Here is a 223,873-nt window from a genome sequence, read left to right on the forward strand (position 1 = left end):
AAATAATGCGCAGCAAAGGCCGCGCGGACATCCAGAAACCAAGGAAAACAAAGATGAACCTCGGATACCTTCGCATTATCGCGTCCTCGCGATTAGCCGTGATCCATGGAAACCTGGACGCGGCGATGGAGGCGGCCAACATCACCGGCAGTGAAGGCACGTTAAACCGGCAGGCCAAATCCGCAGCGCGGTCGGCCTTCGAGAGCACCAAGCAGCGCTTCTTCGGGCATCTGCTGACCTCGATGAAGACGCCGACGCTGATCCGCTCGATCCAGGCCGATCTGGAAGCGGGCCATGCCGCCGTGATCCAGATCGTCTCGACCGGCGAGGCGCTGATGGAACGGCGACTGGCGGAGATCCCGACCGACGAATGGAACGACATTTCCGTCGATGTCACGCCGCGGGAATATGTCGGCTCGTACCTGCAGCATTCCTTCCCGGTGCAACTCTACGAACCCTTCACCGACAGCGAAGGCAACCTCTCCTCGCGACCCGTGTTCCGGGACGGCCAACCGGGCGAGAGCCGCGAAGCCGTGGCGCGACGCGACGAGATGCTCGAACAGCTCGGCTCGCTTCCGCCTGTCCCGGGCGCGCTCGACCAGATCGTTCAGCGCTTCGGCACCGATCTGGTGGCGGAGGTCACGGGGCGGTCCCGGCGCATCGTGCGAAAGGGCGAAGGCGCATCGGCCCGCCTGGTCGTCGAGAACCGCGCGCCCTCCGCCAACCTTGCCGAGACTTCGGCCTTCATGGATGACCAGAAGCGCATTCTGGTCTTCTCGGATGCGGGGGGCACTGGGCGCAGCTATCATGCTGACCTTTTGGCGCGGAACCAGCGCCTGCGGGTGCACTACCTGCTAGAGCCGGGCTGGAAGGCCGATGCCGCCATTCAGGGGCTCGGGCGCACCAACCGCACCAATCAGGCGCAACCACCGCTCTTCCGGCCCATCGCCACGGATGTGAAGGCCGAGAAGCGGTTCCTCAGCACGATCGCCCGTCGTCTCGACACGCTGGGTGCGATCACGCGCGGGCAGCGCCAGACCGGCGGCCAAGGCCTGTTCCGGCCCGAGGACAATCTGGAATCCGCCTATGCTCGCGATGCGTTGCGCCAGCTCTATCTGCTGATCGTGCGCGGCAAGGTCGAGGGCTGCTCGCTTGAACGGTTTGAGTCCGCCACCGGCCTGAATCTGATGGCCGCGAACGGCATCAAGGACGACCTGCCGCCGATCACGACCTTCCTCAATCGCCTGCTGGCTCTGACCATCGAGTTGCAGGGCATCCTGTTCTCGGCCTTCGAGCAGCTTCTGCAGGCCCGGATCGACGGAGCGATTGCATCCGGCACCTATGACATGGGGCTGGAGACGCTGCGCGCAGAGAGCTTCATCGTCACCGACCGGCAGGTGATCCACACCCATCCGGGTACTGGCGCGGAAACGCGGCTGCTGACCCTGACCGAGCGCAAACGCAATCAGCCGGTCACGCTGGATGCGGCGCTGGCGGAGCTGGATGATCCGCGGGCGAAGCTGCTCACCAACGAGCGGTCGGGCCGCGCCGCCGTGCAGATCCCGACCACCAGCGTGATGCTTGATGACGGCGAGATCGAGCGCCGCGTGCGGCTGATCCGGCCGATGGAAGCAATGAACCTGCCCGCGCGGGCGATGGGCGAAACCCACTGGATCGAGGCCGACCATGCCGACTTCGCCACGGCCTGGAACTCGGAGCTGGAGGAAGTGCCGGAGTTCACCGACAGCATCCTGTATATGGTGACCGGGCTTCTGCTGCCGATCTGGAAGCGCCTGCCACAGGAGACCTCCCGGGTCTATCGGCTCCAGACCGACGAGGGCGAGCGCATCATTGGTCGCCGTGTCTCGCCCGCATGGGCAGCAAATGCCGCTACCAGCGGGGTTGCCACCAGCATCACGCCAGATGAGGCCTATGCCACGCTGATCGAGGGTCATACGATCCTTGATCTTGCCGAGGGTCTGCAACTGCGCCGGTCCCGTGTGATGGGGGCGAACCGGATTGAACTCGCCGGCTTCACCGACACGATGCGCGAACGCCTGCGGGCCTATGGGCTCTTCAGCGAGATCATCTCCTGGAAGCTGCGCTTCTTCGTGCCGGTGGGCGCACCGGGGCCGGAGATCATCGGCAAACTGCTTGACCGCTTCCCGGTCGAGCGCATTTCCGAGCGGGAGGCCGCGTAATGGCACGTCTCAACGCTTCCGAACTGGCGCAGCGTCTCGGCCGAGAGGCCGAGGCGGTGTGCCGCCACTACCTCTCGAACGGGCGCAAGCAGGGCAATTACTGGCAGGTCGGCGATGTGCAGAACAGTCCCGGCCGCTCCATGTTCGTCCGTCTGACCGGGCCGGAATCGGTCAAGGGCGCGGTCGGCAAATGGACCGATGCGCAGAGCGGGGAACATGGCGATCTGCTCGACGTGATCGGCGAAAGCCTCGGCCTCATCGATTTCGCGGACATCGCCGAAGAAGCTCGCCGCTTCCTCAGCCTGCCGCATCCCGAACCGGAGCCGCAATCCCGCAAGTCCCGAACACCGCCAGCACCACCGGGATCGTCCGAAGCCGCCCGTCGCCTCTGGCGCATGACGCGGCCTCTGATCGGTACCGTCGCAGAGACGTATTTACGCGGACGCGGCATTGCGGATTTACGCGGAACCGCAAATCTGCGGTTCCATCCGAGCTGCTACTGGCGACCCGAGGGCGACGGCCCAACCGAAACCTGGCCCGCCATGATTGCCGCCGTCACCGACCTCGATGGCAGGATCACCGGCGCGCATCGCACCTGGCTTCAACGTGACGGCTCCGGGAAAGCGCCGGTCGATCCGCCGAGGAAAGCGATGGGCGATCTGCTCGGACACGCCGTCCGGTTTGACGAGCCGCAGGATGTGCTCGCCGCAGGCGAAGGCATCGAGACCATCCTTTCGCTGCGGGCGGCATTGCCCAAGATGCCGATGGCCTCCGCACTTTCGGCCGGGCATCTCTCCGCCATCCAGTTCTCCCCGCATCTGCGCAGGCTCTACATCGTCCGCGACAACGATCCGGCAGGTGACGCCGCGCGGGACAATCTGGTGGACCGGGCCATCGGGGCCGGGATCGAGGCGATCACGCTTTCGCCCATGCTGGGAGATTTCAACGACGATCTCGTCAGTTTTGGCCTGGAAGCGCTTCGGGCGCAGATCCGGGTGCAGATTGCCCCCGAGGACGTCAGCCGCTTCATGGCGCTTGCGCCATAGCCAGAGAGGGCCGTGAGCGGGGACAACCGATCCCGCCATGGGCAAGGGGTTACGGCACCTCTGCAAGAGATCCGCGCCTTGGCCTTCTTGAGAGGGCGAACGGCCCACAAACGCTCCGGCCCGGCAATGGCGGCGCCCGACTGATTTCCGTCGGCGGGCAAGCCCGCCTTTACAGCGCGAAACAAATCAGCCGGGCTTTGCCATCAAGGCCCTCGCAAAGAGCTCGGGCTGCCAGACCGGAGCGCCCGTGGGCTTGTCGTCGCCATGAAGGCCGCGACGGTCGCGGTCCAGCCGAAGGATACATCCCATGTATGCCCATGACGAATTCGAACCCGATCACAGCACGTCTTCCACCGGCCATGTCATCGAAGAGCTCGAACTCTATGGCTACCGTCCCCCCGAGGGCGAGGCCGATCTCCGGATCACGCCCGAGGACACCGCCATCCAGGGCGCGGTTGCCGATATCTTCGACGCCCTGATCTCCACCATGGCCGATACCAGCCTCGATTTCGACCTTGACGAGATCATGTGGTCCACCGTCAACACCTTCCACCGCGCCGTCGAGCGGATCGAACGCAAACTCGACGATAACGAGCAAGCGCAGAAGCGCCTTCAGCGCGAACAGGACGGAAGCGAGGTGAAATCCGTCCAGTTGGAGACGCTGATCGGCCTCGGACAAAACCTGATCGAGCGCCGCGACAGCATGGAGACTTTCCGCGATACCGCCGCCGACCTCTACCTGCGCAGCACAGGCACGCCCTGGTCACCGCGCTCCGGATCACGGGTCAACCATCGCCAGATGACCTCGGCCATGATCGACAGTCGCGACTTCATCGCCGCAAAGCGCAGGGCCGACAACGAGGTGCTAGTGCCCTCCGGGCCGAAGATCGCCTTCTCGGGCGGCGACACCACCGATCACCGCACGATCTGGGCCAGGCTCGATCAGGTCCATGCCAAACACCCCGACATGGTGCTCCTGCACGGAGGTTCGCCGAGAGGGGCGGAACGCATCGCGGCCACTTGGGCCGACAATCGCAAGGTCGCGCAGGTCGCCTTCAAGCCGGACTGGACGAGACACGCCAAGGCTGCGCCCTTCAAGCGCAACGACCGGATGCTCGATACCATGCCTATCGGGGTCATCGTCTTCCCCGGAACGGGTATCCAGGAAAACCTCGCCGACAAGGCCCGCAAGATGGGTATCCCGGTCTACCGCCTCGCGGAGGGCAGCGCGTGAGCGCTGCCTGCAATCCATCGATACCATGCCCGGCAGAACTCTCGCCATGCCGGGCGATTTCATGCTATGTTCGCCTTGCGCCATGGTGGTGGTGGAAGGCGCGACCGTTCCAAGTCAAACGGGAGATTCCACCATGATCGTTCTCGGAATCCTTACATCTTTCGCGGCCATTGCGGGCCTGTGCTGGTTGGTGTTCAACCTCGCGGTCTTCGCCCTGCCGTTCCTCGTCGGACTTCATACCGGCATTTGGGCCTATGGAACCGGCGCAGGCTGGTTCGGTGCAATCCTCGTCGGCGGCTTCGCTGCAGGGTTGACGCTTGCCATCGGTCAGGCGCTGATCATGCTCGTGCGCCCGCTCTGGGCGCGGTTTGTCATCGCGCTGATCTTCGTGGTGCCGGCGGTGCTCGCTGGCTTCCACGCAACCCTCGGGATCGCCAGGGCCATGATGTCCTCGGAGACCTGGCAGATGATCTTCGCCGTCATCGGCGCTGGCGCTGTAGGCGTTTCCGCCTTTCTCCGCATTGCCGGTTCGGCAGCCGAGCCTTCGGACAGCTCTCCCGTGAGCGCCTGACACTGCAGGCGATCCGATGAGGCGGGGCCTGATCAGTGCTGGACTGTCATCCTAATCGTCAGATTGCCGGTATGGGGCGGTGTGCGGATCGGCATGAGGCCCGCGTCGCTGCCCGTGGCCGTGCGGAGGGAATGGCGGAGCGTTCGAGCGGCAAGTCGCACCTGTGATTGCGGGGGCACGTCGGGCGGGGCGCCTGGAGAACGACGCGCATGGCCTGTCGCGGGTGAGCAAACCCGCCGGTGGAAAGGCCGGTCAGGCTGATGAGCATCCGCGTTTGCCATCGTCTCCGTTCCTTGCCCGTCCCATGTCCGCTCCATACGGCCCTTTCAATGGCCTGATCTGGCCGAAGACCGGCTTTGCCTCGACCGGCTTGGCGCAACAGCGCCGCCATAACTTTCTTCCCCTGGGCTGTGCCCATTCCGCGCGAAACAAGAAAGTTCTGCCTTTGCTGTCCGGCCCCCGGCACGCCGGGGGTGCGCCGCCGGTCGTCTCCGGCCTGTCGATCGCCATCGGGCCGCAATGGTGCGGACCCGGAAACGGAAAACGGAGACCTAAAATGGCAACCATCGGCACCTTCAAGAAGACCGGCAACGAATTCACCGGCGAAATCGTCACCCTCAGCGTCCAGGTCCAGGGCGTGCGCATCGTTCCCGACACCCGCGCCACCGGCGAGAACGCCCCCAGCCACCGGGTCCTGGTCGGCCGCGCCGAGATCGGCGCCGCCTGGTCCAAGCGGTCCAATGAGGGCCGCGACTATCTGGGCCTCAAGCTGGACGATCCGAGCTTCACCGCCCCGATCTACGCCAACCTCTTCAACGACGAGGACGGCGAGAGCTACGCTCTGATCTGGTCCCGCCCCAACGGTCGCCGCGGCGAATAACGCCGTCGCGAGGCCCCGGTCGAAAGGCCGGGGCCGACCGCCAAACCGGGCAACCGAATCAGTTCCCGAAATTTGCGACGCCAAAGCGAAAACGCAATGTAAACACGTCAGAATTTTGGTGGTGAATTTCCACAATACGACTATAATAGTCGTAGTTCTGGCGTTTGCGCCGGACCGGATGGGAGGTGATCTGCATGATCACCGCCCGACAATCACGGGCCGCGCGGGCGCTTCTTGGCTGGACACAGGAGCAGTTGGCGGATGAGGCCCGGGTATCTTTGACCGCGCTCAAGCGCCTCGAATCCGAAAGCGGGCTCGAGGTCTATGAGACCACGCGCGATCAGATCCGACGGGCTTTCGAGGCGAATGGCATTCTGCTCCTGAACTCCGACCAGGGGATTGGAGTGATGCATGTTCAAGCGAAGGCTGCCTCGAAGGCCTGACCTTTCCGGCAGGTTTTGCAGAGAGCCGAATTGCGCTATTGCCGTGCTCACAAAACTGTCAACTGGCTGTGCTAGGGATGTGCAGCAAACGCCGTGGGGATGCGCGTGACGATCAGCAGCTTGCAGGATGTGCCGCCACAGGGGGACGTGGTGACGGAGTATGACCGTCGTCACATGACGCAGTATATGCGTTTACTTGATGCTGCAGGCGAGGGCGCGAGCTGGCAGGAGGCCGCGCAGATCATTCTGGGTCTCGATGCGCAGAAAGAGCCAGAGCGGGTGCGCCTGGTCCATGACGCCCATCTTGAACGCGCGCGTTGGCTGAGCTCGGAAGGGTATCGGCAGTTGGCGGCGGGGCGAACCGCCTGAGTAGGTGATGCACCGCGCGCATCACCTGATGCTTTGGGGCGGGCTTCCCAAGCGATTGATCTCTTGGAATCCTTTATTGTGATCAACCCAGGGGAGAGGCGATGCCATGCAACCTGATCGCTCGAATTGGCGTGACCAGGCCGCCTATGACTATCTCGATGATCTGGCTGCGCCGGAACTCGGCTGGGAATGCCTGCGCCGCAATCCCGAATATCAGCATGACTACGCGAAGCTCGCAGGAGAACCCCCGGAGAGGGTTGATCTGATGGATCAGGTCGGCCGTCGATGGGGGTTGTGCTTTCCCGATCCGACCCGGGCTGACCGCCTCCGTCGCGGAGGTGTTCTGGTGCCCGGCGGTCGACACAGGTGCCGTGGTGCTCGTTGCCGCCCCCGAGGCACTTGGCGGGGAGGCTGATCGTCTCGGCGAGGACATCGTCGCCTCGACGGGCAGACCGTCCCCCATGGGGGAGCACCTGCGCCACAGGCTGCCGGACGGGACGTACCTGCATCTTGTCGCACCTTCGGGGCCCCGCCACAGGCTTGTGGCCACCGTTCCTCTCGGCCCCGAGGGTCTCGACCGCATCGAGGCAATCCAGCGGCTGCTGGCGGACCAGCACCGCCGTCGATCCATCCCGCGCGACACCCGTCTGACCGCGCAGCAGAAAGCGCGCCTGCGGCGTGTCCTCCAGGCCTCCGACGCCGCCTTCGACGGCGCGACCCAGAAGCAGATCGCCGAGGTGCTGTTCCGTACCGGTCACCTGGACCGCGATGAATGGCAGGTCTCCTCGGCCCGTTTTGCCGTCTCCAGCCTCCTTCGCGAGGGGCGTGACCTGATCGCCGGTGGCTATCGCAAGATCCTGCGTCACCAACGCCGCCTCTAGGTCGGCGATCGCGCGCCGCGGTGTGCGGATTTACCCCTGCCAACTCCCCACTGCATCTGACCGGACGCGCTTCGCCATCGTGACCGTCATCAGCCGCTGTTTCACGGCACTGGTCACACACAGTAGGGAGACGCCCGATGTCCGCCATCTCAACCGAACTTCCCCCGCGCTATCTGCGCACCAAGGAAGCAGCGCATTTCCTCAGCCTGTCGGCTCGAACGCTGGAGAAGCACAGGACCTACGGCACCGGTCCCGCCTACCACAAGCTTGGCGGGCGTGTGGTCTATGCGATCGATGACCTGCAGGCCTGGGTCGAACGCGGCGCTGTCACCTCGACTTCCGACCCGCGTGGCCAGGTGCTGCCAGCGAAGCGCCATACGCTCCCCAACCTCCCGCAGCCCGGCCGCTTCGTGCGCTGACGCGGGGGGCGACACCATCATGACTGACGGACGCAAACCCCGCTCCGAGCGTGGACAGCTCGATCTGTTTCGCGCGCTGCCCGGTGACTTCGCCCCCAGAGATGCGCAGGACCTCATGGCCTATCCCTTCTTTTCCCTCGCCAAGTCTAAGCGTGTTGCGCCGATCGACTTTGCCGCTGGCAGCGTCAGCATTCGGGTCGAGGCCGTTCCCGATCACGGTATGGCCACAATCTGGGATGCCGACATCCTGATCTGGGCGGCGAGCCAGATCGTCGAGGCGCGTGACGCGGGGCTGCGCACCTCCCGGCTGATGGCCGCCACCCCATATGAGATCCTCACCTATGTTGGTCGCGGAACCAGTGCGCGGGACTATCAGCGCCTGAAGGCGGCGCTGGATCGTCTGCAGTCGACGACGATCTCCACCTCGATCCGGCAGCCTGCAGAAGGACGCCGCCATCGCTTCTCCTGGATCAACGAATGGCAGGAGCGAAGCGACAGGGAGGGGCGCCCGGACGGCATCGAGTTGATCGTGCCCGACTGGTTCTACCAGGCCGTGCTCGACAATGCGCTCGTCCTCACCATTGATCGGGCGTATTTCGACCTGACTGGCGGGCTCGACCGTTGGCTCTATCGCCTGGTGCGCAAGCATGGTGGCAGGCAACGGGACGGCTGGCGTTTCGATTTCCATCATCTTCACCAGAAGTCCGGGGCGCTGTCCCCCTTCAAGCGCTTCGCCTTCGAGCTTCGCGACATCATCCGGCGGCAGCCGCTGCCGGGCTATACGCTCTTTCTCGAGACAGAGGTTGGTGGCCGCAAACTGCTGGCTTTCGAGCCCGCTCCGGGCTGTGGAAAACCTGTGAATGGGCTCGTGCTATCGGGAACCCGGGCTATCGTGCTATCGGGAACCCAAGGCTCGTGCTATCAGGAACCCAAACAGGGGGTAACGCACGGAAACGAAATAAGAAATCGCCCCCTTAACTTAGAGTCTAACAAAGAGTCTAACTTTGAAGAGCGCGCGCGTGATGTGGAAAACCTCATCCGTGCCACCGCAAAAAGCCTCAGCCAGGCCGGTAAGACGAAGGCAGCCGTCGCCCCATCGGTGCCGCGAACGGCTTCCGATCAGGGTGTCGCAGCAGCCTCCGATCATTCAGATACGCCCCGCCTTCCTCTCGAATTGCCGGGAGGTGGCGAATGATCATCGCTCTGCTCAATCAGAAGGGTGGCGTCGGCAAGACGACGCTGGCGCTCCATATTGCTGGTGAATTGGCGATACAGGGCAAGCGTGTCACCCTGATCGATGCCGACCCGCAAGGCTCCGCCCTGGACTGGTCGCAGCAACGCGCCCGCGAAGGTCTGCCGCGGCTCTTCGGCACCCTCGGCCTGGCCCGTGACACCCTGCACCGCGAAGTCCCCGAACTTGCCCGCACAGTCGATCATGTCGTTATTGATGGCCCACCGCGTGTTGCGGGGCTCATGCGCTCAGCGCTGCTCACCGCCGATCTGGTGCTGATCCCGGTACAGCCCTCGCCATTCGATGGCTGGGCCTCTGCCGAGATGCTGTCCCTCCTTGCGGAGGCCCGCATTTATCGGCCGGAACTTGTCGCCCGCTTCCTGCTCAACCGCTGCGGCGCGCGCACCGTCATCGCCCGGGACACCGCCGAGGCGCTGGCGGATCACAATCCTCCTGTGCTTGCCAGCACGATTGGTCAGCGCGTCGTCTTTGCAGATGCGGCGCAAACCGGTCGCCTCGCCAGTGACATCGACCGTCAATCGCATGCTGCCCGAGAGATCGCGGCGCTGACGTCTGAGATCGGGCGCCTCGGTCTTGGGAAGGTGGCGGTATGACCGGGCGCAATGACAAGCGTGGTTTCGCCGCGCGGCCAATCGATGCCGAGACCTGGATCAAGGCTGGCGAGGCGCCATCCGCACACGGTCGCGCGGCGGCGATCTATACGGCCCGGCTCACCATCGACATCACCCCGGACCTGCGCGGTCGCATCAAGGTCGCAGCTTTCAGCCGCGGCGTCACTGTCGCTGACATGCTGCGCGAGTTGCTCGGGCGCGAATATCCGGAACCCGAAGGAGAACCTCAATGACCGGCTTTGTGATCCCCGGCGTGACCGGAGACGGATCGTTCGACGCCCGTTTCCGCGGCGAGCTGACGCGCGTGGAACTGACCTGGGTGGAGAAGCGGATCGAGTTCTGGATCAGGTTCGGTCAGGAGGCCGGAACGCAGATCCTCGACCGCAGTCGCCGCATCGTCTTCTTCTGTCCCGGTGCCGTGTTTGGCTTCGTCCGTTGGGCGGCGAATGACTACGGCACCGTTGTCTCGCGCATCGACATCGTGCGCGCGGTCGCGCCCGGCTGTGCCTGTCAGACGCTGCCTTTCGTACGTCCCGGTGGCGAGATTTTGTTGAAGGTCGAAGGCTGGCCCAAGGTCGAAGAGGTTCTGCGCCATGTCGATGCGATCGAGGGTTTCGGCATCGACCCCACCGAGGTTGATCCCGACCACTGGCGCCATGTCACGCACTGGATGAAGGCGGGCGAAGCGCCGCGTCCCTATACGGCAGTGCGTCATGACGCATGGCTCCGGCGCCGGGAGATCGGAAAATGACCCGTGCCCGCTACATCATGGTGACGGTTGCGGCGCTCGCCGCCGTCATCGCCGGCAGCATTCCGACTGCGCCACGGTTGGTCTGGAACGCCTCAGCCAGCGTGCCGATTGGTTTCTACACCATTGCGCCGGTGGACCGGCTCGCGGTGCCAGATCTGGTCGTGGTCATGCCGCCCGAACCCTTTGCAGGTTTCATGGTCGCGCGCGGCTATGTCGGTCGCGATGTGCCGATCCTGAAGCACGTCATCGGGCTGCCGGGGCAACGGGTCTGCCGCGCCGGCGCCGCGATCACCGTCGATGGCAGACACCTGGGGGTGGCGCGAGAGCGCGACAGCCAGGGCCGTGATCTTCCCGTCTGGCAGGGCTGCCGCACCATCGCCGAGGGCGAGGTTTTCCTGATGAACCCGGCGGTCTCTGACAGCTTCGATGGCCGATATTTCGGTCCGTTCCCCACCTCGGCCGTGATCGGCCGGGCCAGTCCGCTGTTCACCGATGAGGGTGGCGATGGCCGCCTCATTTGGCACGCGCCGGAGCGGTGACGCGCGTCCATCGCGGGACGTGCGAGCGGCCCGCATCCTAACAACCGTATGAAGAAGGAACCTACAATGCCACAGATCGGTCAATTCACCCGCACCTCGTCCGGCTATGCCGGACATCTTCGCACGCTCTCTCTCGACCTGGAACTGACCTTCGTTCCCACAGACAATGTCGATTCCGAGAAAGCTCCCGACTATCGCATCCATCTCGGTGACGAGGAGGGCCTGGAGGTTGGCGCGGGCTGGAAGCACACCGGCGAAACCGCAGGAGCGTTCGTCTCGGTCCTGCTCGATGATCCGGTTTTCCGGCATCCGATCCGCGCCCGCCTGTTCCAGTCGGATGAGGAGGGCAGGGCGTGGGGGCTGTACTGGACCCGCCCGAAGAAGCGCGATGAGCAGGACTGACCATGATCATGTCCCGCACCCGTCCCGCTTTGGGGAGAGGCGGTGTCCGCCGCCGCATGCTCCTTCTTCTTCTTTCCGGCCTCTTCCTTCCTGTCACCGCCACCCAGCCGCTTCTGGCGCAAACCGATGCGCCCGATCACGCAATCGCCGCGCATCCCTACGCTGCCCAGGTCACCGAGGCATCGCAGCGCTTCGGCATTCCGACGACATGGATCATGGCCGTGATGCGGGCGGAAAGCGCGGGTGATGTGCGCGCGCTGTCGTCGGCCGGTGCGATGGGGCTGATGCAGGTCATGCCCGACACCTGGGCCGGGCTGCGCATCCGTCATGGTATCGGCCATGATCCCTTCGAGCCGCGTGACAACATCCTCGCGGGCACGGCCTATCTGCGCGAGATGTGGGACCGCTATGGCAATGTCGCGGCGATGCTGGCGGCCTATAATGCCGGTCCCGCCCGCTACGACGAATACCGACTGACGGATCGTCCGCTGCCCGCCGAGACGCGTGCCTATGTCGCTGCGCTTGCGCCCTTGCTGATTGGCGAGCAGCCGCCGGACGGCACTGTTGCTGCAGCCCGGCCGCTCGATTGGCGTGAGGCGGCAATCTTCATCAGCCGCGACGACGGGACGTCTGCGGCCGCTTCTGTGTCGCCTCTCCGGACGGTCGGCGGCGCTTCTCCCCCCGTCCCGGCGGTGCCGCAGGCGGGCATCTCCCCGCAGGCTGAGGGCCTCTTCGTCCAGCCGGAGACTGGTGAGGCCCGGCCATGATCCGCGCCACGACACTTCGCATTCTATCGTGCTCTGGCGTGCGTTTGAGGGGACGGCCGGTTGTGGCGGGCACCACGACCGAAGGATGGCAGGATAAAAGGACGCACGGTGCGCGGCGGCTGGGCGGTTGTTTCTGTTCATGTTTTTGCCGCGTTCCGCACTGTGTGGCACGTGTTCGCACCGTGCGAGATGTGCCTAAGTTTCAGGAAATGATCGCTGTTTCGCACTGTGCGGGGATTTCCCATGCCCGATGATCGCGAGTTCCGCATCCGCCCGGGGCGTATCCGCTCCACCCGGGCGCAGCAGGCCCGGCCCTTTGTCGCACAGGCCCTGGCTGCGGCGAAAAAGGCCGGTGGTGGTGTCTCGCGGGCCGGGCGCGTCACCCCGGGCAATCGGTCCCGCTTCGGGCGCGGTCAGCGTGCCAGCATTCAGGCCAACCGCCTCATCACCGCCCGCACCCGCGGCGCGGTGGTCAAGGCGCGTGTGGTGCGGCACAGCGGGACGTCCGCGCCTCTCGGAGCCCACCTCGATTACCTGCGCCGGGATGGCGTGACCCGGGACGGGGAGAAGGCCAGACTCTTCGGATCGGGAACGGAGGATGCCGATGGCCGGGCCTTTGCCGGGCGGTGTCGCGATGACCGTCATCATTTCCGCTTTATCGTCTCGCCCGACGACGCGCCGGACATGTCTGACCTGCAATCCTTTACCCGCGATCTCGTCGGGCGGATGGAGCAGGATCTCGGCACGGCGCTTGATTGGGTCGGTGTCGATCACTGGAACACCGCCCACCCCCATGTCCATCTGATCGTTCGGGGTGTGCGCGACGACGGCCAGGATCTCGTGATCTCGCGGGACTACATCAAGGAGGGCATACGGGACAGGGCACGGGATCTCATCACCCAGGAACTGGGCCCGCGCAGTGATCTCGATATCCGCCGGACACTTGAACGCCAGATCGGGGCCGAGCGTTGGACGCAGCTTGATCGCCAGTTGCTGCGGGACGCGGGGCGTTCGCGCATCCTCGACATGGCGCCGGATGCGGATCGGCAGCCGGATGCGTTTCACACACTGAAGGTCGGGCGTCTGCGCCGGCTGGAAGTGCTCGGCGTCGCCGACCAGATCGGACAGTCGCAATGGCACATCAGGGATGATGCAGAGGCGGTCCTGCGGGAGATGGGGGAGCGTGGCGACATCATCAAGCGGATGCATCGGGCGCTGACGGAACGCGGGATCGAGCGCGGGTCCTCGAGTTTTGTCCTTGCCGCGGAGAGCCTCGATGTTCCTGTCATCGGTCGTCTGGTCCAGCGGGGCCTCGATGACGAGCTGAAGGGGACAGCCTATGCCGTCGTCGATGGTGTCGATGGCCGGAGCCACCATATCCGTCTGCCCCATCTCGACGCCGCCGGCGACAGCGCGCCGGCCTCGATCGTGGAACTCCGCACCTATGACGATGCGCGCGGCCAGCGTCGCGTCGCGCTGGCGGCTCGGTCCGACCTGGACCTCGCTGCGCAGGTGACCGCGTCCGGGGCCACCTGGCTCGACCGGCAGGCCATCGCGCGCGAACCCTTCGCCTTGTCGGACCAGGGCTTCGGCGCCGAGGTCCGGCAGGCTCTGGAAGCCCGGGCCGATCATTTGATCTCGGAGGGGCTGGCCGAGCAGCGGGGCGGCAGGGTGGTCTTTGCCCGGCGTCTGCTCGGAACCTTGCGCGACCGGGAGTTGCAGGCGGTTGGCACGCAGCTCTCAGGGGAAACCGGGTTGCCGTTCAGCAAGGCGGAAGCGGGTGACTATGTGAGCGGTATCTATCGCCATCGTCTCGCACTGGCCTCGGGCCGTTTTGCGATGATCGAGGGCTATGGCGCTGACGGCGCGCTCGGCTTCCAGCTCGTGCCCTGGTCCCCCTCCCTCGAAAAGCACCTCGGCCGGGATGTCACCGGCGTCGCGCGCCGGGACGGCGGGGTTGATTGGGACTTCGGCCGCAAGCGCGGCCTCGGCCTCTGACCAAACACCGGAAAGGAGCGACAGTCATGTCCGCAACCAAGATCCTCTGGGGGCAGATCAGCATCGTCTTCCTCATCATTCTGGCCACCACCTGGGGCGCGACGCAATACGTGGCCGCGAACCTCGGCTACCAGGCACAGCTGGGCCCGCCTTGGTTCGTGCTGTTCGGGACGCCCGTCTACTATCCTCCCGCCATCTTCTGGTGGTGGTATTTCTACGAGGCCTACGCGCCGACGGTCTTCGCGAGAGGTGGGATCATCGCCGCCTCTGGGGGCTTCATCGCCATCGGTGTGGCCATCGCCATGTCGCTCTGGCGTGCCCGAGAGGCCCGCAACGTTGCGACCTATGGATCAGCCCGATGGGCCGAGAAGGGCGAGGTGAAGGCGGCTGGACTTCTTGACCCGGATGGAGTGGTCCTCGGTCGCTATGACCGGGACTACCTGCGCCATAATGGGCCAGAGCATGTGCTCTGCTTCGCACCGACGCGCTCCGGCAAGGGGGTAGGGCTGGTCGTACCCTCGCTTCTCACCTGGCCCGGCTCGGCCATCGTTCATGACATCAAGGGAGAGAACTGGCAACTGACCGCCGGGTTCCGCGCCCGGCACGGTCGGGTCCTGCTGTTCGATCCTACCAATCCGAACTCTTCGGCCTACAACCCTCTGCTGGAAGTGCGCCGCGGTGAGTGGGAGGTTCGCGATGTCCAGAATATCGCCGACATCCTCGTCGATCCAGAGGGGAGCCTGGAGCGGCGGAACCACTGGGAGAAGACCAGCCACAGCCTGCTCGTCGGGGCGATCCTGCACGTCCTCTATGCCGAGAAGGACAAGACGCTGGCCGGTGTCGCCAACTTCCTGTCCGACCCGCGGCGTCCCGTGGAGTCCACACTCCGCGCGATGATGCGGACGCCGCACCTTGGCGAGGCGGGGCCGCATCCCGTGGTCGCCAGTGCCGCCCGTGAATTGCTCAACAAGTCCGAGAATGAACGCTCCGGTGTGCTGTCGACGGCGATGTCATTCCTTGGCCTCTATCGCGACCCTGTCGTTGCCCAGGTCACGCGCCACTGCGACTGGCGGATAGGTGACATTGTCGGGGGAGCGCGACCTGTCACGTTGTATCTCGTGGTGCCGCCCTCTGACATCAATCGCACCAAGCCGCTCATCCGACTGATCCTCAACCAGGTCGGCCGACGCCTGACCGAAGACCTACAGGGCAAGGATGACCGTCATCGGCTGCTTCTGATGCTCGACGAGTTCCCGGCGCTTGGCCGATTGGATTTCTTCGAGAGCGCGCTGGCCTTCATGGCAGGCTACGGGCTGAAGAGCTTCCTCATCGCCCAGTCGCTGAACCAGATCGAGAAGGCCTACGGTCCGAACAACTCGATCCTCGACAATTGCCACGTCAGGGTGAGCTTCGCGACCAATGATGAGCGCACGGCCAAGCGGGTTTCTGACGCTCTCGGCACCGCCACCGAGATGAAGGCGATGAAGAACTATGCCGGTCACCGTCTGGCGCCGTGGCTCAGCCATCTCATGGTGTCCCGATCGGAAACTGCGCGGGCCTTGCTCACCCCCGGAGAAATCATGCAGCTGCCGCCGACCGATGAGATCGTCATGGTTGCCGGCACACCGCCGATCCGGGCGACGAAAGCACGGTATTACGAAGATGAGCGGTTCACCGAGCGGGTCTTGCCGCCACCCGACTTGGTGGATGTAGGCGCGTCCGGGAAGGATGACTGGAGCAGTCTTGCAGTCCCAAAACAGGACAACGAGCTGGAGCCAGTCTCCGAGACGGGATTGGAGGATGAGGACCCGACAGTGTCGGAACGCCGTCTTCAGCCGGAGTTGGCGCAGCCTCAGCCGGTCGAGAGGCAGGCCCCCATTGAGAACGAGTTTGAATTCGACCCGCCCGAGGATGAGGAAGATGGCGCCATCCGCAATCGGCGCATCCTGCAGCAGATGCGCGGTGTCGCGCGTCAGGTCTCCCTCAATCCCGATGACGGCATGGAGCTTTGATCATGACCTCGAGCCGCAAAAAGACGAAGATCTCAGTCTATCTCGATCCTGAGGTCATGCAGATGCTGGCAGACTTCGCCGCCCGGCGTGATCGATCCCAGTCGATGGTGGCCGAGGCTGCGATCGCATCCTTCCTTTCTCCGGATGACGCAGAGCGCCGCGAAGCCGTTCTGGCCCGACGCCTGGATCAGATCGACAGACGGATTACCCGGTTGGAACGCGATGTCGGGATCTCCGTCGAAAGCCTGGCGGTGTTCATCCGTTTCTGGCTTGCGACGACACCGGCCCTGCCGGAACCCGCAGCCAAGGCCGCGCGGGCAAAGGCTGGGGAGCGATACGAGGCATTCATCTCAGCTCTCGGCCGGCGTCTGGCGCAGGGGCCGAAGCTGCGGCAGGAGGTGGCGGAGGATGTGGAAGGGGGCACAGGTGGTTGAAAAGATGTCACCTGCCTCAGCCGCAGACGTGGGAACTGTAGCCGTGATCATCATGTCCGGGTTGATCGGCCCATTGCGGTCACTGGCTGGTTAGCCTTTCGCTGCGGTGCAGCTTTCCCAGACCGGACTTCCATGGCGGGGCGCAGCACCAACACGAAGTCTCTCGGTATAAATGGGGGACCGAAGGGGGCAGATCTCTTGTCGACGGGGAGGAAATTTGCTCTACTTCGCGTCCTCCGCTCTTCTCGCCCAATTCACCTAAGGGTCTTGGGGCGATGCCAGATTCGTTTATTCAAGGTGAGAAAGGAGCTGAATTTAGTCGTCCCTCTCCAAGAGCAATTATGGTGCAATGGTTCTTCGCACGGGTCATCGCGTTGTATAGCAAGCGCCGCTTGTGCTCTCCACTTCCAGTCGCAGATTGCGGCCACAGGACGATTACTCTGTCAAACTCTCGGTTCTTTGCTCCATGGATGGACATCGCCTTGATATTCGCACTTTTATTGAATCCCAGGCGGGTGTTGATTCTGACGGCGTCGGCGATAAAGGAAACCAGTTGGGCCTTCTCGAAATCTGCTTGACCAGTCACCCGATAGAGTCTTCGGACGCGCCGGTCCACTGTTTTCAGAATTGGTTGCGACGAGTGCTCTTCCAACAATGCACAAACCTCGCCGTATGACGATGTATCTGAAAATCCAAGCGCATCAGTCAGCTCGCGCTCAATTTCTCTGTCCCCACCTTCCCACGTAATCGAGAATGGGCCAAAGGTTCCACCTTTGGGCCATTTCCATTCTCTTGTTCCAGTGATCTCAATGGCGTTCCGAATAATGGAACTTTTCGAGTCCGGCGTGAGAATTGCAACATCCTTGCAGCCTCGCGTCAGTTGAAATGCCAAGCTCCATGCAAGCAAGAATGGATTCTTGGCCGTGGCCGGGACTTCCGCAAGTTCGACACCTTCGCCTACCCAATGAACTCTGCCTTTATTTCCAATACTTTCTTCTTTCAACGCATCCAGCATATTTCCCCCCTCTCTGACGGCCAAAGCAGCGCCCAGCAAACCTGTTTTGTTTGTTCGGTGACTATGTTTGAGGGAGTGAGTGGTTCCTGCACCTAGCAAATGGTCGATGAAATCCGCTGTTTCTTGGCCGTCGCTCAAACACTGGAAGCTGTCTGCAGCGACAACCGCCGTACAGCTATCGACTAAACCAAGAACTATCCCTTGCCGATAAGCATCAAGGTCCTGAGCCTCATCGACCAGTACCAAAGGATAAGTTCGGGCCACCCAACCGCGAACCTCAGAATCTTTCAAGAGTTCACTGGCCAAGAAACAAGGCCCATGAAATTGGCCTAATTCCTCGGCTTGCTGCAGCATTTCGTCGGTCAGTTTGGCACTTCTGCGTTTGGCCAACGACTGAGCAAAAGAGTCAAAGGTAAGACAGTCAAACTTTCGTCTAAATGATGTTTCGGCATTCAGGCTCGAAGTGAGCCGTCGTCGCGCACCATTCATAAAGGTAAGGGCAAGCATACGTTGACCTTCACCCAAGGCACCGTTCTCGATCAACTGCCGGGCATGAGCCACCATACTGAAGGTCTTGCCCGACCCAGCCGGCCCTTCGAAGAAGTCAATCGTCATCGGGAGGCACGAACCGGAAGGTCGGCATTGCGGCTCCACCTTCGGTCTCCTGGACGAAAAGAGGAGAACTCTGTTCTGAAGGATCAAGCAGAGTGTTACAAAGTGCATTAAGTAGCTGGGCTGCCCGCTTTCGGCATGCGGTTTCGCCCATCAAAATTGCCGACGTGATCTCTTGTGTGGGGGCGTAGGACTTCCTGCCTTCCAAGAAAGTAGAAAGCTCTGCCGCGTTACCGATTTCCGTGCCGGTTGCCTCAGATATCTTGGGTAAAGTTTGTGCAAGGTTTGCTTCCGCAATCCAGGTGATCACGTGTTCAATTTTCCAATCTGTTGGCCATATGATTGCCGCGCTAGGCGATGGATCAGCCTGTCTCAATTCCGCTAGGTAGCCCCTTCCGGCTTGATCTCCGTCAACTAGGATTGCGCAATGATGATGGACACGCCTAACCACTGCATGCGTCTCAGTGATTTTTGCGTCGTCTGTGGGTACGACCCCAACGAAAGTCGAAAACTTCGATTGCTCATCTTCAGGAGAGTCCCAACTTTGCCTTAACTCTAAAGCGGTTTGGAGCGTCTCGAGCCAAGCAACATCGCTGATACCCTCTGGGATCAGCACACGCTGATGCATCAGCGCTGCAATGAGCTTTTGGCGCCAAGCAAAAAACAGGTGTTGTTTATGGTTGGACGGACCCGCAGGTTCTGTCTTCGAGAGTGGCTTAACGGTTACTTGGCCGATTTCGTTGTCGACAAAATATGTTGCGTCGACGGGGAACATTGCCGCAACGAGGGGGGAATGCGTAGTTACAATAGTCTGATCACAGAGCGCGTTTAGCCGGTTTACGAGCCTCTTTTGTTGAGATGGTTGAATGTGTAGTTCTGGCTCCTCCACAGCGAGGACGAATGACTTATTCGCATCTGCTCTGGCCTTTCCGAATTGCATCAGTAGAAGTAGGCTTTGCAAGGAAGTCAAACCAGTGCCTTGTCTGGCGGATGGGAGGGTTGGCCCGTCCCCGTGCGCAAAATGTGGAACGACACTTTCAAGCACTGAGTTACTGTCCGTCCCTGTGATGCGGAGCTGGAGTTTTGGTGATGTTGGCATGAGCTTTCCAAGTTCATCATTCGCCTGCTCAACGATTCCTGTAAGCCCATTTTGGTTTTCCAGTCGAAGACCTTCTTCTGGTTCCCAAAGACGTTCTCTTGCATCACGTATCGCTGTCGCAGGGAGGCCACCCAATGTTGCTACAAGACGCCGAAACAGTTCTGAAGTGAACGAAATCCATTTGTCCCATGTACGGGACGCGGGGACCATGAAAAAGCCTAGTTCTTGAAGAGTCTTTGGGGAAATTGGCGTGACAACAGTGTTCTCATGGAACGGATCACCAAGGGTTGCCTCATCATCGACAAAGAACCTGATGGTTTCGGCTTCTAGTTCTTGCAGATCAAATCGGGCCGAAAATGCGATCTGAACGCTTAGCTCAGTGTGCTCCTCGTCTGCTGAGGCGGCAAGGCTGCCTGTAGTTGGGTTAAGCCACTTCTCAACGCCTCCGCGATCAATCGCAAACCAAGATGGGCTATGCTGTGGGTCATTCTCCGGAAAGCCTGTGATGGTGGCTATGATTAAGATCCGAGATGTTGCGATCGGACGGCTTTTGTAGAAGTCATGTTCAGTCAAGCGCCGAATCAGTCGATCTCTTCCCAGCAGCAAGGCAAGAGCCTCAATAATCGTTGTCTTGCCGTTATTGTTCGGCCCCACAAGAACGGAATGTTTGCCAAAATAAATGTCTGCGTTTTGCACCCCACGCAGACCTGAAATCTTGAGACGCTGAATATACAATTAGAGTTCCTATTTCGGCCAAGAAGGAGAAGGTCACACGTTCAGGGCGAGGCTACAGGTGTCGCCGCCGGTTGAAAATGCCATTCTTGTTGTTCAGTTTGCCGCGCAAAGATCTACCTTGTCGAAGCATAGCCTATGAGGATGTCTGCTTTCCCGAGCTAGGGAAATACACCGCGCGCCTGCGGCTAAAGTCCGCTTCCCGCCCGAATTCACCATGTTCTCATGACGGTTGCCACGATGCCTTCCTCCCGGAGTGAAACTGGGGATCATTCCGCCGTTTTCCTGTCATTGCACGCTAGGCTACTACGCCCCTCGGAAACCTGTTGAGCCGTAGGCTTTTACGGCTTTCTTAATCGACCCCGATCCAGGGCGGCCTGTTGGAGGCGCCTGCAAAGGAGCGGGGCCGGCATGGCGAAGACCGATCAGAGACCAGAGGTGATCCGTAGAGGCGCGCGGATGCTGCGCACCGCGCTCGGGCCAGCGATCGCCGGGTTTCTGGATGACCCCATGACCGTCGAGGTGATGCTCAACCCCGATGGGCGGCTCTGGGTCGACCGACTTTCCGAGGGGCTGGCCGACAGTGGGAAGACGCTCAGCGCAGCGGACGGAGAGCGCATCGTTCGACTGGTCGCCCACCATGTTGGCGTTGAAGTTCATGGCCTGTCCCCACGCGTCTCTGCGGAGCTCCCGGAAACCGGCGAACGCTTCGAGGGGCTCTTGCCGCCCGTCGTCGCAGCCCCGGCCTTCGCCATCCGCAAGCCAGCCTTAGCGGTGTTCACGCTCGACGACTACGTCGCCGCCGGGATCACGACCCCGGCGCAGGCCGAGGCCCTGCGGCAGGCGGTTGCGGCCCGTGCCAATATCCTGGTGGCGGGGGGCACATCGACCGGCAAGACCACGCTGACCAATGCGCTGCTCGCCGAGGTGGCCAAGACCTCCGATCGCGTCGTGATCATCGAGGACACCCGAGAACTGCAATGCGCCGCGCCGAACCTCGTGGCGATGCGCACCAAAGACGGAGTGGCAAGCCTGTCCGATCTGGTGCGCTCTTCGCTGCGTCTGCGCCCCGATCGTATTCCCATCGGCGAGGTGCGCGGCGCCGAGGCGCTGGACCTGCTCAAAGCCTGGGGCACCGGCCATCCCGGCGGCATCGGCACCATCCATGCCGGTTCCGGGGTCGGTGCATTGCGCCGCCTCGAACAGCTCATACAGGAAGCCGTCGTCACCGTGCCCCGTGCCATGATCGCGGAGACCATCAACCTCGTAGCCGTCCTGGCCGGGCGAGGTTCCGCACGGCGTCTGGCCGAACTCGCCTGTGTCGAGGGCCTCGGGCCGGACGGCGACTACCGGATTTCACCTGTCATTTCAGAACCCACCACTCACGAACCAGGAGACCTCGAATGATCCGTCACGCCCTGCGCATTCGCCGCCACATCGCCACTGCGGTCGCCGCCACTTATGTCAGCCTGTTCATCGCTCCGGCTGCCCACGCCTCCGGGTCTTCCATGCCCTGGGAAGCGCCGCTGCAATCCATCCTCGACTCCGTCGAGGGGCCGGTGGCCAAGATCGTGGCGGTGATCATCATCATCGTCACCGGTCTGACGCTGGCCTTCGGCGATACCGGCGGTGGCTTCCGGCGGCTGATCCAGATTGTCTTCGGGATTTCCATCGCCTTTGCGGCCTCGTCCTTCTTCCTGAGCTTCTTCAGCTTTGGTGGCGGAGCGCTGATCTGATGGCGGTGAGTTTCGAAGCCCTCGACGCCGTACCGGGGTTCAGCGTGCCGGTTCACCGCGCGCTGACCGAGCCGATCCTGCTCGGCGGAGCCCCACGCTCGGTCGCCATTCTGAATGGCACGCTCGCCGGTGCGGTCGGCCTCGGGCTTCAGCTCTGGCTGGTCGGGATCCTGATCTGGGCCGTCGGCCACATCGCTGCCGTCTGGGCGGCCAGGCGCGATCCGCTCTTCGTCGAGGTCGCCCGCCGCCATCTGCGCATTCCCGGTCATCTCTCGGTGTGAACCCCCATGATGAATCTCGCAGAATACCGTCGCACCGCCTCGCGCCTCGCCGACTACCTGCCCTGGGTGGCGCTGGTCGGGGAGGGCGTGGTCCTCAACAAAGACGGCTCGTTTCAGAGGACGGCGAAGTTTCGGGGTCCCGATCTGGACAGCGCCGTCGCGGCCGAACTGGTCGCGGTCGCCGGACGGTTGAACAACGCATTCCGCCGCCTCGGTTCGGGTTGGGCGATCTTCGTGGAAGCGCAGCGCTCTGAGGCCGCGACCTATCCGGTGAGCACCTTCCCCGATGCAGCATCGGCGCTGGTCGATGCCGAGCGCAAGGCCGATTTCGAAGAGGAGGGGAGCCATTTCGTATCCGGCTATTTCCTGACGCTCCTCTGGCTTCCGCCTGCCGAGGACGCGGCGCGCTCGGAAGCCTGGCTCTACGAGGGCCGCGAAACCTCAGGTGTGAACCCCTGGGAACAGGTGCGCGGCTTCATCGACGGAACGGATCGCGTGCTGGCGCTGCTCGACGGCTTCATGCCGGACTGCCACTGGCTCGATGACGCCGATACGCTCACCTACCTGCATTCGACGATTTCGACCAACCGCCATCGCGTGCGCGTGCCCGAGGTGCCGGTCTATCTCGACGCGCTCTTGCCCGACCAGCCGCTGGCCGGCGGCCTGGAGCCGCGCCTGGGCAATCAGCATCTCCGCGTCCTGACGATCACTGGCTTTCCCGGCGCCACGGCCCCAGGCCTGCTCGACGAGTTGAACCGACTGGCCTTTCCCTATCGCTGGTCGACCCGGGCCATCCTCATGGACAAGCTGGATGCAACCAGGCTGCTGACCCGGATACGTCGTCAGTGGTTTGCCAAGCGTAAGTCCATCGCCGCGATCCTCAAGGAGGTGATGACCAACGAGCAATCCGCGCTGGTCGATACCGATGCCGCGAACAAGGCCGCTGATGCGGACATGGCTCTGCAGGAACTCGGCGCTGATGTGGCCGGCATGGCCTATGTCACCGCGACGATCACGGTCTGGGATGAGGACGTCCGCCGCGCTGACGAGAAGCTGCGGCTGGTCGAGAAGATCGTCCAGTCCCGCGATTTCAGCGTCATGGTCGAGACGGTCAATGCGGTCGATGCCTGGCTCGGAAGTCTGCCCGGACATGCCTATGCCAATGTCCGCCAGCCACCGATCAGCACATTGAATCTCGCCCATATGATCCCTCTCTCGGCGGTCTGGGCGGGCGAGGCACGGGACGAACATTTCGGCGACGCTCCGTTGCTCTACGCCAGGACCGAAGGCTCCACCCCGTTCCGGTTTTCTCTCCATGTGGGGGATGTCGGGCACACCCTCGTCGTCGGCCCGACCGGCGCCGGAAAATCCGTGTTGCTGGCGCTGATGGCGCTTCAGTTCCGGCGGTACTCGCGCAGCCAGGTCTTCGCCTTCGACTTCGGCGGCTCGATCCGCGCCGCCTCGCTCGCCATGGGCGGCGACTGGCATGACCTCGGCGGAGAACTGACCGACCCGGACGAGAACTCCGTATCGCTACAACCGCTGGCCCGCATTCACGAGACGTCAGAGCGTGCCTGGGCGGCTGACTGGATCGTCGCCATCCTGACGCGCGAGAACATCCGGATCACTCCGGATGTGAAGGAACATATCTGGACGGCACTGACCTCGCTGGCCTCGGCCCCTGTGGGCGAGCGGACCATGACCGGCCTCGCGGTCCTGCTGCAGTCCAACGACCTGAAGCAGGCGCTCCGCGCATACTGCTTGGGTGGACCCTATGGCCGGCTGCTCGATGCCGAGACCGAACAGCTGGGATCGGCGGATGTGCAGGCTTTCGAGATCGAGGGGCTGGTGGGAACCGGCGCGGCGCCCGCCGTCCTCTCTTACCTGTTCCACCGGATCGGCGATCGGCTCGACGGGCGGCCCACGCTGCTCATCATCGACGAGGGCTGGCTGGCCCTTGATGACGATGCCTTCGCGGAGCAGCTCCGCGAGTGGCTGAAGACGTTGAGGAAGAAGAACGCCTCGGTGATCTTCGCGACGCAGAGCCTTAGCGACATCGACGGCAGCGCCATCGCGCCTGCTATCATCGAAAGCTGCCCGACGCGGCTCCTGCTGCCGAACGAGCGGGCCATCGAGCCTCAAATCACGGCCATCTATCGTCGCTTCGGTCTCAATGACCGGCAGATCGAGATCCTCGCGCGGGCCATGCCCAAGCGCGACTACTACTGCCACTCGCGGCGTGGCAATCGGCTGTTCGAACTGGGACTCAGCGATATCGGTCTGGCCCTCTGCGCGGCGTCGTCAAAAGCGGATCAGGCGCTGATTGCCGAGATCTGCGCCGGGCACGGGAGAGACGGGTTCCTCGTCGCCTGGCTGAAAGCACATGGCCTGGATTGGGCCGCCGAGCTGATCCCCGACCTCACCAATCTCGCCAGCGACGCAGGAGGGGTCTCTCCGGCCACCGCTGTTGTTGAGGACGCCGACATCAACCTTGAAGAAGAGGAAGTCACACCATGACACGCAAGATTACGTTTCGGTCCGCAGGCACGTCGCTGCTCGCCCTCGCGCTGGCAATGCCCATGGCCATGTCGCCCATCACAGCGCCGCCCGCACACGCGCTCTTCGGCATCGGCGGGGGGCCTTTCATCGTTTACGACCCGACCAACCATGCCGAAAATCTCCTGACCGCGGCGCGCGCTCTGGAGCAGATCAACAACCAGATCGCACAGCTCCAGAACGAAGCGCAGATGCTGATCAACCAGGCGCGCAATCTCGCCAACCTGCGGTATTCCGCGCTCCAGCAGATCCAGCAGAACGTCAGCCGCACGCAACAACTCCTGGCGCAGGCGCAGAACATCGCCTTCGACGTGCAGAGCATCGACCAGATGTTCCAGCAGGACTATGGCAACCTTTCCCTGACGGCGACCGACCAGCAACTGATCGCCGAGGCCCGGTCCCGTTGGGAGAACACCGTCGGTGGCCTGCAGGATGCCATGCGCGTGCAGGCCGGTGTCGTCGGCAATATCGATGTCAATCGTGCAGAGATGTCCGCGCTCGTGGGGCAGAGCCAGAACGCGGTCGGTGCTCTGCAGGCCACGCAGGCGGGCAACCAGCTCCTCGCACTGCAATCGCAGCAGCTCTCGGACCTGATCGCGGTGATCTCGGCAAACGGTCGCGCCAATGCGCTGACCGAGGCCGAGCGCGCCACCGCTGCAGAACAGGGCCGCATCCAGCGCGAGCGCTTCCTGACGCCGGGCGCGGGTTACCAACCCGGCAACGCGCAGATGTTCAACTAAGGCCGGGAGGGGGAGACGATGGAGGGGAAGGTGCTGGCCCGGATCGCGGCCATCGTGTTCGTGGCGATCGCGATCACAGCCACGGTGATCGAGATGACACGCGAGGAAGCTCCCGTGCCGGCCAGCTCCGCGCCCGCGCTCCAGCCGTCTGCCGATCCTCTCCGCGCGACGCTGCGCCGGTGCCAGCAGCTTGGCGAGGCCGCTTCCAGCGATGCCGATTGCCTCGCCGCCTGGGCCGAGAGCCGTGACCGGTTCCTCGGCCGGATGCCTGCACCCGAAGCGCCGCAGCGTCCGGGAGACCAGTGAGCCATGGGTGGAACCGGCGTCATCGACAGCTTTCTGGGCATCTTCACCAGTTATATCGACAGCGGGTTTGGGCTGCTCGGGGGTGAGGTGGCCTTCATCGCCACCACGCTGATCGTGATCGACGTGACGCTGGCGGCCTTGTTCTGGGCCTGGGGCGCCGATGACGACATCATTGCCCGACTGGTGAAGAAGACGCTCTTCGTCGGTGTCTTCGCTTATATCATCTCCAACTGGAACAACCTCGCCCGGATCGTCTTCGAGAGCTTCGCGGGCCTTGGTCTGATGGCCTCGGGCACTGGGTTTTCCGCTGCAGATCTTCTGCGCCCGGGCCGCGTCGCCCAGACCGGGCTTGAGGCCGGACGGCCGCTTCTCGAAAGCATCTCCGATCTGATGGGTTGGGTCGCGGTCTTCGAGAACCTCGTCCAGATCCTCTGCCTGTTCTTCGCCTGGGCGCTGGTGATCCTCGCCTTCTTCATCCTCGCGGTTCAGCTCTTTGTCACCCTGATCGAGTTCAAGCTCACGACCCTCGCGGGCTTCGTGCTGATCCCCTTCGGCCTCTTCGGCAAGACCGCCTTCATGGCCGAGCGCGTGCTGGGCAACGTCATCTCTTCCGGCATCAAGGTTCTCGTCCTCGCCGTGATCATCGGCATTGGCTCGACGCTCTTCGGTCAGTTCACCGCCGGCTTCGGCGGCGTGACGCCGACCATCGATGACGCAATGGCGATTGTTCTGGCCGCCCTGTCTCTGCTGGGCCTCGGTATCTTCGGCCCCGGCATCGCCTCGGGTCTGGTGTCCGGCGGGCCCCAACTCAGCGCGGGGGCGGCCATAGGTACAGGCCTTGCCGTTGGTGGCGCTGCGATAGGGGCCGGAGGGGCGACCATGCTCGCAGCGCGCGGGGCGGGATCTGCGCTCTCCGGTGGTGCCGCCCTGGCACGCGGCGGCGCCACCGCGGCGGGCGCTGCCTCGAGCGCCTACACGCTTGGCTCGATGGGTGGAGGAGGTCTCTCCGGGGGGATGGCTGGTGTGGCCCGCGCCGGGGCCGCTGCCGCGGCATCACCGCTCAAGAAGGCGTCCTCTCGCGCGGCTGGCGGGATTCAGTCCAGCTACGCCGAGGGCGTCAAGGGCGGTGTTGCGGTGACGGGCGGAACCACCTCGATGGGCACGGTCGGCGGCGCGGCACCCGAGCCCGCGACTGCTGGCCCATCCGCCTCCGATGGCCCGCCTGCCTGGGCGAAGCGCATGCGCCATAACCAGGCCGTGAGCCATGGCGTCCGCGCTGCCGCTCATGCCGTCCGATCGGGCGACAGCCACGGCTCGGGCTCCTCCGTCAATCTCTCCGAAAGGGATCGCTCATGAACCTCTTCAAGCGCTCCGCCACGCATTATGGCAAGACACCTCAACCAGAGACGCCTTACCAGAGGGCTGCGCAGGTCTGGGATGAGCGTATCGGCTCCGCCCGCGTCCAGGCCCGCAACTGGCGCTACATGGCCTTTGGCAGCCTGATCCTGGCGGCGGGTTTTGCTGGCGCCCTGGTCTGGCAATCCGCGCGTGGCACCGTCGTGCCCTGGGTCGTTCAGGTCGACGCGCTCGGCGAGGCCCAGGCGGTCGCGCCAGCCTCCGCCGACTACGAGCCGACCGATCCGCAGATCGCCTTCCATTTGGGTCGTTTCATCGAGCAGGTTCGCTCCATCCCCGCCGACCCGATCATCGTGCGGCAGAACTGGCTACGCGCCTATGAGTTCACCACGGATCGCGGCGCGGCCGCGCTTAACGATTTCGCTCGTGCGACCGACCCGTTCACACGCGTCGGTCGTCAACAGATCGCCGTCGAGGTGTCCTCGGTCATTCGGGCCTCGCCGGGATCGTTCCGCGTCGCCTGGACCGAACGGCACTACGAGAACGGCCAGCTTTCCGCGACCGAGCGCTGGACCGCGATCCTGACCGTCGTGATCCAGACCCCGCGCAGCGCCGAGCGCCTGCGCGCCAACCCCCTTGGAATCTATGTCAATGCGATCTCCTGGTCGCGGGAGATGAGCCAATGACTGAACAGCATCTTTATGCAACCAGGTCTCCGGGCGTCAGGACGCCGATGTTGGTGGCCCTGCTGCTATCCGCGTCCGTGCTGGCGGGGTGCGCGAGTAACCCGGTGCCGGAATTCAGCTACGACGAGTCCGTGCCGCCGCTGCCCACTCCGCCCGCCTCGGCTGCCGAGGAACGTCCTCGGCCCTTGCACACGCCGCCGGTCTGGACAGTGGCGCATGGCGGAGCGGTGGCAGGCACACCGACTGGCCGTATCGAAAACGCCAATGCCGCCGCCCGGGTCGAACCGCGCCGCGAGGGCTATTACAATGCGATCCAGATCTATCCCTGGTCGGAAGGTGCTCTCTATCAGGTCTATGCCGCTCCTGGTCAGATCACCAATATCGCACTCGAGCCGGGCGAACGTCTGACCGGCGCGGGTCCGATCGCCGCGGGGGATACCACGCGCTGGATCATCGGCGACACGGAGAGCGGGTCCGGATCCACCGCCCGCGTCCACATCCTCGTCAAACCGACGCGGGACGACATCTCGACCAATCTGGTGATCAGCACTGACAGGCGGGTGTACACGATCGAACTGCGCGCGCGCGAGGCGCTCTACATGCCCTCTGTCGCCTGGGCCTATCCGGCACCGCCCCGTGGTGGGCGACAGGCTGTGGCAACCGCGCCGACCATCCCGGCACCATCGGCCCGCAATCATCGTTACGGCTTGCAGATCCAGGGGGAGAGCCCGCCTTGGCGCCCGGTTTCCGTCTTCGACGATGGCCGTCGCGTCTATGTCGTCTTCCCAGCTGGCATCGCCCAGGGCGAGATGCCGCCGCTCTTCGTGCTCGGCGCCGACGGAGAACCGCAGATCGTCAACAGCCGTATTCGCCGGAACGTGCTGATCGTGGATCGCCTCTTCGGCGCTGCCGAGCTTCGGCTGGGGGCAGGAGACCGCCAGCAGGTAGTCCGGATCGTGCGTATGGAGGAGCGCGAGGCCGATGCGCGGACGGAGGGGGATGCGCGAAGGGGAGGGGCGTCATGAGCGACACCGATCCTGCAGCTCCGATGCGTCTGCGTCCCGATCCGCCCCGTGTGACCCGGCTGTCGCGCAAGGTTCTGGCCGGTGTCGGAGCGGTCGCGCTGTTCGGCATTGGGGGCGCGCTGATCTATGCGCTTCAGACCCGTGAGGCTGGGCCGGGAGGTGGAGAACTCTATTCCATCGACAACCGACCGGCCGCGGACGGCCTGGAAGGGTTGCCGTCCGACTATACCGGACCAGTTCTGGGACCTGCACTGCCCGGTGACCTCGGGCGGCCGATCCTCGATGCGCAGGAGCGGGGAGTGCCCGTAGCCCCTCCGCCGATTGTGGGCCCTACCGTCGATCCGGACGCGGAGCGCCGCGGGGCAGAGGAGGAAACCGCGCGTCTGAGCGGTGTCTTCTTCCAGACGGCATCTGGCAGGGCAACGACCGCCGAGGGCGGCGTGAACCTTCCGGGACTGGGTGGCTCCGAGCAACCCGAGGGGAGCCGACATACGGCTTTCCTCAACGGTCCGGTGGACCGGCAGACCGTCTCATCCGATCGCATTCAGCCGCCAGCCTCGCCGTACATCCTTCAGGCGGGAGCGGTGATCCCCGCCGCGCTTGTTACCGGCATTCGCTCTGATCTCCCCGGGCAGATCACCGCGCAGGTCACGGAGAATGTCTATGACAGCCCGACCGGATCGCTGCTGTTGATCCCACAAGGAACCCGCATCATCGGCCAATACGATGACGGCGTGACATTCGGCCAACGCCGCGTGCTGCTGGTCTGGAACCGCCTGATCCTGCCCGGCGGCCGATCCATCGTTCTCGAACGTCTGCCGGGTGCGGATGCGAGCGGCTATGCCGGCCTCGAGGATGGCGTCGACTACCACTGGTGGGATCTTATACGTGCAGCGGGTCTGTCCACCCTGCTCGCGATCGGCGCGAACCTCGCCACCGATGACGAAGACCGCCTGGTCCAGGCGATCCGCGATGGCGCTGTGGACACGATCAACCAAGCCGGCCAGCAGATCGTCCAGCGTCAGTTGCAGGTCGCGCCTACCCTGACCATCCGCCCGGGATTCCCGGTCAGGATCATCGTCACCCGCGATCTTGTATTCGAACCCGCAGGAGGTTGATCATGTCGAAACTGAAGCTTGGGCCGTTGCCCGATGACAAGCCGGTGAAGGTGACGGTAGAATTGCCCGCGTCCGTTCATCGCGATCTTGTCGCCTATGCCAAGGTGCTGGGGCGGGAGACGGGGCAGCCTGTAAGTGATCCTGTCCGGCTGATCGTGCCGATGCTCCAGAGGTTTATTGCTACAGATCGCGGGTTTGCGAAGGCGAGGCGTGCGGCTCAAATCCACAGAGATGCTCACTGATAGCCGCGCTTCTTTCCGACCCTGCTTTTGTCCTTGCCATGCTTAGAAGACGCCTGAACGCGGGGTTGTCGTTATTCGGCGACCAGATTGCAGAAAATGGAAGGCGCTCGCCCTTGATCGGTCGAAAGACCACTCCCGGATGGTTCGTCACCGTCATCGCCTCGCTGACCACGGTCAAACCTCGCCCAATGGCAACCAATGACAGCAGGTTATCTCGACTTACGGATTGCACATGTATGTCAGGGTGCCAACTGAGGTCTGCCAGCTTCCTCACCAGATAATCATAGATCTCTTGGCCCGGCGCTGTTTCGCTGACCATGAAAGCCTCGCCGCTAAGCTCGCGCCAGTCGACTGCTGTCCGGATGGCTAACTCATGGCGTTCAGGCAGGACAACGAAAACACCTTCTGACCACATCAATGCGCTGTCACATTCTCGCCAAGTCCGGGTTCCAGTTAGGAAAGCGACGTCGAGTTTGAGCCGACGGATGGCAGCGACGTGTTCTTCCGGGTTTCCATCGATCAATTCGATCTCCACATGATTGTGCTGATCCCCGAAGGAGCGCAGCAATTCGGCCAGAAAGCCCGAGGCAATCGATGAATAAATGCCGACTCTTATACGGCCGTTTTCCGATCTGCCAAGTGCCGCCATCGCGTGCAAGCTCTCATCAAGCCCGCGAATTATCTGACGTGCGCGAGGTAGAAATTGTTGCCCGGCGCGGTTTAGGGTCACACCGCTTCGATGACGGTGGAACAAGGATGTTCCGAGGCGATCCTCGAGATCGCAGATGCATCGACTGATTGATGACTGCTGGACACCCATCGTGCTTCCAGCCTTTCGGAAACTGCCATGATCGGCTGCATTAACGAAGCACCGCAGGTGCCGAAACTCAATGTCACGTGCTCTCCTTTTCATCGTGTGTCATCCGCTCGATGCCCCCATAGGTGAGTCTCGCACTCAATCGTGCAGGGTTCTGGTGCTGTGCTTGTGACGAGATCGTTCGTCCATTTTAGCTATGTGAACTACTCGGAAGTACTTTTGCGGAAGACCAGTCCCGGGCAACTGCCTGAAGTTCCAACCCGACCTGCATCGCTCTCTCCCGATTGGATTTAACCGTCCAAGACAGGAGAAGTGTAGATCGTCGTGCCGACAGCACGGTGCTGTCGGCACGACATCCGGTATCAGGCGTTCTTCACCTCGATGCGCTTGACCTTGGCCTGCGCCTCCGGGGTCTGCGGCAGCTTGATCGTCAGCACGCCGTTCCTGAAGCTGGCATCGGCCTTTTCACCGTCGACACCCGGCGGTAGCGGGATCGTGCGATAGATCGCGCCATAGCTGCGTTCGGAGAGATAATAGCCTTTCTTCTCTTCCTGCCGCTCGATCTTCTTCTCGCCCTTGATGGTCAGCATGTCGTCGGTCACGGTGACCTCGACATCCTTCATTTCCATTCCGGGCAGTTCGATCGAAACCTCCACGTGATCTTCGGTCTCGACCACGTCGGATTTCGCCTCGCCACCACCCCAGGGCCAGTCGAAATCGCTCACCCGGTTCCAGAAACCTTCGAAGACGCGGTTCATGTCACGCTGGAGCGTGGCGATGGGGTTCTGGTCGTCACTTTTCGGGTCGGGCGCATGATCCTTCCGCGCCCAGGGGATCAGGTCCTTGATCTGCATGTGAGTTCTCCTTTCTTCTTTTGGGTGCGACATGTCGGGTTTACGACGCCGTTACCGTGATCTTTTGGGGTTGGGCTTCCGCTGCGCGCGGCAACGTCAGGGTCAGCACGCCATTCGAGACCTGCGCGCCGATCTTGTCGGGGTCGAAATCGTCGGACATGGTGAAGGCCCGTTCGAAATCGCCCTCGCCGTATTCGGCATAGGCCAGTTGCAGCTTTTCGGGCTGGGTGGCGTTCACCTTGCCGCGGATCGTCAGCACGCGCTTTTCGAGCGTGATGTCCACGTCTTCGGCGGCGACGCCCGGCATTTCGAGCGTCAGCGTCACCCCGTCGGCGGTTTCGACGATGTCGGCCAGCGGTCGGTAGATGCGCCGCCCGGTGGTGGTTTCCGGCGTCTCCGCCGGGGTTTTGTCGGTGGTATGCGTCACGTCGTTGGTCATGGATCAGCCCTCCTCTTACGCAGCCTTGATCTCGATTTTCCGCGGCTTGTCCTCTTCGGGGCGGCCGATCACGATGCGCAGCACGCCGTTGGTCATCCGCGCCTCGACCTTGTCCTCCGCGGCCACGAAGGGCAGCCGAACCGAACGGGCGAACCGGCCGAAGCCGCGTTCGTTGCGGTGCCAGCGGGCGCCTTCCGGAACTTCGGGCGCCTTCCGCTCGCCGGAGATCGTCAGGACATTCTCCTTCACGGAAATGTCGATGTCGGCCGGGTCAACGCCAGGGAGTTCTGCAGTGATCGCGACCGCCTCGTCGCCCTGCCAGACGTTCACGGCGGGGAAGACAGGCTGGGTCACGTGGCCAGGAGAGGCCCTGTCAAAATCGCGCAGCATCGAGCGCATCAGCGCAAACGGATCGTTGCGACGTGTGTAGGTGGGATAGAGCATGTTTCGCCTCCGTCGTTTCAGTTGACGGCGTGGATTTGTCACCACGCCACTGAACGCCCGCGGAGAACGGACATGCTTCAAGGTTCGCCATTTCGGCGGCGGTCTGGTGCGTTCGCGTCTGCCATGCGTTCCCCTCGGGCGAACGTCAGGCGGTCCGCTGAATCAGCCGAACCTGTCGCGTATCCGTGAAACCCCAACTGGGCGTTCCGCTGCGGATAAAGTGTTGCTTATTTGCAACTTCAAGGACTCAGCGCAAAAAATGTTCTCATCGATAGACGCCCCAAGGCCCGTAACGCGGCGTGGAAACGCGCACAGCCCGCGGTGCGTTCAGGGGAACGGACGGTGGGACCGGTCGGCGGGGTCCGGAAAGTGCGCGCAGCCGCCGGATTCGATCGGCGGTGGGCGGGTGCGTGCGCAGGAGCGAGGGTTCGGGGATGCGGCGACCGGGCAGGAACATCTCTTCCCAGACCCGCCCGACGCGGCGTTCTAGCTTGAGGAGGGCCGAAGCGAGGCCATCGGGATCGCCGGTCAGCTCGGCGCCGCCTCTGTCGGCATCGTATTCCCGGGCCCGCGACAGCGCGAGCTGAAGAAGGGCCATGATCGTGGGTGAAAAGATCAGGACAAGCGGTACCTGCCAGGGCACATAAGCCGCGCCGGCCAGGATGAGCGGCAGGTTCAGCAGCAGGATGAGTTGCCCAACCCAGGACGCGAGCGACACTGCGCGCGACATCGCGTCGGCCAGACCCATGATCCAGAGATCGCGGTTGGCGATGTGAGCGACCTCATGCGCCAGGACCCCGGCCAGTTCGCGCTGGTTCATCAATCGCAGAAGACCATCACTGACGCAGACGGCGCTTTCATCCGGAGAGCCCATAGCGAAGGCGTTCGGCATCTGGCTCGGTACATAGTAGAGTTCCGGTACACGCGGCAGCCCGGCGCGGCGTGCGAGTTCGGCCAGTATCGCCATGCCCTCTGGAAATTCCCGCCCGCTGAGCCTGCGTGCGCCATAGGCGTTCAGCAACAGGCGTTTCGGGATGCCGGGTGACAGCAGCAATCCCAGCAAGGATCCGATGACGATCGCAATCGCCAAGCCCTGTCCCGCAATCGCCGAAACGATGAACCAGGCGATAACCGCCATACCCGCCAAAAGCAGGATGGATTGGAGCAGGTTCAGGAATTGGTGGCGCGGCGTCGCAGTCATGATCGCAATAAATTTCACTCGCGGCTAACGGGAAGTGGCACGCCACGGGATGTAAGAATTTTGGGCATCGTTGCCAGCTTCGATCCTCATGTCGGATCCCTCTTGAACTCGGCTCAAGCAATACCAATCTGGCCGGGCGTGATAAATCAGCAACATCTCTACGGGTTGACGCCGAGGAGAGAAGGGGATGGAAAAGAGAACCGAATTTAACATCTGGTACTGGATCGTCGCATTTTTTGCGGTGATCTTTATTCAGGATCTGATCGCCAGCTACCGCAGCATCGCGCCGATCAGCTACAGCCAATTCGAACAGTATCTCGCCGACGGCGACATCGCTTCGGTTTCGGTCGGGTCCGATACGATCACCGGCACCTTCGAGACTCCCATCGACGGCCGCTCTGGCTTCGTCACCACGATCGTCGATCCCGCAATTCTTGAACGGCTGGACGACGCGGATGTCGAGATCACCGGCGTTCCGCAAAACACCTGGATCGGGGCGCTTCTCTCCTGGGTGGTGCCTGCAGTGGTCTTCTTCGGTCTCTGGATGTTCGTCTTTCGCAAGTTCGCCGAGCGTCAGGGTTTTGGGGGTTTCCTGCAGGTCGGCAAGAGCAAGGCCAAGGTCTACATGGAGAAGGAAACCGGCGTCAGCTTTGCCGATGTGGCCGGGGTCGACGAGGCCAAGGCCGAGCTGGAGGAAGTGGTCGATTTCCTGAAGACGCCTGAGGATTACGGCAAGCTCGGCGCCCGGATCCCGAAAGGCATCCTGCTGGTCGGCCCGCCGGGTACCGGCAAGACGCTTCTGGCGCGGGCCGTGGCGGGCGAGGCGGGCGTGACCTTCTTCTCGATCTCGGGCTCGGAATTCGTAGAGATGTTCGTGGGCGTCGGCGCCGCAAGGGTGCGCGACCTGTTCGAGCAGGCCCGCAAGAACGCACCGGCGATCATCTTCATCGACGAGCTCGACGCGCTCGGCCGCGCCCGCTCCTCCGGTCAGATGGCCGGCGGGCATGACGAGCGTGAACAGACGCTGAACCAGCTTCTCACTGAGCTAGACGGGTTCGACCCGTCGTCGGGGATCGTGCTGCTGGCGGCCACCAACCGGCCGGAAATCCTCGACCCGGCGCTGCTCAGGGCCGGGCGCTTCGACCGGCAGGTGCTGGTGGACAAGCCCGACAAGAAGGGCCGCATCCAGATCCTCGGGGTACACATGAAGAAGGTGACGCTCGCACCGGACGTGGATGCCGAGAAGGTCGCCGCGCTGACCCCGGGCTTTTCCGGAGCGGACCTGGCAAATCTGGTCAATGAGGCGGCGCTATTGGCAACCCGCCGAAAGGCCGATGCGGTGACCATGGAAGACTTCAACAACGCGGTAGAGCGTATCGTCGCCGGGCTGGAAAAGCGCAATCGTGTTCTGAACGCGCGCGAGCGGGAAATCGTGGCGCATCACGAAATGGGGCACGCGCTGGTTGCGATGGCGCTGCCGGGGGTCGATCCGGTGCACAAAGTCTCGATCATCCCGCGCGGGATCGGTGCGCTCGGCTATACGATCCAGCGCCCGACCGAAGACCGCTTCCTGATGACCCGCGAGGAACTGGAGAACAAGATCGCCGTTCTTCTGGGCGGGCGTGCGGCCGAGAAGGTCATATACGATCACCTTTCAACCGGTGCCGCCGACGACCTGGTGAAGGCAACCGACATCGCCAGGGCCATGGTCGCGCGCTACGGCATGGACCCCGATCTGGGCCATGTCAGCTATGACACCGAGCGACCCGGCTTCCTTGGCACGGGGGATCAATCCGCCTGGCTCAACCGCCGCCACAGCGAGGCAACGGCCGAGCGGATGGATACCGCTGTCAAGGTGATCATCGACGACATCTTCGCGCGTACGGTCGCGCTTCTCGACGCGAACCGGGCGCTGCTGGAGGAAACGTCCCGCGATCTGCTCGACCGCGAGACGCTGGACGAGCCCGACCTTCGGGCCATCGCAGAAAAGGTCCGCGCTCAGGAGGTCGAGGCGGCCTGAACACAGAGACCCAGTCCGGACCTTCCGGCTGGGAGCATGACGGAGGTGAAAAATGGCAAACGGCATCTGTGATATCTGCAAATCCCGACCTGCCAGCTTTCGTGCGCAGGTCTCTGTCAACGGTGAACGCAAGGTGATGGAGCTTTGCGACGAGGACTACCGCAGGATCGCCCGACGGCAAGGGCGTAGCGTATCGCCACTGGAATCGCTTTTCGGAGGGCGCTCGCTCTTCGATGAATTCTTTGGCGATGCCGGTGGCCTTTTCGATCGGCTTGGCGAAGATCAGGGGCAACCCGTCCCGATCCGACAGGCGGGGCGCACCGCACGGCGCGGCGGCATCAATATCGCTGACCGCCTGAGCGAACAGGCCAACCGGCTTTTGCAGGAGGCGGGCCAGAAGGCGCATGAATTCGGCCGGACCGAGGTTGATACGGAACACCTTCTGCTGGCGCTTACCGGCTCGGATGTTGTCCGCACGGTGCTGGGGCAGGTCAAGATCGACGCCGACGATCTGCGCCGCCAGATCGAGAGCGAAGCGAAGAAGGGCGACGCAACGGGGGAGGACCGTGAGATCGGCGTCAGCCCGCGGGTGAAGGATGCGCTGAACCGCGCCTTCATCGCCTCGAACGAACTGGGCCATTCTTACGTCGGCCCCGAACACCTTCTGATCGGTCTCGCCGAAGAGGGCGAGGGCGTGGCGTCGAGCATCTTGAACCGGCTCGGCCTGACGCCGCAGGCGCTACGCCAGCAGGTGACGAAGGTCGTCGGTCAGGGGGCCGAGGAAGGCCGCGTCGAAACCCCGTCGAGCACGCCTGATCTGGATGAATACAGCCGCGATTTGACCAAGCTGGCGCGCGAGGGCAGGCTCGACCCGGTGATCGGCCGGGCGCGTGAAATCGAGACGACGATCGAGGTTCTGGCGCGGCGCAAGAAGAACAACCCGGTGCTGATCGGCGAACCGGGCGTCGGCAAGACCGCGATCATCGAGGGGCTGGCGCAGCGCATCGTCGCGGGCGAGGTGCCCGAGGCGCTGCGCGACAAACGGCTGGTCGAACTCAACATCAACTCGATGGTGGCCGGATCGAAATATCGCGGTGAGTTCGAGGAGCGGGTCCAGAAGATCCTCAAGGAGATCGAGGCCAACAAGGCCGACATGATCCTGTTCATCGACGAGATCCACACCATCGTCGGAGCCGGACAGGGCGGCGGCGAAGGCGGGCTCGACATCGCCAATACGTTCAAGCCGGCGCTGGCCCGCGGCGAGCTGAACCTGATCGGCGCGACCACCCTGAACGAGTACCAGAAATACATTGAGAAGGACGCCGCGCTGGAGCGCCGCTTCCAGCCGGTCTATGTCGATGAGCCGACGGTGGCGCAGACGATCATGATCCTGCGCGGCCTGCGCGACACGCTGGAAAGCCACCACAAGGTGACGATCACCGACGAGGCCATCGTCGCGGCGGCCGAGCTTTCCGACCGCTACGTCACCGGCCGCTTCATGCCCGATAAGGCCATCGACCTGATCGACCAGGCTGCCGCGCGCGTGAAGATCAGCGCTACCGCGCGTCCCGTCGATGTCCAGGAGCTCGAGGCTGAGGTCGCTCAGATCCGGCGCGAGCAGGACTACGCTGCGGGGAGGAAGCAGTTCGACCGTGCTGCTGAACTCAAGAAAGAGCTTGAAGCCAAACAGGTCGAGCTTGACGAGTTGATGGAAACCTGGAAGCGCGACCGGGCCTCTGCGACGGCTGAAGTGCGCGCCGACCACGTGGCGCAGATCGTCTCGAAACTGACCGGCGTGCCGGTGAGCGAGCTGACGACAGAAGAGCGCGAAAAGCTGCTGAAACTCGAGGACAAGTTGCATGAGCGGGTAATCGGCCAGGAAGAGGCCATCCATGCCGTTGCCGATGCCGTGCGACTGGCGCGCGCCGGGCTGCGCGAGGGCTCCGGCCCGACCGCGACCTTCCTGTTCCTCGGCCCGACCGGCGTCGGCAAGACCGAGCTGGCCAAGACTCTGGCGGAGACGATCTTCGGTGATCAGGATGCGATGATCCGCATCGACATGTCCGAATATGGCGAACGTCACGCGGTCGCGCGGCTGGTTGGCGCCCCGCCGGGCTATGTCGGTTACGACGAAGGCGGCCAGCTGACGGAACGGGTCCGGCGCCGGCCCTATTCTGTCGTGCTGCTCGACGAGATCGAGAAGGCGCATGCGGATGTCTATAACATCCTGCTGCAGGTCTTCGACGATGGCCGCCTGACCGACGGCAAGGGCCGCGTGGTGGATTTCACCAACACCATCATTATCGCCACGTCGAACCTCGGCTCCGATATCATCCAGCGCAACCTTCGCAAGCGCGGAACCAAGGAGTTCGACGAGGCAGGGCAGAAGGCCGAACTGATGGACGTGTTGCGTGCCCATTTCCGGCCCGAGTTCATCAACCGGATCGACGAAATCATCGTCTTCCATTCTCTGAACCAGTCGGAAATCCGGCAGATCGTCGAGCTGCAGCTGGCCCGTGTCGCCCGCACGGCGCTGACCCAGGGGGTCGAGCTCGACTATGACGGAAGCGTTGCGGAGCATTTCGGAGCAGTGGGTTTCCGGCCAGAGTTCGGCGCCCGCGAGTTGCGACGGCTAATCCGTTCGGAACTGGAGACTGAGCTCGCCCGCGAGATGCTTTCCGGTCGGATCGAGGACGGCGACAAGGTGCGCGTCGCCTGGACCGCGGATGATCAGAAGATCACGTTCCAAAAGCTGGAGAGCGCAGGAGAAACCGAGACCCCCGAAGTGCCGGGCAAAGCCGATAGCGAAGAGGCTGAGCCCGCCTCTGAATGATGGCCCGCGCACCGGCGGTGACGCCGCCGGTGCCGCAATCCGAAGAGAGGTAAATCATGCTGAAAGGACACAACCGCCCACCGTTTCGACCGAAGATCCCCGGAACTGACCTGACATCTCCAGACGTGCCGACAGCGTTGATCTACAGGCCAGCTCGCTCGTCTCACACCTCCGCTCCAATCAGGCGGCAGCATTGGATACTCGAGTTTGAGACGGCCCGGGCGCCGGTCATCGAGCCTCTTATGGGCTGGACCGCAACCGAAGATCCCTATCGTCCGATCCGCCTGACATTCCCTGATCTCGACAGCGCCATCGCCTTCGCGGAACGAAACGACTGGCAGTATATCGTGCGCCACGAGCCGGACAAACGTCGATCCGTGCCACCGCGCCGCTTCTGGTGGGAGACAGCGCCAACCAGCAAGGGAGCCGATGCTCCTGGCGCCCACCGCATCGAGACCGGCCACCGACCGAGTTCCCGGCACCGGCTTCACCGAGGCATCGACGCGGCCAGCGTTCGTGATCTATCAGCGGAACTCGCGACGGCTGCAGACCCGGTCTGTGAAGCGAGTGCTGAATCCTTCCCCGCATCCGACCCACCGGCGTGGATCGGGGCAACTGTCTATGGAAGCGGGCGACGTTGATGCACGCCGACCAGGGGCTGTTGGAGGCCGCCGCGTTGCTCGCCATGATGGCTTTTTGCCATGTCGCGATCTGCGCATGGCTTGGCATCCCCGCCCTGGTCGGTTTCCTGCTGTCCGGCATTGTGATCGGGCCGTCCGGTCTGGGGCTCATCGCCGAGGGTGCCACACTGACGCTTATCGGTGAGGTCGGGGTGATCCTGCTTCTCTTTGCGCTTGGTCTGGAATTCTCCCTCGACAAGCTCGTGTCGCTCCGGCGGCTGATCTTCGGACTCGGTCTGACACAGGTGCTCGTAACCGGAGGGTCGGTCACCGCAGGGCTGCTCGTTTTTACCGAGATCGCGCCGGCGGCGGCGGTTCTGATCGCTGGCGCGGTCGCGATGTCGTTGACCGCGCTTTGCCTTAAGGTCCTGGCGGGCGGCGATGCGCTCGGGACGCCCCAGGGACGGGTCGCGATCGCTGTTCTGCTGTTTCAGGATCTGGCGGCCGTCGGCTTTCTGGCCTTTCACGATGTCATCGCCGCGGCAGGAGTCGTGGAAAGCGGGCACGACGTCCTGAAGATGGTCGGGGGCATGGGCGTGCTCGTCGGGGCGCTCTTCATCGCCCGGTCAATGCTTCAGCGGCTTGCCGGATGGGTCGCAACCCAGGGCGAGGCTGAACTCGCACAGCTTCTGGCCCTGACCGTTGCCTTGCTCGCGGCCATTATTGCGCAGGTTGCGGGTCTTTCGCCGGCGCTCGGTGCCTTCGCTGCCGGCATGATGATCGCTGAGGGCGACGCCCGCCAATTCGTTGAACGGGAAATCAGGCCGTTCCGGGATCTGTTCGTCGGGGTGTTCTTCATCGGTATCGGAGCTCAACTCCATATAGGTGCGCTTTGGTCGACGTGGCCAATGGTGTTGGCATGGCTTTTTGTGCTCATGGTGATGAAACTCGCGCTTGTTGTTGCCCTGACCCGCATGTTCGGAGAACAGCTCGAGACTGCGCTTCGCGCGGGCGCCATCCTGGCCCATGGCGGCGAATTCAGCTTGATGCTCATCTCTGTCACGACTGCCTCCGGCCTGTTGCAAGCCAAGATCGCCGACCCTCTGTTCCTTGCGTTGGGGCTGAGCATGCTGATTGGAGCGGTTGTGGTTCGTCGCGCAGCGTGAATGCGGCCAACGCACACTCAGCACCTGCCTGCTTCGCGCCATATTTTTTGCGCGCGGGAGGGGGTTGAAACTCCAAAGTCGATTTCTAACTGAACTTTTCGCAGGGGTTCCCTGCTATCTGACATCGCTGTTTTGCGCAGGAGGTTTTGCCGGGCAAGGCCATCTCGCGTTCCGGAACCATGGTCCGGCGGATGGCAGTGATCTTGTATCACGACTGTCCGAATTCGAGATGCCACATCCGGCGGTCATGCCCAGGCGGGGTGATCGTAGACGACCTTCTCGCATCCATTGTTGAGGCTTCGCTCATAAGAGGAGGTTTTGCCGATGAAGATCGCACAGATCGCACCGCTGGAAGAAAGTTGCCCGCCGCGTCTCTATGGGGGAACAGAAAGGATCGTCTCCTATCTCACCGAAGAACTGGTCAGGCAGGGCCATGAAGTCACGTTGTTCGCCAGCGGCGACAGCCGGACCAAGGCCCACCTGGTCCCGTGCAGCAAGGAAGCGCTCCGGCTCGATCCGAACGTGAAGAACTCGCTGCCTTGGCATGTCGCCATGCTGGAGGAAGTCCGCTTGCGGGCCGATGAATTCGACGTGCTGCATTTTCACATCGACTTCCTGCACTATCCCATGGCGCGCGCATTCGCCGATCGCATGGTGACGACCACGCACGGCCGGCTTGACGGGCCTGATCTTCGTCCCTTCTATGCGACCTTCCCGAACTATCCGCTCGTTTCGATCTCGGACGACCAGCGCCGTCCGCTGCCCTTCGTGAACTGGGCAGGAACAGTTTATCACGGTCTTCCCAAGACTCTGCTGCCCTTCACCGAACGCCCGAACGGCGACTATCTTGCTTTCCTCGGACGGATTTCGCCGGAGAAACGCCCGGACCGCGCCATCGAAATTGCGGCGCGGGCGGGGATGCCACTGAAAATCGCCGCCAAGATAGGCGATGCGGATCGCAAGTATTGGGAAGAGATCATCGCGCCTATGGTCGACGCCCACGACAATGTCGAGTTCATCGGAGAGATCAACGAGAAGCAAAAGGCCGAATTTCTCGGGAACGCGCGGGCGCTGCTCTTCCCGGTCGACTGGCCCGAACCTTTCGGCTTGGTGATGATCGAGGCCATGGCCTGCGGCACGCCTGTAATCGCATGGGCGAATGGCTCAGTGCCCGAGATCGTGGAGCCAGGGCTGACCGGCTATGTCGTGCACTCGCTGGAGGACGCTGTCGCGGCCGTCAGCAAGCTGGACCGTATCAGCAGAGGAATCGTGCGCGAGACGTTCGAAGAACGCTTCACCGCAGATCGCATGGCGCGCGACTATGTCGAAATCTATCGCGGGCTGCCGGGCGTCGAGGCTGTTACGATGCCGCTCCCGCATATGCTCGGCGGCCATGGGGCCCATGTCCTGCATGCAGCGGAATGAGTGCGAAGGAGAGTAAGATGACCGAGGCGCTGCAACAGACGGCCTTGCGTGCGTCGCAACTGGTCGCGCCGCCGGCGCAATTCGTCATCCCGGCGGCAGCCTCCTTGCAGGAGCGGCGGCCACGAACCCTGAAGCACGGCGATACCTTCGCCGTGTTCGATCACAATGGCGATGTGCTCTCGGGGCCAGGCAGCCCCGAGGGCCTGTTCCATCGCGACACCAGGTATCTCTCGCATTACTATCTGACCATCGGGGGAGAGCGGCCCATGCTGCTCTCGTCCACATTGCGCGACGATAACGCCACGCTGACCTGCGATCTGACGAATCCCGATCTTTATGACGAAACCGGTCGCTGTCTGATTGCGCATGATCGCATCCACATGCGCCGGACGCGGTTTCTCTGGCAGGGCACGTGTTATGAGCGGCTGGCGGTACGCAATTTCGACGAGGCCCCACATGAGATTACCTTGGAAATCGCCTTTGAGGCCGATTTTGCGGATATTTTTGAGGTCCGTGGCCGGGTGCGGGCCCGCCGGGGAACGTCGCTCTTGCCGGAGGTGGATGGCTCGCACGTGCTCTTGTCGTACCGGGGGCTCGACCACAATCCACGTAGCACCGCTCTGCGTTTTGATCCTGCGCCTGCGCAGCTTGAGCCGGGGAAAGCCGTCTATCGTCTGAGCCTCGTCCCCGGCGAAACGCGTTCGCTCTTTATCGAGATCGGCTGCGACGTGAATGGGGCTGAGGATCCTCCGTCGCGCCTGTTTTTCCGCTCGTTGCGGGACGCGCGCCGCGCACTCAGACGTTCTTCTTCCCGCGCAGCCACGGTGCAAAGCTCCAACGAGATATTCAACGAGACCATGCGCCGTTCGGTCTCGGACCTCTACATGCTCATGACCGATACGGAGGAGGGGCCCTATCCCTATGCAGGCGTGCCCTGGTTCAGCACCGTGTTTGGGCGCGATGCACTGATCACCGCCTGGGAAATGCTCTGGCTCGACCCCGCGGTCGCGCGGGGCGTTCTGCTGCATCTTGCGGCCAACCAGGCGACGGAATTCGATCCGGCCACCGATGCCGAGCCGGGCAAGATCCTTCATGAGGTGCGTTATGGCGAAATGGCGGAAACCGGCGAAGTTCCGTTCCGGCGCTATTACGGCAGCGTGGATTCGACACCGCTGTTCGTGATGCTCGCCGGGGCGTATTTCGAACGCACCGGCAATCGGGTGGTGCTGGAAACACTCTGGCCGCATGTCTGTGCGGCGCTCGACTGGATCGAGACCTATGGCGATCGGGACGGCGACGGTTTCGTGGAATACGGGAGGCGCAGCGACAAGGGGCTCGCCAACCAGGGGTGGAAGGACAGTCATGATGCGGTGTTTCACGCCGATGGGACGCTGGCCAAGGGGCCGATCGCGCTATGCGAGGTACAGGGCTACGTCTATGCTGCCCGGCTGGCTGCGTCCGAGATCGCACGGGAACTCGGTCATGACGGGATCGCGGAGGAACAGGCGCAAAAGGCCTCGGAATTGAAGTCCCGTTTTGACACGGCGTTCTGGGACGATGAGCTTGGAACCTATGTGCTCGCCCTCGATGGTGACAAACGGCCCTGCCGAGTACGCAGTTCGAACGCGGGCCATCTGCTCTGGACGGGAATCGTCCCGGAGGAGCGCGCCGAAACGGTCGTTCGAGCCCTGATGGGGCCGTCGTCTTTCTGCGGATGGGGAGTGCGGACCATTGCCGCGGGTCAGGCACGGTACAATCCGATGAGCTATCACAACGGGTCGGTCTGGCCCCATGACAATGCGCTGATCGGGGCGGGGTTGGCGCGCTACGGGTTCCGTGAAGAGGCCGCACGGATTTTCGAGGGCATCTTCTCTGCGGCCACCTATATCGACCTGCGACGGTTGCCGGAGTTGTTCTGCGGCTTCCCGCGCCGCGAGACGCAAGGCCCCACCTTCTACCCGGTGGCCTGTACGCCGCAGGCCTGGGCGGCGGGAGCGCCGCTTTTGCTGCTTCAGGCCTGTCTCGGGCTGCGCTTCGACGCCGAGGCGCGGCAGGTGATCTTCGAGCAACCGATCCTTCCGGAGATTCTGGGAGAGGTCGTGCTGCGCAATCTCCGCCTTGATGGTGGATCCGTCGATGTGGCTCTGCGCCGGTCTGGCACCCACGTGGTTGCCGATGTTCTGCGTCGCGACGGACCGGTTCGGGTTATTGTGACCACCTGAAGGGACGGGCTGGCGCCATCGTCTGCGCCAGCCCGATTTCTGCTACTGCAGATCATCTTCTTCCTGATCGGCTTCGAGCAATTCTACCAGCCGGGCGACCCGGCCCGATGGGAAGGGGCTATGGGCATCGACCTGCGCCTCGTCCGCCTCGACCCAGGCCTTGGCACAGGCAAGTTCGGAGGCGTCGGCGCCGGTGCGCAGAATATCAGACAGAAGCGTGGGGTCCGTGCCGGGACCCAGGATGCTTTTCACGTCGTTTTCGGTCATGATCTCCTCCTTTCGAATGCTACAAGGAAGCAAGAGAAATATAGGAGAGCTGTTCGTAGAAAAAAGTTTCCGAGCATCCTCTTGAAACCGTAAGGTGCTGTTCCAAATTACTTTATGCAGATCGCCCAGACGGGGATCGGCCATAAAGCGGGACATCGCTCCTGCGGTGCTCCCGATGTCTGTACCCATGTTGCTCAAAGGAGGATATGGCTATGGCAACGACACTTGATTTTGCACCTCTGTTCCGTTCGAGCGTTGGCTTCGACCGTATGCTCGACGCGCTCGAGACAGCCCGTCGAGTGGAGACGCTCGACAACTGGCCGCCTTATGACATCGTCAAGACCGGCGAGGACGACTATCGCATCGACATGGCGGTGGCGGGCTTTGCCGAAGACGATCTGACCCTGACCCAAGACAAGAACATGCTGATCGTGTCGGGCCGCAAGGAGACGCCCGAAGGTGACGGCGGTGTCAGCTATCTCTATCGTGGCATCGCCGGACGGTCGTTTGAACGTCGGTTCGAACTGGCCGATCACGTCCGGGTCGAAGCGGCCACGCTGTCGAACGGCTTGCTGACCGTCGAGCTCAAGCGCGAGATCCCCGAGGAACTCAAACCGCGTCGGATCGAGATCGCGTCGGCTGAGGCGACCGAGGGTCTCGAGACCAGGCAGCTCGAGACAGCTCCAGAGCCGGAACCGGTCGCGGCCTGAACCAGCTTGGACCCAGAACGGGACGTTCCGGCCGCTCGGGTGGCGGCCGGACGCCCTTCCTGCAATCTGGAGGCTAAGAGATGAACGTGATCAGCGGAGATTTCACAGGACAATCACATGTATCACCCATTCTGAGTCAGGCCGGTTCGCGACCAGACTGGGACTCTTCTCTGCCGGACGATGCGGTCGCCCGGATATGGAAACCGTCGAAATCGGCGATGACCTCGGGGCGCACGCGTACGAAGGGCTGGAAGATGAGCTTTCCACGCCGGACCGGTCCTTGGCTCGAGCCTTTGATGGGCTGGACGGGTGGCGACGACACGATCCAACAGATAGACCTGAGCTTTCCGACGCTGGAAGCCGCTATTCGCCATGCAAAGCGTCTGGGGGTGGCTTACGAGGTGCATCTGCCGGCAGGCGAAGCCGCGCGCCGTGCCGCTCGGGCACGGGACAGGCAGGCCGAGCTGTGGTCCGATGCCACGCTCTCTCGGCTCGGACTGTCCGAGATGCGGCAAACCTATCGTGACGCGATGGCCGGCGCAAAACGGCGGGGCGATCCGAAAGGCGGCGATGATGGGCGTTCTCCCATTGAAGTTGCTTCGGACGCCAGCCTGTCGTTGGAGGCTCGCCGTTCTATCCTGATGAACTGGGCCTACACGGAGTATCTTCAGGATGTCGCCAGCACCGAAGGCATGCCGGAAAACCAGCGTGCATCGCAGTTTGCCGAGGTTGAACGAGCGCTGTTGGCGCTTGAAGCGGCGGTGGCCGCCGACGGATTGTATCCGTCCGTTGAGGAAGGGAGGGCGGCATGAATCCCTTCGTTGCAATTGATGCCCAGCAGGCGGTGCCCGATCGTTTCGCACTGGTCCTCGCCGCGAGCGCCCGCAGCCGGGCGCTGAGGGCCGGGGCAGAACCTCGGGTCGAACCTAAACGGCAAGCAACCGAAGAGCTTGCCTTGGAAGAGATCGCGACCGGTGCGATTTCGCAGGAGGAGCTGTTGCCCTTCCTGCCTGCGCCGGCGCCCAAGCGGCTGGCTCGGCCGCATTGAATCCCTGGTGAAGAGAAAGGAGGTAACACCATGAGCAAGACCTGGACCACGAACTATGACAAGCTTGGCGACGGCATCAGCCTTCTCGCGGGCCTAGCCCTCGCTGGGTTGCCCTTCGTCGTCACGATGACCGATATTGCCTTCTGGAGCGCCCTACTGACAGGCGGACTGATCGCAGTGCTTGCCGCAATTGCGCTTTGGCGACCGCATGAAGGGCTTGACTGGGCGCGTATGGTTGCGGGTGTCTGGGCTGCGATCAGCCCATGGGCTCTCGTAGCCGGCTTCACGCTCAGTATCGCGCTTGCCCATGTGGCCCTCGGCGTGCTCGCGCTGGCCTTTCCCGCCTGGCGGCGCTGGAAGAACGACGGTGGGAATTCTGCTCTGACAGCCTAATTTGGCTACCGGCCCCGCGAACGGGGCCGGTAGTTTCTTACGTTGTTTGAAAGACCAACGAAGTAGTGACGCGTTATCGGGATTCAAACCTCCACCTTCGGAGGGCAGCGCTCAAGAGTGCTGTCGCGTTTCCGCCAAGGCTAAGCTACCGCTCGAAATAGCAATTCCAGACCGCGGGAAATCCCCACAACCATCGCAATTTTCTTAGCTACATCCCTAACATCATCTGGCCCCATGTGCCGACCGTCCAGTGGCAAGTTATGATGGGTGCGCCCCCCCGCAACCAAACCACTCAAGAAACCATATTGGTTTCAGGGCCTTGGCGAGCCGCGAGATGTCGCCGTTCATTCGACCCAAGCAATATCAATGACTTATCCCGATAGGTGCAAATCACCCCGCAACCAACAGCGACCGCGTAGAGCAGCGTCCAATCGGCGTCGTTCTCGTGATGGATGGTGGCGATTTGGGCATGATTTCAGTGCGTTGCGGAGCGACGTGTGCAACGTATGTTCATGGTGCGATCGTGCCGTGTCGTGCGATAGCGTGTGGTCGTCGCTTGTCTTGTCTGAGTGACTGCCGATAGGAGCGGGCGATCTGAATGCCGGTCGCTTGATTGGCTCCGGCCGTTCGAATGGGAACCAAAGCCTGGTTCTGAAAGGTATCGGAACGCATTTTCCCGATACGCGTCGGTAAACGCCGCTCATGTGCAAACGGATGAGCCGCAGCCAAGTCGTTTGGCTGCGGCTCTCCAATTAGCTCGCGGTTTCCTCCGTCAGATCATCCAAAGTCCAGCTAAAGACTTCGGCGTCGGATGACGACATCGAAAACTCAAACCCGGCGGTTGTCGAGGCGAGTTCGGTGTTGCCGCTTACGTCGATGCGGAACCAGCGCGTTTCATCTGCGCCGTCGGACCCGCTGACTTGAGTGAGAGTGATTGTCGTTCCGTCCTCAAGGCTGGCCTGCAGGGCTGGTCCCGCAGCTTCGCTATCGCTCGCCATGCCCGCGCGCACATCCGCAAAGTCGAGCGTCTCGAAGAGCCGGACGATCCGGTTCAACTGGTTCTCGGCGGGAACACGTCCTGTCATCAGCAGTGGATCGATGGTCAGCGTGCCGTCTGCGCCCGACATGGCAATCACGCTGCCATCTTCTGTGGTGAGGGTTGCGCCAGTGAGCAGGGCAGCGTCGACCTCCATCAAGCGCGTGTCGAACCAGCCTGCGCGCGAGATTGGCGGGTCAAGCCGCGCGTGGACGAGCCACGTCGCGTCTTCATCGCCACGCCGGACGTATTGACCGCCGGTGACACCACCCAGGGTGAAATCTCTTTGGCCGGCGATCACATGGGCAAGGGTGTCGCCATCCCCGTCCCGGAGGATGATTTCGCTTCCGGCGCCCTCGTCATCCCCGATAGCAGCAAGTTGCAGATCGGCATGTCGCGCGGGGTCTGCGGTCTTGGCCTCTGCGATGGTGGCCATGGTCATGCCGCTGACAAGGTCGCGCAAGGGATCTGGATCAACCGGGAAGCCGGAGGCCGCGTCGACAAAAACACCGTCGCGGGACTCGATGGTGATGGCGAAGTCGCCTTCCCGGATTTCCAAACTCGCCACATCGGCGCTGGCTTCGGCAAGCCCCGGGAAAAGGGGCTCGCCAGCCTCGGCAAAGGCGGGGGCATTCCCGCTGCCGAAGAGCGTTGCGCCCGCGGCGACGAGTGACAGGGCCGTGGCGCCGCCAAGCATCAGAAAAGACTTCTGGTTCATGAGATGTCTCCTTTGACTGTCTGTTTATGCCGCAACACGGGTCGGCACGGTCCGCTTGGGGCGGCGCAATGCGAAGAAAAGCGCAATGACGGCGGCAAGGAAGGGGACAAGGCCCACATTCAGCGTCGTCACACTGGCCTGAAGCGCCTCCACATCGCTGCGAAGGTCGTATTGCACCTGACGCAGCTCCGCGCGGGCGGCGAGCAGGTCGGCACGCAGGTTCTCCGCCTCGGCCACCATCTCGGCGCTGAAAAGGCCGTTCCCGTCACTGTCTTGCGGAGCGAGGTCGCGCAGGGCGGCTTCGGTCTCGGCAATGCGGTCGAGCAGGGCTTGCTCGGTGGCGCGGTACTCGGCCTCGGCGGCGCGTTCCATCGCCTCGATGCGGGTGAGCGGACGCCAATCCACGGCCCGGCCACGCAGGTCCGCCAGGGCGGCCCCACCGGCCATTTGCTCAACGGCGTTCAGGAAGAAATCACCGTTATTGGCAAAGGCCTGCGGGATCTGCGCACCGAAGATGCTCCGCTGTTGGATCCAATTCCGGTCCATCAGCATGTCGGCATCGCCCGAGAGCAGCACATTGGCGACCTCGGTGCTGGCGATATGCTCGGCCTCCCAATCAGAGCGTTCGGGTTTGCCATCGGGGAAGGCTGATGACACCGCACCGCTGAGGCGTGCGATCACGACGGGGGCTGCATCTACGGCCTCGCCGCTGGTCAGCAGATCACGCGGATCGCCGAAGCGGTTGGAGGCGTCTGTGGCGCTCGCCAGCACAGCGGCGTCGGACACGGTGGCCAGTGGTGTCAGGGTCGGCCCATCTTCGCCGGTCGCAAAGCTGCCCGCCGTGGTCATGACCATGGCCGAGAGCCGGGCAAGGGCAGGGCTGTCCTGGTCGAGCGCGCTCGCATCGAGCCGCAGCCAGGCCGGGTTGCCCACATTCACGTCCCGCCCCTGAACGCGCCGGTTCGTGGTGAGCGCGTAGGTCGGATCGGCGACAGCCAGAGTGGCATCAAAATCCACGCCCCAGCCCTCGAAGAGTGCCGCAAAGTCCGACGCCGCATCCGGCGCGGGCATGCCTTGCGGGCCCATCTGCGTCTCGGCATGGGGATCGACGAAGGCCATCAGGGCACCGCCGCCCATCACCCACTGATCGAGCGCATAGAGCGTGGGCTCGGTCAGACCCTGCGGATGCACGACTGCGACGACTTCGGTGCCTTCGGGGAAGCTGTTCACATCGCCTGACAGGATCTCGACGTCATAAAGCTCGCGCAGCATTGCAAGGCTTTGCTGCTCCGCTCCGCCCATCATGGGATTGCCGGAGAGGCCAATACCGTCGAGCAGAGCGACCTTGGGCTTCTCAGGCTGGCCCAACTCGGCCACGAGCCGGGTCAGATCGTATTCCAGCCAAGCCTCGCGATCCGGCGAGAAGACTGGGATTGTGGAGCGCCCGTCGGTGGAGTTCGTGGCGGCAAGCCCGAAGAACATCGGCTCAGGGGCGCCCGCCAGCGCAATGCGGTTGATGCCAAAGCCCACGGCGCGGTCTTCTGCATCCGAGAAGGGCTCTGGGTCGATCACTTCGAGCGTGATCTGCCCATCGGCCTGATCGGCGTAAGACTGCAACATGCCCCGCACGCGGTCGGCATAGCTGGCCAGTTGCGGTGCGGCCTCCGTCAATCCGTCAGACAGATAGAGCCGCAGGTGCAGGGGCTCAGCGAGATCGGAGAGCAAAGTCTCCGTCCCTTCGGACAGCGTCCAGACTTGAGTTTCCGTGACATCCGCGCGCCATCCATCGAGGGCGCGGGCGGCGAAGATATTGACCGAGATGAACAGCACGGCGCAGAGCGCGATGGAGGTCCCGATCATCTGGCGGCGCGATAGGCCGCCGATCCAATGTGTGAGTTTTGCAAGACGGTCCATTGTCATTGAGCCTTCTTCAGGTCCACGAGGAACGTGTTGATCATGAGAGCAAGGACGATGAGCGAGCCGAAGAAGATCAGCGTCGGAGCCTCAATCAGTCCTTGGGTGATACGCTGGAAGTGTTCGAGCACCGACAACGCGGCGACGGCTTCCGTCAGCCAGTAAGGTGCCCAGCCGCGGATCGCGCCCAGCACAAGCTCAAGCCCGGCCGTGACCAGAAGGAAGGTCACGATGGCGGCCGAGATGAACGCAATCACCTGGTTCTTGGTCAGCGTTGAGATGCAGGCGGCAACGGCCAGAAAGGCCCCAGCCATCAGGAACGTGCCCAGGTATCCAGCTGCGATGACGCCATTATCAGGACTACCCAGCCAATTGACCGTGATCCACAGCGGGGTGGTCAGCGCCAGCGCGACGCCGGTAAAGGCCCAGCCTGCCAGGAACTTGCCCAGCACGATCGTCCAGGGCGCAACGGGCATGGTCATCAACAGCTCGATGGTGCCAGAGCGGCGCTCTTCCGCCCAAAGGCGCATGCCGATGGCCGGGAGTAGCACCAGAAAGAGCCACGGCATCCATGTGAAGAAGGCTGCCATGTCGGCGCTGCCTCGGGCAAAGAAGCCAGAGACAAAGAAGGTCATCGCCCCGGCAAGGGCCAGGAACACAACAAGGAAAATCGCGGCAAGCGGCGTCGCAAAATAGGCGCGGAACTCACGGCCAAAGACGACGCTCACCGAAGAAAGCGAAGCAGTCATGGTTTCGGTCCTTCGTTTTAGTGAATACGGGTGGTCACATCGCGGAAGACGTCTTCGAGGCGCGGGCGATAGATGCCAACTTCCTCCACAGGCAGGTCCGCCGACCTTAGACGAGTCTCAATGGCGCGCGTGTCTTCCGGCTTGTCATTGTAGCGCAGAAGGACCCGCGTGGAGCCGTTCATGCGCTCCATCACCTCAAGTTCGGCCCCATCTGCGAGCGGTTTGATCTTCTCGATGACCGACGCCTCTTCTGGTGAGCCGATGCGGATCTGGATTGCGCGTCCGTCGTCTTTGGAGCCGACAAGATCGCGCGGTGTGGCGTCGGCGACGACTTTGCCGCTTGCGATGATCACCGCGCGGGAGCACACGGCCTCGACCTCTTCAAGAATATGGGTCGAGACGATGATGGATTTATTGGGCGCGATCTCCCGGATGAGGTTACGCATTTCGTGTTTCTGGTTCGGGTCGAGACCATCGGTCGGCTCGTCGAGGATCAAAACATCCGGATCGTGGATCAGCGCCTGCGCGATGCCGACGCGGCGACGATAGCCCTTTGAAAGTGCCTCGATGGGGCGGGACCAGACTTCTGTCAGGCGCACACGCTCGGCCATTTCGGCAAGCCGGTTGTTCAGTTGAGCTTTGCGCAGCCCTCGCATCTTCCCGCAGAAGGTCAGAAAGTCCGCGACAGGCATGTCACCGTAGGCAGGTGCGCCCTCGGGCAAATAGCCGAGTTTCGCCTTTGCTGCCGCAGGGTCGCGCCAGACATCATGGCTGGCGATTTGAGCGGTCCCAGTGTCGGGTTCGAGAAACCCGGTAATCATCTTCATTGTGGTGGATTTTCCCGCTCCGTTCGGACCGAGAAACCCGACAACTTCTCCCCGTGCAACGGACAGAGAGACATCGTCGACCGCGGTCATGTCCCCGAAGCGCTTTTTCAGCCCGTGGGCTTCAACAAGCGTCGTCATTGAGAATGCCTCCAGTTCGGGCCAGCGTGCCCGACGATGGGCCGCGCCAGCGGTTAAGATCAGACCGAACGTTGGAGGTGCTCCCTGTATTCGTGGGCCGCCTCTTCTGGACGGTCGCTTGAGGGTGCCGCGGGCGAGGGGCCCGCGACACTGATGCTTTGATGCAGCGTCCCGCAGGACGCCGGATCGACTTACATGAAGTCGTCCATGCCGGACATGGCAGGCGCGGCAGCCTCTTTCTTGGCCGGTTTGTCGGCCACCATGGCTTCGGTCGTGATGAGAAGGCCGGCAACGGACGACGCATCTTCGAGTGCCGTGCGCACGACCTTTGCCGGGTCGATCACGCCGAAGGAGAACAGATCGCCGTACTCTTCGGTCTGTGCATTGAAGCCGAAGGTGACATCGTCGCTCTCCCGGATCTTGCCAGCAACCACGGACCCGTCGACACCCGCGTTCTCGGCAATCTGGCGCAACGGTGCTTCCAGCGCGCGGCGCACGATCGCGATGCCTGCGTTCTGGTCGGGGTTTGCGCCTTGCAGGCCATCGAGTGCTTTTGCGCCTTGAACCAAGGCGACGCCACCACCGACGACAATGCCTTCCTGAACAGCAGCGCGGGTTGCGTTAAGCGCGTCGTCGACACGGTCCTTGCGCTCTTTCACCTCGACTTCGGTCATACCACCAACACGGATCACGGCAACGCCGCCTGCCAGCTTGGCCACGCGTTCCTGCAGCTTCTCGCGGTCATAGTCGGAGGTGGTTTCTTCGATCTGTGTGCGGATTTGGCTGACGCGGGCATTGATTTCCGACTTCTCACCAGCGCCGTCGATGACTGTCGTCTCTTCCTTGGTGATCGCGACTTTCTTCGCGGTACCGAGCATGTCGATGGTGACATTCTCAAGCTTCATGCCGAGGTCTTCGGAAATCACCTGGCCGCCGGTCAGGATCGCGATGTCCTGCAGCATGGCTTTGCGACGGTCACCGAAGCCAGGAGCCTTCACAGCAGCGATCTTCAGACCGCCGCGCAGTTTGTTGACGACTAAAGTTGCCAACGCTTCGCCTTCCACGTCCTCGGCAATGACCAGAAGCGGCTTGCCTGCCTGAATGATGGACTCAAGCAGTGGCACAAGCGGCTGGAGGGAAGACAGTTTCTTCTCGTGGATCAGGATGAACGGATCCTCAAGCTCTGCTGTCATCTTGTCGGCGTTGGTCACGAAATACGGGCTGAGATAGCCGCGGTCGAACTGCATACCTTCGACGACTTCGGTTTCGGTCTCCAGGCCCTTGTTTTCTTCGACGGTGATCACACCGTCATTGCCGACCTTCTGCATGGCGTCGGCAATCTGGCGCCCGATCTCTGCTTCGCCATTGGCCGAGATGGTGCCGACCTGCGCAACCTCGTCGCTGTCTTTGACGTCACGGGCAGCCGCCTTGATGGCTTCGACAACCTTCGACGTTGCAAGATCGATGCCGCGCTTGAGGTCCATCGGGTTCATGCCCGCGGCCACGGCTTTCATGCCCTCGTTGACGATGGCCTGCGCCAGAACGGTCGACGTCGTGGTGCCGTCTCCGGCCTGATCGTTGGTGCGGCTGGCCACTTCCTTGACCATCTGCGCACCCATGTTCTCGAACTTGTCTTCCAGTTCGATCTCTTTGGCGACGGTCACGCCGTCTTTCGTGATGCGGGGCGCGCCAAAGCTCTTGTCGATCACGACATTGCGGCCTTTGGGACCAAGCGTCACTTTCACCGCATCGGCCAAAGTGTTCACGCCGCGCAGCATCCGGGAGCGGGCGGCGGTCTCGAATTTGACGTCCTTTGCAGACATCTTTGTCTCTCTCCTGTGTCTTGTGTGGAATTACGCGGCTTTCGCAACTTTTGTGTCTTCGATGATGCCGAGGATGTCGCTCTCTTTCATGATCAGCATCTCCTCACCATCGAGGGTAATCTCGGTGCCCGACCACTTGCCGAAGAGGATGTGGTCGCCTGCTTTCACCGCCATCTCGATGTGTTTGCCATGCTCGTCACGCGCGCCGGGGCCAACCGCGATGACTTCACCGCGCCCGGGTTTTTCCTTGGCAGTATCGGGGATGATCAACCCGCCGGCGGTCTTTTCGTCGCTGTCAACGCGGCGCACCAGAACGCGGTCATGCAGAGGGGTAAATGTCATGTACAAGGCTCCTCCGTTAGAGTGTCACTGCTTTTGGCACTCACGTCGACAGAGTGCCAACGACGCGTAGATCGTGGGGAGGATTTTCGATTTCAAGATGTTCGGGAAAAAATTTTATGGGTTTAAAATCATAGTCTTGGACAGAATTGGCGAAATCATGCCATGTCAGCGCGTCGTCAAACGGCCTCAGTGCACAGTGCCGCGTGCGTACCTGCCAAGCTGCAAGGATGAGGTCGAATAAACGGCAGTTGCCGGCTCAAATGGTCGCCTACGGGGCGGCCAACTGCGCGGTCACCTCACGCGTTTCACCGTCCCGCCAAACGGTCAGTATGACCCGGTCGCCGGGTTCGTAGTTGTCTAGGAGCGCGCCAAGGTCAGTGCCTGATGCGATGCGTTGTCCATCCACGCGTTGAATGACATCTCCCGCCACGATGCCGCCATGCGGGCTGCGTTCGGCTGGCCGCAGTCCTGCCACATCCGCGGGGCCACCAGCATCGACAGACAACACGACGGCCCCTTCGATGCCATTCCGACGCGCCAACGCGTCGATGCGGGGGTCAAACCGGATACCGAGGATCGGCGGGCGATACACTCCAGTCGCGATCAGTTGCGGTACAACACGTTTCACCAGATCCACGGGCACGGCGAACCCGATCCCCGAGAATGCGCCGGACGGGCTGAAGATCGCGGTATTCACGCCGATCAACCGGCCTGAACTGTCGAGAAGCGGCCCACCGGAATTACCGGGATTGATCGCCGCATCGGTCTGGATCAGACCTTCGATCACACCGTTCCCGATCGGGATCTCGCGATCGAGTGCAGAGACGATTCCAGTCGTCAGCGTCCAGTCGAGGCCGAAGGGGTTGCCGATCGCCAACACGCTTTGACCGACGCGCAGATCGGCACTGTTGCCGTTTTCCAAAGGCTCCACAGGTGTGCCATCGAGATCGACCCGAAGCACGGCGAGATCGAATTGCGGTGCAGTTCCGACAAGTCGTGCAGGCAAGACGCGCCCGTCCGACATGTGAATGTCCGCCCGCGCGGCCCCTCGGATGACATGCGCGTTCGTCACGATATGGCCGTCTTCCCCCCAAAAGAAGCCGGACCCCGACCCGCTCGGCACGATTTCGGCCCGGCGCATCCACGGATCAACACGCCTTTGCCCCGTCGTGATCGACACGACCGAAGACCGCGACGCCTCGAAAAGCGAGATCAACCGCTCCTCTGGCGCCGTGAGGTCCTGGGCGACTGCCGATGCTGCCAACACCAGCGTTAAGGCCATTGCGCAAAACAGCTTCAGCATCGGCGGGCGCCCTTCGGTCAGGCCCCGAAGGCGCGGGACATGATGGACCCCAAACGGCGTGCGAAGCCGGCGGGATCGGCCGGGGTTTCGCCTTCGACGATCCGGGCCTGATCGAGCAGAAGGTGTGCGGCGTCTTTGAGCAGGTCATCCGCGTCGCTCTCGGCGCGTTCCGCGAGCTTCGAGATGAGCGCGTGATTTGGGTTCAGTTCCAAGACTCTTGGCAAGCCGTCCCGCAATTGCCCGTGGCGCCTCAGCAACCTCTCGAGGTTCACGTCGATGTCGCCTTCATCCGCAATCAGGCAAACGGGGCTGTCAGTCAGACGCTTGGACGGGCGGACGTCTTTGACGGCCTCACCAAGCTCTGCCTTGATCGCCGCGATGAGTTTGGACAGGTCAGCCGCGCCGTCGTCGTCCTTGTCGGCTTCGTCGGCGTCGGCCTCGATCGCATCCAGATCCGCAGCACCTCGCGTGATGGATTTGAACGGTTTGCCCTCGAATTCGTGGATGTGCTGGAGCCAGAACTCGTCCACGTGGTCCGACAGCAGCAAGACTTCGACCCCCTTGGCCTTGAAGCCTTCGAGATGCGGGGATTGCGTCAGTTTGCCTGCGTCTTCGCCCGCGATGTAGAATATCGCGTCCTGACCCTCTTTCATGCGTTCGACATAAGCCGACAGGCTGGTGAGCGCCTCGGGGCCGGTCGAGGCAAACCGACAGACTTCCAAAATCCGGTCGCGTGAGGCGGCATCTTCGACAAGGCCTTCTTTCAGGACGGCGCCGAAATGGCCCCAGAAGGTGGCATAGTCTTCCGGTGCCTTTGTCGCCTTCTTCTTGAGTTCACTCAGGACCTTTTTGGTGACCTGGCTCTTGATTTTGGCAAGCTTCGGGTCGGTCTGCAGCATTTCACGCGAGACATTCAGGGACAGGTCCTGGCTATCGACCACGCCCCGAAGGAAGCGCAGATAGGCCGGGATCAGGTCCTTCGTCGTCTCTGAGATGAACACGCGGTTCACGTAGAGCTTCACATGGCTTTTGCGTTCCGGATCGAACAGGTCGAACGGCTGCACCGACGGCACGAACAGAAGGCTTGTGTGGTTGAGCGACCCTTCCACCTTGTTGTGGATGGTGTGCCAGGGCGTGTCGAAGGCATGCGACGTGTGCTTGTAGAACTCGGTGTATTGGTCCTGGGTGATGTCCTTCGGCGCCTTCGTCCACAGCGCTTGGGCCGCGTTGAGGGTCTCGTCGCCCAGCTTCACCGGAAAGCTGATATGTTCCGAATAGGTCTTGATGATCTGGCGGATGCGCGCAGGGTCCGCGAACTCCTTGGCGTCTTTCTTGAGGTGAAGCGTCACGGTGGTGCCAGCGGCATCGCGGGTCGCAGGTTCAATGGTGAAGGAACCCTTGCCGTCGGAGGACCAGAGCCAGGCCTCGTTTTCACCGGCCTTGCGGGTCAGCACGTCAACCTGTGAAGCCACCATGAACGCCGAATAGAAGCCCACGCCAAACTGACCGATAAGGCCGGGGGCATCCTTTTCGTCGGCCTTCAACGCTTCGATGAACGCGCCGGTCCCGGACTTGGCGATCGTGCCGAGCGTGTCGAGTAGGTCGGCATGGTTCATGCCGATGCCGTTGTCTGAAATCGAAAGGGTTTTGTTATCGGCAGCGAGAGTGATCGCGAACCCGTCGGCGGGGGCGAGGCTTGCATCCGTCAGCGCCGCGTAGCGAAGCTTGTCGCAGGCGTCCGACGCGTTCGAGACAAGCTCGCGCAGGAACACCTCGCGGTTGGAGTAAAGCGAGCCTGCGACAATCTCCAGAAGCTGCCCCACCTCGGTCTGGAAAGAAAAGGTCTCTTTCTCAAGAACTTCGGTCATGTTTTCTCCTCCAGTTTCAAACGCGGCGCTGATTTATGGATCGCGCGCGGGGCCTTCAATAGGCGTCGTTCACCCCCACGGACCCGCGCCTGCTTGTGCGCGCGGTGCACGACGCATGGATGCACCGCTGAGTTTCCGCAGTTCCGCTATGCGCTTTTCTATGGGTGGATGTGTGGCAAACAGGCTGTCCACAGCCTGCATATGCAGCGGGTTCACGATGAACATATGCGCGGTGGCCGGGTTTCTTTCGGCGGCGATGTTGTCGATCCGGCCCGAAAGGACCCCCAGTTTGTTGAGTGCCGAGGCCAGCCACTCAGGGTTCCCGCAGATCGCTGCACCTTCGGCATCAGCCTCGTACTCGCGCACCCGGCTGATCGCCATTTGCACCATCGCCGCCGCGAGGGGTGCCAGGATCATCATGGCGATTGTGCCGATCATCCCGAGCGGGCGGTCCCGCCCGCCGCCGAAGAAAATGGCGAAATTGGCGAGCAGCGACACGGCGCCCGCCAGCGTGGCCGTGATCGTCATGGTCAGCGTGTCGCGGTTCTTGATATGCGCCAGCTCATGGGCCACGACGCCCGCGACCTCCTCTCGGCTCATATTGCGGAGCAGTCCGCGTGTGACGGCAACGGCCGCGTTTTCGGGGTTTCGCCCGGTGGCAAAAGCGTTGGGTTGCTCGGTCTCGATGATGTAGAGGGCGGGAATTGGCATCCCCGCCCGTCGCGCCATGCTTGCCGTCATCTCCCACAGTTCTGGTGCCGATCTTTGATCCACAGGCCGTGCGCCATGCATCCGCAGCACGGCCTTGTCAGAGTTCCAGTAAGCAAAAAAGTTCATGCCCGCCGCGACGGCCAGTGCGATGACGAACCCCGCCTCACCGCCCAGCAAAAGCCCAGCCACCCCCACAAAGGCGGTCATGGCTGCCATAAGCATGAAGGTGCGAACCATCCGTTTCCTCCGAGTATTTACGCCCCGCATATAGGCTTGGCCGAAATCAGAGACAATAAATGTCCAAACCGGAATGGGGTCGTCAATTGCTTCCAATTTCAGTGGAGCGTCGGTGACATGAGGTCGAACCCATGAAATAAATGGCACGATTAGTCAGCGTGCATTAATGAGTGGCACGCAAAGGGCAATGAGTCCAAAAGAATTCAAAAGAAATCGGTTTGAGCATTACGGATATATCCGAGACCAAACAAAAGAGCCCGACGGTTTCATCCGCCGGGCTCTCGACATCGGCGGAATGGCGATTATTCGCTAGCCGGGGCTACCTCTTCAGCGGCTGGAGCCACGGCTTCGGTCGCACCGGTCCCGAACCAGTCGAAATAGTACCCGGCGCCACCAAGCGCGATGATCGCGGCGACGGCAACAGCGCCCCAGATCTTCCAGTTGATCTGCTTTGGAAGTTTTTCGGTCATAGCCATGTGCAGTGTCCTCTTGATCAAGATTGACGTTTGTACAAAGTTGGTTACTCAGCAGGTTCTTCGATCAGACCAGCCTTGAGTGCGGCTGTCAGTTCGTCTTCGTCGACATACTCATCGTCACCGGTGTCGACCTTTGCAAAGGTCTTTTCGGTCAGATCGGGGTAAAGCTCCGCCATTTCGGCGAAAGAGATGAGGCTGTCGCCATCGGTGTCGACATCGGATACCGAAAGAGCGAAAGCGGGTGCCGCCAACAGAGCGGCAACGGTTGCACCAACTGCTAAACGACGCATTTGCGCATCTCCTGTTTTACGTTTTGGGAGGCCCATCCTCCCGCGCGCCGCACAGATTTGTTGGGCCAAAAACGATTTCAAGAGGTCTGATCGGCAAATTTTCTGTCGTCGGCGGTCCCGTGCTTATGCAGATCTGTCGCCATGTGACTTGTGGCATTCGCGGGCATTGCAACGAAGCCCTGCTTGTCGCCTTCTGGCTGGCGGCTGTCGGTCAACAGGCGCCAAATGACATAGGCGGCGAAACCGAATTGAAGTGCAGCCGCCGCCGCAAAAAAGGTCGCGGGGCCGAATGCTTCGATGAGGATACCGCTCGAAATCGGACCAAGCGCCGACCCGATCGCGTAGAAGAGCAACAGAGCGCTGGCTGCTGCGACAACTTCATCAGCCTCGATCCGGTCGTTGATATGGGCGAGGCAAACGGAGTAAATCGAGATGCTGGCGGCGCCATAGAGTGCGGAGGTCAACAGAAAGACTTCCCAGTCTTCTGTACTGATTGTTGTGAGTGTAACAGCGCAGCAACCTGCCAAGAGGGTCACGAGCCCGATCACCACGCGGCGGTCGATCACATCCGATAGCCAGCCGACCGGCCATTGTGCGACCAGCGCGCCGATCATGACAACGGACATGAAGACCGCGACCTCGGTATCGGAAAGCCCGGACAACTGCCCGTAGGTTGGCCCCAACCCCTAAAACGCACTGGTCCAGACACCGATCAGAAAGCCGCCGACCAACGCAATGGGTGAGATCGCAAAAAGCCTCGATATTGAACTTCGGCTGGCCTGAATGTCTGGAGAGACTGCACCCCGAGATAACGTCAATGGGACGAGAGACAGAGACACCAGAATTGAGATGACCGCGAAGAGCACGAAGCCTTCAGGATCGGCGAGGCCGATCATCGGCTGGCTCGCGGCCCAGGCCCCCATCATCAACGCGCCATAGGTTGCAAGGACGCGTCCGCGCGACCGGCTCGGCGTTGACGCATTCAGCCAGCTTTCGACAACCACGATCATCGCCGCATAGCAGAAGCCATTCAGAAATCTGAGAACCAGCCATCCGGACACACTGACATTGAGCGCGTAAACCAACGCAATGGCTGAGGTTGTCGACGCAAAGGCGGCAAACGCGCGGATATGGCCGACGCCCATGATCACGCCGGGGCTCCAGACCGATCCTGCGGCGAAGCCCGCGAAGTAGGCCGACATAACGAGGCCGATGTCTCCTGCCGACATGCCTTCTCGACCACCACGGATGCCAAGCAAGGTGCCTTGCAGTCCGTGCCCCAAGGTCAGAAGCGCAACCGAGGCAAGGACTGGCGCGATGGCGACAATCACCGATGTCGTAGTTTTTTCTTTGCATCTCATAAGTTTCGCAGTTGGTCGCTTTGCCATTTTCGCGGGCGAGATGGGAAATGGTTCTTCACTGGTCAAGAGATTGAAATGCCCGCCGCGCCTCCCCAACTCGCCACCGCTCGAGCCGGGATGTTTCCGACCGGGCCAATTGCACTGAACACATGATGGAGGACATGGATGGCACAATCCGCAAAACTGCGTCCCGACCTTGACGTTCGGGCACAAAAGAACATCGCACATAACGCGCGGGCAGAGGTCATCGCGTTCCCGAAACGGGACCAACGAAGGAAAGATGCTGGCAAGAACACCGTACCGCACACGGTGCCCCTGGCGTTGATCCATCGGCCCGCGCGGTCCGCAATGACGTCCGGACCGCGTAGCAAGACTTGGCGACTTGACCTGCAAGCCACGCGGCCGCATTGGCTGGAGCCTCTGATGGGCTGGACAGCCGGGGACGATCCGGCGCGCCAGGTGTCACTGACCTTTACGACCAAAGAGGCCGCACTCGATTTTGCCGAACGCCAGGGCTGGCGTGCAATCGTGCTGCCAGAGAACCGCCGCAAACCGGTGATCAAGAGCTATGTGGACAATTTCCGCCCGGATCGGCGCATCTGAGGGAAGGACGCGATGAGACATCCGGTAGACATCGCCGATGCGGTCGCGCGAGACGCCGACCGCTTCGGCCTTATCCTTGCGGCCGCCGAGCATGCGCGGGAGATGGGAAACAACGTTGTCAAATGGCAGGCACCGCCTAGTGGTACGCGCTGCGCAGTGGCGCTCAACGAGGTCGCACGCGATGCGCAACTGCGGCGAGAGACGTGGCAGAGAGTGATCGAAAGACGACGCCGGACGGGGGAGGTGGACGCACCGTCCGAAACGGAGCTTCTGGGCGAAGCAAATCTAATGCAGCTTTTGTCCGACGCATCGGACAGTGATGATCTGGCGGCATAGGTGTGGGACTCCGCGCGTGTGTTTGTGAGGCCGAGACGGGGTTGCCGAACACGCACGTCCGTCTCGCGGCCTCACGCCGCCAGACCCCGCGGCCTTTCTACTCGTTTGGCGATAGAGGCGAGGTCGGTGTCACCCAGCGTCTCCCGTTCGAGCAGCACGCGGGAGGTTTCCGAGATCCGGTCGCGTTTTGCTTGCAAAGGCACGAGCGCTTCATCGGAGACCGCGTCGATTACTCCGTATGCGTTGGCTTGGATGCGTCCCATGTCGACAAAAAATGTACAAAGACATTCTTGAAAACGGGGCTCGCTCTCACCTTATCAGCGTTGAGACGCCCAGATGGGGTTTCAAGGATACGCATAAAGGTTCGGCTCTGATAGCGGACCACCGGCCACTCGCCAATTCGGGAGAGGATCGGCAAACGCGAATGACATCGAACGCCGCTTGATCGGCGAACCTTTAGACATGTCCGACCTCCTCGGGCGCCTCAATAGCATGCGGCCTTTGTCGCATGGATGGATTGGCAAAATGAGGAGGCAAGATATGTACTACCCCACCTATACGCGCCGCAGCGACCCCTTTGGAATGATGCGTTCCATGCTGCGCGACGTGAACCGGTTTATCCCGACGAACTCCGATCAATCCGTCTTTCCGGCGGTGAATGTCTGGCAAGGCGATGATGCTGTTGCCGTCACGGCGGAACTCCCCGGTATCGACCCGTCCGACATCGATATTTCGGTCAAGGACAACGTTCTGACGATCTCGGGCGAGCGCAAGGCACCGGACGTGCCGGACACCGCGCGCTGGCATCGAAATGAACGCCGTTTCGGAAAATTCACCCGCGCGATCCGACTGCCCTTTGCCGCGTCCGACGACAAGGTCGAAGCACGGATGACGGCGGGCGTCCTGCGCATCGTCGTGGGTCGTCCGGACGAGGACAAGCCACGGAAGATCGAGATCAAAGCCGCTTGAGAGGAGAAGACGCAAATGACGGACCAAATGACACACACGCCTGAGACGGTTGAGAAAACCCCGGCCCAGGCCCCCGAGACCATGGCGGGCGGTCGCATCTATCAACCGCTCACCGATATCGTGGAAACGGATGAGGGTGTCACGCTGATGCTCGAGATGCCTGGCGTTTCTGCCGAAGACGTCGACGTCACGCTTGAAAAGCGCGTGCTGACAGTCCGCGGCAAGATCCAGGGCACGCATCCCGAAAAGCTGCAACTGGCATACGCCGAATACGGAGAAGGCGATTACGAACGCGCCTTCACCCTGTCCGACGATTTCGACCCGGACAAGATCGGCGCGTCGGTCTCGCATGGCGTGCTGACCGTAACGCTGCCTAGGGCCGCCGAGGCCCAGCCCAAGAAGATCGCCGTGACAGGGTCCTGATCCGGGGCTCTACGCGCAGATATGAAGGAGGAATAACATGCAGATCAAGGATTTGATCCCCTGGGCACGCAAGGACCATGCGCCCGAGCCGAAGGCCGATGATCAGAACCCCATCGCCAGTTTGCAGCGCGAAATGAACCGGGTCTTTGAAAGCTTCTGGACCCGCGCCGGCGACCTCGACTGGCCCTGGGGCGGTGGAGATGCCAAGTCCGACGTCGTCGAGACCAAGGACCATGTCGAGGTCTCGATCGAGCTGCCCGGCATGGACATGTCGGACATCGAGGTGTCTGTCACCGACGACATGCTGACCGTAAAGGGCGAAAAAAAGGTCGAGCGGCAGGAAGAGAAGAAGGGGTACTACCTCTCCGAGCGCAGCTATGGCGCGATCTACCGCACGATCCCGTTGCCTCCGGGTGTCGATGGCGAAAAGGCCGAGGCCAGCTTCAGGAACGGCGTGCTGACCATCAAGCTGCCGCAAACCCCGGAAGCACAGGCCAAGGTAAAACGCATCGAAGTGCAGGCCGCGTGATCCCGTCCTGATGCGCCGCCGGTGCGCAGTCCCGGCGGCGCGCCTTTGCAAAGGAGATGAACCATGCTGAGCCGTCTGGCTTTTCTATTCATCCTTTCGATTGGTCTTGTCGCGGGGCCGGCGGTTGCCCAAATCGCAGCGGTTGAACCTGATGAACGCGGCATCCCGACCATCGCGCCGCTGATCGACGCCGTGGACGACGCTGTCGTCAACATCGCGGTCGTCTCTGAGCGACCCGCCCAGATGACGCCGCTTTTCCGCGATCCGTTCTTCCAGCCTTTCTTGCCGCCGCTTGAGCAACTGCCACCGCAGCGGCAGATGAGCGCTGGGTCCGGCGTGATCGTCGATGCCGGTGAGGGATACATCCTGACGAATAACCACGTCATAGAAAACGGAGATGAGATCCGCGTCACACTGCGCGACAACCGGACCTACGAGGCCGAGTTGATCGGGCGCGATCCGGCCACGGATATCGCCGTGCTCAGGATCGACGCGAATAACCTGACAGAGGTTCCCATCGGAGATTCCGAAACCCTGTTCGTGGGGGATTTCGTTGTTGCCATCGGCAATCCATTTGGCCTTGGCCAGACCGTGACAAGCGGCATCGTCTCGGCGCTTGGACGGTCGGGGATCAATCCCGAAGGTTATGAAGACTTCATCCAGACCGATGCGTCGATCAACCCAGGCAATTCAGGCGGCGCGCTGATCACTCTTGATGGCAATCTCGTCGGTATCAACACGGCGATCATTGCGCCCAATGGCGGCGGCAATGTCGGGATCGGCTTTGCGGTGCCCATCAACATGGCTTTGTCCGTCATGGATCAGCTGGTCGAGTTCGGCGAAGTCCAGCGGGGCCGGCTTGGCGTGATGATCCAGGACCTGACGCCGGACCTGTCTGAAGCGCTTGGTGTAGACGCCGAGACAGGCGCCATCGTAAGCTCGGTCGAGCCGGGCACCCCTGCGGACGACGCGGGTCTTGCCGCCGGAGACGTCATTGTCGCGGTTGACGGCGAGGGTGTCGACGGATCCGCCGACTTGCGTCAGAGGATCGGCCTGCGCAGGCCGGGCGATGAGGTCGAAATCGCCTATGTTCGAGATGGCGAGCGCCTGGTGACGCAGGTCGCACTCGCAGATGGCGGAGGCCCCCGCTTGGCGGAGCGCGATCGTGGCGAATCTGATGCGTTGGCGGGTGTTCGCCTTTCCCCGCTCGATCGGAACCATCCGGCTTGGGGCGCCGCAGAGGGCGTTGTCGTTTCGGAGATCGCGCCAGGCAGCCGTGCCGCGCAGGCCGGTCTGGAGGCGGGGGACGTCATCACGGCGGTCAACCGGCAGAGGGTAGGGTCGATCCGCGACATCGACCGCGCACTCGAGGACGCGCCGAACGCGGTGGCGCTGACCGTTTGGCGTGATGGTCGGACCCTGTTGATTGTGCTCAGATCATGACCCGTCGATCTCGATATCCTTGGCGCGCCCGAGTGCCTGGCCTTGGCTCTCGGGCGATGCCAGAGGCCCTTTGGCAATCACCGGCCTCGCCTGTTTTGCGGCATGGCAAGGGGATTGAAAGCGAAACAAAATGAGTATCGACCCGTACAAAGTCCTAGGCGTTCCAAAGAGCGCACCCCAGGCAGAGATCAAGAAGGCGTATCGTAAGCTGGCGAAGGAGTTGCATCCCGACCTGCACCCCGATGACGCCGCGAAGCAGGAGCGCTTCAAGGCCGTCTCGGCGGCTTACGATCTGCTGAGCGATCCCGAGAAGCGCCGTCGCTTCGATGCAGGCGAGATTGATGCCAGCGGCCAGGAACGCGCTGAACGTCAGTACTACCATCATTATGCCGGACAGGATGCTGGCCGCCGTTACGACCCCGGCCCTGGCTTCGGCGGCGGTGTCGGCGACGGTGATTTGGGCGACATCTTTTCACAGTTTTTCGGTGGCCGTGCCGGCGGTCCACGCCAGAGTGGGTTCCACAGAGAGGTCCACGCGCGCGGTCAGGACTTGCGCTACCATCTTGATGTCGATTTCCTCGATGCCGTGCGCGGTACAAAGCGTCGCGTGACCATGCCCGATGGCAACACCATCGAAATCAGCATCCCGCCGGGCCTGAAGGATGGCCAGACGCTTCGGCTGCGCGGCAAGGGTGCGCCGGGATACGGTGAGGGCGCGCCAGGCGACGCGCTGGTCACTGTTTCGGTCAGACCGCATCCTGTGTTTGGCCGTACGGGCGACGACATCGAGTTGGAGCTACCGATCACGTTCGACGAGGCGGTGCTCGGCGGATCTGTCGATGTGGCCACGGTATGGGGGCCCGTCTCGCTCACCATCCCGAAAGGGGCGTCTTCCGGTCAGCGCCTGCGCCTCGGTGGCAAGGGCATCAAACCGGTCAAGGGGAAGGCGGGCGATCAGATCGTGCGGCTGAAGATCGTGCTGCCGAAGAAGATCGACAAGGACATGGAAGACCTGGCGAAGCGCTGGCGCGAGACGGCCGGGTTCGACCCGCGAACCGAGTTAGGGAGGTCGACATGATCTATACCGAAGAGAAGGTCCTGTCGGAGATCCGCAGGCTTACCCGTCGTGACTTGCGGGTTTGGGTGCGTGAGGGCTGGGTGCGGCCCGCGATGAGTGAAAGCGGCCCACTGTTCGATGACATCGATGTCGCACGCCTGCGGCTCGTTTGTGACTTGCGGCAGGAGATGGCGCTCACGTCCGACGCGGTTCACATGGTTTTGTCCCTCATCGACCGATTGCATCAAACCCGGCGTGATATGCGCATGTTGCTCGCGGCCCTCGACGATCAGCCGCGAGAGGTGAGGCATGCCGTGGCGTCACGTTTTCGCGCGCAACTGAAAGGTGATGCACCCGAAAAGGACTGATGACATTCGTCAATGCCAGCGCGTTCCAAACAATTACTGGTATCAGGACAGGAGGACAAAAAGATGCACCAAGACATCGCTGCTCACTTCCGCCTCTTGGCGGTCGCGTACTTCCGGTACCTCGAAGCGGAACGAAACCTGAGGATCGCATTGGACGAGGCGCATGGCTACTTCCCGGTCGGTACCGCGCCGCATCCCGGCACGCTTGGTGCGCCTGGGTCGTACGTTCGACGTCAGCGCGAGGCGCGCGACCGGGCGTTGCTCCGATTGCAGTCTTGTCATGCGAAATACAAAGCCGCGAAGGCGCGCCTCGAAAGAAGACAAGCAATGCGAAGGGAAATTCGCCTTCTGACCGTCCGAATTTGAGAGCGAATGTTCGTCATAGAGAGTTCACAGTTTTCGCAGGCCATAGTTCTATGTTCAAAGGCGCATCCCAGACATTTCCGTAAACTCTCGCTACTGTCGTCAGCACTTGACCGCTGGAGGATCGGACCGAAGCCGTAGTGAGATGAGGCGTTTGGGCAGTTCGCATGTGCTGCTTGTGTGCACGGGCTGACCAAATCCCCACGTTTGCATATGATAAGGCTGGAGTGACGCAATCGGCCCATTGCACGACACGGCCTACAACTCTACGCCACAAGCCGCTGCACCACGCACTCGACCAACCGCAGAAATCGTGAGTTGCAAGCCCCCGCAACCAACGATACTTCGATAATTTGGAGGCAGATCGCTTGGAGTGTGGCCTATTTGAGCTTCCTTCAAAGTTTCAGGCTGGCGAACCTTCGGCAAGGCGGGCTGAGCTCAGGCTCTGTCGATTGCAAGTTGCAGGCCAGGCCAGTTTGCATATTTGTCGCCTGTTTCCCGGATGTGCGTATATCGTTTCAGGCTAACCCAAGACCTGTGACCACTGACAGCAGCAACATGGGGAATGTTCCAACCCATCTCGAACAACCGGGAAATGCCTTCGTGGCGCAGATCGTGGAAGTGCAGATCATCGATCCCGAGCAGTTTGCACGCGCGGGTGAAGTTGGCCGTAATCGCGTCCGGCGAGTAGGGGAAGATCTCAGCTTTACGTTTGGGCATGCTGTCGATGATTCGAATGGCCTCTTCAGGCAAGTCTACCCAGGTATCGTTGCCGAGCTTCTCGCCCGGATGCTTCATGTCACGGACCAGAACCCGTTTGTGTTCCTTCTGGAAGCAATCCCATGTGAGCCGCGTGATTTCTGCCTGTCGGCGGGTCGAGAAAAGAGCGAAAACGATCACCTTGTGCATAGGCATGGCCTGGGGGGTTCTCTCGCGCCGATCAATGAAATGGGCCAGCAGCCGGTCGAGTTCATCGAGCATGGGTCTGCGGTTCCGCTGGGCTGAGCGGGAGATAATCCCCATACGGCGCGCGACGGTGATCGCGTCTTTCATCTCCCGGTCATCCAGTCGAAAGTCCCACATCGGTCGTGCTATGGCGAATATGGAGGCGAGATGGCTCGCGTAGTTCCCGACGGTTTGCGGTTGCCCGGGCAGTGACTGAAGGAACTCGATGATATCCTTCGACTTGATGGTGGAGCAGGGCAGATCGGCGATTGGGTAGGTCGCGATGGTCCTGAGGACTTGTGCTTTCGTGCGACCGATTTCCTTCACGGCTTCTTCAGTATAGCGCTCGATCGCTTTGGACAGCCGAGGGTCGGATGCGTTCAACTCTTCCAGCGCACCAGGTTTTGCTAGCTCTTTCTCGCGTTTCTTTATCCAGGCGGCCGCAGCTGGGCGTCTGTCAAAAGTCTTCGTCTCGTGATAGACGGTGCCCTCGCGCATCACTCGTACACGTGCCCTGTAGCTGTGACTTCCATCCTTGCGTTTGCGTGTGGTGATCGAGCCCATGATGGTCTCCCCATTTGGTCCACGAAATTGTATTTGGTCCACGGGACCAAATCCAGTGTCAAAATCGACGGGTTTGGTCCATGATGAGCGGAAACGAGACGAACTGTAGGTGCCTGTAAGTGGCTGAAAAATATAAAAAACAAGACATATCAAGAGCTTCTCGCCTGTCCGTTGCACCCATGATGGACTGGACCGACCGGCATTGCCGGTACCTGCATCGTCAACTCAGCCGTCATGCGTTGCTTTACACGGAAATGGTGACCGCGCCAGCGCTGGTGCGCGGGGGGGCGGTGCATTTGCTTGATCACAGTCCCGAGGAGCATCCGGTTGCCTTGCAGCTTGGCGGGTCGGATCCGAAAGAGCTCGCGCAGGCGGCGCGGTTGGGGGCGGCGGCGGGTTACGCCGAGATCAACCTCAACTGCGGCTGCCCATCGGATCGGGTGCAGTCTGGCACGTTCGGGGCGATTCTGATGAGGGATCCGGGGCTTGTGGCGCAATGCGTGACCGCGATGCGCGAGGCGGTCGATGTGGATGTGACGGTGAAATGCCGCATCGGGGTAGATGATCAGAACCCCGAGGAGGTGCTGCCGGAGTTTCTGTCAAGGATCGTGGCGGCGGGCTGTGAGCAGGTGCAAATCCATGCGCGCAAGGCGTGGCTTCAGGGCCTCAGCCCCAAGGAGAACCGCGATATTCCGCCGCTCGATTACGATCTGGTGCAGCGCATGAAGATGCTTTTCCCGAACTTGCATATCTCGATCAACGGCGGAATTGCCGATCTGGATCAGGCAGTTGGCCTGCTGGATGCGGGCCTTGACGGGGTCATGGTGGGGCGCGCCGCCTATCATCAACCCGCAGATATCCTCTGTGCGGCGGATCGGCGGATCTTTGGCACAAAGGGACCGGACAGCACTGCCGAGGGGGCGGTCCGCGCGATGCTCCCCTATATCGAGGGGCATCTGGTCAACGGTGGCAGGCTGAACCAGATCACGCGGCACATGTTGGGGCTGTTTGCCGGGCGGCCAGGGGCGCGGGTGTGGCGCAGGACGTTGTCGGAAGGGGCGATACAGCCCGGCGCGGGGCCGGAGTTGGTGGACCGCGCGCTGTCGGACATCGAGGCGGCTGCGCGGGTTGCCGCGTGATGACGGTCCCGCCGTGGGACTTCAGAAATCCTGACCGCCGCCCTGTTGCCACGGCTTCACCAGATTGCCGAACCGGGTGAATTGCGATTCGAAGCTGAGCTCGACCGTGCCGATGGGACCGTGGCGCTGCTTGCCGATGATGACCTCGGCCTTGCCGTGAAGACGCGACATGGCCTCCTGCCATTCGGCCATCTTTTCCATCTCGTGATCGCCGGGCTTTTCGCGCTCCTTGTAGTATTCTTCGCGGAACACGAACATCACCACATCGGCATCCTGTTCGATCGAGCCGGATTCGCGCAGGTCCGACAGTTGCGGGCGCTTGTCTTCACGGCTTTCGACCTGGCGGGAGAGCTGCGAGAGGGCGAGAACCGGAATGTCGAGTTCCTTGGCGATGGCCTTGAGACCCATGGAGATCTCGCCGATTTCCTGCACGCGGTTCTCGGACGTGCCGCGCACCAGTTGCAGATAGTCGACGATCAGCAGGTCGAGCCCGTGGGTGCGCTTGAGGCGGCGAGCGCGAGCGGCAAGCTGCGAGATCGGGATTGCGGCGGTGTCGTCGATGAACAGCGGGCAGGATTCGAGCGATTTGGCGGCCTCGACGAATCGGCGGAATTCCTCTTCATCCATGTCGCCCTGACGGATCTTGTGCGAGGAAATCTCGGAGGCTTCGGCCAGGATCCGGCCCGCCAATTGCTCGGCGCTCATTTCCAGCGAGAAAAAGCCGACGACGCCACCATCCACGGCGCCTTGGGTGCCGTCGGGCCGGGTGCCTTTCTTGTAGGCGCGGGCGACATTGAAGGCGATGTTTGTCGCGAGCGAGGTCTTGCCCATCGAGGGGCGCCCGGCAAGGATCAGCAGGTCGGATTTATGCAGCCCGCCCAGCTTGCCATCCATGTCGATCAGGCCGGTGGAGACGCCCGCCAGCCCGCCTTCGCGCTGATAGGCCGCGTTGGCGACATTAACTGCGTCCGTTACCGCCTTGAGAAAGCTTTGAAACCCGGATTCAGACTGGCCCTGTTCGGCCAACTGGTAGAGCTTCTGCTCGGCCTCGACGATCTGATCCTTGGGCTCGCTGTCGACATGGACACGGGCGGCCTTGCCCGCGATGTCATGGCCAAGGGCAATCAACTCGCGGCGGATCGCAAGGTCATAGATCATCTGCGCATAGTCGCGCGCGGCATAGGTCGAGATCGCGGCCCCGGCGAGTTTTACAAGGTAATTCGCGCCGCCCAACTCCTGCAGCCCCTCATCCTCTTCGAGAAAGGCGCGCAGGGTGACCGGCGAGGCGAGGTTGTTCTTGGCAATGCGCGCGGCGGCGGTCTCGAAGATGCGGGCATGCACCGGGTCATAGAAATGCTGCGGCCCGATGATGGCGGCGATGCGGTCATAGACATCGTTATTGGTCAGGATCGCGCCGAGGATCTGCTGTTCGGCCTCGATCGAATGCGGCATCGTCTCCGCGGCCTGAATCTCGGTGCCGGTTGGATTGAATACGCTGACCTCGTTCATGGCTGCTGTCCCTGTCGTCTTTGTTTTTTGGCGTTCGGGTGTTCTAAGCCAAAGCTCCCGCGCATGCCACATGTATAAGCCTGTGGATGGTTGCCGGGATAACCCTCTGAACAAGCCATCCATGCCTGTCATAGACCCGCATCCTGTGGTCCGACACTATCACACTACCATATCTGGCGGGTAACTTCGATTCGTGATACTGCTTATCCACCGCGCGGAAGCAGGATTTTATTTCTTGTTTGCTTCCTGCCACTTACGCGGATCACGCAGAAAGTCCTCGACCTGATTGAGGGTGGCAGCGCTGAATGATGCCTGCTCGCGGGCCTCTGCCAGCACGTCCCACCAGGTGCAGAGGTGGTGCAGCGCGACGCCGTGATCGCCGAGGGTTTTCTTGGTCTCGGGGAAGATGCCGTAATAGAAGATGACGGCGGTGTGCCCGCAGATCGCCCCAGTCTCGCGGATGGCATCGACGAAGCTGAGTTTCGAGCCGCCATCGGTGGTCAGATCCTCGACCAGAAGCACGCGTTGGCCCTCATGCATGGCCCCTTCGATGCGGGCGTTGCGGCCGTAACCCTTGGGCTTCTTGCGCACATAGGTCATCGGCAGGGCCATGCGTTCGGCCACTAATGCGGCAAAGGGAATACCCGCCGTCTCGCCGCCCGCGATATTGTCGAACGCCTCGAACCCGGCCTCGCGCATCACGGCGACGGTCAGGAAATCCATCAGCGTCGAGCGAATGCGCGGATAGCTGATGAGCTTGCGGCAGTCGATATAGGTGGGCGAGCGCAGACCGGATGCGAGCGTGAAGGGCTCGTCCGCGTTGAAATGCACCGCGCCGATTTCGAGCAGCATGCGGGCGGTGAGGCGGGCGATCTCGTCCTTGGGCGGATAGGTGGCAGGGATCATGGCGGGGTCCTTGGGTTGGGCGCTGCGCCGAAGAGATGTGATGCCTCCGGCGGGAGTATTTTCGGAACGGTGACGATCAGCTCACGCGCCAGTGCAGGGGGAAGCCGGGGTCGAACACGGTGACCGGGCCGTCGCCGGTGTCGATCTTGTCAGGGTAGCGAACGGGGTCTCCCTTTGTCAGGGTGATCCGCGCCTCGTTCGGGGGCAGGCCGTAGAAGGCGGGACCGTTGAGCGAGGTGAACCCCTCGAGGCGGTTCAGCGCACCCTCCTCCTCGAACACATGGGCGAGGATCGAGAGCGTGTTGGGCGCGGTGAAGCAGCCGGCACAGCCGCAGGCGCTTTCCTTCAGGGGGTCGGTATGGGGTGCGCTGTCGGTGCCGAGGAAGAAGCGCGCGTCGCCCGACGTGGCGGCGCGGCGCAGGGCGAGGCGGTGTTCCTCGCGTTTGGCCACGGGCAGGCAGTAGTAATGCGGTTTGATCCCGCCCACGAGGATATGGTTGCGGTTGATCACGAGGTGGTGGGTGGTGATGGTGGCGGCGAGGTCGTGGTCGTGGTCGTGCTCGGTGACATAGGCCACTGCGTCGGAGGTGGTCACATGTTCCATTACCACGCGCAGCCCCGGCGTAGCGCGGCGGACGGGTTCGAGCACGCGGTCGATGAACACCGCCTCGCGGTCGAAGATGTCGATTTCCGGGTCCGTCACCTCGCCATGCACGCAAAGCGGCAGGCCGATTTGGGCCATTTTCTCGAACACCGGCCGCACCTTGTCAAAATCACGCACGCCGGAAGCAGAATTGGTGGTGGCCCCCGCTGGGTAGAGCTTGACCGCAGATATCAGGCCACTTGCATGGGCGGCGGCGACGTGATCCGCATCGGTCTGCTCTGTTAGGTAGAGCGTCATCAGCGGGGTGAACTCCATCCCCCCGGGCAGCGCCGCCATGATCCGGTCGCGATAGGCGCGGGCGTCACGGGCCGTGACGACCGGCGGCACGAGATTGGGCATGATGACGGCGCGCGCGAAATGACGCGCGCTTTCGGGCAAGACGGCGCGTAGCATCGTGCCATCGCGCAGGTGCAGGTGCCAATCGTCGGGGCGGCGGAGGGTCAGGGTCTGGCTCATGGCTTTTGCGCATACACAATCACGCGGGCCAAGACCAGAGGGCAGAAGGCGTCAGGCGCCGCGCTCTTCGAGACGTGCTTCGGCAACCGCCAGGGCCTTGCGGAAACGTGGCCCTCCCACCCGGCGAGCGAGCGCGTTGCGGCAATGCAGAACCGTCAGGTGATCGCGCTCATCGGCAACAAGGCGGCGCATCACATTGGCGAGATAAGGGGTAGCGTCCCGGCGTGCGCGCCACATCCGGGCGAGTTCGAGTGGGCTAAGGCGATCCGCGCTCAGCGCCTCGATCACACGCGCGATCACGTCCATGCGCACGAGGCTCTGCTCGATCTGGTAGCCGAGGAACCGGGTGCGGAATTTCATCACATTGGGACGCGTGAAGAGGGCCGCATGCATGGCGTCAAGCTCGACGTTCGGGTCGTAGAGCAGCACAGTCTGGCCGGCGGCGTCGAGCATGTCAGGGGCATAGCCGTAGCGGTCGGTAAAGGAGGTGCGGCGCATGTGCAGATATCGATCGTCCCATTCCGCCACGCGCGGATCGAGCGTCGCTTGCGGGCTGAGCATGACCACCCTTGCCCCCGGTGCCGCCACCGAAAAGGCGGCCGCCGCATAGCCGCAGGGCCCGGCACCGTAAAAGATCACCTGCTCGAACTCGTCGAAGAACCCGTCGTCGATCAGCCGGTCGAAATAGCCATAGACCCGGGCGTCGCGGAACCAGGTATTGCCGTTGCCGAGCAGGCACAGATGCGACCAGCCCTGCGCCTTGACAAGTGGCCAGCCCAGGGGCTGGGCGCGCTCCGACATCTCCGGCAGGCGCTTGAAGGTCTCGAAGGTGACAAGCAGCACCGGTTTGCGTTCGATCAGCAGGGCGGCATGGCGCTCGCCAAGGGGTTGGCAATAGCCATCTTCGTCCGCGAGCGTATCCGCACGTTCGATCCAGGCGTCCCAGGACAGCCCGGAGAGGTCAGCCTCGAGAATGTCGGCGCTGTCTTGCATGTGTCTGCGAACCCTTGCTCTGCCCGGCCGGTCTGTGCCGCGCCTCAACACGGTAAACCATGGTCTCGCATTGGGGCAAAACTTGGGAAAATCCAAGAGCGTTCGGCGCGGATTTGCGACCATTGTGTGAGGTCGGCGGCCTTGACCGTGGGGCGGTTGCGATGCACTTGATAAGTGCAGGCAAGGCGAGGCGGAGGCGAGAGCGTGCAAAATCCCACATCCATCGGCGCGGTGCAGGACATGCTGGCAGGACAGGACTATATCTGCGGGCGCGCCTTGGGCACGGTGACCTATCTGGCGCTGACCCTCGGGCGGCCGCTGTTCCTCGAGGGTGAGGCGGGCACCGGCAAGACCGAGATCGCCAAGGCCATCGCCGCCGGGCTCGGGCGGCGGCTCATTCGGCTGCAATGCTATGAGGGCCTCGATGCGGCCAGTGCCGTCTATGAATGGAATTTCGCCGAGCAGATGATCGCCATTCGCACCGCCGAGGCCGCGGGTGGCGTGGATCGCGGGCATCTCAAGGACGAGCTTTTTACCGAGGACTATCTGGTCGAGCGCCCGCTCCTGCAGGCGATGCGCCCGCAAGCGGGGGGCGCGCCGGTGTTGCTGATTGACGAGATCGACCGCACCGACGAGCCCTTTGAGGCGTTCCTGCTGGAGGCGCTCAGCGATTTTCAGGTGACGATCCCGGAGCTTGGCACGATCCATGCCCCCGAGCCGCCGATCGTTATCCTGACCTCCAACCGCACCCGCGAGGTGCATGACGCCTTGAAGCGCCGCTGCCTTTATCATTGGGTGGAGTATCCCACGTTTGAGCGTGAGCTCGAGATCCTGCAGGCCCGCGCGCCCGAGGCGGCAGAACAGCTCAGCCGCGAGGTGGTGGCTTTCGTGCAGGCCCTGCGTACCGAGGATCTGTTCAAGAAGCCGGGCGTGGCCGAGACCATCGACTGGGCCAAATGCCTGCTGGCGCTCGACGTGATCAGCCTCAGCCCCGAGGTGATCGCCGACACGCTCGGCGCGATCCTGAAATATCAGGACGATATCGCCCGGATGCAGGGCTCCGAGGCGAAGCGCATACTCGACGAGGTGCGCAGCACGCTGGCACCTGCCTGATGTTTCTTTTTGGTCGAAATACTCCGGGGGTGTGGGGGCAGCGCCCCCACGCAACGCCATGACAGACTACGCCCCGCTGGAATTGCCCGACGATCCCAAGCTGACCCACAACATCACCCATTTCGCGCGCGCGCTGCGGGCGGCGGGATTGCCGATCGGGCCGGGGCGGGTGATCGATGCGGTGCGCGCGGTGGCCGCCGCCGGGTTCAGCAGCCGCGACGATTTCTTTTACACGCTGCGCGCCTGTCTGGTGACGCGGCCAGAGCATCTGGCGGTCTTTGCGCAGGTCTTTCGCCTCTACTGGCGCGATCCGCGCTACATGGAGCACATGATGGCGATGATGCTGCCCGCCATCCGGGGCGTGCAGGAGGACCGCAGCGCACAGGCCGCCGAGAAGCGCGCGGCGGAGGCGCTGCTGGATGGCGTGGCCCGCGACGCGCCCGAGATCGAGGAGCACGACAGCGACGAGGTGCAGATCGACATCGATGCCTCGGCCACGATGTCGGGCGAGGAAAGGCTGCGCAAGCTTGATTTCGAGCAGATGAGCAATGCCGAGGTGGCGCAGGCCAAGCGCATGCTGGCGCGGCTCACGCTGCCGGTCAAACCCTTCGCATCGCGCCGGGGCATGGTCAGCCCGCAGGGCGCGCGGCTCGACCTGCGTCGCAGTTTGCGCGGGGCACTGCGCCACGGTGGCGAGATGCGGCGCATTCACCGCAAGAAGCCGCGCGAGCGCTGGCCCAATCTGGTGGTGCTTTGCGATATTTCAGGCTCGATGAGCCAGTATAGCCGTATGGTCTTGCATTTTCTCCATGCTGTGGCCAATCAGAAGGGCGCGGGCTGGGCGCGTGTGTATGCCTTCACCTTTGGCACGCAACTGACCAATATCACCCGCCAACTGGCGACGCGGGATGTCGATGCCGCCCTTGCCGCCGCCGGAAAACAGGCGCAAGACTGGGAGGGTGGCACGCGCATCGGCGCGTCGCTGCACGCGTTCAACCGCGACTGGTCGCGCCGGGTGATGGGGCAGGGGGCGGTGGTTTTGTTGATCACCGACGGGCTGGATCGCGACGCGCCCGAGGCGCTGAGCCATGAGATGGAGCGGCTGCACCTGTCGGCGCGGCGGCTGATATGGCTCAACCCACTGCTGCGGTGGGAGGGCTTCGCGCCCAAGGCGCAAGGCATTCGCGCGATGCTGCCGCATGTGGATGCGTTCCGCGCGGGCCATTCGATCGCCACACTGGAGGATCTGGCCGCGGCGATCTCACGCCGCGATGACGATGGCGAAAAGGCGCGGCTGATGGCGGCGTTGTAAGGGGAGTAATAGGATGGACCGTTTCGACGACATACCCGAAACCGCGCTCGCGTGGCACCGGGCGGGCAAGGGAGCGGCCTTGGCCACCGTGGTCGAGACCTGGGGCAGCGCCCCGCGCCGGGTCGGCAGTCAACTGGCGATTTCCGGTGAGGCAGAGATCGCCGGTTCGGTCTCGGGCGGCTGTGTCGAGGGGGCGGTGGTGGCCGAGGCTCTCGACGCCATTGAGGAGGGCCGGTCGGTGATGCTGGAATACGGCGTCAGCGATGGCGATGCCTTTGCCGTGGGGCTGGCCTGTGGCGGCACGATCCGGGTGCTGGTGGAGCCGGTGGGTTCGGTCTTGCCCGAGGATTTGCTGGCCGATCTTGTGCTGGCGCGGGAAGCGCGCGTGCTGGTGGCCTATGTGACCGGTCCGGCGGGCCGCAGGCTGGAGCGCGACGGGCATGAGAGCCGCTTTCGGATGGACCGGTCGGGGTTCGAGGAGGATGGCCAGACCTTCGTGGCCATCCACAACCCGCCGCTGCGCCTGATCATCGTGGGCGCGGTGCATATCGCGCAAGCCCTCGTGCCGATGGCGCGGATCGCGGGCTATGATCCGATCCTGATCGACCCGCGCGAGAGCTTTGCGTCGGAGGCGCGGTTTCCGGGAGAGGCGGTGCTGCACGACTGGCCGGATGAGGGGCTGCGGGCCTTGGGCCTCGATCTGCGCACGGCGCTGGTGTTGCTGACGCATGATCCCAAGCTCGATGATCCCGCGCTTGTCGGGGCTCTGCGCTCTGACGTATTCTATATAGGTGCGCTCGGGTCTACCCGGACGCATGCCAAGCGGGTGGAACGGCTGTCCGAGGCTGGGTTTTCCGAGGCCGAGATCGGACGCATTCACGGGCCCATCGGTCTCGATATCGGCGCGGCGGGGCCGTCCGAGATCGCGGTGAGCATCCTCGCCGAGATGACCTGGGTTCTGAGGAAAGGCGCGTGAGGTTCGGCCCCGTGCCGCTCGACGAGGCGAAGGGCGCGATCCTGGCGCATTCCGAGCAGGTGGCGACGGGGCGATTGCGCAAGGGCGCGGTGCTGGGCGCGGGCGAGATCGCAGCGCTGCGGGCGGCGGGCTATGACCGCGTGACGGTCGCGCGACTGGAGGCAGGAGATCTGCATGAGGACGCCGCAGCGGAGACGCTGGCGGGCGCGCTGCATGCCGGGGCTGCGGGTATTGCGCGGGGGCAACCCTTCACGGGGCGGGTGAACCTGACGGCGACGGCGCCCGGCGTGGTCTGTGTCGATGCGGGCGCGATCAATGCCGCCAATGCGGTGCATCCGATGATCACCGTGGCCACCGTGCCCGATCATCATCAGATCCGCGCGGGCGGCATGATCGCGACGGTCAAGATCATTGCCTATGGCGTGCCGGGATCGGCGGTCGAGGCCGCAGCAAGGGCCGCGCGCGGCGCGGTGCGGCTGGCCACGGCGCGCTACACAACGGTGAGCCTGATCATCACGGACGTGCCCGGCGGTCCGGGGACCAAGGGCGTGGAGGCGATCGAGGCGCGGGTCGCGGGCCTCGGCATGGAAATGGCCGAGACGGTGACCTGCTCCCATGATGAGGACGCGCTCGCGCAGGCCGTAGGCGCTGCCAAGGGCGAGATCGTGCTGATCCTCACCGCCTCGGCCACGTCGGACCCCTATGATACCGCCCCGCAGGCGCTGCGCCGGGCGGGCGGTCAGGTGGAGCGGTTCGGCATGCCGGTCGATCCCGGAAACCTGCTGTTTCTGGGTGATATAAAGGGCAAGCCGGTGATCGGCTTGCCCGGCTCGGCGCGCAGCCCGGTGCTGCACGGGGCCGACTGGGTGCTGGCGCGGGTGGTTTGCGGGCTGCCCTGCGGGGCCGCCGAGATCGCGGTGATGGGGGTGGGCGGTCTGCTCAAGGAAATCCCGACCCGCCCGCAGCCGCGACGCGGCCCGCGCGGCTGAGGCAGAAGAAACCGGGTTCTCAAGCGGCGGGAGGCATGCTTTAGTCGCATTGGACAGTCGGGCATAGGCGACTAGTGTCTGATTGGAAGCGACACATTTTCGAACCGGGAGGAGCCAATGCCAGAGGTCAAGATGACCGTGAACGGCAAGCCAGCGTCGGGCCAGATCGAGGGCCGCACGCTTCTTGTCGATTTTCTGAGAGAGAACCTGGGCCTGACGGGCACCCATGTGGGCTGTGACACCAGCCAATGCGGGGCCTGCGTGGTGCATGTGGACGGCCGCGCCGTCAAGGCCTGCACCATGTTCGCCGCCGAGGCCGAGGGCATGGAGGTAAAAACCATCGAGGGCATGGCCGAGCCCGATGGCACGCTGCATCCCATTCAGGCCGCGTTCCAGGACCATCACGGGTTGCAATGCGGATTCTGCACGCCAGGCATGGTTATGTCGGCGGCGGCGTTGCTCAAGGACAACCCGACGCCAACGGAGACCGAGGTGCGCGACTATCTCGAAGGGAACCTGTGCCGTTGCACGGGCTATCACAACATCGTCAAGGCGATCCTCGCGGCATCCGGACAGGATGTGAGCAAGATCGCGGCGGAATAAGCGGACAAGAGGGGGCGCTGCCCCCGCGCCTTCGGCGCTCCCCCGGAATATTTCGGGCAAGATGAAGCTGCTGCGGGTTTGATGGGGGAGACCCCGGACCATTCAGGGAGGTCAAGACATGCCAAAGGACGGAGGCATCGGCGCCAGCACCAAGCGGCGCGAGGATATCCGGTTTCTGACCGGAAACGGCAATTATACCGATGACATCAATCTGCGCGGGCAGGCCTATGTGCATTTCCTGCGCTCGGACGTGGCGCATGGGCGGCTGAAGACCGTCGACACCAGCGTCGCCGAGGGCATGCCCGGCGTGATACGGGTGTTCACCGGCAAGGATTTCGAGGGTATCGGCGGGTTGCCCTGCGGCTGGCAGGTGACCGACCGTTTCGGCGAGGTGATGCAGGAGCCGGGGCATCCGGTGCTGGCGCAGGGCAAGGTGCGTCATGTGGGTGATCCGATCGCCGCCGTGGTGGCCGAGACCCGCGAACAGGCGCGCGACGCGGCCGAGGCGATCGAGCTCGATATCGAGGAATTGCCCGCAGTCGTGGACATGAAGGCGGCGCTCGAGGAGGGCGCGCCGAAGGTGCATGACGATCTCAAGAACAACCTTTGCTATGACTGGGGCTTTGTCGAAGAGAACAAGGGCGCGGTGAACGAGGCCTTTGAGGCCGCCGCGCATGTCACCACGCTTGAGCTGGTCAACAACCGCCTGATCGCCAACCCGATGGAGCCGCGCGTGGCGGTGGGTGATTTCAATCGTTCGACCGGCGATCACACGCTCTACACCACCTCCCAGAACCCGCATGTGATCCGCCTGTTGATGGGCGCCTTTGTGCTTGGCATCCCCGAGCATAAATTGCGCGTGGTCTCGCCCGATGTGGGCGGCGGCTTTGGTACCAAGATCTTTCACTATGCCGAAGAGGCGTTCTGTACCTTTGCCGCCAAGGCGCTCAACCGTCCGGTGAAATGGACAAGCACGCGCTCCGAGGCATTCATTTCCGATGCGCATGGGCGCGATCACGTCACCAAGATCGAACTGGCGCTGGACAAGGACAACAATTTCACGGCCATTCGCACAGATACCCATGCGAATATGGGGGCGTATCTGAGCACATTTGCGCCGTCGATCCCCACATGGCTGCATGGCACGCTGATGGCCGGGAACTACAAGACGCCGCTGATCTATGTGAACGTCAAGGCGGTCTTAACCAATACCGTGCCGGTCGATGCCTATCGCGGTGCGGGACGGCCCGAGGCGACCTATCAACTGGAGCGCGTCATCGACAAGGCGGCGCGTGAATTGGGGGTCGATCCGATCACTCTGCGTCGGCAGAACTTCATCACCGAGTTTCCCTACGCCACGCCGGTGGCGGTGGAATATGACACCGGCGACTATCACGCCACGATGGACAAGCTGGAAGAGATCGCGGATTTCAAGGGCTTTGCCGCGCGCCGCAAGGAGAGCGAGGCCAAGGGCCGCCTGCGCGGTCTTGGCGTCAACTGTTACATCGAGGCCTGCGGCATCGCGCCCAGCAACCTTGTCGGCCAGTTGGGGGCGCGCGCGGGGCTTTACGAATCCGCCACCGTGCGGGTCAATGCCACCGGCGGGCTTGTGGTCATGACCGGAAGCCACAGCCACGGCCAGGGCCATGAAACCGCCTTTCCGCAGGTGATCGCCGAGATGATCGGGATTGACGCCAGCATGGTGGAGATCATCCATGGCGACACCAACAACGGGCCGATGGGCATGGGCACCTATGGCTCTCGCTCGCTCGCCGTGGGCGGCAGCGCGATGGTGCGCGCCACCGAGAAGATCATCAACAAGGCCAAGAAGATCGCGGCCCATTTGATGGAGGCCAGCGAGGCCGATATCGAGCTCAAGGACGGGCAGTTCAGCGTCGCGGGCACCGACAAGTCAGTAGCCTGGGGCGATGTCACGCTGGCCGCCTACGTGCCGCATAACTATCCGCTGGAGGATATCGAACCGGGGCTGGAGGAGACGGCGTTCTACGATCCGTCGAATTTTACCTACCCGTCGGGGGCCTATGCCTGTGAGGTCGAGGTCGATCCCGATACCGGCCGCGTCACCATCGAGCGATTTTCGGCGGCTGACGATTTCGGCAATATCATCAACCCGATGATCGTCTCGGGGCAGGTGCATGGCGGGATCGGTCAGGGCATCGGTCAGGCGTTGCTGGAGGCCTGCGTCTATGACGAGAACGGGCAGCTGCAGAGCGGCTCTTACATGGATTACGCGATGCCGCGCGCCGATGACGTGCCATTCTATCAGGTGGATCATTCCTGCCAGACGCCCTGCACGCACAACCCATTGGGCGTCAAGGGCTGTGGCGAGGCGGGGGCCATCGGCAGCCCGCCTGCCGTGGTAAACGCGGTGATTGACGCGTTGCAATCGGGCGGCAAGGATATCACCCATATCGACATGCCGCTGTCGCCGTCGCGCGTCTGGCAAGCGATGCAAGGGTAAGGAGAGCGATCATGTATGCATTCGATATCGACCGTCCCACCACGATCGCCGATGCGGTCAAGGCGCTTGGGACAGAAGAGGCGCAGGCTCTGGGCGGGGGGCAGACGCTGATCCCGTCGCTGAAACAGCGGCTTGCGGCACCCGCCAAGCTTGTTTGCCTGTCGGGCATTGCCGAGATCAAGGGCGTCTGTACCGGTGATGACGGCGCGCTCTGCATCGGCGGGGGCACTTGCCATGCTGATGTGGCGGCAGGCGCGGGGGCCTATCCGGCGCTCGCGCATCTGGCCGCCAATATCGGCGATCCGGCGGTGCGCAATCGCGGCACCATCGGTGGCAGTGTCGCCAATAACGACCCGTCCGCCTGTTACCCGGCGGCGGTGTTGGGGTCGGGGGCCACGGTGGTCACCACCAACCGCAGGATCGCCGCGGATGACTTTTTCCAAGGCATGTTCACCACCGCGCTTGAGGACGGCGAGATTATCACCGAGGTGCGCTTTCCGGTGCCGAAGAAGGCGAATTACCAGAAATTCGAGCAGCCCGCCTCGCGGTTTGCGCTGGTCGGCGTGTTCGTTGCGAAATACGCGGACGGCGTGCGCGTGGCCGTCACCGGCGCGTCGGAGGGCGGTGTGTTTCGCTGGTCGGAGGCGGAGGCGGTGCTTACGTCTGATTTCTCGGCCGGTGCGCTGGAGCGGTTGAGCCTGTCGGGCGATGGCATGATCAGCGACATGCATGGCTCAGGTGACTACCGCGCGCATCTGGTGGCTGTCCTGACCCGCCGGGCGGTGGCGTCGGCGGGTTGATGAGACTGATGGTATGAGCAACGGGTCGTTTTCCGGACAGGGGTGCGGCCCGTTTGACGCGAGGGAACCGGTGTGGAGGGTTGACTGGCCATTCCCGCCGCTCGCCTCCCAAAAGGCGAACGGCGGCTTCCCGCAAGGAACCTTCAGACCAACCAAGGGGCCTCACATATTGGGTTTGATGAAACTGCCATCGCGCAACTCGCGCATGGCCTGGCGCAACTCATCCTGCGTGTTCATCACGATCGGGCCGTGCCAGGCCACCGGCTCCTGTAACGGCGCGCCCGAGATCAGAAGAAAGCGCACGCCGTATTCGCCCGCCTGCACGGTGACCTCGTCACCGGTGCCGAAGCGCACCAGCGTGCGGTCGCCGGACGGATCGCGCAGATGCAGTTCCTGGCCCGCGAGCTCCTTTTCCAGCAGCACGCCGGTCGGCTTCGAGGCGTCGGCAAAGGTGCCGGACCCGGCAAAGACATAGGCAAAGCTGCGCCGGTAGGTATCGATCCGCAAGGTCTTTTGCACCCCCGGCGGCACCGAGATATCGAGGTATTGCGGATCGGCGGCGATGCCGTCCACCGGGCCGCGCTTGCCCCAGAATTCGCCCACGATTATCCGCACACGGGTGCCGTCATCGTCGATGATCTCGGGGATGTCGGCGGATTTTACGTCCTGATAGCGCGGTGCGGTCATCTTCAGGGACGCGGGCAGGTTTGCCCAAAGCTGAAAGCCGTGCATCTGCCCGGCGGCATTGCCGCGCGGCATTTCCTGATGCAGGATGCCCGACCCGGCGGTCATCCATTGCACATCGCCCGCGCCAAGCGTGCCCGTGTTGCCGAGGCTGTCGCCATGCGCCACCTCGCCTTCGAGGACGTAGGTGATCGTCTCGATGCCGCGATGCGGATGCCAGGGGAACCCCTTGGCATAGCGCGCCGGATCGTCGTTGCGGAAATCGTCGAACAGCAGGAACGGGTCAAGCTCTGACGGGTCATGAAAGCCGAAGGCGCGGTGCAGGTGAACGCCCGCGCCCTCCATCGTGGGCTGCGCGGGGCGGGTTTCGAGAACGGGTCTGATCGACATGAGCGGTCTCCTTTCACCGCTTAGATAAGCATGCGCGCCGCGCGGGGGCAGGGGGCGGTCTGTTCGCAGGCAAAGGGGCGCTGTGCGTTTTTGACGATGCCTCTCGCCAAGCGCGGCCAACCGGGGTAAACGCCCGGTGCAAAGGGAGATGCGCAATGCTGGATGACGATGTGGAGGTGGTGCTGGCGGCCTCGGCGGGGCGGCGGGTGATCGGCGTGGGGTCTGTGGCGATGCTCGGCCTGATCCTGCTCTATCTCGCCCTGGTGCAATCGCCGACCTTTGGCTGGCAGGTCTTCATGGTGGGGTTCGGCACGCTCGCGCTGTGGCTGGCGCAGCGGATGTGGCGCGCGACGACGCTGCGGCTGGAACTGTCACCGTCCGGCCTGCGCTGCAGCGACGGGCGCATGGTGGCTGAAATGGACGAGATCATCGGGGTGGACCGGGGGGCCTTCGCCTTCAAGCCATCCAACGGCTTCATGCTGAAGCTCAGCCGCAAGGGCGCGTTTGCCTGGGAACCGGGTCTTTGGTGGCGCATCGGTCGGCGTGTTGGGGTCGGTGGCGTCACGCCGAACACCCCGGCAAAGGTGATGGCCGAACTCATGCAGGACCGGATCAACCGGCGCAGTGCCGACTGATCCGGGAGAGCGTTGCTGAGGTATCACGCCCTGATTGGAAAAGCGGGGATCAGCCCGGTGTGCAGACGTCGACGAAGCACAGTTGCGAGGCGAACCGAAGGGTCATGAACATCTGCGTGTTGATCGGCACGTCATCCGATATCCCGTTCGTGACGACCGGCTGGTAGGTCGCGAAATTTTCGACGAAGATCAGGTCCTGACCGTTGACCATGATCGGAAACACGTCATGCGCGTCGCGTACGTCGTCGTCGGTCAGGGGAAGCAGGCCGCCACTACCGCGAACCTCGGACCAGCGCATCTCGAACTCATCAGTCCCGTTGTTCTCGTTCAGGTGATAGCGCACGACCGAGATCCGAAGGTCGTTGGCGCTCCGGTCGTCAGTGATCGAGTCGAACAATGACTTGGCGCTGTCGATATAGGTGTCGTCGACCACGCCCGTCTCGCGCGATAGGATATCGGCCATCGTATAGGTCGCCTTGTCACGCACGCTTTGGGCACGATACATGTCGAAATATTCGTAAGAGTAGATCAGCCCCATGATCAAAAAGGGCGCGATGATGACGGTTTCGACGGCGACGGTGCCGCGCGTGTCGCGCAGGAAACGGCGCAGGGCGGGAAAGCGTGCATGGAGTTTCATGTCAGATCGGCTCCTGCACGAAAGCGGTGGACGCGATGAGCGCCGCTTCGCCGCTTGTGTCCGTTGCAAATGCATTTCCCAGCATCGCCCGGGGAAACAGCGGCTGGAACTTCACGCAGGCGCGCAGCACCATCAACTCGTTCTGCGCACCCGGGATGAAGGCCCGCACCGGTTTGGTCGGCTCTTCGTTATCGGTGCAGTCGGGCGTCGGGTCGAGGGTCGTGTAGGCGCGCAGGTTGTTGGGGCGCATCTCGAGCCGCAGCTTTTCGAGACAGTTGGGAATGATCGCGGCACGATCGCAGATCGTGGCCTTGGTCGCGTCGTGATCGGGCACGTTGCCGGTGCCGAGCCGGATATCGCGGACCGCGATGTCGAGCCCGCGTTCCAGCATCGCGGCACGCAGCGTGACCACGCCTAGTTCGACCGAAAACAGCATCAGCCCGATCAGGAAGGGCGCCAGAATGACGAATTCCACGGAGGCGGTGCCCGAATCGTCCGTTTGAAACCTGCGAAACCACTTACAAGGACCACGGCTCATTGGGTCAGCCTCAGATGTTTGACATTCGCCGCAATCGAGCTGAATGCGCTGCTGATATCGGCGCCCGACGCGCGGTAGTAATGCGACGGCGAGGTGGCGCATTTGATCAGCTCGCGTTCAGCGGTGCCGTTTCTGGAAACCTCGAAGCCGATGGTGTAGACGACCACATTCTCGTCCTTGGTCGCTTTGCAAACCTGCTGCATCTGGATGTTCTTTTGGTTGCCATCGACATACTCGGACCCGATGTAATCGTTCCATGCCGACCAGTTCTGGGTCTTGCTGGCGTAGTAGTCGACCGACATCAGGCCCCAGGCCATTTCCCAGGACAGCGGATTGGTGGATTGATAGCCTTCGATGGTGTTTTCGAGGTCGTTGAATTCCGAGGGCCAGAGCCACTCGTCTTCCGCGATGCTGTAGTAGCGACCATAAACCGGGCTGTAGAGGTAGTAGACGGATTCTTCGGGGCCGTTCTCTTCGTAGACGCATTCCCAGCGATGATGGGAGCATCTGCTCTCACCGTCCGAGCCGTATTTCTTCCAATCGACATTGTAGAGGTTATAGGCGTATTTGAATACCCGGTCCTGGTAGATCACCTCGTAGAGGTCGGAGTTCGGCCCGCGGAACCGCGGTGGACTGCGATCGAAGAAATAGGAGGTGGTGTTCGCCCCGTCGCCCATGAAGATGATCACCTTGAGGGTTTCCGGATCGTTGTAGTTGGCGGGCACATGCGCGAGGGACTCGTCGAGATGTTCGTTGTCGATCATGTGCTCGGTGACCTCGCGGAAGGTCGGGTCGAGCAGGGCCGCGCCCCAGTTCATGCCCTCGTTGCCGGAGGTGTTCCCGTCAGGTTGCAGCGCGTCGATCTTGGCATGCAGATCCGCCACGCTGGTCGAATAGGGCAGGATGCGCATGTAGTCGTTGTTGTAGCACGACCGCCAGCTCTGGTTAAGATTGTCAAATCCGCCATAGACCGAGGTGTAGACCATCTGCTGCACCGGAATGCCGCTGCTGAGTGACGAACTGCCGCTGGTCAGCGTCGCGTGATGGTAATCGTTGTCCTTGAATTCCAGGCAGCGGGAATAGTTATGCGTCTCCTCGACCGCGAGCGCCTCGAAGATCGACGGGGGTGGAGAGACCGAGAAGCTGAAGGGAACGATCGACAGTACCGCGCTTCCGGGGTCGGAATTGCCGACCACGGTGCTCACGAATTGCTTGGCGGCGGTCTTGAGATTGTCAATCTTGGAATTGCTGCCCATCGACCCCGACACGTCGAGCACAAGGATGCCTTCGAGATTGGGGATCCGCACCTCGGCGGTGGAGGCGGCGGCAACGCCAAGCGTGTCAACGCCGCTCAGCTTCATCAGGTAGGTAGAGATGTTTCGCTGGGCGCGTGCGGTGATACGGGCACTGTTGAGCGAGGTCGCGATATCGCCCTCCTGTTCGGCCAGAAGGTAGTCGGCCTTGCCAGCCTTGGCGAAATAATCCTCAACGATCTGGCGCGCCTCGGTGTCGCTGCTCGCCGAAGCACCGGCGAGGACCGCCCGGTCGAGCGTGGCCTGCAGGCTGGCACGCTCGCGTTCGTGCCGCATCGTGTCGAGCGCGAATCCGCCGACCATCAGCATTATGAGTAACATGAAAAAGGCGAGCGCCGTGACGGTGCCCTCTTCTTCGTGCAGGAACTGTCGGAACGGGCGTGAAGCCAACGCGGTGCCGGTCTTCAACAGGGCCATGGCACCCGATCTCTTCGGTGTTTCTTTAACGCGCATTCCTCATCACCTCTTAATGATAACGCCCCCCCGAGCCTGACGTCGATCACACTACGCCAAAGCAGGTTATCCGCGGGCTTTATGGTCAAATTATGGCGAAATGCGGAAAATAATCGTAGGTTAACCCCTTTAAATCAACAATATACGCAGTTTGTGCGGATCGTCTCCCTCGCGGCAACAGAATCGAGAGAAAGGCCGTTCAAAACGCCGTTGCCCGACTTATGCAGGTTCCGGGGTGGACAAACGCGGCTGAGACCTTAACCATCCTCGCAGCGGCGTCCGCGCGGACCGGAACACGCTCATCCCCGTGAATGCCGCGCAACAGGGAGAGAGAACGCATGACCGCCAAGAGAGAGCCGACCTTCCGCGAAAGCGTGGATCTGATGTTCAACCGAGCCGTGGCGCTGATGGAGCTGTCGCCGGGGCTGGAGGAAAAGATCCGGGTCTGCAACGCGACCTACACCGTGCGCTTTGGGGTGCGGTTGCGCGGGCAGATCCACACCTTCACCGGTTATCGCAGCGTGCATTCCGAACATATGGAGCCCGTGAAAGGCGGCATTCGTTACGCCATGGGGGTCAATCAGGACGAGGTCGAAGCGCTTGCGGCGCTGATGACCTATAAATGCGCCCTGGTCGAGGCCCCGTTCGGCGGCTCCAAGGGCGGGTTGCGCATCGACCCGCGCGAATGGGAAGAGCATGAGCTGGAGATGATCACCCGGCGCTTTGCGTATGAGCTGATCAAGCGCGATCTCATTCATCCGGCCCAGAACGTGCCCGCCCCGGACATGGGCACCGGTGAGCGCGAAATGGCCTGGATTGCCGATCAGTACAAGCGCATGAACACGACCGATATCAATTACCGCGCCTGCGTCACCGGCAAGCCCATCCACGGCGGCGGCATTCAGGGCCGGACCGAGGCGACGGGGCGCGGCGTGCAATACGCGCTGCGCGAGTTCTTCCGCCATCCCGAGGATGTCGCGGCGGCGGACCTGTCTGGCACGCTCGACGGCAAGCGGGTGGTGGTGCAGGGCCTTGGCAACGTGGGCTACCACGCCGCCAAGTTCCTGAGCGAGGAGGATGGCTGCAAGATCACCGCGATCATCGAGCGCGACGGTGCGCTGATCGACGAGACCGGCCTCGACGTGGAGGCGGTGCGCAACTGGATTGCCGGACATGGCGGCGTTGATGGCTATCCGGTCGGCAAATATGTCAAGGACGGCAACAAGGTGCTGGAGAATGACTGTGACATCCTCATTCCGGCGGCGATGGAAGGGGTAATCAACCTCGAGAATGCCGACCGCATCAAGGCCCCGCTGGTCATCGAGGCGGCGAACGGCCCGGTGACGGCGGGCGCCGACGATATCCTGCGCCAGAAGGGCACGGTGATCATCCCCGACATGTATGCCAATGCGGGCGGTGTGACCGTGTCCTATTTCGAATGGGTCAAGAACCTCAGCCATATCCGCTTTGGCCGGATCGGGCGACGCCAGGAAGAGGCCCGGCACGAGCTGATCGTGAAGGAGTTGGAGCGCCTCAATCGCGGCATCGGCGACGCCTGGGAAATGTCGCCGGACTTCAAGCAGAAATACCTTCGTGGCGCGGGCGAGCTGGAACTGGTGCGCTCGGGGCTCGACGACACCATGCGCACCGCCTACCAGTCGATGCGCGAGGTCTGGCACAGCCGTCAGGATGTGACCGACCTGCGCACGGCGGCCTATCTGGTGTCGATCGCCAAGGTCGCGGCCAGCTACCGCGCCATGGGGCTCTGAGCGAACAGTTCGGCGGCACCGCCCGCCACCGTCATGCAACAAGCGGAACTCGAAGACCGGAGCAGGCCATGGGATCGGACAGCGAGATCGGCACCGGTTCGGGAGTGACTGTTCTTTATTTGCGAATTTTTGCCAAGGGATGTGGCGGCGACAGGAACTTGATCCGCGCTGGCGGGTTTGAATGGCATGACGGAAAAAACCCTCGTTCTTCTGGGCGCGGCCCATGTTCATCTTCCCGATCATCTCGAAAGCGCGCGGCAGGAGGGCTGGCAGGTCACCGCCGTGCATGACCGCGACGCAGACCGGGCCCGGCAGCAGGCCCGCGCGCTCGATGCCCAGGTGCTGGACGATCCCTCCGATGCGGGCCGTCACGGCGCGGCGGCTTTTGTCTGTTCGGAGACAGTGCATCACCCGGTGGACGTACGCGCGGCGCTTTCGGCTGGACTGCCAGTGTTCTGCGAGAAACCATTGACTGCGTGTGCCGCCGAAGCCGAGGCTTTGGCGGAGTTGGCGAACCGTACAGGCGTCCTGCTGGAGACCGGGTATTTCCTGCGCAGCTATCAGGCGCTGCGCGAGCTGCGCGAATGGCTGCGCAGCGGTGGCCTTGGGACGCCGGTGCATGTGCGGGCGAATTTCTCGCATGACGGCGGGTTTGCGGATTGGCTTGATGTAACCGGTTGGATGTCGGAGCCGGATCAGGCGCGCTATGGAGGATTTGCCGATGAGGGCGTGCACGTCCTGGACTGGCTGCTATGGACGTTCGGCGAGGTCAATCGCGGATCCGTCGCGCTCGGTCACAGTCTGGGGCTCGCGGTTGACGATCACGGTGCGGCGGTCCTCGAACTGGCCTCTGGTGGTACTGCAGTGATCGAGGCGGGATGGACCGACACGCGGATGCGGTTGGAAATTGACATCAGTTGCACGCAGGGCGACGCCAGCCTGACCGGGGGATGTCTGCGCGTCTGGCGTCGTGACGGTACGGTGCTGATGGATCGCGAGATGGAGCCGCTCGATGCCGGACGCGGATCAATGGCATTCCTCGCCCGCTGCGCCGGGACCGAGAGGGATCAACTTGTGCCGCCGCGTGAGGCCGTGCAGGTCACGCGACTGATCGAGACGCTGTATTCCGACCGATGCCGATCTCCGGGACGGTGAAATCGGTCGCAGACCGGCCGGACCGTGTCGAAAACCGCCGTGGCGCGCGTGCGGGAGATTGATACCTGTCGGTCGGTGCGGATAGACTGCGCAGCCGAAGGGCGGGAGGCATCAAGATGCGGTTTTCGGGGCTGCGGGTTCTGAAGGAAGGGCTGACCGGCAACAAAGGCTGGCAGGCGCATTGGCGCGATGCCGTGCCCAAATCCGACTATGACGTGGTGATCATCGGTGGTGGCGGGCATGGTCTGTCGACCGCGTATTACTTGGCCAAGAAACACGGGATCACCAATGTCGCGGTACTGGAAAAGGGATATCTCGGCGGCGGCAACGTGGGGCGCAACACCACCATCGTGCGGGCCAATTATTTTCTGCCGGGCAATTCGGAATTCTACAGCCATTCCCTGAAGCTCTGGGAGGGGCTGGAAGAAGATCTCAATTACAACGTCATGCATAGTCAGCGCGGGCAGATCGTGCTGTTTCATTCCGACGGTCAGCGCGATGCCGCAGCACGGCGTGGCAACGCGATGCGCAATCAGGGCGACGATGCGGAATTGCTGAGCGTGACGGAGCTCAAGCGCATGGTGCCCTATCTCGATTACGATCAGGCGCGGTTTCCGATCTATGGCGGTCTCTTGCAGCGGCGCGCGGGCACCGCGCGGCATGATGCGGTGGCCTGGGGCTATGCGCGCGGTGCGAGCGACCGGGGTGTCGACCTCATCCAGAATTGTGAGGTCACGGGGATCGATATCGAGAATGGCCGGGTGCGCGGTGTGCAGACCACGCGCGGCGCCATTCGCGCCAGGAAGCTGGCGATTGTCGTGGCCGGGCGCTCGTCTCAGGTGGCGGCGATGGCGGGCATGCGCCTGCCCATTGAGAGCCACGTGTTGCAAGCCTTTGTCACCGAGGGGCTGAAGCCCTGCATCGACCACGTGATCAGTTTCGGTATGGGGCATTTCTATATCAGCCAGTCCGACAAGGGCGGGCTGGTCTTTGGCGGCGATCTGGACATGTACGCGTCTTATGCGGCGCGCGGCAACCTGCCGCTGGTCGAGCATGTGATGGAGGCGGGGATGACGCTGATGCCGATGATCGGCAATGCCCGCGTGCTGCGCAGCTGGGGCGGGATCATGGACATGTCGCCCGACGGCTCACCCGTCATCGACCATGCCGGGATCGACGGCCTCTATCTCAATTGCGGCTGGTGCTATGGCGGGTTCAAGGCGGTGCCGGGATCGGGGGATGCGATGGCGCATCTGATCGCCACCGACCGGCCGCATCCGGCGGCCACCGGGTTTAAGCTGGACCGCTTTGCGACCGGGCGGGGGCTGATGGACGAGGAAGGCACCGGCGCGCAGCATAACCTGCATTGAGCGGCGTGGAGAGGGTGGGATTTTGAGTATTTTTGGAACGATGAAAGTGCGGGTGCGATGAGGATCGACTGTCCGGTCTGCGGCGAGCGGGATCGTCGCGAGTTCTACTATCAGGGCGCGGCGCTGGCGCGGCCCGAGGGGGAGGAGTGGGGGCCGGATTGGGACGACTACCTGCATAACCGCGACAATCCGGCGGGGGTGACGCGCGATCTGTGGCAGCATGAGCAGGGCTGCGGGGCCTGGCTGATCGTGACCCGCAATACGGTCACGCATGAGGTTCTGGCCGTGGCGCTGGCGGCGGAGGCGCGCGCATGAGGGTTGCGGGCAAAGGGTTGATCGACCGCGAGCGCCCGGTCGCGTTTCATTTCGACGGGCGGGAATATCAGGGGTTTGCGGGCGATACGCTGGCCTCGGCGCTCTTGGCCAATGACGTGCGGATGGTGGCGCGGTCGTTCAAGTATCACCGCCCGCGCGGCGTGATGACCGCAGGCAGCGAGGAGCCGAATGCGCTGGTCACGCTGGGGCTGGGGGCGGCGCAGGAACCGAACCTGCGCGCGACCACGGTCGAGTTGCACGAGGGGCTCTGGGCGCGCAGTCAGAACCGCTGGCCGACGCTGGGGGTCGATCTGCTGGCGGCGAATGATCTTCTTGCGCCCTTTCTCGGGGCGGGGTTCTATTACAAGACCTTCATGTGGCCGCGCGCCTTTTGGGAGCGGGTCTATGAGCCGGTGATCCGTCGCGCTGCCGGTCTGGGCGCGCTGTCGGGCGAGCCGGCGCAGGACCGCTATGAGCGCGCCTTTGCCCATTGCGATGTGCTGGTGATCGGTGGTGGGCCTGCCGGGCTGATGGCGGCGCGCGCGGCGGCGGAGGCGGGCGCGGATGTGATCCTTGCCGAGGAGGACACCCGGCTTGGCGGGCGGTTGCTGGCCGAGAGCGAAGAGGTCGACGGGGTGCCTGCCGTGGCTTGGGTGGCGGAGATGGCGTCCGAATTGGCCGCCATGCCCAACGTGCGGATCATGACGCGCATGGCCGTGACCGGGGCCTATGATCAGGGCACGTATGGCGCGCTGGAACGGTTGGCGCCGGATGTGGCGGACCGTGCCCACGCGCCAAAGGGCGCATTCTGGCGGATCGTGGCAAAACGCACGGTGCTGGCGGCGGGGGCGCTGGAGCGGCCGGTGGCATTCGCCAATAACGACCGGCCCGGGGTGATGATGGCGGGCGCGGTGCGCGCCTATCTCAATCGTTGGGGCGTGGTGCCGGGGCAGAGCACGGTGGTCTTTGGCAACAATCACAGCGCGCATCGCACGGTGGCGGATTTGCAGGAGGCGGGGGTGCATGTCGCGGCGCTGGTTGATTCGCGGCATTATGCGCGCTGCGATCTCGACGTGCCGTTCTATCCCGGCGCGCAGGTCTGCGGGACGAACGGGCGGCGCGAGCTGGAGGCGGTGACGATTGCCACGGCCAAGGGAGAGGAGCGGATTACCGCGGAGTGTCTGGCGGTGTCGGGCGGGTGGAACCCGTCGGTGCATCTGGCCTGTCACATGGGCGCGCGGCCGGTCTGGGACGCGGACCGGCTGGCCTTTCTGCCGCCCGAGGGGGCCGTGCCGGGGCAGCGCGCGGCGGGCGCTGCGGCGGGGGAGTTTTCCACCCGCGCCTGTCTGGAGAGCGGATTGGCCGAGGGGCTGCGCGCGGCAAGCGATCTGGGGTTGAAGCAGCCGAAGATGAGCGTGCCGTCGGCGGGAGACGCCGCCTATGACATCTTTCCGCTGTGGCAGGTGCCGGGCAAGGGCCGCGCCTGGCTCGATTTCCAGAACGACGTGACGGTCAAGGACGTGGACCTTGCCGCGCGGGAGAACTTTCGCTCGGTCGAGCATATGAAGCGCTACACGACGCAGGGGATGGCCCCCGATCAGGGCAAGAACTCGAACGTCAACGCGCTCGCCGTGCTGGCGGATGCGACCGGGCGCGGCATCCCCGAGACCGGCACCACCACCTTTCGCCCGCCTTATGTGCCGGTGCCGATTGCGGCCATGGGCGCGGGGGCCAAGGGCAAGGGCTTTGCGCCCGAACGGCTGACCACCTCGCATGCCGAGAGCGCGGCGCGCGGCGCGCCGATGATCGAGGCAGGGCTGTGGTATCGGCCCAGCTATTTTCCGCGCAAGGGGGAGCAGACGTGGCGGCAATCCTGTGACCGCGAGGTGGAGATGGTGCGCGGTTGCGTGGGCATCTGCGATGTCTCGACCCTCGGCAAGATCGACATTCAGGGCCCGGATGCGGCGCGGTTCCTGGATTTCGTCTATACCAATATGTTTTCCACGCTGAAGGAGGGCCGGGTGCGCTATGGCCTGATGCTGCGCGAGGACGGCCATGTCATGGATGACGGCACCTGCGCGCGGCTGGGGGCGGCGCATTACCTGATGACCACCACCACGGCGGCGGCGGGGCAGGTGATGCGGCATCTGGAGTTTGTGGCGCAGGTGCTGCGGCCCGGTTGGGATCTGCGGATGGTGTCGGTGACGGAACAGTGGGCGCAGTTTGCCTTGGCGGGGCCGCAGGCGCGTGAGTTGCTCAATGGTGTGCTCGATGCGCCGATCGACGACGCGGGGTTTCCCTTCATGGCCTGTGGTCCGGTGAGTGTGGGGGGAGTGGCCGCGCGGCTGTTCCGCATTTCGTTCTCGGGCGAGCATGCCTATGAGATCGCGGTGCCCGCGCGCTATGGGACGGCGCTCTTCAAGGAATTGGTGGCGCGCGCCGAGGCCATGGGTGGCGGGGCCTACGGGATGGAGGCGCTGAATGTGTTGCGGATCGAGAAGGGCTTTATCACCCATGCCGAGATCCACGGGCGGGTGACGGCCTATGATATCGGCATGCAGGGGATGATGAGCGGCAAGAAGGATTTCATCGGAAAGGCGGCGGCGTCGCGGGGCGGGTTGATGGACCCGGAGCGGGAGCGGCTGGTGGGGCTGAAACCTGTGGGTGCGGTCAAGGAGTTGCTGCCCGGCGCGCATCTGTTCGAGGAGGGGGCTGAGGCGGTTAGTGTCAACGATCAGGGCTATATCACCAGCGCCTGCTATTCGCCGACGCGTGGCCACGTGATCGGGCAGGCGTTTCTGCGGCGCGGGCCGGAGCGGATTGGCGAACGGGTGCGCATGGTCGATCACCTGCGCGGCTCGGAGACGATCTGCGAGGTGACGGGCGTGGTGCAGTATGACCCTGAGGGAGGGCGGTTGCGTGGTTGAGTTGCAAGCTGAGGGCCCCGGGGAGCGGCGGTTGCCGGTGACAGCGGGCGCGTTGCGGCTGCGTGCGGCTGTGCCGGAGCGGATGACGTCGCTTGCGCCCTACAACGGGCAGGCCGCCGCGCTGTCGGAGGCGATGCAGGCGGCGCATGGCATGGGCTGGCCTGGGCCCGGACGGATGACCGGGCGCAAGGGCGCGCGGGCGATGTGGTTCGGGCGCGAGATGGCGCTTTTGATCGGGCCGGAGCCTGATCCGGGGCTGGCCGCGCATGCAGCGCTCAGCGATCAGTCCGACGCCTGGGTGGTGCTGGTGCTGGAGGGGCCGGGGGCGGCGGATGTCTTGGTGCGGCTCTGCCCGCTCGACCTGCGCGATCATGTGTTCAAGCGCCGCCATGTGGCCCGCACGGAGGTGGCGCATATGGCCGGGGCGATTGCACGCATGGGCGCGGCCAACTGGCGGATCATGGTCTTTCGCTCGATGGCCGGGACGTTGATCCACGAGGCGGAGACCGCGATGCGACGGGTCGCGGCGCGGCGAAATTCCCCGGTGTGACGCGCTGACAGGGCGCGGGATTTGCCCTAGATACGTCCATAGTCGAAAGGGAGAGACCACCATGCGCCTGATGTTGATTGCCGCCCTGAGCACCGTGCCGCTGAGCGCCACGGCGCAGAACCCGATCTGTGCCCCCACCGGAGAGATCGTGGCGCGCGCGGTCGAGGCGCGCAAGGACGGGCAAGCGGCCCCGCAGACCATCAAGACGATCAGCGCCGACATGAGCGGCGAGATGGCCCCCTATGAGCCTGCGGTGCAGCCGCTGGTCGATTGGGTCTATACGCTCGACGAGGCGGAACTGAGCAAGGACGTGGCGGGCAGCTATGTCACCCAATGCGAGGCGCAGTAGAGCACTGGACTCTGAGCGTCACGCGCCCAATATAGGGGTATGAACCTGCCCCCCGGATTCCTCGATGAGTTGCAAAGCCGCCTGTCGCTGTCTCAAGTCGTCGGGCGCAAGGTCATGTGGGACACGCGCAAGTCCAATCAGGCCAAGGGCGACATGTGGGCACCGTGCCCGTTCCATCAGGAAAAAACCGCGTCTTTTCATGTCGATGACCGCAAGGGATTTTATTACTGCTTTGGCTGTCACGCCAAGGGTGATGCGATCTCATTCGTGCGCGAGACCGAGAATGTCGATTTCATCGAGGCGGTGAAAATCCTCGCCACCGAGGCGGGCATGAGCGTGCCCGAACGCGATCCGCAGGCGCAGAAAAAGGCCGACAGGCGCGCGCAGCTGGTCGAGGTGATGGAGCAGGCGGTCAAGTATTTCGGCCTGCAGTTGCGGGCCGGGGCCGGGACTGCGGCGCGCGATTACCTCAAGGGGCGCAGGCTGGATGAGGCGACGCAGGCGCGGTTCGATCTGGGCTTTGCCCCCGAGGGCTGGCAGGGGCTGTGGGATCACCTGACGGCCAAGGGCGTGGCGCCCGAGATGATCCTTGCCTGTGGTCTGGCCAAGGAGAGCACGCGGGGCGGCAAGCCCTATGACACGTTCCGCAACCGGATCATGTTCCCGATTCGCGATGCGCGCGGGCGGTGCATCGCCTTTGGCGGGCGGGCGATGGACCCGGATGACAACGCCAAATATCTCAACTCGCCCGAGACCGAGATTTTCGACAAGTCGCACACGCTCTATAATCACGGGCCCGCCCGCGAGGCGGCGGGCAAGGGCCAGTCGCTGATCGTGGCCGAGGGTTATATGGATGTGATCGCACTGGTGGCGGCGGGTTTTGGCGCGGCGGTGGCCCCGCTTGGCACGGCGGTGACCGAGCATCAGATGCAGCTCCTGTGGCGGATCGCTCCCGAGCCGGTAATCATGCTCGATGGCGACCGGGCCGGGCTTCAGGCCGCCTACCGGGTGGTCGACCTTGCGCTGCCGCTCTTGGAGGCGGGCAAATCGCTGCGCTTTGCGCTGATGCCCGAGGGGCAGGATCCCGACGACCTGCTCAGGGCCGAGGGCGCGGGGGCGGTGCAGGCGCGGGTTGAGGCGGCGCTGCCGATGGTGCGCCTGTTGTGGCAGCGCGAGACCGAGGGGCGCAGCTTCGACAGCCCCGAGCGCAAGGCGGCGCTGGAGCGCGTCTGCCGCGAGAAGACCGCGCTGATTCGCGACCCGTCGCTGCGCAACTACTATGATCAGGAACTCAAGGATCTGCGCTGGCAGTTGTTCAATCCGCGCCGTGCGGCGGGGGGTACTGCGTTCACGCCGCGCCCGCGCGGTGGCAAGGACGGCAAATGGCCCCCGCCGGAGCCTGCGCGTGCGACCACCAAATCCTCGCTGCTGGTCACGGCGGCAGGGGATACACATCTGCGCGAGGCGGTCATTCTTGCCACGCTGATCTGCTGCCCCGAGGTGATGGAGACATTCGAGGCCCAGATCGAGCGCATGGAATGTCAGGACCCGGATCACGGGCGGCTGCGTGCGCTGATCCTGCGGCACGCGCCTGCGGGGGCCGACACCCTGCGCGCGCAGATCGAGGACGACATGGGTGCCGCACCCCTTGAAAAGCTGCTGTCGCTGCCCCATGTCGCGCTTGCCCCACCCGTGAGATATCCGGGCGACGCCGAGCTTGCCAGCCTGACGCTGAGCGAGGAACTCGCCAAGCTGATGGCGCAGCGGGGCGTGCAGGCCGAAATGCACGAGGCCGCCGAGGACATGGCCGGACTGGCCGACGAGGCGATCACGTGGCGGCTCGCACAGGCGGCGGAGGCGCGCAACAAGGCGCTGCGCAGCCAGCAGGAGGACAAGGCCGAGTACGAGCTGAGTGAGAACGGAGCGGCGATCAAACGGGACGAGAAAGAGCAGTTTGCCGCGCTCCTGGGCAAGATAACCTTTTCCAAACGCAAGCGATGACCGCATTTTGGGGAAGAATGGACAATAAATTCGGGGTAAACGGGTGTGCGAATCACATGATCGCGCTATTGATTCGGATCAACCGAATCACCTGCACCGTCCCTAACTGAGGAGTCTTTCATGGCCGCCAAGGATACCGAGGACCAAAAGCCCGACGACGCCGAGACCGAAGTCTCGCTCGACATGTCCCAGGCGGCGGTCAAGAGGATGATTGCCGAGGCGCGCGAAAAAGGGTTCATCACCTACGACCAACTCAACGAGGTGCTACCGCCCGATCAGGTGTCGTCGGAGCAGATCGAGGACGTGATGTCGATGCTCTCGGAGATGGGCATCAACATCATCGAGGCCGAGGACGCCGAGGAAGAAGAGAGCAGAACGACCGCCGTGGCCGAGGTGGGAAAGCGCGGCGAGATCACGCTTGGCTCGGGCAAGGACGAAAAGCTTGATCGCACCGATGATCCGGTCCGCATGTATCTGCGTGAGATGGGCTCGGTCGAACTCTTGAGCCGCGAGGGCGAGATCGCCATCGCCAAACGGATCGAGGCGGGGCGCAACACGATGATCGCGGGGCTCTGCGAGAGCCCGCTGACCTTTCAGGCGATCACCATCTGGCGCGACGAACTTCTGGGCGAAGACATTCTGCTGCGCGACGTGATCGACCTTGAGGCCACGTTCGGCAATCAGCCGGGCGAAGAGGGGGCGGAGCCGGTCGTCGAGGCAGCGAATGTCACCAGCGCGCCCGCCAATCGCACCAATGGTGCGGATGAGCCGGAACTCGACGCCGATGGCAATCCGATCCAGAGCGAGGATGACGAGGACGAGGACGAGCAGGCCAATATGAGCCTTGCGGCGATGGAAGCCGCGCTCAAGCCGCGCGTACTCGAAACGCTCGACCGCATCGCCGAGGATTTCGAGCAACTGAGCGCGATGCAGGACAGCCGGATTTCCGCGACGCTCAATGAGGACGGGTCTTTCTCGGCCGATCAGGAAGCAAAATATCAAAAGCTGCGGTCCGAAATCGTCAAGCTCGTCAACGAGTTGCACCTGCACAACAATCGCATTGAGGCGCTGATCGACCAGCTTTACGGGATCAACCGGCGGATCATGCAGATCGACACGGCGATGGTCAAACTCGCCGATCAGGCGCGCATCAACCGCAAGGAATTCATCGACGAGTATCGCGGGCGTGAACTCGATCCCAACTGGCTCGACGACATGGCGGCCAAGTCGGGCCGCGGCTGGCAGATGTTCATGGAGCGCAGCCCCGAAAAGGTCGCAGAGTTGCGCGCCGACATGGCGCAGGTGGGTCAGTATGTCGGCCTCGATATCTCTGAATTCCGCCGTATCGTCGGTCAGGTGCAGAAGGGTGAGAAAGAAGCACGTCAGGCCAAGAAGGAAATGGTCGAGGCAAACCTGCGTCTGGTCATCTCGATTGCCAAGAAATACACCAACCGTGGCCTGCAATTCCTTGATCTCATTCAGGAAGGCAATATCGGCCTGATGAAGGCGGTGGACAAGTTCGAATATCGCCGGGGCTATAAATTCAGCACCTATGCGACCTGGTGGATTCGGCAGGCGATCACCCGCAGCATCGCCGATCAGGCGCGCACCATCCGTATTCCGGTGCACATGATAGAGACGATCAACAAGCTGGTGCGCACGGGGCGCCAGATGCTGCACGAGATCGGCCGCGAACCGACGCCGGAAGAGCTGGCCGAGAAGCTGCAGATGCCGCTGGAAAAGGTCCGCAAGGTGATGAAGATCGCCAAGGAGCCGATTTCTCTGGAGACCCCGATTGGCGACGAGGAAGACAGCCAGCTTGGCGATTTCATCGAGGACAAGAACGTCATTCTGCCTCTCGACAGCGCCATTCAGGACAATCTCAAGGAAACAACGACGCGGGTTCTGTCCTCGCTCACGCCGCGTGAAGAACGGGTGCTGCGGATGCGGTTCGGCATCGGGATGAACACCGATCACACGCTTGAAGAGGTGGGCCAGCAGTTTTCGGTCACGCGCGAGCGTATTCGCCAGATCGAGGCCAAGGCGCTACGCAAGCTCAAGCATCCCAGCCGGTCGCGCAAGCTGCGCAGCTTTCTCGACCAATAGACCAGGCTCCGGGAATGACCGGCCCCGCATGGCACAAGGCCCCCGCCAAAGAGGTGGGGGCCTTAAACGGCATTACCCTGTATGAGCGCACGGCAAGGCTCTCGGGCCAGTGCCGCGCCGATCAGGGCAGGGCGGTTATTCGTCGAGCAGGAATGTCACAGCCATGTTGACCCGGTATTCGGACACTGCACCGTTCTTCACGTGAACGTTGGAGTCCTTGATCCAGGCGCTTTCCACATTGCGCAACGTCTCGGACGCGCGTTCGATGCCGCGGCTCACGGCATCGTCGAAGCTCTTCGGCGAGGTCGCGGAAATCTCGGTTACGCGGGCTACAGACATCTTGGTCCTCCTTTCGTTGTACCTGTTCCTGCAACGCGCGCAGCGGCGCAATGTTCCGTCCGGTCGAAACACAGCCCGCCCTGCCCGGAGGGCTCAGGCCCGTTCATAGGCTCCGTTCCACAGCGCCTCGTAGACATGGCCGATGGCGCGCGCCTCCTGCGCTACGTCGAAATATGCCTGTGCCAGTCCGCGCCCTGCCTGCGACATGGCGGATAACCGCCCTGGCTCGCGCAGCAGCGCCCCGAGCGCCGCTGCCGGATCGCTGGTGACGCAACCGGCGCGGCCGTCGCGCGCAAACTCCCGGTAATGCCCGGTATCGCTGGCGATGAAGGGCACGCCCGAGGCCATCGCCTCGAGTGCGGCCATGCCGTAGCCTTCGTAGCGCGGCAGTTGCACCACCAGTGTGAGCGCGCGCAGGAGGGTGGGCAGGGCATCGGGGGTAATCTCGCCGGGAAAGAGGAGGCGGTCGGAAAGGCCCGCTTGGGCGGTTTGCCTCTTGAGACCGTCGAGAAAGCCCCGGTCGGAAGGCCCCGCGTGGCCGATTACGAGGGCCGTGGTGCCGGGATGGTCGGGCAGCAGGCGCAGCATCGCCTCGACGAAGCGGTCGGTGCCCTTCTCGGGGCGGATGCGCCCGATGGTGGCGATGCCGCGCGTGCCGGGATAGCCCGAGGCCTCCCATGCGGCGGCGCGGTTTATGACCGGTGCAAAGCGCGCGCAATCCACGCCATGCGGCACCACCGCGCGGACATGCGGCACATGGGCTGCGGCGGCTTCGGTGGTGGCGATCACCGCGTCCATCCGCGATATCAGCCAGCGGGGCAAGGCCGAATGGCGGCGCTGTGCGGCGGAGGTGAAGACGATGCGGATTGGCAGGCGCCACACGTCGCGTGCCCAGAGGGCGGCGCGCATCTCGGTGTTCCGGCGCACGTGCCAGATGGTGAAGGCGCGGCCCGGTGCCGGGCTGTCTGACAGGCGCCGCGCCTCGGCGCGCGATATCGGGGCCGGGCAGCCGGGCAGGGGCACATCGCTCAGGCGCAGGTCGTACCGGTCCTGCTGCACGCGGATCACCCCCGCCGCCGTGGCCGAGACGCCGGTGAAGTTGCGGTTGAAATTGGTGACGATCAGCTCGGGCATCGGGTGTGGGATTTGAGTATTTCAGGAACAGTGAAAGGCGCGGTCATGGTGTGAGATGTCATGGCGTGAGATCGAGCGCGCGGGTGAGGTCGGCGATGATGTCGTCGAGCGCGTCGCATTGCGGGAGGGCAAAGGTGCGGGCGGCGGCGCGCATGGTGGCGAGCCGGTCGGGGGTGCTGAGGAGAGAAATGAGGGATTGGGCGAGGCTGTCGGCACCCGTTACCTCTGCCGCCCCGCCTGCGGCGTCGAGCGCCGGGTAGATCTCGGCGAAATTTGCGTAAGTTGGCCCGTGCAGGATGGCGGCACTGGCATGGGCGGGCTCATAGGGGGTATGGCCGCCCGCCGGGGTGAAGGAGCCACCGAGGCATGTGACGGGGGCGAGCGCGTACCACAGCCCCATCTCGCCCATTGTGTCGGCGAGATAGACCTGGGACTGCCCGGTGATCTGCCCGCCGATGGCGCGGCGCGCGCCGTTGAGACCGCGTTCGGCGATCATGGTTTCGAGGGCGGTGCCGCGTTCCGGGTGGCGTGGCACGAGGATGAGCAGCGCGTCGGGATCGTGTTGCAGGAGGCGCGCATGGGCGTCGAGCATGATCTCGTCCTCGCCCGGATGGGTGGAGGCGGCGCACCAGAGTGGGCGGGTGCCGATTTTGTGCTCCATATGCGCGCGCGCCTCAGGATCGACGGGCAGGGGGCCGGTGAGGGATTTGAGGTTCGGCCCCTGCCGCGCGTGTCCGAGGCCAAGCGCGCGCAGATGGGCCTCGCTGCGCGCGTCCTGGCAGTGGATCAGCCGGAACTGGCCCATCAGGTGCCGCGCCGTGCGTGCTGCGCGGTGCCAGTTGCGGGCCGATCTGTCCGACAGGCGGGCGTTCAGGAGGGCCAGGGGGATGCCGGCCTGGTCGGTCTCGCGCAGCATCTGCGGCCAAAGCTCGCTTTCGATGAAGATCGCGGCCGTGGGCTGCCAGTGGGTGAGGAATCGGCGCATCGCGCGGCTTGTGTCGAGCGGGGCGAATTGATGCCAGGTGCGGGGCGGCAGGCGGCTGGCGAGCACCTGCGCCGAGGTGGCGGTGCCGGAGGTGAGCAGGAATTGCAGGTCGGGGCGCGATGCCGCCCAATGGGCGATGAGCGTCAGTACCGACAGGCTTTCGCCGACGCTGGCGGCGTGAAACCAGATCAGCGGGCCGTCGGGACGGGGCAGGGTGGCGCGGCCCAGACGTTCGGGCCAGCGGGTGCGGTCGGTGCCGTGGGCCTCGAGTTTGCGGCAGACACCGCGATAGGCGACGGGCCCAAGCATGTTTGCCGCAAGGCTGTAGAGGCGCAGCGGCAGGGGCGCGCCTGGGCCGGGCATCAGCCGCCGGTATGGCTCATGTGGCGCGAGACGCGACCATCGACCGACTGGCGCGAATAGTCGAAATCGTGGCCCTTGGGTTTGCGCGTTATGGCGCTGCGGATCGCGGCCTCGAGCGGGGCGTCATTCGCCGGATTGTTGCGCAGGGGCGCGCGCAGGTCGGCCATGTCTTCCTGTCCGAGGCACATGTAAAGCTCGCCGGTGCAGGTCAGGCGCACGCGGTTGCAGCTTTCGCAGAAATTATGGGTGAGCGGCGTGATGAAACCGATCTTTTGCCCGGTTTCTTCCAGACGCACATAGCGCGCCGGGCCGCCGGTGCTCTCGGGCAGGTCGGTGAGGGTGAAGGTTTCGGCCAGATGCGCGCGCAGGTCCGACAGCTTCCAGTATTGGCCCAACCGGTCCTCGTTGCCGATATCGCCCATCGGCATGACCTCGATGAAGGTCAGATCCATGTCGCGCGATTTGCACCACTCGACCAGCGTGAACAACTCGTCCTCGTTGAAGCCCTTGAGGGCGACGGTGTTGATCTTGATCCGCAGCCCGGCCTTTTGCGCGGCGTCGATGCCCTTGATCACCTGCGGCAGGCGGCCCCAGCGGGTGATGTCGGCAAATTTCTGCTCGTCGAGCGTGTCGAGCGAGACGTTCACCCGGCGCACGCCTGCGGCGTAGAGATCGTCTGCGAAACGCTCAAGCTGGCTGCCATTGGTGGTGAGTGTGAGTTCCTTGAGATCGCCCGCATCGAGATGCCGGGTCATGGCGTCAAAGAAGGTCATGATCCCCTTGCGCACCAAGGGCTCGCCGCCGGTGATGCGCAGTTTTTCCACGCCCATGCGCACGAAGGTCGAGCACATGCGGTCGAGCTCCTCGAGCGTCAGCAGCTCTTTCTTGGGCAGGAAGGTCATGTTTTCCGACATGCAATAGACGCAGCGAAAATCGCAGCGGTCGGTCACGGAGACGCGCAGGTAGGAGATGGCTCGCTGGAACGGGTCTATGAGAGGTGCTGTCATGGCCGAAACTTAAGCCGCGCCGTGGAGCGGGGCAAGGGCGATGTTGCGGATTGTCCGGGCCGCAGGGGCGCGATAGGGTGACGGCATGACACGGACCCTGACAGTGATCGCGATGCTCGCCCTCCTTGGTGCCTGTGCGCAGGTCGAGGGGATTTTCCAGCCTGCGCCAAAGCCTGCTGCCGAACCGCCGCCTGCCGCGTCGGAAACCGCGTTGGAAGACGAGGATGCCGAGGCACCCGCGCCTGCGACGGGCGATTTGGGGCTGACGGTGGCGTCTCTGGGCACGGCGACGGAGCCGGGGCTGTGGCTCAAGACGCCGCTGGTGGATGCGCCGGGGCGGGGGCGCGTGACCTATCCGGCCAATGGCAAGACGGTGGAGGTGGATCTCATTCCGCTCGATGCGCCGCGCGGCGCGGGCAGCCGCTTGTCGCTGGCCGGGTTTCAGGCGCTCGGCGCGCCGCTCACGGGCCTGCCGGAGGTGCGGGTCACCGGCCTTGGCGGGTGAGGCGCGGCTTTCGCTTTGTCTTTGGTGACGTGGCGGGCTATCTGCTCCGGACATCATAGGGGCGGATGAGGAGACGCGCGATGCGCACGGTGGTTTTCGATCTCGATGGCACGCTGGCCGATACGAGCGGTGATCTTGTCGCCGCCGCCAATGCCTGTTTCCGGGGGATTGGTGTGGGTGACATGCTTGATCCGGTGGCCGATGCCGGGGTCGCGCTGCGCGGCGGGCGAGCGATGCTGACCCTCGGGATGGAGCGGCTGGGGCGAGGCGCGGATGTGGCCGAGATCGACCGGCAATATCCCATTCTGCTGGAGGCCTATGCCGAGGCGATTGACGTGCATACCACGCTCTATCCCGGTGCGATGGAGGCGGTCGCGGGGCTGAGCGACGCGGGCTACAAGGTCGCCATCTGCACCAACAAGCCCGAGCGTCTGGCGCGGCTGCTGATGGAGCGGTTGGGCGTTATGGGGGCGTTTGCCGCACTGACCGGGGCCGACACGCTGGCAGTGCGCAAGCCCGACCCGGAGCATCTGCGCGAGACGGTGCGGCGCGCGGGGGGCGATCCCATGCGCTCGCTTCTGGTGGGGGATACCGTGACCGATTTCGACACCGCGCGCGCGGCGGGCGTGCCCTCGGTGCTGGTGGGGTTTGGCCCCAATGGCGCCGCGGTGGCGGATTTGGGTCCGGAGGCCGTGATCGGCCATTACGATGAGTTGCCCGGCGTGGTGATGCGGCTTATCGGGTAAGGCGCAGGGCGGTTTCGGATTTTGCGAATATGCCAGGGACGCGCGCAGGAAAGCATTGACGCGCGGCAGATCGGCACCCAAAACAAAGCCATGACCGAGGTATTCAAAGGCAATTTCACCCAGCAGGAGCCGATCCCCGAAGAGGGGATCGAGGCGGCACTCAATGTGCTGCGCTCGGGCCGGTTGCATCGTTACAACCTTGTCGGTGAGGAGCCGGGTGAGGTGGCGCTCTTGGAGGGGGAATTCGCGGAGTATACCGGGGCCAAATACGCGCTTGCCGTGGCCTCGGGCGGCTATGCGATGGCCACGGCGCTGCGCGCGCTGGGGGTGGGGCCGGGCGACAAGGTGCTGACCAATGCCTTTACGCTTGCCCCTGTGCCCGGCTCGATTGCCAGTGTGGGGGCGGTGCCGGTCTTTGTGGGTGTCACCGAGGCGTTGACGATTGATCTGGAGGATCTGGCGGCCAAGGTGGGCGAGGCCAAGGTGCTGATGCTGAGCCATATGCGCGGGCATCTGGTGGATATGGACGCGCTGATGGCGATTTGTGACGCTGCGGGTGTCACGGTGATCGAGGATTGCGCGCATACGATGGGGGCGGCGTGGCGCGGCATCCCTTCGGGGCGCTGGGGCAAGATCGGGTGTTATTCCACCCAGACCTACAAGCATATGAATTCCGGCGAGGGCGGGTTCCTGATCACCGACGATGATGAGGTGATGGCGCGGGCGGTGATGCTGTCGGGGTCTTACATGCTCTATGCGCGGCATGGCACGGTGCCGCCTGCGGAGGTGTTCGAGACGGTGAAATATGACACGCCCAATGTCTCGGGACGGATGGATCATCTGCGCGCGGCGATTCTGCGGCCGCAGTTGCGGGCGCTGGAGGGGCAGTGCGAAAAGTGGAATGCGCGCTACCGCGTGGTCGAGGAGGGCTTGCGCGGCACGCCGGGGCTGACGGTGGTGGAGCGCGCGGAGGCGGAGAGCTACGTAGGCTCGTCCATTCAGTTTTTGTTGCTGGACTGGGACGGGGGGCGGATTGCCGAGGTGTTGAAGCGGTGCCTGTCGCGCGGGGTGGAGCTGAAATGGTTTGGCGGGGCGGAGCCGGTGGGGTTCACCAGCCGCTATGACAGTTGGCGCTATGCGCCGTCTGCGCCGATGCCAGCGAGCGACCGCATTCTGCGCGGCATTGTCGATATGCGCCTGCCGCTGACCTTTAGCCTGGAAGATTGCGCGCAGATCGCGCGGATCATCCGGGCCGAGGTGGGGGCGGTCTATCAGGCGGCATCTTGACAGAGTGGCTCAAATGACCTATGTAAAAAGCCCAATTGAGCCATGCATCGGAGCCACCCCATGCCGTTCGATATCGCCAACCAGCAAGAGCTCGAACAATCCTGGAAATACCTGAGCCGTAGCGGCCCGGTGCCGGAATCGCCCTACGAGGTGCATGCGGCGATCGAGAAGGGGCTGCCTGCGGCGGCGCTGAAACGGTTTCGGGCGGCGGTTGAGGAATTGCCGGACAAGACATGGGCCGAGATCCTTGCGATCAGTGTCTCGCAACTCAAGCGGCTGCGCGGCGCGGACCGGTCGCTGTCGAGCGGGGTCAGCTCGCAGCTCGTGCTGTTCGCGCTTCTGCTGACGCGGGCCGAGGATATCTTTGGCGGGCGTGCGGCGGCGCTTGACTGGATGCGGGGCGAGCAGATGGCGCTTGGCGGGCGGCGGCCCATCGACCTTCTGGGTACCTTTATCGGTGCGGCCCTCGTGGACCGGACCCTGCGGCAGATCGATTACGGCGTCTATTTGTGACGCCCTTGCCCGCAGCCCTGGGCGGTGGGGCGGTGGCCGCACACCGTCTGGACCGCGCGCGCCATGCGGAAACCTGGAGCAGTGGCGAGGGCGCGTTTCAGGCCGGGGGGCGGTGGAATTCGGTCGGCACGCGGGCGGTTTACTGCGCGCTCGACCCGTCTACGGCCATTCTCGAGGTGGCCGTGCACAAGGGGGTTCGCGTGCTCGACACGCAGCCGCATGTGCTGACCTGCTTTACCGTGGTCGCCCCCGAGCGGGTGCGTGTGATAATGCCCGAGGAGATCCCCGACGCCCGCTGGCTCGACCCCAACACCGCCGTGCCGGACCGGCGGGCCTGGGGCGATGAGCAGCTGCGCGCGCATGGCATGATCGTGATCCCCTCGGTGGTGTCGCGGCAGAGCTGGAACCTGGTCTTTCTCGCGCCCTTGCCCGATGGGCGGATCAGTGATGCAGTGCAGGAGGATTTCGTGCTCGACCCAAGGCTGAATGCGGCGCGGTGAGCCGCGCGCACGGGATTGACGCGAACAGGGCCTTGTGTCTATAAATGAACAAGTGTTCAATAAATCCGTTCCGGAGGAGGAAGCGCGATGTTCAATGCCGTGATGCAGTTTGATCTGGGCGAGGATGTGAACGCCCTGCGCGAGATGGTGCATCGGTGGGCGCAGGAGCGCGTCAAGCCGATGGCTGCGGATGTGGATCGCGACAACGCCTTTCCGAATGAGCTGTGGCGCGAGATGGGCGATCTGGGCCTGTTGGGGATCACCGTGCCCGAGGAATATGGCGGCTCGGGGATGAATTACCTTGCCCATGTGATCGCGGTGGAAGAGATCGCGCGCGCCTCTGCGTCGGTGTCGCTGAGCTATGGCGCGCATTCCAATCTCTGCGTCAATCAGATCAAGCTGAACGGGACGGAGGAACAGCGGGCGAAATACCTCCCCGGCCTGGTCAGTGGCGCACATGTCGGCGCGCTCGCCATGTCAGAGGCGGGGGCGGGCAGCGACGTGGTCTCGATGAAGCTGCGCGCCGAGAAGCGCAACGATTACTACAAGCTCAATGGCAACAAGTACTGGATCACCAACGGGCCGGATGCCGACACGCTGGTGGTCTATGCCAAGACCGACCCCGAGGCGGGCGCGAAGGGGATCACGGCGTTCTTGATCGAGAAGACGATGACCGGGTTCAGCACGAGCCCGCATTTCGACAAGCTGGGGATGCGCGGCAGCAATACCGCCGAGCTGATCTTTGACGATGTCGAGGTGCCGTTCGAGAATGTGCTGGGCGAAGAGGGCAAGGGCGTGCGCGTGCTGATGTCCGGCCTGGATTACGAGCGCGTCGTGCTTGCTGGGATCGGAACGGGGATCATGGCCGCCTGCCTTGACGAGATCATGCCCTATCTGGCCGAGCGCAAGCAGTTCGGGCAGCCGATTGGCTCGTTCCAGCTGATGCAGGGCAAGATCGCGGATATGTATACGGCGATGAATTCGGCGCGCGCCTATGTCTATGAGGTGGCCAAGGCCTGCGACCGGGGCGACGTGACCCGGCAGGATGCCGCCGCCTGCTGTCTCTATGCGAGCGAGCAGGCGATGGTGCAGGCGCATCAGGCGGTGCAGGCGATGGGCGGGGCGGGGTTCCTCAACGATGCGCCCGTCGCGCGGCTCTTTCGCGATGCCAAGCTGATGGAGATAGGGGCAGGGACTAGCGAGATCCGGCGCATGCTGGTGGGCCGCGAGTTGATGGGGGCGATGGCGTGAGGGGGCTGATCGCCGCACTGATGCTGCTGCCTGTGCCGGGGATGGCGCAGGATCTTGTCTTTGATATCACCCCAGTCGAGGCCTGCCTTCGCGCGGGCGGCGGTGAGAGTTGTGCGGGCAAGGCGACCGAACGCTGTATCGAGGCGACGCCGGGTGGATATACCACCATCGGCATGAGCGGCTGCACGGATCGCGAGCGGGCGCATTGGGATGGCTGGCTCAACACCGTCTATCAGCAGCTATACGGGAAACTGGCAGCACAGGATGCGCAGGCCCCGTCCTATGCGCCGAATCAGTCCGAGGCGCTGCGCGAGATGCAGCGCGCCTGGATCTGGTATCGCGATACCAAATGCGGCTATGAGGCGGCGCAATGGGGTGGCGGTACGGGCGCGGGCCCGGCCACGGTGAGTTGCCTTTTGCATGAGACCGCACGGCAGATGCTCTACCTGCAATCGAGTCGGTTGGGGGAGTGACATGCCGCGCCGCCTGATCTTTCTTCCGGTTCTGGCGCTGATCGCCGTGGTGGCGGGCATCGGCCTGATGCTGGGCGGGCGTGCGGTGACGACGACCGAGACAGAGGCAATCGAGCGCATGGCGGCGCGCTATCTGGCCGAGGCGGGCGCGGGGGCGGCGCGTTCGGACTGTGCGGCGCGCCCGGCGGAGAGCGATGATCTGTGGCTGGTGGTGGCCTGCGGCGACTACGAGTATTTCGTCGATGCCTATGGGCGGCTGGTACATCGCAACGCGCCCGAGGCGGCGTCATGAGCGGCACGCGCCCCTTGTTGCGGCCCGCGCCCTATGAGGTGCTGCGCGACGAGTTCCGGTGGGATATCCCGGCGCGGCTGAACATGGCCGCGCAGGTGTGCGACGATTGGGCCGAAGCGGCACCGGAGCGCGTGGCGATCATCGACCTTTCGGGCGATGGCCCGCGCGAGGTGAGCTATGGCGCGTTGCGGGGCATGGCGGATGGGCTGGCGCAGGCCTTGCTGGCGCGGGGTGTGATGCAGGGTGACCGGGTGGGCGTGTTGCGCAGCCAGGGCACGTGGTGTGCCGCAGCCCATATCGCAATCTGGAAAATAGGTGCGATTTCAATCCCTTTGTTCAAACTCTTCAAGCACGATGCGCTGTCGAGCCGGGTGCGCGATGCGGGCGCGCGGGTGGTCGTGACCGATGCCGAGGGCGCGGAGATGCTGGCCGGGTTCGGTGAGTTGGAGGCGCTCACGCCTGAGCGCGAGGCGCTGCCCGAGGGGCGGTTCGAGACGGCGGAGACCGGGGCGGAGACGCCTGCCGTGCTGATCTACACGAGCGGCACCACGGGCAGCCCCAAGGGCGCGCTGCACGGCCACCGTGTGTTGACCGGGCATTTGCCGGGGGTGGAGATGAGCCACGATTTCCTCGGGCAACCCGGCGATTGCCTGTGGACGCCTGCCGATTGGGCGTGGATCGGCGGGCTGTTCGATGTGCTGATGCCGGGGCTGGCGATCGGGGTGCCGGTGGTGGCGGCGCGTATGACCAAGTTCAGCGTTGCGGAGTGCGTGAGGATCGTCTCGGAAGGTTCTGTGAAAAATGTGTTTTTTCCGCCGACGGCCCTCCGAATGCTGAAAGCCGAAGATGCGCGAATCGAAGGTTTGCGCAGCGTGGCGAGCGGCGGTGAGCCGCTCGGGCCCGAGATGCTCGACTGGGGACGGCGCGCCTTTGGGCTCACCATCAACGAGTTCTACGGGCAGACCGAGTGCAACATGGTGGGATCGTCCTGCGGGGCGCTGGTCGATCCGCGCCCGGGTGCGCTTGGCCGCGCCGTGCCGGGGCACGAGGTCGCGGTGATCGACGGCGAGGGCGTAGAAACGAGGGGTGAGGGCGATATCGCGATCAGGAGAGGTTCGGCCTCCATGATGTTGGAATATTTTGGAAAACCGCAAGAGACGGCGGAGAAGTTCCGGGGCGATTGGTTGCTGACCGGCGACCGGGGCGTGATCGAGGACGGGTTCATTCGTTTTGTCGGGCGGGAGGATGACGTGATCACCTCGGCAGGTTACCGAATCAGCCCGGCGGAGATCGAGGATTGCCTGCTGACGCATGACGCGGTGGCGACGGTGGGAGTGGTCGGCAAGCCCGACCGCCTGCGCACCGAGATCGTCAAGGCCTATGTGGTGTTGCGCGAGGGTTGGGAGGCGTCCGCATCCTTGGCTGACACGTTGCAGACGCATGTCAAGGAACGTCTTGCAAGTTATTCTTATCCCAGAGAAATCCAGTTTCTGGATGCATTGCCGATGACGGTGACCGGCAAGGTGATCCGTAAGGATCTGAGGGCGCGCGCGGCGTCGGAGGGCAATGAATGAACAGTGTTGCGCATGAAATAAGGGCTGGCGCGGTGGCCAGCCCTCCGGGTTCGGTTCTGACGGCGGACCGCTCAGAATTTGTGAACATATGCCACGTTGAAGACCCAGGGGTCGATCTCGGCCTTGCCGATGTTGGTACCGTTCAGTTTCACGTCGCTGTCGATGTCGATCCAGCGGACATCGGCGCGCAGCGAACCTTTTTCGCTGACCGCGAAATCGAGACCGGCATGCAGGGCCACACCCCAGGAATCGTCGAGGCTCAGGTTGTTGCCGGCGATCGGGCCTTTTGCATCGTCATCGAAGAAGTAGGTATAGTTGATACCGACACCTGCGAAGGGTGTGATGCGGCTGCTGTTGGTGAAGTGATATTGCAGCGAAAGGGTGGGCGGCAGATGCTTCACACTGCCGATCTTGGTGCCGTTGCTGTCGATGTCGTGGCTGAACGGCCAAGAGGCGAGCAACTCGATCCCGACATTGTCCATGACAAAATACTCGACGGTGATCGTGGGGCTGAAACCTTCATCGACGTCGATCGGGGTCGGGCCGGCCAGGATGCCGTTGTTGTCCTTGGGCACGACGACGCCGATGCCGAGGCCGACGGTGATATCGCCCTGCTCCTGAGCGAGCGCCGGAGCGGCGGTCGAAGCCAGAAGGGCGGCGAGGGTGAGGGCTGTTATGTTTTTCATGGTCTTTCCACTCTTGTTCTTACAGGGGCCGGTATGCGCGCGTTTTCGTCAAATCACTTTGATGTGTATCAAGTTGCGGAGCCGTTGCCGCGCTGTGGTGAAATTGCAACAGGCGGGGTGTGCCCTGCCCAGATGCGGGGGATTGCGTTATGCAACTGAAATCGGCGGTTCTGCCCTCCTCGGAGGCGTTCAAGGCCAATGAGGCGGGCCATCTGGAGGCGCTGCGTCTGGTCGAGGAGGCGGCTTTACAGGCGGCGGCGGGGGGCGGTGAGCGCGCCCGCGAGCGGCATCTGTCGCGCGGCAAGATGCTGCCGCGCGACCGGGTGGCCGCACTGCTCGATCCGGGTAGCCCGTTTCTGGAGGTAGGGGCCACGGCGGCGCATGGTCTTTATGACGGGGCGGCGCCGGGGGCGGGTGTGATCGCCGGAGTCGGCCGGGTGCAGGGGCGCGACTGCATGGTGGTCTGCAACGACGCCACGGTGAAGGGCGGCACCTATTACCCGATGACCGTCAAGAAGCACCTGCGCGCGCAGGAGATCGCCGAGGAATGCCATCTGCCCTGCATCTACCTGGTGGATAGCGGCGGCGCGAACCTGCCCAATCAGGATGAGGTCTTCCCCGACCGCGATCATTTCGGGCGGATTTTCTACAATCAGGCGCGGATGAGCGCCAAGGGTATCGCGCAGATTGCCGTGGTGATGGGAAGTTGCACGGCGGGCGGGGCCTATGTGCCTGCCATGTCGGATGTCACCATCATCGTGCGGGATCAGGGCACGATCTTTCTGGCCGGGCCGCCCCTGGTCAAGGCTGCGACCGGCGAGGTGGTGACGGCCGAGGATCTGGGCGGCGGCGATGTGCATACGCGCCTATCGGGCGTGGCGGATTATCTGGCCGAGGATGACGCGCATGCGCTGGCCTTGGCACGGCGCGCGGTGGGCAATCTGGGGGATGGGCTTGCCCCGGTCCGGGGCTGGCAGCCACCAGAAGAGCCCGCCTATGATCCGGCGGAATTGCTCGGCGTAGTGCCTGCCGATCTGCGCACGCCCTACGATATCCGCGAGGTGATCGCGCGACTGGTGGACGCAAGCCGCTTTGACGAGTTCAAGGCGCGCTTCGGCGAGACGCTGGTCACGGGCTTTGCCCATGTGAAGGGCTGCCCGGTGGGGATCATCGCGAACAACGGCGTGCTGTTCTCCGAGGCGGCCTCGAAAGGCGCGCATTTCGTGGAATTGTGTTCGCAGCGGCGTATCCCGTTGGTTTTCTTGCAGAATATCACCGGCTTCATGGTGGGGCGCAAATACGAGAACGAGGGCATCGCGCGGCACGGCGCCAAGTTGGTGACGGCGGTGGCGACGACCTCCGTGCCGAAGATCACCATGCTGGTGGGCGGCTCATTTGGCGCGGGCAATTACGGTATGGCGGGGCGCGCGTATCAGCCGCGATTCCTGTGGACCTGGCCCAATTCGCGGATTTCCGTGATGGGCGGTGCGCAGGCGGCGGGAGTGCTGGCCACCGTGAAGCGCGACGCGATGGAGAAACGCGGCGAGACATGGTCGGCGGAAGACGAGGAGGCGTTCAAGCGCCCGACGGTGGAGATGTTCGAGCGGCAGGCGCATCCGCTTTATGCCAGCGCCCGGCTGTGGGACGATGGCTGCATCGACCCGCGAAAGAGCCGGGATGTGCTGGCGCTCAGCCTGCGGGCGGCGCTGAATGCGCCGGTGGAGGAGACGCGCTTTGGCGTCTTCCGGATGTGAGGGTGGTGATGTCGGGATTTGAGTATTTTGGGAACGCTGAATGTGGGGACGTGCGCCATGTTTGAGCGGATTCTGGTGGCCAACAGGGGCGAGATCGCAGCCCGCGTGATGCGGACGGCGCAGGAGATGGGCGTCGAGGTGGTGGCGGTCTATTCCGATGCCGACCGCGGCGCGGCGCATGTGGCGATGGCGGATCTGGCGGTGCATATCGGCCGGTCGGCCCCCGCGGACAGCTATCTGAAGGGCGAGGCGATCATCGCGGCGGCGCTGGAGACCGGGGCGGAGGCGATCCATCCCGGCTATGGGTTTCTGAGCGAGAACCCCGATTTCGTCGAGGCGGTGGAGGCGGCGGGGCTGGTGTTTATCGGCCCGTCGGCGGATGCGATCCGGGCGATGGGGCTCAAGGATGCCGCCAAGGCGCTGATGGAGGAGGCGGGCGTGCCGGTGGTGCCGGGCTATCATGGCAGCAATCAGGACCCTGAACATCTGGCCGGGGCGGCCGACACGATAGGCTATCCGGTGCTGATCAAGGCCGTGGCGGGCGGCGGCGGCAAGGGCATGCGGCTGGTGGAGCGGCCACAGGATTTTGCTGATGCCCTGGAGAGCGCGCGGGGCGAGGCGCGCACGGCCTTCGGCAATGCAGATGTGCTGATCGAGAAGTACGTCGAGAAGCCGCGCCATATCGAGGTGCAGGTGTTCGGCGATGGCACCCGCGCGGTGCATCTTTTCGAGCGGGATTGCTCGTTGCAGCGCCGCCATCAGAAGGTGATCGAAGAGGCCCCCGCACCGGGCATGACCGAGGCGATGCGCGCCGCAATGGGGCAGGCGGCGGTGCGGGCGGCTGAGGCGATCGGCTATAGCGGTGCGGGCACGGTGGAGTTCATCGTCGACGGCTCGGACGGGCTGCGCGCCGACCGGTTCTGGTTCATGGAGATGAACACGCGGTTGCAGGTGGAGCATCCGGTGACGGAGGCCATAACCGGCGTCGATCTGGTCGAATGGCAGTTGCGGGTGGCCGCCGGGGAGGGGCTTCCTGCGCGGCAGGAGGAGCTGAGCATCACGGGCCATGCCTTCGAGGCGCGGCTTTATGCCGAGGATGTGCCGAAAGGATTTCTACCTGCAACCGGCAGGCTGTCGCATCTGGCCTTTCCGGCAGGCTGTCGCGCCGATAGCGGGGTGCGCTCGGGCGACGAGATCAGCCCGTTCTATGATCCGATGATCGCCAAGGTGATCACCCATGGCCCGACGCGCGCCGTGGCGCTGCGGCGGCTGGCGCGCGCGCTGGAGCGGTGCGAGGTGGCCGGGACGGTCACCAATCTCGGCTTTCTCGGTGCGCTGGCGCGGCATAAGGGGTTTGCCCGCGGCGATGTCGATACCGGGCTGATTGCGCGGGATATCGAGACGCTGGTGGTGGCCCCGTTGGCAGGGTCGGGCGAGGCCGCGCTCGCGGCCTTGGCCGGGTTGGGGCTGATGGAGGAGGCGCCGGAGGAGGCGGGTTTTGTCCTGTGGCAGCCGCTGGAGCGGGATGTGGTCTTGATCCATGAAGGCGACGAGATCACGGTGCGGTTGCGCACCCTCTCGGCGACGGCCCACGATCTGCGGGTGGGTGAGACATGGGTCGCTGCGCGGCGTGTGGACGGGCAATGGCGGCTGGACGGTCAGCCCGCGCCCGGGATGGCGGTGGATGGTACGCGGATCACGGTCTTTGTGCGATACGGGCTGGCCTTCGATCTGGTCGATCCGTTGGCGCGGGACAGCGCGGCGGGCGGCGATGCGGCGCTCATCGAGGCGCCGATGCCGGGGCTGGTCAAGGCGGTGTTCGCGCGCGCCGGGCAGGCGGTGACCAAGGGCGACCGGCTGGCGGTGCTGGAGGCGATGAAGATGGAGCATAGCCTGCTGGCTGCGCGCGACGGGGTGGTGGCCGAGGTGCTCGTCGCGACAGGCGATCAGGTCAGCGCGGGGGCGGCGTTGGTGCGGTTGGAAGATGCGGGTCAGACATGACGGATGGCCCGCATCTGATAGGCTACGGGCCGAGCGTCTATACCCGCGCGGTGAAAATGGCATTCGTGCTCAAACAGGTAGCCTACGATTACTCGGAAATTGACCCATTCGAGCCGAACCAAGCTGAAACGCTCGGTCAAATGCACCCGTTCCACAAGGTGCCGGTTATCAAGCATCGAGGCGTCAGGCTCTCGGAAACGCAGGCGATTCTGGATTACATCGACGGGGCGTTCCCGGGATCGGCATTGATGCCGAAAGATGTATTGGCCAGAGCCCGGGCGCGACAAGTCATGTGCATCACGGATGCCTATCTGTATCGACCTCTGATCACGCAGGCCTTTTCGCACGGCGTGTTTCGGCCGCTTGTCGGCGAAGCGTTCGACCCTGCCGAGGTCCATGCGGGGCTGATCGACGCCCCCAGAGTACTGGATGCCTTGGAGGAGATCGCTGCGGAAGGGCAAGCCTTGACGACCGGGTACATGTCGCTTGCGGACTGTCTGCTCTGGCCGATGATGGACTACTTTGCCATGTTGCCGGAGGGAAGACAGATGATGACGCAGCGCGGCGCGTTGTGGGCATGGGCACAGTGGATCGGGACAACCCCAGTCGCCGAAGTCACGCGGCCCGACTGGGCAGGAGACGAGGTATCATGATTACGCTGCATCATGTGCCGTTGGCGCGCTCGCTGCGGGTGCTGTGGCTGCTGGACGAGTTGGGGCTCGACTATGAGCTGCGCTATTATTCGATCCGCGACGGCTCCATGCGTAGCCCGGAGTTTCTGGCGCTGTCACCCGCCGGGCGGGTTCCGGTGCTGCAGCATCAGGGTGCTGTCTGGGTGGAGAGTGCTGCCATCGTGCAGATGTTGTGCGAGACCTATCCCGATGCCGGGTTGATGCCGAAGCCGGGCCATCCGGAGCGCGCCCGGTTCCTGGAAATGCTGAGCCTTTCGGAGACGGTGGGCTGTCTGCTGGAAAATCTCAACCTCAACCAGGTGTTCCTGCGCCCGCCTGCGCGCCCGTCGCTCACGGTGGTGAAGCTCCTGAACGCGCGGCTGCGGGCGGTGCTGGCGGCGATGGAGGCGCGGCTGGCGGGCGATTACCTATTGCCCTCGGGGTTTTCGGCGGCTGATATCATGTTTGCCTACGGGTTTGAGCTGGCGCGGTATTATGTTGATCTGGACGCCTATCCGCGTCTCATGGCGTATTGGGACGGGTTGCGCGCGCGGCCCGGGTATCAAAGGGCCAAGGCGCGGGACGGCGCGCAGGATATCTATGCGCAGGAGTTCTATCCTGTGCCGGAGGAGTGAATATGGCTGAGCGCGTTGAAATCTTCGAGGTAGGCCCGCGCGACGGGTTGCAGAACGAGGCGGCGCGGATCGCCACGCGCGACAAGATCGCCTTTGTGAACCTGCTGAGCGAGGCCGGATTCTCGCGCATCGAGGTAGCGAGTTTCGTCAGTCCGAAATGGGTGCCGCAGATGGCCGACTCGGGCGAGGTCTTGCGCGGGATCAGGCGCGCGCCGGGGGTGCGTTATGCGGCCCTCACGCCGAACATGCGCGGGCTGTCGGATGCGCTCGAGGCCGGGGCGGATGAGGTGGCGATCTTCGGCTCGGCCTCGGAGGGGTTCTCGAAGGCCAATATCAACGCCACGATCGACGAAAGCCTCGCGCGGTTCGCCCCGGTGCTGGAGGCGGCGGGGGCCGAGGGGCTGCGGGTGCGCGGCTATGTCTCCTGCGTGGTCGAGTGCCCCTATGACGGGCCGGTGGCCCCGGCGGCGGTGGTGCGCGTGGCCGAGGCGCTGTGGCAGATGGGATGTTACGAGATCAGCCTTGGCGACACCATCGGGCAGGGCAGGCCCGAGGCGGTTGATGCGATGCTGGCGGCGGTCCGCGATGCGCTGCCGGCGGAGCGGCTGGCTGGGCATTTCCACGACACGGGCGCGCGGGCGCTTGATAATATCGAGGTGGCGTTGGCGCGTGGCCTGCGGGTGTTCGATGCCGCAGTCGGTGGGCTTGGTGGCTGTCCCTATGCGCCTGGTGCTGCGGGCAATGTGGCGACGGAAAAGGTGCATGACCGGCTGACGGCGCTGGGCTATGAGACTGGTCTCGACCGGCACGTTCTGGCGCAGGCGGCGGAGAGGGCGCGGGCGATGCGGGGTGCGGCGCAAAAATCTTGAAAAGATCTTTGGCAAATTTCTTGTGAAGAGATTTGGTGCGAGGAGGAGAGGGCATGACCGAGACGATCAGCATTGAGCGGGACGCGCGCGGCGTGGCCACACTTTGGCTGGACCGGGCCGAGAAGCACAACGCGATGTCGGCGCAGATGATCGCCGAGTTGCATCAGGCGGCTACGGATCTGGGGGCTGATGATGCTGTGCGGGTCGTGGTGCTGGCGGCCAGGGGCAGGACATTCTGCGCCGGGGGCGATCTGGGCTGGATGCGGGAACAGTTCGAGGCGGAACCGGAGATGCGCGGGCGCGAGGCGGCCAAGCTGGCGCATATGTTACAGGCGCTCAACACCCTGCCCAAGCCGCTGATCGGTCGGGTCCAGGGCAATGCCTTTGGCGGCGGTGTCGGGGTGATGAGCGTCTGCGATGTGGTGATCGGGATGGAGGCTGCGAAATTCGCGCTGACCGAGACGCGGCTGGGGCTGATCCCTGCCACCATCGGGCCTTACGTTGCGGCGCGTATCGGCGAGGCACGGGCGCGGCGCGTCTTCATGTCGGGGCGGCGATTCGATGCGGGTGAGGCGAAAGATCTGGGCTTGCTGGCGCGGGCGGTGCCCGAGGGTGAACTTGATGCGGCGGTCGAGGCCGAGGTCGCGCCCTATCTCGATTGCGCGCCGGGGGCGGTGGCGCGGGCCAAGGCGCTGTTGCGGGATCTGGGGCCGAGGATCGACGAGGACGTGATCGCGCAGACCGTCGAGGCGCTGGCCGAATGCTGGGCCGGGGACGAGGCGCCGGAGGGCATCGGCGCGTTTTTCGACAAGCGCGCGCCCCGCTGGCGGGGTTGAGTCGCGCGGATTTGCCGCGATGCGGCGAGGGGCGGTCAGGTTTCCGGCCCAATTCGCACGATTTGCGGCATACTATCGCATACATAAATGCAGATTTAGGCCTGCCGGGCGATCAAACCCACGCACGCTTGGTTGACCCCATCAAGGGGCGGGTTTAAACCCTGCATAGTCATGCAGCCATCTTGATGCGCCCGCGCCCGCGCATGAAAGGAGCCACCCCGTGGAAGAGATGCTGAGGGAATACCTCCCCATCCTGATTTTGCTGGCCATTGCCATAGGGCTCGGGCTCGTCCTGATCCTCGCGGCGGTGGTGCTTGCGGTTCGTAACCCCGACGCGGAAAAGCTCAGCGCCTATGAATGCGGTTTCAACGCCTTTGATGATGCGCGGATGAAGTTCGACGTGCGCTTTTATCTGGTGTCGATCCTGTTCATCATCTTTGACCTCGAGATTGTCCTGCTATTTCCATGGGCGGTCGCCTTTCAGGATCTGAGCATGGCGGCATTTTGGTCGATGATGGCGTTTCTGGCCGTACTGACCGCCGGATTCGCCTATGAATGGCGCAAGGGAGCGATGGAATGGCAGTGAACGATCAAGACGACGCGGTCGTGACCGAAACGCAGGGGCAGGGCCAGGGTGTCCAGAGCCCGCGCGTGAAATCCGCCCCCTCGAGCCTCGCCCCGGTTGAAGCCTATGCGCCGGGCGAGACCCGCGAGCCGGCGATGCAGGCGCTGAATGCCGAGTTGCAGGACAAGGGGTTTCTGGTGACCTCGACCGAGGATATCATCAACTGGGCGCGCACCGGCAGCCTGCACTGGATGACCTTTGGCCTCGCGTGCTGCGCCGTCGAGATGATGCACACCGCGATGCCGCGCTATGATGTGGAGCGGTTCGGCTTTGCGCCGCGCGCCAGCCCGCGCCAGTCCGATGTGATGATCGTGGCGGGCACGCTGACCAACAAGATGGCCCCGGCGCTGCGCAAGGTCTATGACCAGATGCCGGAGCCGCGCTATGTGATCTCGATGGGGTCCTGCGCCAATGGCGGCGGTTATTACCACTACAGCTATTCCGTGGTGCGCGGCTGTGACCGGATCGTGCCCGTGGATATCTACGTGCCCGGTTGCCCGCCGACCGCCGAGGCGCTGGTCTATGGCATCCTGCAATTGCAGCGCAAAATCCGCCGGACGGGGACGATCACGAGATGAGCAAGGCACTCAAGGAACTGGGCGCATATATCGAGGTGAAGCGCGGCGATTGCGTTCTGGGCTGGGATGTCACGCATGGAGAGCTCAATGTCGATGTGGCGCTCTCGAATATCAGAGGGCTGGTGGAGTTTCTAAAGACCGATCAGACCTGTGCGTTCTCGACGCTGGTCGATATCACGGCCGTGGATTATCCCGAACGGCCCAAGCGGTTCGACGTGGTCTATCATCTGCTCAGCATGTATCAGAACCACCGCATCAGGCTGCGCCTTGCAGCGCGGGAAGAAGATATGGTGCCCTCGATTACCGAGATCCATCCATCGGCCAACTGGTTCGAGCGCGAGGTGTTCGACATGTTCGGCATTCTCTTTTCGGGCCATCCCGACCTGCGCCGCATCCTCACGGATTACGGCTTTCGCGGCCATCCGCTGCGCAAGGATTTCCCGACCACCGGCTATACCGAGGTCCGCTATGACGAGGTGCAGAAGCGCGTCGTCTACGAGCCGGTGAAGCTGGTGCAGGAATACCGCCAGTTTGATTTCATGTCGCCCTGGGAAGGTGCCGAATACATCCTTCCGGGCGATGAGAAGGAGGGCACGAAATGATGGGCGGCGGCTATGGTATGGGCGGCGGTGGCGTGATCGTCATGTTGATCTTTGCCGCATTGGTGATCATCCCGTTCTGGAAGCTCTTGCCGAAATTCGGCATTCCCAGTTGGGTCAGCCTCGTGTCGATCATCCCGCTTGGGGCGCTGGTGCTGATTTGGGTCATGGCGTTCCGCGACAAGCTTGACGGAGGACGTGGATAATGGACGGCTCCAAATTCGAAGACACGCTGACAGGCGAGCAGAAGATTCGCAACTTCAACCTCAACTTCGGCCCGCAACACCCTGCCGCACATGGAGTTTTGCGTCTGGTGCTGGAGCTGGACGGCGAAATTGTCGAGCGGTGCGACCCGCATATCGGCCTGCTGCATCGCGGCACCGAGAAGCTGATGGAAAGCCGCACCTACCTGCAGAATCTGCCCTATCTCGACCGGCTCGATTACGTGGCGCCGATGAATCAGGAGCACGCCTGGTGTCTGGTCATCGAAAAGCTGACCGGCACGCCGGTGCCGCGCCGCGCGAGCCTGATCCGGGTGCTTTACTCCGAACTCGGGCGCATACTGAACCATCTGCTGAACGTGACCACGCAAGCGATGGACGTGGGCGCGCTGACCCCACCGCTCTGGGGGTTCGAAGAGCGCGAAAAGCTGATGGTGTTCTATGAGCGGGCCTGTGGGGCGCGGCTCCACGCGGCCTATTTCCGGCCCGGTGGCGTGCATCAGGACCTGCCGCCGGAACTGATCGATGATATCGAGGAATGGGCCAGGGATTTCCCGCGCGTGCTTGACGATATCGACGGGCTCTTGACCGAGAACCGCATCTTCAAGCAGCGCAACGCCGATATCGGAGTGGTCAGTCAGCAGGAGGCGCTCGACTGGGGCTTTTCCGGCGTGATGGTGCGGGGCAGCGGCATGGCCTGGGATCTGCGCCGCGCGCAGCCTTATGAATGCTATGACGAGTTCGATTTCCTCGTGCCGGTGGGCAAGAATGGCGATTGCTATGATCGGTATCTGGTGCGGATGGAAGAGATGCGCCAGAGCCTGCGGATCATCCATCAGGCCATCGAGAAGCTCCGCGCGCCCGAAGGGCAGGGCGATATCCTGTCGCGGGGCAAGGTGACGCCGCCCAAGCGGGGCGAGATGAAGCGCTCAATGGAGGCGCTGATCCACCACTTCAAGCTTTATACCGAGGGCTTTCACGTGCCCGAGGGAGAGGTCTACTGCGCGGTTGAGGCCCCCAAGGGCGAGTTCGGCGTGTATCTTGTGGCGGATGGCACAAATCGGCCTTACCGCGCCAAGCTGCGCGCGCCGGGATTCCTGCACTTGCAGGCGATGGACCATATCTCCAAGGGGCATCAACTGGCCGATATCGCGGCGATCATCGGCACGATGGATGTCGTCTTTGGGGAGATCGACCGGTAATGAGTGCGGCTTGGTTTGGCAATGCGGGGCGGATAGCGGCGGGGTGTCTCACCTTGACATTGCTGTCTTCTGCCGTGCAGGCGCAGGCCGTACCATCTGACCGGATCGAGGCCTTTGTCGCCGTGATGGCTGAGCATGGCTGCCGGATGTCGCCGTTTCGGGCCGATGAGGTAATGCCGGGCGCGGGCTTTGACGACAAGGCCGAGACCAAGGCGATCGCCGAGCAGTTGATCACCGAGGAGCGCGCGCGCATTCTCGACGGTCAACTCGTGGTGTTTGGCGGGGCCTGCGGAGGGAGACTCGATTATTCCGGACGCGAGCGGTTCTTTGCTGCGATTGCCGACAATAACTGCGTGATGACCATCGACGAGGCCAAGCTGTTGCTGCCGCGTGTGGGGGTCGAGATGACCGAGGTGCAGCTATTGATGGACAAGATGCTGCGCATGTCCGAAATCCGCCTCTCTTCGGATGAAACGGCGGTGTTTCTTGAAGAGAGCCTGTGCCAGAAGTTCATGGGCCTCTCGCCGCAGATGATGGCGAGCACGCCCGAGACGGAAGTGGTGCCGCGCAGCCCGGACGTGCTGCGCGCCGATTTCATTGCCTATATGCAGGGTGTGGGCTGCTCGCTTGGCCGGACCGAGGCGGACCGGCAACTCCCCGCCGCCGGGTTTACCACCAAGGAGTTGCGCCCGGTGATCGGCGCGATGATCGAGGCGGGCGAGGCCGATATGAATGTCGCCGATGACAGCCTGACGATTTCAAAGGAGTTGTGCCCCCGATGAGCCGAATAGTCCTCGCCTTGGGCCTGCTTGGCCTGACCGCCGCCTGCGCGCTGCCGCCCGATGGCGTGAGCGAGGCCGATCTGGCGACTTACGATTCCGCCGTGACCAGCCTTGGATGTACCCTTGTGACCGAGCCGGATTATCTGGCCGCCGGCATTCAGACCGGCCTCTCACGCGAGCAACTGCTTGAGGTGACTGCCTATAAACTCTCCTCCGGTGCGGCCGAACGGCTGCCTGACGGGGGCATCAAACTTACCACAGGAGCCTGTGCCTGAGAATGCTACGTCGTCTCCATCATGACCAGCCCGAGAGCTTTGCCTTCAGCCCCGCCAATCAGGCCTGGGCCGAGGGGCAGATCAGCAAGTATCCCGAGGGGCGGCAGGCAAGCGCGGTCATTCCGCTCTTGTGGCGCGCGCAGGAGCAGGAGGGCTGGCTGAGCCGCCCGGCGATCGAGCATGTCGCTGACATGCTGGATATGGATTATATCCGCGCGCTGGAGGTCGCGACCTTCTACTTCATGTTCCAGCTGCAACCGGTTGGCAGCGTTGCACATTTACAAATTTGCGGCACCACCAGCTGCATGATCTGCGGGGCCGAGGACCTGATCGGCGTCTGCAAGGACAAGATCGCCGCCAACCCGTATGAGCTGTCGGCGGATGGCAAGTTTTCATGGGAAGAGGTGGAATGCCTTGGGGCCTGCGCAAATGCGCCGATGGCGCAGATCGGCAAGGATTACTACGAGGATCTGACCGCCGCGCGTTTTGCCGAGATCATCGACGAACTGGCGGCGGGCAAGGTGCCGACGCCCGGGCCGCAGAACGGGCGCTATGCGTCGGAGCCCAAGGCGGGGCTCACCAGCCTCACCGATTTCGAGAGCGGGCGGGCGAAGTACAATGCCAGCGTGCAGCGTGCGGTGGACCAGGGCGATACCATCAAGCGGATCGACGGGTCAGAGGTTCCGCTGCTCACACCTTGGCGAGACAAGGGCGTGATGCACCAGCCCGCCGCGCCGTCGGTCAAGATCAATGACGAACCGGTCGAGATCCGGCCGAAGGTCGACCCGGCCACGCCTGTGGACAAGACCGGCTCGACAGTTCGCGAGGCGCAGGCCAAGACCAAGGCCAAGCCCGAGGCGTCTGCGGCCGCGAAGCCGGTTCAGGAACCGAAAGAGCCCGAAGTCGAGGCTGGGCAGGGCACCAAGCCCGCGACGCTGGAGGCCCCGCGTGACGGCAACGCGGATGACCTGAAGATGATCAAGGGGGTTGGCCCCAAGCTCGAGGCGCTGCTGCACGAGTTTGGGTTCTACCACTTCGATCAGATTGCGAGTTGGACGGAGGATGAGGTCAGTTGGGTCGATCAGAACCTTGAGGGTTTCAAGGGGCGGGTCAGCCGTGACGACTGGGTTGAGCAGGCAAAACTGCTGGCTGACGGCAAAGAGACGGAGTTCTCTGCCCGGGCCAAGAAAGGCGAGGTCTATTGAACGCGCCTGCTTGATCAACACAGGGGGTTATCATCATGTCTGATACGTCGAAACTGAGCACTTGCCAGATCGTTTGCTGGGGTCTTGCGGTGCTGACCGGGATAGTGGTTCTTTGGTCCGCAGCCGGATCGGTCGGGTTTTTCGCGGCGCTGCTTCTGGGGGCGGCTTTCGCGGTCTTTCTGGGTCTCGTGATCACACGGCTCGTCTGCACAGGGTACGGCGCCGAGGATCGCGGTGTCCAGTCGCACGACGTGAAAGAGGCGGTGCGCCAGTTGACCGGGATCACCGGCTACAAGGCTCCGTTCGACGAGGATGAAGAGCCTGCGCCCGCAGCGGCAAAGCCAGCCCCGGCAAAACCGGCGGCCAAACCCGAAGCAGGCGAGTCGGTGAAATCGGGCACTGTTCTGGAGGGCGAAAAGGAGCTGGCCGAGCGCACGGGCGAATGGAAATACGGCGAAGAGGCGCAATCGGCGGCCCCTGCCGTGACGGATGAGGAAGATGTCGGCACCCGCCCCGAGGCGCTGAGCGCGCCCAAGGGTGGACAGGCCGACGATCTGAAACAGATCAAGGGTGTGGGCCCGAAGCTTGAGAAACTGTGCAACGAGTTGGGCTTTTACCATTTCGACCAGATCGCGGGCTGGAGTGCCGACGAGGTGGCCTGGGTCGATGCCAACATCAAGGGCTTCAAGGGTCGGGTGAGCCGCGATAACTGGGTCGAACAGGCCAAGGTCCTCGCTGCGGGCGGAGAGACGGAGTTCTCCAAACGTGTCGAGGGCGGCGACGTATATTGACGAAGATGGATAATGTCGGACAAGGACGCAGAAACCGCCCGCAAGGGCCGCTTTACCGCGATGGTGATCGCGGGTACGGGCGTGTTCTGGGTTCTGGCGACCTTCATCGGCGGCGAAATGGGGCTCAGCCAGCGCGTGCGCGCGCTGTTTGACCTGATGGCATTGGCGGGGTTCATCTGGGCCTTCGTCTTGATCTACCAAATCTGGCGTGCGCGTCAGGACAATCAGGGGTAACGGGATGCTGAAAGACGAAGACCGTATCTTTACCAATCTCTACGGGATGCATGACCGCAGCCTCAAGGGCGCGCAGGCACGTGGCCATTGGGACGGGACGGCGACAATCCTGCAGAACGGTCGCGCCTGGATCGTCGATCAGATGAAGGCGAGCGGGCTGCGCGGACGTGGCGGCGCGGGCTTTCCCACCGGGCTCAAGTGGTCGTTCATGCCCAAGGAAAGCGACGGGCGGCCCGCCTATCTGGTGGTCAATGCGGATGAGTCTGAACCCGGCACCTGCAAGGATCGTGAGATCATGCGCCACGATCCGCACACGCTGGTCGAGGGCTGTCTGATTGCCAGTTTCGCGATGAACGCGCATGCCTGCTATATCTACATTCGCGGCGAATACATCCGCGAGAAAGAGGCGTTGCAGGCGGCCATAGACGAGGCTTATGAGGCCGGGCTGGTGGGCCGGAACGCCTGCAAATCGGGCTGGGATTTCGACATCTACCTCGTGCATGGCGCGGGGGCCTATATTTGCGGCGAGGAAACCGCGCTGCTGGAGTCGCTCGAGGGCAAGAAGGGCATGCCGCGGATGAAGCCGCCGTTCCCGGCGGGGGCCGGGCTTTATGGCTGCCCGACGACCGTGAACAACGTCGAATCGATCGCCGTGGTGCCGACCATCCTGCGGCGCGGGCCGGAATGGTTCGCGAGTTTTGGCCGGGCCAACAATGCGGGCACCAAGATTTTCGCGATCTCGGGCCATGTGAACAATCCCTGCGTTGTCGAAGAGACCATGTCGATCTCCTTTGAGGAGTTGATCGAGCGGCATTGCGGTGGCATCCGTGGCGGCTGGGACAACCTCAAGGCGGTCATTCCGGGCGGGTCCTCAGTGCCCTGCGTGCGCGGCGAGAACATGAAAGACGCGATCATGGATTTCGACGCGCTCAAGGAGGTGGGGTCGAGCCTCGGCACCGCCGCCGTGATCGTGATGGACAAGGACACCGACATCATCAAGGCGATCTGGCGGCTGTCGAAATTCTACAAGCATGAAAGCTGCGGTCAGTGCACGCCCTGCCGCGAGGGCACCGGCTGGATGATGCGGGTGATGGACCGTCTGGTGCGCGGCGAGGCCGAGGTTGAGGAGATCGACATGCTCTTTCAGGTGACCAAGCAGGTCGAGGGGCATACGATCTGTGCTCTGGGCGATGCGGCGGCCTGGCCGATTCAGGGCCTGATCCGCAATTTCCGCGACGAGATCGAGGACCGTATCAAGGCCAAGCGGGCCGGGCGCGCGAGCGCCGTGGCGGCGGAGTGAATGACGTGACGGATTGCGGCGCAAAAGCACGGAGCGTGCTTCGGGGCATCGGCATCGCGACGGTCGTGATCGCGCTTCTGGCCAGTTGTGCCAGCCGGGAAAAGCGGGTGTTCTTCGACGGGAATTTCTATCCCCCCAAGAGCAGCGGAGAGCGCGACGACCGGCGCAATTTCACCGCCACCGTCGGGCGTGTGTCGCGCGGTGTCGAAGGCGCGCGCAACGCGGCGGTGCATGAGGCCAAGCGCTACTGCCTGAAGAATTTCGGCACCTCCGACATCGTCTGGGCCGGTGTCGCGGAGGGCGAGATCGGGCCGGTCTACCTGCGCTCCGGGGATCGGATCACGGTCGAGGGACGCTGCGAGATATGGTGACGCTGCCGGTCAAATCGCGACCCGGGCGGCGCACGGAAATGCATCAATATGGGCCGGTCGGCCCATGTCAGAGAGCAAGGTAAGTAGAGATGTCTGACCTACGCAAGATCATCATCGACGATCAGGAGATCGAGGTCGAGGGCGCGATGACCCTCATTCAGGCCTGCGAAGAGGCCGGTGTCGAGATCCCGCGCTTTTGCTACCACGAGCGGCTGTCGATCGCCGGCAACTGCCGGATGTGCCTGGTCGAGGTCGTGGGCGGCCCGCCGAAACCGGCGGCAAGCTGTGCCATGCAGGTCAAGGATCTGCGCCCCGGCCCCGAGGGGCAGCCGCCGGTGGTCAAGACCAACTCGCCGATGGTCAAGAAGGCGCGCGAGGGGGTGATGGAGTTTTTGCTCATCAACCATCCGCTCGATTGCCCGATTTGCGATCAGGGCGGTGAATGCGACCTGCAGGACCAGGCGATGGCCTATGGTGTGGATTTCAGCCGCTACCGCGAACCCAAGCGCGCGACCGAGGATCTCGATCTCGGCCCGCTTGTCGAGACGCATATGACGCGCTGCATCTCCTGCACCCGCTGCGTGCGCTTTACCACCGAAGTGGCAGGCGTGAACGTGATGGGGCAGACGGGGCGCGGCGAGGATGCCGAGATTACCACCTATCTGGGCGAGATCATCGACAGCAACCTGCAGGGCAACATCATCGACCTGTGCCCGGTGGGGGCGCTGGTATCGAAGCCTTATGCCTTCACCGCCCGCCCGTGGGAATTGACCAAGACCGAGACCATCGACGTGATGGATGCGCTCGGGTCGTCCATCCGCGTGGATTGCAAGGGCCGCGAAGTGATGCGTATCCTGCCGCGCAACCATGACGGCACCAACGAGGAATGGATTTCCGACAAGACCCGCTTTGTCTGGGACGGGTTGCGCCGCCAGCGTCTGGACCGGCCCTATATCCGCGAAAACGGCAAGCTGCGCGCGGCCACATGGCCCGAGGCACTGGACAAGGCGGCAGAGGCGATCAAGGGGGTGTCAAGGCTTACCGGTCTGGTCGGCGATCTGGCCCCGGTCGAGGCGGTTTATGCACTGAAAGGTGTGATCGAAGGGCAGGGCGGCACGGTCGAGTGCCGAACCGACAAGGCGCGGCTGCCTGCGGGCCATCGCAGCGCCTATGTTGGCAATACCGCCGTCGAAGCGCTTGATACGGCGAAGAATTTCATCCTGATCGGTACTGATCCGAGCGTCGAGGCGCCGGTGCTGAACGCGCGCATCCGCAAGGCGTGGATCAACGGGGCGGATGTCACCGTGGTCGGCCCCAAGGTGGACCTGACCTATGACTATACCCATGCAGGCACTGATCGGGCGGCGCTTGACGGGTTGAACGCGGCTGAGGATGCCATCGTGATCGTGGGCCAAGGCGCGCTGCAAGAGGCTGATGGCGAGGCGGTGCTCGCCACGGCGCAGGCGCTGACGGGCCGTGTGCTGGTACTGCACACCGCCGCCGCCCGTGTCGGGGCGATGGACGTGGGCGCCGTAACCGAGGGCGGGCTGGATGCCGCCATCGACGGCGCGGACGTGATCTATAACCTCGGGGCCGACGAGGTCGAGATCGCCGAAGGCGCATTCGTGATCTATCAGGGCAGCCATGGCGACCGGGGCGCGCATCGCGCCGATGTGATCCTGCCGGGGGCCGCCTATACCGAGGAACAGGGCCTGTTCGTGAACACCGAAGGCCGCCCGCAACTGGCGCTGCGTGCAGGCTTTGCGCCCGGCGAGGCCAAGGAGAACTGGGCGATCCTGCGCGCGCTGTCGGGTGAGTTGGGCGCGACGCTGCCCTATGACAGCATGGCGCAGCTGCGTCAGGCGTTGGTCAAGGACGTGCCGCATCTCAAGAAGATCGACCGCGTGCCGGAGAACGAGTGGGTGCCGCTGCCCAAGGGCAAGCTGGGAAAGGCCGACTTCCGTCTCGCGATCAAGGATTTCTATCTGACCAATCCCATCGCGCGGTCGAGCGAGTTGATGGCGGAACTGAGTGCCAACGCCAAGGCCCGTGCCAATCAGCCGATGGCGGCGGAGTGAGGATGGCTGCCGCGATCATAACGCCTCTGGCGCTGACCCTGTCGGGCTGCGCCGAGCCGGACGCGCCGCCTGCGTTTCAGCCCGAGTATCAGGGCATCGAGACGCGGCTGCTGGACGGGGATCTGGTGAATTTCCACGTCACCATGCGCGGTGCGCGGGATGCAGAGGACGTGGACCGCTACGCCGAATGCGCCGCCGCGCAGTACACGCTGATCCGGGGCTACGGTTTTGCGCGTCACCTGCGCACGAATGTAAGCGAAGAGGGTGGCATCTGGCAGGGCGATGCGGTTTATACGGTCTCGGCGGCGCTGCCCCGTGGCCTGAAGACGATCGACGCCGAAGTCACGGCCGCGAATTGCGCGGAAAACGGAATACCGATGGTGTGAGGACCTGATGGCTGAATTCTTGACAACCCCGCTCGGGACCCTGGTACTCATCGTTGCACAATGCCTTGCGGTGGTGGGCTTCGTGATGGTGTCGCTGCTGTTCCTGGTCTACGGTGACCGCAAGGTCTGGGCCGCCGTGCAGATGCGGCGCGGCCCCAACGTCGTGGGTGTCTGGGGCCTGTTGCAGACCGTGGCCGACGCGTTGAAATACGTGGTCAAGGAGATCGTCGTGCCGGCGGGGGCCGACAAGGCGGTGTTCATGCTGGCCCCGATGACAAGCTTCGTGCTGGCGATCCTCGCCTGGGCGGTCATTCCGCTCAACGAGGGGTGGGTGCTGTCGGATATCAACGTGGCCGTGCTCTTCGTCTTCGCCGTCTCATCGCTGGAGGTCTATGGCGTGATCATGGGGGGCTGGGCGTCGAACTCCAAATATCCCTTCCTCGGCAGCCTGCGCTCTGCCGCGCAGATGATTTCCTATGAGGTCTCGATTGGTCTCATCATCATCGGGGTGATCATCTCTACCGGCTCGCTGAATTTCGGGGCCATCGTGGCGGCGCAGGATACGGCTTACGGCTTTTTCGGCTGGTACTGGCTGCCGCATCTGCCGATGGTGTTCCTGTTCTTCATCTCTGCGCTCGCCGAGACCAACCGCCCGCCGTTCGACCTGCCGGAGGCCGAATCGGAACTGGTGGCGGGCTATCAGGTGGAATATTCCTCGACGCCGTTCCTGTTGTTCATGGCCGGCGAGTATATCGCCATCTTCCTGATGTGCGCGCTCACGTCGCTGTTGTTCTTTGGCGGCTGGCTGTCGCCCATTCCGGGCCTGCCCGATGGCGTGGCCTGGATGGTCGGCAAGATGGCGTTTTTCTTCTTCATCTTCGCCATGGTCAAGGCGATCACCCCGCGCTATCGCTATGACCAATTGATGCGGATCGGCTGGAAAGTGTTCCTGCCCATGTCGATCGGCTGGGTCGTGATCGTGGCGTTCCTTGCGAAATTCGAAGTGCTCGGCGGGTTCTGGGCCCGTTGGGCGATTGGAGGCTGATCCATGACGCAGATCGATTACGGACGCGCGGCGGGATATTTCCTGCTGACCGATGTCTTCAAGGGGTTCAAGCTGGGCCTGAAATACTTCTTCGCGCCCAAGGCGACGCTGAACTACCCGCATGAAAAAGGCCCGCTTTCCCCGCGTTTTCGCGGCGAGCATGCGCTGCGCCGCTATCCCAATGGTGAGGAACGCTGCATCGCCTGCAAGCTGTGCGAGGCGATCTGCCCGGCGCAGGCGATCACGATTGACGCCGAGCCGCGCGATGACGGCAGCCGCCGCACGACGCGCTATGACATCGACATGACGAAATGCATCTATTGCGGGTTCTGCCAGGAGGCCTGTCCGGTCGATGCCATCGTCGAGGGGCCGAATTTCGAGTTTGCCACCGAGACCCGCGAAGAGCTGTTCTATGACAAGGCCAAGCTGCTGGCGAATGGTGATCGGTGGGAGGCGGAGATCGCCCATAACCTCGAATTGGATGCACCCTACAGATGAGCGATCCAACCAACCCCTTCGAGATGATGATGCGTCAGGCGCAGGAAATGGCCAAGGCGATGAACCCCGCGCTTGAGAGTTTTTCCCCAAAGGGGTTCGAGGCGCTCTGGCCGACGATGCCCAAGGAGTTCATGGAAATGAGCTTTGGCAAGGGCATCAACAAGGAGGGGCTCGATGCCAAGACGCGGCTGTTGATCACGCTTGCGGGGTTGACGATGCTGGGCGCGCAAAGCGATACGCAGATCCGAATGACCGTGCGCCACGCGCTCGAGGCGGGCGCGACCAAGGATGAGATTGCCGAGACCATCGCGCAGATGGCGATGTTTGCCGGTATCCCGTCGATGACCCGCGCGATGGAATTCGCGCGCGAGGTGATGGACGGCGAAGACGAGAAAGGATCACAGAAATGACGATTGCGGCGATGTCCTTTTACCTCTTTGCCGTCGCCCTGCTGACCGGGGGGCTGTTCACCGTGATCAGCCGCAACCCGGTGCATTCGGTGCTCTGGCTGATCCTGTCTTTCATCAGCGCGGCGGGGCTTTTTGTCCTGCTCGGCGCGGAGTTTGTGGCGATGCTGCTGATCATCGTCTATGTCGGCGCGGTCGCGGTGCTGTTTCTGTTCGTGGTGATGATGCTCGACGTGGATTTCGCCGAGTTGAAGGCGGAGATGGCGAAATTCATGCCTTTGGCGCTGCTCATCGGGGTGATCCTCTTGATGCAGTTCGGCCTTGCGTTTGGCAACTGGACGATGGCCGACGGGGCCGAGGCGGCGCGCCGCTCGGTCACGCCCGAAGGGGTCGAGAATACCGCCGCCCTTGGGATGTTGCTTTATGACCAGTACTTCATCCTGTTCCAGCTTTCGGGGCTGATCCTGCTGGTGGCGATGATCGGGGCGATTGTTCTGACGCTGCGGCACCGCACCGATGTCAAGCGGCAGGACGTGCTGGCGCAGATGTATCGCGATCCCGCCAAGGCGATGGAGTTGCGGGATGTGAAGCCGGGGCAGGGGCTGTAGCAGCCCCTGACGCGCCCCGGGCGTGACCCGGGCCTCTCGGGGCAAAGAGATCCCGGGTCAGGACCGGAATGACGATGAGACCATGTGTTCCGGCAACGCCCGGGATGACGCGTAAAGACGACAATCGGGCACGGCCCGGAGGGACAGACATGATCGGACTTGAACATTATCTCACGGTGGCGGCGGCTTTGTTCGTGATAGGCATTTTTGGCCTCTTTCTGAACCGCAAGAACGTGATCATCCTGCTGATGTCGATCGAGCTGATGCTGTTGTCGGTCAATATCAACCTTGTCGCGTTTTCGTCATTTCTGGGTGATCTGGTGGGGCAGGTGTTCACGCTTTTCGTGTTGACCGTCGCCGCTGCCGAGGCCGCCATCGGCCTTGCCATCCTCGTCTGTTTCTTCCGCAATCGCGGCACCATCGCCGTCGAAGACATCAACGTGATGAAAGGCTGAAGCCATGGAATCCATCCTCCTCTTCGCGCCTCTCGTCGGGGCGATCATCGCGGGTTTCGGCTGGCGCATCATTGGCGATCAGGGCGCGCAATGGGTCACGACCGGGCTGCTCTTTCTCTCGGCGCTGCTGAGCTGGATCGTGTTCCTCGGCCATGACGGGGTGACCGAGCAGATCCACATTCTCGATTGGGTGCAGTCGGGCACGCTCGATACGGCATGGGCGATCCGGATTGACCGGCTGACGGCGATCATGCTGATCGTGATCACCACCGTCTCGGCGCTCGTGCATCTCTATTCCGTGGGCTACATGGCGCATGACGAGAACTTCCGCGATAACGAGAGCTATCGGCCGCGCTTTTTCGCGTATTTGTCGTTCTTTACCTTCGCGATGCTGATGCTGGTGACCTCGGACAACCTGCTTCAGATGTTCTTCGGCTGGGAGGGCGTGGGCGTCGCGTCTTACCTGCTGATCGGTTTCTACTATCGCAAGCCAAGCGCCAATGCCGCGGCGATCAAGGCGTTCGTGGTCAACCGGGTGGGCGATTTCGGCTTCGCTTTGGGCATCATGGCGCTCTATTTCCTCGTCGACTCGATCAAGCTCGACGATATCTTCGCCGCCGCACCGGAGCTGGCTGAAACGCAGCTGACCTTCCTGTGGACGGAGTGGAACGCGGCCAACCTGATCGCGTTTCTGCTGTTCGTGGGCGCGATGGGCAAATCGGCGCAGCTCTTCCTGCACACATGGCTGCCCGACGCGATGGAAGGCCCGACGCCGGTGTCTGCGCTGATTCACGCGGCGACCATGGTGACGGCGGGCGTGTTCCTTGTCTGCCGCATGTCGCCACTGATGGAATACGCGCCCGAGGCGATGACGTTCGTGGTGTTCCTCGGCGCCTCGACGGCATTCTTTGCTGCGACCGTGGGCCTTGTGCAGAACGACATCAAGCGCGTGATCGCCTATTCGACCTGTAGCCAGCTTGGCTATATGTTCGTGGCTGCCGGAGTGGGTGTCTATTCGGTGGCGATGTTCCACCTCTTCACGCATGCGTTCTTCAAGGCGATGCTGTTTCTTGGGGCCGGTTCGGTCATCCACGGCATGCATCACGAGCAGGACATGCGCAACTATGGCGGTCTGCGCAAGAAGATGCCCTATACGTTCTGGGCGATGATGATCGGCACGCTGGCGATCACCGGGGTTGGCATTCCGCTCACCCATATCGGCTTTGCCGGGTTCCTGTCGAAGGACGCGGTGATCGAGAGCGCATGGGCCGGCACCGACGGCGGCTATGCCTTCTGGATGCTGGTGATCGCGGCGCTGTTCACCTCGTTCTACAGTTGGCGGCTGATGTTCCTCACCTTCTTTGGCGAGGCGCGCGGCGACAAGCACACCCATGAGCACGCCCATGAAAGCCCCATGGTGATGGTCGCGCCGCTTGGTGTGCTGGCGCTTGGCGCGGTCTTCGCGGGCATGATCTGGTATGGCAGCTTTTTCGGCAGCCATGCACAGGTCAACAGTTTCTTCGGGATGCCGGAGCATCACGCCGAGGCAACTGAAGCGCCCGAGGCGGTGGCGCATGGTGAAGAGGGCCACGACCACGAAACGATGCACGAGGAGACTGGCACCGCCACCCATTCCGGCCCGCCGCAGGGTGCGATCTTCATGCACCCCGACAGCACCGTGCTTGATGACGCGCATCATGCACCGACATGGGTCAAGGTCAGCCCGTTCGTCGCCATGCTGATCGGCCTGATTACGGCGCTATGGTTCTATGTCTGGGATCCGGCGATGCCCAAGCGCGTGGCCGAGACCAACCGCCCGCTTTACCTCTTCCTGCTCAACAAGTGGTATTTCGACGAGATCTACGACTTCATCTTCGTGCGCCCCGCCAAGGCGCTCGGGCAGTTGCTGTGGAAGCGCGGCGACGGTGACGTGATCGACGGCTCGATCAACGGGGTGGCCATGGGGCTGATCCCGCGGCTCACGCGCCTCGCGGGCCGGGCGCAGTCGGGCTACATCTTCACCTATGCCTTTGCCATGGTGATCGGGATCGCGATCCTGGTCACGTGGATGACGATCTTCGGGGGGGCCAACTGATGGACAACCTGCTTTCCATTGTGACGTTCATCCCGGCTGTGGCGGCGGCGATCCTCGCGATCTTCCTGCGCGGTGAGGATGAGGCGGCGCAGAAGAACGCCAAATGGGTGGCGATGATCGCCACGACGCTGACATTCCTTGTGTCGCTGTTCATCCTGTTCGATTTCGACCCGTCGAATACCGGCTTTCAGTTCGTCGAGGAGCGTGAGTGGCTCTTGGGTCTGAAATACAAGATGGGCGTCGACGGGATCAGCGTTCTCTTCGTGATGCTGACCACCTTCATGATGCCGCTGACCATTGCGGCGTCGTGGAACGTGAAAAGCCGCGTCAAGGAATACATGATCGCGTTCCTGATCCTTGAGACGCTGATGCTGGGCGTGTTCATGGCGCTCGATCTGGTGCTCTTTTACCTCTTCTTCGAGGCGGGGCTCATTCCGATGTTCCTGATTATCGGCATCTGGGGCGGCGCGGCGCGGATCTACGCGTCGTTCAAGTTCTTCCTCTACACCTTCCTCGGCTCGGTGCTGATGCTGGTGGCGATGGTCGCGATGTTCGCGGATGCGGGCACCACTGATATCCCGTCGCTTCTGCGGCATGAGTTCGCCTCGGACAGCTTCTCGCTGCTTGGGATTCACATCGTGGGGGGCATGCAGACGCTGATGTTCCTGGCGTTCTTCGCCTCTTTCGCGGTCAAGATGCCAATGTGGCCGGTGCACACCTGGCTGCCCGATGCACACGTGCAGGCCCCGACCGCGGGCTCGGTCGTGCTGGCGGCGATCCTCTTGAAGATGGGTGGCTACGGCTTCCTGCGTTTCTCGCTGCCGATGTTCCCGGTGGGCTCCGAAGTTCTGACGCCGCTGGTTCTGTGGATGTCGGCGATTGCGATAGTCTACACGTCGCTGGTGGCACTGGCCCAAGAGGACATGAAAAAGCTCATCGCCTATTCGTCGGTGGCCCATATGGGCTATGTCACGATGGGGATTTTCGCGGCCAATCAGCAGGGGCTGGACGGGGCGATCTTCCAGATGATCAGCCACGGCTTCATCTCGGGCGCGCTCTTTCTTTGCGTCGGCGTGATCTATGACCGGATGCACACCCGCGAGATTGACGCCTATGGCGGCCTTGTGAACCGGATGCCGGCCTATGCGCTCATTTTCATGTTCTTCACCATGGCGAATGTCGGCCTGCCGGGCACATCCGGGTTCATCGGCGAATTCCTGACGCTGGTGGGCGTCTTTCAGGTCAACACATGGGTCGCGGCGGTGGCCACGACCGGTGTGATCCTCTCGGCGGCCTATGCGCTCTGGCTCTATCGCCGGGTGGTGTTCGGGGATCTCATCAAGGAGAGCCTGAAGACGATCACCGACATGAGCAAACGCGAGCGGGCGATCTTTGCGCCGCTGGTGGTGATGACGCTGCTGCTCGGGGTTTATCCCCGGCTGGTCACCGATATCACCGGCCCCTCGGTCGAGGCGCTGATTTCCAACGTAGAGACGGCACAGGCGGTGGCACAGGCCAGCAGCCAGGTCGCCGTCGCAGACCACTGAACCGGAGGCCCTGAGACATGCAGGCTGATCTGAATGTAATCCTGCCGGAGATCGTGATTTCCGTCTATGCCATCGCGGCGCTTCTTTTTGCGGCCTATACCGGCAAGGACAAGATGGCGGGGATTCTGGTCTGGCTCACGGCGGCGCTCTTTGCTGTCATGGCGCTGTGGATCGGGGCGTCCTCGGGCGGTGGCACGCGCACGGCGTTCGGCGGCATGTTCAACGATGACGGCTTTGCCCGCTTTGCCAAGGTGACGATCCTGCTCTCGGCGGGGGCGGTGCTGGTGCTGGGGCAGGAATACATGGCGCGCCGCGATATCCTGCGGTTTGAGTATCCGCTCCTGGTGGCGCTTGCGGTCGTGGGCATGATGGTCATGGTCAGCGCGGGCGACCTGATGGCGCTCTACATGGGGCTGGAGCTGCAATCTCTGGCGCTTTATGTCGTGGCCTCGCTGCGCCGCGACAGTGCCAAATCGACCGAGGCGGGGCTCAAGTATTTCGTGCTGGGCGCGCTGTCGTCGGGCCTGCTGCTCTACGGGGCCTCGCTGACCTATGGCTATGCGGGCACGACGCTCTTTTCGGGGATCATCGACGCGGCAGACGGGCAGGCGCCGATTGGCCTGTTGCTGGGGCTGGTCTTCGTGCTGGCCGGTCTGGCGTTCAAGATTTCCGCCGTGCCGTTCCACATGTGGACGCCCGATGTTTATGAGGGCGCACCGACGCCGATCACCGCGTTTTTCGCCACGGCCCCCAAGGTGGCGGCGATGGCACTCGTTGCGCGCGTGGTGCATGACGCCTTTGGCGAGGTGGTGGGCGACTGGCAACAGGTGCTCGCGATGCTGAGCCTGCTGTCGATGTTCCTCGGTGGCATCGCGGCGATCGGGCAGACCGACATCAAGCGGCTGATGGCCTATTCGTCGATCGCGCATATGGGCTATGCGCTGATGGGGCTGGCGGCGGGCACGGTGTTCGGCGTGCAGGCGATGCTGATCTACATGGCGATCTATGTCACGATGAATGTCGGCACCTTCGCCTTCATCCTGTCGATGGAGCGCGACGGGCAGCCGGTGACGGATATCCGCGCGCTGAACATGTATTCCAAGGCGCAGCCGGGGCGGGCGCTTGCGATGCTGATCCTCCTCTTCAGCCTTGCCGGCGTGCCGCCGCTTCTGGGTTTTTTCGGCAAGCTCTACGTGCTGCGTGCGGCCTATGAGGGCGGGCTTGCCTGGCTCGCCGTGGCCGGTGTGGTCGCGTCGGTGATCGGGGCGTTCTATTACCTGCGCATCGTGTTCTACATGTATTTCGGCGAAGAGGGCGAGGCGCTGGAGACCGGCCGTTCGCCGGTGCAATGGGCGTTCCTGATGGCCTCGGCGGCGGTGATGCTGCTGGGCATCGTCAACATGTTCGGCGTCGAGACCATGGCACAGGCCGCGGCCGCGACGCTGGTCAACTAGGTGAGCCCGGCCACGGTCTGAGAGAGCGGTGACGCGCCCCGAGGGGCGCGTCGCTTTGGTTTTGGCGCCCGCACGCGGGCGCGCGCCTCCGGCGGGAGTATTTCTGGAAAGATGAAGCAGGGATCGGAGTTCGACTGGCCCATAGGCTATGGTCGCCGGGTGCTGGCCTCGGTCGATAGCACCAATGCCGAGGCCGCGCGGCTGGCGCCCGGATTGTGCGGCCCGGAATGGATACTGGCGCTGGAGCAGACGGCGGCGCGCGGGCGGCGAGGGCGGGCTTGGGTCAACCCGGCGGGCAATTTCGCGGCGACCCTGGTGATGCGGCCCAATGAGAGCCCCAACAAGGTGGCGTTGCGGTCGTTTGTGGCATCGCTCGCGCTCTGCGATGCGCTGGTGGCGGCGACCGGGCGCGCCAAGGGGATCAGTCTGAAATGGCCCAATGACGTGCTGCTCAATGGCGGCAAGCTGGCGGGGATCCTGCTGGAGAGCGCAGGCGCGGGCCGGGGGCTCAGCCATTTCGCCATTGGCATCGGGGTGAACCTGCGCATTGCGCCTGCGCGCGCGGAGGTGGAGGAGGGCGCGTTGCGCCCGGTCTCGCTCTTGTCCGAGACCGGGGTGGCGCTCGGGCCGGAGGAGTTTCTGAGCTTTCTGGCCCCGGCCTATGCGCGGCTGGAGGCGCAATTCGTGACCTACGGGTTCGCGCCCATCCGCCGGGCATGGCTCGACCGGGCGGCGCGATTGGGCGAGGCGATCACTGCGCACACCACGCGCGACAGCCATCACGGGACATTCGAGACGGTGGACGAGGCGGGCAATCTCGTTCTAATGACGTCCAAGGGGCGGCAGGCGATTGCCGCGGCCGAGGTGTTTTTCTGACGCGGGAGGGCGGCCCCCATGCTTTTGGCGATTGATTGCGGCAATACCAACACGGTGTTTTCGATCTGGGACGGGACGCGGTTCATCTGCACGCTGCGAACCTCGACCGAGCATCAGCGCACGGCGGATCAGTATTTCGTCTGGTTTCACACGCTGCTGGCGCATCACCGGATCGAGGCAAAGATCAATGCGGTGGTGATCAGTTCCACCGTGCCGCGCGTGGTGTTCAACCTGCGCGTCTTTGCCGACCGCTATTTCAACTGCCGCCCGCTGGTGGTGGGCAAGCCCGAGTGCCGCCTGCCGGTGGATGTGCGGGTGGATGCGGGCACGCAGGTGGGGCCGGACCGGCTGGTGAATACGGTGGCGGGCTATGACCTTTACGGCGGCGACCTGATCATCGTGGATTTCGGCACCGCCACGACATTCGACGTGGTCGACAGCGATGGCGCCTATATCGGCGGGGTGATCGCGCCGGGGGTGAACCTGTCGCTTCAGGCGCTCCATGAGGCCGCGGCGGCGCTGCCGCATATCGACGTGACCAAGCCCGACCGGGTGATCGGCACCAATACGGTGGATTGCATGCAATCGGGCGTATTCTGGGGTTATGTCGGCCTCATCGATGGGATATGTGAGCGGATAAAGGCCGAGCATGGCCGCACCATGAAGGTGATCGCAACAGGTGGGCTGGCACCGTTATTCCAGCAGGGCACGGACATGTTCGACATGTTCGAGGACGATCTGACAATGCACGGGCTGACCGTGATACACGAGCATAACAAGGAGGGCTGACGCCCCATGAGCAGCGAACGTTTGATCTACCTGCCCCTCGGTGGGGCGGGTGAAGTTGGTATGAATGCCTATGTTTACGGCTATGGCAAACCGGGCAAGGAGAAGCTGATCCTAGTGGATCTGGGTGTGACCTTTCCGGATATGGACGGCACGCCGGGGGTCGATCTGATCCTGCCGGATATCTCCTGGCTTGAGGCGCGCAAGACCGATCTGGAGGCGGTGTTCATCACCCATGCCCATGAGGATCATGTCGGCGCCGTGGCGCATTACTATGACCGGCTGGGTGCCCCCATTCATGCCCGCGCCTTCACCGCCAACATCGCGCGGCGCAAGATGGAGGAACATGGCCATTCCGAAAAGGCGGTCAAGACCGTCTCGCCCTGGCCTGAAACGGTGAAGGCAGGGCCCTTTACGGTGGGCTTCGTGCCCATTTCGCATTCGATCCCCGAAAGTTCGGGCCTCGTCATCGACAGCCCCGGCGGGCGCATCGTGCATAGCGGCGATTTCAAGATCGACGCGAATCCGGTTGTGGGCGAGCCGTTTGATCATGACCTCTGGGCAAGCCTCGCCGAGCCGGGCGTGAAGGCGCTGGTCTGCGATTCGACCAACGTATTCAGCCACCATGACGGGCGCTCCGAGAGCACGGTCGGCCAGCCGATCACGGAGCTGGTCCAGGCCTCGAAAGGCATGTTCGTCTGCACGACCTTCGCCAGCAACGTGGCACGGGTCAAGACGCTGGCCGAGGCAGGCAAGCGTGCCGGGCGCTCGGTCTGTCTGCTGGGCCGCGCGATGCGGCGGATGATCGAGGCGGCGGTCGAGACCGGTGTACTCAAGGATTTTCCCGCGACCGTCAGCCCCGAGGAGGCCGGTAACATCCCGCGCGAGAACCTGATGCTGATCGTCACCGGGAGCCAGGGCGAGCGGCGGGCGGCGAGTGCGCAACTGGCCAATGGCAAGTATAACGGCATGGTGCTCAAGGAGGGCGACACGTTCCTCTTCTCCTCCAAGACCATTCCGGGCAACGAGCGCGGTGTCATCCACATCATCAACAAGTTCTCCGAGATGGGCGTGGACGTGGTCGAGGGCGATGACCGTTATCACGTCTCGGGCCACGCCAACCGGCCTGATCTCGATGCCATGCACAAGCTGATCAAGCCGCAGATCGTGGTGCCGATGCATGGCGAGCATCGTCACCTGCGTGAGCATGTGAAGCTGGCAGAGGCGAACCGGATCAGCGGCGTTCTGGCCGTCAACGGCATGATGATCGACCTCAGCGGCAATGCGCCCAAGGTGGCCGAATATGTAGAGACCGGGCGCACCTATGTGGATGGTTCGGTCAAGATCGGCGCGATGGACGGGATCGTGCGCGACCGGATTCGCATGGCGCTCAACGGGCATGTGATGATCAATGTCATCATGGATGAAGAGGACGAGCCTTTGGGCGAGCCCTGGGTGGAATTGATGGGGCTGGCCGAGACCGGGCAAAGCCGCGCGCCGCTGGTCGATGTGCTGGAAGAGGATCTGGCGCAGTTCATGGGCCGGGCCGGGGTCAAGACGCTGACCGATGACGACAAGCTTGAGGAAGGGCTGCGCCGCGTGGCCCGTCAGAGCGCGCAGAACGAGATCGGCAAGCGGCCCGAGGTGACGGTGGTCATCAGCCGCCTGACCGCCTGAGGATATTGCCCATGCGTATCGCCTATGTCATGGCCGAGGGGCGGGGCGATACCGATCTGCTGCTGCATGGCGTGGCCACACGCGCGCAGGCGCGCGGGCTGCGGCTGTGTGGCACGGTGCAGATCAACTCCAACTGCGATGCGGATCGCCCCTGTGACATGGACGTGCAGGTCTTGCCCAACGGTCCGGCGATCCGCATTTCGCAGACGCTTGGACCGGGCGCACGGGGCTGTCGGCTTGATCCGGCGGCCTTGGAACAGGCGGTGGCCGAGAGCGAGAGGCGGCTCGATGCGGGCTGTGATCTGGTGATCGTCAACAAGTTCGGCAAACACGAGGCGGAGGGGCGCGGGTTTCGCGGCCTCATCGCCGAGGCGCTGTCGCTGGATGTGCCGGTTCTGGTCGGGGTCAACAGCCTGAACGTGCCGCGGCTTGATGCGTTCTGCGCGGGGGTGGCAGTGCCAATCGCAGCAGAGTCAGAGGCCCTTGACACTTGGCTGGCGTCGCACTCCTGACCATATGAAAAACGCATCCCAAGTTACTGGGATTATTTTCTTTTATCGCTACCGGTTTTGGAAACGGTGGCGGACCGAGGAGGATTCGAACCCCCGACCCCTTGATTCGTAGTCAAGTACTCTATCCAGCTGAGCTATCGGTCCGTCGAGGGCACGAATTAGACTCTGCAGCCCGGCAATGCAAGGGCGTATTGGAAGATTTATGATGCATCTGCCAAATTTCCCTTGGGCAGGGTGATGCAGAAGGAGGTGCCGTTCTCGTCGCTGCGTTCGAGCGAGAGCGTGCCGCCGTGGCCGCGTACCAGATCCTGCGCGATGGTCAGGCCGAGCCCGGTTCCGCCCTTGGTTGCACCGCCCTGAAACGGCTTGAACAGATGTTCGCGCGCGCGTGCCGGCAGGCCGGGGCCGGTATCGGCAACGCGGATGATCCATTCCCGCGGATCTTCGCCCGCCATAACGGTGATCTCACCGGGTTTTCCCGTGTTGACAATGGCTTGCCGGGCGTTCCTCACAAGGTTGGCGATCACGCGATAGAGCTGTTCGGCGTCGGCGCGCAGCACCAGATCGGCGGAAACATCCTCGGACAAGCTGACCCTGGCCTCGCCGACCGAGAGCCGCTCGCTGTCGATCACATCGGCGACGATATCCGCGAGCCGGACACGCGAGAGGGTCGGGCCGGGTTCCTCGGCCTTGCCATAGGCCAGCGTCGCCTCGCACAGATGCACCGCGCGGGTGAGCGAATTCACCAGTTTCGGAGCCATGCGCTTCACGGCGGGGTCTTCGCTCATCTCGATGCGGTCGGTGAAAAGTTGCGCCGAAGTGAGGATGTTGCGCAGGTCATGGCTGACCTTGGCCACGGCCCCGCCCAACTGTGCCAGATGCTCCTTTTGCTTCAATGCGCCGGTCAGTTGGGTTTGCAGGGTTTGCAGCGTTTCCTCGGCCTCGCGCAATTCGCGGATACCCGAGGAGGGGGCGATCACCCGCCGGGCATCCTCGGGGGCATCGGCATAGGCCTGCATGTTGCCCACCACACGGCGGATGGGACGCACCAGAAAGCACTGGACTGCCCAGAACAGGAGCACGGCGGTAAAGACCGAAATCACCAGTGACAGCCACAGGATGCGCAGCCCGTAGTCGATCATCGCGCTGCGCAGATCGCGGGTTTCCAAGGTGACCTCGATCAAAAGCCCACCCATGCGCACCGGCTGACCGATCACGCGGATCACCTGGTCCTCGGGGTTGGCCAGCCGCGCCATCGCATCGCGGATGAGGGTGAAGGCGGGCACGTCGCGCAGATCGAAGGTCTGCGTAATGGGCTGCGGAACCGGCGAAGACAGCACCAGTTGACGCGCCTCGTCACGGCGCATCACCACGTTGAACACACCCGCGTTGCGCAACAGTTCCTCTTGCAGATCGGGGGTCACCTCTTCATCGGCCAGAAGCACCAGCGAGGCGATCTGCGCACGTTCCAGCCGGGTCAGCAGGAACTCCTCGCGAAAACGCGCGATCGAAGGGACGAAGATCAGAACCTCGGCCAGCATCACGAAGATGGCCGTCAGGATCAGGAAGCGTCCCGAAAGTGAATTGAGCAAGCGGTTCCCTCCCTTAATTGCTCATCACGGTAACCAGCGTTGCACGATACCGACGACGCGTTTGACCATAGGGCTATCGAACAGCTTTGGCGAGAAATAGGCCCCGGCCACGCGCTTGTTGATTTCACCGAGGGTCGGGTAGGGCGCGACCATGTTGGCGACGTGTTTCATCTTGAACCCGTTGGCGAGGATGAAGGCCCAGAGATTGATCAATTCGCCCGCCTGCGCCCCGGCAATCGACGCGCCCACGGGCCGCCCGCGCACCACCATCACCTTGATCAGCCCGTCGGTCTTGCGTTCGGCGATGGCGCGGTCGTTGTGGGAGTAGTGAAAACGAACCACGTCGAGATTGCCGCCATGTTCCTTGCGCGCGGCCTCTTCGGTGAGGCCGACATGCGCGATCTCGGGGTCGGTATAGGTGGCCCAGGGGATGTGATCGGTGCGTTCCTTGGCCGGCAGGCCAAGCAATGCCTGCCGAATGATCAGCCCCGCGTGATAGCCCGCCATATGGGTGAATTGCAGCCCGCCCGCCACGTCGCCGATGGCGTAGACTCGGCGATTGGTGGTCCGCATCGAGGCGTCGACCTTGATGCCGCGTTTCGTGGTCTCGATTCCGGCGGCGTCGAGATTGAGGCTGTCCAGATTGGGTTTGCGCCCTACGGCCATCAGCAGATGCGTGCCCTTGAAGACCCGCCCGTCCTTGGCCTCGACCTCGATTGCCCCTGCCTTGCCGCGAATTTCCGAGGCCATGGCACCGTCTTCGATGCCGATCCCCTCGGCCTTGAATTGGTCGATCACCACCTGCGCCAGTTCCGGATCGTCCTGACCCAGCACCTTCGCCCCCTCGATGACCGTCACCTCGCAGCCTAATCGCCGATGCGCCTGCGCCATTTCCATGCCGATCGGGCCGCCGCCGATGACTAGCAGATGGCCGGGCTTTTCGCGCAGCTCGAAAATTGTCTCGTTGGTCTCATAGGGCACGTTTTCCAGCCCCGGAACCGGCGGCACGAAAGGAGACGACCCGGTGGCGATGATCACCCGGCGCGCGGTGATCAGGTGATCGCCTGCCTTCACCTGCTTGGGTGAGATGAATGCGCCATAGTCACGGATCACCCGCACGCCAAGGCCCTCGAACCTTTCTTGACTGTCCACCGGCTCAATCTGGGCAATGACACCGGCCACGTGATCCTTGGCGGCGGCATAGTCCACATCCGGAGTCACATTCGCCACGCCGTATTGCGCCGCATGCGATTGCGCATAGGCCGCCTTGCCGCTGGCGATCAGCGCCTTCGACGGCACACAGCCGAAGTTCAGGCAATCGCCGCCCATCTTGTGGCCTTCGAGCAGGACGACGCTCGCCCCCATCTGCACCGCGCCCGCCGCGACGGACAACCCGCCGGAGCCGGCCCCGATGACCAGCAGATCCGTCTTAATCTCTTTCATACTCAAATGTCCTTCTTGCCACGAATGCTCTTGATCAGGATGGGGAGTGCTGCGAGCGCGCACAAGCCCAGGATCGGGCCGATTATCTGCGGCTCCCACAGGAGTGACAGATCGGGGCTGTCACCTCGGTCAAACACCTCGCCCAGGCCGACGCCGATCCAGGTAAAGACGATGGCCCCGGGGATTATCCCGAGCACAGTGGTGATCGCGAAATTGACGAAGCGAACACCCACCAGCGCAGGCAGCAGATTGGCCACGAAGAACGGCACGGCGGGCACGAGACGCATCAGAAAGAGCACGCTGATCTCATTGTCGTGCAGCCCGGCCTTGAGCCGTTTGAGTGTGCCCTCGGAGGTCTCGATGCGCGCGGCGAGGGTCTGCCCCAGACCCCACCGGGCGGCCAGAAAGATCGCGAAGGCCCCGAGCGAGGCGGCAAACACGTTGAAGGCAGTGCCCGACACGAGGCCGAAGAGAAACCCGCCGGTGACCGAGGCCACCGCCGCGCCGGGCAGTGAAAACGCCACGATCACGAAATAGATTGCGATGAAACTCAGCACCATCAGCCCGAAATTGGCGTCGCGAAAGGCCAGCAGCGCCTCGCGGTTGTCGCGCAGCGTGTCGAAGGTGATGTAGTCGCGCAGGGTGAAATAGCCGATGACGGCCACGGTGAGAATGATGGCAAGCGGCGCGTGTCGTGCCCAGCCTCCGGATTTCTGCTCGGTCGAATGCTGCATGCTGCTATCCATGATCCTGCTCGGGTTTGACTGCGTTGTCTTCTACTTGCACAGTCGCTTGCCGCTCTGCCAGTGGCCTCACGTGGGGGTGATCGCGGGTGATGACCGGGGCCGTATTGCGCGGATATTTCGCACCGCTTGTAACATGATCGCGCAGATCCCGCAGGATTTTGTTGCAGATATGCATTGCGGGGGTTTGACTTGGCTGCGGACCGCTACTATAGACCGGGCTTCGGATACATCTGGGCCGTGCGCGATTCCGATTGCAGCGTGTCCCCAAAGTCGGAGACGGAGCGATGAAACGCACCTTTCAACCCTCGAACCTGGTTCGCAAACGCCGCCACGGGTTCCGCGCGCGCATGGCCACCAAGGCCGGCCGCAAGATCCTGAACGCACGTCGTGCGCGTGGCCGCAAGTCGCTGAGCGCGTAAGCGCCAGACAGTTGTGACGATCATGACACCGCCGGAGGCCCCTGACAGCAAGCCAGGGAACACGCCCCCGGCGGTTTCGTCATGCGCGCATGGTGGGTTGAACGTGCTGCGCAAGCGATCCGATTTCCTAGCGGCTGCGCGCGCGCGGCGTCAGGGCACGCCTGCGATGATGGTGCAGGGGCGCGACCGGCGCGATGACGATCCTTCGATCCGGGTGGGGTTTACCTGTTCCAAGAAGGTCGGCAACGCGGTGGCGCGCAACCGCGCCAAGCGCCGGTTGCGCGCCGTGGCACGCGATGTGCTGCATGCCCATGGGCAACCCGGCTGGGATTATGTGCTGATCGGCCGGGCGCGGGAAACAGCGGCGCGGCCCTATGAGGCGCTGCGCAATGATCTCGTCTATGCGCTGCGCAAGTTGCGGGGTGCGAAATGAGCCCGCTTGCTCGCATCATGGCCCTGCCGATCAAGGGCTACCGGCTGATCCTGTCGCCCTGGGTCGGCTATCACTGCCGCTATCATCCGACCTGTAGCCAATACGCGCTCGAGGCGCTGGAGACGCACGGCGCGCTTCGCGGCGGATGGCTCGCGGCCAGGCGCATCGCGCGCTGCAACCCCTGGGGGCAGTGCGGCCATGATCCGGTGCCAGAGCGCACGCGGCGCTAACGGCGTGACGCATGTCCGCTACGCGCGAATCGCCCTTTCACCCGAAGGCCATCCGTGTAATAGGGACGTGCCAAACGAGATATCCATGGAGAACCGGAATGGAGATTCGCGAGGCGCTCACCTTTGATGACGTTCTGCTGGTGCCTGCGGCATCGAGCGTGCTGCCCAACACGGCGGATACGCGGACCCGTGTGACCAACACGATCAGCCTCAACATCCCGTTGCTGAGTTCGGCCATGGACACCGTCACCGAATCGCGCATGGCGATCAGCATGGCGCAGTTCGGCGGCATCGGCGTGATCCACCGCAACCTCACGGTAGAGGAACAGGCCCGCGAGGTGCGCCGCGTCAAGCGATTTGAGAGCGGGATCGTCTACAACCCTGTCACGCTGCGCCCCGACCAGACGCTTGGCGATGCCAAGGCACTGATCGAGCGTTACAATTTCACCGGCTTCCCAGTGGTCGACGACAAGGGCCGCGTTGTCGGTATCGTCACCAATCGCGACATGCGTTTCGCCTCCAGCGACGACACGCCGGTGCATGTGATGATGACCAGCGACAACCTCGCCATCCTGCAGGAACCCGCCGACCGCGACGAGGCCAAGAGCCTGATGCGCGCGCGCCGGATCGAGAAACTGCTGGTGACGGACAAGAACGGCAAGCTGACCGGTCTGCTGACTCTCAAGGATACCGAGCAGGCGGTGCTCAACCCGACGGCCTGCAAGGACGATCTCGGGCGGCTGCGGGTCGCGGCGGCCTCGACCGTGGGGGACGCGGGCTTCGAGCGCACACAGGCGCTTGTCGATGCGGGTGTCGACATGATCGTGATCGACACCGCACATGGCCATTCCGAGGGCGTGGCGCGGGCCGTGGAGCGCGCCAAGGCGCTCTCCAACGAGGTGCAGGTCGTCGCGGGCAACGTCGCCACTGCAGAGGCCACGCGTGCGCTGATCGGTGCGGGCGCGGATGCTATCAAGGTGGGGATCGGGCCGGGCAGCATCTGCACCACGCGGATGGTGGCAGGCGTCGGCGTGCCGCAACTGACCGCGATCATGGATTGCGCGCAGGCGGCGGGCGACGTGCCGGTCATTGCCGATGGCGGCATCAAGTTCTCGGGCGATTTCGCCAAGGCGATCGCGGCGGGGGCGTCCTGCGCGATGGTGGGCTCGATGCTTGCCGGAACCGACGAAAGCCCGGGCGAGACGATCCTCTACCAGGGCCGCACATTCAAGGCCTATCGCGGCATGGGCAGCCTCGGCGCGATGGCGCGCGGCTCGGCCGACCGTTACTTCCAAAAGGACGCCGCCAGCGACAAGCTGGTGCCCGAAGGTGTCGAAGGGCAGGTGGCCTACAAGGGCGCGGCCGCCAATGTTCTGCACCAACTCGTGGGCGGTCTGCGGGCCGCGATGGGCTATACCGGTTGCGCCACGGTCGAGGAGATGCGCCGCAATTGCACCTTCGTGCGCATCACCGGCTCGGGGCTCAAGGAAAGCCACGTGCACGACGTCCAGATCACCCGCGAGAGCCCGAATTACCGCATCGGATGATGCACCGCGGCGATACACCGTCAGGGAAGGATGCGGCGGTTGCGCGGCTCGACGCTCAGAGCGTCGGGCCAGCCGAAAAAGTATTCGGTGCCGACCACTATCAGGGTAATGGCGATCACGACCAGCACAAGCTTCACCTGACGTGGTCCCGGTGGGTTGCGCGCCCATCTCGCCATCCGCAGCAACCAGAAGATATTCATGGGTCAATGAACCTCACCGTACCGATATAAGGCAGGTTGCGGTTGCGTTGTGCGTAGTCGATGCCATAGCCGACCACGAATTCATCGGGGATTTCAAATCCGATCCAGTCGGCGCGAATGTCGGCCTCGCGGCGCGAGGGCTTGTCGAGCAGCGCGATGGTGCGTAGCCGCGCCGGGCGGCGGCTCTCGAGCAGGTGCAGAACATGGGCCAGCGTGTGCCCGGTATCGACGATATCTTCGACGACCAGTACGTCACGCCCTTCAATATCACCGCGCAAGTCCTTGAGAATACGCACTTCCCGACTACTTTCCATCGCGTTCCCGTAAGACGAGGTTTCGACGAAATCGACCTCGACTGGCAGATCCAGTTCGCGCACCAGATCGGCGATGAAGATGAAGGAGCCGCGCAGGAGGCCGACGACAACCAGCTTGCTGGTGCCTGCAAACTCGGCCTCGATCTCGTGCGAGAGGGCCTCGATCCGGGCAGCGATGCTCTTGGCGGAAATCAGTTTGTCGATGACATAGGCGCGATGCGGCATGTGTTCCTCTTGCACTTTTCGCCCCAGTCTATGAAAAAGCGCGCCACTGTCACGTGCAAACCGGGGCCACCATGCCATCACATTCCGAGACCCGAACGTTACGCTACACGGCGGACCAGATCTATGCGCTGGTGGCGAACGTGGCGAGCTACCCGCAATTCCTACCATGGACGGCGGCGGCGCGGGTGCGCAAGGTCACGCCGCAGGCCGATGGGTCGGAACTGATGGAAGCGGATTTGGTCATAAGTTTCAAGGTCTTCCGTGAGCGGTTCGGAAGCCGGGTGGTGCTCTGGCCGGAAGACAGGCGGATCGAGACGGAGTATCTTGACGGCCCGTTCAAACACATGCGCTCCAACTGGGAATTTCGCGATGTGGACGGCGGGTGCGAGGTGAATTTCGACGTCGATTTTGCCTTCAAGAACCGCTTGCTGCAATCGGCGGCGGAAATGTTCTTTTACGAGGCGATGAAACGGATCGTGCGGGCCTTCGAGGAACGGGCCGATGCGCTCTATGGCGGTACTTGAACTTTGTCAGACAGCCTTCTGATCCAAGGCGTTTTTCAGTAATTCAAGCGCATGGTCGCGGGACAGGCGGCGCACCGCCTCGCGGCCCCTTGCGCCGAAGTCGCGCGTTTCCGCCAGCGTGGTGCGCCCGGCCCGCGCGAGGCCGAAACAGACCCGGCCCTCGGGCTTGTGCTCTGATCCGCCGGGCCCGGCGATTCCGGTGATCGAAACGGTGAGATCGGCGCGGCTGTGGCGCAACGCCCCCTCGGCCATTTCCCGGGCGACTTCTTCGGAGACGGCACCAAAGGCGGCAAGCGTCTCAGGCGACACGCCTAGCATCTCGATTTTCGCCTGATTCGAATAGGTTACGAAGCCACGCTCAACCACCGCGCTGGAGCCGGGGATATCGGTGAGCGCAACGGCGACCATGCCCCCGGTGCAGCTTTCGGCGGTGGCAATCATGACGCCCTGCGCGCGGGCCATATCGAGGATCTCGGCGATACTCATAGTCCCAACACCCCGTGCGAAATCGCCGCGCCTGCCATGACGCAGAGCGCTGCTGCGAGCCCTGCGAGGATGTCATCCAGCATTACGCCAAGCGCGTCGCCGCGCCGGTCGGCCCAGCCTATGGGGCCGGGTTTCCAGATGTCGAACAGTCGAAAGGCAAGGAATGCCGTGATCCAGCCGGGCCAGAGCGCGGTCAGCGCCACCCCGGCATGCGCCGCCCCGATGGAGACCGGCAGGAAGGCGAGCCATTGACCGGCCACCTCGTCAATCACGATTTCGGACGGGTCGTGATCCTCTTTTCCTTTTGTTTCCAATGCTGTGGCCCATGTTCCCAATGTGAATGCCGCGATCACCCCAAGACCGAGCAGGAGCGGGCCGCCCGCAACATGAAGCGCCCACGCGCAGGGCAAGGCCGCGAGCGAGCCCCATGTGCCGGGAGCAGGGCGCAGGTGGCCGACATGGAAAAACGTGGCAATCAAATGGGTTACGCGCATGCCTTCACCAATGTCACCGCAGCCTGCGCCGCGATGCCTTCCTCGCGCCCGGTAAAGCCAAGCCGCTCGGACGTGGTGGCCTTGACCGATATCCGGTCCGGCGCGACGCCGGTGATCGCGCTCAACGCCTCTTGCATGGCCTGCGCGTGAGGCCCGATCTTCGGGCGCTCGCAGACAAGAGTGACGTCTATATTGTTGACCGTAAATCCTTTTTTACAAGCCAGAGCGACCGCGTGACGCAGAAAGATATGGCTCTCGGCGCCTTTCCATTGCGGATCGGAGGGTGGGAAATGCCGACCGATATCGCCCTTGGCCAAGGCACCATAGATGGCGTCGGTGAGCGCATGCATGCCCACATCGGCATCGGAATGGCCCTGAAGGCCCCGGTCATGTGGCACCGCGACGCCGCAGAGCATGCAGTGATCGCCGGGGCCGAAGCGGTGCACATCATACCCGGTGCCAATGCGTATATCCATCTGATGTTCCAGTATTTTGGAGGCGCGGGCAAAGTCCTGTGGGTGGGTGATCTTGAGGTTGTCCTCATCGCCCTCGACGATAGTCACCGCGATGCCGGCGGCGCGCGCGACGGTGACATCGTCTGCGGCATCTCCCGTGTGGGCGCGGTGCGCGGCAAGGATGGTGTTGAAATCGAAGCCCTGCGGTGTCTGTGCCCGGTAGAGCCCATCACGATTACGGGTGCCTGTGACTTGGCCGCCCGCGCCGGTCCAGAGCGCATCTGTGACGGGCAGGGCCGGGGCGGCGGCAACGGCCCCGGCGTGCAACATATCAAGCACGGCGCTGATCTGCTCGGGCGCGATGCAGCAGCGTGCAACATCGTGGATCAGGACGTGACCGGGCGGGTCGCCTGCCATGGATTCCAACCCCTTGCGCACCGAGATCGCGCGTGTGGCACCACCTGCCGTCACATTGATCCGGGGATGCGGAACAAGCCGGTCCATATCGTCGGCATGCAGGACAACCGTGATCGAGGCGATCCCCGGCACCGCGAGGAACGCATCGAGCGTCCAGTCGATCACGCGGCGACCGCAGAGGGGCTGCCATTGCTTTGGCAGGTCCCCGCCGGCGCGGGTGCCGCGGCCTGCGGCGACGATGAGAGCGGCGTTCATCATGTCACTTGATTACGGCGCGTCCGGGGTGAGCGCAATGGCTGAGCATGTGCCTTATTATTGGGCGGGAATCCTGTCATGCCCAAGAAAACACCCCTTGCAACGTTGTCTTGCGCCCATGTCAGGGCTACAACATCGGTGTTGCACAAGGATTAGGCACGCACATGCTGTCACTTGCCGATAGGCTGCTCTGCCCGCCCGTGGCGCTCGCCCCGATGGCGGGAATCACCGACCTGCCATTTCGGTCCCTGGTCTCGCGCTTTGGTGCGGGGCTGGTGGTGAGCGAAATGGTCGCGAGCCAGGAAATGGTGCAGGCCAAGCCCGGCGTGCGCGAAAAGGCCGAACTCGGGCTGGGGGTGGAGAACACGATCGTGCAACTTGCTGGCTGTGACACCCACTGGATCGCCGAGGCCGCGCGCATGGTCGCGGATCGCGGCGCGCGGGTGATCGACATCAACATGGGCTGCCCCGCCAAGAAGGTGACGAGCGCGAGCGGCGCAGGGGCCTCGGGTTCGGCGCTGATGCGCACGCCGGATCACGCGCTGCGACTGATCGAAGCGGTGGTGGGCGCGGTCGATGTGCCGGTGACGCTCAAGACCCGGCTGGGTTGGAATGATGATTGCCTGAACGCGCCCGAGGTTGCACGCCGGGCCGAGGCGGCGGGGGTGCAAATGATCACCATCCACGGGCGCACACGCTGTCAGTTCTACAAGGGGCGTGCTGATTGGGCGGCCATTCGCGCGGTCAAGGCGGCGGTGCGCGTGCCGGTGCTGGCGAATGGCGATATCGTCGACGTGCCAAGCGCGCGCCGCGCGCTGGAGCAATCCGGTGCCGCTGGCGTGATGATCGGGCGGGGTGCGCAGGGTCGGCCCTGGCTGCTGGCGCAGGTCGCGGCGGCGCTTTACGGCACGCCTGCGCCCAAGGTGCCGCAGGGGACAGAATTGGCCGATCTGGTGGCCGGGCATTACGAGGCGGTGCTGGGCTTTTACGGCTGCGATCTGGGCCGGCGCGTCGCGCGCAAGCATCTGGGCTGGTACATGGATCACGCCGGGACTGGGGCCGATCTGCGCCGCCGGGTGCTGACGGCGGGGCCGGGCGACGTGCTGCACCTCCTGCCCGAGGCGATACAGCACAGCGGCTGCGAGAGGCAGGCGGCATGAGCGCGGAGGAGGGGATCTGGACCTCATTGCCGGTGCCTGCGCTCGTGATCGACGCCGAGGATCGAATCACCCGGATCAATCCTGCCGCCGAGGGCTTCATGATGGTTTCCGAGCGCGCGCTGACCGGTCAGCCGCTCTGGGACAGGCTGGCGGTGAATGCGCCGCTGGAAGAGGCGTTCGAGCGGGCGCGCGAGAACGATGCGCCGCTCTTTGTCAATGACGTGGACGTCGGCACCGGCGAACGTGCGCCAATGCAGTGCAACCTTCAGGTGGCCCCGCTGGCGGGTAGCCCCGGGCATATGATCATGCTGATCAGCCCGCGTGAGTTGGCGGGCCGAATGGTGCAGAACAGCAACGTGAAATCGGCGGCAAAATCTGCGATCGGCATGGCCGAGATGCTGGCGCATGAGATCAAGAATCCGTTGGCGGGCATTACCGGCGCAGCGCAGCTTCTGTCGATGACGCTGGGGCAGGACGATCTTGAATTGACCGATCTGATCGTCAGTGAGAGCCGCCGCATCGTCGGCCTTTTGGAGCGGGTGGAGCAGTTCGGCAATATCAGCGCACCCGATCTGAAACCGGTGAACCTTCACGATGTGCTGGATCGGGCGCGGCGCTCGGCAATCCTGGGCTTTGCTGCGCATATGACCATGATCGAGGATTACGATCCCTCGCTGCCGCTGGCGCTTGGCGATTCCGACCAGCTCTTGCAGGTGGTATTGAACCTTCTGCGGAATGCGGCGGAGGCGGCGAAGGGGCGGCCCGGTACGATCCGGCTGCACAGTTATTACGAGCAATCGCTGCGGGTGCGGCGCGGCGAGGGCAGGGGCAAGGCGCTGCCGCTTCAGATCGAGATCATCGACGACGGCCCCGGCCTGCCGCCGGAGATCGCCGAGGAGGTGTTCGATCCGTTCGTATCGGGCCGCGAGAACGGCACCGGGCTGGGCCTCGCATTGGCGGCCAAGATCATCTCGGATCACGACGGCTGGATTTCCGTGAGTTCCGTGCCCGGGCGCACGGTGTTTCGCATCTCATTGCAACGCGCAGAGACGACGACAGGCCAGGGAGGCTAGGATATGGACGGCACGGTATTGGTCGCCGACGACGACCGCACGATCAGGACGGTTCTGACGCAGGCGCTGACGCGGGCGGGGTGCCGGGTGCATGCCACATCGAGCCTGACCACGCTGATGCGGTGGGTGGGCGAAGGCAAGGGCGACGTGGTGATCTCGGATGTCATGATGCCGGATGGCAATGGCCTCGAGATGCTGCCCAAGATCGCGCAGGACCGGCCCGGCCTGCCGGTTATCGTGATCTCGGCGCAGAACACGATCATGACGGCGATCAAGGCCGCCGAGGCCGAGGCCTACGACTACCTGCCTAAGCCCTTCGATCTGCCCGACCTGATGAAACGCACCGCGCGGGCGCTGGAGGCGCGCGCGCGGCGCAGCGTTGTGGCCCCCGAAGAGGACCGGCCCGAGGAATTGCCGCTGATCGGGCGGACACCGGCGATGCAGTCGCTCTACCGGGTCGTGGCGCGGGTCATGCACAGCGATTTGCCGGTGATGATCTGCGGCGAATCGGGCACCGGAAAGTCGCTCATTGCCAAGGCGCTGCATGATTTTTCGGACCGGCGCACGCTGCCATTCGTGACGGTAACGGCGAGCGATCTGAGCGAGCTTGATGGCCCGTCGCGGGTGATGGCGCGGGTGAAGGGCGGCACTCTGGTGCTCGATGAGGCGAGCGACCTGCCGCTCGAGGCGCAGGGCCGCGTGGTGCGGATGATGGATGCGCCGGGCGATCACGTGCCGCGCTTCATGGCCACCAGCCGCGTGCCACCGGCACAGGCGCTGGAGGATGGCACGCTGCGCGAGGATCTCTATTACCGGCTGAGCGGGGCGGTGGTCGATGTACCGTCCCTGCGTGAGCGGATCGAGGATATCCCCTTGCTAGCCGCGCATTTTCTGGCCCGGGACGAGCGCGAGGGACAGCCCGCGCGGCACCTGTCGGACGGCGCGATAGAGCTGATGCGTGCCTATAGCTGGCCCGGCAACGTGCGGCAGCTGGAAAACGCGGTGCGCCGGATCGGCCTCACCGCATTGGCGCAGGAGATCACCCGCTCGGAGGTGGAGGCGGTGCTGGGCAATCAGCCGCGCGCTGAACCGGTGATGCGCGCGGGTCGCGGCGAAAGCCTGTCGGCCTCGGTCGCGGGACATTTGCGGCGCTATTTCGACCTGCATGGCGGAGATTTGCCGCCACCGGGCCTATACGGTCGGATCCTGCGTGAGGTCGAGGCACCGCTGATCGAGATCGCGCTGGATGCCACTGGTGGCAACCAGATGAAATGCGCCGATCTGCTTGGCATCAACCGCAATACGTTGCGCAAGAAGATCACCGATCTGGATATTCACGTGACACGCCGCCGCAAGTTGATGTAAAACTGCAACAGGACTGTGACCTGAGAGGTGTTTCGCGCCAATCAGGTCCAGATGTTGCGGGGCAGGCGCGGCCGCCCCACAAGGCGATGGGGGGCATGCGTGGCAACGCGGACACGCAAAATGCGCGGCAGGCGCCTGTCATGGGAGGGGATCACCCGCCTGAGACGGCTGCGGCAGTTGCAGAACTGGGCCACGTTGGGCCTGGTCATTCTCGGCCCGGTCTTGGCCTTTGCCACCTATCTGCTGCTTGGGCCGCTCGATCAGGGGACATCCTCGAACGGGCTGCGGCTGGTGCTTTTGGCGGACATGGTCTATGTGCTCATGGTCGCCGGGCTTGTGCTGCAACGGGTGGCGCGGATGATCGCGGCGCGGCGGTCGCGCTCGGCGGGCTCAAGGCTGCATTTGCGGCTGACCGGCGTGTTTGCGCTGATGGCGCTCTTGCCGACGATCACGGTTGCGGTTTTTGCAACACTGTCGGTCAACATGGGGCTGGAGGCGTGGTTTTCCGACCGGGTGGGGCGTGTGGTCGACAGCTCTGTCGCCGCCGCCCAAGCCTATGAGGACGAGCATCGCCGCGATCTGGTGACCGATGCCCGGGTGCTGGCGCGGGTCATCAATGCCACCAAGCGCGCGGCGGTCTTCATGAGCGATGGCGATATCAGACAGGTCCTGTCCTCGGGGCAACGCGAGATCCAGCGCGGGCTACGCGAGGCGTTCGTGATCGACGGTACCGGCGAGATCCGGGCGCGCGGCGAGCGCTCATACCTCTTCGACTACGAGGAACCGACGCCCGAACAGATCGCCGAGGCCCGCGAAGAGGGTGTTACCGTGATCCGCGACTGGGACAATAACGAGTTTCGGGCGCTGATGCCGCTCGAGGCCTTTCCCGACCGGCTGCTTTACATCAGCCGCAATGTCGATGGCGCGATCCTGAACCTGCTCGACGAGACGCAGGAGACCGCGCGCTTCTACAAGCAGCGCGAGAGCGAGCGCGGGCGGCTGCTGTTCGAGTTCGGACTGCTGTATCTTGGCTTTGCGGTGATCCTGATTCTGGCGGCGATCTGGCTCGGCATGTGGTTCGCCGAACGGCTGTCGCGGCCCGTCGGGCGGCTCACCTCGGCGGCGCAGCGGGTGGGCGAGGGTGATCTCGACACGCAGGTGCGCGAGGAGGACGGCGATGACGAGATCGCGCAGCTGAGCACCTATTTCAACCAGATGACTCGGCAGCTCAAAGGCCAGCGCGAACGCCTGTTGGCCAATACCCAACAGATCGAACGCCGCCGCCGCCTCTTTGATTCGGTGCTGGGCTCGGTCTCGTCCGGAGTTGTGGGGCTTGATGCCAAGGGGCGGGTGACCTTCGTCAATCGCGCGGCCGAACGGCTGCTCGACTGGCAGGAGGATCAGCAATCGACGGTGCTGTCGGTGGCGGTGCCCGAGTTCGGCCCGCTGTTTGACCGGCTGCGCGTGGTGCCGACCGGCTTTGTCCAGGAGGAGATCAAGGTCAGCCGTGGCGCGCGACAGGAAAACCTGTTGGTGCGCATGTCCACCCGTCTGGGCGAGAGCGGGCGGCGTGAGGGCTATGTGGTGGCCTTCGATGACGTGACCGACCTGGTGACGGCGCAGCGCATGGCCGCCTGGGGCGACGTGGCGCGGCGCATTGCGCATGAGATCAAGAACCCGCTGACGCCCATTCAACTGAGCGCCGAGCGGATCAAGCGAAAGTTCGCCCGGCAGCTGGAGCCGGATCAGGCCAAGAGCCTCGAGCAGTTGACCGACGTGGTGGTGCGCCAGACCAACGATCTGCGACGAATCGTCGATGAATTCTCGAAATTCGCGCGCATGCCCGAGCCACAGACCGAGGCGCTGAGCCTGAGCCAGGTTCTGCGCGAAGTGACACTGCTGCAGGAGAGCGGGCAGCCCGACGTGGCCTTCGAACTTGACCTGAGCGATGCCCCGCTAACCGCCGAGATCGACGCCGCGATGATCGGCCAGGCCCTGACCAACCTGATCAAGAACGCGGGCGAGGCGATCGAGAGCCTTCGCGAAAAGGGCCTGCCGGAGGGCCATCAACCGATGATCCGCATCGAGAGCGGCGAGGACGAGGGTCAGGCGGTGATCCGCATTTCCGACAACGGAATCGGCCTGCCCGAGGATCGCGCGCGGCTGTTCGAGCCGTATGTGACGACGCGGGACAAGGGTACGGGGCTGGGCCTGCCCATCGTGAAGAAGATCATAGAAGAGCATGGCGGCACGCTCACGCTGGAGGATGCCATGCCTTTTGCGCCGGGCGCACATGCAGGGGCCTGTGCGGTGGTGCGGCTGCCGTTGCTGGCGGTGCGAGACGAGACTGTAGAGGCCAGGGCGGCCGTATGAGGGACCAATGAGTGACATTCTGATAGTCGATGACGAGCGCGATATCCGCGAGCTGATCTCGGATATTCTGGAGGATGAGGGCTATGCGACCCGACGGGCGGGCAACTCCGATGAGGCGATGGCGGCGATTGCCGCCGAGCAGCCCGGCCTTCTGATCCTCGATATCTGGCTCAAGGATAGCCAGATGGACGGCATCGACATTCTCAAGACCGTGAAACGCGATTACCCCGATGTGCCGGTGGTGATCATCTCGGGGCATGGCAATATCGAGATCGCGGTCGCGGCGATCAAGCAGGGAGCCTATGACTTCATCGAGAAGCCGTTCAACATCGACCAGCTGATGGTGGTGATCCGGCGCGGCATGGAAACCAGCCGGTTGCGCCGCGAGAACCAGGCGCTGAAGCGCCGCGAGACCGCGCCGTCGGAGATGCTGGGCGACGCGCCCGCCTTTCGCAACCTGATCGGACAGCTCGACAAGGTCACCAAATCGAACGGCCGGGTGATGCTCGCGGGGCCTGCCGGGTCGGGCAAGGAACTGGCGGCGCGCTATATCCATGCGAACTCCAACCGGGTCACCGGGCCATTCGTCACAGTGGGCTGCGCCTCGATCGCGGCGGACCGGATGGAAGAGGTGCTCTTTGGCCGCGAGAGCACCGAGACCGGGGTGACGCCGGGCCTTCTGGAAGAGGCCAATGGCGGCGTGATCTATTTCGACGAGGTGGCCGACATGCCGCCCGGTACGCAGTCCAAGATCCTGCGTGTGCTGGTCGATCAGACTTTCCTGCGGGTTGGGGGCAGCGACAAGATCAAGGTCGATCTGCGGGTGATCTCCTCGACCAGCCGCGATCTGGAGGCCGAGATCGCCGCCGACCGGTTTCGCCGTGAACTCTATCACCGGCTCAACGTGGTGCCGATCAGCGTGCCAAGCCTCGAGGAACGGCGCGAGGATATACCCGCGCTGGCGCATCATTTCATCGAGATGCTGCACAAAACGCAAGGCCTGCCGCTGCGCGAGATAAGCGAGGAGGCGGCGGCGCTGTTGCAGACCATGCATTGGCCGGGCAACGTGCGCCAGCTGCGCAACGTGATCGAGCGGGTGCTGATCCTGGGCGAGGGAGGCGGGCCGATTGCCGTGGGTGAATTGCCGGGTGAGAGCGCGGGCCCCGGCGAGGACGGGCGCGTCGTGCTGTCTGGCATGGTCGCCACCCTGCCCCTGCGCGAGGCGCGCGAGGCATTCGAGCGTGAATACCTGATCACGCAGATCAATCGTTTTGGCGGCAATATCAGTCGCACGGCGGAATTCGTGGGAATGGAGCGCAGCGCGCTACATCGCAAGCTCAAGTCGCTTGGCGTGGTGACTGGCGGGAAAGGTGCCGCGCGCGACGACGACGAAGATGACGACGCGCGCGCGGCCAGTTAGCGAGTGGTGGTCGCTGGCAGGGAACTCTTGCAAGGGCGGGTGGCACGCACGCCGCTCTTGCGGGTGTGGGTGGCGCGGCTCACAGGCAATCTCTCAGACGCCAGCCGCCGGCATGCAGGCGGAACAACCCGCCGCCGGTGATGCTCATGACCAGCACGGCGGCGAAGGCGATCATACGATCCCAGGACCAGAAACCGGTCGTGGGCGCATGTGTCCAGGACCCGCCGTGCAACAGGAGCGTTGCACTGCAAATCACAAATCCCAGGATGGCGACGACGCGGCTGCGCAGCCCGAGGACGAGCCAGATCGAGATCAGGCTCAGAAGCGCCGCAAGGGCCGCATCCAGCGCGGGCGCACTGGTCAGGCTCGGGTGTTGCGCGAAAGGTTGTAGCGCTTGCGGGGCAACAGTTTGTGCCGCATGTAATCCGAAAAAGATCGCGAGATAGAGCCGACTGACGAGACCGGCTACTTGAGGGGCGTGACCCATTGATATTGCTCTGCCTGTATTGTTCTGTTTTCAAGCACAATGCAACCAAGGCGATAGTTTTTCAATGTACGTTCTCGCAAAGGCGTTCTTGCGCATCCTGCAAGTCGCGCGTGCGTATCTTCGCCTCGGCAAGCTGGCTACTGACCCAGTCGACCGTGGCGCGAATGTCGGGATCGGTGCTGCGGCTCTCGTGATGAATCACGTAGAGGTCCCGGCGGATGTCGAGTTCTTGTGGACCGAGGGGCACGAATTCGGGAATATCTGGCGTCAGAATGACCGGCAAAGCGCCGGCCAGCCCCAACTCGCGCATCACCTGCATCGCCTGCGGAAAGCTGTCGACCAGCACGGTGGGGTCGGATTTGAAGAAATGCCGTCGGGCCTCGATATAGGGGCCTGCGATACGCTCTCCGAGACTGACCCAGCCATCGCCATCGCGCCAGCCACGCGGCGCGAAGAGCGAGAAATGCAGCACGCCGCAGCGTTTGACCCGGACACGTCCCGATTCGGGCGGATCGAAGACCACGCTGATATCCGTGGAGCCGAGTCCGCTTTCGTGGATACGGCTTTCGAGCACCGGGCGGATACCGGTGTTCTGGCGAACAAAAGCACGCATTCCGGGCGCCAGAATATGCGACAGCACCGTAGGCGGTGCGCCGATCTTGACGTCGCGGCGTGCGGTTGGTTGATACTCTTGCAAGCGGGCAAGCTCCGACTCGAGCATGCCGTCGGCCTGCTCGAACGCGGCGACAAGATCGGCAAGCGCCGGGTTGAGGCGCCATTCGCCATCGGATTTCACGAACGGATAGATGCCCAGCGTATCACGCAACCTGGCGATCTGGCGCGAGACGGTGGAGGTGGTGGTGCCGATCTCGCTGGCGGCGCTGGTCATGGAGCCGCAACGCTGAACGGTCAGGACGGTGCGCAGATCGTCATAGATGCGCGCAAATGACGGGGCGGAAGATGTGTTGGACAATTCAGGGGGCACCTCTTGGGCTGAAGAAACGCTAGCAAACGCAGGGCATATGATGAACGAGCGGCCAATAACAAGTGCGCACCGCGCATACCCGCCATGCCGTGCCGGGAGGGATCTGGCCTCGGTGTCACAATTTCGTGATATCATGGACATTGCCAAAAGCGCTAGCGGCAGAACCGCAAGCGCGTGAAAAAAACCGGCGCTCGGATCAGCCAGGTGTCACGATGCGCCATGCACCCGAGGGCAGGCGCACCGTGCAGCTTGTCCCGTCGAGGCTCGGCTGCGGGGCTTCGGCGGGTACATTGGCGGCGCGCACGCGGTCGGGGTCGCACTGCGGCAGCGCGACGGGGCGATAGCCCGCGTGGGCCATGCACTGTTCGACGACCCGCGCGCGCAGCCCCTCATTGGCGTCGTAGGTTTCGGTATAGTCGGCGCGCACCAGCCGGGTGCGGGTGTAGCAATAGCCGCGACCGTCGCAATAGGTATAGGGTGCGTATTGCGGCGGAATGTAACGGGTGCGGATGTCGCGCGGCACGCGTTCGAGCGCTGCCACTTGGCAGTTGGTCAGGTTCGACTCGATCTGCGCGGGCACGGCACCGGGCTTGTGATAGAGCGCGGGCGGTGCGCAGGCGAACAGGCTGAGGGGCAGAATGATGAGACGCACGAACCGGATCATGAGTGTATCATAACCGCGTCTTGCCCCGGGGACAAAGCAATTGACCGCCCCTGACCCTTCTGTCATGCAACTTGCTCAGACAGGATGAGGCAAGAGACATGAAGGTCATCATCTGCGGCGCCGGCCAGGTGGGCTGGCAGATCGCCCGGCATCTTTCGGGCGAGCGCAACGATGTCACGGTCGTGGACAACAATCCCGATTTGGTGCGCCGGGCCACCGATACGCTCGACGTGCAGGGGCTGACCGGTTTTGCCTCTTATCCGGATGTACTGGACCGTGCGGGCGCGCGCGACGCCGACATGATCATCGCCGCCACCTATTCCGACGAGGTCAATATGGTCACCTGTCAAGTGGCGCATTCAGTCTTCGATATCCGGCGCAAGATCGCCCGGCTGCGCAGCCAGTCCTATCTCGACGCGATCTATTCCGACCTTTACCGCCGCGATCACATGCCCATCGACGTGGTAATCAGCCCCGAGCGCGAAGTTGCGCAGGCGGCGTTGCAACGGCTTGCCGCCCCCGCCGCCTTCGATACCGAGATGTTCATGGACGACACGGCGCAGCTCATGGGGATCCGGCTGGAAGAGGATTGCCCGGTGCTCAACACGCCTCTCCGGCAATTGAGCGATCTCTTCTCGACGCTGCGGGTGGTGGTGCTGGCGGTGCGCCGCGAGGGGCGGCTTTTTGCACCCGAGTCGGGCGATCAGTTGTTCGACGGCGACGAGTGCTATCTCTTCGCCCCGGTCGAGGATGTGCCCCGCACCCTCGAGGTCTTTGGCAAGTCGCAGAAGAAACAGGAACGCGTCGTGATCATCGGTGGCGGCAATATCGGCCTTGCGGTGGCGCAGGCGCTGGAGACCCGGCCCGGCGGGCGGATCCGCGCCAAGGTGATCGAGAAGAACCGCGCCTGCGCCGAACGTGCGGCGGATGCGCTGGAGCGGACCATCGTGCTCAACGGCGACGGGCTCAATTCCGCGCTGCTGGCCGAGGCGGGGATCTCGCGCGCGGATGCGGTGCTGGCGGTGACCGATGACGACAAGACCAACATGCTCGCCGCAGTGCGCGCCAAATCCGAAGGCTGTCCCTTCGCGATCGCGCTGATCAACGATCCCACGCTGGTGCCGCTGCTCGAGCCCTTGGGGATCGACGCCTATATCAACCCGCGCTCGACCACGGTCAGCTCGATCCTGCGCCATATCCGGCACGGACGGGTGCGCGGGGTCTATTCGATCGGCGATGCCGAGGCCGAGGTGATCGAGGCCGAAGTGATGTCGACCTCCTCCATCGCTGGGGCGGCGCTGCGCGATATCGACTTTCCCGAAGGCGTGCTGATCGGCGGCGTCAAGAAGGGCGACAAGATCCACAAGCCGCGCGGCGGGCTCAGGATCGAGGCCGGGGATGCGGTGGTGATCTTCGCGCTTGCGGCGGATGTGGCGGCGGTCGAGAAGCTGCTGCAGGTCTCGATCGACTATTTCTGATCCGATGGCCGTGCGTCTTCTGAGCTTTCCCCTGATTCTCATTCTCGCGGGCCTCGCGGCGCTGATGATGTCCCTGCCGATGATCGACGCGCTGATGCGCGACGATACCAGCGTGGCGCGCGCTTTTGGCTATTCGGGGCTGTTGGGGCTGGCGCTGATCGTGGTGATCGGGCTGGCGATGTCGGGCGGCGGCACGCCACGCCAGATGAGCGATTCGCGCAACCTTGGATCCTTGCTGCTGGCCTATCTGCTGTTGCCGGTCTATCTCGCGCTGCCGTTCTACGAGGGGCTGGAGACCACCACGTTCCTCAATGCCTATTTCGAGATGGTGTCGAGTTTCACGACCACCGGAGCGAGCCTGTTCGATCAGCCGGGACGGATCATGGACAGCCTGCACCTGTGGCGCGCGCTGGTCGGCTGGTCGGGTGGCCTGCTGATCTGGGTGTCCGCCTCGGCGGTGCTCGCGCCGATGAGCCTGGGCGGTTTCGAGGTGACGGTGCGCGCCGAACCGGGGCAGGATGACGCGCTTCTGGGCCGGTTCGAGCGGGCCAGCACCGAGCGGCGTCTGGCGCAGTCGATGCGTGTGCTCGCACCAATCTATATCGGGCTGACGGCGGCGCTGTGGATTATCCTTATGGCCGGAGGAGAGCGCGCCTTCGTGGCTCTGGTGCATGCGATGTCGACGCTGGCAACAAGTGGAATTTCCTCGATCGGCGGGCTGGAGAACGGGGTGTCAGGCTTTGCCGGTGAATTCGCGATCTTTCTCTTCCTCTTCTTTTCACTGTCGCGCCTCACTTTTTCCTCGGACACCGTGCCGACACTGCGGCAGGGGCTGTTCCACGATCCGGAGTTCCGGCTGGGGCTCATGCTGGTGGCGGTGGTGCCGTTGCTGCTGTTCATGCGGCACTGGATCGGAGCCTATGAGGTCGCGGATCCCGCCGATTGGGAGGGCGCGCTGCGCTCGCTCTGGGGGGCGGTCTTTACAGTGATGTCGTTCCTCTCGACCACCGGATTCGAGAGCGCGGACTGGCAGGCGGCGCGCGACTGGTCCGGTCTCAAGACCCCCGGCCTCATCCTGATGGGACTGGCCATGGTCGGCGGCGGGGTGGCCACGACCGCAGGCGGGGTCAAGCTCTTGCGGGTCTATGCGCTCTATCTGCATGCGCAGCGCGAGGTTGATCGGCTGATCTACCCGTCATCGGTTGGGCGGGCCTCGGGGCCGGGGCGGCGCATCCGGCGACAGGGCGCCTATATCGCCTGGATCTTCTTCATGCTCTTCGCGCTCACGCTGACTGCACTTACGGCCTTGCTGGCACTGGTCGGACAGAATTTCGAATCGGCGCTCATTCTGGCGCTGTCGGGATTGTCGACGACCGGACCGCTGGTGGAGATGGCAAGCGAGACGCCGATCCGCCTTGCGGAATTGAGTTCTGCGGCGAAACTGATCTATGCGGCGGCGATGGTGCTGGGCCGACTGGAGACACTGGCACTGATTGCCTTGCTTAACCCGGCGGTCTGGAGGGATTGACAGAGGCGTGCAATTTTGCACTGGAAACTCTGACGCGGGCAGGACATACTTGGCTGCGTGTCAGGGTTGAAAGACGCGTCGATACGCGGCGCGCGCAAGAAAAAAGACAGGATATTGAATGGCTTCTGATCGGCAAAATTTGCAGGATGCGTTTCTCAATCAGGTGCGCAAGACCAAGATCCCGGTCACGGTCTTCCTGATCAACGGGGTCAAGCTGCAAGGTGTGATCACCTGGTTTGACAATTTCTGCATCCTGCTGCGGCGCGACGGGCAATCGCAACTCGTGTACAAGCATGCCGTGTCGACCATCATGCCGTCGCAACCCGTAAACCTCTATGACGGTGACGAGGCCAATTGAAGGAACATGCACGCCCGATCACCCGGGCCTGGGTCATCCACCCCGAGATTGTCGCCGCCGGAAGCGCACGCGACCCTGAGCTTGCGCTTGAAGAGGCGGTCTCGCTTGCCCATGCGCTGCCCGATCTGGAGGTCGTGGGCGCGCAGGTCGTGCGCCTGCGCAAGCCTGATGCCGGGCGGCTCTTCGGCAAGGGCAAGCGGGAGGAACTAAAAGAGGCGATTTCCGCTGCCGAGGCCGATCTGGTGTTGGTCGATGGCCCGCTGACGCCGGTACAGCAACGCAATCTGGAAAAGGATTGGGACGTCAAGATCCTCGACCGGACCGGCCTGATCCTTGAGATCTTCAGCGACCGGGCGGCGACCCGCGAGGGCGTGCTGCAGGTCGAGATGGCGGCGCTCAGCTATCAGCGTACCCGGCTGGTGCGCGCCTGGACCCACCTCGAGCGCCAGCGTGGCGGTCTGGGGTTTGTCGGCGGTCCGGGCGAGACGCAGATCGAGGCCGACCGCCGTGCCATCGACGAGCAGCTTGTGCGCCTGCGCCGACAACTGGAAAAGGTCGTCAGAACCCGCACACTGCACCGCGCCGCGCGGGCCAAGGTGCCGTTCCCTATCGTCGCCCTGGTGGGCTATACCAATGCCGGAAAATCGACGCTCTTCAATCGCTTGACCGGGGCCGATGTCATGGCCAAGGACATGCTCTTCGCCACGCTCGATCCGACGATGCGGCGCGTTCGGCTGCCCGATGGCGGGCCTGAGGTGATCCTATCGGACACGGTGGGCTTCATCAGCGATCTGCCGACCGAACTGGTGGCGGCTTTCCGCGCCACGCTGGAGGAGGTGCTGGAGGCGGACCTGATCTGCCACGTGCGCGACATCTCGCATCCCGAGAGCGCGGCACAGGCGCGCGACGTGGCAACGATCCTCGAAAGCCTCGGGGTCAAGGAGAGCGTACCGCAGATCGAGATATGGAACAAGATCGACCGGCTGGACGATGAGGCGCGCGCCGCCGCCGTGACGCAGGCGGCACGGCAGGACGGGGTACAGGCGCTCTCGGCGATCACCGGGCAGGGTATCGACGAACTGGTCGAGGGGATTTCCCGCGCGCTCGCCGAGGTGCGGCATCTGAGCGAGGTGCATCTGGGCTATGACGAAGGCCGCAAGCGTGCCTGGCTTTTCGAGAAGGATTTGGTCGAGGAGGAACGTCAGACCGAGGACGGCTTCGATCTGACGGTACGCTGGACGGCGCGGCAGGAAACTCAGTTCAACGAGATGTGAACCGGCGCAAGTGTCAGACCGACAGCCGCGAGGTATGCGCGCCGCGTTCGCGGTACGGGGTCGTGTTGTAATGCGCGCGGTAGCATTTCGAGAAATGCGAGGGCGAGGCAAAGCCGCAGGCAAGTGCCACGTTGATCACCGTCATGTCGGTCTGCATCAGCAGGTTGCGCGCCTTTTGCAGGCGCAGTTCCATGTAATAGCGCTTGGGGCTGCGGCTGAGATAGCGGCGGAACAGGCGTTCGAGCTGACGCGTCGACATGCCGACCTCGCGCGCGAGGATCGAGGGGCTGATCGGGTCCTCGATATTGGCCTCCATCATCTGGATGACCTGGCTCAGCTTGGGGTGGCGCACGCCAATGCGGGTGGGTACCGACAGCCTCTGCGTGTCCTGATCGGTGCGGATCGAGGAATAGATCTGCTGATCGGCCACCGCATTGGCCAGCTTCTCGCCGTGATCGTCGGCAATGATATTGAGCATCAGGTCGATGGAGGAGGTGCCGCCCGCCGTGGTCATGCGGTTGCCGTCGATCACGAAAACCGACTTGGTCAGTTGCACCTCGTCGAACTCCTCGAGAAAGGCGTCGTGGTTTTCCCAGTGGATCGTGGCGCGCTTGCCATCAAGCAGCCCGGCCTTGGCCAGCACATAGGACGCGGTGCAGAGCCCGCCCATCCGCAATCCCCGACGCGCCTCGCGGCGCAGCCAGTTGAGCATCTTCTTGGTGGCGGCCTTCTGGATATCGACCCCGCCGCAGACGATCACCACATCCTCGCGATTGAGCTCTGCCAAGGGGAAATCGACATGGAACCGCACGCCGTTGGAGCAGGTGATGATATCGTCGGTATCCCCGGTCAGTGCCCAGCTGTAAAGCTCTGCCTCGGCCATGCGGTTGGCGATGCGCAGGCATTCCACCGCCGAGGCGAAACTCAGCAGGGTGAAATTGTCGAGCAGCACGAAGATAAAGCGCTTGGGCGCCTTCGGCGCGTCGACATCGATTTTCGCGGTCTCAGATTTCATTGCTCTTCCGAATCCCCGGACAGTCCGGCCATCCTTCGCCTGTGTCACGAAACCGTCGCGATTGACAAGACAAGAGGTGGCGTTTGCAGGTGATTCCTGCAACTGCAGTATGGCCTCTCCGGGCCGGGTTTAGTATAGACCGGACCTGACATTCGAGAAAGCGGAGACTGAGACATGACGGATTGGCAGAAATCGGGCTGGCGTGCGAAGCCGCGGGTGCAGATGCCGGACTATACCGATGCCGCCGCCCTCGCAGCGGTCGAGGCCCGTCTGGCGCAGTATCCGCCGCTGGTCTTTGCGGGCGAGGCACGCAAGCTCAAGACACAGCTTGGCGCGGCCTCGCGGGGCGAGGCGTTCCTGCTGCAGGGTGGCGATTGTGCCGAGGCGTTCGACCAGTTCTCGGCCGATGCGATCCGCGACACGTTCAAGGTGATGTTGCAGATGGCGATGGTGCTGACCTACGGGGCCAAGGTGCCGGTGGTGAAAGTGGGCCGCATGGCAGGCCAGTTCGCCAAACCACGCAGCGCGCCGACCGAGACGGTCGAGGGGCTGGAATTGCCCAGCTACCGGGGCGACATCATCAACGAACTGGCATTCACCCCCGAGGCCCGGATCCCCAACCCCGAAAAGATGTTGCAGGCCTACACCCAGGCGGCGGCGACGCTGAACCTGTTGCGCGCGTTTTCCAAGGGTGGCTATGCCGACATGCACCAGGTGCATCAGTGGACATTGGGGTTCACCGAGAGCGAGAAGGCCGCGAAATACCGCGAAATGGCCAATCACATCGCCGATGCGCTGGATTTCATGACGGCGGCGGGGATCGACAGCGCGCAGGCGCACACGCTGCAGACGGTGGATTTCTACACCTCGCATGAGAGCCTGTTGCTGGAATATGAGGAGGCGCTGACGCGGCTTGATTCGACCTCCGGCAAGTGGCTGGCGGGCTCGGGTCACATGCTGTGGATCGGCGACCGCACCCGGCAGCCTGACGGTGCACATGTCGAGTTCCTGCGCGGCGTGCAGAACCCCATCGGCCTGAAATGCGGCCCGACGATGACCTCCGAGGATCTCAAGCGGCTGCTGGCGACGCTCAATCCGGGCAACGAGGCCGGGCGGCTGACGCTGATCGCGCGGTTCGGCGCGGGCAAGGTCGCCGACAACCTGCCGCGCCTCATCCGCACCGTCGAGGAAGAAGGCGCGAAGGTACTCTGGGTTTGCGATCCGATGCATGGCAACACGATCAAATCGGCCACCGGGTACAAGACCCGGCCGTTCGACGCGGTGCTGCGCGAGGTGCAGGAGTTCTTCGGCATCCACCGCGCCGAGGGCACGATCCCGGGCGGGGTGCATTTCGAGATGACCGGGCAGGACGTGACCGAATGCACCGGCGGCATGCGGGCACTGTCGGACGAAAATCTCAGCGACCGCTATCACACCGCCTGTGATCCGCGTCTCAACGCCTCGCAATCGCTGGAGCTTGCGTTCCTTGTGGCCGAGGAACTCAAGGCGTTGCGCGGCGAACGGCTTCAGGCACAGGCGGTCTGAGCGTCCGCAGTGCGCGGGAAGGCCTGTGCAAGGGTCTTCCCGCCTATGTCACGAGTTGGAGATATTCGCGGCCGCGTCTGCTGCTGCGGCCACGATCCGTCTCGCCGAGACCGCCGGTAAGAATCTGAAGCCTGCCCGCATCCTCGATCCCGGCAACGGACGTTGTCCGGCAGGTTTCGATCTCGAAGCGGCGGGGCGTACGGCCCACATGGCCGCGTGTAACAAGGCAGCCGAGCGCGCGGGACACATCGCCCAGATCGCTGCGCAGCGGCAACATGACCAGTGTGGCGCGGATCTCCGGGCGGCCAAGACCGGCTTTGGCGCGCAATTCCATGCGCAGCATGGCAGGGCCGTCGAAGAAGTCGACGAGATGCAGCGCGAAGGCGTCACGCGAAGGCGGTGCGATCAGGCACGACAGCGGCATGCCGCGCACCTCCATGCCCATGATCTCGCTCAGGTGCATCCCTGCGACCCGCAGCCGGGTAACCCCCGGCGCGATGCGTTCTGCGATGAAAGCGTTGGACAACAGCGGCTCGATCCGGCGCGGGTCGATATCCGCGCGGTTGGGCACGTCATGGCCGCGCCGGACTTCGTTCCAATAGGCGTGGAACGCGCGCAGATGCGCCTCGGTGCGGGTTTCTCGCGTGGTATCAATTATTTTCATGTCGTCTTGCATGGTATTATCCTCGTCTTGCGCCCCCGCACCGGTCCCGTCAGGTCTGACCGCAGCCTCGCGGCACCCCGTTAAATCCGGCCTGTGGTGCCGTTCGATGCATTGAGATTGCCACAAATTGTGACGCAACTGACTAAAATTTGCGGCAGTTGGTTAACCCCGTCTGTGCGGTGCCGTGGCTTGCCAGCCCGGCGTGGGCGTTCTAGGAGAGGCCAGAACATCCGTTTTCGTGAGGCCCGATGCCGATGATCCATTCAATGACTGCCTTTGCCACCCGTCAGGGCGGCCACGCCGAACATGGCTGGAGTTGGGATCTGCGCGGCGTCAACGGCAAGGGGCTCGATCTGCGCCTGCGCGTGCCGGACTGGATCGAGGGGCTTGAGGCGGGGCTGCGCGCGCGACTGACCGCTGCACTCGTGCGGGGCAACGTGACGGTGACCCTGCGCGTTCAGAGCGTGACGGACGGCACCTCGGTGGGGCTTCAATCCGCCGTGCTCGATGCCGTTCTCGACGCCATGGCCGAGGCGGAGGCCCGCGCCATGGCGCGGGGAATTACCCTGGCACCGGCCAATGCCGCCGATGTGCTGGCGCTGCGCGGGGTTCTGGATGTGGCCACGCCCGATCCCGATACGGCGGCGCTTGGCCGCGCGATCCTCGCCGATTTCGAGCCGGTTCTGGAAAGTTTCATCGCCATGCGCGCCAGTGAAGGCGCGGCGCTTGGGAAGGTGCTCGCCGGTCACCTCGACGAGACCGCGCGGCTGACCGCCTCCGCCGCCGATCTGCTGGACGCGCGGCAGGAGGATATCGCGCGTCAGCATCGCGCGGCACTCGCGCGGGTTATCGACACGGCGGAGGAGGCGGATCCGGCGCGGATCACGCAGGAGCTTGCGCTGCTCGCCGTCAAGCTAGACGTGACCGAGGAAATCGACCGGCTGCGCGCCCATGTCGCCGCTGCCCACACGCTTCTGGGGCAGGGCTCTCCGGTCGGGCGCAAGCTCGATTTCCTCGCGCAGGAATTCAACCGCGAGGCCAATACGCTGTGCTCCAAGGCGCAGCATGCTGGGCTGACCGAGATTGGCCTCGCGCTCAAGACGGTGATAGAGAGAATGCGCGAACAGGTGCAGAATGTCGAGTGAGGTGGCGGTCGGCAGCGTCGGAATTGAGTATTTGTTGAACAGTGAAAGGCAGGGGCATGAGTGATCGCAGAGGTCTCCTGATCATCCTGTCCTCGCCTTCGGGTGCGGGAAAATCCACGTTGTCGCGGCGACTTCGGGATTGGGACCCGACGATTTCCTTTTCGGTTTCGGCCACTACCCGCACACCGCGCGCGGGCGAGGTCGATGGGCAGGATTATCACTTCCTGAGCGAAGACCGATTCAAGCGCGAGGTGACGGCGGGCGGGATGCTGGAACATGCGCATGTGTTCGGCAATTTCTACGGCTCGCCCAAGGGGCCGGTCGAGGCCGCGATCAACGCCGGGCGCGATATTCTCTTTGACATCGACTGGCAGGGCGCGCAGCAGATCCGCAACTCCGCCCTCGGCGGGCATACGCTGTCGATCTTTCTGCTGCCGCCCTCGATCCGCGAACTGCACCGGCGGCTGGAGGAGAGAGGGCAGGACAGCCCCGAGGTGATTGCGCGCCGCATGCAGAAGAGCTGGGACGAGATCAGCCATTGGGACGGCTATGATTTCGTGCTGGTGAATGACGATCTCGACGCCACCGAGGCGCGCCTGCGCACCATCATCGAGGCCACACGCCTGCGCCGTGGCCAACAACCCTGGCTGACCGATCACGTCCGCCGCCTGCAAGCCGAATTCGAGGAGACGCAATGACCATCTACACGCTTGACGGCCACAACCCGCAGATCGCCGACGACACCTGGATCGCGCCCGATGCCAATCTGATCGGCAAGGTGGTGATCGAGGCGCGCGCCTCGGTCTGGTTCGGCTGCACGCTGCGCGGTGACAATGAGGAGATCCGGGTAGGCCAGGGCAGCAACTTGCAGGAAAACTGCGTGCTGCACACAGATATGGGCTATCCGCTGGTGATCGGGTCGGGCTGCACTATCGGGCACAAGGTCATGCTGCATGGCTGCACGCTGGAGGAAAACGTGCTGGTCGGCATGGGGGCCACCGTGCTCAACGGCGCGCGGATCGGGCGCAATTGCCTGATCGGGGCAGGGGCGCTCATTACCGAGGGCAAGGAGATCCCCGAGGGCAGTCTGGTGATGGGCGCGCCGGGCCGGGTCGTACGCAGCCTTGATGCCGCCGCCATTGACGGGCTACGCGCCGCTGCCCAGCATTACCAGGACAACATGCGCCGGTATCGCACTGGGCTACGCGAGGTCTGACGGCCATGCAGGGGCTGGCCTCGGTCCTGGCAGGCATGCCGCTGGCGGCGCTGCTCATTGGCCCGGACGAGCGCATCGTTGCCGCCAATGACGCCGCGCGTGACATGATGGGGCAGGGCATTGTCGGGCGGCATTTCCTGACCGCGCTGCGCCAGCCCGACGTGCTGGAGGCGATCGAGGCCACGCTGCGCGACCGTGCCCGGCGCAAGACGAGCTACCAGATGTCCGAGGCCGGGCGCGACAGCAGTTTCGAGGTGCATGTCGCCTATGTCGAGAGCGATAGCACGCGCGGCGTGCTGGTGTCGTTCGAGGACATGACCGAGCGCGAGCAGGCCGCACAGATGCGCCGCGATTTCGTCGCCAATGTCAGCCATGAGCTGCGCACGCCGCTGACCGCGCTGATGGGCTTCATCGAGACGCTGCAGGGGCCTGCGCGCCGCGATCAAAAGGCGATCGACCGGTTTCTTGGCATCATGCAGACCGAGGCCGCGCGTATGGAGCGTCTGGTGCGTGATCTGCTGTCGCTCAGTCGGGTCGAGGGCGAGGAGCGGGTGCGCCCGCGCGAGGCTGTGGATCTCGCGGAGGTCATCGGCTCGGTCGTCTACATGCTGCGCCCGCTGGCGCGCGAAAGCGGCGCGGAACTGATCTTCGAGGGCGGCGAGGGCATGCAGGTGCCCGGCAATGCCGACCAGTTGCAGCAGGTCTTCACCAACCTGATCGAGAACGCGATCAAATACGGCGGGGCGGAGAACCGAATCACCATCACGCTCGACCGGCACCCCAAGGACGCCACCCTGCGCATGCCCGCCATCGTGGCGCGGGTGCGTGATACCGGGCCGGGGATAGACCCGCTGCATATCCCGCGCCTGACGGAACGCTTCTACCGGGTGGATACGCACCGCTCGCGCGAGATGGGGGGCACCGGGCTGGGACTGGCGATCGTCAAGCATATCGTCAACCGCCACCGCGGGCGGCTGCGAATCTCGTCGACCCCCGGCGAGGGCAGCGAATTCACCGTGATCCTGCCGCGCTGGACCGCCTGAGCCCCTTTTTTCCAACGATTTCCGGCAAATCCGCGACTGTCATAAAACGGTTACATAAGTGTAACAAAAGCGTCGCTGAAAGGGCTTAGCACCGCCCCCAAGGTCGCCTTGCCAGGTGGCCCCGTGAAACCCAACTCAGGGAGCAATCCATGTCTCTTCTCAAAACCACCGTTTCAGCTGCCGCTCTGGCCGCGTTTGCCGCTGGCGCGGCGCAGGCACGTGACGAAATCCGCGTTGTCGGCTCGTCCACCGTGTTCCCCTACAGCCAGGCTGCCGCCGAGCAGTTTGTCAACAACACCGGCGCACCGTCGCCCATCGTCGAATCGACCGGCACCGGCGGCGGCATGAAGATCTTCTGCGGCGGCATCGGCGAGGCACATGCCGACATCACTGGCGCATCCCGCGCCATGAAGGCCTCCGAATACGAGCTCTGCCAGGAAAACGGCGTGACCGACATCACCGAAGTGCAGATCGGTTCGGACGGTCTGTCGATCGCCGTTTCGCGTGACAGCGAGCACGACTGGGATCTGACAAAAACGCAGGTCTACCTTGGTCTCGCCGCTGAAGTGCCGGTCGACGGCGAAATGGTCGCCAACCCCTACATGAAGTGGTCGGATGTCGACTCCAGCCTGCCGGACGAAGAAATCCTCGCCTACGGCCCCCCACCCACTTCGGGCACCCGCGACGCGTTTGTTGAACTGGCCATCGTCAAAGGCTGCATGGAAATCCCGATGATCGCCGACAAGGGCGAGGACTGGGCAGAAGAGAACTGCGCGCGTCTGCGTCAGGACGGTCCCTTCGTGGAAGCCGGTGAAAACGACAACCTGATCGTGCAGCGGCTTAAGGCAGATGCGCACGCAGTGGGCATCTTCGGCTACTCGTTCCTCTTCGAGAACCAGGACACGCTCAAGGCCGTTGCTATCGGTGGCGTTACGCCCAGCTTCGATACGATCGAAAGCGGCGAGTATGGCATTTCGCGCCCGCTGTTCTTCTACGTCAAGAACGCGCATCGCGGTGTGATCCCGAATCTCCAGGAATTCATCGAGGAGTACACCTCTGAAGACGCGATGGGCCCGGGCGGCTACCTGTCCGAGCGCGGCATGGTTCCGCTGGGTGACAAGAAGCGCGCCCAACAGCAGAAAGAGGCTGTCGAGGCCGTCAACATGGAACCGAAGTCGTCCTAAGCGGCTTTGACAACATGGCCGCCCGGCTGTTCACCGCCGGGCGGTTTATTTTACCCGGATCGAGGGCGATATGACCACCGCAGCCTTTCTCTGCCTCCTCATTCTCTCCATCGTCGGATATGTCTGGAACCGTCAGGCGGCCACGGCAATCAGAGACGGCGGAGCACGTCTCCATTCCCTGACCGGCTTTCACGGCTTCTACTCTCTGCTGATGATCCTTGTGCCGGTCATCGTTCTCATTCTGTTGTGGCTGGTGCTCGAGGGCCCGGTGATCAACCTGATCCTGAAGGCCGGTATTTCAGAGCGGCTCGAAGGGCTTGGCACCGGCGCGGTGCAGTTGATCGTCGCCGAGATCAAATCCATCGCCGGGGGCTCGATCTTTGGCACGCCCGAGCAGTGGAAGCTGGACGCGGCCGAGCGATATGTCGCGCTGAATGCGCGCAGCGGGCAGCTCTTGCTGGTGACGGTACTGGCGGTCTCGCTGGCCTTGCTTTTCTTCTCGCGCCGTAAGGTGGCTGCAGAGTTCCGGGCGCGCCACGGTGTCGAGCGGATCGTGTCGGGGCTGATGATCTTTTGCTCGGTGGTGGCGATTTTTGTCACAATCGGCATTATCGCGTCGCTCATGTTCGAAACCTTCCGGTTTTTCGAGAAGGTGTCGGTTGCCGAGTTTCTGTTCGGTACCAACTGGGAGCCGCAGATCCCGCTGCGCGAGGATCAGGTTGCGGCGGAAGGGGCATTCGGCTGGTTGCCCGTCATGCTGGGCACGCTTGTCATCACTGTCGTCGCCTTGCTGCTTGCCGTGCCGGTCGGCCTGATGTCGGCGATCTATCTCAATGAATTCGCGCCCAAACGGTTCCGCTCCATTGCAAAACCCTTCCTCGAAATTCTCGCAGGTGTTCCGACGGTGGTCTACGGCTTCTTCGCCATCCTCGTGGTGGCCCCGGCGATCCGCAGTTTCGGCCAGGCGATCGGGCTCGATGTCTCGCCGAACACCGCGCTTGCGGCGGGCAGCGTGATGGGCATCATGCTCATTCCGTTCATTTCGTCCTTTGCCGATGATGCGCTCTCGGCGGTGCCGCAATCACTGCGCGACGGTGCGCTCGGACTTGGGGCTACGCGCGCTGAGATGATGACCAATGTGCTCTTTCCGGCGGCGATCCCGGGTATCGTGGGTGGTGTCCTGCTGGCCGTGAGCCGCGCCATTGGCGAGACGATGATCGTGGTGATGGCTGCGGGTCTCATCGCCAAGATGACGATCAATCCGCTCGATAGTGTGACCACGGTCACGGTGCAGATCGTGACGCTGCTGATCGGCGATACGTCCTTCGACAACCCCAAGACACTTGCCGCCTTCGCGCTTGGCATGATGCTTTTCATCGTCACGCTGGTGATCAACGTTTTCGCGCTGCGCATCGTGCGCAAGTACCGCGAAGCCTATGACTGAGGACCCAAGGACATGACCGATATTTCCGCAACCCCGCCGTCCTCCATCGCCTCGTCCGGCAGCGCGCTGATGAAAAAGCGCAACCGTCACCAGAAGATGCTGCAAGGGCTGGGTCTGGCGGCGATCAGCTTTGCCGCGCTGATGCTGTTCATCCTGATCGCCTCGCTGGTCAGCAGTGGCTACAAGGCCTTCACTCAGACGCATATTCAGCTTGAAGTGTTCATTGATCCTGAGCAGATCTCGGCCGACAATCTCCAGCGTGGCAATTTTGACGATGTGCTGCTCGACAGCCTGAAAGCGTATTTCCCGGACGTGGAGGGCCGGGCGGACCTGCGCAAACTCGAAAGCATCCTCTCAAACGGCGCGCAATTCACTCTGCGCGACCGGGTTCAGGCAGATCCCGGCCTGATCGGTGAAACCGTGACCGTCAACGTCCCGGTGTCGGACGACTATGACCAGCTTGCCAAGGGCATGGTTGATCGCGACAGCCCGGAAAACCAGCGCAAGCTGTCCGACCGCCAGATCGGATGGTTCGACACTCTGGAGGAGGCGGGGGTCATCACCCAGCCGATCAACTGGGCCCTGCTGACCAATGCCGACTCCCGCTTTCCGGAACTTGCCGGTCTCAAGGGCGCGCTGGTGGGCAGTTTTTGGGCGTTGCTGGTGTGCTTCCTGATCTCTTTCCCGCTCGGTATCGGGGCCGCGATCTACCTTGAGGAGTTCGCACCCAAGAACAAGTGGAGCGACATCATCGAGGTGAACATCAATAACCTCGCCGCCGTACCGTCCATCGTCTTTGGCCTTCTGGCTTTGGCGGTGTTCCTTGGCTGGTTCGGCATGCCGCGCTCGGCCCCGCTGGTGGGTGGCATGACGCTGGCGCTGATGACCATGCCGACGATCATCATCGCGACGCGCGCGGCATTGAAGGCGGTACCGCCCTCGATCCGCGAGGCGGCCCTCGGTGTGGGCGCGTCCAAGCATCAGGTGGTGTTCGGACATGTCCTGCCGCTTGCGATGCCCGGCATCCTGACCGGCACCATCATCGGCCTTGCACAGGCGCTTGGTGAGACCGCGCCGCTGCTGCTGATCGGGATGAACGCCTTCATCACCTCGGCCCCCGGATCGCCGCTTGATAGCGCCACGGCACTGCCGACGCAGATCTTCATCTGGGCCGACAGTCCTGAACGCGGGTTTGTCAGCCGCACCTCGGCCGCTATCCTGGTGCTGTTGACCTTCCTTGTCGCCATGAACGCCATCGCCATCTATCTGCGCAGCAAATTCGAGCGGAAATGGTAGGAAAGGATTGAGACGATGTATGATGCCCCCAATCTCGCGGAGAGCAAAGTGACCCAAGACAACATCAAGATCGCCGCGCGCAACGTGCAGGTCTTTTATGGCGACACCCACGCCATCAAGGACGTGGATGTGGATATTCTCGACAAGACCGTGACCGCCTTTATCGGTCCGTCGGGCTGCGGTAAATCCACCTTCCTGCGCTGCATCAACCGGATGAACGACACGATCGACATCTGCCGGGTCGAGGGCGATATCCTGCTCGACGGTCAGGATATCTATGACAAGCGCGTCGACCCGGTACAGTTGCGCGCCAAGGTGGGCATGGTGTTCCAGAAGCCCAACCCGTTCCCCAAGTCGATCTATGACAACGTGGCCTACGGGCCCCGCATCCACGGGCTCGCGCGCACCAAGGCCGATCTTGATGAGATCGTCGAGAAATCCTTGCGCCGCGCCGCGCTGTGGAATGAAGCCAAGGACCGGCTCGACCAGCCCGGCACCGGCCTGTCGGGTGGCCAGCAACAGCGCCTGTGCATCGCGCGCGCTGTGGCCACCGCCCCCGAGGTTCTGTTGATGGACGAGCCGTGCTCGGCGCTCGATCCGATCGCCACCGCGCAGGTCGAGGAACTGATCGACGAGTTGCGGCAGGACTATTCCGTGGTGATCGTCACCCACTCCATGCAGCAGGCCGCGCGTGTCAGCCAGAAGACGGCGTTCTTCCATCTCGGTCACCTTGTCGAATACGGCGACACCGGCACCATTTTCACAAATCCCGAGGATGAGCGTACCGAAAGCTACATCACCGGGCGCATCGGCTGAGGCCAGGATCAGGATCATTCCAATGTCAGACCAGCAGCATATCGTCTCGTCCTTCGACCGCGATCTCGAAACCATTCAGGCGCAGATCATGAAGATGGGTGGCATGGTCGAACGCGCCATAGCCGATGCCGCCCGCTCGCTTGAAACCCGCGACGATGAACTGGCCGAGGAAGTGCGCGGCCGCGACAAGGCGATCGACGCGCTCGAAGAGCAGATCAACGAGGAAGCCGCCCGCGTCATCGCCCTGCGCGCGCCGACCGCGCGCGACCTGCGGCTGGTGCTGACGGTGATCAAGATTTCCGCCAGCCTGGAGCGGATCGGCGACTATGCCAAGAACATGGCCAAGCGCACCTCGGTGCTCTCGACCATGGCGCCGGTGAACGGCTCTCCGGCCGCGCTGCGCCGGATGGCGCGCGAGGTCGAGGAGATGCTCAAGGACGTGCTCGACGCCTATATCCAGCGCGATGCCGATCTGGCGCTCGAGGTGATGCACCGCGATCAGGACGTCGATCAGATGTATAACGCGATCTTCCGCGAATTCCTGACCTTCATGATGGAAGATCCGCGCAACATCACGCCTTGCATGCATCTGCATTTCATCGCCAAGAACACCGAGCGGATGGGCGATCTTGTGACCTCGATCGCCGAACAGGTGATCTATCTGGTCTCGGGCGAAATGCCCGAGGATCCCCGGCCCAAGGGGGACACGACCTCGGTCGATCCCAGCATCGCGCCCGATATCAAAGCCTGACACAGGAGAGACCGCCGATGTCCGCCGATCAACCCACCGTGCTGCTGGTCGAGGATGAGCCCGCACAGCGCGAGGTGCTGGGCTATAACCTCGAGGCAGACGGGTTCCGCGTCGTCACCGCCAGCAATGGCGAGGAGGCGCTTCTGATGGTGTCGGAGATGCCGCCCGATATCATCGTGCTCGACTGGATGATGCCCAATGTGTCGGGCATCGAGGTTTGCCGCCAACTCAAGACCCGCTCCGAGACGCGCGCGATCCCGATCATCATGCTCTCGGCGCGCTCCGAAGAGGTGGACCGGGTGCGCGGGCTTGAAACCGGTGCCGACGACTACGTGATCAAGCCCTATTCACTGGTCGAACTGATGGCGCGGGTGCGCGCGCAACTGCGCCGTACGCGCCCCGCCACGGTCGGCGAGCGCTTGGAATATGCCGATATCGTGCTCGATGCCGAGACCCATCGCGTGACCCGCCGTGACAAGCCGCTCAAGCTGGGCCCGACCGAGTTTCGGCTGCTCTCGACATTCATGGAAAAACCCGGACGGGTCTGGTCGCGCGAGCAGTTGCTCGACCGGGTCTGGGGCCGTGACATCTATGTCGATACCCGCACCGTGGACGTGCATATCGGGCGTCTGCGCAAGGCGCTGTGCCAGCATGGCGGCGATGATCCGTTGCGGACCGTGCGCGGGGCAGGCTACGCGCTCGGCTGAGGGGCTCAGGCAAAGGCGAAGGTATCTGCGCGCGCGCGGTCCCAGTATTTGGCGAAGGCCGGATGATCGACCGTGCCCGAGAGCAGTTCGCCGGGGTCCAACCACAGGTACTGGCTGGCCGCTGAACGCACCTCTCGACTGTTCACGCGGATCATCAGGTGGTGCGGGGTAAAATCCTGCGGAGCGGTCAATCCGGAGGATTCCACCGCCTCCTTCAGGGCGATCATCGTGTTGCGGTGAAAATTGGCGACCCGCTGGTATTTCTCGCTGACCACGAGCGCCCGGTAGCGGCCCGGATCCTGCGTCGTCACACCGGTTGGGCATTTGCCGGAATGGCAGACCTGCGCCTGGATGCAGCCCACAGCGAACATGAAACCGCGCGCGATATTGCAGCCATCCGCTCCGAGCGCGAACATCCGACAGAGATCGAACGCGCTGATCAGCTTGCCGGAGGTGATGAGGCGGATGCGGTCGCGCAACCCCATGCCGACAAGTGTATTCTGCACCAGCATCAGCCCCTCGCGGATGGGCGCGCCCTTGTGGTCGGCGAATTCTGCGGGTGCCGCCCCGGTGCCCCCCTCGGCACCGTCGATGGTGATGAAATCTGGGGTGATGCCGGTGGCGTGAAACGCCTTGGCCATGGCGAAGAACTCCCACGGATGGCCGACGCAGAGCTTGATGCCGATGGGCTTGCCGCCCGAGAGGTCGCGCAGCCTTGCGATGAATGCGCACAGCCCCTCGGGCGTCGAAAACTCCGAATGGCCAGCCGGGCTGATGCAGTCCTGCCCCACCTGCACGCCACGCGCCTCGGCGATGGCCTCGGTCACCTTGGCGCCGGGCAGAATGCCGCCATGACCGGGCTTGGCCCCCTGGCTCAGCTTGATCTCGATCATCTTGACCTGATCGTCGGCGGCGGTCTCAGAAAACATCTCTGGATTGAACGCGCCCTCGGGCGTGCGGCAGCCGAAATAGCCCGAGCCGACCTGCCAGATCAGATGGCCACCATGCTTGCGATGAAAGCGCGAGATCGACCCCTCGCCGGTGGTATGGGCAAAGCCGCCGAGCTTGGCCCCCCAATTGAGCGCCTCAATGGCATTGGGCGAGAGTGCCCCGTAGGACATGCCCGAGATATTGAGCGGCGAGCTGTCATAGGGTTGCGTGCAATTCGGGCCGCCGATGCGCAGCCGGAAATCGTGGCTGTCGAGATGGGTGGGGGCCATGGAATGATTGATCCATTCATGCCCCACCGCGTTGACATTGCGCAGCGTGCCGAACGGGCGCAGCCCCTCGATGCCCTTGGACCGGCGATAGACCAGCGCGCGCTGCTCGCGGGAATAGGGGGTTTCCTCGTGGTCGCTCTCGAGGAAATACTGGCGGATCTCGGGGCGGAAATGCTCGAAGAGAAAGCGCAGCCGGGCCGAGATCGGATAGTTCTTGAGCACCGCACGCTTGCTCTGAAAGACATCGTAGAGGCCGATGGCGGCCACAAGACCGGTCAGAGCGGCAAGCACGCCGCCCCAGAATGGCAGCCAGAGCGCAAGTACAAGGCCCGCAGGCACGAGTAGCAAACTGATGAGCAGCGGAATATAACGCAAGAGACCCCTCTCTGAACCCTGTCGCACCGGATCACTGTGGCAGATGGCGACATGTCAAAGCGAGTCTTTTTACGCGCAGTTTATGGGCAGAATGGTGATCAGTAGTCTTTTTCGAAGAACACACCGACACCGCTGTCGCCGTCATTCGAGGCCCCGCCCTTGAGCGTGACCGATTTCGAGACGTCGAGATTGATGTTGATGCGCTGCTTGCCCTCGCTGTCGGCGGTCACTTCGGTATAGATGTTGTCGGAGATATACGCCCCGGCGCTGACCTGAGTTCCGCCCTCTTCGGTCTGCGTAACGTCGAGATCCGCAAGTCCCACGGCGCTGCGCAGCCGACCCACCACGTCGTTCTCGCCGCTGCCCGTGAGCGTGGCCACGGCCGAGGCCATCTGTGCCGCCTGAAAGGGCGAGATGCTGTCGAGCCCGCGCCCGAAGATGAGCCGCGAGACGACCTCTTCCTGCGGCAGGTCCGGGTTCGAGGCGAAGGTGATCTCGGGCGCGCTCGCGAGCCCTTCGATGATGATCTGAAGCACGGTGTCCTCGACCTCGGTCTCCGCGACGAAGCGCAGGTAGGGATCGAGCGAGCCCTGCATGGTCACACGACCCTCGGTAAGGATGAGGCGTTTGCCAAGGATATCCATGCGGCCCCGGATCAGCTCGAAAAACCCGGCGGGGGCAACGTCGGCGGTGGTGCCCCGGATGCGCAGACGCCCGCCAAGCTCGGCATCAAGCCCGCGCCCGCGCACGAAGATGCGGTTGGGTGCGTTGATCGCGAGATCGAGTGCGAAGGGCCGCGATGTGCCGCCCTCTTCATTCTCGACGAGGCCCGCGCGTCGGCGCGTGGCGCGTGAGGCGGCGGGCTCGTTGACATGTTCGAGCTCGGGCAGCGAGACCGACGCCGGGCCAAGCCCGGACGGAATGCGGATATTGGTTTCCTCCAGCGTGATCGCGCCGCCGATACGTGCGCCGCCCGTGAGCGGGCCGTTTACCGTCACGTCGCCATTGGCGGTGGTGGTGTAGATCAACTGATCGGTCAGCACGAGACCCGCGAGGCCCACGTTGAGATCGCCATCATAGCCAGGGGTGAGTGAGATCGGTCCCGTCACCGTGACCTGACCGCCCTCGCGCATGCGGGCGGTGAAATCGGTCTGCACGCGCGATCGCCCGAGATTGGCGGTGCCGCTGAGATCGTCGATGGCAAGCCCGGGCTCGGGAAGCGCCACGCGCGTGCCTTCGGTGGTCACGGTCCCCGAGACCGAGGCAAGCGTGGGTGCGCCACTCACCCGCAGATCATAGCGGGCGGTGCCGTTGATCGCATTGGGCTGGATGAAGCTGTTGACCAGCGCGAGGGGCAGGGCGCCCGAGGCGGTGAGATCGAGGCGCGCGCCGTGGTCGATCACATCGCCCGAGACGGCGGCGGTGGTGCCGCCCGGCCCGGTGGCGTCGAGATTGAGACTGACGCGGCGCGCCTCGGGCCCTTGCAGGGTGACGCTGCCGGTGGCCGACAGCGGTCCCGAGAATTCGGGCGCGAAGAGGCCGAGATTGGCGAGCCGCGCGTCGATGCTGACCGGCCCGCCCGCGCTGTCACCCTCTGCGGTGAGGCTGACCTGGGGCGTTTCCAGTACGATGCTGCGGATTTCGATCCGTTCGGGCGTGCGACCTGCCTGGGCGTTGAGAGACAGCCGCCCCGCGATGAGCTGGTCAAGCTGGGCGATGCCAGTGGCGAGATCGCGGCCCTCCAGCGTGGTGCTGAGCGAGAGCGCGTTACCGCCGTCGCTGGTCTCTCCCTCTGCCGTGAGATCGACACTGCCGCGCAGGGGCTGCCCCGCGAGCGCGGCAAAGCGCGAAAGGTCCGCAACTTTCGCAGCGATGGTGCCGGTGGCGGCAAAGGCCTCGGGGTCGGGCTGCACGGTGCCGGTGGCGTCGAGCGTGGCCCCCATCAGCTCTGCGGCAAGGCCGGTGGCGGTGATCGCCCCGTCGGCGTCGCGGGCGATCATGCCGCGCGCCTCGGCCGGGCCGCTGAGGCGTTCGTCGATCAGCGACAGATCGGAGAGGTTGGCATCGAAGACGAGCTGTCCGCTTTGCTCCTCGATGATGCCCGAGCCGGAGGCGTCGATGCGCGCCGCGTCATAGGCGAGGCGCAGGTCGCGCAAGGTGACTTCACCGGCCTCATGTGCCGCCTCGATCAACAGCGTGCCGTCGCCGGCAATCAGCCCGTCAAGCTGCGCGATCCCGGTGGCGAGGTCCGAGGTTGCGGCCTCCAGCGTGATGTCGAGCTGCTGCGTCCCGATCATGCCACCGCCCCCGAGCGTGGCGTCGATGCGGCCCTCGATCGGCTGTCCAGTGATCGCGGCGAAGCGCGAGAGATCCGCCACTTCGGCCTCGATCTGGGCGGAGACCGGTAGGCCCGCGGCACCGGGCGAGAGAGAGGCCGTGCCGATAATGCGCGCGCCCATGGCCTCGACCACGAGATCGGTGAGGGTCACGTCGTCGCCGACGGCCCAGGTAACCCTTGCGCTGGTTTCGGCGGGGCCGTCGAGGCGGCGATCGGACAGGCTGAGGTCTGAGAGACTGGCGGTCACATCGAGCGCGCCCGACCGGCTGTCGAGGCGGCCTTCGGCGCGGGCGCCAAGGTGGCGGTTCTCCAGCTTAAAGCGGTCGAGCGCGGTGCCGGTGGTGTCGCGCCGGGCCTTGACCGAGAGGGTGGTTTCGGGCGCGATCAGCGGATCAGCCTGCGGAAGGCCGAGCGCGAGCCCGTCGGTGATGGCGTCAAGCGTGAGGTCGAAATCGCCGCCCAGAAGGCTGCCCGAGCCCGACAGCGTGGCATTGGCGGCCCCCGCCAGATCATGGCCCGAGAGGGCCGCGAAACGCGCCAGATCGGGCGCCTCTATGCGGGCGGTGCCGGAGACCGGGAAGCCCTCGGAGAGCGCCTCGATCCGGCCATTGGCAGCGAGGGCGGCCTCCCCCGACGCCACGCGCAGCGCGCGCAGCAGCAGCGGCTCGCCTTCGGTCCAGTCAAGGCTGACATGGCCGGCAAGTCCCGTACCTGCCGCCTCAGCCAGGGCCGGATCGGCAAGGTCGAGGCCCGCGATGTCGAATTCCGCAAGGGCCGTCACCCCGCGTGGGGCGGTGCGCCGCAGCGTGCCGCGCCCCGAGAGCGTGGCCCTGTCGAGCCGGAGATCAGGTTGCGCAAGGTCGGTCACCTCAACACTCGCGCGCCAGCGATCGCCTTGTGCGGCGTCGTAGCGCGCGCTGAGCGTGGCCTTTTCAAGTGTGACCGGCGGGCCCGCGACAGGCAGGCGGACGGGGGTCGTGCCATCGCCGATATTCCCGCTGAGGTCGAAGCGGGTCGGCCAGCCTGCCGCATCCAGTGCCAGCGTGCCGTCGAGCGCCAGTTGCGCCGCCGAAAGGTTGAGCCGGTCGATCTCGAGCGCGCCGTCGGGCGCGCGCGTGCCGGCCAGGCTGAGCGCGCTCTGCCCGCCGAAGAACGCGCGGTATTCCTCGGTCATCAGTGGGGTCAGATCGCCGTCAAGTCCGGCCTCGAACCGGGTTCCGGTCTCGCTTCCTTGCAGCGTGAGCCGCCCCGTCAACCGGTCGGTGCCGTCGGTGGCGAGCCGGAGGTCGGCGGCGTAGTCGTCGAGCGGAGCCTCGCCCTGAAGGGTCAGGGTGATGGCCGGGCTGTCGGGCAGCTTGAGCAGTGTCGCGGCGATGCCGCCCGGGGCTTCGTCAAGGGCGAGATCGAGGGCCAGTACGCGCGTGTCATTGTCGAAACCTGCCTCGAGCGAGATTTCGCCGCGCCCGTCGAGACGATTGACTTCGATATCTACCGCACCCTCGCCGCCTCCGAGTGAAAGGCTGCCGAAGAGTTCCAGCCGGATTTCCTCGCCCAGAATGGGGGCGCCAAGGGTCAGGGTTTCGGCGGAAATCTCACCGATATTGACCGAAACGGGCAGGTCGGGCAGGGCAAAGGGCTTGGCCTCTGCATCCTCGGGGGTGACGGGCTCTTCGCTCTCGGGCAGGCGCGAGAGGGTGATCTCGGCAGCGGTCAGGCTGTTGACCTCGACCCGGCCCGCGAGCAGCGCCGAGCGCGTCCAGTTGAGCGCCACATCTTGCAGCTGAAGCCAGACGCCCTCCTCGTCGGCGATGGTCAGTGTGTCCAGCGTGGCCTCGGAGGACAGCGCCCCGGCAAAACCGGTGATCCGGACCTCGCGTCCTGCCCCTGAAAGGTTGTCTTCGATCAGCGCTTGCAGAAATCCGCGATCCTCGTCGCTGTCTTGTGCGTGGAGGGGCGCGGCCAGAAGTGTGAGCGCCAGCGATATGAACAGCAGTATGCGCATCAGAACGCCTGACCAATCCCGATATATAGTTCGTATTCAGTGCCCGCGTCGCCATCGAGCGGGGTCGCAAGATCGACACGCACCGGCCCCACGGCGGTGAAATAGCGCGCGCCAAACCCGGCACCGCTGTGCCATTCACCGGTGCCCGAGCCGAGCGCGTCTTCGCCGACAAAGCCGGTATCGGCGAAGGCCACGGCCTGAATATCGCGGGCGACCATGGTGCGGATCTCGCCCGAGAATCCCATGAACGAGCGCCCGCCGATATCGGCCCCCGAGGGCAGGGTGACGCCGAGCGACTGATAACTTTGCCCGCGCACCGTGCCCGCGCCGCCCGAATAGAACAGCATGTCGGCCGGCACCTCGGAAATGCCCGCCCCCGCGACCGAGCCGAATTGCGCGCGCCCTGCAAGGGTGACGCGATCCGAACTGCCAAAGCTCAGGTAATCGCGGATATCGGCAAAGAACCGGCTGCCGAGACTGCCGCCCGTGTCGAGCCCGATGAAGGGCGTGACGGACAGGTCGACGAAAAGCCCCTCGGTCGGGTTCAGCAGGTCGTCGCGGCGGTCCCATGTCAGGCGGGACGGAAAGAGCAGGTGCTGCAATTCGCGCTTGCCCAGATCGTCGGTGATTTCGGAATAGCGGTAGGTCAGGCCGGTCTCGCCGGTCAGCTGGTCGCTGAAGATATGGGTAAGGCCGCCGCCGATCTCGGCCTTGCGCTCCTTGTAGTCCGGCTCGTCATTATCCTCGATATTGGCAAGCAGGAAGGCTCCGGTATCGGGGGTGAAGGTGGCGGGCCGGTCGATCCGTGCGCCAACGCGGAAATCCATGCCGCCGGAATCGCCGCCGATGCCGCCGATCATCGCGTCGATGCGCAGCCGCTCAGCCCCGCCCAGAAGATTGCGGTGCAGCCAGAAACCAGAGAGCGTGACGCCCTCGAGCGAGGACAGTTCCGCGCCTGCGCCAATGCGGCGGCGCTTGGCATCGACCACCTGTGCTTCCATGTCGAGCGTGCCGTCGGGGTTGGGTGTCTCGGCCTCACGCACCACGACCGAGCGGAAGGCTCCGGATCGGCGCAGGCGATTCGCGGCACGCTCCTGTTCCTCGGGCGAAAAGGTCTCGCCTGTGGGCAGGCCCGCGATCTCGCGGATGCGGGCCTCGCGGACCCGGCTTGGCCTGTCGCCCTCGTCGATCAGCAGGCTGCCGAAGCGCAGTTGTGGCCCCGGCGCGAGGGTGATTTCGGCGTCGAGCGTCTCGCGGGCATGATCGGCTACGACGTTCTGCTCGGCGACCTCGGCCTTGGCGTGACCGGCGTCGCGCCAGGCCGAGATGCCAGCGCGGGTGGCCGCGCCGATCCGGTCGCCCTTGGCCAACTCGCCGGTGGCGAATTTTTCCGGAAGTTTGGTCCCGGGCGGAAGCGGAGCCACGCGCGCCGTGTCGAAAAAGAAGCCCTTGCCCCGGTCGATGGTGATGTCGATACGCTCGATTTCTCCGGGAGCGCGCAGCGGAGGAATGGCCGCAGCTTCCTCGCCATCGACGCGGATGTTGATGTCGAGGCTATAGTACCCTTCGCCATAAAGCACGCCGACCAGCCGTCCGTAATCGGCCTGTGCCGCCGCCAGCATGTCCTGCGCGGTCGCATCCTCCTGCTCGGCGGTGCTCACGCTGAGGGAGGCAGCGCGCATCCGCTCGGTGAAATCGTCTGACGCACCGGGCACGGAGAGCGTCACATCGGTTGCCATAACCGGCAGGACCGACAGGGCCCAGGCCAATGCGGCCGAGCCGCAGGTCTTCAGATACCGTTCGATCACGCGTGACATACCCCCCGGCTCGCTTCCTCCTGTATCGCATCACAACTAGGAGATTGCCAGACCGGGGCGAGGGGAAATTCCGGTCCGGTCGCGACACCGGCGAAAAATCACTCGGCTGGCTGCGGCGCAGGCCCGTCAAGCTCGGCTTCGAGCGCCTTTTCCACCGCCCCCCGTGGCTGCGTGAACCGCGCAAGCAGATCGTAGAGGATCGGGGTCACGAAGAGCATCAGCAGCGTGGCGAGGCTGAGCCCGGCGATGATCACTGTGCCCACGGCGATGCGGCTCTCGGCGCCCGCGCCGCTGGCCAGCACCAGCGGCAGCGCGCCCAGCACGGTGGAGATCGCGGTCATCATGATCGGACGCAGGCGCAGCACCGAGGCCTCGATCACCGCATCGCGCACATCGCGGCCCTCGTCGCGCAGCTGATTGGCGAATTCGACGATCAGAATACCGTTCTTGGAGATCAGGCCGATCAGCAGGATGATCCCGATCTGGCTGTAGACGTTGAGCGACAGACCACCCACAACCATGGCATAGATCGCGCCCGCCACGCCGGTGGGCACGGTGAGCATGATCACGACGGGGTGCAGGAAGCTCTCGAACTGCGCGGCGAGCACGAGGTAGACGATCACGAGTGCCAGCACGAATACCACGCCGAGCCCGCCGGAGGTGTCCTTGTAGGTGCGCGATTGCCCGTCATAGCCCAGCTTGGCCTCGGCGGGCAGGATCTCGGCGGCAATGGTTTCAAGCTGCGCCAGCACGTCGCCCAGTTCCGCATCGGGGGCAAGTGCGCCGGAAAGCTGGATCGAGGGCAGCCGGTCGAAGCGTTGAAGCGAAGGTGCAGCGGCGTTTTCCTTGAGCGTCACCAGCGCGCCCAGAGGCACCAGCGTCTCGCCGTCGGCGGCACGGATGAAGATGTTTTCGATATCCGTAGGGGTGCGCCGGTCCTCGTCCTCGGCCTGCACCAGAACCGGGTATTCGCGGCCCCGGCTGACAAAGGTCGTGACCTCGCGCGAGGCCAGCATCGTTTGCAGCGTGGTGGCGATCACCTCGGCGGAGATGCCGAGGTCGTCGGCGCGTTCTCGGTCGATCTCGATATCGAGCTGCGGCAGGTTTTCCTCGAAATTGATTTCAGGGTTCACCAGCCCCTCGACGCCCTCGGCGCGTTTGAGGAATTCGGTGGCCCAGCCTTCGATGCTTTCGAAGTCGGGCCCGCCGATCACCACCTGAACCGGGGTCGAGCTGCCGCGCAGACCAAGGCCCGCAGGTGTCACCGGAAAGCCGCGCGCGATGGTCACCTGGCTCATTTGCGGTGCGAGATCGCCGACCAGCGCCGATACCGGGCGGTCGCGCTCTTCCCAGGGCGCGAGGCGGAACACCACGAAGGAGCGCCACGCGCGCCCGCCCCAGCCGGTGAAGGTGAACACGGTTTCGATCTCACCGCTTTCGACATAGGGCACGAGCAGTTTCTCGACCTGACGCGCGGCCATGTCGGAATGCGGCACGGTCGAGCCTTGCGGTGCGGTGAGCGGCACGAAACCGACGCCGCGATCCTCGCGCGGGGCAAGTTCGCGCGGCAGGCCGTCGTAGAAAAGCGCGGCACCGGCCGTGATGACAAGCGTCACCGGCAAGACCACCAGCGGCATGCCGATGGCGCGGGTCAGAAGCACACGATAGGCGCGCTGGATGAAGGGGGTGCCATGCGCGCGGCCATCCTTGCGGGCCTTGCGCGCGCGCAGCACCTTCGAGGCCAGCGCCGGGCAAGCGGTCAGCGCCACAAAGGTCGAGATCGCGACGGTGCCTGCCATGACCCAGCCGAATTCCACGAAGAGCCGTCCGACCTGTCCGGGCATGAACGACAGCGGCACGAAGACCGCGATCAGCGTCAGCGAGGTGGCGATGACGGCAAAGGTCACCTGCCGCGCGCCCTTGAGGCTCGCGACCAGCGGGCTTTCGCCCTCTTCGATGCGGCGCTGGATGTTCTCCAGAACGACAATGGCATCATCGACCACGAGGCCGATCGACAAAAGCAGCGCCAGAAGGGTCAGCGTATTGAGCGAAAACCCCCAGAGGCCGATCAGAAGAAAACTGCCGATCAGCGCGACCGGGATGGTGATGGCGGGAATGAGCGTGGCGCGGATGCTCTTGAGAAACAGCAGGATCACAGCCACCACCAGCGCCAGCGAGATGAAGAGCGCCGTCACCACCTCGCGGATCGAGGCCCCGACAAAGAGCGCGTCATCCGAGCCGACGATAATCTTCATGCCCTCGGGCAGGCTGCGCTCCATCGCCTTCATCTCCGCGCGCACCGCTTTGGAAATCTCCAGTGTGTTGGATTGGCTCTGGCGCAGGATCCACATGCCCACGGCGTCGGTGCCGTTGGTGCGCACCACCGTGGTGTCGTCGGCCACACCCGGCTCCACCCGCGCGACATCGCCCAGGCGCACCGGGTAGCCTGCCACCCGGTCGATCACGATGGCGCGGAAATCCTCGATGCTGTCGAGGCGGCTGTTGAGACGCACGGAGAGCTGACGATTGAACGATTCCACCTCGCCCGCAGGCAGTTCGATATTGTTGCGCCGGAGCGCTGCCTCGACGTCCGAAACGGTGAGGTTGCGCGCCGCGAGCGCGCGCCGGTCGATCCAGATGCGCACCGCGAAGGGCCGCTCGCCCACCAGATTGACATTGGCCACCCCGTCGAGCGTGGCAATGCGGTCGACGATCAGCCGGTCGACGTAATCGGTGATCTCGGCGGTGGTCATCCGGTCCGAGGTGACGGCGATGCGCATCACCGGGTCGGCATCGGCGTCGGACTTGACGACCTCGGGCTCGTCCGCCTCTTCCGGCAACTCGCCACGCACCCGGCCCACGGCGTCGCGCACATCGTTGGCAGCGACGTCGATATCGACACTGCTGTCGAATTCGATGGTCACGCGCGAGCGGCCCTGACGGCTTTCGGAGCTGATCGTGCGGATGCCCGAGATGGTGGCGATGGCACCCTCGATGGTTTCGGTGAGGTCGGTGTCGATCACCTCGGGCGCGGCGCCGCGATAGGTGGTGGTGACGGTGACGACGGCGTTGTCCACATCCGGCAGTTCGCGCACTGCCAGGCCGCGCAGCGCTGCAAGGCCGAAGATCACGATCAGCAGGCTCATCACCGCCGCGAGAACGGGACGGCGCACCGAGATGTCAGACAGTGTCATGTCGGCTGCTCCGGCTCGGCGTTGGCCGAGGCGGTGGCTGCATCATCGGTCTTGAGCACGTTCAGCGGACTGCCGTCGCGCACCCGTTGCAACCCGCGCACCACCACCGCCTCTCCTTGCTCGAGACCCGACAATATCGCGATGCGCCCGTCCTGGCGCTGCCCAGTCCTGACGACCCGGCGGTGCGCGACATTGTCCGTGTCAGCGACAAAAACATAGGTTTCAGCGGCCTGGAAGATGATCGCCTCTTCCGGCACGGTGACACGTTCGTCCTGTGACAGGATCAGGGTAAGCGACAGGAACATGCCCGCAGGCAGTGTGCTGTCGGGGTTGGGCACAACGGCCCGCGTGCGGAAGGCACGGCTGACCGGGTCGATGCGGCTGTCCACGACGTCGATGGTTCCGATGAACTCGCGGTCGGGAAAGGCGGCGCTTCGGGCAATTACCTGCTGGCCTCGACTGACCTGGGCAAAGACTGTCTCGGGCAGCGAGAATTCGACCTCGACCTCGCTCAGGTCGTCAAGCCGGGTCAGCACCTGCCCCTCTTCCACGCGCGCTCCGGTGTCGTAATTGGTCAGCCCAACCACCCCGGCGAAGGGCGCGGTGATGCGACGATCCTCCAGCCTGCGGCGGGCACGGTCGAGATCGGCCTCGGCCTCGGCAAGACGGGCGATGGCCTCTTCCAGCGTGGCGAGTGAGACGGCGTTTGTCTCGCGCAACTGTCGGGCCCGCTGCACGGCCTGGCGCTGTTCGGTGAGCACCGCCTCGGCCTCGGACAGGTCGGCGCGCTCGATGGTGTCTTCGAGTCGTGCCAGGACGTCGCCTTTTTCGACGCGGCTGCCGGGAGAGATTGTCAATTCGACGAGACGGCCATCGACCTCCGGCACGATGTCGATGGAGCGGACCGCACGAGTGGTGCCGACGGCCTCGATAGTGCGGCGCAGGGTTTGGGTTTCCGCGCGTGCCAGTTCGACGGTGGCCGGGGGAACGCTGTCCGGTCCGGATTGCTCGGCGGGGGTGGCGGCATGATGGGTCCGGTAGTACTCATAGCCCCCGTAGGACAGCCCCGCGATCACGCAGAGCAGCAGAAGCTGTTTGAGAATGGACATTTTCGCGTGCCTTTCCTTGGGCCTCGGAACGGTCGCCAAGATCTTGCCCCGCGACCCTAACCGATACGAAACGTATAGTAAGCCGCGTGAAAGGCAACTCTTTGTGAGCCTGCCCTCAGAGGCCGCCACGATAGTCGTGGATCGCGGCGTGTGTCCGTTGCCAGAGATCGGGAAGTGTCGCCAGCCGCGCCGCCTGCGCAGTGCGGTCGCCCGAGAGGAACGCCTCCTCGGTCGCGGCGAGACCGGATTGGAAGGCGCGCGCGCCGCAGGTGGCAGCCGTGCCTGCGAGATGATGCAACCGGCTGAGGAGCACGTCGTCGGGTAGAATATCGTCCCGGTTCAGTACGGCGATCAGCGCGGCACCTTCCGTCTCGAACATCCGCAGGATGTCGCTGATCCGCGCGTCAGGCAGGCTGCGTGCCACTTGATCGAGATAATGATGATCGAGCCAAGGCAGGGCCACCGCGGTGGGCAGGATTTCCGCAGCCGACAAGGCGGCCCCCTCGGCCAGGATCCGGCGCAACGCGTTTCGGCTGAGCGGCTTGGTCCTGACTTCGTCGATCCCTGCCTCGATCAGGGTCTCGACCATCTCGTTTCCCGCATGCGCGGTAAGAGCCACGATCCGGGTTCCGGCGCAGGGACCATCACCCGAACGGATCGCGCGCGCAGCCGCAATTCCGTCCATGTTCGGCATGTTCACATCCATTAGGACCAAATCCTGGGCCGCCGCCTCCGCCGCCGCAACACCGGCTATGCCGTCCTGCGCGAGGGTTACGTGGTGCCCGTCACGCCTGAGCATGGCTTCGATTACCAGCCGATTGGTAGGATTATCTTCGACGACCAGCACTCGGGCCGGTCTCGCAGGAGCGGCATCTGCAAGGTCCAGAGATGCCGCGCGGCGCGGAATGCATGAGCGCAGTGGCAGGCGCAGCCAGAACAGGCTGCCCTCGCCCAACTCGCTCTCGGCACCGATGCTGCCGCCCATCAGCGACGCAAGTTGACTGGCGATCCCGAGACCGAGCCCGGTGCCCTCGGGCCGCTCCCCGTCCGGATGCTCGGCGCGCATGAAATCGTCGAACACATACGGCAGATCGCTTTCCGAGATCCCGATGCCGGTATCGGCGACCTGAATCTCCACCACATTCGTCGCCGCATCCGGCCACGCCTCCAGGGTGATTTCCCCGTCGCGCGTGAACTTGATCGCGTTGGACAGCAGGTTGAGCAGCACCTGGTGCAGCCGGTCCGGATCGCCCCTGACCACGCCCAACTGCCCGGCGGGCGTCAGGAGGCGCAGGCGGTTGCCGCGGGCAGCCGCGGCTGCGGATTGACTGTCGAGCAGATCGGCCAGAAGTTGATCGAGATCGAACTCCGTGTAGTTCAGCCGCAGCTTTCCGGACTCGGCCAATGTGATGTCGAGCGCATCGGTGATCTGCGTCAGTAGCAACTTCCCCGACGATCGCATGATCCGCACATAGCTTTCCTGTTCGACGTTCAGCCCGGTCTCGCCGAGCAGTTCGAGCGCGCCAAGAATGCCGTTGAGCGGCGTACGCATCTCGTGGCTGATCATCCCGAGAAAGCGCGCCTTGGCCTGCTCGCCTGCGAGCGCGCGATCGTGGGCCGAGGCGATTTCCGACTGCGCCGCGCGCCGCACCGAGATATCGCTTATGAAACAGATGCAAACCGGGGCGTCGCCGCGCGCGGCAAGATCGGCGGAGAGTTCCGCCGCGAAGCGGCGCCCGCTCAGGCTGTGCCCGGTGAGGCTGTCGGATCGGAACGGGCGCTCGGCGCAGGCCTCCATCAGGCGCGCGGCATCCATGCGCACCTCCTGCGCCCCGGTCACGAGGTCGGCGACCCGGATATCGCCGGTTTCCTGCGGCGGCAGATCAAACATGCGCCGGGCGCGCTCGTTGCTCTCGAGCAGGTGTCCCTCGCTGTCGATCACAAGAATCGCATCCTGCGAGGTGTTGAGGATCGTTGCCAGCCGGTTTGAGCTGCGTCGGTTTTCCTCGGCGCGCAGGCGATGGCTCCGGTACAGACGCCAGAGCATGATCAGCAGGGTGAAGAGCGCCGCCACCATCAGCAGGATCAGGACCGTGAGGGTCACGATCTGCGAGGTCAACGCCGCGCGCTCGGCATCGGATCGGCGCGCATCGACGGTGATCGCCTCAGTTGCCACGGTGCGGATCGGTGCTGCCATGCGCCGGGCGAGCGCGGCAAGTTCGGTGCGCCCGGCATCGAGTTGCCCGTCAGGTGCGTCGATGATCGGCACCATCTGCGCCAACAACGCCAACATCAGCGCAAGCTCGTCCTCCAGGGCAGCGTCGCGGATCGCCTGCGGATAGACATCGCCGCGTTGCAGGGTCATGATCCGGCTGTACAGCAGGTCGAACCGTCGGCGTAGGTGATGAAGCGCCTCCGGATCGGTGTCGGAGAACTGCTCCAACTTCATCAGGAAGCGCAGGTGATCGACTTCAAGCTGCGACATGGTCCAGTGCAGGTTGTCCTGCTTGGCGCGACCGTAGTGATCGAGCTTGCCCAGAACCTGCACGGTAAGCAGCGCCGCTGCCAGCATGCAGGCCGCTGCAAAGGCGCTCAGGATGCTCAGCGCAAGCCGATCGCGGGTCGGCATGCTGGGATCTGTCGTGGCACTCATCCGGTTTCATTCCAGGGCGCGCGCCATGCGCGGCGGGTGGTGATTCAGTCACGCAGCCAGACACTGCGTTGCGGAGCGCAACATCGGCCAGGACGTGATGCTCCGGAACCGCTGGCCTCGCATGTCATGCCCTGCGTCATTTTGTGCAAAGGCTATCCTTGGCAAGTCTTGACCGAGTATCGAGACGGCCATGCCCTCGGAATAATCTTTTCACTGCAAGAATTCCAGTATCTCCACGCGCACCCGTAGAAAGCACAGGAAAAGCCGTGTTGACCTCAATTGCTCGTCAGAACAAATCGCGCCCATGTTAGACCGGCGCTTTGGGATCCGCGCCGACAGCGGCAGCTCAGCCGCTCATTTCCCGCTCGGGCGAAACCCGGTGTCGCGCGAAGTGCGACGACAAAATGTGATGAAACCGTTGTCATCTTACCGGTCGAATGCATAAGTGTTGTGCAGGTTGCGGTGGTGTGTGCGCGGCGCATGCGGTGTTCCGGCGCAATGAAAGGAAGAGACATGGGCAGGCTCTTGCTGGCCGACGATCATGACCTCGTCCGAGAGACGGTCGCCGAATTTTTGCGCAACCAAGGCGGGTTTTCCGTCGAGGTTGCGGATTGTCTTGATGCAGCGCTGGCCGTGCAGCGGCAGGCGGGGCCGTTCGACTTGGTGCTACTGGATTTCCAGATGCCGGGGATGGAGGCGCTGAGCGGGCTGGAGCGTATGCGGGCGCAGGCGGGCTGTCCGGTGGCGATCCTGTCGGGCACGGCGCCGCCAGACGTGGCACGTCGGGCGCTGCGCGCCGGGGCGGCAGGCTTTCTGCCCAAGACGCTCAACCCGCAATCGCTGATCGCGGCTGTCCAACATATGCTATCGGGCAAGGTCTATGCCCCGCTGGGGTTTCTCCTTGATAACGAGCCGGAAGGAGACGGCCCCCGGCTGACCCCGCGCGAACGCGCCGTTCTGATAGGGGTGTCGGAGGGTAAATCCAACAAGGAAATCGCCCGCGATCTCGACATTCAGGAGGTGACGGTGAAGCTGCATCTCAAGACCCTGTCGCGGAAACTGGGCGCGCGCAATCGCACCCACGCCGCGATGATCGCCCGCGATCTGGGCTATGCCTGATGGAGGGATAGGCGCCATTGCAGCGGCGGTGCACTGAGGGGCCGGCCCTCGCCATCCGAACAAAAGGTAACTGTTGGATGGTTTTCGTGTGAACTGACGCCCTATTGCATGGCTCGGAGCACCCCTTGCTGAAAACGAGAACCCCGCCTTGCGGCGGGGTTTTGTGTTGAGTGTCTTCAGACCTCGGCTCACGCCCGGCGGCGACGGCTGCGGGAACCCGCGCGGCCACCTGCACGAACCTCGTCGCCGGGTTTCGGCGGGGCTTTGTTGAACTTGATCCAGTTGCCGCCATGGGGGTCGTTGTTGGTCAGGAAGTTGGCGGCCATGATCGCCTCCATCTCCTTGCCCGCGCGCGGCGTCATCGAGCCTAGGCCGAACAACTGGCAGAAGGTCTCGTCGTCCATGTCTTCGGGCAGGATCAGACCGGCGGCGGCGACCTCGGCCTTTTTCGCCTCGATCTCGGCCTGTTTCACCGGCAGCGCGATCGGGTTCATGATCGCTGACGTCATGCCCGCACCCATGGCCATTGGCAAAAACGCGTTGTTGATGCCGTGACGGTTGGGCAGACCGAACGAGATATTCGATGCACCGCAAGTGGTGTTCACCCCCAGTTCCTCGCGCAGGCGGCGCACCAGGGTGAAGACCTGCTGACCGGCGGTCGCCATGGCCCCGATCGGCATCACCAGCGGGTCGACCACGATGTCATGCGCGGGGATGCCGAAATCGGCAGCGCGCTCGACGATCTTTTTCGCGACGGCGAAACGCACGTCGGGGTCTTCGGAAATCCCTGTGTCGTCGTTGGAGATGGCGACAACGGGGACGTTGTATTTCTTGACCAGCGGCAGCACGTATTCGAGACGCTCTTCCTCACCCGTCACCGAATTGAGCAGTGGGCGGCCATGGGCGGCCTTGAGACCGGCCTCGAGCGCTGCGGGAACCGAGCTGTCGATGCAGAGCGGCAGATCGACGAGACCCTGCACCAGCTCGATCATCTTGGTCATCAGCGGCGGTTCGGTCTCGTTCGGGTTGGGGTTGGAGTTGTAGACCACGCCCGCGTTGATATCGAGCACGGTGGCGCCCGCGGCGGCCTGCGCGATGGCGTCGGATTCGACGGTCGAGAAATCGCCCGCCTCAAGCTCGGCGGCGAGCTTCTTGCGGCCGGTGGGGTTGATGCGTTCGCCAATGACGCAGAACGGCTCGTCAAAGCCGATGACGGCGGTTTTGGTTTTGCTCTCGACGATGGTGCGGGTCATGGTCTGGTCTTATCCTTGCTGGTTGGCGGGCGTGGCCGAAGCCCCGCCGTTTTCGATGGCCCATTCGGCATTGGCCTTGATCCCGCCGAGCGGGAAGAAATGCACATGCTCGATGTTGAAATTCGGGTTCGCGGCCTTGTGGGCGGCGAGTTCGCTGAGGACGTCGGTCGGCTCGTAGGGCAGGAGCAGTTTCGAGACGTCCATGGCGCGTTTTTGCAGGACCTTGAGCGAGGGGCCGACACCGCAGGCGATGGCGAATTTGATCAGGGTCTGCAACTTGGCGGGACCGGCGATGCCGATGTGGATGGGCAGGGTGATGCTTGCCGCGCTGAGGCTGTCGGCCCAGGCGATGATCGGCTTGGCGTCAAAGGCGAATTGCGTGGCGAGGGCCATTTTCGCATCGGTGGTTTCCGAGAATTTCTGTTTCCAGCGAAGCGCATCCTCGACGTTCTTCATGCTGCCGTCGGGGTCGATGTCCTTGTTGCCCTCGGGGTGGCCTGCGACATGCAGGCGCTTGAAGCCCGCGCGGTCGAATTCGCCGGATTCGAGAAGCTGGATCGAGCTTTCGAACGCGCCATGCGGAGTGGAGACACCACCGGCGAGCAGGAGGGCCTGATCGACATTGGCCTCGCCCTGATAGCGGGCAATCCAGTCGGCCAGCGTGGCGCGGTCCTTGATGATGCGCGCGGGGAAGTGCGGCATGACGGGGTAGCCATCGGCATTGAGCCGCGCGGCGGTGGCGACCATATCCTCGATCGGCGCGCCCTCGATATGGGCGATATAGACGCGGGTGCCGGCGGGCAGCAGGTCGCGGAAATTCTCGACCTTTTCGGCGGTGCGCGGCATCACCTCGATGGAATAGCCCTCAAGGAACGCCTCGAGTTGGCCATTCGCGGGGGTGAATTTCTCACGCTTCTTGAAGTTGAAAAGTGCCATTGCGGCCTCCCATATCGAACCGGGGCGCATTCACGCCCAGCCATTGTTGGCGATCAGGGTTTTGATGCGGTCCTGATCATACTCAGCATCGAGCCGCGCCGCCTCGGATTTGGCGACGGCGTCGGGCTCGCCTTCCACGGGATAGGGATCAGCCTTGCGCCATTCGGCGAGGTAGTCGTCGGTGCCTGCGGCACCCGTCTTCATCGCTGCGCGGTCGATGGCCTGCTCGAAGCGTTCGGGCAATTGCACCTTGGCTCCGCGACGCCCCTTGCCGACGATGACCTGAGCGGGGATGTCCCGCCAAAAGACGATGGTGACGTCAACCATGCTGATTCCTTTCTCCTCAAGGCTCCTACCTAATGCAGGGCGGGCACGCGTCAGTGCATGATTTCGACAGAACGGGAGCGTCATGCGACGCGGCGAGAATAGCCGGGGCGCATTCGGGGAGCCATGGGCAGGAATGGGAAAATGATTCATGATCTTCATCGGATCATCGCAACGCTTGCGCGAGCGCGCAGATGACATTACCTTGAGGACAACTTGAAATGGAGGGCGTGTTGTCATGGCGCCCAAGCGTCCCGAAAGTGCGGGCGCGATCCCGAAACCGGTTGAGAGCCCCGCACTGAGCCTGCCGGATCAGCCGTCGCTATATGCGGCGCTGGATCTGGGAACGAACAGTTGCCGCATGCTGATTGCCCGTCCCGAGGGCACGCAGTTCAAAGTCGTGGACAGTTTTTCAAAATCGGTGCAGTTGGGGGCGGGGCTGGAACGCTCGGGTAGGCTCTCTCGCGCCTCGATCTACCGAACCATTCAGGCGCTGCGGGTCTGTCGGCAAAAGCTCAAGCGGCACAGGGTGACACAGATGCGTCTGGTGGCGACCGAGGCCTGCAGGCGCGCGAGCAATGGTGCCGATTTCATGGCGCGGGTGGAGCGCGAGACGGGCCTGCGGCTCGACATCATAAAGCCCGAGGAAGAGGCGCGGCTGGCGGTCGTGTCCTGCGCCCCCTTGGTGAGTGCCGGGACCGAGCAGCTCCTGGTGGTGGATATCGGCGGTGGGTCAACCGAACTGGTATGGATCGACCTGCGCGACGTGCCGCAGCCGGAACGCCGCCGCGCGATCATGCGCATGCATCTCGGCTTTCAATCTCCCGACGGGCGGCCGGGCGCGCGGGTGGTCGACTGGATCAGCGTGCCCCTAGGCGTAGCGACGCTGCGTGATCAGTTTCGCGATGTCGAGGATGACAGCGCGCGCTTTGCGCTAATGAGCTGGTACTTCGAGGAGAACCTCGCGGAATTCGCCCCGTACAAGGACGAGCAGACGCGCGAGGGCTTTCAGATCGTCGGCACATCCGGCACCGTGACCACGGTGGCAGCAAGCCACCTTGGCCTGAAGCGCTATGATCGCAACAAGGTGGACGGTCTGACCATGACCAGCGACGAGATCGACAAGGTGATTCGCACGTATCTGGCGCTCGGCCCCGCGGGGCGCAGGCGTGATCCACGGATCGGGCTGGACCGGCAGGCACTGATCATGTCGGGGGCGGCGATCTTGCAGGCGCTGCTCAGATGCTGGCCTACGGACCGGCTGAGCGTGGCGGATCGCGGGCTGCGCGAGGGCATGCTCTACGCGCAGATGGCAGCGGATGGCGTATTGATGGACGGGGACGACTGATGGCGAAGGGGCCGGACGGCAAAAACACCTCGGGGCGCGGGCAGCGCGACCTGACGGTCAAGGTCAAGACGGCGCGAGGACGGCGGGCGTCTTCGACGCGCTGGCTGCAACGGCAATTGAATGACCCTTATGTCAAACGCGCGCAGTTGGAAGGCTATCGCGGACGCGCGGCGTTCAAGATCATGGAGCTTGATGACAAGTTCCGCTTTCTGGTGCCGGGCGCGCGGGTGGTCGATCTTGGCTGCGCGCCGGGCGGCTGGTGTCAGGTGGCGGTGCCGCGCGTCAACGCGCTTGGCGAGAAGGCGGGCAAGGCGCAGGGCCGCATCCTGGGCGTCGACCTGCAGGAGGTGGAGCCGATTGCGGGTGTCGAATTGCATCAGCTTGACTTCATGGAAGATGGCGCCGACGAAAAGGTCAAGGACTGGCTTGGCGGCCGCGTCGATGTGGTGATGTCGGACATGGCGGCCTCCTCCTCGGGGCACAAGCAGACCGACCATCTGCGCATTATCGCGCTGTGCGAGGCGGCGGCCTATCTGGCCTTCGACGTGCTGGAAGAGGGCGGCACGTTTGTCTCGAAGGTGCTGGCCGGGGGTGCCGAGGGCGAGCTGCAGAAATTGCTGAAGCAGCGCTTTGCCAAGGTGGCAAACGTCAAACCGCCCGCGTCGCGGTCCGACAGTTCCGAGAAATTCGTGGTGGCGACCGGGTTTCGGGGATGATGTCCGGTGGGGCTGTCGGGCGCTGCGCGGCGGTGCCTGCGGCACCTTGAGCCGGCGCATTTGTGCCAGAGGCGAACGCCCCCTTCAGGGCATCCCTCGCCATCCGCCCCCGTATCCTACCGTCTCGCGCGCAGGTCACCCTCGCCATGCAGCGAGCGGTGCGCCCCGGCTGCAAACCGCCGCAACTGCGACGGATCGGGCGGCATCTGTTGCGCGAGGCGCAGATGCACCTGCCGGGCAAGACCGTCCTGGCGGATAAGTTCGAACAGCCGCGCGTGGCGCACGGGCGAGGGCAGCTCGGTGGGCATGGCGTGGGGCATGAATTCGCTTTTCATTCGGCACCGGATCAGGATGATGTGCCCATGTTGACAGGTGATTAAGGCGGATCGTGGTCCGAAGCGTGCCGATTGCGTGCTGGGCGATGTCGGCGAGGCGTTTGCGTCTGGCCGCGAGTTGCGGGATAGTCAGCACAAACGCGGCCCGAGTCTCCGGGCCTGACCCAGAGGAAAGGACAACCCAGATGCGATACGAGGCACCGACCCGGCTGGAAGAGGCCGTGAGCCTGCTGGCCGGGCAGGACGGCGCGCATGTGTTGGCGGGCGGCACCGACCTGCTCGTCAAGCTGCGCTCGGAGATGATCGAGCCGGAGATGATCGTCGACATCAAGCGGATCGAGGGCATGCGTGACATTGCCGCCGAGGACGGCGGCTGGCGTATCGGGGCGGCTGTCTCGGGCGCCGAGATGGGCGAGCATGCGGGGCTTGTCGCCGATTGGTCCGGCGTAGTCGAGGCAGCGGGGCTGATCGGCTCGACGCAGGTGCAGGGCCGCGCCACTCTGGCGGGGAATCTCTGCAACGCGTCTCCGGCGGCTGATTCCGTCCCGGCGATGGTCGCGGCGGGTGCTACCGTGCGCATTGTCGGGCCGAACGGTGTGCGCGACATGGATGTGATCGACGTCCCGAAAAGCCCGGGCAAGACGGCGCTGCAACGCGGCGAATTTATCGCTTCGGTCTGGCTGCCCGCGCGCGGCAAACGCTCGGGCGACGCCTATCTGCGCTTCATCCCGCGCACCGAGATGGATATCGCGGTGGTGGGCTGCGGCATTTCGCTCAGCCTTGACGAGGGCGACCGGGTGACGGCGGCGCGGGTGTCGCTCGGCGCGGTTGGCCCCAAGGTAATGCTGGTCGAAGACGCGGCAGAGGCGATCACTGACCGCGTGCTCGACGAGGCGGTGCTCAGTGATCTGGCGGCGGCCTGCTCGGCGGCGGCCACACCGATTGACGACAAGCGCGGCACGATTGATTTCCGCAAGCACGTGGCGGGCGTTCTGGCCCGCCGCGCGGCGGTGATTGCGGCCAAGCGCGCGAAAGGAGAGACGGCATGAGCCAGCTACACGTAACCACCAAGATCAACGGTGACGCCACTGAGTTTCTCTGCGAGGCCGAGGACACGCTGCTCGACGTGCTGCGCGACCGGCTGGGCCTCACGGGCACCAAGGAAGGCTGCGGCACCGGCGATTGCGGCGCCTGTTCGGTGGCGGTCGATGGCCGTCTGGTCTGTTCGTGCCTGATGCTGGGGGCCGAGGCCGAGGGCCGCGACATCGCCACCATCGAGGGCATGGCGACCGGCGATCAACTGCACCCGTTGCAACAGAAATTCATCGAGATGGCCGCCCTGCAATGCGGCATCTGCACGCCGGGCATCCTCGTGGCGGCGCAATCGCTGCTGGAGCGCAATCCCGACCCGAGCGAGGAGGAGGTGCGCTATTGGCTGGCGGGCAATCTCTGCCGCTGCACCGGGTATGACAAGATCATCCGCGCCGTGATGGAAACGGCGGCGGACATGCGGAGGGCGTCGTAATGGCACTGGATGACACGAAAAAGACCCGCGAATTCAAGGTTGTGGGCACGCGGCCCGACAGGCCTGACGGCATTGACAAGGTGACCGGACGCGCGCGGTTTGGTGCCGACATGGTGGCCCCCGGCATGCTGACCGGGCGCATCCTGCGCTCGCCCCATGCCCATGCCCGGATCGTGAAGATCGACGCGTCCAAGGCCGAGGCGCTGTCTGGCGTCAAGGCGGTGGTCACCCGCGCCGATTTCGGCGAGGTGTCCGAGGACGTGGCCGATGTGCTCGACAATTGCATGGCGGGCGACAAGGCGCTTTATGACGGCCACGCAGTGGCCGCCGTCGCCGCAAGCAGCCCGGCCGTGGCGCGCAAGGCGCTCAAGCTCATCGAGGTCGAATACGAGGTGCTGCCGCATGTGACGGATGTGGATGCGGCGATGAAGCCCGACGCCCCGGTGCTGCACAAGGGCCGCCAACAGGAGACGGTGCCCGAGGGCATGTCTCAGAACGTGATCGCCCGCTCGGAATTCGGGCATGGCGATATCGAGGCGGGGCTGGCGCAGGCCGACCGCGTGGTCGAGCGGACCTACCGGACGGCCGCCACCCATCAGGGTTATATCGAGCCGCATGCCTGCCTGGCCACGATGGGCTCGGATGGCCGGGCCGACCTGTGGGTCTGCACCCAAGGTCATTACATGGTGCGCAACACCTGTGCGGCAATTCTGGGCATGGAGCAGGGGCAGTTGCGCGTCACCGCCTCTGAAATCGGTGGCGGGTTCGGCGGCAAGACGGTGGTCTTTCTCGAACCCGTCGCGCTGATGCTGGCCAAAAAATCGGGCCGCCCGGTCAAGATGGTGATGAGCCGCTCCGAGGTGCTGCGCGCCACGGGGCCGACCTCCTCGACTTCCATCGACGTCAAGATCGGCATGACCAAGGACGGCAAGATCACCGCCGGGTTCGCCGAGTTGCGTTATCAGGGCGGGGCCTATCCGGGATCGCCCGTCGATATGGGCGCGATGTCGGGCTTTGCACCTTACGATCTGGAAAACGTCAAGACCGTTGGCTGGGACGTGGTGACCAACCGGCCCAAGGCCGCCGCCTACCGCGCCCCCGGCGCGCCGATGGCGGCGTTCGCCATCGAAAGCGCGATTGATGAGCTTGCCAAGGGTTTCGGCCTTGACCCGCTGGAGGCGCGGCTGATGAACGGTGCGGATGAGGGGACCAAGGCGTCTTACGGCCCGACCTATCCCGCCATCGGCCTCAAGGCGACGCTGGAGGCTGCGAAATCGCATCCGCACTGGTCCGCCCCTCTGGGTGAAAATCAGGGCCGGGGGGTCGCCTGCGGGTTCTGGTTCAACTTCGGCGGCGATACCTGCGTGTCGCTCAACATCACGCCCGACGGCACCGTGACGGTATCCGAGGGCAACCCCGATATTGGTGGGTCGCGCGCGTCGATGACGATGATGGCCGCCGAGGAGCTGGGCATTCCCTACGATCAGGTGCGCACGATCATCGCCGATACCGGATCCTTGGGCCAGAACGAGGTGACCGATGGTTCCCGCGTGACATTCGCCGTGGGGCTGGCCACGATCAAGGCCGCAGAAGCTGCGAAGAAGGAGATGTGCCGCCGCGCCGCGATGGTCTGGGGCATCGACGAAGAGGCCGTGGAATGGGAAGACGGCGCCGCGCGCCCCGCCGGGCCGAACGCGGGCAAGTTCCCGCCGATGACGCTCAAGGAGATCGCCGCCATCGCCTCGAATACCGGCGGGCCGATTGCCGGGCATCATGAGGTCAACGCCGAAGGCGCGGGGGTGAGTTTCGCCACCCATATGGTGGATGTGGAGCTTGACCGCGACACCGGATCGACGAAGATTCTGCGCTATACGGTGTTCCAGGATGCCGGCAAGGCGGTGCATCCCTCTTACGTCGAAGGACAGTTTCAGGGCGGGGCCGTGCAGGGCATCGGCTGGGCGCTGAACGAGGAGTACATCTACGGCGAGGATGGCATCTTGCAGAATGCCGGGTTCCTCGATTACCGCATTCCCGTGGCCTCGGACCTGCCGATGATCGACACGGTGATCCTCGAAATTCCCAATCCCGGGCACCCTTACGGCGTGCGCGGCGTGGGCGAGACCTCGATCGTGCCGCCGCTTGCGGCCATCGCCAATGCGGTGTCCGAGGCGGCGGGCGTGCGGATGACGCAACTGCCGATGTCGCCGCCCCGCGTGCTGGCGGCGTTGCAGGCCAAAGCGGAGGGCTGATGGTCGAAGTGCTGCTCTGGGGCTCGCTCGCCGATCAGGCGGATGGCGCGCGCAAGGTCGAGATCGAAGCCGACACCTTGCGCGAATTGCTCGACGGGCTGGGGGAGAAATTCCCCGGCCTGCGCCCGGAGCTCGAGCGCGGCGTCTCGGTCTCCATCGACGGGCGGGTCTATAACGACAGCTGGTTTCAGCCGATTGCCGAGGATAGCGAGGTGGTGTTGCTGAAGCGTCTGAAGGGGGGGTGAGACAGGGCGAGATTTGTCTAAAGACGCCATGGGATTGAACCACCTGAGCGGAATGAAGCTTCGATTCGGATCAAGCGGGCCTTGCAGCCATGTCCTCTCGGATGCAAGTGCTGTTTTCGTTCCCGTCAAGGGGTACAGGGTGTGCGCCTATGCGAGGATGGCTGTGAGCGAACCGGGCTTTGCGGCGCGGCACGGGGCGCTTAGCTCTGCTTTCACACGACCACGCAAAAGGAGCGCTCCCATGTCCGATACGCTGTTTTCCCCCGCCACCATCGGTGATCTCGATCTGCCGAACCGCATCGTTTTGGCCCCGCTGACCCGCAACCGGGCCGATGACATGACCGGCGAGGTCGGCGATCTGCAGGCCGAGTATTATGCGCAACGTGCGAGCGCAGGCCTGATCATCACCGAGGCCACGCAGATTTGCCCCGAGGGCAAGGGCTATGTCGGCACGCCGGGCATTCACAGCGCCGAACAGGTGGCGGCGTGGAAAAAGGTGACCGATGCAGTTCATGCCAAAGGCGGCCGGATTGTCGTTCAGCTCTGGCATGTCGGGCGGATCAGCCATGTGTCGCTGCAACCCGACGGCCAGTCCCCGGTCGCGCCGTCGGCCATCGCAGCCAAGGCCAAGACATTTACCCGGGCGGGATTCGAGGACACCTCGGCGCCGCGCGCCTTGCGCGAGGACGAGATGCCGCGCGTGGTGGCCGATTACGTGCAGGCCGCGCGCAATGCCAAGGCGGCAGGCTTCGACGGGATCGAGCTGCATGCCGCCAATGGTTACCTGCTCGATCAGTTCCTTAAGGACGGGCCGAACCGGCGCGAGGATGCCTATGGCGGGCCGGTCGAGAACCGCGCGCGGCTGCTCTTCGAGGTGCTGGACGGGTTGAAACCCGTCTGGGCCCCGGGCCGTATCGGCATTCGCCTCTCGCCATGGTCGGAATTCAACGATGCCGCCGACAGCGACCCGGATGCCTCTTTTGGCTATGTCGTGGACCGTCTTAATGCTTGTGGCCTGGCCTATCTGCACCTGATCGAGGGCAGCACCGGCGGTGAGCGGCATGGCGGGTTCGATGCGCTGCGCGACCGCTGGGGTGGGGCCTACATGGCCAATAACGGCTATGACGGCGACTTGGCACGCGCCCGAATCGAGGAGGGCCGTGTTGATCTGGTGGCCTTCGGTCGGCCCTATATCGCCAATCCCGATCTCGTGGAGCGCCTGAAATCCGGCGCGCCGCTCAACGAGGGGGATCAGGCGACTTGGTATGGCGGCGGGGCCGAGGGCTACACCGATTATCCCGCGCTCGAGACGGCCTGACGCAGGCCACGCGCACCGCGCCGGAATTGTCGCGAATGCCCCGCAATGCGCCCTTGTGCCGAGGGTCGCGGCGGGGCATTCTGCGCCAGATCTGTTGAAACGGGGCCCGGTCTGCCCCAAGTAACACCCAAGCGAAACGGAGAGGGCCGGGGCTGCCGCGAAGCCGGGGCCGGCGTCCTCTTGCCAAGAACAGGAAAACGAGCATGCAAGACCCACTCAACGCATCCTATCCCGTGCTTCCGCTGCGAGACATCGTGGTGTTCCCGCACATGATCGTGCCGCTCTTCGTGGGGCGCGAGAAGTCGGTGCGCGCGCTGGAAGAGGTGATGCAGGACGACAAGCAAATCCTGCTGTCGAGCCAGATCGACCCCGCCGATGACGACCCCGCAGAGGGCGATATCTACCGCGTCGGCGTACTGGCCAATGTGCTGCAACTGCTGAAATTGCCCGATGGCACCGTCAAGGTGCTGGTCGAGGGCGTGGCGCGGGTGCGCATCACCGAATATCTGGAAAACGACGATTTTTTCGAGGCGCGCGCCGAATACGTGAGCGAGACGCCCGGCGATGCCACCACCATTGAGGCGCTGCTGCGGAGCGTCGGCGATGAGTTTGCGCGCTATGCCAAGGTCAAGAAGAACATCCCCGACGAGGCGCTGGCCGCTGTGACGGATTCCGACGAGGCGGCAAAGCTGGCCGATCTTGTGGCCGGGCATCTGGGCATCGAGGTCGACCGCAAGCAGGACCTGCTGGAGACGCTGAGCGTGAGCGAGCGGCTGGAGAAGGTTTATGGCCTGATGCAGGGCGAAATGAGCGTCTTGCAAGTCGAGAAGAAGATCAAGACCCGCGTCAAAAGCCAGATGGAGCGCACGCAGCGCGAGTATTACCTGAATGAGCAGATGAAGGCCATTCAGAAGGAGCTTGGCGATGGCGAGGACGGCGAAGGCGAGATTGCCGAGTTGGAAGAACGCATCGCCAACACCAAGCTGAGCAAGGAAGCCAAGGACAAGGCCGAGGCCGAGCTCAAGAAGCTCAAGAACATGAGCCCGATGAGCGCCGAGGCGACCGTCGTGCGCAACTATCTCGACTGGATGCTGGGCATTCCGTGGGGCGTGAAAAGCCGCGTGAAGAAGGACCTGCACAAGGCGCAGGACATTCTCGACGCCGATCACTACGGGCTGGAAAAGGTCAAGGAGCGCATCGTCGAGTATCTGGCGGTGCAGCAACGCTCGAAAAAGCTCAAAGGCCCGATCATGTGCCTTGTCGGCCCCCCGGGCGTGGGCAAGACGAGCCTTGGCAAGAGCGTGGCACGGTCGACGGGGCGTGAGTTCATCCGGATTTCTCTGGGTGGCGTGCGCGACGAGAGCGAGATCCGCGGTCACCGCAGGACCTATATCGGATCGATGCCCGGCAAGATCATCCAGGCGCTGAAAAAGGCCAAGACCACCAATCCGCTGATCCTGCTCGATGAGATCGACAAGATGGGGCAGGATTTCCGCGGTGATCCGGCGAGTGCCATGCTGGAGGTGCTGGACCCGGAGCAGAACTCGACCTTCGTCGATCACTATCTCGAGGTGGAATATGACCTCTCGAACGTGATGTTTCTGACCACGGCGAACAGCTACAACATGCCGTCGCCGCTTCTCGACCGGATGGAAATCATTCCGCTCGCGGGCTATACCGAGGATGAAAAGCGCGAGATTGCCAAGCAGCATCTGCTGGACAAGCAGATCAAGAACAACGGTCTGAAGAAGGGCGAGTTCGAGCTGACCGATGCGGCACTGACCGATATCGTGCGCTACTACACCCGCGAGGCCGGGGTACGGAACCTTGAACGCGAGATCGCCAAGATCGCGCGCAAGGCGGTGACGCGCATCATCAAGGGCGAGGACAAGGCGATCACCGTGACGCCCGACAACCTTGCCGATTTCCTCGGGGTGCGGAAATACAAGTTCGGTCTGGCCGAAGAAAGCGATCAGGTCGGTGTGGTCACCGGGCTGGCCTATACCTCGGTCGGCGGTGAGCTCTTGAACATCGAGGCGTTGCGCCTGCCGGGCAAGGGCCGGATGAAGACGACTGGCACCCTGGGTGACGTGATGAAGGAGTCGATTGATGCGGCCTCTTCCTATGTTCGCTCGGTCGCGCCCGAAATCGGGGTGAAGCCGCCGAAGTTCGAGAAGTGGGACATCCACGTCCACGTCCCCGAAGGGGCGACGCCCAAGGATGGCCCTTCGGCGGGCCTAGCGATGGTGACCTCCATCGTGTCGGTGCTGACCGGTATTCCGGTGCGCAAGGATATCGCCATGACCGGCGAGGTCACGCTGCGCGGTAACGCGCTGCCCATCGGGGGCCTCAAGGAGAAACTGCTTGCGGCGCTGCGGGGCGGCATCAAGACGGTGCTCATCCCGCGCGACAACGAGAAGGACCTGGCCGAGATCCCCGACAACGTGAAAGAGGGGCTCGACATCATTCCCGTCGATCACGTGCGCGATGTGCTGAAGCTGGCGCTGGTGCGAACACCCGAGCCGGTGGATTGGGACGAGGAGGCCGAAGAGGCCGCCGCCGCAGAGGCCGCCCTCAAATCCGGCAATGAGGGCCGGGGGGCGGTTGCCCACTGACAGTTTTGAAAAGCCCCGGACATGATCCGGGGCTTTTTTGTACCGGATCAGTTACAAGGAAACTGGATCAACCAATCCCGGTTGGTTGCAGCGTGATGCGGCCTATTCGTCCACATCGTCCATATCCGCCTGTCCCGACAGCCGCCGACGGACATGGCTCCAACTCAGCCCGATGCCGAGCACCAGCGACAGCGCCAGCAGCGCCAGCCAGACGTTGAGCGTCGGATCGTCGAAGCTGATCAGCCCGAAATCGTGCAGCACCCAGATCAGCGATGCCGCAATCGCCAGCACCAGCGCCATGCCGACCCCGCCGATGGAGCGCAGGGTGGCGCGCAGGTAGATGATGTAGCCTACCATCAGCAAGAGCCCAAGCAGCACGGTGAGCGGCAGTTGCGTGCTGACATTCGCCCGCGCCCAGGCAATGAAATTCCACTCGGTCGGGTTGAAGGTCGACGCCAGCAGGCCGAAAGCCACCACCCATCTTGCCAGAAACCCCATGTCTTTCCCCCTTCGCCCCGAGACCTTGCCAAGATTTGCCGCAGCCTACGCACGCTGTCCAGTGGATGTCGCTATTTAACTGTTTCGTCCGCGGCTGCGCCCCGTTATACCGGCGCGCGGTTTGGACCAAATGCCGAGGGGTAAATCATGGCAAATGTTGTCGTCGTCGGGGCCCAGTGGGGGGACGAGGGAAAAGGCAAGATCGTGGACTGGCTGAGCGAGCGCGCCGACGTGATCGCGCGGTTTCAGGGTGGTCACAACGCGGGCCATACCCTTGTGATCGACGGCAAGGTCTACAAGCTCAACGCGCTGCCGTCGGGCGTGGTGCGGGGCGGCAAGCTCAGCGTCATCGGGAATGGCGTGGTGCTCGACCCGTGGCACCTTGTGAAAGAGATCGCGCAGATCCGCGAGCAGGGCGTGACGATCACGCCCGAGACGCTGATGATCGCCGAGAACACGCCGCTGATCCTGCCGATACACGGCGAACTGGACCGCGCCCGCGAAGAGGCCGCGAGCAAGGGCACCAAGATCGGCACCACAGGGCGCGGCATCGGCCCCGCCTATGAGGACAAGGTGGGTCGGCGCGCGGTGCGGGTGGCGGATCTGGCCGATGAGGCGACGCTGATCGCGCGGGTGGACCGGGCGCTTCAGCATCACGACCCGCTGCGCCGGGGGCTGGGGATCGAGGCGGTGGACCGCGAGGCGCTGATCGCGCAACTGATCGAGATCGCGTCGCAGGTCCTGCCCTATGCCGCCCCGGTCTGGAAGGTGCTCAACGAGCAGCGCCGGGCGGGCAAGCGTATTCTCTTCGAAGGGGCGCAGGGCGCATTGCTGGACATTGATTTCGGCACCTATCCCTTTGTCACCTCGTCGAATGTCATCGCCGGGCAGGCGGCGACGGGTGTCGGCATCGGGCCGGGCTCGATCGATTACGTTCTGGGCATCGTCAAGGCCTATACCACGCGCGTGGGCGAGGGGCCGTTCCCGACCGAATTGCAGGATGCCGACGGGCAGCGTTTGGGCGAGCGGGGTCATGAGTTCGGCACCGTAACCGGGCGGCAGCGGCGCTGTGGCTGGTTCGATTCTTGTCTGGTGCGCCAGACCTGTGTCACGTCGGGGGTTACGGGGATCGCTCTGACCAAGCTCGATGTGCTTGACGGGTTCGAGACGCTCAAGATTTGCGTGGGCTATGATCTTGATGGCACGCGGCTGGATTACCTGCCGACCGCCGCCGATCTGCAGGCCCGCTGCACGCCGATTTACGAGGAAATGCCGGGTTGGTCCGAATCGACCGAGGGCGCGCGCAGCTGGGCCGATCTGCCCGCAAACGCGATCAAATACGTGCGCCGCGTCGAAGAGTTGATCGACTGCCCGGTCGCGCTACTCTCCACCTCACCGGAGCGCGAGGACACCATCCTCGTGACCGACCCGTTCGCAGATTGAGGAGGCGCAATGCTCAGTTACAAGGCCCGGAAACGCTGGTCTCTGGTGGTGCTGCTGGTCGGCTTGCCCGCCTATATCGTGGCGGCCGTGAGCCTTGTGAACTGGATCGACCGACCGTCGTTCTGGGTCGAACTACTGGTCTATGTGGGGCTGGGCCTTGTCTGGATCATCCCGCTCAAACGGCTGTTCCTCGGCGTGGGGCAGCCTGACCCGGGCGAGCGGCAGGATTAACCTTGCCTTTCATCGTTCTGAAAATACTCAAGTAAACCCCGGCGTGGACCATAACCTGCGCCGGGGTCTTGCGATCAACCCCGCATCCGCGCCCCGTCCGCAACAAAGAGCGGCTCGGTGATCAGCCGGGCGGCGCGGCGGTGGCCGAGGATTTCGATCTCCGCCTCCAGCCCGTCGCGCGCGCGCTCAGACGGGATGAGGGCGAGGGCGATGGATTTTCCTGCGTGGTGCGAATAGCCCCCCGAGGTGCAGAACCCGTGCACTTCGCCCTCGATCCAGACCGGCTCATAGCCGTTCACATCGGTATCCTCGGCCGCCACCTCAAAAGCGACGAGCGTGCGCGCAGCCCCTTGGGCGCGCTCGGCCTCTGCCGCCGCGCGGCCGATGAAATCGGTGTTTTTCTTCCACGCGATGAACCGGTCCATCCCGGTCTCGCCGGGGGTGTAATCGGGCGAGAACTCCCGGAGCCACGCACCGAAGAAGCGGTCAAGCCGCAGCGACATCATCGCGCGCATGCCGAAGGGTTTCATGCCGTGGTTCTGCCCTTCGGACCAGAGCACATCCCAGAGCGCGCGTTGCGCCATCGGGTCGCAATAGATCTCGTATCCGAGATCGCCGGTATAGCTGACGCGCTGAATGAGGCAATCGACCATGCCGAGGACCGCAGGGCGGATATCCATGAACTTCATGTCCGCCACCTGATCGCGGGTGCAGGCCATGAGCACGTCGCGTGCGCGCGGGCCCGCGATCTGAAATCCGTTGAGCCGGTCCGAGATATTCTCGACGCGCACGCCCGCCGCCTCGTTATGGGCGAACCAGCGCATGTGAAACGCCTGCGCGCCGTAGGAGGCGGTGAGCTGGAAGGTCTCGTCATTCAGGCACGACACCGTGAAATCGCCCCAGAGCCGTCCCTTGGGTGACAGCATCGGGGTGAGCGAGAGTCGCCCCGGTTTGGGGATGCGCCCGGCCATGATCCGGTCGAGCCAGTCGCGGGCGCCTGTGCCGCTGACGAGGTATTTGCCGAAGTTGTGGACCTCGTTGATGCCGACGCCCTCGCGCACCGCGCGCACCTCGCGCGCCGTGGCCTCCCATGCGTTGGAGCGGCGGAAGGAGGGGGTCTCGAAGCGTGGCTCGTCGCCTTGCGCGAAGTAGTTGACCACCTCCAGCCCGTATTGCGCGCCCCAGACCGCGCCCATCCGGTCGAACACGTCATACATCGGCGTCTGGCGGAACGGGCGGGCGGCGGGAAGTTCCTCGTTCGGGTAGGAGACCGAGAATCTTTTTTGATAGTTTTCAACGACTTTTGGGCGGGTATAGCCCGGGCTGATCCAGTCGCCGAAGCGGGCGACGTCCATGGCGGTGACGTCGCGTTCACACTCCCCCTCGGTCATCCATTGGGCCAACATGAGGCCCACGCCGCCACCTTGGGAAAAGCCCGCCATCACGCCGCAGGCCGACCAGTAGCCGCGCAGGCCGGGGATGGGCCCGACCAGCGGGTTGCCGTCGGGGGCGAAGGTGAAGGGGCCGTGGATGACCGATTTGACGCCCGCCTTTTCCAGCACGGGAAAGCGGCGGTAGGCAAACTCGATGCTGGCCTCGATCTTGTCGAGGTTGTCGGGCAGCAGTTCATGGCCGAAATCCCACGGCGTGCCGTCGACCGCCCAGGGCTTGCAGGGTTGTTCATAAAAGCCGATGCAGAGGCCGCGCCCCTCTTGCCGCAGATAGCTTTCGCCCGCCGGGTCCATGACGTGGGGGTGTTCGGTATCGCGGCTGTATATCGTCGGTATCTCGTCGGTGACGATATACTGATGCTCCATCGGGTGCAGCGGCAGGGTGACGCCCGCCATCGCGCCCACCTCGCGCGCCCAGAGGCCGCCCGCGTTGACCACGTGGTCGGTGTGGATGGTGCCCTTGTCCGTCACCACGTCCCATGTGCCGTCGGGGCGCTGGTTGGTCTCTTGCACCATGCAATGGGTCTCGATCTGCGCGCCGCCCATGCGCGCGGCGCGTGCATAGGCATGGGTGGTGCCGGAGGGGTCGAGATGGCCGTCGAGCGGATCATAAAGCCCGCCGATGATGCCCTCGATATTGGTGACGGGGGCGATCTCGCGGATTTCCTCGGGTGTCACGATATGGGTGTCGAGGCCCATGTAGCGATGCTTGGCGCGCTCCGCGAGCAGCATGTCGAAGCGGTCGCGATTGTCGGCCAACGTCACGCCGCCGACATGGTGCAGCCCGCAGGACATGCCGGTGATTTCCTCCAGTTCCTTGTAAAGCCGGATCGTGTAGCCCTGAAGCGCGGCCATGTTGGTGTCGCCGTTGAGGGTGTGGAACCCGCCCGCCGCATGCCATGTGGAGCCCGAGGTCAGTTCCGAGCGTTCCAGCAGCATGACATCGGACCAGCCCAGCTTGGTCAGGTGATAGAGCACGGAACAGCCGACGACACCGCCGCCGATCACGACCACACGGGTGCTGGTTTTCATTTCATGCCTCCTTGATGATGCTGCGCCCAGAGTTGAAGCCGCGCCGCCGCGCCGCATGCCGGTTTGCGACAGGATGTGTCGTTTCTCTGGACTGGCCGCGTCTTTCCATGCGGTGCGGCTGCGCCGCGCCGGTTTTGTCGGATGAGGGGCGCTGCCCCTCAAACTCCCCGGAGTATTTGAGCCATAAAGAAACAGCGGGGCTGTGTATCACCGCGACAGAACGTGTCGGAAATGGGCAATCGCGGGGAGGCTGCGGGCTTCAGGGTGCGGGTGTGAAAAACCCGAGGGGCACCCCATGAAGACCCATGCACAGGCTGTCGTGATCGGCGGCGGCGTTATCGGATGTTCGATCCTCTATCACCTGGCCAAGCTGGGCTGGTCCGATGTCGTCCTGCTGGAGCGCGACGAGTTGACGAGCGGCAGCACGTGGCACGCGGCGGCCAATATCCACGGGCTGCATGACAGCGCCAATATCAGCCGTTTGCAGCATTACACGATGACCCTGTATAACGCGCTGGAGGAGGAGACCGGGCAAAGCTGCGGGGTGTTTCAGCCCGGCTCGCTCTATCTCGCGCAGACCGAGAACCGGGCGCATCAGCTGCGGCTTCAGGCGGCGAAGGCCAAGCTTTACGGGATGAACTTCCACGAGATCTCGCGGGACGAGGCCGAGCGGCTGCACCCCTTGGTGAATTTCGACGGTATCCGCTGCATCATGTATGAGCCCGATGGCGGTAATGTGGACCCCTCGGGCGTGACCAATGCCTATGCGGTGGGGGCGCGGCAACGGGGGGCGGAGATCCATCGCTTCACGCCGGTGATGGCGACGGTGCCGCAAGCTGACGGGACGTGGATCGTCGAGACGCCGAAGGGCAATATCCGCACGCCTTGGGTGATCAATGCGGCTGGTCTCTGGGGACGCGAGGTGGCGAAGCTGGCGGGAATCGAACTGCCGTTGCAGCCCACCGAACACCAGTATTTCGTGACCGAGACGATTGCCGAGATCGCCGGGATGGATCGGCGGCTGCCCTCGGTGGCGGACCGGGACGGGGAATATTACCTGCGGCAGGAGGGCAAGGGCCTGCTGATCGGCGCCTATGAGCGCGACATGCGGTTCTGGGCGGAAGAGGGCACGCCGCTCGATTTCGCGCATGATCTTTTCCCCGACGATCTGGAGCGGATCGAGGAGAACATGATGCGCGCCATCGACCGGGTTCCGGTGGTGGGCGAGGCCGGCATCAAGCGGGTGATCAACGGCCCGATGATCTGGTCGCCCGATGCCAATGTGATCCTCGGCCCGGTGCCGGAGTTGAAGGGCTATTTCTGTTGCAACGGCATCATCCCCGGCTTCAGCCAATCGGCGGGCATGGGCTGGATGGTGGCGGAATGGCTGGTGCATGGCGAGATGAAATACGACATGTTCGCCTGGGATATCGCACGGTTCGGTCTCTGGGCCAATGACCGGGCGTTCGTGAAGGCGAAGGTGCGCGATCAATATGCCCATCGCTTCGCCATCCATTACCCGAATGAAGAACGCGCGGCGGGGCGGCCCTTGCGGGTGCGGCCCGCCTACGAGATGCAGCGTGAGATGGGCGCGGTGTTCGGGCTGAATTATGGCTGGGAGCATCCGCTGTGGTTTGCCGATACGCCCGGCACCGTCGATACCAACGGCTTTACCCGGCAGAACTGGTGGGGGCCGGTGGGCGAGGAGGCCCGCATGCTGCGCGAGCGGGCGGGGATCATCGACATCTCGAATTTCGCCAAGTACCGGGTCAAGGGGCCGGGGGCGGAGGCGTGGCTCAACGCCGTCTTCGCCAACCGGATGCCGAAAGCTGTGGGACGGTCGTGCCTGACGCCGCTGATTGGCGTGCGCGGCGGGATTGCCGGGGATGCGACGGTGACGCGGCTGGGCGAGGATGAATTCTGGGTGATCTCCACAGGGATGGCGGAACGCTATCACAAGCGGTTTCTTGATGCCGTGCCGCTGCCGGAGGGGACCGTGTTCGAGAGCCTGACCGAGGCGGTCTGCGGCTTCAACGTGGCGGGGCCGCACGCGCGCGAGATGTTGCAACGGCTGACCAATGCGTCGCTGGCCACGGAGGATTTCCCGTTCATGCGCTCGGCGAGGGTGGAGATTGCGGGGGTGGCCTGCGTGGCGCTGCGGGTGAGTTTCACCGGCGATCTGGGCTGGGAGTTGCATTGTGCGGCGCAGGATCAGGCGCGGCTTTATGCGGCGCTGATCGAGGCGGGGCGCGAGGTCGGTGCCGGGCCGGTGGGCAGCCGGGCGCTGATGAGCCTGCGGATCGAGAAAGGCTACGGATCATGGTCCCGGGAATACAGCCCCGAATACTGGCCGCAGGAGGCCGGGCTGGCGGACCTGTGCAAGATGGACAAGGAGTTCCTGAACAAGGCGGCGCTGGAACGGGTGATCGGAGAGCCCCCGCGCGAGCGGCTGGTGCTGCTGGCGCTGGAGGAGGCGGATGTGAGTGCCTCGAATGCCGATGCGACGGGCGGCGAGCCGATCTTCAGGCGCGGCGTGGGCGTGGGGCGCGTGACCTCGGGGGCCTATGGCTATGCGGTGGGGATGAGCCTGGCGCTTGGCTACGTCAAGGGTGATGCCGGGCCGGGCGACGCGGTGGAGGTGATGGTTCTGGGCCAGCCGCACCGCGCGCGCATCCTGCACGAGCCGCCGTTCGATCCGGAGGGGTGGCGGCTCAGGGCGTGAGGGCGGTGGCGGAAGCGGTAGCGAGTCCTCGGCTGGAGTTTGGCGCTTGCAGTCCGACCCCGAAGCGGATGAAGAGCCTGCCGAGAGGTCATATCTAGCGCCCGAGAATCTCGAAATGCGCCTCGGTGGGGATGCAGGCGGCGCCGTTGATCGGAAGGATATCCTGCGGGCAGGCCGACATCACGACGATGCAATCCATCGCCGCGCGCAGGGTCACATGATCGCCGGGCGTGCTGAGGGGTTCGCCCCAGGTGGTATTGCCCTCGGCATCGACGGGGATGTTCATCCATAGGTTCAGCGGGCTGGGGCAGTCGGGCGCGCGCAGGCCAAGCTGTCGCAGGGCCGCGTGGAGGTTGTCGGTGCAATTGTCGTGATAGTCGGTGCACCCCAGAAGCCCGTAGCGGTAATCGTCGCAGGCCGCGATCAGCGTGTCGTGCCGCCCCGGCGAGGTGTCCGCTTCGAATTGCAGGATCGGGCGGCGCCGATTGGTGACGAGCGCATCGCCCGCGCGGGGGAAGATCCGGCCAAGGGTGGGGCGGATATGTTCCATCGACATGAACTCGGTCATGTCATCGGCGTTGAAGGCCCAGGTGTCGACAACCTGCGTGCCATGGGTGTTGATGATGCGGATCGCGTCGCCTGCATTGAGCCGCGCAGCCGTGCCGCGCCGGGCGGGAATTGTGTGACGGGGTGTGGTCATTCTGGAGCCTTTCCGGGATCGGTCATCGCACAGGCTAGCAGCTTGGGCGGGCAGGCCAAGGGCAAACCGCAAGCGGGGTGCGGAATGCCTCTTGCACGGCGGCGCGGGCTTGGCTATCAGCCACGCCACGGGTGATTAGCTCAGTTGGTAGAGCGCTTCGTTTACACCGAAGATGTCGGCGGTTCGAGCCCGTCATCACCCACCACGCCTTTTTTGCGTGTCGTTCCAAGTGTTCAAGGGCCGGGTGACGGACCGGTTCGGTCGGTGGCATGGTTGCGTCGGTTCCGATGAGCCGGTTCAGGTCGAACATGAACAGGACGATCTGGCCGGACGCCACAGCGATAGCACGGGTTCCGGCCGTGGCGCGTGCCCTTTCGATGACCGAAGGCCCACCGCGAGGTGCTGCCTCCCGTTCAATCTCAGCAGGTGTCAAGCGCGCATGCCTGGCGCTCTTCTGGGCCACAGAACGGGCTATGGCGCAGCCCTTGATGCCGAGGCAGTGCGCAGCGAGGCGCGCGCCGAACGTCATGGCGGACCGGTTGCGGGCCGCGATCCATTCCCGGACAATTTGGCTATCCGGCTCTACGTGGCGGATGCCGCGCTTGACCTGCCGACGCAGCCGGTTAGGTTGACCGGCCAAACCGCTGCGACCTCGGGGATGCGGTGGCCATCGCGAAACAATACGAAGGTATCTTTACATGCTGCGACTGCTGGCGAGCGTTCTCATATCCCTCTTTCTTGTGCTTGGTGCAGCGCAGGCGCAGGAGGGCAATGGTGCATCTGCCGAGGCCACCGGGCCGAGGACGAGCGTCGATCTGCTGCTTGATGTCATCGAGGACGACGCGGCGCGCGCCGAGTTGGTCGAGCGGCTGCGCGCGGTGGATGCGGTGCCGGCGGATGTGCCCGGTGACGCGGTCGTAGAGACGCTGGCAGACGGCGCGGTGCCGCCGGAGGACCTGTCCTTCGGGCGGCGGATCGCGCTGGTCACGCAGGCAGCGGCCGAGGATGTGGTGGGCTGGGGCACCCGGTTCGGGCGGCAGCTGGCGCGCGCGCCGAAGGTGTTCGGCGGGCTGAGCGGCGGCGAGGCCGGTGTTCTGGCCGAGGCCTTGCGGGAACTGGCGCTGGTGATCGCGGGCACGGTCGTGGTGTTCTTCGTGCTGCGAGGGTTGGGAAAATCGCTCTATGCGAGGATGAGCGCGTCGGCGCGCGACGGCGGCGTGGCGCGCATGGCGGTGCTCTTTACCGCCTCTGCGGTGATCGACGCGGTGATCGTCATCCTGGCCTGGGGCGCGGGCTATGCGCTGGCGATTCTGGCGCTTGGCGAGTTCGGGCAGATCGGCATCCGGCAGACGCTCTATCTCAACGCCTTCCTGCTGGTGGAGATGGCCAAGGTGGCGGTGCGGCTGGTGTTGTCGCCCTCGGCGACCGCGCTGCGGCCCCTGCCGATCGGCGACCGGGCGGCGGCCTACCTGTCGTCGCGGATCAACCTGATCGTGGGCGTGGTCGGCTATGGCCAGCTTCTGGTGGTGCCGATCATCAACAGCAATGTGTCGTTCGCGGCGGGGCGGGCGGTCTCGGCGCTGATCGCGGTTGCGGTGCTGGGCTTTGCAATCTGGCTGGTGCTGCGCAATCGCCGGGTGGTGACGGATTGGCTGCTGGGCGATGAGGCGGGCAGCCGGTCCGCGGCGCCCGAGGCGATGGTTGATCCGGCACCGGTTGGGGACCGCCGGGGCCGGGGCGCGCTGGCCTATCTGGCGCGGCACTGGCACTGGCCGGCGCTGGCCTATCTCATGGCGCTGTTTGTCATCGTGATGCTGCGACCGGGCGACGCGGTGTTTCAGACGTTCCTTGCCTCGGGGCAGGTGCTGGTGGTCGGGCTGCTTGGCTTTGCCGCCTCGGACTTCATCAGCCGGGCGATGGTGCGTGGCGTGAGCCTGCCTGTGCGGCTCTCGGACCGGGTGCCGCTGTTGCAGGGACGGCTCAACGCGTTTGTGCCAAGGGTGCTCTTGGTGTTGCGGGTGGTGATCTTTGCGGGCGTTGTGCTGCTGGCGCTCAATGCCATCGGGCTGATCGACCTGCGCGGCTGGATGGTCAGCCAGTTTGGCCTGCGCCTCACCGGCATGATCCTGTCGGTGTCGCTGGTGCTCTTGGTGTCGTTCGGGCTGTGGCTGGCGCTGACGTCGTGGGTGGATTACCGGCTCAACCCCGAGTTTGGCCGCGTCGCCACGGCCCGCGAACAGACGCTGCTGACGCTGTTGCGCAACGCCGCGACGATCGCGCTGGTGGTGATCACGCTGATGTTCGTGCTGGCCGAGATCGGGCTTGATATCGCGCCGCTGCTGGCCTCGGCCGGGGTGCTGGGTCTGGCCATCGGCTTTGGCGCGCAGAAGATGGTGCAGGATATCATCACCGGCATCTTCATCCAGTTCGAGAACGCGATGAACGTGGGCGACGTGGTCACCGTCGCCGGCGTCACCGGGACGGTGGAGCGGTTGACGATCCGCTCGGTCAGCCTGCGCGACGTGCAGGGGGTGTTTCACATCATTCCGTTCTCGTCCGTCGACATGGTGTCGAATTACGTCAAGGATTACGGCTATTTCGTCTGCGACATGGGTGTGGCGTACCGCGAGGACGTGGAGGAGGCGAAGCAGGCGATGCTCGATGCCTTTGCCGAGTTGAAGGGCGATCCCGAGCAGGCGAGCGGCATTCTCGACGATCTGGAATGGTTCGGCGTGAACAGCTTTGGCGACAGCGCGGTGATGCTGCGCGCGCGAATCAAATGCGTTCCGGGGCGGCAATGGGGCATCGGGCGGGCCTATAACGGCGTGCTCAAGACGGTGTTCGACGCGCGCAACATCGAGATTCCGTTCCCGCATCAGACGATCTATTTCGGCGAGACCAAGGACGGCCAGACCCAGAGCGTCAAGGTGGATGTCGAGGCGCCGGGCGCTGCCGCCTGACGACCGCGGTCGCGGTGCGGCGGCTACGAAACACAGCCGCCGCACCTGTTTCAGGTTCGCCATGTTGAATTTTTCAGATCATCACGTTACCGTGAAGATGCAAACGTGCTCGCCGCAAGACCCCAAGGAGGAAGCTGTGTCAGAACGACAGGCTACCGAACCTGCCTCGCCAACCCTCGGATCGAGGCGCCAGGAGATCGGGCATTTTCTGATTTTGGCATTCGGGATCTGGCCCGTTTTGGCCGTCGGTGTCGTCGGTGGATACGGCTTTCTGGTCTGGATGTATCAGCTTGTCCTCGGGCCGCCGGGTCCGTCGGGACATTAGGGGCCATGGCACCCCTAGCCCGCATGTCCCGCCGAGATCTGCTCCGGGGAAACGCGCGCCCGGGCCCGGTCCGGGCCCGCCCGCCGGGCGTATCATCACGGTCTTTGACAGCCTGCACCGCCTGTGGAGCCTGTGCAGATGCCTGTCCCGAAAGCATCCTCGAGATGGCCGACGATGGCGTTGCGCTGCGGCCGGAGGTCGGCGAATGCACGTTCTGCGGTGACTGTGCGACAGCCTGCCCCGAGGATGTCTTTGGCGACCAGGGCGGCATGGCGCATGTCATGACAATATCCGGTGACTGCCTCGTTCATGCGGGGATTGCCTGCATGACCTGCCGGGATGTCTGCCCCGAGCAGGCGATTTCGGTGCACCCGCGAATTGGTGCGCCGTTCTTGCCGGAAATCGACGCGGCGGCCTGCACGGGCTGCGCCGCATGCACGGCCTCCTGTCCGGCGGATGCCATTGCGGTGATGCAGAAGGGAGGGCGGTGATGACTGAGGCGCGATGGCACGTTTCCTCTGCGGTGGTGAGCATTGCCGAGGGGGCCATGAGCGAGGTGCGCGACCTGGTCGAGACGCTGGATGGCGTTGAAGTGCATGGCGGCGACGACACCCGCCTGATCCTTACCATCGAGGGAACAAGCACCGGGCAGCTGGGGGACACACTGACAGCGATCAACCTGATGAACGGCGTTCTGGTGGCCAACATGGTCTTTGAGCACGCCGAGGAAAGCGGAGAATAGGATATGCCACTCGACCTGACCCGACGCCAGCTTCTGAAGGCTCATGCCGCCGCACTCGCGGCCTCTGCGGCGGGGCTGTCGCAAGAGGCCATCGCGCAGCCCGTTCCGGGCGGTGTCGAGGCGCTCAAGATCAAATGGTCCAAGGCGCCCTGCCGCTTTTGTGGCACCGGGTGCGGGGTCATGGTCGGCGTCAAGGAGGGCAAGGTCGTGGCCACCCATGGCGACATGCAGCACGAGGTCAACCGCGGGCTGAATTGCGTGAAGGGCTATTTCCTGTCCAAGATCATGTATGGCGAGGATCGGCTTACCACGCCGCTGATGCGCAAATCCGGCGGCAAATTTGACAAGAATGGCGAGTTTGAGCCGGTCAGCTGGGATGAAGCCTTTGACGTGATGGCCGACCGGGTCAAGACGCTGTTGGCCGAGAAGGGGCCGGAAAGCATCGGCATGTTCGGCTCCGGCCAGTGGACGGTGATGGAGGGTTATGCCGCATCCAAGCTGATGCGCGCCGGGTTTCGGTCGAACAATCTCGATCCCAACGCGCGGCACTGCATGGCCTCGGCAGCGGCGGCGTTCATGCGCAGCTTTGGCATTGACGAGCCGATGGGATGTTACGACGATTTCGAGCATGCCGACGCCTTCGTGCTCTGGGGCTCCAACATGGCGGAGATGCACCCGATCCTGTGGTCCCGGCTGGCCGACCGGCGGTTGGGCACGCCCGGCGTGAAATGCGCGGTGCTCTCGACCTTCACGCATCGGTCGATGGATCTTGCGGATATTCCGATGGTGTTCAAGCCGGGCACTGATCTGGCGATTCTCAACTATATCGCCAATTACATCATCCAGACCGGGCGGGTGAACGAGGATTTCGTCTCCAGGCACACGACCTTCATGACGGGCGAGACGGATATCGGCTATGGCCTGCGTGACGACCATCCGCTGCAACTTGCGGCCGAGGGGGTGGGCAATGCCGGGTTGATGGAACCGTCGGATTTCGAGGCGTTCAAGGCACATGTCGCCGAGTATACGCTTGAGTATGTCAGCGAATTGTCAGGGGTCGAGCCGGGGTTCCTTGAGGAACTGGCAGAGCTTTATGCCGATCCGGACACCAAGGTGATGTCGCTCTGGACGATGGGTTTCAACCAGCATGTGCGTGGCGTCTGGGCCAATCAGATGGTCTACAATATCCATCTGCTCACCGGCAAGATCTCCGAGCCCGGCAACTCGCCGTTCTCGCTGACAGGCCAGCCCTCGGCCTGCGGAACGGCACGCGAAGTGGGCACCTTCGCGCACCGGCTTCCGGCGGATATGGTCGTGACCAACCCCGACCATGTGAAACATACCGAAGAGATCTGGAAGTTGCCGCATGGCCTGTTGAACACCAAGCCGGGGTTTCACGCGGTGCAACAGGATCGCATGCTCAAGGACGGCGTGCTGAACTTCTACTGGATTCAGGTCAACAACAACCTTCAGGCCGCCCCCAATACGCAGAACGAGACCTATCAGGGCTATCGCAACCCCGAGAACATGATTGTGGTTTCCGACGCCTATCCGACGGTGACGACGATGGCGGCGGACATCATCCTGCCGGCCGCGATGTGGGTCGAGAAAGAGGGGGTCTATGGCAATGCCGAACGGCGCACCCATGCCTGGCATCAACTAGTCGATGCACCGGGCGACGCGCGGTCGGATCTGTGGCAACTGGCGGAGTTTTCCAAACGCTTCACGACGGATGAGGTCTGGCCGGACGAGATCCTGAATGCCAATCCGAACTATCGCGGCAAGACAATCTTCGACGTGGTCTTTGCCAACGGACAGGTCGATGCCTACCCGCTCGACGACATGCCCGAGGAGTATGCCAACCACGAGGCGCGCGATTTCGGCTTTTACATCCAGAAGGGGCTGTTCGAGGAATATGCCGTCTTCGGGCGTGGGCACGGCCACGATCTTGCGCCCTATGACACCTATCAGAGCGACGAGGTGCGCGGTCTGCGCTGGCCCGTCGTCGATGGGCAGGAGACGAAATGGCGCTTTCGTGAGGGGTACGACCCCTACGTGGCCGAAGGGGCAGGGGTGGAGTTCTACGGCAGGCCGGACGGGCGCGCGGTGATCCTGGCGGTGCCCTACGAGCCCCCCGCCGAGAGCCCCGATGACGAGTTCGACATGTGGCTGGTCACCGGCCGGGTTCTGGAGCACTGGCATTCGGGCTCGATGACCCTGCGGGTGCCGGAACTCTACAAGGCCTTTCCCGGTGCCAAGGTGTTCATGAACGCCATCGACGCGCGCGAGCGCGGCCTCAATCAGGGCATGGAGGTCCGGGTGATCTCGCGCCGTGGCGAAATTCGAAGTCGTGTCGAGACCCGGGGCCGCAACCGCATGCCGACGGGCGTGATCTTCGTGCCATGGTTCGATGCCAGCCAGCTCATCAACAAGGTGACACTGGATGCGACGGACCCGATCTCGAAGCAGACGGATTTCAAGAAATGCGCCGTGCGCGTGGAGGCGGTGTGATGCAACAGGTTCGTCTCTTCGCCATCTTTTCCGCGTGCCTCGGCGCGACGGTCGTGTTCGCACAAAACGTGCCAGAACTGTCCGGGGCCAGCCCGAACCCGATGCAGTCGATCGAAGCGGAGCCGCTGGAACGCTATGTCACCGATGATGTGCGCCAGATGCGCGCCTATCCCGAACAGCCGCCGATCATCCCGCATTCGATCGAAGGTTATCAGCTCTCGGTCAACGCCAACAGGTGCATGGCCTGTCACCGGCGCGAGCATACCGAGGGGTCGGGCGCACCGATGATCTCGATCACCCATTACATGACGCGCGAAGGGCAGATGCTGGCGGATGTCTCGCCGCGCCGGTATTTTTGCACCCAGTGTCATGTGCCGCAAGCCGACACGCCTGCATTGATCGAAAACACCTTTACCGACATGTCTGAACTGGGTGCCACGGGCGCCGGGAGCGAGTGACATGCGCTGGATCCTGAAGCCGTTTCGCTGGTTCTGGCGCGTGCTATGGACGCCGGCCGGCACCTTGGGCCTGGGCTTTCTGACACTGGGCGGGTTTGTCGGTGGCGTGGTGTTCTGGGGCGCCTTCAATACCGCGCTGGAATACACCAACACCGAGGAATTCTGCATCTCCTGCCATGAGATGGAGGCCAACGTCTACGAGGAGCTGTCGCGTACCGTGCATTTCTCCAACCGCTCGGGCGTGCGCGCCGGGTGTCCCGATTGTCACGTCCCGCATGACTGGACCGACAAGATCGCGCGCAAGATGCAAGCCTCGAAAGAGGTCTGGGGACATATATTCGGCACCATCAGCACCCGCGAGAAATTCCTCGAACACCGGCTGGTCATGGCCAAGCGCGAATGGGCCCGGCTGCAGTCGAACGACAGTCTGGAGTGCCGCAACTGCCATTCCGAAGTGGCGATGGATCTCAGCCGTCAGGCGCCTCGCGCGGCGCGGATTCATCGCGAGTTTCTGCGCTCGGGGGAGCGCACCTGCATCGACTGCCACAAGGGGATCGCGCATGAATTGCCGGACATGACGGGGGTGGAGCCGGGCTGGACGGTTCCGCAAGAGCTTCAGGGAGAAACCCAGCCCGGTCTGGATCGGTCGGACGATATCCAGAGTTACCTGCTGGACGCGCCATCGGAGGGCTGAGACCGGCACGTCGCATGGCCGCCGGGCTTTGCCATCGGCCTGACCGCGACAGGTTCCTTGCCGTCGAGTGCTGGTCGAGGCCGGGACGTGCTGTCGGGCAGATCACCGGCGACACGGTGTCATCGTGAGGGCTGCTCCGGATGTTGATCCACGGGTGCGGCGCTTTGCGGGGCAGGGCAGGCCGGAAAGCGAAGTCTGACGCGCAGCCCCGGGCCTGCATCCTCGAGGGTCAGCGTGGCGTCATGGACTTGCGCGATGCCTGCCACGAGGCTCAGCCCGAGCCCGTGCCCCGGGGTCGCGCGACTGCGGTCGAGCCGGTAGAGACGGCGCAGGACCAGATCGCGTTCCGCCTCGGGGATGCCGGGGCCGGTATCGGTGACGGAGAGATCGACATGCTGCGCGGTCTGCGACAGGGCGACGGTGATGACCGTGCCTCGGGGCGTGTGGTGCATGGCGTTCTCGATCAGGTTGGCCAGAACCTGTCCCAGAAGAGTGCGGTCGCCGATGACCGGGCGCATCGGCCCGTCGGGCAGGGCGGATGTCAGCGTCTGCCCGTTCTCGGTGATCGAAGGATCATAGACATCGCAGAGCGTGCGGCACAGATCCGAGAGATCCACCGGCGTGAAGCCCGCGCGGGGCGAGCCGCTTTCGATCTGTGCAAGTTGCAGCAGCGCATGGAAGATCGACACGATGCCGTCGAGTTCGGTCTGCGCCTTCTCGAGCAGCGCCCGCGCGTCTTCGGTCAGGTCCGGGCTCTGGCTGAGATCGTCCAGATGCACGGCGGCACGCTGGATCGGGGTCTTGAGATCATGGGCGATGTCGGACGACACCTGCCGCAGGCTTTCGACCGCATCCTCTTGCGCGCGAGCCATCTGATCAAGCTTGGCGGCGATCCGCGCCAGATCGTCGGACCAGCCCGAGACATCGCCCACGCGGGCCTTGAGGTTGCCCGAGGTCAGTTGATCGAGCGTTCCGCTGATCACCGCCACATGTCGCGCGCCGCGCCGCGCCAGAAAAAGCCCGCCCGACAGCGCCACCAGAACCGCAGGCAGAAGCGATATGCCGAGAATGTTCAGGAAGGCATCGCGCAAGGCGTCGATCTGCGCAAGGCTGCGCGCCACGGTCAGTTGGCCACCGCGCAACGAGGCGGTCAGGGCCAGATAGCGGCCCTCGATCTCGGGATTGCCGGGAAGATAGGACAGGATGCGATAGCCATCCGCGTCGCGCGCCACCAGCGCGTTGCCATAATGCCGCCCGTTCGGGGCGAAATAGCTCAGCACAACGCGTTCGGGATCGGTGCTGCGCGCCTCGGCCTCGATCAGCGCGGCGAGGGCGGCGGCGGAGGGGGCGGCGCGAAAGCCCGCCATGTCCTGCGCGAGATCGGCGCGCAGGGTCTGCTCGAAGGACGCTTGCGTATAGATGTAACTCGCCAGAAGCCCCAGCAGCGACACCAGCGAAAACAGCAGCACGAGCCCGGCGGCGAGCCGCAGCGGCATCGAGCGCAGCAGGAAGGCGCGGCCCAAGGTCATGCGTCGATCCGGTAGCCGGCACCGCGCACCGTCTTGATCAGGTCGGTGTCGAACGGCTTGTCGACCTTGGCGCGCAACCGGCTGATATGGGTTTCGACCACATTGGTCATCGGATCGAACGAGATATCCCAGATTGCCTCGAGCAGCATCGTGCGGGTCTGCACGCGCCCCTTGCGGCGCATCAGATATTCGAGAATGGCGAATTCGCGCGGCAAGAGGTCAATCTCTTGCCCGTCGCGCGTCACCGTCCGCGCGATCAGGTCCATCTCCAGCGGTCCGGCGCGCAGCACGGTCGCCTGATCCAGCGCATGCGGACGCCGGGCAAGGGCGGCAACCCGCGCCGACAGCTCGCCGAAGGCGAAGGGCTTGACGAGGTAATCGTCACCCCCCGCGTTCAACCCGCTGACCCGCTCTTCGACACTGCCGAGCGAGGTCAGGAACAGCACCGGTGTCCGGTTGCCCGCGCCGCGCAGGGTCTTGACCAGCGTCAGCCCGTCGATTTCCGGCAACATGCGGTCGATGATCAGAACGTCGTACTGGCCGCCTGTCGCCTGAATCAGGCCATCGCGCCCGTTGCTGACCAGATCGACGCTCTGGCCTTCCTCGCGCAGGCCGCGCGCGATATAGGCCCCCGTCGTCGCATCGTCTTCGACCACCAGCAGCTTCATGTCGTCCTCAATCATGCCTCCGGCCAGCGATCGGGCCAGCAGGGTTCGGTACTCTTGGCCAGTCGAGGGCCATGCCCGCCCTTGTTAAACTATTTGTATAGCCGGGCACATACGGGTGT

Annotated in this window: 216 protein-coding genes, 2 tRNA genes and 2 pseudogenes; 154 read left to right on the forward strand and 66 right to left on the reverse strand. The window is 63.7% G+C overall.

All coding sequences use genetic code 11. From position 1 onward, the window contains the following. Positions 1 to 83: 83 nt before the first annotated feature. The 20 genes and pseudogenes from ACSSV4_RS06515 to ACSSV4_RS06610 all read left to right on the forward strand — a co-directional run. Positions 84 to 2,201 (forward strand): annotated as a pseudogene (locus ACSSV4_RS06515) (strawberry notch C-terminal domain-containing protein); the annotation flags it as partial. Further along, positions 2,201 to 3,247 (forward strand): DUF7146 domain-containing protein, encoded by a 1,047-nt coding sequence (locus ACSSV4_RS06520; protein ID WP_454274214.1) that lies wholly within the window; start codon positions 2,201 to 2,203, stop codon positions 3,245 to 3,247. The pseudogene ACSSV4_RS06515 and the gene ACSSV4_RS06520, both read left to right, overlap by 1 nt. 307 nt (positions 3,248 to 3,554) lie before the next feature. Next, the gene (locus ACSSV4_RS06525; RefSeq protein WP_454274215.1) at positions 3,555 to 4,481 is read left to right on the forward strand and encodes a DUF2493 domain-containing protein; all 927 of its coding nucleotides are present in this window, start codon (positions 3,555 to 3,557) and stop codon (positions 4,479 to 4,481) included. Positions 4,482 to 4,563: 82 nt separating this feature from the next. Next, positions 4,564 to 5,052, forward strand: coding sequence for a hypothetical protein (locus ACSSV4_RS06530; RefSeq protein WP_454274217.1), 489 nt, complete (start codon positions 4,564 to 4,566; stop codon positions 5,050 to 5,052). 556 nt (positions 5,053 to 5,608) lie between these two features. After that, positions 5,609 to 5,932 (forward strand): DUF736 domain-containing protein, encoded by a 324-nt coding sequence (locus ACSSV4_RS06535; RefSeq protein WP_454274518.1) that lies wholly within the window; start codon positions 5,609 to 5,611, stop codon positions 5,930 to 5,932. Positions 5,933 to 6,126: 194 nt separating this feature from the next. Beyond that, the gene (locus ACSSV4_RS06540; protein ID WP_454274219.1) at positions 6,127 to 6,375 is read left to right on the forward strand and encodes a helix-turn-helix domain-containing protein; all 249 of its coding nucleotides are present in this window, start codon (positions 6,127 to 6,129) and stop codon (positions 6,373 to 6,375) included. 99 nt (positions 6,376 to 6,474) lie between these two features. Then, complete coding sequence (locus tag ACSSV4_RS06545; RefSeq protein WP_078527670.1) at positions 6,475 to 6,744, forward strand: DNA -binding domain-containing protein; 270 nt, start codon at positions 6,475 to 6,477, stop codon at positions 6,742 to 6,744. A 106-nt stretch (positions 6,745 to 6,850) separates the two neighbouring features. Further along, entirely contained in the window at positions 6,851 to 7,159 is a 309-nt protein-coding gene (locus ACSSV4_RS06550) for a transcriptional regulator domain-containing protein (protein WP_454274221.1), read from the forward strand. Continuing rightward, positions 7,119 to 7,625 (forward strand): DUF2285 domain-containing protein, encoded by a 507-nt coding sequence (locus tag ACSSV4_RS06555; RefSeq protein ID WP_454274223.1) that lies wholly within the window; start codon positions 7,119 to 7,121, stop codon positions 7,623 to 7,625. Before ACSSV4_RS06550 ends, ACSSV4_RS06555 begins: the two co-directional genes overlap by 41 nt. 137 nt (positions 7,626 to 7,762) lie before the next feature. After that, the gene (locus ACSSV4_RS06560; protein ID WP_454274224.1) at positions 7,763 to 8,044 is read left to right on the forward strand and encodes a helix-turn-helix transcriptional regulator; all 282 of its coding nucleotides are present in this window, start codon (positions 7,763 to 7,765) and stop codon (positions 8,042 to 8,044) included. Positions 8,045 to 8,159: 115 nt separating this feature from the next. Then, positions 8,160 to 9,239: a replication initiator protein A gene (locus tag ACSSV4_RS06565; protein ID WP_454274519.1), complete on the forward strand. Its 1,080-nt coding sequence runs from the start codon at positions 8,160 to 8,162 to the stop codon at positions 9,237 to 9,239. After that, positions 9,236 to 9,889: a ParA family partition ATPase gene (gene parA / locus ACSSV4_RS06570; protein ID WP_454274226.1), complete on the forward strand. Its 654-nt coding sequence runs from the start codon at positions 9,236 to 9,238 to the stop codon at positions 9,887 to 9,889. Before ACSSV4_RS06565 ends, parA begins: the two co-directional genes overlap by 4 nt. Then, complete coding sequence (locus tag ACSSV4_RS06575) at positions 9,886 to 10,140, forward strand: ribbon-helix-helix protein (RefSeq protein WP_390265008.1); 255 nt, start codon at positions 9,886 to 9,888, stop codon at positions 10,138 to 10,140. The genes parA and ACSSV4_RS06575 overlap by 4 nt, the downstream gene beginning before the upstream one ends. Continuing rightward, positions 10,137 to 10,658, forward strand: a complete 522-nt coding sequence (locus tag ACSSV4_RS06580; RefSeq protein WP_454274227.1) for a DUF2840 domain-containing protein — start codon at positions 10,137 to 10,139, stop codon at positions 10,656 to 10,658. Before ACSSV4_RS06575 ends, ACSSV4_RS06580 begins: the two co-directional genes overlap by 4 nt. Beyond that, on the forward strand, positions 10,655 to 11,197 hold the full coding sequence (locus ACSSV4_RS06585) for a S26 family signal peptidase (protein ID WP_454274229.1): 543 nt from the start codon (positions 10,655 to 10,657) through the stop codon (positions 11,195 to 11,197). Before ACSSV4_RS06580 ends, ACSSV4_RS06585 begins: the two co-directional genes overlap by 4 nt. A gap of 66 nt (positions 11,198 to 11,263) precedes the next feature. Then, positions 11,264 to 11,599, forward strand: coding sequence for a DUF736 domain-containing protein (locus ACSSV4_RS06590; protein WP_454274230.1), 336 nt, complete (start codon positions 11,264 to 11,266; stop codon positions 11,597 to 11,599). A gap of 2 nt (positions 11,600 to 11,601) precedes the next feature. Next, positions 11,602 to 12,366 (forward strand): lytic transglycosylase domain-containing protein, encoded by a 765-nt coding sequence (locus ACSSV4_RS06595; RefSeq protein WP_454274232.1) that lies wholly within the window; start codon positions 11,602 to 11,604, stop codon positions 12,364 to 12,366. Between the two features lie 243 nt (positions 12,367 to 12,609). Continuing rightward, positions 12,610 to 14,364: a relaxase/mobilization nuclease domain-containing protein gene (locus ACSSV4_RS06600; RefSeq protein WP_454274233.1), complete on the forward strand. Its 1,755-nt coding sequence runs from the start codon at positions 12,610 to 12,612 to the stop codon at positions 14,362 to 14,364. Positions 14,365 to 14,390: 26 nt separating this feature from the next. Continuing rightward, a complete protein-coding gene (locus ACSSV4_RS06605) occupies positions 14,391 to 16,376 on the forward strand; it encodes a conjugal transfer protein TraG (protein WP_454274234.1) in 1,986 nt (661 codons plus the stop codon). Positions 16,377 to 16,378: 2 nt separating this feature from the next. Continuing rightward, a complete protein-coding gene (locus tag ACSSV4_RS06610; RefSeq protein ID WP_454274235.1) occupies positions 16,379 to 16,810 on the forward strand; it encodes a CopG family transcriptional regulator in 432 nt (143 codons plus the stop codon). A gap of 292 nt (positions 16,811 to 17,102) precedes the next feature. On the opposite strand, the gene ACSSV4_RS06615 is transcribed toward ACSSV4_RS06610, so the two are convergent. Then, on the reverse strand, positions 17,103 to 18,440 hold the full coding sequence (locus ACSSV4_RS06615; RefSeq protein WP_454274236.1) for an ATP-binding domain-containing protein: 1,338 nt from the start codon (positions 18,438 to 18,440) through the stop codon (positions 17,103 to 17,105). Continuing rightward, positions 18,430 to 20,271: an ATP-dependent nuclease gene (locus ACSSV4_RS06620; RefSeq protein WP_454274237.1), complete on the reverse strand. Its 1,842-nt coding sequence runs from the start codon at positions 20,269 to 20,271 to the stop codon at positions 18,430 to 18,432. The genes ACSSV4_RS06615 and ACSSV4_RS06620 overlap by 11 nt, the downstream gene beginning before the upstream one ends. A gap of 456 nt (positions 20,272 to 20,727) precedes the next feature. Between ACSSV4_RS06620 and trbB the strand changes: the two genes are divergently transcribed. Genes trbB through ACSSV4_RS06675 form a run of 11 tightly spaced genes read left to right on the forward strand, consistent with a single transcriptional unit; the run spans position 20,728 to position 30,314 of the window. Continuing rightward, on the forward strand, positions 20,728 to 21,675 hold the full coding sequence (gene trbB / locus ACSSV4_RS06625) for a P-type conjugative transfer ATPase TrbB (protein ID WP_454274520.1): 948 nt from the start codon (positions 20,728 to 20,730) through the stop codon (positions 21,673 to 21,675). After that, positions 21,672 to 22,004 (forward strand): TrbC/VirB2 family protein, encoded by a 333-nt coding sequence (locus tag ACSSV4_RS06630; RefSeq protein ID WP_454274238.1) that lies wholly within the window; start codon positions 21,672 to 21,674, stop codon positions 22,002 to 22,004. The genes trbB and ACSSV4_RS06630 overlap by 4 nt, the downstream gene beginning before the upstream one ends. Then, complete coding sequence (locus tag ACSSV4_RS06635; protein WP_009573786.1) at positions 22,004 to 22,285, forward strand: VirB3 family type IV secretion system protein; 282 nt, start codon at positions 22,004 to 22,006, stop codon at positions 22,283 to 22,285. The genes ACSSV4_RS06630 and ACSSV4_RS06635 overlap by 1 nt, the downstream gene beginning before the upstream one ends. Before the next feature lie 6 nt (positions 22,286 to 22,291). Further along, positions 22,292 to 24,802, forward strand: coding sequence for a conjugal transfer protein TrbE (gene trbE, locus ACSSV4_RS06640; protein ID WP_454274239.1), 2,511 nt, complete (start codon positions 22,292 to 22,294; stop codon positions 24,800 to 24,802). Continuing rightward, entirely contained in the window at positions 24,799 to 25,581 is a 783-nt protein-coding gene (trbJ, locus tag ACSSV4_RS06645; RefSeq protein WP_454274241.1) for a P-type conjugative transfer protein TrbJ, read from the forward strand. The genes trbE and trbJ overlap by 4 nt, the downstream gene beginning before the upstream one ends. An 18-nt stretch (positions 25,582 to 25,599) precedes the next feature. Continuing rightward, positions 25,600 to 25,887, forward strand: coding sequence for a putative entry exclusion protein TrbK-alt (trbK-alt, locus tag ACSSV4_RS06650; RefSeq protein ID WP_454274243.1), 288 nt, complete (start codon positions 25,600 to 25,602; stop codon positions 25,885 to 25,887). 3 nt (positions 25,888 to 25,890) lie between these two features. Next, on the forward strand, positions 25,891 to 27,243 hold the full coding sequence (trbL, locus tag ACSSV4_RS06655; RefSeq protein ID WP_454274244.1) for a P-type conjugative transfer protein TrbL: 1,353 nt from the start codon (positions 25,891 to 25,893) through the stop codon (positions 27,241 to 27,243). After that, a complete protein-coding gene (gene trbF / locus ACSSV4_RS06660; RefSeq protein ID WP_454274245.1) occupies positions 27,240 to 27,929 on the forward strand; it encodes a conjugal transfer protein TrbF in 690 nt (229 codons plus the stop codon). Before trbL ends, trbF begins: the two co-directional genes overlap by 4 nt. Before the next feature lie 47 nt (positions 27,930 to 27,976). Beyond that, the gene (gene trbG, locus ACSSV4_RS06665; protein WP_454274246.1) at positions 27,977 to 28,954 is read left to right on the forward strand and encodes a P-type conjugative transfer protein TrbG; all 978 of its coding nucleotides are present in this window, start codon (positions 27,977 to 27,979) and stop codon (positions 28,952 to 28,954) included. Next, a complete protein-coding gene (locus ACSSV4_RS06670; RefSeq protein WP_454274248.1) occupies positions 28,951 to 30,072 on the forward strand; it encodes a TrbI/VirB10 family protein in 1,122 nt (373 codons plus the stop codon). Before trbG ends, ACSSV4_RS06670 begins: the two co-directional genes overlap by 4 nt. 2 nt (positions 30,073 to 30,074) lie before the next feature. Then, positions 30,075 to 30,314, forward strand: coding sequence for a DUF2274 domain-containing protein (locus tag ACSSV4_RS06675; protein WP_454274250.1), 240 nt, complete (start codon positions 30,075 to 30,077; stop codon positions 30,312 to 30,314). Here the strand turns inward: ACSSV4_RS06675 and ACSSV4_RS06680 are convergent. The 6 genes and pseudogenes from ACSSV4_RS06680 to ACSSV4_RS06705 all read right to left on the reverse strand — a co-directional run bounded on the left by ACSSV4_RS06680 (position 30,253) and on the right by ACSSV4_RS06705 (position 34,069). Beyond that, positions 30,253 to 30,963 carry a LysR family substrate-binding domain-containing protein gene (locus tag ACSSV4_RS06680; protein WP_454274521.1) on the reverse strand — a complete coding sequence of 237 codons (711 nt, stop codon included), beginning with the start codon at positions 30,961 to 30,963 and terminating at the stop codon, positions 30,253 to 30,255. The two genes, ACSSV4_RS06675 and ACSSV4_RS06680, sit on opposite strands and share 62 nt — an antisense overlap. Positions 30,964 to 31,080: 117 nt before the next feature. Continuing rightward, positions 31,081 to 31,227: pseudogene (locus ACSSV4_RS06685) on the reverse strand (LysR family transcriptional regulator); the annotation flags it as partial. 266 nt (positions 31,228 to 31,493) lie between these two features. Next, positions 31,494 to 31,985 (reverse strand): Hsp20/alpha crystallin family protein, encoded by a 492-nt coding sequence (locus ACSSV4_RS06690; protein ID WP_454274252.1) that lies wholly within the window; start codon positions 31,983 to 31,985, stop codon positions 31,494 to 31,496. Between the two features lie 40 nt (positions 31,986 to 32,025). Further along, on the reverse strand, positions 32,026 to 32,424 hold the full coding sequence (locus ACSSV4_RS06695) for an Hsp20/alpha crystallin family protein (protein WP_454274253.1): 399 nt from the start codon (positions 32,422 to 32,424) through the stop codon (positions 32,026 to 32,028). Positions 32,425 to 32,439: 15 nt separating this feature from the next. Then, positions 32,440 to 32,868, reverse strand: coding sequence for an Hsp20/alpha crystallin family protein (locus ACSSV4_RS06700; RefSeq protein ID WP_454274254.1), 429 nt, complete (start codon positions 32,866 to 32,868; stop codon positions 32,440 to 32,442). A 265-nt stretch (positions 32,869 to 33,133) separates the two neighbouring features. Next, positions 33,134 to 34,069 carry a zinc metalloprotease HtpX gene (locus ACSSV4_RS06705; protein WP_454274256.1) on the reverse strand — a complete coding sequence of 312 codons (936 nt, stop codon included), beginning with the start codon at positions 34,067 to 34,069 and terminating at the stop codon, positions 33,134 to 33,136. Positions 34,070 to 34,256: 187 nt separating this feature from the next. Between ACSSV4_RS06705 and ftsH the strand changes: the two genes are divergently transcribed. The 6 genes from ftsH (at position 34,257) to ACSSV4_RS06735 (ending at position 44,355) form a co-directional block, all read left to right on the forward strand. Further along, positions 34,257 to 36,089 (forward strand): ATP-dependent zinc metalloprotease FtsH, encoded by a 1,833-nt coding sequence (ftsH, locus tag ACSSV4_RS06710; protein WP_454274257.1) that lies wholly within the window; start codon positions 34,257 to 34,259, stop codon positions 36,087 to 36,089. A gap of 52 nt (positions 36,090 to 36,141) precedes the next feature. Further along, positions 36,142 to 38,922 (forward strand): AAA family ATPase, encoded by a 2,781-nt coding sequence (locus ACSSV4_RS06715; protein WP_454274259.1) that lies wholly within the window; start codon positions 36,142 to 36,144, stop codon positions 38,920 to 38,922. Between the two features lie 56 nt (positions 38,923 to 38,978). After that, on the forward strand, positions 38,979 to 39,563 hold the full coding sequence (locus tag ACSSV4_RS06720) for an NADH dehydrogenase ubiquinone Fe-S protein 4 (protein ID WP_454274261.1): 585 nt from the start codon (positions 38,979 to 38,981) through the stop codon (positions 39,561 to 39,563). Next, positions 39,563 to 40,708, forward strand: coding sequence for a cation:proton antiporter (locus ACSSV4_RS06725; protein WP_454274262.1), 1,146 nt, complete (start codon positions 39,563 to 39,565; stop codon positions 40,706 to 40,708). Before ACSSV4_RS06720 ends, ACSSV4_RS06725 begins: the two co-directional genes overlap by 1 nt. 324 nt (positions 40,709 to 41,032) lie before the next feature. Further along, positions 41,033 to 42,133, forward strand: coding sequence for a glycosyltransferase family 4 protein (locus ACSSV4_RS06730; RefSeq protein ID WP_454274264.1), 1,101 nt, complete (start codon positions 41,033 to 41,035; stop codon positions 42,131 to 42,133). Positions 42,134 to 42,150: 17 nt separating this feature from the next. Then, the gene (locus tag ACSSV4_RS06735) at positions 42,151 to 44,355 is read left to right on the forward strand and encodes an amylo-alpha-1,6-glucosidase (RefSeq protein WP_454274266.1); all 2,205 of its coding nucleotides are present in this window, start codon (positions 42,151 to 42,153) and stop codon (positions 44,353 to 44,355) included. A gap of 42 nt (positions 44,356 to 44,397) precedes the next feature. On the opposite strand, the gene ACSSV4_RS06740 is transcribed toward ACSSV4_RS06735, so the two are convergent. Beyond that, a complete protein-coding gene (locus tag ACSSV4_RS06740) occupies positions 44,398 to 44,622 on the reverse strand; it encodes a hypothetical protein (protein ID WP_043869994.1) in 225 nt (74 codons plus the stop codon). A gap of 212 nt (positions 44,623 to 44,834) precedes the next feature. On the opposite strand from ACSSV4_RS06740, the gene ACSSV4_RS06745 reads away from it, so the two are divergent. From ACSSV4_RS06745 to ACSSV4_RS06760, 4 genes are all read left to right on the forward strand, one after another. After that, the gene (locus ACSSV4_RS06745; RefSeq protein WP_043869993.1) at positions 44,835 to 45,332 is read left to right on the forward strand and encodes an Hsp20 family protein; all 498 of its coding nucleotides are present in this window, start codon (positions 44,835 to 44,837) and stop codon (positions 45,330 to 45,332) included. 80 nt (positions 45,333 to 45,412) lie between these two features. Continuing rightward, positions 45,413 to 46,144 (forward strand): NADH dehydrogenase ubiquinone Fe-S protein 4, encoded by a 732-nt coding sequence (locus ACSSV4_RS06750; protein WP_114669618.1) that lies wholly within the window; start codon positions 45,413 to 45,415, stop codon positions 46,142 to 46,144. After that, positions 46,141 to 46,380 (forward strand): DNA-directed RNA polymerase subunit omega, encoded by a 240-nt coding sequence (gene rpoZ, locus ACSSV4_RS06755; RefSeq protein WP_052453270.1) that lies wholly within the window; start codon positions 46,141 to 46,143, stop codon positions 46,378 to 46,380. The genes ACSSV4_RS06750 and rpoZ overlap by 4 nt, the downstream gene beginning before the upstream one ends. 30 nt (positions 46,381 to 46,410) lie before the next feature. Continuing rightward, positions 46,411 to 46,773 carry an SPW repeat domain-containing protein gene (locus ACSSV4_RS06760; protein WP_052453269.1) on the forward strand — a complete coding sequence of 121 codons (363 nt, stop codon included), beginning with the start codon at positions 46,411 to 46,413 and terminating at the stop codon, positions 46,771 to 46,773. 752 nt (positions 46,774 to 47,525) lie between these two features. Here ACSSV4_RS06760 and ACSSV4_RS06765 read toward each other — a convergent pair. The 13 genes from ACSSV4_RS06765 to ACSSV4_RS06825 all read right to left on the reverse strand — a co-directional run bounded on the left by ACSSV4_RS06765 (position 47,526) and on the right by ACSSV4_RS06825 (position 60,632). Continuing rightward, complete coding sequence (locus ACSSV4_RS06765; RefSeq protein WP_454274269.1) at positions 47,526 to 48,527, reverse strand: DUF4340 domain-containing protein; 1,002 nt, start codon at positions 48,525 to 48,527, stop codon at positions 47,526 to 47,528. A gap of 24 nt (positions 48,528 to 48,551) precedes the next feature. After that, complete coding sequence (locus ACSSV4_RS06770; protein ID WP_454274271.1) at positions 48,552 to 50,441, reverse strand: GldG family protein; 1,890 nt, start codon at positions 50,439 to 50,441, stop codon at positions 48,552 to 48,554. A 2-nt stretch (positions 50,442 to 50,443) separates the two neighbouring features. Beyond that, the gene (locus ACSSV4_RS06775) at positions 50,444 to 51,190 is read right to left on the reverse strand and encodes an ABC transporter permease (RefSeq protein ID WP_454274273.1); all 747 of its coding nucleotides are present in this window, start codon (positions 51,188 to 51,190) and stop codon (positions 50,444 to 50,446) included. Positions 51,191 to 51,207: 17 nt separating this feature from the next. Continuing rightward, positions 51,208 to 52,155 carry an ABC transporter ATP-binding protein gene (locus tag ACSSV4_RS06780; RefSeq protein ID WP_454274274.1) on the reverse strand — a complete coding sequence of 316 codons (948 nt, stop codon included), beginning with the start codon at positions 52,153 to 52,155 and terminating at the stop codon, positions 51,208 to 51,210. A gap of 191 nt (positions 52,156 to 52,346) precedes the next feature. Next, positions 52,347 to 53,978: a chaperonin GroEL gene (gene groL / locus ACSSV4_RS06785; RefSeq protein WP_454274276.1), complete on the reverse strand. Its 1,632-nt coding sequence runs from the start codon at positions 53,976 to 53,978 to the stop codon at positions 52,347 to 52,349. Positions 53,979 to 54,008: 30 nt separating this feature from the next. Further along, complete coding sequence (locus ACSSV4_RS06790; protein ID WP_454274278.1) at positions 54,009 to 54,320, reverse strand: co-chaperone GroES; 312 nt, start codon at positions 54,318 to 54,320, stop codon at positions 54,009 to 54,011. A gap of 268 nt (positions 54,321 to 54,588) precedes the next feature. After that, the gene (locus tag ACSSV4_RS06795) at positions 54,589 to 55,623 is read right to left on the reverse strand and encodes a S1C family serine protease (protein ID WP_454274279.1); all 1,035 of its coding nucleotides are present in this window, start codon (positions 55,621 to 55,623) and stop codon (positions 54,589 to 54,591) included. 17 nt (positions 55,624 to 55,640) lie between these two features. Beyond that, positions 55,641 to 57,491, reverse strand: coding sequence for a molecular chaperone HtpG (htpG, locus tag ACSSV4_RS06800; RefSeq protein WP_454274281.1), 1,851 nt, complete (start codon positions 57,489 to 57,491; stop codon positions 55,641 to 55,643). A gap of 69 nt (positions 57,492 to 57,560) precedes the next feature. Then, a complete protein-coding gene (htpX, locus tag ACSSV4_RS06805; protein WP_454274522.1) occupies positions 57,561 to 58,439 on the reverse strand; it encodes a zinc metalloprotease HtpX in 879 nt (292 codons plus the stop codon). Positions 58,440 to 58,741: 302 nt separating this feature from the next. Next, positions 58,742 to 58,915 (reverse strand): hypothetical protein, encoded by a 174-nt coding sequence (locus ACSSV4_RS06810; protein WP_454274282.1) that lies wholly within the window; start codon positions 58,913 to 58,915, stop codon positions 58,742 to 58,744. A gap of 44 nt (positions 58,916 to 58,959) precedes the next feature. Beyond that, positions 58,960 to 59,205 carry a hypothetical protein gene (locus ACSSV4_RS06815; RefSeq protein WP_454274284.1) on the reverse strand — a complete coding sequence of 82 codons (246 nt, stop codon included), beginning with the start codon at positions 59,203 to 59,205 and terminating at the stop codon, positions 58,960 to 58,962. 77 nt (positions 59,206 to 59,282) lie between these two features. After that, positions 59,283 to 59,888, reverse strand: coding sequence for an MFS transporter (locus ACSSV4_RS06820; RefSeq protein ID WP_454274285.1), 606 nt, complete (start codon positions 59,886 to 59,888; stop codon positions 59,283 to 59,285). A gap of 3 nt (positions 59,889 to 59,891) precedes the next feature. Continuing rightward, positions 59,892 to 60,632 (reverse strand): hypothetical protein, encoded by a 741-nt coding sequence (locus tag ACSSV4_RS06825; protein ID WP_454274287.1) that lies wholly within the window; start codon positions 60,630 to 60,632, stop codon positions 59,892 to 59,894. Between the two features lie 99 nt (positions 60,633 to 60,731). Here ACSSV4_RS06825 and ACSSV4_RS06830 point away from each other — a divergent pair, with 99 nt between their 5' ends. Both ACSSV4_RS06830 and ACSSV4_RS06835 read left to right on the forward strand, forming a co-directional pair. Continuing rightward, positions 60,732 to 61,169, forward strand: a complete 438-nt coding sequence (locus ACSSV4_RS06830; protein WP_454274289.1) for an ETC complex I subunit — start codon at positions 60,732 to 60,734, stop codon at positions 61,167 to 61,169. 12 nt (positions 61,170 to 61,181) lie between these two features. Then, positions 61,182 to 61,505 carry a hypothetical protein gene (locus ACSSV4_RS06835; protein WP_454274290.1) on the forward strand — a complete coding sequence of 108 codons (324 nt, stop codon included), beginning with the start codon at positions 61,182 to 61,184 and terminating at the stop codon, positions 61,503 to 61,505. A gap of 71 nt (positions 61,506 to 61,576) precedes the next feature. Here the strand turns inward: ACSSV4_RS06835 and ACSSV4_RS06840 are convergent, their stop codons facing one another. Next, positions 61,577 to 61,768 carry a hypothetical protein gene (locus ACSSV4_RS06840; protein WP_454274292.1) on the reverse strand — a complete coding sequence of 64 codons (192 nt, stop codon included), beginning with the start codon at positions 61,766 to 61,768 and terminating at the stop codon, positions 61,577 to 61,579. Positions 61,769 to 62,099: 331 nt separating this feature from the next. On the opposite strand from ACSSV4_RS06840, the gene ACSSV4_RS06845 reads away from it, so the two are divergent. The 7 genes from ACSSV4_RS06845 (at position 62,100) to ACSSV4_RS06875 (ending at position 66,660) form a co-directional block, all read left to right on the forward strand. Further along, positions 62,100 to 62,474, forward strand: a complete 375-nt coding sequence (locus ACSSV4_RS06845) for an Hsp20/alpha crystallin family protein (RefSeq protein WP_454274294.1) — start codon at positions 62,100 to 62,102, stop codon at positions 62,472 to 62,474. Positions 62,475 to 62,501: 27 nt separating this feature from the next. After that, positions 62,502 to 62,897 carry an Hsp20/alpha crystallin family protein gene (locus tag ACSSV4_RS06850; RefSeq protein ID WP_454274296.1) on the forward strand — a complete coding sequence of 132 codons (396 nt, stop codon included), beginning with the start codon at positions 62,502 to 62,504 and terminating at the stop codon, positions 62,895 to 62,897. 37 nt (positions 62,898 to 62,934) lie between these two features. Next, on the forward strand, positions 62,935 to 63,426 hold the full coding sequence (locus ACSSV4_RS06855) for an Hsp20/alpha crystallin family protein (protein WP_454274298.1): 492 nt from the start codon (positions 62,935 to 62,937) through the stop codon (positions 63,424 to 63,426). A gap of 63 nt (positions 63,427 to 63,489) precedes the next feature. Further along, the gene (locus tag ACSSV4_RS06860; protein ID WP_454274299.1) at positions 63,490 to 64,869 is read left to right on the forward strand and encodes a Do family serine endopeptidase; all 1,380 of its coding nucleotides are present in this window, start codon (positions 63,490 to 63,492) and stop codon (positions 64,867 to 64,869) included. Positions 64,870 to 64,999: 130 nt separating this feature from the next. Further along, complete coding sequence (locus ACSSV4_RS06865) at positions 65,000 to 65,947, forward strand: DnaJ C-terminal domain-containing protein (protein WP_454274300.1); 948 nt, start codon at positions 65,000 to 65,002, stop codon at positions 65,945 to 65,947. Next, positions 65,944 to 66,294, forward strand: a complete 351-nt coding sequence (locus tag ACSSV4_RS06870; protein WP_454274302.1) for a MerR family transcriptional regulator — start codon at positions 65,944 to 65,946, stop codon at positions 66,292 to 66,294. The genes ACSSV4_RS06865 and ACSSV4_RS06870 overlap by 4 nt, the downstream gene beginning before the upstream one ends. A 63-nt stretch (positions 66,295 to 66,357) precedes the next feature. Continuing rightward, positions 66,358 to 66,660, forward strand: a complete 303-nt coding sequence (locus ACSSV4_RS06875; protein WP_454274303.1) for a hypothetical protein — start codon at positions 66,358 to 66,360, stop codon at positions 66,658 to 66,660. Between the two features lie 435 nt (positions 66,661 to 67,095). Here the strand turns inward: ACSSV4_RS06875 and ACSSV4_RS06880 are convergent, their stop codons facing one another. Then, a complete protein-coding gene (locus tag ACSSV4_RS06880; protein WP_454274304.1) occupies positions 67,096 to 68,166 on the reverse strand; it encodes a tyrosine-type recombinase/integrase in 1,071 nt (356 codons plus the stop codon). 119 nt (positions 68,167 to 68,285) lie between these two features. Between ACSSV4_RS06880 and dusA the strand changes: the two genes are divergently transcribed. Then, positions 68,286 to 69,305 (forward strand): tRNA dihydrouridine(20/20a) synthase DusA, encoded by a 1,020-nt coding sequence (gene dusA / locus ACSSV4_RS06885; RefSeq protein ID WP_454274305.1) that lies wholly within the window; start codon positions 68,286 to 68,288, stop codon positions 69,303 to 69,305. Positions 69,306 to 69,326: 21 nt separating this feature from the next. Here dusA and ACSSV4_RS06890 read toward each other — a convergent pair whose 3' ends face one another. The 4 genes from ACSSV4_RS06890 to ACSSV4_RS06905 all read right to left on the reverse strand — a co-directional run bounded on the left by ACSSV4_RS06890 (position 69,327) and on the right by ACSSV4_RS06905 (position 73,833). Beyond that, positions 69,327 to 70,814 carry a replicative DNA helicase gene (locus ACSSV4_RS06890; protein WP_454274306.1) on the reverse strand — a complete coding sequence of 496 codons (1,488 nt, stop codon included), beginning with the start codon at positions 70,812 to 70,814 and terminating at the stop codon, positions 69,327 to 69,329. 228 nt (positions 70,815 to 71,042) lie between these two features. Next, on the reverse strand, positions 71,043 to 71,720 hold the full coding sequence (locus ACSSV4_RS06895; protein WP_454274307.1) for an orotate phosphoribosyltransferase: 678 nt from the start codon (positions 71,718 to 71,720) through the stop codon (positions 71,043 to 71,045). Positions 71,721 to 71,796: 76 nt separating this feature from the next. After that, positions 71,797 to 72,840 (reverse strand): dihydroorotase, encoded by a 1,044-nt coding sequence (gene pyrC, locus ACSSV4_RS06900; RefSeq protein WP_454274308.1) that lies wholly within the window; start codon positions 72,838 to 72,840, stop codon positions 71,797 to 71,799. Positions 72,841 to 72,891: 51 nt separating this feature from the next. Next, positions 72,892 to 73,833 carry a phosphoadenosine phosphosulfate reductase gene (locus ACSSV4_RS06905; RefSeq protein ID WP_454274309.1) on the reverse strand — a complete coding sequence of 314 codons (942 nt, stop codon included), beginning with the start codon at positions 73,831 to 73,833 and terminating at the stop codon, positions 72,892 to 72,894. Positions 73,834 to 74,037: 204 nt separating this feature from the next. Here ACSSV4_RS06905 and ACSSV4_RS06910 point away from each other — a divergent pair, with 204 nt between their 5' ends. The 7 genes from ACSSV4_RS06910 (at position 74,038) to ACSSV4_RS06940 (ending at position 82,108) form a co-directional block, all read left to right on the forward strand. Continuing rightward, entirely contained in the window at positions 74,038 to 74,946 is a 909-nt protein-coding gene (locus tag ACSSV4_RS06910) for an AAA family ATPase (protein WP_454274310.1), read from the forward strand. 58 nt (positions 74,947 to 75,004) lie between these two features. Then, a complete protein-coding gene (locus ACSSV4_RS06915; RefSeq protein ID WP_454274311.1) occupies positions 75,005 to 76,258 on the forward strand; it encodes a vWA domain-containing protein in 1,254 nt (417 codons plus the stop codon). 13 nt (positions 76,259 to 76,271) lie between these two features. Next, on the forward strand, positions 76,272 to 77,234 hold the full coding sequence (locus ACSSV4_RS06920) for an XdhC family protein (protein ID WP_454274312.1): 963 nt from the start codon (positions 76,272 to 76,274) through the stop codon (positions 77,232 to 77,234). Next, positions 77,231 to 78,223: a molybdopterin-binding protein gene (locus ACSSV4_RS06925; protein WP_454274313.1), complete on the forward strand. Its 993-nt coding sequence runs from the start codon at positions 77,231 to 77,233 to the stop codon at positions 78,221 to 78,223. The genes ACSSV4_RS06920 and ACSSV4_RS06925 overlap by 4 nt, the downstream gene beginning before the upstream one ends. Before the next feature lie 117 nt (positions 78,224 to 78,340). After that, positions 78,341 to 78,826, forward strand: a complete 486-nt coding sequence (locus tag ACSSV4_RS06930; RefSeq protein ID WP_454274314.1) for a (2Fe-2S)-binding protein — start codon at positions 78,341 to 78,343, stop codon at positions 78,824 to 78,826. 118 nt (positions 78,827 to 78,944) lie between these two features. Beyond that, entirely contained in the window at positions 78,945 to 81,308 is a 2,364-nt protein-coding gene (locus tag ACSSV4_RS06935; protein ID WP_454274315.1) for a xanthine dehydrogenase family protein molybdopterin-binding subunit, read from the forward strand. Between the two features lie 11 nt (positions 81,309 to 81,319). Further along, positions 81,320 to 82,108 carry an FAD binding domain-containing protein gene (locus tag ACSSV4_RS06940; RefSeq protein ID WP_454274316.1) on the forward strand — a complete coding sequence of 263 codons (789 nt, stop codon included), beginning with the start codon at positions 81,320 to 81,322 and terminating at the stop codon, positions 82,106 to 82,108. Between the two features lie 162 nt (positions 82,109 to 82,270). Here ACSSV4_RS06940 and ACSSV4_RS06945 read toward each other — a convergent pair whose 3' ends face one another. Beyond that, positions 82,271 to 83,182 (reverse strand): pirin family protein, encoded by a 912-nt coding sequence (locus ACSSV4_RS06945; protein WP_454274317.1) that lies wholly within the window; start codon positions 83,180 to 83,182, stop codon positions 82,271 to 82,273. 155 nt (positions 83,183 to 83,337) lie between these two features. Here ACSSV4_RS06945 and ACSSV4_RS06950 point away from each other — a divergent pair, with 155 nt between their 5' ends. After that, complete coding sequence (locus ACSSV4_RS06950; RefSeq protein ID WP_454274318.1) at positions 83,338 to 83,817, forward strand: hypothetical protein; 480 nt, start codon at positions 83,338 to 83,340, stop codon at positions 83,815 to 83,817. 49 nt (positions 83,818 to 83,866) lie between these two features. On the opposite strand, the gene ACSSV4_RS06955 is transcribed toward ACSSV4_RS06950, so the two are convergent. The 3 genes from ACSSV4_RS06955 to ACSSV4_RS06965 are packed head-to-tail and all read right to left on the reverse strand — an operon-like array spanning position 83,867 to position 86,722. Further along, positions 83,867 to 84,454 (reverse strand): TadE/TadG family type IV pilus assembly protein, encoded by a 588-nt coding sequence (locus tag ACSSV4_RS06955; protein ID WP_454274319.1) that lies wholly within the window; start codon positions 84,452 to 84,454, stop codon positions 83,867 to 83,869. Position 84,455: 1 nt separating this feature from the next. Then, positions 84,456 to 84,929 (reverse strand): TadE/TadG family type IV pilus assembly protein, encoded by a 474-nt coding sequence (locus ACSSV4_RS06960; RefSeq protein WP_454274320.1) that lies wholly within the window; start codon positions 84,927 to 84,929, stop codon positions 84,456 to 84,458. A 59-nt stretch (positions 84,930 to 84,988) separates the two neighbouring features. Beyond that, on the reverse strand, positions 84,989 to 86,722 hold the full coding sequence (locus ACSSV4_RS06965; protein WP_454274321.1) for a pilus assembly protein TadG-related protein: 1,734 nt from the start codon (positions 86,720 to 86,722) through the stop codon (positions 84,989 to 84,991). 374 nt (positions 86,723 to 87,096) lie between these two features. On the opposite strand from ACSSV4_RS06965, the gene ACSSV4_RS06970 reads away from it, so the two are divergent. The 9 genes from ACSSV4_RS06970 to rpoD all read left to right on the forward strand — a co-directional run bounded on the left by ACSSV4_RS06970 (position 87,097) and on the right by rpoD (position 99,300). Further along, entirely contained in the window at positions 87,097 to 88,527 is a 1,431-nt protein-coding gene (locus ACSSV4_RS06970) for a Glu/Leu/Phe/Val family dehydrogenase (protein ID WP_454274322.1), read from the forward strand. Between the two features lie 186 nt (positions 88,528 to 88,713). Next, complete coding sequence (locus ACSSV4_RS06975; protein ID WP_454274323.1) at positions 88,714 to 89,682, forward strand: Gfo/Idh/MocA family protein; 969 nt, start codon at positions 88,714 to 88,716, stop codon at positions 89,680 to 89,682. 116 nt (positions 89,683 to 89,798) lie between these two features. Then, complete coding sequence (locus ACSSV4_RS06980; protein ID WP_454274324.1) at positions 89,799 to 91,052, forward strand: sarcosine oxidase subunit beta family protein; 1,254 nt, start codon at positions 89,799 to 89,801, stop codon at positions 91,050 to 91,052. A 57-nt stretch (positions 91,053 to 91,109) separates the two neighbouring features. Then, positions 91,110 to 91,367, forward strand: coding sequence for a sarcosine oxidase subunit delta (locus ACSSV4_RS06985; protein ID WP_454274325.1), 258 nt, complete (start codon positions 91,110 to 91,112; stop codon positions 91,365 to 91,367). Continuing rightward, entirely contained in the window at positions 91,364 to 94,294 is a 2,931-nt protein-coding gene (locus ACSSV4_RS06990; protein ID WP_454274326.1) for a sarcosine oxidase subunit alpha family protein, read from the forward strand. Before ACSSV4_RS06985 ends, ACSSV4_RS06990 begins: the two co-directional genes overlap by 4 nt. Next, positions 94,287 to 94,844: a sarcosine oxidase subunit gamma gene (locus tag ACSSV4_RS06995; RefSeq protein WP_454274327.1), complete on the forward strand. Its 558-nt coding sequence runs from the start codon at positions 94,287 to 94,289 to the stop codon at positions 94,842 to 94,844. The genes ACSSV4_RS06990 and ACSSV4_RS06995 overlap by 8 nt, the downstream gene beginning before the upstream one ends. 61 nt (positions 94,845 to 94,905) lie before the next feature. Then, on the forward strand, positions 94,906 to 95,193 hold the full coding sequence (locus ACSSV4_RS07000) for a DNA primase (RefSeq protein WP_454274328.1): 288 nt from the start codon (positions 94,906 to 94,908) through the stop codon (positions 95,191 to 95,193). Positions 95,194 to 95,232: 39 nt separating this feature from the next. Beyond that, positions 95,233 to 97,194, forward strand: coding sequence for a DNA primase (gene dnaG, locus ACSSV4_RS07005; protein WP_454274329.1), 1,962 nt, complete (start codon positions 95,233 to 95,235; stop codon positions 97,192 to 97,194). 120 nt (positions 97,195 to 97,314) lie between these two features. Then, positions 97,315 to 99,300 (forward strand): RNA polymerase sigma factor RpoD, encoded by a 1,986-nt coding sequence (gene rpoD, locus ACSSV4_RS07010; RefSeq protein ID WP_454274330.1) that lies wholly within the window; start codon positions 97,315 to 97,317, stop codon positions 99,298 to 99,300. 135 nt (positions 99,301 to 99,435) lie between these two features. On the opposite strand, the gene ACSSV4_RS07015 is transcribed toward rpoD, so the two are convergent. From ACSSV4_RS07015 to moaA, 4 genes are all read right to left on the reverse strand, one after another. Further along, on the reverse strand, positions 99,436 to 99,639 hold the full coding sequence (locus tag ACSSV4_RS07015; RefSeq protein WP_454274331.1) for a dodecin family protein: 204 nt from the start codon (positions 99,637 to 99,639) through the stop codon (positions 99,436 to 99,438). A 93-nt stretch (positions 99,640 to 99,732) separates the two neighbouring features. Beyond that, positions 99,733 to 100,773: a glycosyltransferase family 4 protein gene (locus ACSSV4_RS07020; RefSeq protein WP_454274332.1), complete on the reverse strand. Its 1,041-nt coding sequence runs from the start codon at positions 100,771 to 100,773 to the stop codon at positions 99,733 to 99,735. A gap of 58 nt (positions 100,774 to 100,831) precedes the next feature. Next, positions 100,832 to 102,121, reverse strand: a complete 1,290-nt coding sequence (locus ACSSV4_RS07025) for a 3-deoxy-D-manno-octulosonic acid transferase (RefSeq protein WP_454274333.1) — start codon at positions 102,119 to 102,121, stop codon at positions 100,832 to 100,834. Continuing rightward, a complete protein-coding gene (moaA, locus tag ACSSV4_RS07030; protein WP_454274334.1) occupies positions 102,121 to 103,128 on the reverse strand; it encodes a GTP 3',8-cyclase MoaA in 1,008 nt (335 codons plus the stop codon). The genes ACSSV4_RS07025 and moaA overlap by 1 nt, the downstream gene beginning before the upstream one ends. A gap of 85 nt (positions 103,129 to 103,213) precedes the next feature. On the opposite strand from moaA, the gene ACSSV4_RS07035 reads away from it, so the two are divergent. The 9 genes from ACSSV4_RS07035 (at position 103,214) to ACSSV4_RS07075 (ending at position 110,269) form a co-directional block, all read left to right on the forward strand. After that, positions 103,214 to 103,633 carry a hypothetical protein gene (locus ACSSV4_RS07035; RefSeq protein WP_454274335.1) on the forward strand — a complete coding sequence of 140 codons (420 nt, stop codon included), beginning with the start codon at positions 103,214 to 103,216 and terminating at the stop codon, positions 103,631 to 103,633. A gap of 80 nt (positions 103,634 to 103,713) precedes the next feature. Next, a complete protein-coding gene (locus ACSSV4_RS07040; RefSeq protein ID WP_454274336.1) occupies positions 103,714 to 104,379 on the forward strand; it encodes an HAD-IA family hydrolase in 666 nt (221 codons plus the stop codon). A 90-nt stretch (positions 104,380 to 104,469) separates the two neighbouring features. Further along, complete coding sequence (locus ACSSV4_RS07045) at positions 104,470 to 105,666, forward strand: DegT/DnrJ/EryC1/StrS family aminotransferase (RefSeq protein ID WP_454274337.1); 1,197 nt, start codon at positions 104,470 to 104,472, stop codon at positions 105,664 to 105,666. A 60-nt stretch (positions 105,667 to 105,726) separates the two neighbouring features. Further along, positions 105,727 to 106,179: a type II RES/Xre toxin-antitoxin system antitoxin gene (gene parS / locus ACSSV4_RS07050; protein WP_454274338.1), complete on the forward strand. Its 453-nt coding sequence runs from the start codon at positions 105,727 to 105,729 to the stop codon at positions 106,177 to 106,179. Positions 106,180 to 106,211: 32 nt separating this feature from the next. Then, complete coding sequence (locus ACSSV4_RS07055) at positions 106,212 to 106,679, forward strand: RES family NAD+ phosphorylase (RefSeq protein ID WP_454274339.1); 468 nt, start codon at positions 106,212 to 106,214, stop codon at positions 106,677 to 106,679. An 87-nt stretch (positions 106,680 to 106,766) separates the two neighbouring features. After that, positions 106,767 to 107,930: an isovaleryl-CoA dehydrogenase gene (locus ACSSV4_RS07060; RefSeq protein WP_454274340.1), complete on the forward strand. Its 1,164-nt coding sequence runs from the start codon at positions 106,767 to 106,769 to the stop codon at positions 107,928 to 107,930. Continuing rightward, complete coding sequence (locus ACSSV4_RS07065) at positions 107,927 to 108,403, forward strand: lysozyme inhibitor LprI family protein (protein ID WP_454274341.1); 477 nt, start codon at positions 107,927 to 107,929, stop codon at positions 108,401 to 108,403. Before ACSSV4_RS07060 ends, ACSSV4_RS07065 begins: the two co-directional genes overlap by 4 nt. A gap of 1 nt (position 108,404) precedes the next feature. Next, positions 108,405 to 108,695: a hypothetical protein gene (locus tag ACSSV4_RS07070; protein ID WP_454274342.1), complete on the forward strand. Its 291-nt coding sequence runs from the start codon at positions 108,405 to 108,407 to the stop codon at positions 108,693 to 108,695. Further along, on the forward strand, positions 108,692 to 110,269 hold the full coding sequence (locus ACSSV4_RS07075; RefSeq protein WP_454274343.1) for an AMP-binding protein: 1,578 nt from the start codon (positions 108,692 to 108,694) through the stop codon (positions 110,267 to 110,269). Before ACSSV4_RS07070 ends, ACSSV4_RS07075 begins: the two co-directional genes overlap by 4 nt. A gap of 71 nt (positions 110,270 to 110,340) precedes the next feature. Here the strand turns inward: ACSSV4_RS07075 and ACSSV4_RS07080 are convergent, their stop codons facing one another. Then, positions 110,341 to 110,955, reverse strand: coding sequence for an OmpW/AlkL family protein (locus ACSSV4_RS07080; RefSeq protein WP_454274344.1), 615 nt, complete (start codon positions 110,953 to 110,955; stop codon positions 110,341 to 110,343). Between the two features lie 149 nt (positions 110,956 to 111,104). Here ACSSV4_RS07080 and ACSSV4_RS07085 point away from each other — a divergent pair, with 149 nt between their 5' ends. The 32 genes from ACSSV4_RS07085 (at position 111,105) to ACSSV4_RS07240 (ending at position 140,328) form a co-directional block, all read left to right on the forward strand. Continuing rightward, entirely contained in the window at positions 111,105 to 112,709 is a 1,605-nt protein-coding gene (locus tag ACSSV4_RS07085; RefSeq protein WP_454274345.1) for a carboxyl transferase domain-containing protein, read from the forward strand. A gap of 57 nt (positions 112,710 to 112,766) precedes the next feature. Beyond that, positions 112,767 to 114,710: an acetyl/propionyl/methylcrotonyl-CoA carboxylase subunit alpha gene (locus ACSSV4_RS07090; protein ID WP_454274346.1), complete on the forward strand. Its 1,944-nt coding sequence runs from the start codon at positions 112,767 to 112,769 to the stop codon at positions 114,708 to 114,710. Further along, complete coding sequence (locus ACSSV4_RS07095; protein ID WP_454274347.1) at positions 114,707 to 115,363, forward strand: glutathione S-transferase family protein; 657 nt, start codon at positions 114,707 to 114,709, stop codon at positions 115,361 to 115,363. The genes ACSSV4_RS07090 and ACSSV4_RS07095 overlap by 4 nt, the downstream gene beginning before the upstream one ends. Next, complete coding sequence (locus ACSSV4_RS07100) at positions 115,360 to 116,016, forward strand: glutathione S-transferase family protein (RefSeq protein ID WP_454274348.1); 657 nt, start codon at positions 115,360 to 115,362, stop codon at positions 116,014 to 116,016. The genes ACSSV4_RS07095 and ACSSV4_RS07100 overlap by 4 nt, the downstream gene beginning before the upstream one ends. A gap of 2 nt (positions 116,017 to 116,018) precedes the next feature. Further along, positions 116,019 to 116,885: a hydroxymethylglutaryl-CoA lyase gene (locus ACSSV4_RS07105; RefSeq protein ID WP_454274349.1), complete on the forward strand. Its 867-nt coding sequence runs from the start codon at positions 116,019 to 116,021 to the stop codon at positions 116,883 to 116,885. A gap of 53 nt (positions 116,886 to 116,938) precedes the next feature. Beyond that, positions 116,939 to 117,721, forward strand: coding sequence for a crotonase/enoyl-CoA hydratase family protein (locus ACSSV4_RS07110; RefSeq protein WP_454274350.1), 783 nt, complete (start codon positions 116,939 to 116,941; stop codon positions 117,719 to 117,721). A 220-nt stretch (positions 117,722 to 117,941) separates the two neighbouring features. Continuing rightward, positions 117,942 to 118,307, forward strand: a complete 366-nt coding sequence (locus tag ACSSV4_RS07115) for an NADH-quinone oxidoreductase subunit A (protein WP_454274351.1) — start codon at positions 117,942 to 117,944, stop codon at positions 118,305 to 118,307. Between the two features lie 134 nt (positions 118,308 to 118,441). Beyond that, complete coding sequence (locus ACSSV4_RS07120) at positions 118,442 to 118,924, forward strand: NuoB/complex I 20 kDa subunit family protein (RefSeq protein ID WP_350137751.1); 483 nt, start codon at positions 118,442 to 118,444, stop codon at positions 118,922 to 118,924. Further along, complete coding sequence (locus tag ACSSV4_RS07125) at positions 118,921 to 119,526, forward strand: NADH-quinone oxidoreductase subunit C (RefSeq protein WP_454274352.1); 606 nt, start codon at positions 118,921 to 118,923, stop codon at positions 119,524 to 119,526. The genes ACSSV4_RS07120 and ACSSV4_RS07125 overlap by 4 nt, the downstream gene beginning before the upstream one ends. After that, positions 119,523 to 119,729, forward strand: a complete 207-nt coding sequence (locus tag ACSSV4_RS07130) for a hypothetical protein (protein WP_454274353.1) — start codon at positions 119,523 to 119,525, stop codon at positions 119,727 to 119,729. The genes ACSSV4_RS07125 and ACSSV4_RS07130 overlap by 4 nt, the downstream gene beginning before the upstream one ends. Next, positions 119,729 to 120,946: an NADH-quinone oxidoreductase subunit D gene (locus ACSSV4_RS07135; protein WP_454274354.1), complete on the forward strand. Its 1,218-nt coding sequence runs from the start codon at positions 119,729 to 119,731 to the stop codon at positions 120,944 to 120,946. Before ACSSV4_RS07130 ends, ACSSV4_RS07135 begins: the two co-directional genes overlap by 1 nt. A 53-nt stretch (positions 120,947 to 120,999) precedes the next feature. Further along, entirely contained in the window at positions 121,000 to 121,728 is a 729-nt protein-coding gene (locus tag ACSSV4_RS07140) for a hypothetical protein (protein ID WP_454274355.1), read from the forward strand. After that, a complete protein-coding gene (locus ACSSV4_RS07145) occupies positions 121,725 to 122,003 on the forward strand; it encodes a hypothetical protein (RefSeq protein WP_454274356.1) in 279 nt (92 codons plus the stop codon). The genes ACSSV4_RS07140 and ACSSV4_RS07145 overlap by 4 nt, the downstream gene beginning before the upstream one ends. Before the next feature lie 2 nt (positions 122,004 to 122,005). After that, the gene (locus ACSSV4_RS07150; RefSeq protein ID WP_454274357.1) at positions 122,006 to 123,208 is read left to right on the forward strand and encodes an NADH-quinone oxidoreductase subunit E; all 1,203 of its coding nucleotides are present in this window, start codon (positions 122,006 to 122,008) and stop codon (positions 123,206 to 123,208) included. Between the two features lie 35 nt (positions 123,209 to 123,243). Beyond that, on the forward strand, positions 123,244 to 123,999 hold the full coding sequence (locus ACSSV4_RS07155) for an NADH:ubiquinone oxidoreductase (RefSeq protein ID WP_454274358.1): 756 nt from the start codon (positions 123,244 to 123,246) through the stop codon (positions 123,997 to 123,999). A 12-nt stretch (positions 124,000 to 124,011) separates the two neighbouring features. Further along, positions 124,012 to 124,233, forward strand: coding sequence for a DUF5337 domain-containing protein (locus ACSSV4_RS07160; RefSeq protein WP_454274359.1), 222 nt, complete (start codon positions 124,012 to 124,014; stop codon positions 124,231 to 124,233). A gap of 4 nt (positions 124,234 to 124,237) precedes the next feature. Next, positions 124,238 to 125,533, forward strand: coding sequence for an NADH-quinone oxidoreductase subunit NuoF (nuoF, locus tag ACSSV4_RS07165; RefSeq protein WP_454274360.1), 1,296 nt, complete (start codon positions 124,238 to 124,240; stop codon positions 125,531 to 125,533). A gap of 35 nt (positions 125,534 to 125,568) precedes the next feature. After that, positions 125,569 to 125,904, forward strand: a complete 336-nt coding sequence (locus ACSSV4_RS07170) for a hypothetical protein (protein ID WP_454274361.1) — start codon at positions 125,569 to 125,571, stop codon at positions 125,902 to 125,904. 89 nt (positions 125,905 to 125,993) lie between these two features. Beyond that, complete coding sequence (gene nuoG, locus ACSSV4_RS07175) at positions 125,994 to 127,982, forward strand: NADH-quinone oxidoreductase subunit NuoG (protein ID WP_454274362.1); 1,989 nt, start codon at positions 125,994 to 125,996, stop codon at positions 127,980 to 127,982. Positions 127,983 to 127,984: 2 nt separating this feature from the next. Beyond that, the gene (locus ACSSV4_RS07180) at positions 127,985 to 128,368 is read left to right on the forward strand and encodes a hypothetical protein (protein WP_454274363.1); all 384 of its coding nucleotides are present in this window, start codon (positions 127,985 to 127,987) and stop codon (positions 128,366 to 128,368) included. A 7-nt stretch (positions 128,369 to 128,375) separates the two neighbouring features. Continuing rightward, positions 128,376 to 129,413, forward strand: a complete 1,038-nt coding sequence (gene nuoH, locus ACSSV4_RS07185; protein WP_454274364.1) for an NADH-quinone oxidoreductase subunit NuoH — start codon at positions 128,376 to 128,378, stop codon at positions 129,411 to 129,413. A 3-nt stretch (positions 129,414 to 129,416) separates the two neighbouring features. Continuing rightward, the gene (gene nuoI / locus ACSSV4_RS07190) at positions 129,417 to 129,911 is read left to right on the forward strand and encodes an NADH-quinone oxidoreductase subunit NuoI (RefSeq protein ID WP_080455937.1); all 495 of its coding nucleotides are present in this window, start codon (positions 129,417 to 129,419) and stop codon (positions 129,909 to 129,911) included. Then, a complete protein-coding gene (locus ACSSV4_RS07195) occupies positions 129,908 to 130,321 on the forward strand; it encodes a carboxymuconolactone decarboxylase family protein (RefSeq protein ID WP_350136834.1) in 414 nt (137 codons plus the stop codon). The genes nuoI and ACSSV4_RS07195 overlap by 4 nt, the downstream gene beginning before the upstream one ends. Then, positions 130,318 to 130,926 carry an NADH-quinone oxidoreductase subunit J gene (locus ACSSV4_RS07200; RefSeq protein WP_454274365.1) on the forward strand — a complete coding sequence of 203 codons (609 nt, stop codon included), beginning with the start codon at positions 130,318 to 130,320 and terminating at the stop codon, positions 130,924 to 130,926. Before ACSSV4_RS07195 ends, ACSSV4_RS07200 begins: the two co-directional genes overlap by 4 nt. A gap of 149 nt (positions 130,927 to 131,075) precedes the next feature. Then, positions 131,076 to 131,381, forward strand: a complete 306-nt coding sequence (nuoK, locus tag ACSSV4_RS07205) for an NADH-quinone oxidoreductase subunit NuoK (RefSeq protein WP_350136840.1) — start codon at positions 131,076 to 131,078, stop codon at positions 131,379 to 131,381. A 4-nt stretch (positions 131,382 to 131,385) separates the two neighbouring features. Continuing rightward, positions 131,386 to 133,476 carry an NADH-quinone oxidoreductase subunit L gene (gene nuoL / locus ACSSV4_RS07210; RefSeq protein ID WP_454274366.1) on the forward strand — a complete coding sequence of 697 codons (2,091 nt, stop codon included), beginning with the start codon at positions 131,386 to 131,388 and terminating at the stop codon, positions 133,474 to 133,476. After that, the gene (locus tag ACSSV4_RS07215; protein ID WP_454274367.1) at positions 133,476 to 135,023 is read left to right on the forward strand and encodes an NADH-quinone oxidoreductase subunit M; all 1,548 of its coding nucleotides are present in this window, start codon (positions 133,476 to 133,478) and stop codon (positions 135,021 to 135,023) included. Before nuoL ends, ACSSV4_RS07215 begins: the two co-directional genes overlap by 1 nt. Before the next feature lie 17 nt (positions 135,024 to 135,040). After that, complete coding sequence (gene nuoN, locus ACSSV4_RS07220) at positions 135,041 to 136,477, forward strand: NADH-quinone oxidoreductase subunit NuoN (RefSeq protein WP_454274368.1); 1,437 nt, start codon at positions 135,041 to 135,043, stop codon at positions 136,475 to 136,477. A 111-nt stretch (positions 136,478 to 136,588) separates the two neighbouring features. Further along, positions 136,589 to 137,353, forward strand: a complete 765-nt coding sequence (locus ACSSV4_RS07225) for a biotin--[acetyl-CoA-carboxylase] ligase (protein WP_454274369.1) — start codon at positions 136,589 to 136,591, stop codon at positions 137,351 to 137,353. A gap of 18 nt (positions 137,354 to 137,371) precedes the next feature. Then, positions 137,372 to 138,142: a type III pantothenate kinase gene (locus tag ACSSV4_RS07230; protein WP_454274370.1), complete on the forward strand. Its 771-nt coding sequence runs from the start codon at positions 137,372 to 137,374 to the stop codon at positions 138,140 to 138,142. A 6-nt stretch (positions 138,143 to 138,148) separates the two neighbouring features. Further along, entirely contained in the window at positions 138,149 to 139,816 is a 1,668-nt protein-coding gene (locus ACSSV4_RS07235; protein ID WP_454274371.1) for a ribonuclease J, read from the forward strand. An 11-nt stretch (positions 139,817 to 139,827) separates the two neighbouring features. Then, positions 139,828 to 140,328 (forward strand): DUF2478 domain-containing protein, encoded by a 501-nt coding sequence (locus ACSSV4_RS07240; protein ID WP_454274372.1) that lies wholly within the window; start codon positions 139,828 to 139,830, stop codon positions 140,326 to 140,328. Positions 140,329 to 140,395: 67 nt separating this feature from the next. On the opposite strand, the gene ACSSV4_RS07245 is transcribed toward ACSSV4_RS07240, so the two are convergent. The 4 genes from ACSSV4_RS07245 to ACSSV4_RS07260 form a co-directional block, all read right to left on the reverse strand. Then, positions 140,396 to 140,472: transfer RNA gene (locus ACSSV4_RS07245), tRNA-Arg, on the reverse strand. 56 nt (positions 140,473 to 140,528) lie between these two features. Then, positions 140,529 to 141,920: a sensor histidine kinase gene (locus tag ACSSV4_RS07250; RefSeq protein WP_454274373.1), complete on the reverse strand. Its 1,392-nt coding sequence runs from the start codon at positions 141,918 to 141,920 to the stop codon at positions 140,529 to 140,531. Between the two features lie 24 nt (positions 141,921 to 141,944). Then, positions 141,945 to 143,363, reverse strand: coding sequence for a dihydrolipoyl dehydrogenase family protein (locus ACSSV4_RS07255; RefSeq protein ID WP_454274374.1), 1,419 nt, complete (start codon positions 143,361 to 143,363; stop codon positions 141,945 to 141,947). 2 nt (positions 143,364 to 143,365) lie between these two features. Continuing rightward, positions 143,366 to 144,097 (reverse strand): TVP38/TMEM64 family protein, encoded by a 732-nt coding sequence (locus ACSSV4_RS07260; protein WP_350136877.1) that lies wholly within the window; start codon positions 144,095 to 144,097, stop codon positions 143,366 to 143,368. 296 nt (positions 144,098 to 144,393) lie between these two features. Here ACSSV4_RS07260 and rpmH point away from each other — a divergent pair, with 296 nt between their 5' ends. From rpmH to guaB, 4 genes are all read left to right on the forward strand, one after another. Further along, positions 144,394 to 144,528, forward strand: a complete 135-nt coding sequence (gene rpmH / locus ACSSV4_RS07265) for a 50S ribosomal protein L34 (protein WP_012177012.1) — start codon at positions 144,394 to 144,396, stop codon at positions 144,526 to 144,528. Positions 144,529 to 144,550: 22 nt separating this feature from the next. Next, on the forward strand, positions 144,551 to 144,961 hold the full coding sequence (gene rnpA, locus ACSSV4_RS07270) for a ribonuclease P protein component (RefSeq protein ID WP_454274375.1): 411 nt from the start codon (positions 144,551 to 144,553) through the stop codon (positions 144,959 to 144,961). Further along, entirely contained in the window at positions 144,958 to 145,191 is a 234-nt protein-coding gene (gene yidD, locus ACSSV4_RS07275) for a membrane protein insertion efficiency factor YidD (RefSeq protein ID WP_454274376.1), read from the forward strand. The genes rnpA and yidD overlap by 4 nt, the downstream gene beginning before the upstream one ends. Before the next feature lie 98 nt (positions 145,192 to 145,289). Continuing rightward, on the forward strand, positions 145,290 to 146,738 hold the full coding sequence (gene guaB / locus ACSSV4_RS07280; protein WP_454274377.1) for an IMP dehydrogenase: 1,449 nt from the start codon (positions 145,290 to 145,292) through the stop codon (positions 146,736 to 146,738). A 20-nt stretch (positions 146,739 to 146,758) separates the two neighbouring features. On the opposite strand, the gene ACSSV4_RS07285 is transcribed toward guaB, so the two are convergent. After that, positions 146,759 to 146,938 carry a hypothetical protein gene (locus tag ACSSV4_RS07285; RefSeq protein WP_454274378.1) on the reverse strand — a complete coding sequence of 60 codons (180 nt, stop codon included), beginning with the start codon at positions 146,936 to 146,938 and terminating at the stop codon, positions 146,759 to 146,761. Further along, positions 146,935 to 147,477 carry a hypoxanthine phosphoribosyltransferase gene (gene hpt, locus ACSSV4_RS07290; RefSeq protein WP_454274379.1) on the reverse strand — a complete coding sequence of 181 codons (543 nt, stop codon included), beginning with the start codon at positions 147,475 to 147,477 and terminating at the stop codon, positions 146,935 to 146,937. Before hpt ends, ACSSV4_RS07285 begins: the two co-directional genes overlap by 4 nt. A 71-nt stretch (positions 147,478 to 147,548) precedes the next feature. Here hpt and ACSSV4_RS07295 point away from each other — a divergent pair, with 71 nt between their 5' ends. Next, positions 147,549 to 148,001, forward strand: coding sequence for a type II toxin-antitoxin system RatA family toxin (locus tag ACSSV4_RS07295; RefSeq protein WP_454274380.1), 453 nt, complete (start codon positions 147,549 to 147,551; stop codon positions 147,999 to 148,001). Positions 148,002 to 148,007: 6 nt separating this feature from the next. On the opposite strand, the gene ACSSV4_RS07300 is transcribed toward ACSSV4_RS07295, so the two are convergent. Genes ACSSV4_RS07300 through ACSSV4_RS07310 form a run of 3 tightly spaced genes read right to left on the reverse strand, consistent with a single transcriptional unit; the run spans position 148,008 to position 150,111 of the window. Further along, positions 148,008 to 148,487, reverse strand: a complete 480-nt coding sequence (locus ACSSV4_RS07300; RefSeq protein WP_454274381.1) for a CinA family protein — start codon at positions 148,485 to 148,487, stop codon at positions 148,008 to 148,010. Further along, complete coding sequence (locus tag ACSSV4_RS07305) at positions 148,484 to 148,981, reverse strand: phosphatidylglycerophosphatase A family protein (protein WP_454274382.1); 498 nt, start codon at positions 148,979 to 148,981, stop codon at positions 148,484 to 148,486. Before ACSSV4_RS07305 ends, ACSSV4_RS07300 begins: the two co-directional genes overlap by 4 nt. Further along, positions 148,972 to 150,111: a bifunctional 2-C-methyl-D-erythritol 4-phosphate cytidylyltransferase/2-C-methyl-D-erythritol 2,4-cyclodiphosphate synthase gene (locus ACSSV4_RS07310; RefSeq protein WP_454274383.1), complete on the reverse strand. Its 1,140-nt coding sequence runs from the start codon at positions 150,109 to 150,111 to the stop codon at positions 148,972 to 148,974. Before ACSSV4_RS07310 ends, ACSSV4_RS07305 begins: the two co-directional genes overlap by 10 nt. Before the next feature lie 161 nt (positions 150,112 to 150,272). Here ACSSV4_RS07310 and dusB point away from each other — a divergent pair, with 161 nt between their 5' ends. The 5 genes from dusB to ntrX all read left to right on the forward strand — a co-directional run bounded on the left by dusB (position 150,273) and on the right by ntrX (position 157,499). Beyond that, positions 150,273 to 151,268 (forward strand): tRNA dihydrouridine synthase DusB, encoded by a 996-nt coding sequence (gene dusB, locus ACSSV4_RS07315; protein ID WP_454274384.1) that lies wholly within the window; start codon positions 150,273 to 150,275, stop codon positions 151,266 to 151,268. Beyond that, positions 151,265 to 152,341: a two-component system sensor histidine kinase NtrB gene (locus ACSSV4_RS07320; RefSeq protein WP_454274385.1), complete on the forward strand. Its 1,077-nt coding sequence runs from the start codon at positions 151,265 to 151,267 to the stop codon at positions 152,339 to 152,341. The genes dusB and ACSSV4_RS07320 overlap by 4 nt, the downstream gene beginning before the upstream one ends. Before the next feature lie 3 nt (positions 152,342 to 152,344). Beyond that, complete coding sequence (locus tag ACSSV4_RS07325; RefSeq protein ID WP_454274386.1) at positions 152,345 to 153,706, forward strand: response regulator; 1,362 nt, start codon at positions 152,345 to 152,347, stop codon at positions 153,704 to 153,706. Positions 153,707 to 153,826: 120 nt separating this feature from the next. Beyond that, the gene (locus ACSSV4_RS07330) at positions 153,827 to 156,079 is read left to right on the forward strand and encodes an ATP-binding protein (RefSeq protein ID WP_454274387.1); all 2,253 of its coding nucleotides are present in this window, start codon (positions 153,827 to 153,829) and stop codon (positions 156,077 to 156,079) included. A 7-nt stretch (positions 156,080 to 156,086) separates the two neighbouring features. Continuing rightward, positions 156,087 to 157,499, forward strand: a complete 1,413-nt coding sequence (gene ntrX / locus ACSSV4_RS07335) for a nitrogen assimilation response regulator NtrX (protein WP_454274388.1) — start codon at positions 156,087 to 156,089, stop codon at positions 157,497 to 157,499. Between the two features lie 79 nt (positions 157,500 to 157,578). On the opposite strand, the gene ACSSV4_RS07340 is transcribed toward ntrX, so the two are convergent. The 3 genes from ACSSV4_RS07340 to ACSSV4_RS07350 all read right to left on the reverse strand — a co-directional run bounded on the left by ACSSV4_RS07340 (position 157,579) and on the right by ACSSV4_RS07350 (position 159,635). Then, positions 157,579 to 157,986 carry a DoxX family membrane protein gene (locus ACSSV4_RS07340; RefSeq protein WP_454274389.1) on the reverse strand — a complete coding sequence of 136 codons (408 nt, stop codon included), beginning with the start codon at positions 157,984 to 157,986 and terminating at the stop codon, positions 157,579 to 157,581. A gap of 61 nt (positions 157,987 to 158,047) precedes the next feature. Continuing rightward, positions 158,048 to 158,959 (reverse strand): LysR family transcriptional regulator, encoded by a 912-nt coding sequence (locus ACSSV4_RS07345; protein WP_454274390.1) that lies wholly within the window; start codon positions 158,957 to 158,959, stop codon positions 158,048 to 158,050. A gap of 208 nt (positions 158,960 to 159,167) precedes the next feature. Beyond that, positions 159,168 to 159,635 carry a hypothetical protein gene (locus ACSSV4_RS07350; protein ID WP_454274391.1) on the reverse strand — a complete coding sequence of 156 codons (468 nt, stop codon included), beginning with the start codon at positions 159,633 to 159,635 and terminating at the stop codon, positions 159,168 to 159,170. A gap of 98 nt (positions 159,636 to 159,733) precedes the next feature. Here ACSSV4_RS07350 and trkA point away from each other — a divergent pair, with 98 nt between their 5' ends. The 4 genes from trkA (at position 159,734) to hflX (ending at position 164,273) form a co-directional block, all read left to right on the forward strand. Further along, on the forward strand, positions 159,734 to 161,113 hold the full coding sequence (gene trkA / locus ACSSV4_RS07355; protein WP_454274392.1) for a Trk system potassium transporter TrkA: 1,380 nt from the start codon (positions 159,734 to 159,736) through the stop codon (positions 161,111 to 161,113). Positions 161,114 to 161,117: 4 nt separating this feature from the next. Continuing rightward, a complete protein-coding gene (locus tag ACSSV4_RS07360; protein WP_454274393.1) occupies positions 161,118 to 162,641 on the forward strand; it encodes a TrkH family potassium uptake protein in 1,524 nt (507 codons plus the stop codon). Positions 162,642 to 162,759: 118 nt separating this feature from the next. Further along, positions 162,760 to 162,999, forward strand: coding sequence for an RNA chaperone Hfq (gene hfq / locus ACSSV4_RS07365; protein WP_037244346.1), 240 nt, complete (start codon positions 162,760 to 162,762; stop codon positions 162,997 to 162,999). Then, positions 162,996 to 164,273: a GTPase HflX gene (hflX, locus tag ACSSV4_RS07370; protein WP_454274394.1), complete on the forward strand. Its 1,278-nt coding sequence runs from the start codon at positions 162,996 to 162,998 to the stop codon at positions 164,271 to 164,273. Before hfq ends, hflX begins: the two co-directional genes overlap by 4 nt. Positions 164,274 to 164,286: 13 nt before the next feature. On the opposite strand, the gene ACSSV4_RS07375 is transcribed toward hflX, so the two are convergent. Beyond that, entirely contained in the window at positions 164,287 to 165,288 is a 1,002-nt protein-coding gene (locus ACSSV4_RS07375; protein ID WP_454274395.1) for a GlxA family transcriptional regulator, read from the reverse strand. 174 nt (positions 165,289 to 165,462) lie between these two features. On the opposite strand from ACSSV4_RS07375, the gene ACSSV4_RS07380 reads away from it, so the two are divergent. After that, a complete protein-coding gene (locus tag ACSSV4_RS07380) occupies positions 165,463 to 166,833 on the forward strand; it encodes a class II 3-deoxy-7-phosphoheptulonate synthase (protein WP_454274396.1) in 1,371 nt (456 codons plus the stop codon). 43 nt (positions 166,834 to 166,876) lie between these two features. Here ACSSV4_RS07380 and ACSSV4_RS07385 read toward each other — a convergent pair whose 3' ends face one another. Beyond that, complete coding sequence (locus tag ACSSV4_RS07385) at positions 166,877 to 167,497, reverse strand: PAS domain-containing protein (protein ID WP_454274397.1); 621 nt, start codon at positions 167,495 to 167,497, stop codon at positions 166,877 to 166,879. Between the two features lie 254 nt (positions 167,498 to 167,751). Between ACSSV4_RS07385 and ACSSV4_RS07390 the strand changes: the two genes are divergently transcribed. The 10 genes from ACSSV4_RS07390 to phoB all read left to right on the forward strand — a co-directional run bounded on the left by ACSSV4_RS07390 (position 167,752) and on the right by phoB (position 177,099). Next, positions 167,752 to 168,642, forward strand: coding sequence for a YicC/YloC family endoribonuclease (locus tag ACSSV4_RS07390; protein WP_454274398.1), 891 nt, complete (start codon positions 167,752 to 167,754; stop codon positions 168,640 to 168,642). A gap of 56 nt (positions 168,643 to 168,698) precedes the next feature. After that, positions 168,699 to 169,340, forward strand: a complete 642-nt coding sequence (gmk, locus tag ACSSV4_RS07395) for a guanylate kinase (RefSeq protein WP_454274399.1) — start codon at positions 168,699 to 168,701, stop codon at positions 169,338 to 169,340. Further along, positions 169,337 to 169,858 carry a gamma carbonic anhydrase family protein gene (locus ACSSV4_RS07400; protein WP_454274400.1) on the forward strand — a complete coding sequence of 174 codons (522 nt, stop codon included), beginning with the start codon at positions 169,337 to 169,339 and terminating at the stop codon, positions 169,856 to 169,858. The genes gmk and ACSSV4_RS07400 overlap by 4 nt, the downstream gene beginning before the upstream one ends. A 5-nt stretch (positions 169,859 to 169,863) precedes the next feature. Beyond that, on the forward strand, positions 169,864 to 170,901 hold the full coding sequence (locus ACSSV4_RS07405) for an ATP-binding protein (RefSeq protein WP_454274401.1): 1,038 nt from the start codon (positions 169,864 to 169,866) through the stop codon (positions 170,899 to 170,901). Positions 170,902 to 171,050: 149 nt separating this feature from the next. Then, positions 171,051 to 172,085: a substrate-binding domain-containing protein gene (locus ACSSV4_RS07410; RefSeq protein WP_454274402.1), complete on the forward strand. Its 1,035-nt coding sequence runs from the start codon at positions 171,051 to 171,053 to the stop codon at positions 172,083 to 172,085. A 70-nt stretch (positions 172,086 to 172,155) separates the two neighbouring features. Next, positions 172,156 to 173,529, forward strand: a complete 1,374-nt coding sequence (gene pstC / locus ACSSV4_RS07415; RefSeq protein WP_454274403.1) for a phosphate ABC transporter permease subunit PstC — start codon at positions 172,156 to 172,158, stop codon at positions 173,527 to 173,529. Between the two features lie 12 nt (positions 173,530 to 173,541). After that, on the forward strand, positions 173,542 to 174,825 hold the full coding sequence (gene pstA / locus ACSSV4_RS07420; protein ID WP_454274404.1) for a phosphate ABC transporter permease PstA: 1,284 nt from the start codon (positions 173,542 to 173,544) through the stop codon (positions 174,823 to 174,825). Between the two features lie 15 nt (positions 174,826 to 174,840). Next, positions 174,841 to 175,641 carry a phosphate ABC transporter ATP-binding protein PstB gene (gene pstB, locus ACSSV4_RS07425; RefSeq protein WP_454274405.1) on the forward strand — a complete coding sequence of 267 codons (801 nt, stop codon included), beginning with the start codon at positions 174,841 to 174,843 and terminating at the stop codon, positions 175,639 to 175,641. 22 nt (positions 175,642 to 175,663) lie between these two features. Next, positions 175,664 to 176,392 carry a phosphate signaling complex protein PhoU gene (gene phoU / locus ACSSV4_RS07430; protein WP_454274406.1) on the forward strand — a complete coding sequence of 243 codons (729 nt, stop codon included), beginning with the start codon at positions 175,664 to 175,666 and terminating at the stop codon, positions 176,390 to 176,392. Between the two features lie 17 nt (positions 176,393 to 176,409). Next, positions 176,410 to 177,099: a phosphate regulon transcriptional regulator PhoB gene (phoB, locus tag ACSSV4_RS07435; protein WP_454274407.1), complete on the forward strand. Its 690-nt coding sequence runs from the start codon at positions 176,410 to 176,412 to the stop codon at positions 177,097 to 177,099. A gap of 5 nt (positions 177,100 to 177,104) precedes the next feature. On the opposite strand, the gene ACSSV4_RS07440 is transcribed toward phoB, so the two are convergent. From ACSSV4_RS07440 to ACSSV4_RS07465, 6 genes are all read right to left on the reverse strand, one after another. Continuing rightward, positions 177,105 to 178,694, reverse strand: coding sequence for an FMN-binding glutamate synthase family protein (locus tag ACSSV4_RS07440; RefSeq protein ID WP_454274408.1), 1,590 nt, complete (start codon positions 178,692 to 178,694; stop codon positions 177,105 to 177,107). A gap of 98 nt (positions 178,695 to 178,792) precedes the next feature. Further along, complete coding sequence (locus ACSSV4_RS07445) at positions 178,793 to 183,034, reverse strand: translocation/assembly module TamB domain-containing protein (RefSeq protein WP_454274409.1); 4,242 nt, start codon at positions 183,032 to 183,034, stop codon at positions 178,793 to 178,795. Further along, the gene (locus tag ACSSV4_RS07450; RefSeq protein WP_454274410.1) at positions 183,034 to 184,851 is read right to left on the reverse strand and encodes an autotransporter assembly complex protein TamA; all 1,818 of its coding nucleotides are present in this window, start codon (positions 184,849 to 184,851) and stop codon (positions 183,034 to 183,036) included. Before ACSSV4_RS07450 ends, ACSSV4_RS07445 begins: the two co-directional genes overlap by 1 nt. A 98-nt stretch (positions 184,852 to 184,949) precedes the next feature. Further along, complete coding sequence (locus ACSSV4_RS07455) at positions 184,950 to 188,045, reverse strand: efflux RND transporter permease subunit (protein ID WP_454274411.1); 3,096 nt, start codon at positions 188,043 to 188,045, stop codon at positions 184,950 to 184,952. Then, positions 188,042 to 189,154: an efflux RND transporter periplasmic adaptor subunit gene (locus ACSSV4_RS07460; RefSeq protein ID WP_454274412.1), complete on the reverse strand. Its 1,113-nt coding sequence runs from the start codon at positions 189,152 to 189,154 to the stop codon at positions 188,042 to 188,044. The genes ACSSV4_RS07455 and ACSSV4_RS07460 overlap by 4 nt, the downstream gene beginning before the upstream one ends. 115 nt (positions 189,155 to 189,269) lie before the next feature. Then, positions 189,270 to 191,783 carry an ATP-binding protein gene (locus tag ACSSV4_RS07465; protein ID WP_454274413.1) on the reverse strand — a complete coding sequence of 838 codons (2,514 nt, stop codon included), beginning with the start codon at positions 191,781 to 191,783 and terminating at the stop codon, positions 189,270 to 189,272. Positions 191,784 to 192,320: 537 nt separating this feature from the next. On the opposite strand from ACSSV4_RS07465, the gene ACSSV4_RS07470 reads away from it, so the two are divergent. Then, positions 192,321 to 192,926 (forward strand): response regulator transcription factor, encoded by a 606-nt coding sequence (locus ACSSV4_RS07470; RefSeq protein ID WP_454274414.1) that lies wholly within the window; start codon positions 192,321 to 192,323, stop codon positions 192,924 to 192,926. A gap of 188 nt (positions 192,927 to 193,114) precedes the next feature. On the opposite strand, the gene ACSSV4_RS07475 is transcribed toward ACSSV4_RS07470, so the two are convergent. From ACSSV4_RS07475 to ACSSV4_RS07485, 3 genes are read right to left on the reverse strand one after another with little or no spacing between them, the layout of a single operon-like run. After that, on the reverse strand, positions 193,115 to 194,179 hold the full coding sequence (locus ACSSV4_RS07475) for a methyltetrahydrofolate cobalamin methyltransferase (RefSeq protein WP_454274415.1): 1,065 nt from the start codon (positions 194,177 to 194,179) through the stop codon (positions 193,115 to 193,117). Between the two features lie 9 nt (positions 194,180 to 194,188). Continuing rightward, positions 194,189 to 195,115 (reverse strand): methylenetetrahydrofolate reductase, encoded by a 927-nt coding sequence (locus ACSSV4_RS07480; protein WP_454274416.1) that lies wholly within the window; start codon positions 195,113 to 195,115, stop codon positions 194,189 to 194,191. Positions 195,116 to 195,145: 30 nt separating this feature from the next. Then, positions 195,146 to 195,442 (reverse strand): virulence factor, encoded by a 297-nt coding sequence (locus ACSSV4_RS07485; protein WP_454274417.1) that lies wholly within the window; start codon positions 195,440 to 195,442, stop codon positions 195,146 to 195,148. 235 nt (positions 195,443 to 195,677) lie between these two features. Between ACSSV4_RS07485 and ACSSV4_RS07490 the strand changes: the two genes are divergently transcribed. Together ACSSV4_RS07490 and ACSSV4_RS07495 are read left to right on the forward strand one after the other, a co-directional pair. Next, complete coding sequence (locus ACSSV4_RS07490) at positions 195,678 to 196,787, forward strand: Ppx/GppA phosphatase family protein (protein ID WP_454274418.1); 1,110 nt, start codon at positions 195,678 to 195,680, stop codon at positions 196,785 to 196,787. Continuing rightward, the gene (locus ACSSV4_RS07495) at positions 196,787 to 197,503 is read left to right on the forward strand and encodes an RlmE family RNA methyltransferase (protein WP_454274419.1); all 717 of its coding nucleotides are present in this window, start codon (positions 196,787 to 196,789) and stop codon (positions 197,501 to 197,503) included. Before ACSSV4_RS07490 ends, ACSSV4_RS07495 begins: the two co-directional genes overlap by 1 nt. Positions 197,504 to 197,619: 116 nt before the next feature. Here the strand turns inward: ACSSV4_RS07495 and ACSSV4_RS07500 are convergent, their stop codons facing one another. Continuing rightward, positions 197,620 to 197,838, reverse strand: coding sequence for a hypothetical protein (locus ACSSV4_RS07500; protein WP_454274420.1), 219 nt, complete (start codon positions 197,836 to 197,838; stop codon positions 197,620 to 197,622). 185 nt (positions 197,839 to 198,023) lie between these two features. On the opposite strand from ACSSV4_RS07500, the gene ACSSV4_RS07505 reads away from it, so the two are divergent. The 6 genes from ACSSV4_RS07505 (at position 198,024) to lon (ending at position 205,790) form a co-directional block, all read left to right on the forward strand. Then, positions 198,024 to 198,887: an FAD binding domain-containing protein gene (locus ACSSV4_RS07505; RefSeq protein ID WP_454274421.1), complete on the forward strand. Its 864-nt coding sequence runs from the start codon at positions 198,024 to 198,026 to the stop codon at positions 198,885 to 198,887. Beyond that, complete coding sequence (locus ACSSV4_RS07510; RefSeq protein WP_454274422.1) at positions 198,884 to 199,363, forward strand: (2Fe-2S)-binding protein; 480 nt, start codon at positions 198,884 to 198,886, stop codon at positions 199,361 to 199,363. The genes ACSSV4_RS07505 and ACSSV4_RS07510 overlap by 4 nt, the downstream gene beginning before the upstream one ends. Continuing rightward, positions 199,363 to 201,612: a xanthine dehydrogenase family protein molybdopterin-binding subunit gene (locus ACSSV4_RS07515; protein WP_454274423.1), complete on the forward strand. Its 2,250-nt coding sequence runs from the start codon at positions 199,363 to 199,365 to the stop codon at positions 201,610 to 201,612. Before ACSSV4_RS07510 ends, ACSSV4_RS07515 begins: the two co-directional genes overlap by 1 nt. Beyond that, positions 201,612 to 201,857, forward strand: a complete 246-nt coding sequence (locus ACSSV4_RS07520) for a MoaD/ThiS family protein (protein ID WP_454274424.1) — start codon at positions 201,612 to 201,614, stop codon at positions 201,855 to 201,857. The genes ACSSV4_RS07515 and ACSSV4_RS07520 overlap by 1 nt, the downstream gene beginning before the upstream one ends. A 241-nt stretch (positions 201,858 to 202,098) precedes the next feature. Further along, complete coding sequence (locus ACSSV4_RS07525; protein ID WP_454274425.1) at positions 202,099 to 203,175, forward strand: alkene reductase; 1,077 nt, start codon at positions 202,099 to 202,101, stop codon at positions 203,173 to 203,175. A 203-nt stretch (positions 203,176 to 203,378) separates the two neighbouring features. Then, the gene (gene lon / locus ACSSV4_RS07530) at positions 203,379 to 205,790 is read left to right on the forward strand and encodes an endopeptidase La (protein WP_454274426.1); all 2,412 of its coding nucleotides are present in this window, start codon (positions 203,379 to 203,381) and stop codon (positions 205,788 to 205,790) included. Between the two features lie 102 nt (positions 205,791 to 205,892). Here lon and ACSSV4_RS07535 read toward each other — a convergent pair whose 3' ends face one another. Further along, on the reverse strand, positions 205,893 to 206,288 hold the full coding sequence (locus tag ACSSV4_RS07535) for a DUF6524 family protein (protein ID WP_454274427.1): 396 nt from the start codon (positions 206,286 to 206,288) through the stop codon (positions 205,893 to 205,895). A gap of 147 nt (positions 206,289 to 206,435) precedes the next feature. Between ACSSV4_RS07535 and ACSSV4_RS07540 the strand changes: the two genes are divergently transcribed. Beyond that, entirely contained in the window at positions 206,436 to 207,731 is a 1,296-nt protein-coding gene (locus ACSSV4_RS07540) for an adenylosuccinate synthase (protein ID WP_454274428.1), read from the forward strand. A gap of 9 nt (positions 207,732 to 207,740) precedes the next feature. Further along, a complete protein-coding gene (locus ACSSV4_RS07545; protein ID WP_454274429.1) occupies positions 207,741 to 207,962 on the forward strand; it encodes a DUF2842 domain-containing protein in 222 nt (73 codons plus the stop codon). Between the two features lie 74 nt (positions 207,963 to 208,036). Here ACSSV4_RS07545 and ACSSV4_RS07550 read toward each other — a convergent pair whose 3' ends face one another. After that, positions 208,037 to 210,445, reverse strand: coding sequence for a GcvT family protein (locus ACSSV4_RS07550; RefSeq protein ID WP_454274430.1), 2,409 nt, complete (start codon positions 210,443 to 210,445; stop codon positions 208,037 to 208,039). A 295-nt stretch (positions 210,446 to 210,740) separates the two neighbouring features. Here ACSSV4_RS07550 and ACSSV4_RS07555 point away from each other — a divergent pair, with 295 nt between their 5' ends. Further along, positions 210,741 to 213,167, forward strand: coding sequence for a GcvT family protein (locus ACSSV4_RS07555; protein WP_454274431.1), 2,427 nt, complete (start codon positions 210,741 to 210,743; stop codon positions 213,165 to 213,167). A gap of 94 nt (positions 213,168 to 213,261) precedes the next feature. Here the strand turns inward: ACSSV4_RS07555 and ACSSV4_RS07560 are convergent, their stop codons facing one another. Beyond that, positions 213,262 to 213,867, reverse strand: a complete 606-nt coding sequence (locus ACSSV4_RS07560; RefSeq protein WP_454274432.1) for a DUF1989 domain-containing protein — start codon at positions 213,865 to 213,867, stop codon at positions 213,262 to 213,264. A 129-nt stretch (positions 213,868 to 213,996) separates the two neighbouring features. On the opposite strand from ACSSV4_RS07560, the gene ACSSV4_RS07565 reads away from it, so the two are divergent. From ACSSV4_RS07565 to ACSSV4_RS07600, 8 genes are all read left to right on the forward strand, one after another. Beyond that, positions 213,997 to 214,072 (forward strand) — tRNA-Val (locus ACSSV4_RS07565). Between the two features lie 493 nt (positions 214,073 to 214,565). After that, a complete protein-coding gene (locus tag ACSSV4_RS07570; protein WP_454274433.1) occupies positions 214,566 to 216,827 on the forward strand; it encodes a mechanosensitive ion channel domain-containing protein in 2,262 nt (753 codons plus the stop codon). A 97-nt stretch (positions 216,828 to 216,924) separates the two neighbouring features. Continuing rightward, on the forward strand, positions 216,925 to 217,152 hold the full coding sequence (gene napE / locus ACSSV4_RS07575) for a periplasmic nitrate reductase, NapE protein (RefSeq protein ID WP_454274523.1): 228 nt from the start codon (positions 216,925 to 216,927) through the stop codon (positions 217,150 to 217,152). 23 nt (positions 217,153 to 217,175) lie between these two features. Further along, positions 217,176 to 217,643, forward strand: coding sequence for a 4Fe-4S dicluster domain-containing protein (locus ACSSV4_RS07580; protein WP_454274434.1), 468 nt, complete (start codon positions 217,176 to 217,178; stop codon positions 217,641 to 217,643). After that, a complete protein-coding gene (locus ACSSV4_RS07585) occupies positions 217,643 to 217,894 on the forward strand; it encodes a chaperone NapD (protein ID WP_454274435.1) in 252 nt (83 codons plus the stop codon). Before ACSSV4_RS07580 ends, ACSSV4_RS07585 begins: the two co-directional genes overlap by 1 nt. Positions 217,895 to 217,897: 3 nt before the next feature. Further along, complete coding sequence (gene napA, locus ACSSV4_RS07590; protein WP_454274436.1) at positions 217,898 to 220,405, forward strand: periplasmic nitrate reductase subunit alpha; 2,508 nt, start codon at positions 217,898 to 217,900, stop codon at positions 220,403 to 220,405. Continuing rightward, complete coding sequence (locus tag ACSSV4_RS07595) at positions 220,405 to 220,863, forward strand: nitrate reductase cytochrome c-type subunit (RefSeq protein WP_454274437.1); 459 nt, start codon at positions 220,405 to 220,407, stop codon at positions 220,861 to 220,863. Before napA ends, ACSSV4_RS07595 begins: the two co-directional genes overlap by 1 nt. A gap of 1 nt (position 220,864) precedes the next feature. After that, on the forward strand, positions 220,865 to 221,557 hold the full coding sequence (locus tag ACSSV4_RS07600; RefSeq protein WP_454274438.1) for a NapC/NirT family cytochrome c: 693 nt from the start codon (positions 220,865 to 220,867) through the stop codon (positions 221,555 to 221,557). Positions 221,558 to 221,676: 119 nt separating this feature from the next. Here the strand turns inward: ACSSV4_RS07600 and ACSSV4_RS07605 are convergent, their stop codons facing one another. After that, on the reverse strand, positions 221,677 to 223,086 hold the full coding sequence (locus tag ACSSV4_RS07605) for an ATP-binding protein (protein ID WP_454274439.1): 1,410 nt from the start codon (positions 223,084 to 223,086) through the stop codon (positions 221,677 to 221,679). Further along, a complete protein-coding gene (locus ACSSV4_RS07610) occupies positions 223,083 to 223,754 on the reverse strand; it encodes a winged helix-turn-helix domain-containing protein (RefSeq protein ID WP_454274524.1) in 672 nt (223 codons plus the stop codon). The genes ACSSV4_RS07605 and ACSSV4_RS07610 overlap by 4 nt, the downstream gene beginning before the upstream one ends. Between the last annotated feature and the right edge of the window lie 119 nt (positions 223,755 to 223,873).

It is taken from the genome of Roseovarius sp. MBR-154 (assembly GCF_053628595.1).

Bases quoted from the DNA above. Each gene is read 5' to 3' on its own strand.
- ACSSV4_RS06520 (WP_454274214.1), top strand. From the start codon at position 2,201: ATGGCACGTCTCAACGCTTCCGAACTGGCGCAGCGTCTCGGCCGAGAG.
- ACSSV4_RS06525 (WP_454274215.1), top strand. From the start codon at position 3,555: ATGTATGCCCATGACGAATTCGAACCCGATCACAGCACGTCTTCCACC.
- ACSSV4_RS06530 (WP_454274217.1), top strand. From the start codon at position 4,564: ATGGTGGTGGTGGAAGGCGCGACCGTTCCAAGTCAAACGGGAGATTCC.
- ACSSV4_RS06535 (WP_454274518.1), top strand. From the start codon at position 5,609: ATGGCAACCATCGGCACCTTCAAGAAGACCGGCAACGAATTCACCGGC.
- ACSSV4_RS06540 (WP_454274219.1), top strand. From the start codon at position 6,127: ATGATCACCGCCCGACAATCACGGGCCGCGCGGGCGCTTCTTGGCTGG.
- ACSSV4_RS06545 (WP_078527670.1), top strand. From the start codon at position 6,475: ATGCGCGTGACGATCAGCAGCTTGCAGGATGTGCCGCCACAGGGGGAC.
- ACSSV4_RS06550 (WP_454274221.1), top strand. From the start codon at position 6,851: ATGCAACCTGATCGCTCGAATTGGCGTGACCAGGCCGCCTATGACTAT.
- ACSSV4_RS06560 (WP_454274224.1), top strand. From the start codon at position 7,763: ATGTCCGCCATCTCAACCGAACTTCCCCCGCGCTATCTGCGCACCAAG.
- ACSSV4_RS06565 (WP_454274519.1), top strand. From the start codon at position 8,160: ATGGCCTATCCCTTCTTTTCCCTCGCCAAGTCTAAGCGTGTTGCGCCG.
- parA (WP_454274226.1), top strand. From the start codon at position 9,236: ATGATCATCGCTCTGCTCAATCAGAAGGGTGGCGTCGGCAAGACGACG.
- ACSSV4_RS06575 (WP_390265008.1), top strand. From the start codon at position 9,886: ATGACCGGGCGCAATGACAAGCGTGGTTTCGCCGCGCGGCCAATCGAT.
- ACSSV4_RS06580 (WP_454274227.1), top strand. From the start codon at position 10,137: ATGACCGGCTTTGTGATCCCCGGCGTGACCGGAGACGGATCGTTCGAC.
- ACSSV4_RS06585 (WP_454274229.1), top strand. From the start codon at position 10,655: ATGACCCGTGCCCGCTACATCATGGTGACGGTTGCGGCGCTCGCCGCC.
- ACSSV4_RS06590 (WP_454274230.1), top strand. From the start codon at position 11,264: ATGCCACAGATCGGTCAATTCACCCGCACCTCGTCCGGCTATGCCGGA.
- ACSSV4_RS06595 (WP_454274232.1), top strand. From the start codon at position 11,602: ATGATCATGTCCCGCACCCGTCCCGCTTTGGGGAGAGGCGGTGTCCGC.
- ACSSV4_RS06600 (WP_454274233.1), top strand. From the start codon at position 12,610: ATGCCCGATGATCGCGAGTTCCGCATCCGCCCGGGGCGTATCCGCTCC.
- ACSSV4_RS06605 (WP_454274234.1), top strand. From the start codon at position 14,391: ATGTCCGCAACCAAGATCCTCTGGGGGCAGATCAGCATCGTCTTCCTC.
- ACSSV4_RS06610 (WP_454274235.1), top strand. From the start codon at position 16,379: ATGACCTCGAGCCGCAAAAAGACGAAGATCTCAGTCTATCTCGATCCT.
- ACSSV4_RS06615 (WP_454274236.1), bottom strand. From the start codon at position 18,440: ATGACGATTGACTTCTTCGAAGGGCCGGCTGGGTCGGGCAAGACCTTC.
- trbB (WP_454274520.1), top strand. From the start codon at position 20,728: ATGCTGCGCACCGCGCTCGGGCCAGCGATCGCCGGGTTTCTGGATGAC.
- ACSSV4_RS06630 (WP_454274238.1), top strand. From the start codon at position 21,672: ATGATCCGTCACGCCCTGCGCATTCGCCGCCACATCGCCACTGCGGTC.
- ACSSV4_RS06635 (WP_009573786.1), top strand. From the start codon at position 22,004: ATGGCGGTGAGTTTCGAAGCCCTCGACGCCGTACCGGGGTTCAGCGTG.
- trbE (WP_454274239.1), top strand. From the start codon at position 22,292: ATGATGAATCTCGCAGAATACCGTCGCACCGCCTCGCGCCTCGCCGAC.
- trbJ (WP_454274241.1), top strand. From the start codon at position 24,799: ATGACACGCAAGATTACGTTTCGGTCCGCAGGCACGTCGCTGCTCGCC.
- trbK-alt (WP_454274243.1), top strand. From the start codon at position 25,600: ATGGAGGGGAAGGTGCTGGCCCGGATCGCGGCCATCGTGTTCGTGGCG.
- trbL (WP_454274244.1), top strand. From the start codon at position 25,891: ATGGGTGGAACCGGCGTCATCGACAGCTTTCTGGGCATCTTCACCAGT.
- trbF (WP_454274245.1), top strand. From the start codon at position 27,240: ATGAACCTCTTCAAGCGCTCCGCCACGCATTATGGCAAGACACCTCAA.
- trbG (WP_454274246.1), top strand. From the start codon at position 27,977: ATGTTGGTGGCCCTGCTGCTATCCGCGTCCGTGCTGGCGGGGTGCGCG.
- ACSSV4_RS06670 (WP_454274248.1), top strand. From the start codon at position 28,951: ATGAGCGACACCGATCCTGCAGCTCCGATGCGTCTGCGTCCCGATCCG.
- ACSSV4_RS06675 (WP_454274250.1), top strand. From the start codon at position 30,075: ATGTCGAAACTGAAGCTTGGGCCGTTGCCCGATGACAAGCCGGTGAAG.
- ACSSV4_RS06680 (WP_454274521.1), bottom strand. From the start codon at position 30,963: ATGGCGGCACTTGGCAGATCGGAAAACGGCCGTATAAGAGTCGGCATT.
- ACSSV4_RS06690 (WP_454274252.1), bottom strand. From the start codon at position 31,985: ATGCAGATCAAGGACCTGATCCCCTGGGCGCGGAAGGATCATGCGCCC.
- ACSSV4_RS06695 (WP_454274253.1), bottom strand. From the start codon at position 32,424: ATGACCAACGACGTGACGCATACCACCGACAAAACCCCGGCGGAGACG.
- ACSSV4_RS06700 (WP_454274254.1), bottom strand. From the start codon at position 32,868: ATGCTCTATCCCACCTACACACGTCGCAACGATCCGTTTGCGCTGATG.
- ACSSV4_RS06705 (WP_454274256.1), bottom strand. From the start codon at position 34,069: ATGACTGCGACGCCGCGCCACCAATTCCTGAACCTGCTCCAATCCATC.
- ftsH (WP_454274257.1), top strand. From the start codon at position 34,257: ATGGAAAAGAGAACCGAATTTAACATCTGGTACTGGATCGTCGCATTT.
- ACSSV4_RS06715 (WP_454274259.1), top strand. From the start codon at position 36,142: ATGGCAAACGGCATCTGTGATATCTGCAAATCCCGACCTGCCAGCTTT.
- ACSSV4_RS06720 (WP_454274261.1), top strand. From the start codon at position 38,979: ATGCTGAAAGGACACAACCGCCCACCGTTTCGACCGAAGATCCCCGGA.
- ACSSV4_RS06725 (WP_454274262.1), top strand. From the start codon at position 39,563: ATGCACGCCGACCAGGGGCTGTTGGAGGCCGCCGCGTTGCTCGCCATG.
- ACSSV4_RS06730 (WP_454274264.1), top strand. From the start codon at position 41,033: ATGAAGATCGCACAGATCGCACCGCTGGAAGAAAGTTGCCCGCCGCGT.
- ACSSV4_RS06735 (WP_454274266.1), top strand. From the start codon at position 42,151: ATGACCGAGGCGCTGCAACAGACGGCCTTGCGTGCGTCGCAACTGGTC.
- ACSSV4_RS06740 (WP_043869994.1), bottom strand. From the start codon at position 44,622: ATGACCGAAAACGACGTGAAAAGCATCCTGGGTCCCGGCACGGACCCC.
- ACSSV4_RS06745 (WP_043869993.1), top strand. From the start codon at position 44,835: ATGGCAACGACACTTGATTTTGCACCTCTGTTCCGTTCGAGCGTTGGC.
- ACSSV4_RS06750 (WP_114669618.1), top strand. From the start codon at position 45,413: ATGAACGTGATCAGCGGAGATTTCACAGGACAATCACATGTATCACCC.
- rpoZ (WP_052453270.1), top strand. From the start codon at position 46,141: ATGAATCCCTTCGTTGCAATTGATGCCCAGCAGGCGGTGCCCGATCGT.
- ACSSV4_RS06760 (WP_052453269.1), top strand. From the start codon at position 46,411: ATGAGCAAGACCTGGACCACGAACTATGACAAGCTTGGCGACGGCATC.
- ACSSV4_RS06765 (WP_454274269.1), bottom strand. From the start codon at position 48,527: ATGAACCAGAAGTCTTTTCTGATGCTTGGCGGCGCCACGGCCCTGTCA.
- ACSSV4_RS06770 (WP_454274271.1), bottom strand. From the start codon at position 50,441: ATGGACCGTCTTGCAAAACTCACACATTGGATCGGCGGCCTATCGCGC.
- ACSSV4_RS06775 (WP_454274273.1), bottom strand. From the start codon at position 51,190: ATGACTGCTTCGCTTTCTTCGGTGAGCGTCGTCTTTGGCCGTGAGTTC.
- ACSSV4_RS06780 (WP_454274274.1), bottom strand. From the start codon at position 52,155: ATGACGACGCTTGTTGAAGCCCACGGGCTGAAAAAGCGCTTCGGGGAC.
- groL (WP_454274276.1), bottom strand. From the start codon at position 53,978: ATGTCTGCAAAGGACGTCAAATTCGAGACCGCCGCCCGCTCCCGGATG.
- ACSSV4_RS06790 (WP_454274278.1), bottom strand. From the start codon at position 54,320: ATGACATTTACCCCTCTGCATGACCGCGTTCTGGTGCGCCGCGTTGAC.
- ACSSV4_RS06795 (WP_454274279.1), bottom strand. From the start codon at position 55,623: ATGCTGAAGCTGTTTTGCGCAATGGCCTTAACGCTGGTGTTGGCAGCA.
- htpG (WP_454274281.1), bottom strand. From the start codon at position 57,491: ATGACCGAAGTTCTTGAGAAAGAGACCTTTTCTTTCCAGACCGAGGTG.
- htpX (WP_454274522.1), bottom strand. From the start codon at position 58,439: ATGGTTCGCACCTTCATGCTTATGGCAGCCATGACCGCCTTTGTGGGG.
- ACSSV4_RS06810 (WP_454274282.1), bottom strand. From the start codon at position 58,915: ATGGCTATGACCGAAAAACTTCCAAAGCAGATCAACTGGAAGATCTGG.
- ACSSV4_RS06815 (WP_454274284.1), bottom strand. From the start codon at position 59,205: ATGCGTCGTTTAGCAGTTGGTGCAACCGTTGCCGCTCTGTTGGCGGCA.
- ACSSV4_RS06830 (WP_454274289.1), top strand. From the start codon at position 60,732: ATGGCACAATCCGCAAAACTGCGTCCCGACCTTGACGTTCGGGCACAA.
- ACSSV4_RS06835 (WP_454274290.1), top strand. From the start codon at position 61,182: ATGAGACATCCGGTAGACATCGCCGATGCGGTCGCGCGAGACGCCGAC.
- ACSSV4_RS06840 (WP_454274292.1), bottom strand. From the start codon at position 61,768: ATGGGACGCATCCAAGCCAACGCATACGGAGTAATCGACGCGGTCTCC.
- ACSSV4_RS06845 (WP_454274294.1), top strand. From the start codon at position 62,100: ATGCTGCGCGACGTGAACCGGTTTATCCCGACGAACTCCGATCAATCC.
- ACSSV4_RS06850 (WP_454274296.1), top strand. From the start codon at position 62,502: ATGACACACACGCCTGAGACGGTTGAGAAAACCCCGGCCCAGGCCCCC.
- ACSSV4_RS06855 (WP_454274298.1), top strand. From the start codon at position 62,935: ATGCAGATCAAGGATTTGATCCCCTGGGCACGCAAGGACCATGCGCCC.
- ACSSV4_RS06860 (WP_454274299.1), top strand. From the start codon at position 63,490: ATGCTGAGCCGTCTGGCTTTTCTATTCATCCTTTCGATTGGTCTTGTC.
- ACSSV4_RS06865 (WP_454274300.1), top strand. From the start codon at position 65,000: ATGAGTATCGACCCGTACAAAGTCCTAGGCGTTCCAAAGAGCGCACCC.
- ACSSV4_RS06870 (WP_454274302.1), top strand. From the start codon at position 65,944: ATGATCTATACCGAAGAGAAGGTCCTGTCGGAGATCCGCAGGCTTACC.
- ACSSV4_RS06875 (WP_454274303.1), top strand. From the start codon at position 66,358: ATGCACCAAGACATCGCTGCTCACTTCCGCCTCTTGGCGGTCGCGTAC.
- ACSSV4_RS06880 (WP_454274304.1), bottom strand. From the start codon at position 68,166: ATGGGCTCGATCACCACACGCAAACGCAAGGATGGAAGTCACAGCTAC.
- ACSSV4_RS06890 (WP_454274306.1), bottom strand. From the start codon at position 70,814: ATGAACGAGGTCAGCGTATTCAATCCAACCGGCACCGAGATTCAGGCC.
- ACSSV4_RS06895 (WP_454274307.1), bottom strand. From the start codon at position 71,720: ATGATCCCTGCCACCTATCCGCCCAAGGACGAGATCGCCCGCCTCACC.
- pyrC (WP_454274308.1), bottom strand. From the start codon at position 72,840: ATGAGCCAGACCCTGACCCTCCGCCGCCCCGACGATTGGCACCTGCAC.
- ACSSV4_RS06905 (WP_454274309.1), bottom strand. From the start codon at position 73,833: ATGCAAGACAGCGCCGACATTCTCGAGGCTGACCTCTCCGGGCTGTCC.
- ACSSV4_RS06915 (WP_454274311.1), top strand. From the start codon at position 75,005: ATGACAGACTACGCCCCGCTGGAATTGCCCGACGATCCCAAGCTGACC.
- ACSSV4_RS06920 (WP_454274312.1), top strand. From the start codon at position 76,272: ATGGACCGTTTCGACGACATACCCGAAACCGCGCTCGCGTGGCACCGG.
- ACSSV4_RS06930 (WP_454274314.1), top strand. From the start codon at position 78,341: ATGCCAGAGGTCAAGATGACCGTGAACGGCAAGCCAGCGTCGGGCCAG.
- ACSSV4_RS06935 (WP_454274315.1), top strand. From the start codon at position 78,945: ATGCCAAAGGACGGAGGCATCGGCGCCAGCACCAAGCGGCGCGAGGAT.
- ACSSV4_RS06940 (WP_454274316.1), top strand. From the start codon at position 81,320: ATGTATGCATTCGATATCGACCGTCCCACCACGATCGCCGATGCGGTC.
- ACSSV4_RS06945 (WP_454274317.1), bottom strand. From the start codon at position 83,182: ATGTCGATCAGACCCGTTCTCGAAACCCGCCCCGCGCAGCCCACGATG.
- ACSSV4_RS06950 (WP_454274318.1), top strand. From the start codon at position 83,338: ATGCTGGATGACGATGTGGAGGTGGTGCTGGCGGCCTCGGCGGGGCGG.
- ACSSV4_RS06955 (WP_454274319.1), bottom strand. From the start codon at position 84,454: ATGAAACTCCATGCACGCTTTCCCGCCCTGCGCCGTTTCCTGCGCGAC.
- ACSSV4_RS06965 (WP_454274321.1), bottom strand. From the start codon at position 86,722: ATGGCCCTGTTGAAGACCGGCACCGCGTTGGCTTCACGCCCGTTCCGA.
- ACSSV4_RS06970 (WP_454274322.1), top strand. From the start codon at position 87,097: ATGACCGCCAAGAGAGAGCCGACCTTCCGCGAAAGCGTGGATCTGATG.
- ACSSV4_RS06975 (WP_454274323.1), top strand. From the start codon at position 88,714: ATGACGGAAAAAACCCTCGTTCTTCTGGGCGCGGCCCATGTTCATCTT.
- ACSSV4_RS06980 (WP_454274324.1), top strand. From the start codon at position 89,799: ATGCGGTTTTCGGGGCTGCGGGTTCTGAAGGAAGGGCTGACCGGCAAC.
- ACSSV4_RS06985 (WP_454274325.1), top strand. From the start codon at position 91,110: ATGAGGATCGACTGTCCGGTCTGCGGCGAGCGGGATCGTCGCGAGTTC.
- ACSSV4_RS06990 (WP_454274326.1), top strand. From the start codon at position 91,364: ATGAGGGTTGCGGGCAAAGGGTTGATCGACCGCGAGCGCCCGGTCGCG.
- ACSSV4_RS07000 (WP_454274328.1), top strand. From the start codon at position 94,906: ATGCGCCTGATGTTGATTGCCGCCCTGAGCACCGTGCCGCTGAGCGCC.
- dnaG (WP_454274329.1), top strand. From the start codon at position 95,233: ATGAACCTGCCCCCCGGATTCCTCGATGAGTTGCAAAGCCGCCTGTCG.
- rpoD (WP_454274330.1), top strand. From the start codon at position 97,315: ATGGCCGCCAAGGATACCGAGGACCAAAAGCCCGACGACGCCGAGACC.
- ACSSV4_RS07015 (WP_454274331.1), bottom strand. From the start codon at position 99,639: ATGTCTGTAGCCCGCGTAACCGAGATTTCCGCGACCTCGCCGAAGAGC.
- ACSSV4_RS07020 (WP_454274332.1), bottom strand. From the start codon at position 100,773: ATGCCCGAGCTGATCGTCACCAATTTCAACCGCAACTTCACCGGCGTC.
- ACSSV4_RS07025 (WP_454274333.1), bottom strand. From the start codon at position 102,121: ATGCCCGGCCCAGGCGCGCCCCTGCCGCTGCGCCTCTACAGCCTTGCG.
- moaA (WP_454274334.1), bottom strand. From the start codon at position 103,128: ATGACAGCACCTCTCATAGACCCGTTCCAGCGAGCCATCTCCTACCTG.
- ACSSV4_RS07035 (WP_454274335.1), top strand. From the start codon at position 103,214: ATGACACGGACCCTGACAGTGATCGCGATGCTCGCCCTCCTTGGTGCC.
- ACSSV4_RS07040 (WP_454274336.1), top strand. From the start codon at position 103,714: ATGCGCACGGTGGTTTTCGATCTCGATGGCACGCTGGCCGATACGAGC.
- ACSSV4_RS07045 (WP_454274337.1), top strand. From the start codon at position 104,470: ATGACCGAGGTATTCAAAGGCAATTTCACCCAGCAGGAGCCGATCCCC.
- parS (WP_454274338.1), top strand. From the start codon at position 105,727: ATGCCGTTCGATATCGCCAACCAGCAAGAGCTCGAACAATCCTGGAAA.
- ACSSV4_RS07060 (WP_454274340.1), top strand. From the start codon at position 106,767: ATGTTCAATGCCGTGATGCAGTTTGATCTGGGCGAGGATGTGAACGCC.
- ACSSV4_RS07070 (WP_454274342.1), top strand. From the start codon at position 108,405: ATGCCGCGCCGCCTGATCTTTCTTCCGGTTCTGGCGCTGATCGCCGTG.
- ACSSV4_RS07075 (WP_454274343.1), top strand. From the start codon at position 108,692: ATGAGCGGCACGCGCCCCTTGTTGCGGCCCGCGCCCTATGAGGTGCTG.
- ACSSV4_RS07080 (WP_454274344.1), bottom strand. From the start codon at position 110,955: ATGAAAAACATAACAGCCCTCACCCTCGCCGCCCTTCTGGCTTCGACC.
- ACSSV4_RS07085 (WP_454274345.1), top strand. From the start codon at position 111,105: ATGCAACTGAAATCGGCGGTTCTGCCCTCCTCGGAGGCGTTCAAGGCC.
- ACSSV4_RS07090 (WP_454274346.1), top strand. From the start codon at position 112,767: ATGTTTGAGCGGATTCTGGTGGCCAACAGGGGCGAGATCGCAGCCCGC.
- ACSSV4_RS07095 (WP_454274347.1), top strand. From the start codon at position 114,707: ATGACGGATGGCCCGCATCTGATAGGCTACGGGCCGAGCGTCTATACC.
- ACSSV4_RS07100 (WP_454274348.1), top strand. From the start codon at position 115,360: ATGATTACGCTGCATCATGTGCCGTTGGCGCGCTCGCTGCGGGTGCTG.
- ACSSV4_RS07105 (WP_454274349.1), top strand. From the start codon at position 116,019: ATGGCTGAGCGCGTTGAAATCTTCGAGGTAGGCCCGCGCGACGGGTTG.
- ACSSV4_RS07110 (WP_454274350.1), top strand. From the start codon at position 116,939: ATGACCGAGACGATCAGCATTGAGCGGGACGCGCGCGGCGTGGCCACA.
- ACSSV4_RS07120 (WP_350137751.1), top strand. From the start codon at position 118,442: ATGCAGGCGCTGAATGCCGAGTTGCAGGACAAGGGGTTTCTGGTGACC.
- ACSSV4_RS07125 (WP_454274352.1), top strand. From the start codon at position 118,921: ATGAGCAAGGCACTCAAGGAACTGGGCGCATATATCGAGGTGAAGCGC.
- ACSSV4_RS07130 (WP_454274353.1), top strand. From the start codon at position 119,523: ATGATGGGCGGCGGCTATGGTATGGGCGGCGGTGGCGTGATCGTCATG.
- ACSSV4_RS07135 (WP_454274354.1), top strand. From the start codon at position 119,729: ATGGACGGCTCCAAATTCGAAGACACGCTGACAGGCGAGCAGAAGATT.
- ACSSV4_RS07145 (WP_454274356.1), top strand. From the start codon at position 121,725: ATGAGCCGAATAGTCCTCGCCTTGGGCCTGCTTGGCCTGACCGCCGCC.
- ACSSV4_RS07150 (WP_454274357.1), top strand. From the start codon at position 122,006: ATGCTACGTCGTCTCCATCATGACCAGCCCGAGAGCTTTGCCTTCAGC.
- ACSSV4_RS07155 (WP_454274358.1), top strand. From the start codon at position 123,244: ATGTCTGATACGTCGAAACTGAGCACTTGCCAGATCGTTTGCTGGGGT.
- ACSSV4_RS07160 (WP_454274359.1), top strand. From the start codon at position 124,012: ATGTCGGACAAGGACGCAGAAACCGCCCGCAAGGGCCGCTTTACCGCG.
- nuoF (WP_454274360.1), top strand. From the start codon at position 124,238: ATGCTGAAAGACGAAGACCGTATCTTTACCAATCTCTACGGGATGCAT.
- nuoG (WP_454274362.1), top strand. From the start codon at position 125,994: ATGTCTGACCTACGCAAGATCATCATCGACGATCAGGAGATCGAGGTC.
- ACSSV4_RS07180 (WP_454274363.1), top strand. From the start codon at position 127,985: ATGGCTGCCGCGATCATAACGCCTCTGGCGCTGACCCTGTCGGGCTGC.
- nuoH (WP_454274364.1), top strand. From the start codon at position 128,376: ATGGCTGAATTCTTGACAACCCCGCTCGGGACCCTGGTACTCATCGTT.
- nuoI (WP_080455937.1), top strand. From the start codon at position 129,417: ATGACGCAGATCGATTACGGACGCGCGGCGGGATATTTCCTGCTGACC.
- ACSSV4_RS07195 (WP_350136834.1), top strand. From the start codon at position 129,908: ATGAGCGATCCAACCAACCCCTTCGAGATGATGATGCGTCAGGCGCAG.
- ACSSV4_RS07200 (WP_454274365.1), top strand. From the start codon at position 130,318: ATGACGATTGCGGCGATGTCCTTTTACCTCTTTGCCGTCGCCCTGCTG.
- nuoK (WP_350136840.1), top strand. From the start codon at position 131,076: ATGATCGGACTTGAACATTATCTCACGGTGGCGGCGGCTTTGTTCGTG.
- nuoL (WP_454274366.1), top strand. From the start codon at position 131,386: ATGGAATCCATCCTCCTCTTCGCGCCTCTCGTCGGGGCGATCATCGCG.
- ACSSV4_RS07215 (WP_454274367.1), top strand. From the start codon at position 133,476: ATGGACAACCTGCTTTCCATTGTGACGTTCATCCCGGCTGTGGCGGCG.
- nuoN (WP_454274368.1), top strand. From the start codon at position 135,041: ATGCAGGCTGATCTGAATGTAATCCTGCCGGAGATCGTGATTTCCGTC.
- ACSSV4_RS07225 (WP_454274369.1), top strand. From the start codon at position 136,589: ATGAAGCAGGGATCGGAGTTCGACTGGCCCATAGGCTATGGTCGCCGG.
- ACSSV4_RS07230 (WP_454274370.1), top strand. From the start codon at position 137,372: ATGCTTTTGGCGATTGATTGCGGCAATACCAACACGGTGTTTTCGATC.
- ACSSV4_RS07235 (WP_454274371.1), top strand. From the start codon at position 138,149: ATGAGCAGCGAACGTTTGATCTACCTGCCCCTCGGTGGGGCGGGTGAA.
- ACSSV4_RS07240 (WP_454274372.1), top strand. From the start codon at position 139,828: ATGCGTATCGCCTATGTCATGGCCGAGGGGCGGGGCGATACCGATCTG.
- ACSSV4_RS07255 (WP_454274374.1), bottom strand. From the start codon at position 143,363: ATGAAAGAGATTAAGACGGATCTGCTGGTCATCGGGGCCGGCTCCGGC.
- ACSSV4_RS07260 (WP_350136877.1), bottom strand. From the start codon at position 144,097: ATGCAGCATTCGACCGAGCAGAAATCCGGAGGCTGGGCACGACACGCG.
- rpmH (WP_012177012.1), top strand. From the start codon at position 144,394: ATGAAACGCACCTTTCAACCCTCGAACCTGGTTCGCAAACGCCGCCAC.
- rnpA (WP_454274375.1), top strand. From the start codon at position 144,551: ATGACACCGCCGGAGGCCCCTGACAGCAAGCCAGGGAACACGCCCCCG.
- yidD (WP_454274376.1), top strand. From the start codon at position 144,958: ATGAGCCCGCTTGCTCGCATCATGGCCCTGCCGATCAAGGGCTACCGG.
- guaB (WP_454274377.1), top strand. From the start codon at position 145,290: ATGGAGATTCGCGAGGCGCTCACCTTTGATGACGTTCTGCTGGTGCCT.
- ACSSV4_RS07285 (WP_454274378.1), bottom strand. From the start codon at position 146,938: ATGAATATCTTCTGGTTGCTGCGGATGGCGAGATGGGCGCGCAACCCA.
- hpt (WP_454274379.1), bottom strand. From the start codon at position 147,477: ATGCCGCATCGCGCCTATGTCATCGACAAACTGATTTCCGCCAAGAGC.
- ACSSV4_RS07295 (WP_454274380.1), top strand. From the start codon at position 147,549: ATGCCATCACATTCCGAGACCCGAACGTTACGCTACACGGCGGACCAG.
- ACSSV4_RS07300 (WP_454274381.1), bottom strand. From the start codon at position 148,487: ATGAGTATCGCCGAGATCCTCGATATGGCCCGCGCGCAGGGCGTCATG.
- ACSSV4_RS07305 (WP_454274382.1), bottom strand. From the start codon at position 148,981: ATGCGCGTAACCCATTTGATTGCCACGTTTTTCCATGTCGGCCACCTG.
- ACSSV4_RS07310 (WP_454274383.1), bottom strand. From the start codon at position 150,111: ATGATGAACGCCGCTCTCATCGTCGCCGCAGGCCGCGGCACCCGCGCC.
- dusB (WP_454274384.1), top strand. From the start codon at position 150,273: ATGCTGTCACTTGCCGATAGGCTGCTCTGCCCGCCCGTGGCGCTCGCC.
- ACSSV4_RS07320 (WP_454274385.1), top strand. From the start codon at position 151,265: ATGAGCGCGGAGGAGGGGATCTGGACCTCATTGCCGGTGCCTGCGCTC.
- ACSSV4_RS07325 (WP_454274386.1), top strand. From the start codon at position 152,345: ATGGACGGCACGGTATTGGTCGCCGACGACGACCGCACGATCAGGACG.
- ACSSV4_RS07330 (WP_454274387.1), top strand. From the start codon at position 153,827: ATGCGCGGCAGGCGCCTGTCATGGGAGGGGATCACCCGCCTGAGACGG.
- ntrX (WP_454274388.1), top strand. From the start codon at position 156,087: ATGAGTGACATTCTGATAGTCGATGACGAGCGCGATATCCGCGAGCTG.
- ACSSV4_RS07340 (WP_454274389.1), bottom strand. From the start codon at position 157,986: ATGGGTCACGCCCCTCAAGTAGCCGGTCTCGTCAGTCGGCTCTATCTC.
- ACSSV4_RS07350 (WP_454274391.1), bottom strand. From the start codon at position 159,635: ATGATCCGGTTCGTGCGTCTCATCATTCTGCCCCTCAGCCTGTTCGCC.
- trkA (WP_454274392.1), top strand. From the start codon at position 159,734: ATGAAGGTCATCATCTGCGGCGCCGGCCAGGTGGGCTGGCAGATCGCC.
- ACSSV4_RS07360 (WP_454274393.1), top strand. From the start codon at position 161,118: ATGGCCGTGCGTCTTCTGAGCTTTCCCCTGATTCTCATTCTCGCGGGC.
- hfq (WP_037244346.1), top strand. From the start codon at position 162,760: ATGGCTTCTGATCGGCAAAATTTGCAGGATGCGTTTCTCAATCAGGTG.
- ACSSV4_RS07375 (WP_454274395.1), bottom strand. From the start codon at position 165,288: ATGAAATCTGAGACCGCGAAAATCGATGTCGACGCGCCGAAGGCGCCC.
- ACSSV4_RS07380 (WP_454274396.1), top strand. From the start codon at position 165,463: ATGACGGATTGGCAGAAATCGGGCTGGCGTGCGAAGCCGCGGGTGCAG.
- ACSSV4_RS07385 (WP_454274397.1), bottom strand. From the start codon at position 167,497: ATGAAAATAATTGATACCACGCGAGAAACCCGCACCGAGGCGCATCTG.
- ACSSV4_RS07390 (WP_454274398.1), top strand. From the start codon at position 167,752: ATGATCCATTCAATGACTGCCTTTGCCACCCGTCAGGGCGGCCACGCC.
- gmk (WP_454274399.1), top strand. From the start codon at position 168,699: ATGAGTGATCGCAGAGGTCTCCTGATCATCCTGTCCTCGCCTTCGGGT.
- ACSSV4_RS07400 (WP_454274400.1), top strand. From the start codon at position 169,337: ATGACCATCTACACGCTTGACGGCCACAACCCGCAGATCGCCGACGAC.
- ACSSV4_RS07405 (WP_454274401.1), top strand. From the start codon at position 169,864: ATGCAGGGGCTGGCCTCGGTCCTGGCAGGCATGCCGCTGGCGGCGCTG.
- ACSSV4_RS07410 (WP_454274402.1), top strand. From the start codon at position 171,051: ATGTCTCTTCTCAAAACCACCGTTTCAGCTGCCGCTCTGGCCGCGTTT.
- pstC (WP_454274403.1), top strand. From the start codon at position 172,156: ATGACCACCGCAGCCTTTCTCTGCCTCCTCATTCTCTCCATCGTCGGA.
- pstA (WP_454274404.1), top strand. From the start codon at position 173,542: ATGACCGATATTTCCGCAACCCCGCCGTCCTCCATCGCCTCGTCCGGC.
- pstB (WP_454274405.1), top strand. From the start codon at position 174,841: ATGTATGATGCCCCCAATCTCGCGGAGAGCAAAGTGACCCAAGACAAC.
- phoU (WP_454274406.1), top strand. From the start codon at position 175,664: ATGTCAGACCAGCAGCATATCGTCTCGTCCTTCGACCGCGATCTCGAA.
- phoB (WP_454274407.1), top strand. From the start codon at position 176,410: ATGTCCGCCGATCAACCCACCGTGCTGCTGGTCGAGGATGAGCCCGCA.
- ACSSV4_RS07445 (WP_454274409.1), bottom strand. From the start codon at position 183,034: ATGCGCATACTGCTGTTCATATCGCTGGCGCTCACACTTCTGGCCGCG.
- ACSSV4_RS07450 (WP_454274410.1), bottom strand. From the start codon at position 184,851: ATGTCACGCGTGATCGAACGGTATCTGAAGACCTGCGGCTCGGCCGCA.
- ACSSV4_RS07455 (WP_454274411.1), bottom strand. From the start codon at position 188,045: ATGACACTGTCTGACATCTCGGTGCGCCGTCCCGTTCTCGCGGCGGTG.
- ACSSV4_RS07460 (WP_454274412.1), bottom strand. From the start codon at position 189,154: ATGTCCATTCTCAAACAGCTTCTGCTGCTCTGCGTGATCGCGGGGCTG.
- ACSSV4_RS07465 (WP_454274413.1), bottom strand. From the start codon at position 191,783: ATGCCGACCCGCGATCGGCTTGCGCTGAGCATCCTGAGCGCCTTTGCA.
- ACSSV4_RS07470 (WP_454274414.1), top strand. From the start codon at position 192,321: ATGGGCAGGCTCTTGCTGGCCGACGATCATGACCTCGTCCGAGAGACG.
- ACSSV4_RS07475 (WP_454274415.1), bottom strand. From the start codon at position 194,179: ATGACCCGCACCATCGTCGAGAGCAAAACCAAAACCGCCGTCATCGGC.
- ACSSV4_RS07480 (WP_454274416.1), bottom strand. From the start codon at position 195,115: ATGGCACTTTTCAACTTCAAGAAGCGTGAGAAATTCACCCCCGCGAAT.
- ACSSV4_RS07485 (WP_454274417.1), bottom strand. From the start codon at position 195,442: ATGGTTGACGTCACCATCGTCTTTTGGCGGGACATCCCCGCTCAGGTC.
- ACSSV4_RS07490 (WP_454274418.1), top strand. From the start codon at position 195,678: ATGGCGCCCAAGCGTCCCGAAAGTGCGGGCGCGATCCCGAAACCGGTT.
- ACSSV4_RS07495 (WP_454274419.1), top strand. From the start codon at position 196,787: ATGGCGAAGGGGCCGGACGGCAAAAACACCTCGGGGCGCGGGCAGCGC.
- ACSSV4_RS07500 (WP_454274420.1), bottom strand. From the start codon at position 197,838: ATGAAAAGCGAATTCATGCCCCACGCCATGCCCACCGAGCTGCCCTCG.
- ACSSV4_RS07505 (WP_454274421.1), top strand. From the start codon at position 198,024: ATGCGATACGAGGCACCGACCCGGCTGGAAGAGGCCGTGAGCCTGCTG.
- ACSSV4_RS07510 (WP_454274422.1), top strand. From the start codon at position 198,884: ATGAGCCAGCTACACGTAACCACCAAGATCAACGGTGACGCCACTGAG.
- ACSSV4_RS07515 (WP_454274423.1), top strand. From the start codon at position 199,363: ATGGCACTGGATGACACGAAAAAGACCCGCGAATTCAAGGTTGTGGGC.
- ACSSV4_RS07520 (WP_454274424.1), top strand. From the start codon at position 201,612: ATGGTCGAAGTGCTGCTCTGGGGCTCGCTCGCCGATCAGGCGGATGGC.
- ACSSV4_RS07525 (WP_454274425.1), top strand. From the start codon at position 202,099: ATGTCCGATACGCTGTTTTCCCCCGCCACCATCGGTGATCTCGATCTG.
- lon (WP_454274426.1), top strand. From the start codon at position 203,379: ATGCAAGACCCACTCAACGCATCCTATCCCGTGCTTCCGCTGCGAGAC.
- ACSSV4_RS07535 (WP_454274427.1), bottom strand. From the start codon at position 206,288: ATGGGGTTTCTGGCAAGATGGGTGGTGGCTTTCGGCCTGCTGGCGTCG.
- ACSSV4_RS07540 (WP_454274428.1), top strand. From the start codon at position 206,436: ATGGCAAATGTTGTCGTCGTCGGGGCCCAGTGGGGGGACGAGGGAAAA.
- ACSSV4_RS07545 (WP_454274429.1), top strand. From the start codon at position 207,741: ATGCTCAGTTACAAGGCCCGGAAACGCTGGTCTCTGGTGGTGCTGCTG.
- ACSSV4_RS07550 (WP_454274430.1), bottom strand. From the start codon at position 210,445: ATGAAAACCAGCACCCGTGTGGTCGTGATCGGCGGCGGTGTCGTCGGC.
- ACSSV4_RS07555 (WP_454274431.1), top strand. From the start codon at position 210,741: ATGAAGACCCATGCACAGGCTGTCGTGATCGGCGGCGGCGTTATCGGA.
- ACSSV4_RS07560 (WP_454274432.1), bottom strand. From the start codon at position 213,867: ATGACCACACCCCGTCACACAATTCCCGCCCGGCGCGGCACGGCTGCG.
- ACSSV4_RS07570 (WP_454274433.1), top strand. From the start codon at position 214,566: ATGCTGCGACTGCTGGCGAGCGTTCTCATATCCCTCTTTCTTGTGCTT.
- napE (WP_454274523.1), top strand. From the start codon at position 216,925: ATGCAAACGTGCTCGCCGCAAGACCCCAAGGAGGAAGCTGTGTCAGAA.
- ACSSV4_RS07580 (WP_454274434.1), top strand. From the start codon at position 217,176: ATGTCCCGCCGAGATCTGCTCCGGGGAAACGCGCGCCCGGGCCCGGTC.
- ACSSV4_RS07585 (WP_454274435.1), top strand. From the start codon at position 217,643: ATGACTGAGGCGCGATGGCACGTTTCCTCTGCGGTGGTGAGCATTGCC.
- napA (WP_454274436.1), top strand. From the start codon at position 217,898: ATGCCACTCGACCTGACCCGACGCCAGCTTCTGAAGGCTCATGCCGCC.
- ACSSV4_RS07595 (WP_454274437.1), top strand. From the start codon at position 220,405: ATGCAACAGGTTCGTCTCTTCGCCATCTTTTCCGCGTGCCTCGGCGCG.
- ACSSV4_RS07600 (WP_454274438.1), top strand. From the start codon at position 220,865: ATGCGCTGGATCCTGAAGCCGTTTCGCTGGTTCTGGCGCGTGCTATGG.
- ACSSV4_RS07605 (WP_454274439.1), bottom strand. From the start codon at position 223,086: ATGACCTTGGGCCGCGCCTTCCTGCTGCGCTCGATGCCGCTGCGGCTC.
- ACSSV4_RS07610 (WP_454274524.1), bottom strand. From the start codon at position 223,754: ATGAAGCTGCTGGTGGTCGAAGACGATGCGACGACGGGGGCCTATATC.